Raw genomic sequence first — 230,686 nt, forward strand, 5'->3', positions numbered from 1 at the left:
CAGGCTCTGGCAACCGTCCTGGACCGCCAGGAGGATGTGTAATACTTCTCCATCAAAGATCTTATTCGGGCCTCTGAGATCGCTTCCGCGATACAGAGGCCCGAGTTAGTGAGGGCCCGCCTTCACGATTTCCTCCAATGTGAATCAAACGGCACCTTTGGAGCAGGTACTACGTGATTTCGACCGCCATTCGCCTGGCACGTGTGGGTAGCCGGTCAGAGCTGGCCGCCGCGGTCCTCATGGGGCTGAGCTATCCGTGCTTGATGATCGCCGCGCTGATCCCGGACATCTGGATGTTCGCGGCGGCCGCGGCCGTGACCTATGTCTCCGACTGGTACCTGCACCAGCGCGGCAGTTACCTGGTCAACCGCCTCAACAAGGTCCGGGCCGGTCTGCCGATCCGCTTCCTGCTCCGTGAGCTGCTGCTGATCCTGCTGCTCGCCCGCGCGGGTCTCGCCGAGGAACCGCTGTTCTACGCGGCGGTCGCCTGCTTCCTGCTCTTCTACGGCCTCCAGGCGCCGCACGGCGCGCTCACCACCCTGATCCGGCTGCGCCGGACCATGCCGGTCGTCACCCGCAACGTCGACCTCCACGCCGTGCGCATCCCGGACGCCCCGCCCCGCGCCCTGCTGCACCGCTCCGGCGAGAAGATGCTGCACCTGGACATCCCCGCGATGGGGGGCGTCATCGTCGCGGCGGCCACCGGGCACGACGTCGTCGGCTATGCCGGTACCGCCGCCGGCATCGCCCTCGGTCTCCTCTACACCGCGGCGCTCGTGCCGTATCTGCGCCGCAGGCGACGAGTGCCCTCCGGGCCGGCCGTCCTCAAGGCCGTCCAGAAGTGGCTCGGCGAGTACCAGCCCACCGTCGCGCTGTACTTCTCCGGCTCCGAGGACTCCGCGTACCAGGTCAACATGTGGCTCGAGACCATGGAGCAGCTCGACGGCCGGCCGATCGTCATCATGCGTGAGCGGAGCCTCGTCGCGAAGCTCAACGAGACCGCCGTTCCCGTGCTGTGCATCCCCGGCGGCCAGCACCTGATGGCGATGAGGTTCGACTCGGTCCGCGTCACGCTCTACCCGGCCAACGTCGGCAAGAACATCCACATGCTGCGCGTCCCGACCATGAAGCACGTCTTCATCGGCCACGGCGACAGCGACAAACTCGCCAGCGTCAACCCCTTCTCCAAGGTGTACGACGAGGTGTGGACCGCGGGCCGGGCCGGCCGCGACCGGTACGCGCTCGCCGACGTCGGCGTCCGCGACGACGACATCGTCGAGGTCGGCCGCCCGCAGCTGGCCCCCATCGAGTCCTGGACGGGCACGCCGAAGAACCCCATCCCCACCGTCCTCTACGCCCCCACCTGGGAGGGCTGGGACAACAACCCCGGCAACACCTCCCTGCTGCTCGCCGGCGAGAACATCGTCCGGCGGCTGCTGGAGGCGGACCCCCCGGTACGCCTGATCTACAAGCCGCACCCGTTCACCGGCATCCGCAACAAGAAGGCGCTCGCGGTCCACGAGCGGATCACGGCGATGGTGCGGAAGGCGGCCGCCGAGCGTGCCGCCGACCCGCGCTGGGCCGACCAGGCCGCGGCAGGAAGGGCCGAACGGGCCGCCGCGCGCGCCGGGCTGATCCGGATCGAGGCCCGGCTCGCGGAGCTCACCAAGCCCGGCCGCTCCGGCGGCGACCAGGCCGAGGAGTCCCGCGTCTCCCTCGCCGACCCCGTGCGCCTCGCCGAGATCAAGAGCCTGCGGACCGAGTGGAACGCCGCCTACTGGCGCTCCTTCGGCTGGTGGGAGCACACGATCGTGACCGGCGCCCAACCCACCCTCTACGACTGCTTCAACGAGTCCGACGCCATGGTCTCCGACATCTCCAGCGTCGTCTCGGACTTCATCGCCAGCGGCAAGCCGTACGCGGTGACGGACTCCGCGGAACTCGGCGCGGAGGAGTTCAGGCGCCAGAACACCGCGGTCCGCGCGGCGGTCGTCCTGTCCAACGGCGCCGAGGAGCTGGACGGTCTGCTGTCGGCCGTCGCCGACCCGGCGGCCGACAGCCTCGCCGACGCGCGCGCCGAGCTGAAGAAGTACCTCCTCGGGCCCGACGAGCCCACGTCGATCGAGCAGTTCGACGCCGCCGTGCGCGCCCTCGCGGTCAAGGCCGAGGCCCGCAACGCCGGCGTGGAGCAGCGCATCGGCGAGCAGGAGATCGGTGAGCTCGACCGCGAGTCCGACGCGGGTGGGCAGAGCACCGAGACCGGGGGCAACGGCGTCGCCGAGGCCGACGGCGCGGAGGCGACGGCCACCGCGGCCCGCTGACCCGGCGGCCGAGCACCGCCCACCGGCCCGTGAGCGGCCCCGCGAGGGGCGCGTTCACGGGCCGGTGCGCGTCGCGGGACCCGGTGGGCGAACGGCCCGGCGCGCCCGGCCCCGCCCTGTCCGGGAGCATGTCCAGCCGGCGAAACGGAAGCGCGCCGACGGCCGTGACTGACATAGATTCGCCACGTGACAGTGGCAAGGCAGTACGTGACGGAAGCACGCAGGATCGTCGTCAAGGTGGGCTCGTCCTCACTCACCACGGCCTCCGGGGGACTCGACGCCGACCGGGTGGACGCCCTCGTGGACGTGCTGGCCAAGGTCCGCAGCGGCGGCGAGAAGGAGATAGTGCTCGTCTCCAGCGGCGCCATCGCCGCCGGACTCGCCCCCCTCGGGCTGGCCCGCCGTCCCAAGGACCTGGCCCGGCAGCAGGCCGCCGCGAGCGTCGGCCAGGGCCTGCTCGTCGCCCGCTACACCGCCTCCTTCGCCCGCTACGGCGTCCGCGTGGGGCAGGTGCTCCTCACCACCGACGACACCAGCCGCCGCGCCCACTACCGCAACGCCTACCGCACCCTCGACCAGCTGCTCGCCATGGGGGCCGTTCCGGTCGTCAACGAGAACGACACGGTCGCCACCGACGAGATCCGCTTCGGCGACAACGACCGGCTCGCGGCCCTCGTCGCGCACCTCGTCCGCGCCGATCTGTTGGTCCTGCTGTCCGACGTGGACGGCCTCTACGACGGCGACCCCGGCAAGCCCGGCACGTCCCGGATCGAGGAGGTCCGAGGACCCGCCGATCTGGCGGGCGTGGAGATCGGGTCGGCGGGCAGGGCCGGCGTCGGAACCGGGGGCATGGTCACCAAGGTCGAGGCGGCACGGATCGCGGCCGCGGCCGGCGTCCCGGTGGTCCTCACCTCCGCATCCCGCGCCGCCGACGCCCTCGCCGGGCGCGACACCGGCACCTACTTCCGCCGCACCGGGCGGCGTTCCGCCGACCGGCTGCTCTGGCTCGCCCACGCCTCCACCCCGCAGGGCGCGCTCACCCTCGACGACGGAGCCGTCCAGGCCGTCGTCGAGCGCAGGAAGTCACTGCTGCCCGCCGGAATCGCGGCCGTGGACGGCGAGTTCACCGCCGGGGACCCGGTGGAGCTGCGCGACGCCGACGGCAGGGCCGTGGCCCGCGGACTGGTCAACTTCGACTCCAAGGAACTCCCCCTGCTGCTCGGCCGCTCCACCCGCGACCTCGCCAGGGAACTCGGCCCCGCCTACGAGCGAGAGGTCGTACACAGGGACGACCTCGTTGTCCTGAACCCCTGACGTCACCCCTGAAACGGCTGAAAGTCCGGCCTTCCGGCAGGGACCTTCATCAAAACCGCCCCGCGCCCGGCCCCGGACTGGTCAACTTTGTCAGGGGGGTAAGGCGGGGTTCGGCACCACGACGCATCGACAGGAGGCCGCCGGTGAGACGAGCGCGCCCAGGGGCGGCGCCCCGTGGGACACGGGCAACGACCCACGCCCGCAGGTCCGTGGGGGAGCAGCGGGCCCTGAGCAGTGTGGACGCGGGGGCCGACTTCGAGCGATCCGCGGACCTCGACCCACGGGACGGCCTCACCCCCGCCGGCGGGGCCCTCCGAGGGGAGCACGAGGCCGGCGAGAACACCGCGCCGCACGGCGACGAGCGGGCCGTCTCCCGGCTGTGGCACATCACCCTCTGCGTCTCGGGCGCGGAGACGCCGTTGAAGGAGGTCAGGCGCGGACTGGAGCAGCTCGCCCACGACCACCCCTTCCTGCTCACCAGCCGTTACGCCAACGACCACGCCGAGATCCGCTACTGGGAAGAGGCCCGGGACCTGCACGACGCCGCAGCGGTGGCCCTGCGCCTATGGGGCGAGCACCGCTCCACGGCGAAGCTTCCGCCGTGGGAGATCGTGGGCCTGGAGGTCATCGACCGCGAGACCTACCACCAGCGCATCGCCGAAGGGTACGGGCCGCCCCCGGCCACACCCGTCGGCGTCCACCCGTTCTGACGACCGCGGGCCTCGCGGGGCCGGTGCCGGGGAGCCCGACGCCGGCACCCGGAACCGTCACCGTGACCTGCCGGCCTCCGCCGCCGGAAGAGGGCTGTCCGGTACGGGGCCCGGAACCGCGCCGGGCCCGGTGCGGTACCAGCGCCCGGTCCGTCACGTCTCGCAGTGCGGGATACGTGAGGGATGCCCGCTGAGTGCGCATTACCCTGCGGGCATGACCTCGCTTTCGCCGTACGACAACCTGACCCCGGTCACCCGGGCCGCCTACCGTGCCCGCTCCGCAGCCGCCGACATCGCGCCACTTCCGCGCGCGGTCAAGGACGACGCCCTGCTGGCGATCGCCGACGCCCTCGAGGTCCGGACGAGCGAGATCGTCGAGGCCAACGCCGAGGACATCGCCCGCGCCCGGGAAGCCGGCACGAGTGAGGCGATCATCGACAGGCTCACCCTGACCCCGGAGCGGGTCCGGGCCATCGCCGCCGACGTGCGGCACGTCGCCGCGCTGCCCGACCCGGTCGGTGAGGTCGTCCGAGGCTCGACCCTCCCCAACGGGATCGATCTCCGCCAGGTCCGTGTCCCCCTCGGCGTGGTCGGCATCATCTACGAGGCCCGGCCCAACGTGACGGTGGACGCCGCCGCGCTCTGCCTGAAGTCCGGAAACGCCGTGCTGCTGCGCGGTTCCTCCTCCGCCTACTCCTCCAACACCGCCCTCGTGAGGGTCCTGAGGGACGCCGTCGGAGGCTCCGGGTTGCCGGCGGACGCCGTGCAGCTCGTCCCGGGGGAGAGCCGCGACTCCGTACGGGAACTGATGCGCGCCCGCGGTCTCGTCGACGTCCTCATCCCGCGCGGCGGGGCCTCCCTGATCCGGACCGTGGTCGAGGAGTCCACCGTCCCGGTCATCGAGACCGGCACCGGAAACTGCCATGTCTACGTCGACGCCGAGGCCGACCTCGACATGGCCGTCGAGATCCTGATCAACTCCAAGGCCCAGCGGCCCAGCGTCTGCAACGCCGCCGAGACCCTCCTCGTCCACCAGGACATCGCGGGGATGTTCCTGCCCCGGGCCCTGGACGCCCTCGCGGAGGCCGGCGTCACGATCCACGCCGACGAGCGCACCCTCGCCCTCGCCGAGGGCTCCAAGGCCACGGTCGTGCCCGCCACGGCCGAGGACTGGGAGACCGAGTACCTGTCCTACGACATCGCCGCGGCCGTGGTGGACTCCCTCGACAAGGCCGTCGAGCACATCCGCCTGTGGTCCTCCGGGCACACCGAGGCCATCGTCACCACCTCCCAGGCGGCGGCCCGCCGGTTCACCCGGTTGGTGGATTCGACGACGGTGGCCGTGAACGCGTCCACCCGCTTCACCGACGGGGGCCAGTTCGGTTTCGGCGCCGAGATCGGGATCTCCACGCAGAAGCTGCACGCCCGGGGTCCGATGGGACTGCCCGAGCTGACCTCGACCAAGTACATCGTGACGGGTGACGGTCACACCCGGTGACGGAGGGGCGCGGTCAGTTGCCCGCACTCCCTGCCGAAAACCCACGGCCAGGTCTACCCTGAAGTCGTGCCGGACGACGTGGGGGGCAGGCCGTTCCCGGACGGCTGGGAGCCCGACGACGACCGCGGAGGCGCGGACCAGGACTTCGCCTCCGTGGTGTTCGACGAGGACTTCGTACGGGCGGCCGAGATCCATGAACCGAGCGCCGTGGAGCGGCTGCTCGCGGCCGCACAGGCACGTGCCGAGGCCGAGGCGGCCCGCGCCCGCTCCGGGGTCGGCCCGGCCGACGACGACCTCTACGACGACGGCTACGGCCCCGCGGGCGAACACGGCCGGGAGCGCGCCTACGGGGACCTCGACCCCGACGGTCCCGACCGCTACGCGGACCCCTACGGGCCGCACGGCGGCGCGCTGCGGCCCTACCGGGGCTCGGCCCGCTGGCACCGGCCGGTGGCCTGGGTCCTCGCCGTGGTGATGGGCGTCGGCATGGTCGCCCTCGCCTTCACGGCCGTGTACCGGGGAGCGGCCGCGAACCGCCAGGACCGCGTCCCGACACCCGCCACCACCACCGGTGTGGACGCGCCTGTCAAGGGCGACGTCCCCGACCGGGTCACGGGCCCCTCCGCCTCGGCCCAGTACTCCGCGCCTCCCGTCTCCGCGGCCCCCCGCACGCCCTGACCCGGCGCGTCCCGTCCCGCGCATCGGCGCCCGGCGGTTCCCCGCGCGCCGCAACCCGGCCCGCGGCAGCGCGTTTACGCGACCCTCCGCAGACCTACTCTGAAGATATGGCAGGGCGTGGAGACCCACCTGAGGGGACACCCGAGGGGCTCCCCGGCGGAAACGACGACGAGTACCGGTCCGTCGTCTTCGACGAATCGTTCGTCCGTGCTGCCCGCCTCCAGGAGTTCTCCGCGCAGGAACGGATGGGCGACCACGCCAAGGCCGTCCGCAGCCGCCCCGGACGGGGTCTGCACAACGGACCCAGGCATTTCCTGGTGCTGATGCTGCTGATCGCCATGGCCTTCGGCACCGCCGTCTACATGGGCGTGCGCCATCCCTACCGGCCGCCCGAGACCCAGCCCGTCCAAGCGCTGCGGAGCATGGTCGTCCCGCTCGCCCCCGAGGGGTCCGTGCCCGGCGGCGACCCGGCCGGACTGTACGCCCGCAGTCCCGCAGCCGACTTCCCTGTCGGAGCGGCCGGCATCACCCTTCCGGCCGTACGGCACACCAAGAATTTCTCGGACGACCAGGTGATGACCGCGCTCACCATCGCCAAGGACTACCTGGTGGCGTCCTCCCTCGACCCCGCGGTGCTCACCGAGGGCGCCGTGCGGCCGGTGCGGGTGCTGCTCGACCCGGACCAGCTGAACCAGTTCGACCGGTCGATGAACGCTCCCGAGGACGACGGGCGCCACGCGGCGACCGGCTGGCTCGTCCGCTTCGACCCGGACAGGATCACCCTGGCCGCCCCGGAGGTGCGGGTCCGGGGCACGCTGGCCTTCGCCGAAGCCGGCCCCGACGCGCTGGAGGTGACCTCGGACCACACCTTCGCCTACGCGGTGCGGCCCGCGGGGAAGGAGACCGGTACGCCCACCGCCGCGGACGGGGAGGCCGTGGACAACGCCTCTCTCTTCACCGTCCGGCGCCAGCTGCACTTCCGCTTCGACCGCGACGACCTTCGCACCCACCGGGCCGAACTGCTGCTCAGCCATGTGCAGGCCGGTCCCATGTCCTGCTCGGCCGACGCGGCCGCCGTGTTGGAGCCAGTGCCGGCGGGCCGGCGGGCGACCGGCGAGGGACCGGCAGGCACCGACCCGTACGACACGGGCCGCGCCGTCGCCGCGGTCTGCGGGACCCTCGTGACCGGCACTCAGCCCTCGGGCTGACCCGTCGTCCCCGGACCGCCGTCCTTCGGAGAGTTCCCGTGGCCGCCGCCACGGTTCCCGCCCGCCGCCGGGCCGGTGAACCTGTCGCGCAGCCGGCCGCCCAGGTCGCCCGCGCCGCCGGCTATGTCGCCGACCAACTTCATCAGCGGATCCTTGCTGCTGCGCACCGAGTCCGCGTAGTGCGAGGCGGACTCGCGGAACGAGTCGGTGACGGAGGTTTCCTTGTCCTCCGTGCGCCGCGGGTAGTGGCCGTCCATGATCCGCTGGTAGTCGCGGCTCTCCGCCCACTTCTTCAGCTCGGCGGCGCGCACGGTGGTGAACGGATGTGTCCTCGGCAGCATGTTGAGGATCTTCAGCACGGAGTCCCGGAGATCGCCCCCCGCCTCGTACTCCTCGGCCTGCTCCAGGAAGGCGTCCACGTTCATCTCGTGGAGGTGGTTGCCGCCCGCGATCTTCATCAGACCGCGCATCGAGGCCTGCAGATCCTGGCCCACCAGCAGTCCTGCCCGGTCCGCGGACAGCTCCGACTTGCGGAACCACTCCCGCAGCGCGGTCACGATCGCCATGACCGCCACATTGCCCAGCGGGATCCAGGCCACCTTCACCGCGAGGTTGGTGAGGAACAGCAGGATCGTGCGGTAGACGGAGTGGCCGGAGAGGGCGTGCCCGACCTCGTGGCCCACGACCGCCCGCATCTCCTCCTCGTCCAGCAGCTCCACCAGACCGGTGGTGACCATGATGATCGGCTCGTCCAGGCCGATGCACATGGCATTGGGCTTCGGGTCCTGGGTGACGTACATCTGCGGGACCTTCTCCAGGTCCAGGATGTAGCAGGCGTCGCGCAGCATCGTGTGGAGGTGCGCGAACTGGGCGTCGCTCACCCTCACCGAGTCGGAGAGGAAGAGCAGCCGCAGACTGCGCTCCGGCAGCAGCCCGCTCAGCGCCTTGAACACGGTGTCGAACCCGCTCAGCCTGCGCAGGGCGACGAGCGCCGAACGGTCCGCCGGGTGCTCGTACGCCCGTGAGGAGATCCCCGGGAAGCGTGTGCGGTGCCTGCCCGGTACGTTCTCGGAACTGCTGTCGGTCATGGTGCCCCCTGGTTCCTCATGCGTCCTGCCGTCGTCGCGAGTCGTGCCCCGTCCCCCCCGACAGACCCCACACTAGGCGCTGGGGTTGCGATGCGGCGGGGGCTGTGGACAACTCCGCCGGGCCCGGTTTCCACAGGGCGGAGCCCGCCCGGCGGACACCGCGCGCGCCCGTGGAACCGGGACTGCGAAACCGACAACGACTGAGTCGGCGTGAGGGTGCCCGGAGCGCACGCATACGATGTGCCCGAAGTCTCCGCTCCGACTCCGATCGATAGGGCCTGCAGAAGATGAGTCTCGCCAGCACCGCCGCCACCCTGGTCACTCTCGCCGAGGGAGCCGAGCACGGTGGCAGCCACCAAAGCCTCAGCCCCTACCTCACCGGTTTCGGCGCGCTGGGCGCGCTGCTCCTGCTGCTGTGGATCACCACCCGCTTCAACCGCGACCGCTGAGACGGATCCGAACGGCCGTGCCAGTAGGCTCTGCACGCATGGGACAGCAGGAAGCGCCTACGACCGGCCGCGGAAAACGCCGACTCGGCGTCATGGGCGGGACGTTCGACCCGATCCACCATGGACACCTGGTGGCCGCCAGCGAGGTGGCGGCCCTGTTCCACCTCGACGAGGTGGTGTTCGTACCGACCGGACAGCCGTGGCAGAAGAGCCACAAGGCGGTGTCGCCGGCGGAGGACCGCTATCTGATGACGGTCATCGCCACGGCTTCCAACCCGCAGTTCTCCGTCAGCCGCATCGACATCGACCGCGGCGGACCGACGTACACGATCGACACGCTGCGGGACCTGCGGGCGCTCAACACCGACTCGGACCTCTTCTTCATCACCGGGGCCGACGCGCTCTCCCAGATCCTCACCTGGCGGGACGCCGAGGAACTGTTCTCACTCGCGCACTTCATCGGTGTCACCCGGCCGGGTCACGACCTGACCGACGACGGGCTCCCGAAGGGCGGCGTCTCCCTCGTGGAGGTGCCCGCGCTGGCGATCTCGTCCACCGACTGCCGGGCGAGGGTCGCGCAGGGCGATCCGGTCTGGTATCTGGTGCCGGACGGTGTGGTGCGCTACATCGACAAGCGCCAGTTGTACCGCGGCGAGTGAGCCACGGAGAGGGGCACCGGTGAACGACCAGCAGAACCCGTACGACCCGTACTACCCGCAGCAACCGCAGATCATCGGCTACGACGAGTACGGGCAGCCGGTCTACCAGCAGCCCCAGCACGACCCGCAGTCCCACGGTTACGACGCGTACGGCCGGCAGTCCCGGGACCGGCACCAGTCGCAGTACCAGCAGCCGACGCCCCCGGCGTCCCAGGGGTACGGCTACGACCCCTACGCGCAGCCTCAGCAGCACCCCCAGTCGCAGCAACCGCAGTCGTACGACCCGTACGGCCGGCAGCAGCCCGGTCCGCACCCGCAGTCCCAGCAGCCGCAGGAGGGCTACGGCCACGACGGCTACGGCCACGACGGCTACGGGTACGACACGGGCCGGCAGGCCGCCGTCGACACCACCGGGCAGTGGAGCGTCCCGCCCCAGCAGCAGCCCGCCGCCCCGCAAGGGTCCGGCGAACGGCTCCGTCCGGCTCCGCCCGGTCCGGACCGGGGCGCCCCCGCCGTACCCGGACGGCGCCGCCCCGCGGGCGGCGGCGACGGGGACTACCGCACCGAGCAGTTCTCCTTCGTGGAGGAGCCGGACGAGGACTCCGAGGACGTCATCGACTGGCTGAAGTTCACCGAGAGCCGCTCCGAGCGCCGTGAGGAGGCGAAGCGGCGAGGGCGCAACCGGACCGTGGCGCTCGTCGTCGTCCTCGCCCTCGTGCTCGCCGGCGGCGTCGGCTACCTGTGGTACGCGGGCAAGCTGCCCGGCACCTCCGACCCGGCGGGCGCGCAGACCACCGCGACCGGCCCGCAGAAGCGGGACGTGATCGTCCTGCACCTCCACAACACCAAGAAGAAGGGCACCTCGACAGCCCTCCTCGTGGACAACGCCACCACCAAGCAGGGCACCACCGTCCTGCTCCCGAACTCGCTCTCCGTCGCCGACGACGAGGGGAACGCCACCACTCTCGGCAAGTCCGTCGACGAGGACGGCACAACCGGCACGCGCGAGTCGATCGGCAACCTCCTCGGCACCCGGATCAGCGGCACCTGGCGGCTCGACACCCCCTTCCTCGAGAACCTCGTCGAACTGGTCGGCGGCATCGACATCACGACCGACACCGTCGTGCCCGGCGCGAAGAAGGGCGAGGCACCGTTGGTGAAGAAGGGCGAGAACCAGACGCTCAACGGTCGCATGGCCGTCGGCTACGCCACGTACCGCGCGCCCGGAGAGGCCGAGGCCGACCAGCTCCAGAGGTTCGGCCAGGTCATGTACGGCGTGCTGCGGAAGATGCCGAGCGACGCCGAGGCCGCCACGGTGACCGTCGAGACGCTGGCCCAGATCCTGGACCCGTCGCTCCCCGAGAAGGATCTCGGGGCGTCGCTCGCGAAGCTCGCCGAGCACGCCAAGGGCGGCGACTACAAGACCGCCGTGCTGCCCGTCCAGGACGACGGCAGGCTCAGCCAGGAGGCGAGCGACAGCGTGGTCAAGGACGTCCTCGGCGGCCGTGTGAGCGCACCGGAGCAGGGCGCGGCGGTCCGCGTCGGCGTCCGCAACGCCAGCGGCGACGGCGACGCGACCGAGAGCACCAGGATCGTCCTGGTGAACGGCGGCTACGCGTTCGTGGACGCCGGCGAGGCGGAGCCGGAGTCGTCGACGCAGGTCGTCTACGGTGACGCGACGCAGAAGCAGAACGCCGTCGAGGTCGCCAAGACGCTGGGCCTGGACGAGAGCGCGGTGGAGAAGGGCAAGGCTGCCTCGAACGCCGACGTGCTGGTGGTCCTCGGCCAGGACTACGAACCCAGGTGATCCGCCGCCGTCGTGAGTCGCGGGGCGGAGGGCTCCGCGGGCCCGGGTGATCCGGTCCCGCGCCTCCGGGCGGTCCGGCGGAGGGTGCGGAGCGCTGCCGCGGTGAACGGCCGCGTGGGTTGTCGGTGGTCCGTGAGACCCTGGAGGGGTCCCGACCGCCGACGAAAGCCTGCTTGTGACCGCTACGGACCGTTCCCTCGAGCTCATCAACGTCGCCGCACAGGCGGCAGCGGACAAGCTCGCGCACGACATCATCGCCTACGACGTCAGCGATGTGCTGTCGATCACGGACGCATTCCTCCTCGCCTCCGCCCCGAGCGACCGCCAGGTCAAGTCGATCGTGGACGAGATCGAGGAGAAGCTGCTCAAGGAGCTCGGCGCCAAGCCGGTGCGCCGCGAGGGCGACCGCGACGCGCGCTGGATCCTGCTCGACTACGTCGACGTCGTGGTCCACGTCCAGCACAGCGAGGAGCGGGTCTTCTACGCCCTCGAGCGGCTGTGGAAGGACTGCCCGGAGCTTCCGCTGCCCGAGGACGCGCTGAAGACGCGTGGCAAGGCGGAGGAGCACGCCAGGCTCAGCGGGGACGGCAGCGGATCGGACGGTGAGCTGAGCTGAGCCGCAGCGACACCGGCAAGGGCCGCGGCCGTCGCATCGTCCTGTGGCGGCACGGCCAGACGGCCTGGAACCTCGAGCGCCGGTTCCAGGGTTCCACGGACATCGAGCTGACCGAGACCGGCGTCAACCAGGCACGCCGGTCCGCGCGGCTCCTGGCGTCACTGAAGCCGGACGCGATCATCAGTTCGGACCTGAAGCGGGCGGCGACGACGGCCGACCAGCTCGCCTCGATCACCGGTCACGAGGTCACCCACGACTCCGCACTGCGCGAGACCTACGCGGGCGTCTGGCAGGGCCTTACCCATGAGGAGATCGTCGAGCGCCACGGCGAGGAGTACGCCGCCTGGAAGCGCGGCGAGCCCGTGCGCCGAGGCGGCGGTGAGCTGGAGACCGAGGTCGCCGACCGGGCCTCGCCGGTCGTGCTGCGCCACGCGGACAAGCTGCCCGACGGGGGCACGCTCGTCGTCGTCAGCCACGGCGGCACCATCCGCACGACGATCGGCCGGCTCCTGGGCCTGGAGGCCCACCACTGGGAGGGCCTGGGCGGCCTCTCCAACTGCTCCTGGTCCGTCCTCGGCGAGGGCGCCAGGGGCTGGCGCCTGCTGGAGCACAACGCGGGCACCCTCCCCGAGCCGGTCCTCGGCGACGACGACTGAGCAGGCCGTACGGCAGGGTCCGTGGGCCCGCTCCATCGCCGTCCCGTGCGGGAAGCACTCGGTGGCCCCTCAGGATCGCTTCCGAGGGTGCTCAGGGTGCCGGGCGGCCGCGCTCCGGCACCTCCCGCCGGCGGTCGCGTGGCCCCTCCTGGACCACCGGCGGGCCCGGTACGGACCCGCCCCGGGCCCGCCGGACGGCCCGAGACCGGTCGGATTTCACTTTCCGGCTGGTCACAGGCTAAGGTTCTTCTTGTTCGCAGCGCGGAGCGCGAAGAACGCAAGGGGCTATAGCTCAGTTGGTAGAGCGCTTGCATGGCATGCAAGAGGTCAGGAGTTCAATTCTCCTTAGCTCCACAAGCACCACCATCCGGATCCCGTCCCCCGCAGGGGGCCGGGATTTCGTGTTTCCGTGGCCCGTTGCGCGCCCTCGACCCCACGGTCGTGGTGATCTCCGGAACGATGACGCACCGGTTCGCCGACGCCGATGACCCCCATGCCCCGCCATGGCAGAATCGGGACGGCTGAAGGGGGATGAAGGCCTGGACGGGAGGGAGAGGCGATGCCCGGAGGCGGCAACGAGGAGAACGACGACCAGCTCCTCGCTGCGGATGCCCGTGCCGCCCTCAGCTGTCCTTCATGCGGTTCGTCCCACGTTGCCCAAGTGCTCGGCGACAACGGAGGTATCTCGTACGTGTGCACCGCCTGCGGCCACAGCTGGAGCTGAATGATGGGTGCACACCGGAGGAAGTGCGACTGGTGCGGCAGCGGCACGCCGATCGTCCGGGACATGGACCCGGTCAACCCCGAGTACCAGTACTGGTGCGAGGAGTGCGCGCGGGCACTGATCATAAAAGGCGACCCCATCGAGACCTACCGTGAGCTCGAGGGGGAGCCGATCTACGGACGGCTGCTCGACGAACACTGCACGCTCAAGCGCTTCTACTCCTTCGCGACCGCCTGACGCCCCCGAGCCTCCGCCCCGCACCGCCGAGCCCGCCGCACGGCGACGGCCGCGGGCGCGGAACTGCCGGGAGGGTCATGCCGCCCGGACGCGGGGCGAGTTCGGGCGGCAGGGGTCGCGGCGCGCCCACCACGACGCGTACGAGCGTCGGACCGTCCCGGCGCCGTGGAAGGCGGCCGGTTCGCGGCCTCTCGGGCGAACGGGTCGACAAGGAACATTCCGGCCGCGTGTCGCGCCCTTCCGGACGCCGCGAAAGGCAGAGGCAGGCGCATGCCGCGCCGAGGGCGCGTGTGTCGAGCCTTCGGACGGAGGGGGGCTCGTCGCGATCACGGTCGTGAGAGCGGACGGCATCGCCCGTGCCGGTGGGACCGGAAACGATTTGGTGAACCACCGGGGGGACCGTGTAATGTTCTCTGTGTCGCCGCGGGGGAGACCCGAGGAAGTGAAGGGGCCGACGGCAAGGGGCTATAGCTCAGTTGGTAGAGCGCTTGCATGGCATGCAAGAGGTCAGGAGTTCAATTCTCCTTAGCTCCACAGAAGCTCGTCAGGGCACACGGAAGAGGGCCATCCGATCGGATGGCCCTCTTCCGTGTCTCAACCCTGGCCGCTGCCAAGCGCCTTGCGGTCACCGCCGGGCGGCAGGGCCGGCTTGCTGCCCCGCGGGGCCGGCGCCTGCTCGATGCGCAGCGCCAGGGCGGGACAGCGGCGCACGCCACGCTGCGCGCGCCCCCGCAGATGCATCGGAACCGCTGCCTCCGCCACGGAGGGGTAGCCGTCGGCGCCCATGCGGATCAGCTCCGGCACGATCTCCGCGCAGATGCCGTGGCCCTGGCACAGCGTCCAGTCCACCGCGAGCTTCTCGCCGCTCGGGATGGACTCCTGAGCCTCCTGACCGCCGGGCCCGGGCAACGGCAGGACGCCGACGGTCTCCCGGCCGCAGCCGCCGTGCAGGACGTGCGCGGCCAGGTCGTCCGTGAACGCCGACAGCGTCGACGAGAAGAACCGGGCGGAGCCGTCGGGGTGCTTGCACGCCCCCCGGCCCTTGACGGCCTGCGTGACCTCGCGCAGCGCCTCCAGGGCGGCCGGCCCGCCGCCGTTGATCACGTCCGACAGGCCGCCGGCCGCCGCGGGCAGACCGAGCTTGCACGGGCCGCACTGGCCCGCCGTCTCGGCCGCGAGCCAGTTGGCCACGCGCTGCGCCTCGCCGAGCGGGCATGTCTCCTGGCCGATCGGGAGGATCGCGCCGGCGCCGAGTGCCCCGCCCACATTGGCCAGCGACTCCCGCGAGATCACGGCCTCGTGGGTCGCGGCGGCGTCGATCCAGTTGCCGTGGTAACCACCGGTCAGCACGCCCTGGGGCACCGGCGGGGCACCCGCGAGCTGCAGCACGTACCGCATCGGCACGCCCGTCGGCACCTCGATCACCATGGGGCGCGCGACCGCCCCGGAGACCGTCAGCATCACCGTGCCCGGTTCGTTCTCCAGGCCCGTGTGGCCGTACCTGCGGGCCCCGATCCGGGCGGCCACGGCGAGCTGTGCGAACGTCTCCGCGTTGGACAGCAGCGTCGGCGCCCCGGCCACACCGGACTCGGCGGCGCGCTCACGGCGGCCGGGAGGCAGCGCGGGGCCGCCGTTGATCGCCCGGATGATCGCCGAGGCCTCGCCGGAGACCATGCGCTCGGGGTTGCGCTGCACCCGAGCGCGCAGCTGCTGTCCGCGCCGGTCGGAGAGGCCTCGCTCGGCCAGCGCCGCTCGTATGGAGATCTCCGTGGAGTTGCGGGTCACCGCGACGATCAGGGTGCGGGCGCCCAGGGCCTCGGCGGCGAGCAGCGCGCCGTCCAGGATGAGGTGGGGTGCACGGTTGACCATCACCGTGTCCTTGCGGCAGGCCGGTTCGTCCTCACTCGCGTTGATCACCACGACGGGCCGCACACCCCGGCGGATGGCGGCCTTGGCCACGGCCCGCAGCTTCTGGGCGAACGGGAAGCCCGCGCCGCCGCGGCCGCGCAGGGATATGTTCTCGGCCAGCTGGGCCAGCCGCTCGCCGCTCATGGGTTCGAGCGGGCCGTGCACCTTCAGGTGCATGGCCAAGTCGAGACGCTCGACCAGGTCGAATCCCTGGGTGAGCTGGGGCAGGCCGACGACGCGGACTTCCGGGACATCGGGGAGGGGGGCGTTCACGGTCGTTCTCCTGCAGGTGCGTTCCAAGGTTCCCCGGCCGTGGGCGGATACAGCGGGCCGGGCGGCGGCTGGGTCTCGTCGAACGAGCCCTGGAAGGGCTCGGCGGACGGGATGCCGTCGTAGCCGCCGGGGGTGCCGGCGGTGCCGTACGGGGAGACGGGGTCGTACCCGGCGCCCGGCGACGCCGCGTACGCGTCGCCGTACGGGGAGGTCGTGCCGGTGTCGTACGGAGCCGACACGGGCGGCGGGGGGAAGGCCTGGGCCGGCGGCGGCGGGGACGGCGTCGGCCAGCTCGGGGGGCGGGGGGAGGAGTCGTCGGGGACGACCGGCAGCTCCTCGGTCATGGGGATGCGCTCGGCGAACGGCACGTCGTCCGAGGAGCGCCCCTGCGGCGCCGTGGGGCCACCGGTGCGCGGGGAGGGGTCACCCGCCCGGGAAACGGCGCGGTAGGCGGCGGAGATCCCCGTTCCGGGACCGTCGCCGGACGTCGGCCCGCCCATCGCCTGGCCGGCGCCGGGGAAGGACCCCGTGGCCGTGGCCGGCTCGGACGCGGGGGCCGGTGCCGTGTCGTAGAGCTGCTGGGTGGCCTCGTACAGCTGCGGGGAGGGGGCGGCGAGCCGGCGGGGCCCGCCACCCGAGACGCCGAGCGGCTGCCCCAGCGGGGACCCCAGCGGTGAGCCCAGCGGGTCGCCGAGGTCGGCGGCGGCGCGCGGGAAGTCGCGTTCGAAGCGCGCCTGGGGCTGCGCGGGAATGCCGGACGTACCGGGGAGGGGCGCCGACGCCATGTCACGCACGCTCTGTTCGGTGGCTCCGGGGACATCGCCGGACGTGCCGGTCAGGTTCATGATCCGCTCGACGAGCTGCCGCTTCACCGGCAGCGGCAGCAGCCGCAGCGAGACGGCGGCGGCGACTCCGAGCAGCGCCAGGCTGTACATCACGGTCACCCAGCCGGCGGCGGGGCGACCCGCGTAGAGGCCGTGCACGAGAGCGAAGCACCAGGCCGGGTAGGCCAGCATGTGCAGTGCCCGCCAGCGTCCCGCGAAGCGGCCGTTTCCGGCGAGTGCGCTGCGCGCGGCGCCGGTCGAGCCGGCGACGACCATCAGCAGGCCGGCGAGCGAGCCGAAGCCGATGAGCCCGGACGTGCCGGTGATGCCGAGGCCGAACGGTACGAGGGCGCCGATCAGTTCGACGTGGTCGAGCGAGACCTTGACCGTGGCGTGCAGCAGCAGGAAGCCGAGTGAGGCGACGGCGGTGCTTCTGTGGATGGCCTGGGCGAGCAGGCGGTGGCGTGTGGAGAGGAACACGCGGTCGGTGGCGATGAGGCCCCACGCGACCGATGCGGTCAGGGAGACCAGGGACAGCACGCCGGCGGCGAAGTCCAGCGCGGCTCGGAAGGCATCGTTGCCAACGATGGCGAGCAGCGGGACGAGCACGAGAGCGGCGGCGATCAGTCCGCCCTGCGCCTGGCGGCTCAAGCCCGGTTCACCGGGCGACGAACGGATCTTGCGACGAGGGTTCATGGGGGCTCCGAATGGTGCGGGAAAGCGGTCCCGTCGTCGCACTCTAAGTGGCGTCATACCAATGGGTACGAGTTTTCGAGGTTTAGTGGTCAGCCTGACCGACAACTGACTCTGGGGTTGCCCCGGATAGGGGTGATACGCCGAGTAACTCGGGCTGTCCGAAACGGTTCTTCACTCATGTGGGCGATGCTCTCTACTCACCCTGCGGGACTCCGCCTCCCTCCGGGAGTGTTCCGGTGGAGCGGACGACGCCTGGCAGGCCGGACATACGGGGCCCCCGGCTCCGGTTCCGGGACAGGGCCGTGGCGCGGTGTTCCCGCCGGTCCCCGCGGCGCCGCCCCTTCCCCGGCGGGCGGACACTCCGTGCGGCGGGAAGGCGGCCTGCTGTACCCTGACGCCATGCGTGCCGTACGCCTTCTGCTTAGCGAGCCGCGCTGATCAGTCCCGACCGGTGATCTCCCGGTCGGAATCGGCGCGGCGTCCCCTCCTGTGCGAGGGGATTTTTCGTTTCAGGCAATCGCAGGCAGAGACGATCGATGGAGCTTTAAGGATCATGAGCGAGACGAATTCCGCCCCCGTGGCCCCCGGCACGGGTGGGTCCACCTCCGCGGAGGCGGCCGCACCCCACCGCTACACGGCGGCCATGGCCGCCGACATCGAGGCACGCTGGCAGGACTTCTGGGACGCCGACGGCACGTACGAGGCACCCAATCCGAGCGGTGATCTGGCCGGGGACGCCGACCTCGTGGCCCGCCCCAAGAAGTTCATCATGGACATGTTTCCGTACCCGTCGGGTGCGGGCCTGCACGTCGGCCACCCCCTGGGCTACATCGCCACCGATGTCTACGCCCGGCACCAGCGCATGACCGGGCACAACGTGCTGCACACCCTGGGCTTCGACGCGTTCGGCCTGCCCGCCGAGCAGTACGCCGTCCAGACGGGCACGCACCCTCGCGTGTCCACCGAGGCCAACATCGAGAACATGAAGATCCAGCTGCGCCGGCTGGGCCTGGGGCACGACAAGCGCCGGTCGTTCGCGACGATCGAACCGGACTACTACAAGTGGACCCAGTGGATCTTCCTGCAGATCTTCAACTCCTGGTACGACGAGGACGCCGGGAAGGCCCGCCCGATCGACGACCTGGTCGCCCAGTTCGAGAGCGGTGAGCGCGCCACCCCGTCCGGGCGTCCCTGGAGCGAGCTGAGCGCCGTCGGCCGCGCCGACGTCCTGGGCGGCTACCGCCTGGCGTACGCCTCGGACGCCCCGGTCAACTGGTGCCCCGGGCTGGGCACCGTGCTGGCCAACGAGGAGGTCACCTCCGAGGGCCGCTCCGAGCGCGGCAACTTCCCGGTCTTCAAGGCCAACCTGCGGCAGTGGAACATGCGCATCACCGCGTACGCGGACCGGCTGCTGGACGACCTGGACGCGCTGGACTGGCCGGAGGCCATCAAGCTGCAGCAGCGCAACTGGATCGGCCGCAGCGAGGGCGCGCGCATCGACTTCACCGTCCACGGACACGACGACGCCCGCATCACGGTCTTCAGCACCCGTCCCGACACCCTGTTCGGCGCCACCTACATGGTGCTGGCGCCCGAGCACGACCTGATCGACTCGGTCCTGCCCGCCGAATGGCCCGAGGAGGCCCGGGGCAAGGACGCCTGGACCGGCGGCGCGGCCACCCCGGCCGAGGCCGTCGCCGAGTACCGCAAGCAGGCCCAGACCAAGAGCGATGTCGAGCGCCAGACCGAGCACAAGGACAAGACCGGTGTCTTCACCGGCGCCTACGCCGTGAACCCGGTCACCGGCAAGCGCATCCCGGTCTTCGTGGCCGACTACGTGCTGATGGGCTACGGCACCGGCGCGATCATGGCCGTCCCCGGCCAGGACGAGCGCGACTGGGAGTTCGCCGAGGCGTTCGGCCTGCCCATCGTCCGCACCGTACGGCCCCCGGAGGGCTGGGAGGGCGAGGCGTTCACCGGCCAGGGCCCGGCGATCAACTCCTCGAACGACGAGATCTCGCTGGACGGCCTGGAGGTGACCGAGGCCAAGGCGAAGATCACCGACTGGCTGGTGGCCAAGGGCATCGGCGAGGCGACCGTCAACTTCCGCCTGCGGGACTGGCTGTTCAGCCGGCAGCGCTACTGGGGCGAGCCGTTCCCGATCGTCTACGACGAGGACGGTGTGGCCCACGCTCTGCCCGAGTCGATGCTGCCGCTGGAGCTGCCGGAGGTCGACGACTACTCGCCGCGCACCTTCGACCCGGACGACGCCGACACCCGGCCCGAGACCCCGCTGTCGCGCAACGCGGAGTGGGTCGACGTCGAGCTGGACCTGGGCGACGGGGTCAAGCGGTACCGGCGCGAGACCAACACCATGCCGAACTGGGCCGGTTCGTGCTGGTACGAGCTGCGGTACCTGGATCCGCACAACGCCGACAAGCTGGTCGACCCGGCGATCGAGCAGTACTGGATGGGCCCCCGCGAGGGGCAGCCGCACGGCGGTGTGGACCTGTACGTGGGCGGCGCCGAGCACGCCGTGCTGCATCTGCTGTACGCCCGCTTCTGGTCCAAGGTGCTGTTCGACCTGGGGCACGTCTCGTCCGCCGAGCCGTTCCACAAGCTGTACAACCAGGGCATGATCCAGGCGTACGTCTACCGGGACGCCCGCGGTTTCCCGGTGCCCGCCGCCGAGGTCCGGGAACACGACGGCAGGTTCGTCCACGGTGACGAGTCCGTCAGGCGCGAGCTGGGCAAGATGGGCAAGTCCCTGAAGAACGCGGTCACCCCGGACGAGATCGCCGCCGAGTACGGTGCAGACACCCTGCGCCTGTACGAGATGGCGATGGGCCCCCTGGACGTCTCCCGTCCCTGGGACACGCGTGCCGTCGTCGGCCAGTACCGGCTGCTGCAGCGTCTGTGGCGCAACGTCGTCGACGAGGCCACCGGTGAGGTGACCGTGGTGGACGCGGAGCCGGACGAGGCGACCCTGCGCGCCCTGCACAAGGCCATCGAGGGCGTCGGCCAGGACATGGAGGCGATGCGCTTCAACACCGCCATCGCCAAGATCACCGAGCTGAACAACCACCTGACCAAGACCGGCGGCCCGGTCGCCCGCTCGGTGGCGGAGCGCCTGGTGCTGCTGATCGCGCCGCTGGCCCCCCATATCGGCGAGGAGCTGTGGCGCCGGCTGGGCCACTCCGGCTCGGTCGTCCACGAGGCCTTCCCGGTGGCCGACCCCGCGTACGTCGTGGACGAGACCGTGACGTGCGTCGTGCAGGTCAAGGGCAAGGTCAAGGCCCGTCTGGAGGTCTCCCCGTCGATCGGTGACGGGGAACTGGAGTCGCTGGCCGTGGGCGACCCGGCGGTCGTGGCCGCCCTGGGGGGCGCGGGCATCCGCAAAGTGATCGTGCGGGCGCCGAAGCTGGTGAACATCGTCCCGGCCTAGCCGGGACCGCTCACGGGCCGGGCCCGGCAGTCCGCCGGGCCCGGCCCTGATCTTTCCCCTACGGGCAGGTTGGGGGTTCCGCCGGAACCCTCGGCCCGCCCCTTCCGTTTACCGTGGGAGGACACACCGCATACGACTCGGAGGGGCGCCCATGGAAGCCGTCATCCTGATCCTGGCGCTGCTCTTCGTCGCCTTCGTGACGCTCGGGGTGTACGTGGGCGTCAAGGCGCTCGGTGCGGCCAAGCGGGGTGTGGACCGCACGATCGGCCAGGCACGGCGCACCGTCGAGGACACGGCGCTGCGGGCGAAGAGCTTCGGGCAGGTCGGCGTGGCCGGCGAGCTGGCCCAGCTGAGGCTCCGTCTGCGCACGTCGATGAGGGCCACACAGGAGGCCCTGCACGCGGGCGTCGCCGAGGACGCGTCGCTGCGGGAGTCGATCGGCCTCTTCGAGCGGCTCAGCGTGCACGGGCGGGAGCTGGACGAGGAGCTGCGGCGGCTGGAGCGCGAGCCGGACCGCGGCAGGACCACGGAGCGGCTTCCGCAGCTGCGTGAGCGGGTCGAGCGGATCACGCACTCCGCGGAGTCGCTGCGCTGGGCGGCCCGGGACCGGGCGCGGTCGTTCGCCGAGGACGACCTGGAGTCGCTGACCGCCCAGATCGACGTGGAGGCGGGAGCCCTGCGCGACTGGTCGCGCGCCGAACCGGTGTGGCCCGAGCAGGCCGCGGAGCCCGGGCACCCGCAGCCGGCACAGGGACCGCAGGCATCGTCGGGGCGGGCTCCGCGGCCTTCGGCGGCCGCGACGGGCCCGGAGCAGACCTCGGGCGAATCGGAGCCGGGGGGGACGGGTGCTCAGGAGCCCCGGGCGATCCCGCCACGGGACCCCCGGCTCTCGATGAGGTACTCGTGGGACAAGTCCGCCCGTCCGGAGACCTCGAACTAGAACACGGAGCTCGCCGTTCGCAGACGTCGAACCAGGACACCGAGCTCGCCGAGGGCGCGTTCCCGGTGGGCGCCGAACGCTCCGCCGGACGGCCGGGCTGCCCCGGACGGAGGCCGTCCGCCGAACGGAAGCGCGTGGTGGGGCGGGGTCGGGCTCCCGTGCGGCGGCTCCTGCGGGTAACCTCCCGCTCATGTCCCGCCATGTCGCGATCGTCACCGATTCCACGGCCTACCTGCCGCCGCAGACGATGGAGTCGCATGGCATCACAGCGGTGCCACTGACCGTTGTGCTGGGGAACCGAGCCCTCGAGGAGGGCACCGAGATCTCGGCCCGTTCCCTCGCCCAGGCGCTCCAGAAGCGCCGTGCCGTGACCACGTCCCGGCCGAGCCCGGAGACCTTCGCGGCCGCCTACCGGGCCGCGGCGGAAACCGGGGCGACCGGCATCATCTCGCTCCATCTGTCCTCGGAGTTCTCCGGCACCTACGACGCGGCGGTCCTGGCGGCCCGGGAGGCACCCGTCCCGGTCAGCGTGGTCGACACCGGCATGGTGGCGATGGCGCTGGGATTCTGCGCCCTCGCCGCGGCCGAGGCGGTGGACGCCGGTGGCTCCCTCGACGAGGCGGTGGCAGCGGCCGAGAAGCGCGCCGCGGGCACGTCCGCGTTCTTCTACGTCGACACCCTCGACTATCTGCGCCGGGGCGGCCGTATCGGCACCGCCCAGGCGTTGTTCGGGTCCGCGCTCGCGGTGAAGCCGTTGCTGCAGTTGGAGGGCGGCCGGATCGAGCTCAGGGAGAAGGTGCGCACGGCCTCCAAGGCGATCGCCCGGCTGGAGGAGATCGTCGCCGAGCGCGCCGGTACGGGACCGGTGGATGTCGCGGTGCACCATCTCGCCGCGCCGGAGCGGGCGTCCGCGTTGGCGGAGCGGCTGCGGGAGCGGGTGCCGAATCTCGGGGAACTGCACGTCAGCGAGGTGGGCGCGGTGATCGGCGCGCACACCGGGCCCGGACTGCTGGGGGCAGTGGTCTCACAGAGGTGAGGGTGCCGCGATGGGCCCGTGCGTGCAGGGTGGTGGTGCGGGGCGCGGGTCGTGCCGTGGGCTTGCCGGTCCGGTACCGTCTCGTTGCTCCGGAGAGTGACCGAGTTTTCCACAAAGGCCCGGTTTTCCACCGGAATTGAGGCTGCCCAGCAAGGTCGAGCGGAGATGCCTACCGTCGGATGGCATGAGTCACCGATCACGCTCTGCGACCAGCGGCCCGGGCCGTGAGCCTGCCTCGGACGGTCGTGTACGCCACCGACGGCAGCGGCCGCGCTCCGGGAGCCCCCCGGTGTCGGACCCATCCGCCCCCTCGCCTGCGGACACGGCGCCGCCGACGGCGGCGCGGTCACGCGCTCACGCCCTCTTCCGGACGTCCGGCGCGCCAGGGACGGTGACCGGCCCGCCTGCGCGCTCCTGGGGGCCCGCGGCCGCTGGGCCACCGGCGCCGGATCTGACGACGGCCGAGGCCGAAGGTGTGCCGGACGTCGCTGCACCCCCCGTGCCGGGCCGCGTCCGGTCCGTGCCGCCGGCCGGCTCGCGTGTCCTCTCAGGAGAGGGCCGAGCGACCGCTGGCGGGCCGTCGCTGCCGGAGCGGACACGGCTGGCCCTGGCCGAGCGGATGCCGTCGTGGGTGCGGCTGCGCTGCGGGCTGGAGCCGAGGGCACTGGCCGCTCTCGCGGTGGTCCTGGTCCTGGGGGTGGGCCTGGCGGTGCAGCACTTCTGGTCCGGGAAGCCGGAGCCGGTGCGCGCGTCCCAGCTGGTCGGGGAGGTCCCGCCCGCTCCGGAGGTGACCCGGCCCGGGCCCTCGCCGGGCCCACCGCCCGCGCGTGAGCCCGCCGGGCGCATCGTCGTCGATGTGAGCGGCAAGGTCCGGCGGCCGGGCGTCCTCCGCCTCCCGGTGGGGTCCCGGGTCGCCGACGCGCTGCGGGCGGCGGGCGGGGTGAAGGAAGGCACCGACCTCACCGGCCTCAACCGGGCGCGGGTGCTCACGGACGGCGAGCAGGTGGTCGTGGGTGTCCCGCAGCCTCCCGGCCCGCAGGGGCCGCCGGGCGGGGCTGCCCCGGGCGCGGGACCACTGAGCCTCAACACCGCCACGGTGGAGCAGCTCGACACCCTGCCGGGTGTGGGCCCGGTGCTCGCCCAGCACATCCTGGACTACCGCACCGAGCACGGCGGCTTCCGCTCGGTCGACGAACTCCGCGAGGTGACGGGGATCGGCGACCGCCGGTTCGCGGACCTGGAACCGCTGGTGCGGCCGTGACCCGGGCGCCCGCGGATTCCCCCGAGTCCCGGCCGGAGGCGGTCGGACCCCGTGAGGAAAGCCCGGCCGATCTGCGTCTGGTGCTTCCCGCGCTGGCCGCCTGGGGCGCGACGGCCCTCGCTCTGACGGCGCGGCCGCCCTGGCCGGGCATGACGGTGGTCGTCTGTGTCGCCGTGGCGGCCGCGCTCCTGTTGTCCCTGACCGTCCGGGCGGCACGCCTGCGTTCCTGGCAGGGAACCGGCAACAGGGTCGCTGCCGCAGCCGTGCTGCTGTGCACCGCCGCCGGTACGGCCGCCGGGGCACTGCGCGGCGCGGATCTGCACCGGGGGCCGGTGCCCGACGCGGCGCGGCAATACGGCCCGGTCACCGCCGAGTTGACCGTCACCAACGATCCGCGCACGACACGGCCGAGGGTGGGGGGCGATGGGGCGGCACAGACCGCAGTCCTGCTGGAGGGACAGGTCGTCCGGGTCACCACGCCGGAGGGGGAGTCCATCACCACCAGGGCGCCGGTCCTGGTGATCGTCCGGCCCGGCGAAGCAGCCCGCCCATGGCTGGGTCTGCTGCCGTCGACCAGGGTCACCCTCACCGCCCGGGCCGAGCCACCGGCGGAGGGAGAGGGCCGGTTCGCGGCCGTACTGAAGGTGCGAGGCACGGGGCCGCCCCGCGTCACGGGGCCGCCGACCCCGGCGCAGCGCACGGCGGGGGACCTGCGTGCGGGGCTGCGGCGGGCGACCGAAGGGCTTCCACCGGACGCACGTGCACTGCTTCCGGGGCTCGTCGTCGGCGACACCTCCCGCATCGGTGCCGAGCTGCACGAGGCGTTCAAGGCGACTGATCTGACACATCTGTTGGCGGTATCCGGCAGCAATCTGGCGATCGTCCTGTTCCTGCTCATCGGCCCACCGGGTCGCGCACTGAGAGCGGAACGAGGCGGTCTGGCACCCCGGTTGGGCATCTCACTGCGCGCTACAGCACTGTCCGGCGGCGCACTCACCCTGGGTTTCGTCGTCGTGTGCCGGCCGGAACCGAGCGTGCTGCGTGCCGCGGCCTGCGGGGCGATCACCCTGCTGGCCATCGGTACCGGCCGGCGCAGATCCCTGCTCCCGGCGCTGGCGGCGGCCGTGTTGCTGCTGGTGCTCTGGGACCCCTGGTCGGCCCGCACCTATGGGTTCCTGCTCTCGGTGCTGGCGACGGGCTCCCTGCTCACCATCGCCCCGCGCTGGAGCGCGGCGCTGCGCCGGCGCGGAGTGCCGGGACGAATCGCGGAGGCTCTCGCCGCGGCCGCGGCGGCGCAGGCGGTGTGCGCGCCTGTCGTGGTCGTGTTCGCCGAGCGGATCAGCCTGGTGGCGATCCCGTGCAATCTCCTCGCCGAACCGGCCGTGGCGCCCGCCACGGTGCTGGGGTTCGCGGTGCTCGCCGCGGCGCCCGTCTCGACAACGGCCGCGGAGCTGCTTGCGCGCTGTGCCGGCTGGCCGGCCGGGTGGATCGCCGGAGTCGCCCGCACCGGGGCCGGCCTGCCCGGGGCGCAGGCCGAGTGGCCCGGCGGCTGGTGGGGCGCTCTGCTGCTGGCCGCCGTCACCGCCGCGGGGCTGCTGTTGGCCCGCGGCCTGGCCCGGCGGCCCTGGCCGGCCGTGGGGTGCGCCCTGCTGCTCGTACTCGCTGTGCTGCGGCCGCCCCCACTGACCAGGATCGTCACCGGCTGGCCGCCGCCGCGCTGGTCGTTCGCCATGTGCGACGTCGGGCAGGGCGATGCCACGGTGCTGTCCGCGGGCGAGGGGTCGGCCGTCGTCGTGGACGCCGGGCCGGACCCGGCACTCGTGGACCGGTGCCTGCAAGAACTGGGCGTCAGGAGTGTGCCGCTGCTGTTGCTGACCCACTTCCACGCCGATCATGTGGCGGGGCTGCCCGGCGCGCTGCGGGGCAGAACCATCGGTGCGATCCAGACGACGTCCCTCGAAGAACCGCGTGACCAGGCCGAGTTCGTGCGCCGGACCGCGTCAGCCGCGGGCGTGCCGTTGATCCGGCCCGGGCGGGGGGAACGACGGCGTGCGGGAGGGCTCACCTGGCACGTGCTGTGGCCTGCCCCCGGCCCCGCACCGGGCCCCGGTGCCAAACCGCGGGAGCCGAACGACGCGAGTGTCACGCTGCTCGTGCGCACGGACAGCGGTGTGTCGCTGCTGCTCCTCGGGGATCTCGAACCCCCGGCGCAGCGAGGGTTGATACGGGCCCACCCGGCCCTCCCACGCGTCGACGTTCTCAAGGTCGCCCACCACGGCTCGGCGTACCAGCACCCCGCCCTGCTCGCCGCGGCCCGGCCGAGGCTGGCGTTGATCTCCTGTGGCCGGGACAACCCGTACGGGCATCCGTCGCCCCGGACCGTCTCCGCACTGCGGTCGCAGGGCGCCCTGGTGATGCGCACCGACACGGAGGGCTCGATCGCCGTCACGGGCTCCGGCAGGGGTCTGCGTGCCGTGGTCAGCGGGGCCCGGGCGCCGTGAGCTCCTCACCGCGGATCGGCAGGTGCGCGGCCTGGTGCGCCGTCCCGGGAGGGTCCCGACCGCCTGGTCGGCCCGTTCGGGCCGTCGGGCCCACACCGACCAGGCGCCTGTTCGGTCGGCCTGGGGGCGGGCCGGCCCGGCCCCCGGTGGGAAGTTGCCCTTGGTCGGTTCGGTCGAGGGGTGGGGTCGGTGGTCCGGTCCTTGGCGGGGTCCGGTCTCGGTTGGTTCGCTCCGGGGCCGGGTCCAGCAGGTCGGAGCCGGCAGGCTCGGTCCGGTCCTGGTCGGGTGCCGCCGGCCGATCCGGGTGGTCTCTCGTCCGGTGAGGGCTGTCCTCCGGTCAGTCCAGCCAGCGGCCCTCGCGCATCAGCAATCGGCCGGGCTGCTCGTTATCCTCCCGCCAAGCCTTGACGGTGTGCGGAGTGATCCGCACGAAGACCCACTGGGCCCCGCCGCGTGGGTCCCAGCCGAGCTTCGCGGAGAACGCGTCGCCGGAGCCGGGCGGCAGAGCGTCGCATTCCTCGACCTCGGCCGCGCCGGCGATGTGCACCACGTCCGTGGCATGGCCGACGGTGACGACGGCCTCGCCGCGCGGAGTCAGATTGCGGGCGGTCGGGGTGTTGCGCCGGGTGCACATCAGCAGCCTGCCCCGGTCCCACAGGAACCACAGGGGCACGAGCGTGGGCATGCCGTCCGCCGATGCCGTGGCCACCCAGGCATCGCGGTCGCCGGCCAGCCGGTCGAGGGCGTCCGTTCTGCGCTGCGCCCGACTCCGGGCCGGCTCGGGGTTCGTCATGGCCCGGAACGGTACGAGGCAGGCGACTTGCGGCGCTTCGGGCCGCGGACCGATCTGCCTCAGCCCCGCGTCCTAGGACCCGTGGCGCATGGCGGGGCGTCCCGCCTTCGGCACAGACTGCTTGCATGGACACCCCATCGCAGCCCTTGCCGACAGAGACCGTCGACGCCTACCTCGGCCGTATCGGGGCCGAGCGTCCCCACCGGGCGGACCGGGAGGCCCTGCGCGAGTTGCAACAGCGGCATCTGCGTTCCGTACCGTTCGAGAACCTCTCGATCCACCTGGGGGAGAACGTGGTCCTGGAGGACAAGCCGCTGTTGGACAAGATCGTCGGGGCGCGCAGGGGCGGGTTCTGCTACGAACTCAACGGCGCGTTCGCCGCGTTGCTGCGCGGCCTCGGCTTCGGCGTCACCCTGTTCCAGGGCCGGGTCTTCAAGGGGGACGGGCAGCTCGGCATCCCGTACGACCACCTCGCCCTGCGTGTGGAGACCGTCGACGGCGGCGGGCCGTGGCTCGCCGACGTGGGCTTCGGTGATCACTGCCACTACCCGCTCCTGCTCGACGAACGGGGCGACCAGCGCGATCCGGCCGGCACCTTCCGCATCGCCGAGGCGCCGGACGGCGACCTGGACGTGCTGCGGGACGGGGAGCCGCAGTTGCGGCTCGACCAGCGGCCGCGGGAGCTGGCGGACTTCGAGGCCGGTGCCTGGTACCACCGCACCTCGCCCGCCTCCCACTTCACCCAGAAGCTCGTCTGCTCCCGGCTCACCGACGAAGGCCGGATCACCCTGTCCGGACGCAAGCTCGTCAGCACGGCGCGCGGTGAGCGCACGGAGCGGCAACTCGGTGACGACGCAGAGGTCCTGGCCGCGTACCGGGAGCACTTCGGGCTGGCGCTGGACCGGGTGCCGGAGGTCCGGCAGCCCCGTGCGGGGGACACGGCACAATGTGGCGGTGAGTGATGTGAGACATGTGCTCGTCCTGCCCGACCGCGACGCCGCCGAAGAGGTCATCGAGGCGATCGGGGACCACTTCGGCGTGCACGACGAACCCCAGTTGGTGCGGGACGCCCTGGCGGGGGAGGACGACGCCGAGGACGCTCAGTGGCTGGTGGTCGTCGAGGACCCGGAAGGCCGTCTGAGCCCCGTCGAACTGGACGACTTCGTGGCCGACTGGGACGGTTGGCGGGAGGAGCCCTGAGCCCCCGCACGGGCGTCCCCTCGGCCGGAGGTGGGCAGGTGGGTCCCTGAACCGGCACCCGAGCCGCTGGACCCCACCGATACCCGCTGGAACCGCCCCGCCCGTCGGAAGGCCGCCCTTCCTTCGGGTCCTTGCGAGCCCTCCGGCGCTTGACCCCGCGGTCCTTCCGGCCTCTCCTGTTCCTGCGTTCCCTGCGTTCCCTGCGTTCCCTGCGTTTCATTCCGGCCCCCTCCGCCACCCTCGGCCCTTTCCAGTCCCTCCGGTCCTTGCGTTTCCCCCCGGCCCCTGTGTTTCCCCCGGCCCTTGCGTTTTCTGCGGACGCCTACGGTTCCTCCGTGCCTCCGAGCCCGGTCCCTGTGCACGGGATTGGGTGCCCCGCCGCCCCCGGGCCACAGGGCAGGCGGCGGTGTCGGTGGCCCGTGGGATGCTGGACCGCGATGGCCACCAGGAAGAACACGAACGACGACCCCCTCGCCCCCGTCACGATCGCGGTGGGCCAGGAGGATCTGCTGCTGGACCGCGCCGTGCAGCAGGTGGTGGCGGCCGCTCGGGCCGCCGACGCCGACACGGACGTCCGCGATCTCGCCCCCGACCAGCTCCAGCCCGGCACGCTCGCCGAGCTGACGAGTCCCTCGCTCTTCGCCGAGCGCAAGGTCGTCGTCGTGCGGAACGCGCAGGACCTCTCCGCCGACACGATCAAGGACGTCAAGGCCTATCTCGCCGCACCGGTCGAGGAGATCACGCTCGTCCTGCTGCATGCGGGCGGCGCCAAGGGGAAGGGTCTGCTGGACGCGGCACGCAAGGCCGGCGCGCGTGAGGTGGCGTGTCCCAGGACGACCAAGCCCGCTGAGCGACTGACGTTCGTGCGCTCCGAGTTCCGCACGCTGGGACGGTCGGCGACCCCCGAGGCGTGCCAGGCCCTCGTCGACGCCATCGGCAGCGATCTCAGGGAGCTGGCGAGTGCGGTCTCGCAACTGGTCGCCGATGTCGAGGGCACGATCGACGAGGCCGTCGTCGGCCGTTACTACACCGGGCGCGCGGAGGCCTCCAGCTTCACCGTGGCCGACCGCGCGGTCGAGGGCCGTGCGGCCGAGGCCCTGGAGGCGCTGCGCTGGTCGCTCTCGACCGGCGTCGCACCGGTCCTGATCACCAGCGCGCTGGCTCAAGGGGTGCGGGCGATCGGCAAGCTCTCGTCGGCGCGCGGCGGCCGGCCGGCCGATCTCGCGCGCGAGCTGGGCATGCCGCCCTGGAAGATCGACCGGGTCCGCCAGCAGATGCGCGGTTGGACGCCCGACGGTGTCGCCCTCGCCCTGCGCGCCGTCGCCGAGGCGGACGCTGGGGTCAAGGGCGGTGGCGACGACCCGGAGTACGCGCTGGAGAAGGCGGTGGTCACGGTCGCCCGCGCGGCCCGCCTGCGCCGCTGACCCACCGAACGTCTCGCGGCCGCTGCCTCGGCCCGTTCCCCCGTCTCGGCCACGTCCCTCGCCCCTGCGTTTGGCGAAGACCTCGCGACCCTCGCTCCTCGGACCTTGCCTCGCCGACTCCGGCCCCGTCCGCTCCTGCGGTGGCGCTGCTGACGGCGCCGTAGGTCCCGGCCACGCCTCCCCGGCCGTCGACCCACCTCACCCCGACCGAATCCCACCCGGCCCCCACTGGGTCCCCACCGTCGGGCAGCGGGCTCGGCCCACATCAGCGGGGGAGGGCACGGGCGTGCCGGTGAGCCCGTATGCCCGTGGGGCGTGGCGTGAAGCGGGCGGGCGGGGACGGCGCCGTCGCTCCCGGGCCGGACGCCGAGAAGACTTCCGATGCGCGGGGTCGGGGAGCGAGGTCCTGCGCCGGACCCGTCGCCGCTCAGTGCTTCAGTGCCTGCCACTCGGAAGCCAGCACGGCCCAGAGCTGCTTGTCGTAGCGCACGCCTTCGTAAGGCCATGCCTCGCGGCGCACTCCCTCCAGCGTCATGCCGAGCCGCTTGGCCACCGCCGAGCTGCGGTCGTTGTCCGCCCGGCAATGCCACTCGGCCCGGTACAGCCCGCGGGACGTGAAGGCCCAGTCCAGCAATGCGCCGCACGCCCGGGTGACCAGACCGTGGCCCTCGGCCGACGGCTCGAGCCAGCAACCGATCTCGCAGGACCCGAGGGCGGTGTGGAAGTCGGTGAACATCACGCCGCCGACCAGTACCCCGTCCCGCCGGATGCCGTACAGACGGGCGCCGTCGTCAGCCTGACGTTCGGCGTACCGCTTGAGTGTGGCCCGTGCCCCGTCCACGTCGTCGGTGACGAACGACGCCCCGACCCACGGACGAATGTGCTCGCGAGCCCGGTCCAGATGGTCGGCGAACTCCTCGGCATGGCGGATCTCCAGCGGACCGAGGCGGACACCGTCGCACAGCGGCAGCGAGAACATGAGAGGCCTCCCCATTCACACAACAAGCGTTATGGGAATGTACCGTGGCGGCATGCCACGTACCAAGGGAGATCATGAGGGCCGCCGACGCGACGTCTCCGCGGCGGTCTGGCAGGTCATGGCCACGCGAGGCTTCGCCGGCCTGACGCTGCGCGCCGTCGCCGCCGAACTCGGTGCGACGACCGGCCTGGTCACGCACTACTTCCCCACCAAGCAGGCCTTGGTGGGGTACGCCCTGGAACTGCTCGAACAGCGCACCCTCTCCCGCCCCCGCCGTCAGTCGGGCGAGGGACTGGCAGCCCTCAGGGCCGCGCTGCTGGACATCCTGCCGCTGACCCCGGATGCCGTCGACGGCAACCGGATCTGGGTCTGTTCCTGGGATGCCGCGCTCTCCGACCCCGGCCTCAGCGCCGACTACGCCCGCAAGTACGCGCAGGGTCGCGACAGGTTGACCGAGCGGGTGGCCACGGCTCAGGAGCTCGGTGAACTGTCACCCGGCAGCCCCGCGCACATCGCGGCCGGCGCCCAGTGCTTCGTCCTCGGTCTGGTGGTCCAGGCTCTGTTCGATCCGGCGGGGTTTCCCCCGCAGCGGCAGGTCGAGCTTCTGGACGGCTACCTGGCGGGCCTGAGCACCCGCGCCGACGCGGCATTGGCCGGAGCGACGCCAACGGCTGGCTCGACGACAACGGCATCGAATCCATCGACGGCATCGACCTCCTCGACGGCATCGAATCCATCGACGGCATCGACCTCCTCGACGCCTACGGCAACATGGACGGCCCGGCGCGATCCCGGCGGAGCCCTCTGAGCGACGGTCGGTCCGCGAGCTGCCCGGCCGCCTTCACCGGAAGCCGAAAACCCCGCCTTCCCGAACCGGGGAAGAACGGGGAAGCGGGGTCCTCGGGTCCGGCCGGAGCCGGGAAGTCGGTGGATTCGCACCCGCGTGGCGAACGCAGGCCGCGTGCGAATCCGGGGTGCCGGTCCGGGGACGGATGAGAGAGGGCCCGTCTGGTCCGGTCCGGCGATCAAGTCGTCCGGCGGGTCACCCCGAGGGGGTCGCTGCCGGAGGTCCCGGGGTCACCCCCGGGGCGGGAGCTCAGCCCTGGAGGGAGGCAACCTTGGACGCCAGCGCCGACTTCTTGTTGGCGGCGGCGTTCTTGTGGATGACACCCTTCGAGACGGCCTTGTCGAGCTTGCGGGACGCCTCACGAGCGGCCACGGTGGCCTTCTCGACGTCGCCGGCGGCGACAGCCTCGCGGGCCTTGCGGATCGCGGTCTTGAGCGAGGACTTGACGGCCTTGTTGCGCAGGCGCGCCTTCTCGTTCGTCTTGTTCCGCTTGATCTGGGACTTGATGTTCGCCACGAAAGAGCCTTTTCAGGATTGATGATCTTTGAAGGCGTGTCCCGCACCCATGACCTTCGGGGGACGGCCCTTCCGAGGACACGACTCTTCGGAGCACATGACCCTTCCGGGCACGGGAGGTGCCTCCGGAGAGGACACACGAGACACAGCTGGCCAGACTACCAGCGCCTCTCCGACCGGCCCAAACCGAGCGCAGCCCCGCAGCCATGGGACCATGGAGGCTGCGTATCGATCCGACATCGACCCGAGACGAGCGCTCGGCGCTCAAGAATCAGGACCCTGCGTGCCCGCGACCCCTACCAATGTGCCCGAGCCGAGCCGTACCGACCCGGCGCTGATCCGCAACTTCTGCATCATCGCGCACATCGACCACGGCAAGTCCACGCTTGCCGACCGGATGCTCCAGCTGACCGGCGTGGTCGAGCAGCGGCAGATGCGCGCCCAGTACCTCGACCGCATGGACATCGAGCGTGAGCGCGGTATCACGATCAAGTCCCAGGCCGTACGACTGCCCTGGGCGCCCACCACGGGCGACGGGCAGGGCCGGACCCACATCCTCAACATGATCGACACCCCGGGCCACGTCGACTTCACCTACGAGGTCTCCCGGTCGCTCGCGGCGTGCGAGGGCACGGTCCTGCTGGTGGACGCGGCCCAGGGCATCGAGGCGCAGACCCTCGCCAACCTCTACCTGGCGATGGAGAACGACCTCACCATCGTCCCGGTGCTCAACAAGATCGACCTGCCCGCCGCGCAGCCCGAGAAGTTCTCCGAGGAGCTCGCCAACCTCATCGGCTGCGACCCCTCGGACGTCCTCAAGGTCTCGGCCAAGACGGGCCTCGGTGTGGAGGCGCTGCTGGACCGTGTGGTGAAGGACGTGCCGGCCCCGGTCGGCGTCAAGGACGCCCCCGCCCGCGCGATGATCTTCGACTCCGTCTACGACTCCTACCGCGGCGTCGTGACCTATGTACGCGTCGTCGACGGCCAGCTCAACAAGCGCGAGCGCATCCGGATGATGTCGACCGGCGCGACCCACGAACTGCTGGAGATCGGTACCAACTCCCCGGAGATGCTGGCGGCCGACGGCCTCGGCGTCGGCGAGGTCGGCTACCTCATCACGGGTGTGAAGGACGTCCGCCAGTCCAAGGTGGGTGACACGATCACCCAGCAGACCAAGGGCGCCACCGAGGCGCTCGGCGGCTACAAGGACCCGAAGCCGATGGTGTTCTCGGGCCTGTACCCCCTCGACGGCTCGGACTACCCCGAGCTGCGTGACGCGCTCGACAAGCTGCAGCTCAACGACGCCGCGCTGGTCTACGAGCCGGAGACGAGCGCCGCCCTGGGCTTCGGCTTCCGCGTCGGCTTCCTCGGACTGCTCCACCTCGACGTGATCCGCGAGCGCCTGGAGCGCGAGTTCGGCCTCGACCTGATCGCGACCGCCCCGAACGTGGTCTACCGGGTGGTCATGGAGGACGGCACCGAGCACACCGTCACCAACCCCAGCGAGTTCCCCGAGGGCAAGATCGCTGAGGTGTACGAGCCGGTCGTGCGCGCGACCATCCTCGCGCCGAGCGAGTTCATCGGCTCGATCATGGAGCTCTGCCAGAACCGCCGCGGTGTTCTCCTGGGCATGGACTACCTCTCCGAGGACCGGGTCGAGATCCGTTACACCCTCCCCCTCGCCGAGATCGTCTTCGACTTCTTCGACCAGCTGAAGTCCAAGACCCGGGGCTATGCCTCGCTCGACTACGAGCCCACCGGCGAGCAGGGCGCCCAGTTGGTGAAGGTCGACATCCTGCTCCACGGCGACAAGGTCGACGCCTTCTCCGCGATCACCCACAAGGACCAGGCGTACGCGTACGGCGTGCGGCTCGTGGCCAAGCTCAAGGAGCTCATCCCGCGGCAGGCCTTCGAGGTGCCCGTCCAGGCGGCCATCGGCTCCCGGGTGATCGCCCGCGAGACGATCCGGGCCATCCGCAAGGACGTGCTGGCCAAGTGCTACGGCGGTGACATCTCCCGCAAGCGGAAGCTGCTGGAGAAGCAGAAGGAGGGCAAGAAGCGGATGAAGATGGTCGGCTCGGTGGAGGTGCCGCAGGAGGCGTTCATCGCCGTGCTGTCCAGTGACGATTCCGCGGGCGGCAAGGCGAAGAAGTAGTCCGCGGGTCACGCGAACGCACCAGTCGTCCCCGTTCGCCTGCCGCGCCCCACAGGCCCGTGCGCTCCCGGCGCACGGGCCTGTTCGTTATCAAGCGGCAGCCCGCAGCCCCTTACGTGGCGCAGCGTGGCGCTCTACCCTGATCAGGCCCCGATGGTTACTCGCGAGTTAAACAACTGTGACCAGTCGGGCAATCAGCCAGTCATGCAGCAATGCCGCAGCAGGCCCGGAGGATGTCGTGAGCGACACACAGAACCCGATCGAGAACCGACCGCCCTCCGTGGCGACGCTCTTCGTCCAGCGCGTGGCGGCCACTCCCGACGCGGAGGCCTACCGCTACCCCGTCCCCGCCGCCTCCGGGCAGGGGCCCGACGACTGGAAGTCGCTGAGCTGGCAGGAGGCCGCCGAGCGGGTCTACGCCATCGCGGCCGGACTGGTCGAACTGGGTGTGCGCGCCGAGGAGCGGGTGGCTCTCGCCTCCTCCACCCGGGTCGAGTGGATCCTCGCGGACCTCGGCATCCTCTGCGCGGGCGCCGCCACGACGACGGTGTACCCGCAGACCAACGCGGAGGAGTCCGCGTACATCCTGGCCGACTCCGAGAGCAGGGTGCTGATCGCCGAGGACGCCGCGCAGGTGGCCAAGGCCCGTGAGCGGCGCTCCGAGCTGCCCCATCTGAAGCATGTGATCGTGATCGACGAGGCGGGCGCCCAGCCGGCCGAGGGCGACCCCGACGGCTGGGTCCTGTCGCTCTCCGCCCTCGAGGCGCGCGGTGCCGACTACCTCACCAAGAACCCCGCCGCGGTCAAGGAGCGGGTGGAGGCGATCACCTCCGACCAGCTCGCCACCCTCATCTACACCTCGGGCACCACGGGCCGCCCCAAGGGCGTCCGGCTGCCGCACGACAACTGGTCCTACATGGCCAAGGCGATCGCCTCGACCGGTCTCGTCACCCAGGAGGACGTGCAGTACCTGTGGCTGCCGCTCGCGCACGTCTTCGGCAAGGTGCTGACCTCCGGCCAGATCGAGGTCGGGCACGTCACCGCCGTCGACGGCCGGGTCGACAAGATCATCGAGAACCTCCCGGTGGTCCAGCCGACGTACATGGCGGCCGTGCCCCGCATCTTCGAGAAGGTCTACAACGGCGTGGCCGCCAAGGCACGGGCCGGGGGCGCGGCCAAGTACAAGATCTTCCAGTGGGCCGCCGGCGTCGCGCGCGCCTACGCCAAGGAGTCCCAGGACAACTACCGCCGCACCGGCACCGCCTCCGCCTCCTTCGGCCTCACCGCGAAGCACAAGGTCGCCGACGCGCTCGTCTACTCCAAGCTCCGCGAGGCCTTCGGCGGGCGGCTGCGCGCCGCCGTCTCCGGCTCCGCCGCCCTCTCGCCCGAGATCGGCTTCTTCTTCGCCGGTGCCGGCATCCACATCCTGGAGGGCTACGGCCTCACCGAGTCCAGCGCCGCCTCCTTCGTGAACCCCGGCGAGGCGTACCGCACCGGCACCGTCGGCAAGCCGCTGCCCGGCTGCGAGGTGCGCATCGCGGACGACGGCGAGATCCTGCTGCGCGGTCCCGGCATCATGGAGGGCTACCACGGACTGCCTGACAAGACCGCCGAGGTCCTGGAGTCCGACGGCTGGTTCCACACCGGCGACATCGGCGAGCTCTCCCCCGACGGCTACCTCAAGATCACGGACCGCAAGAAGGACCTGATCAAGACCTCCGGCGGCAAGTACATCGCGCCGGCCGAGGTCGAGGGTCAGTTCAAGGCGGTGTGCCCGTTCGTCTCGAACATCCTGGTGCACGGCGCCGACCGCAACTACTGCACGGCGCTCATCGCGCTCGACGAGGCCGCCATCCTCGGCTGGGCCGAGGAGAACGGCCTCGAGGGCAAGTCGTACGCTGAGGTCGTCGCCGCACCGCAGACCGAGCGGCTCGTCGACGGCTACGTGCAGCGGCTCAACGAAACGCTCCAGCGCTGGCAGACCATCAAGAAGTTCCGCCTGCTGCCGCGCGACCTCGACATCGAGCACGGCGAGCTGACGCCGAGCCTGAAGCTGAAGCGCCCGGTGGTCGAGCGCGAGTACAAGGACCTCATCGAGGGCATGTACGAGGGCGCCCGCGAGGCGTGACACCACCGCTCGGCGGCCCGTCGCCCGGCTGCGCCGCGACGGGCCGCCGAGCCGTTCCCGGACTTCACGGCGGCCCCGCGATCCGTCCACCGCCTGCTCACGATCCCGCCCGGCCTCCTTCCGTCCACCGCTCGTTGGTGGCTCCGCCCGGCCCTTCCGCACACCGCCTGCTCGCGACCGCTCCCAGCCCCCCGCTCCCCCGAACGGTCCCACTTCGGTGACTCCGCGCTTATGGGTGCGCCCGGTCTGTCACGCTGTCCCTGTCGTCCCTGCCCGGTGGGCGGTACGGCAGGGAAACAGAGCGCACAGACCGGGCAGCCAGACAGACCGGACAGGAGTCGCCGCGTGGGGTCCGTTCCGATGCAGCAGGAGACCACTCACCGTTCGGTGCAGCTGCTCCCGCGGCGTGGCGACGTACGCCCGGTGGCTCGCACCAGCCTGCCCGGGAACCCCCTCGCCGCGTCCGCCGCCCGCCGCTTCATCCGGGCCGCGCTGGCCGACTGGACCCGGCACGGGACGGTCACCACGCGCGGTACGGACCGGCTCTCCGACGACGCCGTACTGGTCGTCAGCGAGCTCGCCACCAACGCCGTCGTCCACGCGGGAACCGGGGTCGAGGTGCTCGCCCGGCTCGACCCGGCCACCGACGACGACCCGGCGGCCCTGGTGATCGAGGTCTCCGACCACCATCCGGCGCGGGCGGTGCGCGGCGACGGCCACGAGCAGGAGGGCGCGGACCCGGGAGAACCGGATCACGGGCGCGGGCTCCACCTCGTCGCCACGCTCGCCGTGTCCTGGGGGATCACCTACCGGCCGGGCCGCAAGACGGTCTGGGCGCGCCTGCCGCTCGACGGCTTCGACGGCGCGGCCCTCGCCGCCCAGGGCGGCGAGGCCCCCCGGAAGCGCGGGGTCCGGGCGGCCGAGATCCTCGCCCCCTCCCCGCGCAGAAGCGTCCGCGACGACCGCGAGTGGGTCGGCCGCGGCGCGCTCTCCTTCCTCGCCGAGGCGTCCGACCTGCTCGCCGGGCAGCTCGACGAGGACATGGTCGCCGCCCTCGCCGGACAGCTGCTGGTGCCCAGGCTCGCCGACTGGTGCGCGGTCTGGCTGGACGGCGAGACGGGCCCGGCGCCCCGCCCCGCCCGGGTCTGGCACGCCGACGAGTCCGCCATCGAGGGCCTGCGCGAGGCACTGGCCGGGGGCCCGCCCCGGTTACCGGGAGAGCCGCGAGGGACCGCCGTACCGGTCCCGGCCGCCTGGCCGCCCGCCGGCGCGGGCAGTGCGGTCGCGTTCCGGCTGACCGTCGGCGCACGGCCGCTCGGCACCCTGCTGCTCGGCCGCGAGGCACCACCGGGCGTCCCCGACGAGGCCATCGCGCTGCTGGAGGACTTCGCCCGCCGCGTCGGCCTCGCGATCGGCGCGGCCCGCCAGTACACCCGGCAGGCCACGATCAGCCGGGTCCTGCAGCGCGGCCTCCTGCCCGCCCAGGTCGCCCGCATCCCCGGCGTCGACAGTTCCCTGGTGTACGAGCCGAGCGACGAGGGTCTGGCCGGGGGCGACTTCTACGACATCTTCCCGGCGGGCAGCGGCGGGCGCTGGTGCTTCATGCTCGGCGACGTCCAGGGCAGCGGGCCGGAGGCCGCCGTCGTGACCGGCCTCGCCCGGCCCTGGCTGCGGCTGCTCGCCCGCGAGGGCTACCAGGTCGCAGGCGTCCTCGACCGGCTGAACGGCCTGCTCCTCGACGACGCGCTGGAGGCGGCCGAGGCGGCGGCGCTGATGGCGGCCCGGCCCGCGTTGGCCGGTACGGCGGATGCCGGCTCCGCGACCGGCCACGAGGGCCCCCAGTCCCGGTTCCTGTCGCTGCTCTACGGCGAGCTGACACCGCTGCCGGGGGGCGGAGTCCGCTGCGCCCTCGCCTGCGCCGGCCACCCCCTTCCCCTGCTGCTGCGCCCCGACGGCACCGTCCGCCCCGCCGCCGCGTCGCAGCTCCTCCTCGGCGTGGTCGAGGACGTCGCGTACGAGAGCCAGACCTTCGAGCTGATGCCCGGCGACACTCTGCTGTGCGTCACCGACGGGGTCACGGAACGACGGTCCGGGCAGCGGATGTTCGACGACGCGGACGGGCTCGCCCAGGCGCTCGCCGGCTGCACCGGTCTCACCGCCGAGGGAGTGGCGGACCGGATACGCCGGGCGGTGCACACGTTCGCGGAGGCCCCGCCCGACGACGACCTCGCGCTGCTGGTGCTCCAGGCCCGCTGACCCCCCGGCCCGCTGATCCCCCGGCCCGTCGATCCTCGGGCCGCGGGCCGGACGGGCGTCGCCCGCCGTCGTCGGGGCACCGCGCGCGTACCGGACAATGGGATGCATGCCTTCCGCACTGCCTGATGGTGAGCCCATGCCCGTCGACGGGGCGCTGCCCCCGCACGCCCTCGCGGGCGCGGCCGGCCGGCCCCTCGGGTTCTATCTGCACGTTCCGTACTGCGCCACGCGCTGCGGCTACTGCGACTTCAACACGTACACGGCGAGCGAGCTGCGCGGCACCGGCGGTGTCCTGGCCTCCCGCGACAACTACGCGGACACCCTCGTCGAGGAGATCCGGCTCGCCCGCAAGGTCCTCGGCGACGACCCGAGGCAGGTCAGGACCGTGTTCGTGGGCGGCGGGACCCCCACGCTGCTGCCCGCCGACGATCTCGTCCGGATGCTGGGCGCCGTCCGCGAGGAGTTCGGCCTCGCCGACGACGCGGAGATCACCACGGAGGCCAACCCGGAGTCCGTCGACCCGGCCTACCTGGCGGAGCTGCGTGCCGGCGGCTTCAACCGGGTGTCCTTCGGCATGCAGAGCGCCCGGCGGCACGTGCTGAAGGTGCTCGACCGCACCCACACGCCCGGTCGGCCCGAGGCCTGTGTCGCGGAGGCCCGGGCGGCGGGTTTCGAGCACGTGAACCTCGACCTCATCTACGGCACGCCCGGCGAGAGCGACGACGACTGGCGCGCCTCTCTCGACGCGGCCATCGGCGCAGGCCCCGACCATGTGAGCGCGTACGCCCTGATCGTGGAGGAGGGCACCCAGCTGGCCCGCCGGATCCGGCGGGGCGAGGTGCCGATGACGGACGACGACGTCCACGCCGACCGCTATCTGATCGCCGACGAGGTCCTGGCCGGCGCCGGGTACGAGTGGTACGAGGTCTCCAACTGGGCCGGCTCGGAGTCCGGGCGCTGTCTGCACAACGAGCTGTACTGGCGCGGCGCCGACTGGTGGGGCGCGGGGCCGGGTGCCCACAGCCACGTCGGCGGGGTGCGGTGGTGGAACGTCAAGCACCCCGGCGCGTACGCGGCGGCGCTGGCGGAGGGCCGTTCGCCCGGCGCCGGGCGCGAGGTCCTGCCGGGCGAGGACCGGCGGGTGGAGCGGGTGCTCCTCGAACTGCGGCTGCGCGAGGGCTGCCCGCTGGACCTGCTCCGGCCGCAGGGCCTGGCGGCCTCTCGCCGGGCCCTGGAGGACGGCCTGCTGGAGCCGGGGCCGTACGAGGCGGGCCGGGCGGTGCTCACGCTGCGCGGCCGGCTCCTGGCGGACGCGGTGGTCCGGGACCTGGTGGACTGACCGGCCCGCCCCGCTACCGGCCACGGCCCCGCACGGTCCCGACCCGGGGCACGCCCCGGTCCCGCCCAAGGCCCCGCCCTGGTCCCGCCCCGCCTCGGCCTGCGTCCCGGCCCCGGCCGGTTCCCGCCGCGTTCCCGGCCCGGCATGGCCTCGGCCCGCACCGGCGTACGTCCCGACCATGGCCCCGGTACCGGCCTGCGTCCCGGGCCCGCCCCCCACGGCCCGATCCCGCCGCGGTCCCGGCCCGCCTCGGCCTGCGTCCCCGCCTGCGTCCCCGCCCGGCCCCGGTACCGTGTCCGGCCCCGGTACCGTGTCCGGGCTCCTCAGGCCGTGACGAAGTCGATCAGTTCCTCGACCCGCCCCAGCAGCGCCGGTTCCAGGTCCTTGTAGCTGTTCACCCGCGACAGGACGTGCTGCCAGGCCGCTCCCGTGTTCGGCGGCCAGCCGAGCGCCCGGCAGACACCCGTCTTCCAGTCCTGCCCCCGCGGCACCGACGGCCAGGCGGGGATGCCCAGCGACGACGGTTTCACCGCCTCCCACACGTCGATGTACGGGTGGCCGACCACCAGGACGTGCGGGTCCGTCACCGACTCCGCGATGCGGGACTCCTTGGAACCCGGCACCAGATGGTCCACGAGCACGCCCAGCCTGGCGTCTGCGGCCGGGGCGAACTCGGCGACGACGGCGGGCAGATCGTCGACGCCCTCCAGGTACTCGACGACCACGCCCTCGATGCGCAGGTCGTCGCCCCAGACCTTCTCCACCAGCTCCGCGTCGTGGCGGCCCTCCACGTAGATGCGGCCCGCGCGGGCGACCCGGGCGCGGGCGCCGGGCACCGCGACCGATCCGGAGGCCGTGCGGGTGGGCCGCGCGGGCGCTCCGGACGAGGGCCGCACGAGGGTGACCGCCCTGCCCTCCAGCAGGAAGCCCCGCGGCTCCATCGGGAACACCCGGTGCTTGCCGAAGCGGTCCTCCAGCGTCACCGTCGCCGCCTCGCACCGGATCACCGCACCGCAGAAGCCCGTGGAGACCTCCTCGACCACCAGGTCGGGTTCGGCGGGGACCTCCGGAACGGGAGCGGACCGCTTCCACGGGGGTGTCAGACCGGGACTGTAGCTGCGCATCCGCCAGACGCTACGACACCCCGAACCGCTACGACACCCCGAACCGCCGCGCCAGTTCATCGCGTTGGGCGCGTACGAACGCGGCGTCCACCGCCGCCCCGTGCCCCGGCACGTACAACGCGTCCTCCCCGCCCAGCGCGAGCAGCCGGTCCAGCGCCGCCGGCCAGCGGGACGGGATGGCGTCCGGCCCGGCCTGCGGGTCGCCGGACTCCTCCACCAGGTCGCCGCAGAAGACGACCTCGCGGTCGCCGGGCACCAGCAGCACCAGGTCGTGACGGCTGTGGCCCGGCCCGACGTTCGCCAGCATCACCTGGCGGCCGCCGAGGTCGAGCGTCCACTCTCCGGAGACGACGTGCCGCGGGACGACCAGGGCCTCGGTGGCCCGGGCCGCGTCCTCCGGCGGCATGCCGTGACGGATCGCGTCGTCGCGCAGCACGGCCCGGTCCCGGACCAGGAGGCTGTCGACGCCGACCGCGCCGTACACCTCGGCCCCGGGGAAGGCGGCCGTGCCGAGCACATGGTCGAAATGGGGATGGCTGAGCGCGATATGCGTCACACGCCGGCCGCCGAGGAGGGACTCGGCCTGGGTCCGGAGCTCCGCCCCCTCGCGGAGCGTCGAGCCCGTGTCGTACAGGAGCACCGCACTCTCGCCGGCCACCAGGCCCACCGTCGCGTCCCAGCCGGGCAGGCGCCGCCGCCCGACGCCGCCGGCGAGCCGTTCCCAGCCGAAGTCTTCCCAACGGACGTCCATACGGCGACGCTATCCCGGAGCGACCAGCGGCGTCATGGCTCGTCGTGACGGGGTAGGGTGCCCGGCCGCCCTTGCTAGGGACGTACCTCCCGGCCGTACACTGGGCCCGGGAAAACTGGCACTCAGCGAGGCCGAGTGCCAGACCAGGGCCGAAGGACGCCGAGGAACCACAGCTGGAGGTGTGCGCCATGCTCAGCGAACGCAGACTCGAGGTGCTGCGCGCCATCGTCCAGGACTACGTGGGCACCGAGGAGCCCGTGGGCTCCAAGGCCCTCACCGAGCGGCACAGGCTCGGGGTCTCGCCGGCGACCGTGCGCAACGACATGGCGGTGCTGGAGGAGGAGGGCTTCATCGCCCAGCCCCACACCAGCGCCGGCCGCATTCCCACGGACAAGGGCTACCGCCTGTTCGTGGACAGGCTCGCGGGCGTCAAGCCGCTGTCGTCCCCGGAGCGCCGGGCGATCCAGAACTTCCTCGAGGGCGCGGTCGACCTCGACGACGTCGTCGCCCGCACGGTGCGGCTGCTGGCGCAGCTGACCCGGCAGGTCGCCGTCGTCCAGTACCCGTCGCTCACCCGCTCCACCGTGCGGCACGTGGAGCTTCTGGCGCTCGCCCCGGCCCGGCTGATGCTGGTGCTGATCACGGACACCGGACGGGTCGAGCAGCGGCACGTCGACTGCCCCGCGCCGTTCTCCGACACGTCGCTCGCCGACCTGCGGGCCCGGCTCAACAGCCGCGTGGTCGGACGGCGGTTCACCGATGTGCCGCAACTGGTGCAGGACCTTCCGGAGTCCTTCGACCTGGAGGACCGCGCCACGGTCTCCACCGTGCTCTCGACCCTCCTCGAGACACTGGTCGAGGACACCGAGGAACGGCTGATGATCGGCGGCACCGCCAATCTGACGCGCTTCGCGCACGACTTCCCCCTCACCATCCGGCCCGTGCTGGAGGCGCTGGAGGAGCAGGTCGTGCTGCTGAAGCTGCTCGGTGAGGCCAAGGACTCGGGCATGACCGTACGGATCGGGCACGAGAACCTCCATGAGGGACTCACTTCCACATCCGTCGTCGCGGTCGGCTACGGTTCGGGCGACGAGGCAGTCGCCAAACTCGGCGTGGTCGGACCGACCCGCATGGACTACCCCGGAACGATGGGAGCGGTACGCGCAGTGGCACGTTACGTCGGACAGATCCTGGCGGAGTCGTAAGTGGCCACGGACTACTACGCCGTACTGGGCGTACGCCGCGACGCATCGCAGGACGAGATCAAGAAGGCCTTCCGGCGGCTCGCACGGGAACTCCACCCGGACGTGAATCCGGATCCGAAGACGCAGGAGCGCTTCAAGGAGATCAACGCCGCCTACGAGGTGCTCTCGGACCCGCAGAAGAAGCAGGTCTACGACCTCGGCGGCGACCCGCTGTCCGGCGCCGGAGGCGGCGGCGCGGGCGGCTTCGGCGCCGGTGGCTTCGGCAACTTCTCCGACATCATGGACGCGTTCTTCGGGACCGCCTCCCAGCGCGGGCCGCGGTCGCGGACGCGGCGCGGCCAGGACGCCATGATCCGGCTGGAGGTCGAACTCAACGAGGCGGCGTTCGGCACCACGAAGGACATCCAGGTCGACACCGCCGTCGTCTGCACGACCTGCTCGGGCGAGGGCGCCGCACCCGGTACGTCGGCGCAGACGTGCGACATGTGCCGCGGCCGTGGTGAGGTGTCGCAGGTCACCCGGTCCTTCCTCGGTCAGGTCATGACCTCGCGGCCGTGCCCCCAGTGCCAGGGCTTCGGGACAGTCGTCCCGACCCCGTGCCCGGAGTGCGCGGGCGACGGCCGGGTCCGGTCGCGCCGCACCCTGACCGTGAAGATCCCGGCAGGCGTCGACAACGGCACCCGCATCCAGCTCGCCGGTGAGGGCGAGGTCGGCCCGGGCGGCGGCCCCGCCGGCGATCTGTACGTCGAGATCCACGAACTGCCGCACCCGGTCTTCCAGCGCCGCGGCGACGATCTGCACTGCACGGTGACCATTCCCATGACGGCGGGCGCGCTCGGCACGAAGGTGCCGCTGGAGACGCTCGACGGCATGGAGGAGGTCGACATCCGCCCGGGCACCCAGTCCGGCCAGTCGATTCCGCTGCACGGCCGCGGTGTCACCCATCTGCGCGGCGGAGGACGCGGCGACCTGATCGTCCACGTCGAGGTGCAGACCCCCTCGAAGCTCGACCCGGAGCAGGAGCACCTGCTGCGGGAGCTGGCGAAGCTGCGCGGCGAGGAGCGGCCGACGGGCCAGTTCCAGCCGGGGCAGCAGGGGCTGTTCTCCCGTCTCAAGGACGCGTTCAACGGCAGGTGAGCCGGGCGCGCGCCGCGCACCGGCCCCCGGCGGGGCGGTGTCCCGCCGGGGGCCGGGCGGCGCGGGGCCGTCCGCATCCGGAGCGGGGCCGGCCCGTCGGGCCGACCCCGCTCGCCCGTTCCCGTGGTCCGTCGCGGGCGCTCGTGGGAGAGCCCCCGGAAGGGGCGGAGGCCGGGATTCGGACGTGGCGGCCGGACGTGGCACCATGCGGGCATGTCCTCCGCGCTGACCGATCTCTGCCGTTACCCGATCGTGCAGGCCCCCATGGCGGGTGGCGCCTCCTGTCCGGAACTGGCCGCCGCCGTGTCCGAGGCCGGAGGGCTCGGGTTCCTGGCCGCCGGGTACAAGACCGCGGACGGGATGTACCAGGAGATCAAACAACTCCGCGGTCTCACCGGGCGGCCGTTCGGCGTGAACCTCTTCATGCCGCAGCCCGCCTACGCCGACGCGGCGGCCGTCGACGTCTACCGGCACCAGCTCGCCGGAGAGGCCGACTGGTACGACACACCGCTCGGGGACCCCGACTCGGGCCGGGACGACGGCTACGAGGCCAAGCTGGCCATCCTGCGGGACGACCCCGTACCGCTGGTGTCGTTCACGTTCGGCTGTCCCACCCCTGCCGCCGTCGCCCGGCTGAAGCGGGCCGGGACGCTCACGGTCGTCACCGTCACCACGCCCGAGGAGGCGCTGGCGGCCCAGAACGCGGGCGCCGACGCCATCTGCGTCCAGGGCGTCGAGGCCGGCGGCCACCAGGGCACGCATCGCGACGATCCCAACAACGACGGCGCCGGTATCGGGCTGCTCGCTCTGATCGGGCAGCTCCGCGAAGCCGTACCGCTGCCCGTCGTCGCGGCCGGCGGCATCATGCGCGGCAGCCAGATCGCCGCCGTCCTGGCCGCCGGGGCCGCGGCCGCACAGCTGGGCACCGCCTTCCTCGTCTGCCCCGAGTCCGGCGCGAACGTGCTGCACAAGCAGGCCATGACCAGTCCGCTGTTCAACAGGACCGAGCTGACGAGGGCGTTCTCGGGCCGCCCCGCCCGCGGCCTGGTGAACCGGTTCATGAGCGAGCACGGGCCGTACGCGCCCGCCGCCTACCCCGAGGTGCACCACCTCACCTCCGGCCTCCGCAAGGCCGCCGCCAAGGCCGGTGATCCGCAGGCCATGGCCCTCTGGGCCGGCCAGGGCCACCGCCTGGCCCGTGACCTCCCCGCCGGCCGGCTCGTCGAGGTCCTCGCCGCCGAGACGGCCGCGGCCGGCTCCGCCCTCGCACTCCGGAACCCCGCATGACCGCCCCCGTCTTCCTGGTCGAGGACGTCCGTACCGGTACCGTCACCCTGGACGGGCCCGAAGGCCGGCACGCCGTCTCCGTGCGCCGACTGCGCGTCGGCGAGGAGGTCGTCCTCACCGACGGCCGAGGCACGGGAGGCTACGGCACCGTCGCCGCCGTCGAGGGCAAGGACCGCCTTCACGTCTCGGTCACCGCAGTGCGCGAGGAGCCGGAGCCCGCGCCCCGGATCACGGTCGTACAGGCCCTGCCCAAGGGCGACCGCGGCGAACTCGCCGTCGAGACGATGACCGAGACCGGCGTCGACGCGATCGTGCCGTGGGGGGCCGCCCGCTGCATCACGCAGTGGAGGGGTGAGCGCGGCGCCAAGTCGCTCGCCAAGTGGCGCTCCACGGCCCGTGAGGCGGGCAAGCAGTCGCGCCGGCTCCGCTTTCCCGAGGTCGCCGGGGTCGCCACGACCCAGCAGGTCGCACGGCTGCTCGGCGAAGCGGACCTCGCGGTCGTGCTGCACGAGGAGGGCGCGGAACCACTCGCCACCGCGCAACTGCCGTCCGCCGGGGACATCGTGCTGGTCGTGGGGCCCGAAGGGGGAGTCTCCCCGGAGGAGTTGGCCACCTTCGCCGAGGCGGGCGCCAAGCCCTGCCGTCTGGGCCCGAGCGTCCTGCGGACCTCCACCGCGGGCACGGCGGCGTCCGCCCTGCTGCTCGGCCGCACCGGCCGCTGGTCCTGAGCCGCAACGCCCACCACCGGCCTCCGGATCCGCGGGCCCGAAGCCGGGTTCCCGTCTCGCCGGCCCGAACCGGGTTACCGCCATCGGCGTGTCGCGAAAGTGGCGTCACCCGCCGGGAAGACGGTCCGCGGCCGGGTGCAGGTGCCCTCGCGGGTGAGGGACAAGGATCGCGGCACGTGCCGTCCCGGAGCGGATGCCGCGGCGACCGGAACCGGACGGTGCCGTCGACGACCGGCCCGCGTACGCGCCCGGGCGTCACCCACACGGCCCACGGTACGGGGCCGTTGGCCGCAAACGGACTACCGCGCCCCTCCCGCCCCTGGCACGCTGCCGCCCATGACGGCCCCTTTCCGCGCCCCCCTCCGCCTGCTCGCCACCGCCGTCTGCGCGGCCGGGACCGCGTCCGGCCTCGTGGCGTGCGAACCCGGGACGTCCGGCGGCCTGAGCGCCATGGCGGTGTCGTACACCACCGACATCGCGGGAACGCGGGCCCTGGAGAACGAGGGCGTACGCGTCCGCTGGCTCAGCTGCGCGGCCCGGCTCGACAGCGGCGCGAGCGCCTCGCCATCGGCCCGTGCGGCGGCCGGTGTCGACTGCGAGGGCGAGACCGACGACGGCGGGAAGATCACCATCGGCGGCACGGTCACCCAGGAGATCGGCGGCCGGTGCGTGCACGGCGACCTCACGGCGAAGTCCGACGGCCGCCGGGTGTTCCGCGCCTACGTCCTCGGCGACTGCAACGCCCCCGTGCCCACTCCCGCCAGGACACCGGCGCCGCCTCCCGCCCCTGGGGACGGCGGTGCACCGCGCCCCACGGTCACCGTGACCGTCACCGTCACCGAGACCCGCACCCCCCTCGCATAGGGGTCCGTACCACCCCGGGTGCCGCATCGGGCAAGGTGCGCCCCGTCGCGACGCCCGGCACGGCGACTCGCGGCGTCGCCGAATCGACGAACAGGCCCACTACGAGGTCGATCCGGCGCCTTGCGGCCCTTCCCCTCGGCCCGGAGGGTCGGGGGAGACCCCGTGCACCGGACCCCGCGCCTCGACGGGCAGACCCCGTGCACCGGACCCCGCGCCTCGACGGGCAGACCCTGCCTGACGCGGCACCCGAACGGGCGGGACCCGGCCGCACCTCTCGCCGGTGAGGCCGCGCCTTCGCCCGGTCGGGCCCCGCACCTCCGCCGCTCGCGGGCCGTGCCCCCGGCGCGCCGGGCAACGGCGGCGGCCCGGTCCGCACGGCGGTACCCCCCCGGAGGCGTACCCCGGCACCGATACGATGCAGTTCCACTGATCGTCGGAAGTGTGAAGGGGCCCGGACCATGGCGGGAGAACCGCAAGCCGACTGCCTGTTCTGCAAGATCGTGGCGGGGGAGGTACCGGCCACCGTCGTCCGCGAGACGGAGACGACCGTCGCCTTCCGGGACATCAACCCGCAGGCGCCGACGCACGTGCTGGTGATCCCCAAGGTCCACTACCCGGACGCCGCCACGCTCGCCACGGCCGAGCCGGGCGTCGCCGCCGACATACTGCGCGAGGCCGCCGAGGTCGCCGCGATGGACAAGGTCGACGCCTCCGGCTTCCGCATCGTCTTCAACACCGGCGCCGGTGCCGGCCAGACCGTCTTCCACACCCACGCCCACGTCCTCGGCGGCCGCGGGCTCGAATGGCCGCCCGGGTAGAGCGCCACCGACAGGCACGGAGCCCACCTTGTCCGTACGCGAACTGGTCGTGCTCGGCACGGCCAGCCAGGTCCCCACCCGGCACCGCAACCACAACGGCTATCTGCTGCGCTGGGACGGCGAGGGCATCCTCTTCGACCCGGGCGAGGGCACCCAGCGGCAGATGCTGAGGGCCGGGGTCGCCGCGCACGACATCGACCGGATCTGCGTCACCCACTTCCACGGCGACCACTCCCTCGGCCTCGCGGGGGTGATCCAGCGCATCAACCTGGACCAGGTGCCGCACCCGGTCACGGCCCACTACCCGGCGAGCGGGCAGCGGTTCTTCGAACGGCTCCGCCACGCGACGGCCTACCGCGAGACGGTCCGGCTCACGGAGGCCCCGGTCGGCGACGGCGGAGTGCTCGCCGTCACGCCTTCGTACACGCTGGAGGCGCGCCGCCTCGACCATCCCGTCGAGTCCTTCGGCTACCGGCTGACCGAGCCCGACGGCCGCCGCATGCTGCCGGGGCGCCTTGCCGCCCACGGCATCAAGGGGCCCGACGTGGGCCGCATCCAGCGGGAGGGCGCCCTCGGCGGGGTCGCGCTGGAGGACGTCAGCGAGGTGCGGCGCGGACAGCGGTTCGCCTTCGTCATGGACACCCGGCTCTGCGACGGCGCGCACGAGCTGGCCGAGGGCTGCGACATGCTGGTGATCGAGTCCACGTTCCTCGACGAGGACGTCGCGCTGGCCGTCGACCACGGTCATCTCACGGCGGGACAGGCGGCCCGCGTGGCGCGCGATGCGGGCGTAAGGCACCTGGTGCTGACACACTTCTCGCAGCGCTACAGCGAACCCGACGAGTTCGAGCGGCAGGCCCGTGCCGCCGGCTTCGAGGGCGAACTGTCCGTGGCCCGGGACCTCGTACGGGTCCCGGTCCCCAAACGCGCGGCCTGATCCACCCGCCGACGTCCGAGCGAGCACCGATGTCACTCATCCCCAAGGCCGAACTGCATCTGCACATCGAGGGCACCCTCGAACCCGAGCTGGCCTTCGCGCTGGCCGAACGCAACGGCGTCGACCTGCCGTACGCCGGCACCGACGCGCTGCGCAGGGCCTATCTCTTCAGCGACCTGCAGTCCTTCCTGGACCTGTACTACGGGCTGATGGCCGTCCTGCACACCGCGGACGACTTCACGGAACTCGCCGACGCGTATCTGGCGCGAGCCGCGGCCCAGGGGGTGCGGCACGCCGAGGTCTTCTTCGACCCGCAGGCCCACACGGAACGCGGCATCCCGATCGGCACGGTCATCGAGGGCCTCGCACACGCGCTGGACCGCGCCGAGGAGCGGTACGGCGTCTCGACCCGGCTGATCATGTGTTTCCTGCGCGACCGGTCGGCGCAGTCCGCGATGCAGACCCTCGACGCGGCGAAGCCCTATCTGCACCACATCACCGGTGTGGGTCTCGACTCGGCCGAAATGGGGCACCCGCCGTCGAAGTTCCGCGAGGTGTACGCGGCGGCCGAGTCCCTCGGCCTGCGGAAGGTCGCCCACGCCGGGGAGGAGGGGCCGCCCGCGTACGTGCGCGAGGCGCTCGACGTGCTGGGCGTCGAACGGATCGACCACGGCCTGCGGTCCGTGGAGGACCCCGAACTGGTCGAGCGGCTGGCCCGCGAGCAGATCCCGCTCACCCTCTGCCCGCTGTCGAACGTCCGCCTGCGCGCCGTCGACACCCTGGAGGACCATCCGCTGCGGGCCATGATGGACGCCGGTCTGCTCGTCACCGTGAACTCCGACGACCCCTCCTACTTCGGCGGCTACGTCGGCGACACCTTCCACGCGGTGCGCGAGGCGCTCGGGCTGACGCAGGAGCAACTGCGGGAGCTGGCACGCAACTCCTTCCGCGCTGCCTTCCTGGACCACGACGAGGCGCGCCGTGAGCGCTGCCTCGCCGAGGTCGCCGGCTACGACTTCGATCGGGAGTGACGCGGGGCCCCGGCGGGTGAGCCCGCGCACCGGCGGCTGTGCGGGCTCACCGGTCGCCGGGCCGGGCCGGGTGCGACCGTGGTCGGCCGGGCGGCGGTGGACGGCTCGGCCGAGTGGTCGTCCCACCGGGCTCCGGTGCCCGGCCTGCCACGGGGCCGGACCGAGTCGGCGCCGCCCTGCCGGGCGGGTGCCGATCCCGCCGCACCCGCGCGTGCGCCGCGCCCAGCGGTGCCCTTCGGCCGAAGACCGTGTCCTATGTGGTGAGTCGGATGAGTCGTTTGTAGCAGCAGAGGGCGGCGGCGAGGCCGAGGAAGGCCAGGTAGTTGCGGGGATGGCACTCGTAGCGGTGGTTGAGTCTGCGGTAGCCGGTGAGCCAGGAAGGCCCCGGACCTGATCGGCCGCGACTTCACAGCGCGTGAGCCGAACACGAAGTACGTCGGCGACATCACCTATCTCCCGCTGGAGGGCGGGAAGTTCCTGTACTTGGCCACCGTCATCGACCTCGCCTCACGCCGCCTGGCCGGATGGGCGATCGCGGACCACATGCGCACCGACCTCGTCACCGACGCCCTGTCCGCCGCCGAACGCACCCGCGGCAGCACTCAATGAGCAGTTACTGTTGATCCAACAGGCCGGTGTTGCGACGACCGATTGAGTCCGGGCAGTACACCAGCCGGGTCTTCGCAGACGCCTGCCGCCGGGCCGGCGTCCGCCAGTCCATGAGCGCGATCGGCAGCTCGGCGGACAACGCGCTCGCCGAGTCCTTCAACGCGACGTTCAAACGCGAGACGCCCCAGGGCCGAAAGCACTGGTCCACCGAACGCGAGGCCCGTCTCGACGCGTTCCACTGGCTCAACCGCTACAACACCCGACGCCGTCATTCCCACCTCGGACAACGCAGTCCCATCGCCCACGAGACAGCCCTCGGCGCAACATCAACTACCCTGACCCAAGCCGCATAGCCCGTGCCCAGGATTCCGGGTCAAGGCCCGATCTTCACAGTCCGAGGGGATTGGCACCGGGCCACGTCCCCCACCAACGGCGATCACGACTCCGTGAACGATCCCGTGATCGACCTCACCTGTCCCGAACTTCTACGGCTATTGCGGGCCTTCGTCCTGCCGAAGCCCGCGACCGACCCCGCCATTCCCTATTCGTCGCGCTGTCCGTGCCGCGCCGTCGGCACACCGTGCGCCAGGTGCGAGAGCACCAGTACGGCCCGGCCGATGTCGGCCCCCTGCCGCCCGAGCTCCACGGCGTATCGGGTCAGGACCCAGTTCTCCCGGGCCAGTTCCGAGGCCGGCAGCCCAGACCTCCGCCGCGCCGACTGCTCGTACCGGGCGAGCTCCGCCCGGCGCAGCAGCATGGAGATGATCTGGCCGTCGAGGTCGTCGAGCAGCATCCGGATCTCCCGTCCGTCGGTGTGCGTCGGGGCGGCCGCCCGCCATCGTGCCACGGGTGCGGTCACAGCAGGTCCAGGGGATCGGCGCAGACCTTGGTGACGAACGCGAGCCGGCCGATCGCCTCCCGGGCAAGGGCCAGCGCCCGCTCCGCGGTGTCGGCGTGGGCCCGGGCATGCGCCAGTCGGGAGTCGGAGCTCTGCAGGCCACCCAGCGTGCGCCCTGCCGTCCCCAACAGCTCCAGCTGAACGCCCTCGGCCTGCGGCCCCTCGGCGCCGGTGATCTCGACGAGCGTGCCGGTCGCGGGCGCGCCCGCGAACCAGATCGCCTCGGCGCGCGGGACACGCGCCGGGTCGGAGAGCGTCTCCCGTACGTCCGGCAGCACCTTCTCGCCGACGCACTGGCGCAGTTGGTACTCGACCAGGTCCACGCCCGTCGCGTCGGTGACCATGCTCCAGATCTCGTCGCCGCCGACCCGCAGGTGGGTCTCGATGATCCGAGGCCCGGCCTCGGTGAGCACAATCTCGGTATGCGTCGGCCCGGACCCCACGCCGAGTGCGTCCAACGCTACGGTGACGTAGGCCTGGATCTCCACCCGCTGCTCCGGCGCGAGCGGGGCGGGCATGACGTGGCCGAGTTCCACCAGGCTCACGGGGTCGGAGTACTTGCGGGTGACTGCGACAACCACGTGCTCGCCCAGCTCGGAGAACGCCTCCACGCTGTACTGGTCGCCGGTGAGAAACTGCTCCGCCACGACCTCGACGGGCTCGTCCGTGCCACGCGCCCGGGCGAAGGCCGCCTCCGCCTCCTGGGCGGTGCCAATCACCGAGACACCCGTGCTGGCCGTGCCCCGGCGGGGCTTGACGACACACGGGTAGCCGTGGGTCGCAGCGAAGGCGCGCAGCTCTTCCGGAGTCTGCACCTCGGCGGACGGCACGGTCTCCACGCCGGCCGCGGCCAGCCGCTCGCGCATGGCGTACTTGTCGAAGACCACCCGGACGGTCTCCCGATCGTGAGTGGGCACGCCCAGTGCCCGGCCCACCTCGGCGGCGATCTCCTGGCACTGGTCGCCGAAGGTTCCGATCCGCGTGACCGGTTCGAGGGCGTGAACAATGCGGGCGAGTTCGATCCAATGCGCGACGGGCGCGTCCACGCCGACCGCGAGGATCCGGGCGTGCCCGAGGGGCTCCTCCAGCTTGGCCAGATGTTCAGGTCGGCACAGGACACTGGTGGTGACGGTGTGGCCGAGCGCGTCGCCGCGGGCGCGCATCCGGCCGGGGATGTCGTATCCGTTGCCAAAAACCAAGACGTGTTCTGTCATGGTGACGCTCTCTGTTCGTGGGATGGGCGGACCCGCTGTCACGTCGGATCCGTGGTCACGGCGATCTTCCCGGCAAGTCGTTCGGCGAGGACGACGGCGGCCTCGGTGTCGGCGGCGGTGACCAGGATCTGGCCGGTGCGGTCCCAACTGGCCTCCAACGGGCCGACGGTGTCGCCCACGGACACGGCCACGTCCACCCCGAAGACCCCCTCGTGCGCCCGGACCTCCTCGACGCCCTGGACACCGGTGACCCGCCCCGGCGCGGCGGTGAGGAAGCGAGTCGCGGCGGCGGCGCGGGGCTCCGGCGGTGCTTCCAGGGCGGGCAGCACGCCCGTGGCCCAGCCGACCGTGTACGCCTCGATGTCGACGCCGTACGCGGCCTCGACGAGCTCCATGATCCGGTCTCCGCCGGGCCGGGCGTGGGACTCGATCACCCGTGGCCCGCGAGTGGTCAGTTTCACCTCGGTGTGCGCGGGACCGTGCCGCAGGTCCACCGCGTCCAGGAACTCCGTCACACAGGCGAGGAGGGCCGCCCTCTCCGGCTCGGCGAGCCGGGCGGGCAACGCGTGCCCGGACTCGACGAAGTTGCCGTGGGTGGCCTTCTCCGTTACCGCGAGCGGCACATGCCGGCCGTCGAAGCTCAGCGACTCCACACTGAACTCCCGGCCGTCCAGGTACTCCTCCATGAGGAACCGCCCCATGGGGAAGTAGTTCGCGAACTTGTGGTCCGTACAGCCGCGCAGCCGGACGACGTCCCGCCAGGCGTCGTTGATCTCGTCCGGCCCGCGCACCAGCCGCACGCCCAAGCTGGCCGCCGCGTCGACCGGCTTCACGACGAACGGGTACCCGTGCCGCTCCCCGAACTCATCCAGGCTGTCCAGCCCTTCGAGCGGCGTGGCCGCCACGGCCCCCGGCCGTCCGGTGAGATGCGCGCGCATCGACTCCTTGTCCCGCATCAGCCGGGCGCAGTGGTGACTGACACCCCGCATTCCGAGCGTCTCAGCGATGAGTCCGACCGGTTCGACGCCGGGTTCGGTGATGGTGGCGACACCGTCGAATCCGTACACCTCGTGGGCAGCCGTCACCAGCGGGCGCAGCACGGACCAGTCGGTGTAGTCGACCAGCAGGGCGGCCTCGACCAGGGCTGCGTGCTCGGGCCGGTACTCCTCGGGGCGCTGCACGTTGACCACGCGCAGGCCCAGGTCACGGGCCTTGCGCACGGTCTCCACCCGGCCGCCGATCACCAGCAACGTGCGGCTGTCCGCAGTCATCGGCTCCTCCTCAGTCCTTCACCAGTGCGTTGTCGGACATGCCGAGCGACCCGGTCCCGGCCGCGGCGTTCCTCGCGGCGAGGGCGCGCTCGCCCCAGCGCACCACCGGCACGGTCGCGAGGCCCGCGGCGACGAACAGCGCGCCGAGCAGGATCCAGCCGGGTGCACCCCAGTAGACGAGCAGCCCGGTCAGCGCGAGCGGTCCGACGATCTCGGCGATGGTGAGACCGGACCCGAAGAAGGCCTGGTACTGGCCGTGCTTGCCGTCTGGCGCGAGGCCGAAACTGATCTCCCAGGTGCCGGCCATCTGCACCATCTCGCCCATCGTCTGCACCGCCGCGGCGGCGACCAGCAGCAGTACTGCCGTCCAGGCGGAACCGCCGCTGCCGGAGAAGGCGAAGACGACGCAGCTCGCGCCGAGCAGCAGGGCGCCGCGCACTACGTACCGTGCGGCGCTCGTAAGGCCGGTGACGCCGCGTGCCACCCGTACCTGGAAGAACACCACGGCGAGGGTGTTGATGATGAACATCACCGACAGGACCCACGGCGGGGCCTCGGTGTGTCCGACGATCCACAGCGGCAGCGCCACGTCGATGAGCGGCACGTGCAGCACGAGAACGAGGTTGAGCAGGCTGATGGCGACGTACGGACGGTCCTTGTAGACCGGCTGCGGTTTCTCGCCCTTGGCGGGCGCGGGCGATGGCGGAACCGACGGCACGCGCGACAGGACGAGGGCCGCCATCGCGAAGGCGGCCGAGTTCAGCGCGAAGGCCGCGAGATAGGCCCCGCGTGAGTCGAACAGAAGCACGATGCCGCCGAGGGCGGCGCCCACCGACAGGCCGGCGTTGTAGCTGGCCTGCAGGACGGCACGAACCTTGGTGAGCTGCTCCTTCGGCACCACTCCCGCGAGCAGGGCCTGCTGGGCGGCGGAGCCGCTGCGCTGGGCGACCGCGTACAGACTCGCCGACAGCACGAACAGCGGGAAGGATCGGACGAACAGATACGAGCCGACGGCGAGGGCGGCACAGGCGAAGAAGATGACAGCGCTCCGGCGTACTCCCGTCCGGTCCGCGAGGTGCCCGAGCGGCACGCCGACCACCAGCGCCACCGTCCAGGCGATGGTCAGCCCCAGGCCGAGCTGGGCCGGGGAGAGTCCGGCGACCGTGGTGAAGAACAGGGCGGCGGTGACGTAGTACGCGCCGTCGCCGGTCCTGCTGATCAGCTGGGCGACGGCCAGGGTGCGGGGTGGTCCGGGCGGGGGGACAAAGCTCTTCTTCATGTAGCTCCTCCGGTGGCCCGCCGGGTAGCGGTCGGGCGGTCGTGCGGGTACGAGTGTGTCGTGACGCCCCTAAGGGGTGTGCTCGATCGGGCCGAGCGCTTCCACCGCGGTCTCCAGGTGGGCCACCTCGTGCGTCGCGGAGAGCGCGAAACGGATGAGTCCGGTGCCCTTGGCGACGGTTGGGAAGAAGGCGGGCAGGACGAGGATCCCGGCGGTCCGCAGCCGGCGCGCGGCCTCGAACGCGGCGGCCTCGGTGCCGAAGTGGGCGCCGCGGATCGGCGAGCGTTGGCCGGCGCTGACGAGCCGCCCCTCCGTCAGCTTGTCGAAGTGCGCTGCGTTGGCCCACAGCCGCTCCTGGAGCCGCGCCACCTCGCCGTTCAGGTGCAGTTCGGCGGCGGCGGCATCGGCGGCGAGCAGCGGCAGCATGATCGAGTGCCCGAAGACCAGCGGGTTGGCGAACTTGCGCAGGACCCGTACGTCGTCCTGCGAGGGCAGGACGACGAAGCCGCCCGCGCCACCGAACGCCTTGGACAGCGAACCGACCAGCATCACGTTGTCGGGCAGTCCGCCCTCGAACGCCTCGTACGCGTATCCCGCGCCCCGCGCCCCGTCGATGGAGATACCGTGCGCGTCGTCTACGTACAGCAGTCCGCCCGCGCGGCGCAGCGCGTCGGCGAACCGGACCACGTCGACGAGCCCGCCCATGGAGCCGACGCCGTCGACGAGCGCGATGGGCGTGCGGCCGTCTGCGACCGCCTCGGCCAAGCGCCCAGCGAGGCTGTCCGGGTCCGACAGGTCGAACCGGCGGACGGGGCCGATCTGCTCCATGACCCCGCGCAGCACCTGCATCGAGGCGTGGGCGGTCTTCTCGACGAGGAAGAGCGGACCCCGCTCGGCAACGGGATATCCGGGCAGCGCGCCGTTGCCCAGCAGAGGCAGCACGCCGAGGTGGACATTGCTGACGGAGGTGAAGGGGACGACGGGCTGGCCGCCGTAGATCTCGCCGAGAAGTTCCTCGAGCTGCCCGAGGTACATCGGGCGCATCCGGTTGCGCGAGGACGAGAAGTGCGCGCCGAACCGGAGGAGGGCGTCCTGCGCCGCCGCGACGAGCGCCGGGTGCTGCTCCAGGCCCAGGTACGAGCAGGAGACGAACTCGACGGCCTCGCTACCGTCCACCAGTTCCACCGACTTGCCCTCGCGACCGGTGATGACGTGGCCGGTCAGACCTTCGTCGAAAGCCCGGTCCAGGGAGTCGGTAGTCTTGTCGATACGGGCTGAGACCCAGTTGGCGTGCTGATCGGCGCGCTGTCCTCGGCTGGTCATACGGCCTCCTCGGGAGTGGCGGGCAGGGCGCCGGGCATACGAGTGAACAGGTCGGCGCAGAGGTCCCGGAGGTGCGGGAGCCGGTCGCCGAGGACGCCCGACAGGGCGTCCAGGTGGTGGGCGAAGTCCTCCTCGTCGCCTTCCCGGGCGAGGCCGCGCAGCCGGTCGACGCCCCGGGCGAGCGCGTCGCGGGCGCAGTCGGCGAGCGGGTTGGCGAACTGGACGTCCCAGTACACCTCGGGGGTACCGGAGGCGATCCGGGCGAGCAGCGCGAGCAGGGTCGCGTGCGGTGGCGGTGCGACGGCGGCCAGTTCTTCGATGTCGACGTCGAGTTCGGACAGGGCCTGGCCGAAGGCGAGCACGGTGGCGTGGGTGAGGGCCTGGGAGGCAGCGGCCAGCCGGTCGTGCCGCTCGGCGTCCATCCGGACGATCCGACCACCCGCCGCGGCGACCAGGTCGAGGAGTTCCTCGACGAGAGGGCCGCCGTGCAGCACGACGGAGGCCACGGGCCGGCCGGGGACACCGAGCGACGGAGCGAACATAGGGTTGAGCCCGACCGACTGGAGGCCGGGGGCATGGTCGGCGACGGCGGCGGCGATCCGGGACTTCACTGAGAGCGTGTCCGCGAGCAGCGTGTGCGACGGCAGGGCGTCGGCGAGCGCGGGCATCGCGGCGAGCGCCACCGACTCGGGCACCGCGAGCAACAGCAGGTCGGTGGCCGCCAGTTCGTCGCTCAGGGCGCGGCCGGGAGCGGCGATGTCGCCCTTGAGGTGGCGGACGCCGGGCATCCCGGCGGTCAACGGTTCGGGGTCGACCACGCAGACGTCGCGGCCGAAGTCGGCGAGCAGGGCGGTGAACAGCTGGCCCACGGCGCCCGATCCGCCCGCCACGACGCACCGCCGGATCGCCGGGTCGGATCGCTCGGCGGCGCTCACGCGTTCACCGTCCCGGCCCGGACCGGCATACTGCCGGTGGCGATGGCGGCGGTCATGATCCGCGACTTGACCAGGGTCTCCTCGAACTCGTCGGCAGGGTCGGACAGCGCGATGACCGCTCCGCCGACGCCGAACGACGCGCCGTCGCCGGTGGCCACGATCGTCCGTATGACGATGCTGAGGTCGGCGGCGCCGCCGAGCGAGAACCAGCCGAGAGCGCCCGAGTACACCCCGCGCGGCCCCTCCTCGAGACGGTCGATGATCTCCATGGTGCGCAGCTTGGGCGCGCCGGTCATCGAACCCCCGGGGAAGGAGGCCCGCACGCAGTCCACCGCCGATACGCCGTTGCGCAGTGTGCCCCGCACGGTGCTGACGAGCTGGTGCACGGGGGCGTACGTCTCCACGTCGAAGAGCTTGGGCACGTGCACCGAGCCGACCTCGCACACGGTGTTGAGGTCGTTGCGGAGCAGGTCCACGATCATCAGGTTCTCGGCGCGATCCTTCTCGCTGGCCAACAGCCCCTCGCGCAGCGCCCGGTCCTCCTCGGGGTTGGCGGCGCGCGGCCGGGTTCCCTTGATCGGCTTCGATTCGGCGACCCGGTCCGTGCCGATGGTCAGGAACCGTTCCGGGGAAGCGCTGAGGACGGCGACACCGGGGAAGGAGAGCAGCGCGCCGTACGGGACAGGGCTGATCGCCCGCATCAACCGATAGGTGCCCAGCGGGTCGAGGGTGGCGGTCGTGGAGACCGTGTTGGTCAGACAGATCTCGTAGGACTCGCCGTTGTGGATCTCCTCCAGGCACTCGCCGATTCGCGCCAGATACTCCTGCTCGCTGTGCCGCTGCACCAGCGAGGTCGCGGCGAGCGGGGTCGCCTCGGTGAGCGGCCGGCGTTCCCGGACCTTTTCGGAGGGCAGCAGCGCGAGCCGGATCTCCATGGCGTCGAGCCACTTGGTGGCCTCAGGGTCGGCCGCTTCGGTGCTGAGGCAGAGCAGGTACGTGCGGCGCTCGGCGTGGTCAACGACGACGGCCCGGTCGGCAAAGAGCAGGGCCGCGTCTGGGGTGGCGGCGGTGTGCGCGGCCGTGGCCCCGGACTCGGCCTTCAGCTCGTAACCGAGGTAGCCGACGTAGCCGAGGTTGAAGGAGAACGGCAGCCGGGCGTCGACGGGCAGCGCGCGCCGCCGCAGTTCGGCGTCGAGGTAGTCGAAGAACCCCCGGACCACGAGTTTGTGGGAACGGCCCGCACGCTCGACGCGCACGGTGCGGGTGGCCACTCGGTAGGTGACGTACTCGGCGAGCGGACCGCTTCCGTCACCGAGAATGGAGAAGCGGGAGTCGCCGTCGGCGTGGGAGCCGCTGTCGAGCCAGAAGCTGTGCGGACGGTCCCCGAACAGCTCGGTGTACGCCTCCTCCGTGTCGGGCACCAGGTCCAGAGCGCGGACGTTCAGGTGGTACGCCGACGGGGGCGCCGCCGCAGTCGGCTCCCGACGCTCCAGGGTCAGGTCGCGGAAGTTGGCGAGCAGTTCACGGCCGTACTCGCTGGAGATCGACTCGGGGTGGAACTGGACGCCCCACAGGGGGCGGCTCCGATGGCGCAGTCCCATGAGAACGCCGTCCTCGGTCCAGGCGACCCCTTCGAGGTCGCCGGAGAGCGCGGTGGCGGCGAGGGAGTGGTAGCGAACCACGTCGAACTGCGACGGCAGCCCGGCGAAGAGGTCCTCGCCGTTGTGCCGGATCCGGGAGAGCCGGCCGTGCATAGGCTCGGCGGCGTGCTCGACGGTGCCGCCGAACAGGGCGGCGATGCCCTGATGGCCGAGGCAGACGCCGAGGACGGGCAGCCCGGAGTCGAGGATCGCCCGGCTGCTCACGCCGAAGTCGCGCTCGCGGTCCGGGCGTCCCGGGCCGGGGGAAATGACGATGTTGTCGTAGTCCCCCAGGTGCAGAGTGGTCCAGTCGACGTCGTTGCGGACGACCACGGGCGGCTGCCCGTTCACCTCTCCGAGGAGTTGGTAGAGGTTGTAGGTGAAAGAATCGTAGTTGTCTACGAGGAGGGTGCGGACGGGGCCGTTCATGAGGCGTCGTCCATTGCTGGTCCGTCGATGACCAAGTCTTCGACCCGGCAGGTCTCCTCGATGATCAGGTCGTACAGGCGGCGCAGGAACGTGCCGTCGACACCGTGCTCGGCACCGAAACGGGCCGCGCGCTGCTGCACGATGCCGATCCGGTGCGGCTGCATCATCGGGACGTCGTGCTCCCGCTTGAACTCCGCGATGCGCACGCAGATGTCGATCCGGGTCTTCAAGGTGTCGAGCAGCTGTACGTCGATGAGGTCGAGTTCGGCGCGCATCCCTGCCAGACCGGCCTCGGCGCTCGAGGTCGTCGTCATGCCTGTGCCTTTCTGAATGTCGTGGTGTAACGGGGACGGTTCTCCTGGTCGTGGTGTCCCTCGGTGCCGGAGAACTGTCCGGTGGCGTGGAGCAGCCCGGGTACCACGTCGATCTGCGCGTCCCCGTGCTCGATCGCCAAGGCGCCGCCGGGCCGCAGCATCCGCGCGGCGCAGTCGACGACGGCGCGGATCACTTCGAGCCCATCGGCTCCGCCGAAGACGGCCGTCCGCGGGTGGTGCTCGCCCCATTCGGGCAGGAGCCTCGTGCCCAGGGGCACATACGGCGGGTTGGCCAGCACCAGATCTACGCGGCCGTCCAGGCCGGCGAGCAGCGCCGAGTCCGCGACGTCGCCCCGGTGCACGGTGATCGGCGTGTCGCCGTCCCTCTCCCGTGCCGCGGCGTTGCCGCGGGCACAGGCGAGAGCGGCCTCGTCCAGGTCGACCGCGTGGACGGCGGCGTCGGGGCGGGCATGGCCGACCGCGAGGGCGACCGCTCCCGATCCCGTGCACAGGTCGACGACTACAGGAGCCTCGGTCTTCTCCACTGCGGAGAGCCCCCAGGCCAACAGGAGTTCGGTCGGGAAGCGCGGGACGAAGACGTGCTCGTTCACCGTGACGTCGATGCCGCCGAGCCGGGCCCGTCCGGTCAGGTGACCGAGCGGGATCCGGCCAGCCCGCCGGGCGACAAGCGCGCGCAGTTCGCCCGCCGCCGCCGCCGGTATCGGTAGGCGGGGCTCCAGGGTGCTCTCCCTCAGGCCCAGGACGTGGGCCGCCAGGGTCTCGGCATCCTCTCGCGGGCTCCATACTCCGCTGTCGGCGAGGACGCGCTCGGCGTCCCTGAGTAGTTCTTCGAGCGGCTGGTCGACCACCTTCGTCGTCCTTTCGGGTCAGCCCTGAGCGGCGGCGTGGCTCGCCGCGTAGTAGTCCCGCAGCGCCTTGGCGATGGACGGGTGGATACGGGAGGAGGCGAGCAGCTCCGGCGGCGGCGTGAAGGTCGGGTCGAACTCGTTCGCGATCCGGGTGTAGGCCGTGCGCAGGTAGTGCTCGATGGTGAACGGCCACTCGACGGGGACGTTCCAGTTCGACTCGTAACCGGTCGCGAGCATGTGGGTGACCGTGGTCTCCACGACCTCCTCGCGGCTGACCGGCTGGATCGGGGCCCGTACCGGGCGGAACATCCCGAGGTCGATCGTGGGCTCCTCGCCGAGCAGCAGCGCGGTCATCTCCCTGGCAAGCAGCGGGGAGAGGGTGAGGCCGTCCCGGTAGGTGCCGGTCATCATCCACAGGCCGCCGAGCTCCGTCTCCCCGAGCAGCGGCATGCCGTCGAGGGCGACGGGCCGGTTGCCGACCTGAAGGGTGCGCAGCCCGCTCTCGCCGAGGTCGCGGCGGACCTGCCGGTCGGCGCAGTTGAGCAGGAACAGCACGTCGGAGATGAGCGGTGTCTCGCGCGGCTCGGGCGAGATGATGTTGGTCGCGCCTACGTAGACCTGGCCGTTGCCGCGCGGGACAACGTGCAGGCCGCAGGCGAAGGCCCGGTTGGGCGTCCGGATGACGCTGGACGGACCGGTGCCGTCCTGGGTGTCGACGAGGGCGGAGACGCCGTAGCCGCTGATCAGGCGCGGGATACGGGCGGCCTGTTCAGGGACCGTGTCGAGGACGGTCTGGGAGGCGGAGCCAGCGGCCAGCACGAGCTGCTCCGTGACGAGCAGGGTGCCGGACTCCAGCGCAACGCCGGTGACGCTGCCCCCGTTGTGCTCGACGCGGGTGGCCTGCTCGGGAACGAGCGTGCCGCCGGCGGCGACGAACGCCTTCTCCAGGCGGGTCAGGAGCTCGTGGGCGTTCACCGCGTGCTCGTTGGGCAGGAACATCGCCTGCAGTGGCCGGCCGGTGGGCTCGGCGTCGAGCCACTCGATGGCCTCGGCGTCGATGTCCTCGAACTTCTCGCCGTACTCGATGAGGGTGCTGCGGATCGCCTTGTAGTTGTGGGTGTCGATCTCGGGCAGACCGACGGCGTTCAGCATGACGACCGTGCCGTCCGCGGTCAGCAGGTCGGTGCCGTCGGAGTCGGGCGCCAGTTGGGCCAGCCACTCCGGCCACAGCTTGCTCGCCTGGTAGGCCCAGTCGAGCTTCGTGCGGCCGTAGTCGCTCTTGAGGAGGGTGGTCGTGACCTCGCCGAACGTGCCGATCATCGCGCCGGCTGCGGAGGACGCGGCCCATGGGCGGTGTGGCTGGCCGAGCACCGCCACGCGTATTCCGCGCCGAGCCAGCGTGAGGCCGAGTGACAGGCCGAGGGAACCGTTTCCGACTACGACGATGTCGTGGACTCGGTTGTCCTCGAATGTGGTTGCGGGCACCAGAATGTTTCCCTTCCGGGGGTGAAGTCGTAGGACCGCTGCGATGCGTACAGCGGGGCGTCGGGCCCGCGCTCTGTCACCGTGGCCTGGTCAGGCAAACACACAGGTGGGGGCCGCCCCAAGGCTTTTAGCTGGGTCTAAATCAGCGCCGTGGCGGAAGCGTCACGCGGCCCGGCCCAGGGAGTGCTCGGCTCCGCGGACGAGCTCTTCGCCCGTCTCGGTGAGCGAGTGGATGACCCGGCGGCCGGCCCGGTGGCTCGTGACGAGGCTGCAGCCGCGCAGCACGGCGAGGTGCTGGCTGATGGCTCCCGGCGTCACGTCGATCTCGGCGGCCAGTTCGCTGGTGGAGGCGGGCACGGCGAGGGCCACGACGACCGCCGCACGGACGCTTCCGAGGAGGGCGGCGAGGGGGCTGGTGAGGTTCTGACCGTGGTTCTGCCACAGGTCTGCGACGCCGGGCCTCGGATACACGATCATCGACTGGAGCGGCGGCAGCATGGTCAGCACTTCCGGCCCGCAGAAGATGCTGGGCACCAGGACGATGCCCTGGCCACCGAGTGTCTCGTGGAAGGTGTAGGCGCTACGGACGGTGAGCTGGTTGTCCTGCCATGCGATGCGCTCGTGCAGAGAGGAGACTACGGACGCCGACCCGGCGGACTCCATCACCCGCATCCGGGCCCGGATGTCGGACTGGAGACCGCCGTGCATCCTGCGCCAGTGCGGCTCGAGGGCTAGCGTCCAGTAGGTGCGCAGCAGTTCTGTGAGCTGCGCGATGGCCTTCTCCGGCTCGGCCAGCATTCGCCGGTGCAAGGGCTCCGCCTCCTGGCGCCACGTGGCCGGGGTGCCCTGGTCCCCGGCCATCCAGGCCACTTCGTCGACGAAGTGCTCGGGTGAGGTGGCACGCACCGCCTCGAGCTCGCCGTCGATGCCGGAGTGTGTGGCGGTGGGCGCCGGGGTGAGGAAGTCCGGGACATATCCGGTGGGGGGTATCACGGACCGCAAGGGGCGGAGGTCGACGCCCCTGAGCTTGAGACGGACGTCGTCGACCCACGGCTGGTGCTGTCTTCTGCGCTCGGGCGTGGCCAGCATCCGGAAGCTGTAGACGGTCTCTCCGAGTGGAGAGACCGAGAAGCGGACTCTCGCGACATCGCGGACGGTCACGCCGTAGCTGATCAACACTGCCCCCATTGCCTCGACGCACTGGTCAGGAGCGCCGTCTTGGGGCCATGTGCCCCGTTGCCCGCCCCCCGTATGAAGGGGGCCGACAGCACGTTAGACGACGACCATCCGCCTGACCAGCGTGGGGAGCCTCACGGAGACCGAGTGCGGTGACGACCGTGCGGCCGCGCACAGCGCGGCCGGCAGGCGAGCGGCTCTGCTCATCGCCGCGGGCTGGCACGCCAAGGGCGGCACCGGAGAGAAGACCTTCCGCTACAGCGCCACCCTGGCCATCGCCGCCCACCACCGCGACACCGACGACGCCCCGCCCAAGGCGTACCCGCAGCTGTGCCTGGGCTTCGAGCTCGACACCCCCACCGTCCGCACCGGCCCCAACGCGGTCAACGTCCTCACCCAGCTGACCGGACTCGGCCTGCCCGTCGGCATCCTGGCCCCCGACCGCGCCTACATCAACTGCATCCCCGCCACCTTCCAGACCCCTGTCCGACGGCTCGGCTACCGGCTCGCCCTGGACCACAAGGTCAAAGAACGCGGACGGCAGTGCAGCTTGCAGGGAGCCCCGCTCGTCGACGGCTCGCTCATGTGCCCGCTCACCCCCGCCCCGCTCAGCCACGCCACGACCGGCGCCGCCGACGACACCATCCGCGCCCGCGGCGCCGAACTCGCCGAGAAGATCGAGGCCCGCGAGCCGTACCAATTCAAACTCAAGTAGGGACCCGACGCCCGCCGCGATCCGCCTCCAGTGCCCGGCCACCGGCCCGTCCCCCTCGGTCAACTGCGCCCGCCGCGACCGGCTGCGGTCCCGGACCCCCGCCACGATGCCCAACCGAGTCGTCGACCTCAGTGCACCCCGGGTCCGAACCACCCACACGGCGGCCCGCCCCACCATCCAGATCCCCGACGCCGAACACTTCGTACCGCCGCCGAAGTGGACGCCCCAAGGTGTGCTGTGCGGGCTCCATCACCGTGCCCGCCGACGCTGAAGCGGCCGACTGGTGCCTGGCCAAGTACCGCCAAGACGTCCACTACCTGCACACGTCCTGGATCAACACCAATCGGCCCATCCGCAGCCACAATGAAGGCGCCAACGGGCGCTTCAAGAGCGGGAAACTCGACATCGGCAACCCCAAACGCCGCCCCGCCCCAGGGCAAGTCACCCAGGCGCTTCTCCTCGCCGTCATGCTCACGGTCGCCAACCTGACCGTCCTGGAAACCTGGCTCACCGAACGCCACGGCCCCGACGAACTCACCACCGCCGACTTCGACGCCAGCGGCCCCTGCCACCACTCGCCGATCCCGATGTGACGCATGCCCTGCCGACCGGACGTCCGCCACCGTCGCACGCCCGCTGACCAGCCTGTCGCGTCGTGCTTGCGTAGCAGACGTGATCGGTGATCTCGCCCTCCAGGGCGGACTCCAGCACCCGCTTGGTCAGCTGCTGCAGCAGCCCGCCCTCCCCGGTCAGATGCAGCCCGTCGGATCGGGCACGGTCGACCAGCATCGCGATCAACTGCTCGTCCGACACCGCCCCCGCAGCCGACTCGACGGCTGGCTCCTCCACGGCCGAGTGCTCGGTGATGGTCTCGCTCATCAGGCGTCTCCTTGATCATCGGATCCGCCGTTGATTAGACACTCCCTAAGCACGGGGCACCTGGAGCCGGGGTACCTCAGGAGGCCAGGACCTTCGCCGTTCCGGCGGGGGCGATCTCGGGCCCCGGGACCGGGATCTCCGCCAGCACCGCGGGCGCCGCCGCGGTGCGGCGCCGGACCGCGGCGGGCACCGGCAGCGGCACCGGCACCAGGCGCCGGCCCGAGGTGTGCAGGGCGACCGCGGTCATCGGTACCGCCGCGACCAGCAGGGCCGCGCAGAGCACGAGTCCCATGCCCGGGTAGCCGGCGTGTGCCGACAGCAGGCTGCCGGCCGTCGGGCCGCACGCCACGCCCAGCGACGACGCGGAGCCGACGAGGACGGCCCACCGCCCGCGGGTGTCGAGCGAGGCGGCGAGGCCGATCAGGTACGAGAGAACCACCGGGTAGACGGTGTTCCACAGGATCTCGCCCACGGCGAAGGCCACCAGGCCGCGCGCGGACGAACTGACCACGACGCAGCAGGCGATGAGCGCGGTGCCCGCGCCGATCGGGACCGCCCGCCCGAACCGCGCGCCCACGGCCCCGGCGACGAGGACCCCGGTGAGACCCGCGCCCAGCGCCACGGCGAAGACCGCGCCGACGGTGACCTCGCTCAGGCCGGCCTGGGTGGTGCCTATCCGGCCGCTCACGCCCCACAGCGCGTTCTGCGCCATCGCCCAGCAGAGCACGGCCGCCGCGAGGACCGCCCCTGAGCGGCGGTGGGGGAGCGGGTTCCGGGAGGGGCGAGGGTCCGGCAGGCCCTGGACGCCCGGCACGCTCACCCGGGCGCCGGGGCTGTCCAGCCGGCGCGTCGCCGGCCATGCCGCGAGCGCCGCCAGCGCGAGCGCTGCGAACGGCAGGGCGTGGCCGCCGCCGAGCCGCGGGATCGTCAGGTACAGCGCGCCGGCGGCCGCCGACACCGAGAGCAGACCGAGCGCGGTCACCCGGTGGGGGTCGCGCTGGGCGGCGATGCCCGCCGCCGCGACCGCGGTCGCCGTGCCGGAACCGAGGCCGCCGACCGCGACGCCGGTGACGGCCACGGGCACCGCGGACGTCAGCGCGACCGCGCCGTAGCCCGTGAAGGCGAGGAGCAGTCCGGCGCGGGCGAGGCGGCGCGGCCCGAACCGCTCGACCCGCGACGCGAGCGCGAAGCCGGCGGCGGAGGACGCCAACAGCAGGACGGAGCCGACGAGTCCGGCCTGGGTGGGGGCGAGGCCGAGTCCGGCGGAGAGCCGGCCGACCACGGTGGGAAGGAGGTAGGAGGCGAGGTAGCCGACCGCGAAGACGGCGACGATCGGCCACACGGCGCGCAGGCGCGAGGACATGGGCGTTCCCGGGAACAAGGGGGTGAAGGCATGGGGATCCACCGCGCCCCTGGGGCGAGGAGGAGGGAGGAGCGCCCGGTGTCTTCCGCACGGGAACGCGCGCCAATTTGTATCAAGCGCTCCCGGCGGCGGAGAAGCCGAGAAGATGTGATGCGGGACACATTTGGTTTGCCTCGTGACCGGTCGGGTAGCAGAGCGCCTTTTCCTTGGTCGGGTTCGGTCCTGAGCCGGGCCCGACCCGGTCCCGGACCCGGTCCGCCGGCCCTGCGCCGCGGTCCGGATCAGGCACACTGGCCTGATTCGCACAGCTCTTTGCACCACACCGCACGGCAATCCGGGAGCCACCGTGATCACGACCGACGGAGAGCAGCAACACAGTGCGCACGTCGACCCGTTGGGTGCCCTGCGCTCCGGAGGGGACCCGGCGTGCGACGTGTTCCTCACCGGTACGGTCTTCCTCGACATCGTCTTCACCGGACTGGACACCGCGCCGGTGCGCGGCACCGAGACCTGGGCGCGCGGGATGGGCCAGAGCCCGGGAGGCGTCGCCAACATGGCGACGGCGCTGGCGCGGCTCGGCCTGCGCACCTCCCTCGCCGCGGCGTTCGGCGACGACTTCTACGGCGACTACTGCTGGGACGCCCTGGAGCAGGGAGAGGGCATCGACCTGTCCCTGTCGCGGACCGTGCCCGGCTGGCACTCCCCGGTGACGGTCTCCATGGCGTACGAGGGCGAGCGCACGATGGTCTCCCACGGGCACGAGGCCCCGCTGTCCGAGACCGCCCCCGCGGCGGCGCCCCGGGCGCGGGCCGCGGTGGCCTCCCTCGTCCCCGGCCGTGCCGAGCCCTGGATCGCGGAGGCGGCCGGGCAGGGCGCCCGGATCTTCGCCGACGTCGGCTGGGACGAGACCGGGCGCTGGGACCTGCGCGGCCTGCACGACCTGGGACTGTGCGAGGCGTTCCTGCCCAACGCCGAGGAGGCGATGCGCTACACGCGCACCGACTGCCCGCGCGCGGCCGCCCGGGTGCTGGCGGAGAAGGTGCCGCTCGCCGTCGTCACGCTCGGCGCGGACGGCGCGTACGCCGTGGACGGTGCCACGGGCGAGACGGCCGAGGTCCCGGCGATCGGCGTCGAGGCGCTGGACCCCACGGGGGCCGGTGACGTCTTCGTGGCGGGCTTCGTCACCGGAACCCTCGCCGGCTGGCCCCTCGCGGACCGTCTCGCCTTCGCCGGACTGACGGCCGCGCTGTCCGTCCAGGAGTTCGGCGGCTCGCTGTCCGCGCCCGGCTGGTCCGAGGTGGCGGCCTGGTGGCAGTACGTCCAGGGCTGCGAGGACCAGGACCCCGAGGCGCTCGGCCGCTACGCCTTCCTGGCCCGGCTCCTCCCCGCCCCCGACCGCCCCTGGCCGCTGCGCCGCGCGGTGCCCACGATCGGCTTCCGGCGTCCGGTCTGACACCCTGCCGCGCTCCCGGCCCGTGGCCCTCCCGGCCACCTCCCGAGCCCCACGCGAACAGCTCCCGCGCCGGCCCCGTGCGTCCCCCCGCCGTCGGCCCGCGCCCGCGGCCTTGCGGCCCCTCCCGTCACCCGTGCCGGGTGGCGTTCCCCGCCCCATCCGTCACGGTCCCGCCCCGAGATCCCGGGCGGGACCGTGCGGGGGTCTGCCGCGGTGCGGAAAAGCGCTTCGGGACCGTCCGCGCGGGGTCGTACGCTGGTAACCCAGAGGTTGTCGAGCAGCGAGAACCCTGCAACGGGAGGTATGCGCAGGCCAGAGTGCCGGCCCATGACTCAGACACCCACAGACCAGACCCTCGCGCCGGGGCAGGCACGAGCCCACTTCACCGTCCCCGCGAAGCACCCGATGGTGACCGTGCTCGGTTCTGGCGATTCCCTGCTGCGCGTGATCGAGCAGGCGTTCCCGACCGTGGACATCCATGTCCGCGGCAATGTGATCAGTGCCGTCGGCGAAGAGCGGCAAGTCGCACTGGTCCAGCGCCTTTTCGACGAGATGATGCTGGTGCTCCGCACCGGACAGCCGATGACGGAGGACGCCGTGGAACGCTCGATCGCCATGCTTCGCGAGGAAGGCGGGGGAGCGGCGGCCGAGACCCCTTCCGAGGTCCTCACCCAGAACATCCTGTCCAGCCGCGGCCGCACCATCCGCCCCAAGACGCTCAACCAGAAGCGCTACGTCGACGCCATCGACAAGCACACGGTCGTCTTCGGCATCGGCCCCGCCGGTACCGGCAAGACGTATCTGGCGATGGCCAAGGCGGTGCAGGCCCTGCAGTCCAAGCAGGTCAACCGGATCATCCTCACCCGGCCCGCGGTCGAGGCGGGCGAGCGCCTGGGCTTCCTGCCCGGCACGCTCTACGAGAAGATCGACCCCTACCTGCGGCCGCTGTACGACGCCCTGCACGACATGATCGACCCGGACTCGATCCCGCGCCTGATGGCCGCGGGCACGATCGAGGTGGCGCCGCTGGCGTACATGCGCGGCCGTACGCTCAACGACGCGTTCATCATCCTCGACGAGGCGCAGAACACGAATCCGGAACAGATGAAGATGTTCCTGACGCGTCTCGGCTTCGACTCGAAGATCGTGATCACCGGCGACGTCACCCAGGTCGACCTGCCCGGCGGGACCAAGAGCGGTCTGCGCCAGGTCCGGGAGATCCTGGACGGCGTCCCGGACGTGCACTTCTCCCTGCTGACATCGCAGGATGTCGTCCGGCACAAGCTCGTGGGCCGTATCGTCGACGCCTACGAGGAGTACGACAGCCGCAACGGCAGCAACGGGAAGTGAAACCGGTCAGCACCATGTCGATCGACGTCAACAACGAGTCCGGCACCGAGGTCGACGAGCAGGCGATCCTCGACGTCGCCCGCTACGCACTCGCGCGGATGCGCATCCACCCGCTCTCCGAGCTCTCGGTGATCGTCGTGGACGCCGAGGCCATGGAGCAGCTGCACATCCAGTGGATGGACCTGCCGGGCCCCACGGATGTCATGTCCTTTCCCATGGACGAGCTGCGTCCGCCCGTCAAGGACGACGAGGAGCCCCCGCAGGGGCTCCTCGGCGACATCGTGCTCTGCCCCGAGGTGGCGAAGAAGCAGGGCGAGGAAGCACCGACCCGGCACTCCATGGACGAGGAGCTCCAACTGCTCACCGTCCACGGGGTGCTGCACCTGCTCGGGTACGACCACGAGGAGGCCGACGAGCGCGCGGAGATGTTCGGTCTGCAGGCGGCGATCGTCGACGGCTGGAGGGCGGAGAAGGGTCTGACCGGTCCTTCCCCGGCGCCGACCGTCTCATGAGCGCCCAGCTCGTCATCGGCGCCGTCGCCCTCGTCGTCGTCGCCTGGCTCGCCGCCTGCGCCGAGGCCGGCATCGCCCGGGTCTCCGGCTTCCGCGCAGCCGAGGCGCTGCGCTCCGGGCGGCGCGGAGCCGACCGGCTGGTCCAGGTCGCGTCCGACCCGACGCGCTATCTCAACGTCGCCCTGCTCGTGCGGGTCGCCTGCGAGATGGCGGCCGGGGCGCTCGTCACCTACGCGTGTCTGCGGGAGTTCGCGGAGACCTGGCAGGCGCTGGCCGTCGCCATCGGCGTGATGGTCCTCGTCTCGTACGTCGCCGTCGGCGTCTCGCCGCGCACCATCGGCCGCCAGCACCCGCTCAACACGGCGACCGCCGCCGCGTACGTCCTGCTGCCGCTCGCCCGGATCATGGGCCCGATCCCGCAGCTGCTGATCCTCATCGGCAACGCGCTGACGCCGGGCAAGGGCTTCCGCAAGGGCCCGTTCGCCAGCGAGGCCGAGCTGCGGGCGATGGTCGACCTCGCCGAGCAGGAGTCGCTGATCGAGGCCGAGGAGCGCAGGATGGTGCACTCCGTCTTCGAGCTCGGCGACACCCTGGTGCGCGAGGTGATGGTCCCGCGGACGGATCTCGTCGCCATCGAGCGCTACAAGACCATCCGCCAGTCGCTCACCCTCGCGCTGCGCTCCGGCTTCTCCCGCATCCCCGTCACCGGGGAGAACGAGGACGACATCGTCGGGATCGTGTATCTGAAGGACCTGGTCCGCAAGACGCACATCAACCGGGAGGCGGAGGCCGAGCTGGTCTCCACCGCGATGCGCCCGGCCGCCTTCGTGCCCGACACCAAGAACGCGGGCGATCTGCTGCGCGAGATGCAGCAGGAGCGCAACCACGTCGCCGTCGTCATCGACGAGTACGGCGGCACGGCCGGGATCGTCACGATCGAGGACATCCTGGAGGAGATCGTCGGCGAGATCACCGACGAGTACGACCGGGAGCTGCCGCCCGTGCAGGAGCTCGGCGACTCGCGCTTCCGGGTAACCGCCCGGCTCGACATCGGCGACCTCGGTGAGCTGTTCGGCCTCGACGCCTACGACGACGAGGACGTGGAGACGGTCGGCGGGCTGCTGGCCAAGTCCCTCGGGCGGGTCCCGATCGCCGGCGCCAGCGCCCAGGTCGAGCTCCCGGACGGCCGCGCCCTGCGGCTGACCGCCGAGTCCCCCGCCGGCCGGCGGAACAAGATCGTCACCGTGCTCGTGGAGCCGGCGTGAGCGGCCCGCTGACGCCCCGCCGGTTGAAGGAGCTCTGCCTGGAGCAGAACGCCGCGGTGGAGGACTTCCCCTTCGGCCCCGAGGTCTCGGTCTTCAAGGTCGCCGGGAAGATGTTCGCCCTCTCCGACCTGGCGGCCACCCCGCTGAAGGTGTCGTTGAAGTGCGACCCGGACGAGGCCGTCCGGCTGCGCGCCGAGTTCCCGGCGATCGTCCCCGGCTACCACCTCAACAAGCGGCACTGGAACACCGTCACGGTGGGGGAGCTCCCGGCCCGTACGGTCCGGGAGCTCGTCGAGGACTCCTACGACCTCGTCGTCGGGGGCCTGCCGAAGGCGGAGCGGCTGCGCCTGGACCGGCCGTGAGCCCGTGCGCCCGCGCCGGGAACGGCGCCCCGCAGCCCGACAGTCCGCAGCCGGTGCCTGCCGGGCGGGCCCGTGCATCGAACTATGCTCGTCCCATGACCGACAGCTCCGGACTCGATCCCGAAGACCGCAAGATCATCACGCTGGCGCGCAGTGCCCGTGCGCGCAACGGGGTGCCCGAGGGCGCTGCGGTGCGGGACGAGACCGGACGGACGTACGTCGCGGGCACGGTGGCGCTCGAGTCGCTGCGGCTGAGCGCCCTTCGGACGGCCGTCGCCATGGCCGTGGCCAGCGGCGCCACCTCCCTGGAAGCCGCTGCGGTCGTCGCCGACACCGACACGGTCGCCGACGCCGACCGCGCCGCGGTCCGGGACCTGGGCGGGCCGGGCACACCGGTGCTGCTCGCCGGTCCCGACGGCATGCTCCGAGCGACCGTGACGGCGGGCTGACGTGTCCCGCACCTGGGGCCGGGTCGTCCTGGCGGTCGGTCTCGTCGGCGTCGTCATCAGCGGTGTCGACTGGGCCGTGTCGGGCCGAGTGGCCTGGTCCGACGCGTTCCCGCTGTTCCTCGCCGCGGCGGCGGGCGCCGAGTTGAGCACCGGGGCGCGCCGCCGCGCCCTGCGCACGGCCGCTGCGGTCGTCCTGCTGACCGTCGGCTTCGCCGTCGGCGTCCCCGCGGCGGCCGATCTGGTCTCGGGCGCACCGGTCGACTGGCTGGACCTGACCCTCGGCGTCCTCACCGTGCTCTACGCCGTGGTCGGCACGGTCGCCCTGCTCGCCCGGCGCCGCGCGAACGGCTCGGCGCCGGCCTGACGGCGGGCGGTCCGCGGCGGACCGTCCCCGAGCCGACATCCGCCCGCGCGCCGTCCCTGTTCGACCGCCTCCGGCCGCGCACCCGTCGGGCGGGCCGGGCGCCGTACCGGCCGGCCGCCCGGTGGGCCCGGGACCGACCCTGCGCGGCGAACGGGCCTACCTGCGAAAACGCCGATCTTGAGTGGGGAAACGCCCTCGATCTTGACACGATCTGATGGGTCATCAGTCGGCGCATTTCGATTCCATTGACTTCTCCTTCCCCCACCCCGTCAATGTCGGCCACCGAGTGAAGGCCGAGTGAAGCCGACTGAAGGGGGAAGCGCATGGCGTCCCTGCCATCCACACCACGAAGACGCCGCTGGGCGGCGCTACTGGGGGTGAGCGCGCTCGTGGCCACCGGCGGCGGGTTCCTCGCGCCCTCCGCCGCGGCCCGGGTCGAGGCGGCCCAGGCGGTCGACTTCCCGACCCACTGCGTACCACCGCCGATCTCCGGCATCCCGCCCATCGACGGCACGACCAGCGCCGAGATCACCGTCGACAACGCCGCACCCAAGGTGGGCGACACGGTCACCGTCACCTACACCGTCACCAAGCCCGCCGCCGGCAACCCCGTCGACCTGGCGCTGCCCGCCGACATCATGACCCCGACCGGCAAGGTGACGCTCGGGGGAGGACAGCCCGGCAGCGTCACCGTCGCCGGGCCGAAGAAGAACCCGCCCGTCCCCGGCAAGGCACCGTTCCCGGCGTTCTCCATGACCGGCACCTTCACGGTCACCGCGCCCGGCTCGATCACCCTCTCCCCGGGCGACTACAACATCCACACCAGCTACATCATGGAACTGGACACCCCCTGCACGGTGACGAACCCGCCCGCGCCCGTCTCGCGGACGATCGTCGCCACCGAACAGCCCGGCGCCAACGAACGGTCCGTCCAACTCGGCACGGCCTCCGGCAAGCCGGGGGACCAGGTGACCCTCACCGGTGCGAAGTTCACCCCCCTCGCGGACGTCACCGTCGCCGGCCGCGCCGGCGCGGCCGAGACCGCGGACAAGGTGACCGTGAAGGCGAGCGCGGCGGGCACGTTCACCGCCCGGCTCACGGTCGCCGACAAGGCCACCACCGGAATCGTCGCCTACGAGGGCACCGCCTGGAGCGACGACAAGGGCGCGGGCCCCGCGGCGTACACCGTCCTCGACGACACCCCCGTACCCGCGAACAGCCAGCAGCTCACCACGGCCGTCGCGGCCGGCACCCTGTCCATGACCCAGGCCGGTGACACCGTCCGGCTGACCTCCGTCGACTTCGGCAGGGGCGGCGCCGCCACCGGCGACCTCCACGCGGTGACCGTCAAGGACTTCCGCGGCGGCCCCGCGGGCTGGTCCCTGACCGGCAAGGTCACCGACTTCACCGGTCCCGGCGGGAAGATCGACGCCGGCCGGCTGAGCTGGATCCCGGTCTGCGCCACCAAGGCCGGCAGCCCCAGCACCTGCGCGGCGGGCTCCGCGGGCGCCGTCGGCACCGCCGGCGCCACCCTGGCGTCCGCCCCCGACGGGGCGCTCACCGGCGGCGAGTTCACCGCGGGCGCGAAGATGACGCTGGACGTACCGGCGTTCACCGCACCCGGCGCCTACTCCGGCGTGCTGACCCTCACCCTCACCTGACACCCACGGCGGGCCGGGCGCGCACCCGGTCGGCCCGCCCCGACCCGGGGGATCCGCGCCCGTGCGAAGACTGCCCGCACTCCTCCCGCCGCTGCCCGCGCCTCTCGCGACGCTCCTCGTTCCCCTCCTCGCGCTGGCGGCACTGCTGTGCGCCGTCCCGCCCGCGCACGCCGCCGACAACGGCGAGTGGTCCGTCGAGCCCACGGCCTCCGGCCCGGGCCGCCGACCGTACTTCTACCTCTCCGCCGACCCCGGCACGACGCTCACCGACAGCGTCACCGTGACCAACAAGACCGCCGCCCCGCTGACGTTCCTGCTGTACGGGGCGGACGCCTACAACACCGAACGAGACGGCGGCTTCGCCGTGCGCGCCCGCCAGGAGAGGCAGCGCGGCGTCGGTGCCTGGACGAGGCCGGACCGGACCCGGGTGACCGTCCCCGCCCGCACCGCCGTCACCGTCCCGTACACCCTCACGGTTCCCGAGGACGCGGAGCCCGGCGACCACCCCGGCGCGCTGGTCGCCCTCGACGAACGCGTCGCCGCCGGGACGGGGGAAGCGATGGCCGTCGGCATCCAGCGGGCGGTCGGCGCCCGCGTGTACCTGCGGGTGAACGGACCGGCCATGCCCGCGCTCTCCGTCGAGGACGTCCGCTATACGCCGGACAAACCCCTTGTGCCGGGCACCGGCGGCAGCAGCGCCCTGGTCTCGTACACCCTGCACAACCGCGGCAACGTCACCCTCGACCCGAAGGTCTCCCTCCGCGCCGAGGGTCTCTTCGGCCGCACCCTCCTCGCCCGGGACCTGGACGGCGTCCCCGGCGAACTGCTGCCACGGCAGCGGATCCGGCTCACCGCGAGCTGGGCCGGGGCCCCGCAGCTCGAGTGGGGCGAGGTGACCCTCACCGCGAGCGCACGCGACGCCCGCGGATCCGGAGCGGTGTCCTTCCTCGCCGTCCCCTGGCTGGTCGCGGCCGTCCTGTTCGCGGCCGGTGCCGGGGCGCTGGTGTGGCTCCGGGCACGACGCCGGACGGTACGCGGAGGCTGAGGCGCCGCCCGGCCGCCTACCGCCGGCCCCGGCCCCGGCACGTTCGTCCTGCCGGGGGCCCGGCGACGCCCCTCACGCGCGAGACGTTCTCACCGGCGGCGGCCGGCCCGGGCGGGTCCGCCACGGGGCCGCCACGCCGGGTCCCGGACGCGACGCGGCGCCGGGCGTCCGTGCCCGTCCCGGCGGCACGTGGTACGTGACCGCCCCGAGGATCGGGGAGAATGGCCCGCATGAGCGTTCACACCCCCCGGTCCGAGGCCCCGCACCGCGCCGGCTTCGCCTGCTTCGTCGGCCGCCCCAACGCGGGCAAGTCCACCCTCACGAACGCTCTGGTGGGCCAGAAGGTGGCCATCACCTCCAACCGGCCGCAGACCACCCGCCACACCGTCCGCGGCATCGTCCACCGCCCCGACCTGAACGCCCAGCTCGTGCTCGTGGACACCCCCGGCCTGCACAAGCCGCGCACCCTGCTCGGCGAGCGGCTCAACGACGTCGTACGCACCACCTGGGCCGAGGTCGACGTGATCGGCTTCTGCATCCCGGCCGACCAGAAGCTCGGCCCCGGCGACCGCTTCATCGCCAAGGAACTGGCCGGGATCAAGAAGACCCCCAAGGTCGCGATCGTGACCAAGACCGACCTGGTCGACTCCAAGACCCTGGCCGAGCAGCTCCTCGCCGTCGACCGCCTCGGCAGCGAGCTCGGCATCGAGTGGGCGGAGATCGTCCCGGTGTCGGCCGTCGGCGACAAGCAGGTCACCCTCCTCGGAGACCTCCTCGTCCCGCTGCTCCCGGAGAGCCCCCCGCTCTACCCGGAGGGCGACCTCACGGACGAGCCGGAGCAGGTCATGGTCGCCGAGCTGATCCGCGAGGCGGCGCTGGAAGGGGTACGGGACGAGCTGCCCCACTCGATCGCCGTCGTGGTCGAGGAGATGCTGCCGCGCGAGGGACGCCCGGCGGACCGACCGCTGCTCGACATCCACGCCAACGTCTACATCGAGCGCCCCAGCCAGAAGGGCATCATCATCGGCCCCAAGGGCAGCCGCCTGAAGGAGGTCGGCACCAAGTCCCGCAAGCACATCGAGGCGCTGCTCGGCACCCCCGTCTTCCTCGATCTGCACGTGAAGGTGGCCAAGGACTGGCAGCGGGACCCGAAGCAGCTGCGCAGGCTGGGTTTCTGACGGCTCCGGCCGACTCCGCCCCGCTTCCGGTCCCGGCGCCGGCCGTCGGCCCCGGCCGCCCACCGGCGCCGGCCGTCGTCCCGGTCGCACGGCGGCCCGAGCTCCGGCCGCCGGGAGCACGCGGGAACGGCCCGGCACCTGCCCCCGGGGTGCGGCGGGGCTCCTTCCCGGGCGCGGCCCGGGGCCTCAGGAGCCTTCCTTCAGCACCCGGGTGATCAGCTTCCGCTGGGCCTCGGTCAGCCTGGGGTCGGCGCAGTACACCGTGGTCCCGTCCACCGTGAGCTGGTACTGGAAGCCGTCCGGCACCCCCACCGGCGGGGTGTCCCGGCCGTCGCCCATCGCCTGCTCGGCCAGGGCCCGCCACTCCTGGGCGTCGGGCCGCCCGGCGGTGTCGACCTCGGAGACCCGCTCGATGCCGGCGAACCCGCCTGTGCGTCGTACGTGGATGCGCATGGTTCCTGTCTAGTACGGATCCCGGTCAGTTGGCAGGCACACCGACCCGGGACCACGCCTTCACCACGGCCTCGCGCTCCTCACCCCTGCCGTAGCGCGCGGTGGCGGCCTCGACCGTCTCCCGGGCGAACTCGGCGAACGACGCGTCGACCCGCAGCTTCCCCGAGGTCATCGCGTCGTACCAGATCTGCCCGGCCCGCTCCCACGCCTTGCCGCCCAGCTGGGTCGCGAGCAGGTAGAAGGCGTGGTTGGGGATGCCCGAGTTGATGTGGACGCCACCGTTGTCCCGGCCCGTGCGGACGTAGTCGGCCATCGTCGCAGGCTGGGGGTCCTTGCCGAGCACGTCGTCGTCGTACGCCGTGCCCGGCGCCTTCATCGACCGCAGCGCCACCCCGCTGACCCGCGGCGCGAGCAGCCCGGCACCGATGAGCCAGTCGGCCCGGTCCGCGCTCTGGTCGAGCGTGCGCTGCTTCACCAGGGAGCCGAAGACGTCCGAGACCGACTCGTTCAGCGCGCCGGGCTGGCCGAAGTAGGTGAAGTTCGCCGAGTACTGGGTGAAGCCGTGCGCCAGTTCGTGGGCGATGACGTCGACCGGACCGGTGAAGTCGAGGAAGATCTCGCCGTCGCCGTCGCCGAACACCATCTGCTCGCCGTTCCAGAAGGCGTTGCCGTACTTCTCGTCGTAGTGGACGGTCGCGTCGAGGGGCAGGCCCGCGCCGTCGATCGAGTCGTGCCCGTAGGCGTCAAGAAGCAGGTCGAACGTCGCTCCGAGGCCGGCGTAGGCGCGGTTGACGGTGGCGTCCTGGACGGGCTCGTCGCCCTCGGAGCGCACCTCCGTGCCGGGCAGCGCGGTCCCGTTCCCGGCGTCGTACAGGGTGCGCTGCGGGCCGGGGACGACCTCCCGGGACGGCGCCGGGGCGCCGGTGAGGGTGGTCAGCCGGCGACCCGTGCGGTGCGCGGCGTCCGCGACGAGGGTGCGGCGCGCCGCGGCGGCGACGGCCGGATCACCGGCACGCGCCAGCTTGTCGAGCAGATGCGGCGGCACGATGCCGCAGAAGACAGGCGTGAAGGAGTCCATGTCCGGCAATGTGGCACTGCGCCATCCGGCTGTCACTGGATGCGACGACGATTAGTGAAATGGAGTGATCTAACACATTTGCCCGTTACTGATCGGTCGTCCCGCATAATGAAACGGGACCGGCGCCCGCGCCGAAGCTCGGCTAGGCTCGTCCGCATCATGCGTTTCGGGCTGCTTCTTCTTAGCCGCCGCGGCGAGGGCCTGTAGTCGTAGGCCGACCCCCTCCCCGCGGAGTCTGGTGCTGCGTTGACAGTCGGCCTCCCCCACCGCCCCAGGGCGTGGGAGGACCCCCAGCCCGCAGGACCCCGAGGAGCCCGACGCAATGTCACAGTCGCAGTGGAACGGCCGCCCCACGCCGATCACCAACACCACGCACACCCAGAAGCCGTCCGGCATGCCGATCCACAAGTACGGCCGGTACGAGGCCGTCGACATCCCGGACCGCACCTGGCCCGAGAAGCGGATCACCAAGGCACCGCGCTGGCTGTCCACCGACCTCCGGGACGGCAACCAGGCGCTGATCGACCCGATGTCGCCGGCCCGCAAGCGTGAGATGTTCGACCTGCTGGTCCGCCTCGGCTACAAGGAGATCGAGGTCGGCTTCCCCTCGTCCGGCGAGACCGACTTCGCCTTCGTACGCTCGATCATCGAAGAGGGCGCGATCCCGGACGACGTGACGATCTCCGTCCTGACCCAGGCCCGCGAGGACCTGATCGAGCGCACCGTGGAGTCGATCGTCGGCGCCAGGCGGGCCACCGTCCACCTGTACAACGCGACGGCGCCGACGTTCCGCCGCGTCGTCTTCCGCGGCTCCAAGGACGACGTCAAGCAGATCGCCGTCGACGGCACCCGGCTGGTGATGGAGTACGCCGAGAAGCTGCTGGGCGACGAGACCGTCTTCGGCTACCAGTACAGCCCGGAGATCTTCACCGACACCGAACTGGACTTCGCCCTGGAGGTCTGCGAGGCGGTCTGCGACGTCTGGCAGCCCGGCCCCGGCCGCGAGATCATCCTGAACCTGCCCGCCACCGTGGAGCGTTCGACGCCCTCCACCCACGCGGACCGCTTCGAGTGGATGTCCCGCCACCTGACCCGCCGCGAGCACGTCTGCCTGTCCGTGCACCCGCACAACGACCGCGGCACCGCCGTGGCCGCCGCCGAGCTGGCGATCATGGCGGGCGCCGACCGCATCGAGGGCTGCCTGTTCGGCCAGGGCGAGCGCACCGGCAACGTCGACCTGGTCACCCTCGGCATGAACCTCTTCTCCCAGGGCGTCGACCCGCAGATCGACTTCTCGCAGATCGACGAGATCCGCCGCACCAGCGAGTACTGCAACCAGATGCAGATCCACCCGCGCCACCCCTACGCGGGCGACCTCGTCTACACCGCCTTCTCCGGCTCCCACCAGGACGCCATCAAGAAGGGCTTCGACGCCATGGAGGCCGACGCGGCCGCCCGGGGCGTGACGACCGACGACATCGAGTGGGCCGTCCCGTACCTGCCGATCGACCCGAAGGACGTGGGCCGCTCCTACGAGGCGGTCATCCGCGTCAACTCGCAGTCCGGCAAGGGCGGTATCGCCTACGTCCTGAAGAACGACCACAAGCTGGACCTGCCGCGCCGGATGCAGATCGAGTTCTCCCGCATCATTCAGGCCAAGACCGACGCCGAGGGCGGCGAGGTCACGCCGAAGGAGATCTGGTCCGTCTTCCAGGACGAGTACCTGCCCAACCCCGTCGACCCGTGGGGCCGCGTCCAGCTGCGTTCCGGCCAGTCCACCTCGGACACCGACGGCACCGACACCCTGACGGTGGAGGCGGTCGTGGACGGCGCCGACACCGTGCTGACCGGCAGCGGCAACGGCCCCATCTCCGCGTTCGTCGACGCGCTGAACGGGATCGGCGTCGACGCGCGCGTCCTGGACTACCAGGAGCACACGATGAGCGAGGGCGCGTCCGCGCAGGCCGCCTCCTACATCGAATGCGCCATCGACGGAAAGGTCCTGTGGGGCATCGGCATCGACGCCAACACCACCCGCGCCTCGCTGAAGGCGGTCGTGTCGGCCGTCAACCGCGCCTCCCGCTGACGCCCGCCGCCACCCGCGGCCACGGACCCCGCCCCGGCACAGGGGCGGGGTTCGGCCATGTCCGGGCGATGTGACGCCCGGGTACTGACGCGGCATCCGCGATGTGGCTAACATCACGTCAACGCGGCAATGTTGCCGAAGGGTCACGGAGGTGCGACGTGCTGCCAGCCCGCGGACAGAGCGGCCGAAAACCGCACATCCACGGTCATCGTGGTCTTGGTGTCTTCGGGGTGCGCACATCGTGGAGCACCGTCGGTGACGGCGAGTTCTTCTGCCCCGAATGCGGAGGCGACCGCAACTACCGCCGCCGTACCGGCCGCCGCCGCCTCACCGTCCTCGGCCTCCCCGTGCTCCCGCGCGGCCAGGCCGGACCGGTCGTCGAATGCGCCGCCTGCCACGGCCACTTCGGCACCGAGGCGCTGGACCACCCCACCACCGGCCGCTTCTCCGCGATGCTCCGCGACGGCGTGCACACCGTCGCACTCGCCGTCCTCGCCGCCGGCGGCACCTCCTCCCGCACGGTCCGCCGGACCGCGGTCGCCACCGTCCGCGCCGCCGGGATCAGCGACTGCACCGAGGACCAGCTGACGGCCATGGTGGAGGCACTCGCCGCCGACACCGGACGCTTCCTCACCGACGCCGGACCCTGCGGAGCCGCCCTCGCCATCGAACTCCACGAGGCGCTGGAACCGCTCACCCCGCATCTCGCCCCGGCCGGGCGTGAATCGATCCTGCTTCAGGGCGCCGGTATCGCCCTCGCCGACGGGCCCTACATCCCTGCGGAACGCGATGTGCTGACCACGGTCGGGAACGCGCTGCAACTGTGCGCCGACGACACGGCGCGCCTGCTCGCCGCGGCACGCACCCCGTCCCCGTAGGGGGAGCGGCAGGTCGGCCTCGCGCGGACGGCGCCGCGAGCCGCGGCCGCCCGGTGCGTGTCGCTCCCCGGGACGCCGCGCGACGCCGGAGCGCGGCCGGTGTGGGCGTCACACGCCGCGGCCCCGTGCCGCCACGCGCGGGCCCGCCGCAGTCCCCGTGCCCCTTCCGGCGGCGGGCGCGGACGGTCCTTCCGAGCGTGAGCGGCAGGTTCTCGCCCTCGCCGCACGTGGTCACGACAACACTGGGATCGCCGAGGCCCCGGGCCTCCGCTCACGGCGAAGACGCACGTCAGCCGGATCATGGGGAGGCTCCGCGCCCGGGACCGGGCCCAACTCGTCAGCGTCGCCCACGAGTCGGGCCCGTGGTGCCCTGCGGTTGACCCGCGCCGCCGGGCCCCGGAACCGATCGGGCCGTTCCGTCATCCTGAACAGTGATCGCCGTGGGCGGGAGGACCACCGGCGCGGCAGGCGGGACACCGCGGAGCGAGGGCGGACGGAGACGCCCGGGGCAGAGCCGGGGGACTCGACTCCGGAGGCACGGCGGCGACGGGCGGCGTGGGCCGGCAGGTCCGGCGGAGATCCGCGGGCACGGCGGACCCGGCAGCCGCGAACCACGGGCGGCGCACGCTCCCGCAGCCACGGACACGCACGCTCCCGCAGCCACGAGCAGCGCGGGTGCACGCGCGTGCAGCCACGGACGGCGCGGCGGCCCACTCCCGCGCCACGGACAGCCCCGGCACACACTCGTCCAAGCACGGACGGCGCGGGCACACGCTCGCGGAGACGGACAGCGCGGGCCCCGGCGCAGGCGGAGGCGTCGGACCCGCACGGACGCCGCGGACCGACGAACGCGCCGCGGCCGCACACGTACCGCGAAGGAGCCGCGGCCGCCAGAGGGCCGGGGCACCGCAGAGGAAGGGAAGCACGGCCTTGGAACCGTCACGAGCACACCGGACCCGTCGCACACTGCTGGCCGCCGCCACGGGGGCCGCACTGGCCGCGGGACTGCCGTCGAGCGCGGCGGCGACCCCGGCGCGGCACGGCGGCGAGCCGCCCGCCGGCGACGGCCCGCGCGGCGGCACACCCCGGCCGGACGGCGTCTCCCGCAGCCTGAGCGAGCTCGAGCGGACGCACACCGCCCGGCTCGGCGTCTTCGCCCGGAACATGAGGACGGGCCGGACCGTATCCCACCGCGCCGGCGAACTCTTCCCCATGTGCTCGGTGTTCAAGACCCTCGCCGTCGCGGCCGTCCTCAGGGACCTCGACCGCAAGGGCGAGTTCCTCGCCGAGCGCATCCGCTACACCCAGAAGGACACCGAGGAGTCGGGCTACGCCGTCGTCACCGGCCGGGAGGAGAACCTCGCCCACGGCATGACCGTGGCCGAGCTCTGCGACGCCGCCATCCGCCACAGCGACAACGCCGCGGCCAACCTCCTGCTGCGCGAACTCGGCGGCCCCACCGCCGTCACCCGCTTCTGCCGCTCCGTCGGCGACGGCGTCACCCGGCTCGACCGCTGGGAGCCCCACCTGAACTCGGCCGAGCCCTGGCGCGTCGAGGACACCACCGACCCGCGCCACATCGCACGGACCTACACCCGGCTCGTCCTCGGCGACGCGCTCTCCCGCCCGGACCGGCAGCGGCTCACCGGCTGGCTGTTGAACAACACCACCAGCACGGAACGCTTCCGCGCCGGACTTCCCCACGACTGGACCCTCGCGGACAAGACCGGCGGCGGTGCGTACGGCACCAACAACGACGTCGGCGTCGCCTGGACCCCCGACGGCACCCCCGTCGTCCTGGCCGTCCTGACGACCCGGCAGCACCCCGACGACGCCGTGGACAACCGGCTCGTCGCCCGGACCGCCGAACTGCTCGCCGACGCGCTCGGCTGAGCCCCCCGGGGCGGCGTACCCTCGCAGCCCCTCCCGAAATCCCCTTCCCGATCGGGCGCATCGGCGGCGGAGAGGGCCAGAATGTGACGAACGCGTACGGCGCGGGCACGGACCAGGGCGCCGGACAGGACGGGACGGGAAACCGGGACCGGGACGGGGGGACCGTGCTGCGCACTCATGCGACGGCCGTGCTGGTCACGGGCTCGGCACTGCTGGCTGTGCCGCTCGCCCTCGCCCTGCACACCGCGGCCTGCGGCACCCTCCCCCCGGTCCTCGCCCCACTCGTCCCGTACGCCCCGCTCCTCTGGCCGCTCGCCGCCGCCGTGGCGGCGGGCGCCGCGTACACCGCCGTCCGCTGCGCGCGCACCGGGCGAAGCCCCGCCGTAGCGCCGCCCGCGGCCCCCGCCCCCGTCCCGCCGGACCCGGCGGAACTGCCCGCCGCGGCCGACCACTTCACCGGACGTGCCGTCGAGACGGACACGGTGCTGCGCATGGTCCGCGTCGGCCACCGGGCCATCGCCGTGACCGGCGCGCCCGGCTCCGGCAAGTCCGCGCTCGCCGTCCGGCTCGCCCACGAACTGCGGCCGCTCTTCCCCGACGGACGGCTGTACGCCGACCTCGGAGGCGGCCGCGGCGAACCGCCCGCCCCCTCCGCGGTACTGGCCGGGCTGCTCGCCGCCCTCGGTGCCCCGGCCGAGGAACGGTCGGGCACGGGCGCCGCCCTGGCCGCCCGCTTCCGCGGCCGCACCGCGGGCCGGCGGATCCTGCTGCTCCTCGACGACGCGGCGGACGCCGCGCAGGCCCGCGCGCTGCTGCCGGCCGGCGCGCACTGCCTGACCCTGATCACCAGCCGCGACACGCTCCGGGACCTGCCCGAGGCCGCGCCCGTCGCGCTCGGCCCGCTCACCGAACCCGACGCCCTCGCCCTCCTCTCAGCCGTCGCCGGGCCCGGGCGCACCACGGCCGAGACCGACCACGCGCGGTCCGCCGTCCACGCCTGCGGACTGCTGCCGCTCGCCGTCCGTATCGCGGCCGGCGGGCAGCGCTCCCGTCCCACCGGGCAGATACCGGTCCTCGCGGGCCGTCTCGCCGCCGAGCGCGACCGTCTCCACCATCTGCGCATGGACGACCTCGCGGTCCGCGCGGCCTTCGAAGCCGCGTACGCCGCACTCGGCGCCGACGACCGTGCGCTGCTGCGCGTCCTCGGCGCCTGCCCCGCGGCCCGGGTGACCGTACGGATCGCCGCCGCGGCGGCGGCCGACGACCCCGCAGGTGCCCGAAGCGGCCTCGACCGGCTCGCCGACGCCCAACTCGCCCGGCCCGCAGGTCCCGACGCCTACGGGCTGCACGACCTGGTCCGTCTGCTCGCCGCCGAACGCCTCGACCACGAGACGGCACCCGCCGACCGCCGCGCGGTCCTCGAACGGATCCTCACCGCCTACACCGAGGACGCCTCCGCCCACGGCGGCGGGGCGTGGGGTGCCCCGGAACAGCACGCCGTCCCCCATCTCGTCCGCACCGCCGTACGCGAGGGACTGCACGCCCACGCCCACGCTCTCGCCCTCGCCGCCGATCCCTGGCTGGCGGGGCGGCCCGGGCAGTCCCCGCGCGTCGCCATGTGGGCCGCCGTCCTCGACGCGGCACGCCGCTCCGGCGAACAGGGCTGGACGGCGCACGCCATGCGGGGCCTCGGCTCCGCGTACGCGCACGAAGGGCAGCTCGACCGGGCCGTGGACCATCTGGGCATGGCGGCCACCCTCCAGCGGCATGCCGCCGTCCGCGCCGAACACATCACCACCCGAAGGCTGCTGGGCACCGTCCTGCGGGGCGCCGGCCGGTACGAGGAGGCCCTGCGGGAGCTGAGCACCGCCCTGGAGGGCTGCCGGGCGGCGAACGACACCGTGGGCGAGGCGGAGGTCCTGCACGGCCTCGGCGTCCTCCACCTGGACCGGCGCCGTCCCGACGAGGCGATCGACTGCCTGGAGCGCGCGCTGCCCGTGCTCGCCCGGCACACCGGTGACACGGCCGGCCCCGCCGACGTCCGGCGCCATCTCGGCACGGCCTACGCCCAGGCCGGCGGTTTCGTGCCCGCCGAGCGCCATCTGCGCGCCGCCCTCGCCCTCTACCGCCGCTACGGCCTCCCGGCGGGGGAGGGCTGGACCCTGTGCGAGCTGGGGCGTCTGGAGGAGCGGCGCGGCTCCTACGGCGAGGGCGCGGAGCTGCACCGCGCAGCGCTGGCCGCCTTCGAAGCCGCGGGCCTCGGCGCGGGGGTGGCGGCGGCCGCGGAGGCGGTGGGCGACAACCTTCTGGTGCAGGGCGACCAGTTGGGCGCGGACGAGCAGTACCGCAGGGCCGCGGCCGTCCACCGGCTGCTGGGTGACCACGTCCGCGAGGCCGAGGTCCGCCGCAAACTCGGCAGCTGAGCACGGTTGTCGAGGCCCTGCGCGGAGACCGCATCGGCAGCGACGGGGACGCGGGCCCGGTGGGCGAGGCGCCTCGCCCACCGGGCCCGCGTGCCTTGTCCAAGGTCAAAGGCCCTTCACCGTAAGGGTGTTGGGTGCACCGGGATTGTGCGGGCGGCATGTGTGCATGCCATGATTCCTCCGCTGTTACTCGCCGGTAAGTGCGGGTCGCGGCAACCACCCCCCTCACGTTCCCCCGCCGGAGGACACCCCCGTGCGCCACTCCACCAGGAGACTCCTGGTCCCCACGCTGACCGCCCTCGCGCTCGCCGCGAGCGGATGCTCGGCCGCCCCCGACAGCTCCGACCTGCCCGGGACCGGGCCCACCCCCGCCGCGACCGCCGCGGCGGCGGACGGAACCGAACAACTCGACGTCGAAGCCGCCCCCCGCGGCGAGGCCGCCCCGACCGCCGTCGCCCGCCGCACCACCAAGGGCACCACCGCCGCCGCCGAGAGCGCGCTCAAGGTCGCCGCCTACGACAAACGCACCCGGCGCGCCGTCATAGCCGCCCCGCCCGCCGAACCGAACCCGCCCGGCTCCGGCAGCACGACGGCCCCGACCACCGGCCCCACCGCGGACACCCCCGTCAAGACCGGCGACGTCATCGCCAGCGCCCCCGCCCCCGGCGCCCCCGACGGCCTCCTCGCCGAGGTCACCGAGGTCCTCGGCACCACCGACCGGGGCACCGAGGTCCGCACCGCACCCACCACCCTCAGCACCCTCCTCGCCGACGACAAGGCCGACGGGCAGGTCCCCGTCGACCCCTCCACCGTCGACGTCGAACCCCTCGTCGAGGGCGTCAAGGTCTCCTGGGCCCGCACCGGAGGCGCCACCTTCGGCCCCAGCGGCAGCAAGCTGCCCCTCGGCAGCCTGCGCCTCGACGTCGGCGCGGCCCTGGCCACCGCGGACGACTCCCCCGTCTCCGCCGCCGCCTCCCTCTCCGGCTTCGTGCAGCTCTCCCCGCAGGTCGAGTTCTCCTACGACGGCAGCGCCAACGGCCAGGCCGGACGCCCCGCGCCCGGCTCCGCGTTCCTCGGCATGACCGGCGACTGGACCGCCCAGTGGGCCCTCAAGGGCCGCGCCTCGGCCAAGGCCACCCAGCGGATCCCGTTCGCCAAGCTCCACGCCGACCCCGTGATCCAGGTCGGCCCCGTCCCCGTCGTCGTCAACCTCGACCTCACCTGCTACCTCCAGGTCGAGGCCGACGGCCGCATCACCCTCGACGTGCAGCAGGACGTACGCGGCGACTTCCGCGTCGGGGGCGCCTACGCCCCCGGGGACGGCTGGACCCCGGTCAGCGCCTCCGACGTCAAGAGCACCCCGGTCCGCACCACCGTCACCGCCGCCGGCCAGGCCAGGGCGACCCTCGGCGCCGAGGCGTCCGTCGGTCTGTACGGCATGGTCGGCCTCACCGCCGACTTCGCCCCCTATCTGCGCGCCGAGGCCCGGGCCCGTGCCGACGCCTCGACGGACGGCACCGCGTCGGTCGCCGGCACATGGGCGCTCCACGGCGGTTTCGGCCTGAGCGGGCACCTCCAGCTCCAGCTGGCGGTCTTCGGCACGCCGATCCTCCGGCACCGGATCCCGCTGGGCAGCCTCCACCGCGAATGGCCCCTCGCGAGCGGCAAGGGCGCCCTCGCGGCCTGATCCGCGCCGGATCCACGGTCCCGGGCCGTCGGGCCCGGGACCGAACCGCCCTCCGCCCCGAACGCCTCCGAGTGCGGCGGTCCGCCTGGCGGAGGAGGCCGGTCGATGACGTCACCGCCGCCCGTGGGGGCGTACGTCGTCGACACGAGCACCGGCCGCGTCGGGCGAATCCCCGGCCCCACGGGACCGCTCGTCCGCCTCGGGCCGGTCGGCGGCGGACGAGAACGGGCCTGCGCCCCCGACGACCTGCGCATCGCCACCGCCGCGGAACGCCTCAGCGCCGCGACCGCCTCCGCGAACGCCCGCAGCCGCGGCGAGGTGCCGTAGCCCGCGCGCCCGGACGCCCGCAGGCCGTGCGCATCTCACGGACAAGGGTCCGTTTCCGGCCTGCTGTTGGCATATTCCGCCGTTCATCCTCCACGCCCACTTCACGGTGGGTAGCCTCCTCGTCACATGTCGGCCGTGCGATCAGTCCGTTCGCACCGGGGCCGGCACCCGACAGCACGCACTGATGAGGAGTGAGCGCAGCGATGGCCAATGTGGAGACCTCCCTGAAAGAGTCCATGACGTCGATAGAGGGGGCGCTGGGGGTGGCGCTCGTGGACTACACCAGCGGGATGGCTCTGGGCACCCTGGGCGGCGGCAAGGACCTCGACCTGGCGGTGGCGGCGGCCGGCAACACGGACGTGATCCGCGCCAAGACCCGCACCATGGAGCACCTCGGGCTCACCGACGACATCGACGACATCCTGATCACCCTCGGCACCCAGTACCACCTGATCCGGCTGCTCAAGGGCCGCGGAGGCAACGGCCTCTTCCTCTACCTCGTCCTCGACAAGGGCAACGCCAACCTGGCCATGGCCCGCCACCAGCTGCGGCGCATCGAGGTGGATCTCGAGCTGTAGTGCCGTGACGGTCCCCTCGTCCCCGGCTGCCCACGAATTGAAAATTTCTTCAATTCGCCAGATCCCGATGGGATCAACCCTCTGGGAGGCGGGCAGCCGGAGACGGGAGGATCGGCCCGTAGTCGTCGAGTCACCGGGAGCGATCTCATGCAGGTACCGCTGTACCAGGCCAAGGCGGAGTTCTTCCGCATGCTCGGGCACCCCGTCCGCATCCGGGTGCTGGAGCTCCTGCAGACCGGTCCGGTACCGGTGCGCGACCTGCTCACCGCGATCGAGATCGAACCGTCCAACCTCTCCCAGCAACTGGCCGTGCTGCGCCGCTCCGGCATCGTCGTGTCGATACGCGACGGCTCCACCGTCAGCTACGCCCTCGCCGGCGGCGACGTCGCGGAACTGCTCCGCGCCGCCCGCCGCATCCTCACCGAACTCCTCGTCGGACAGAACGAACTCCTCGAGGAACTCCGCCAGGCCGACGTGTGAGCGGCCCGGGGCGGCCCCCGGGACCGGCCCCCGACACAGCCCCCGGGGCGGACCCACCGAACCCGACCCGGAGCCGCCCGGCCGGTACGAGAGAATGGCCCCATGACCCTGTTCCGCGACGACGGCATCGTGCTGCGCACCCAGAAGCTGGGTGAAGCGGACCGCATCATCACGATCCTCACCCGCGGACACGGGCGGGTCCGGGCCGTCGCCCGCGGAGTGCGCCGCACCAAATCGAAGTTCGGCGCCCGCCTCGAACCGTTCTCGCACGTCGACGTGCAGTTCTTCGCCCGCGGCGGCGACCTCGTCGGCCGCGGCCTTCCGCTGTGCACCCAGAGCGAGACGATCGCCCCCTACGGCAGCGGCATCGTCACCGACTACGCCCGCTACACCTCCGGCACCGCCATGCTGGAGACCGCGGAACGGTTCACCGACCACGAGGGCGAACCGTCCGTCCAGCAGTACCTGCTGCTCGTCGGCGGACTCCGCACCCTCGCCCGCGGCGAGCACCCGCCGCACCTCGTCCTCGACGCGTTCCTGCTGCGCTCCCTCGCCGTCAACGGCTACGCGCCGTCGTTCTCCGACTGCGCCAAATGCGGCCTGCCCGGGCCGAACCGGTTCTTCTCCGTCGCCGCCGGCGGGGTCATCTGCGCCGACTGCCGTGTCCCCGGCAGCGTCGTACCCTCTGCTGAGGCGATCGGCCTGCTCAGCGCGCTGCTGACCGGAGACTGGGACACGGCACGGGCGTGCGAGGAACGCCACGTCAGGGAGGGCAGCGGACTGGTGTCCGCCTATCTGCACTGGCACCTGGAGCGCGGCCTGCGCTCGCTGCGGTACGTAGAGAAGCACGTCGAGAAGAAGTGAGTGTGACCCCCATGGCACGACGCGGAATCCTGGGACGTTCCCGCCGCGAGTACAAGGTCCCCGAGCCGCACCCGTCCGGAGCCCAACCGCCGAGGATCCCCGGCGAGCTCGTGCCGAACCACGTCGCTGTCGTCATGGACGGCAACGGGCGCTGGGCCAAGGAACGCGGACTGCCCCGCACCGAGGGACACAAGGTCGGCGAGGGCGTCGTCCTCGACGTGCTCAAGGGCTGCCTGGAGATGGGCGTCAAGAACCTCTCCCTGTACGCCTTCTCCACCGAGAACTGGAAGCGCTCCCCGGAGGAGGTGCGCTTCCTGATGAACTTCAACCGGGACGTGATCCGCCGCCGCCGCGACGAAATGGACGAACTCGGCATCCGCATCCGCTGGGTCGGCCGGATGCCCAAGATGTGGAAGTCCGTCGTCCAGGAACTCCAGGTCGCCCAGGAACAGACCAAGGGCAACGACGCCATGACGCTGTACTTCTGCGTCAACTACGGCGGGCGCGCCGAGATCGCCGACGCCGCGAAGCAGATCGCCGAGGACGTCGCCGCCGGCCGGCTCGACCCCGCCAAGGTCAACGAAAAGACGTTCCAGAAGTACCTGTACTACCCGGACATGCCGGACGTCGACCTCTTCCTGCGCCCCAGCGGCGAGCAGCGCACCTCCAACTACCTCATCTGGCAGAGCAGTTACGCCGAGATGGTCTTCCAGGACGTGCTCTGGCCCGACTTCGACCGCCGCGACCTGTGGCGAGCCTGCCTGGAGTACGCCCAGCGCGACCGCCGCTTCGGCGGCGCCGTCCCGAACGAGGAACTCGCCCGCATCGAGAAGGAACTCGACAAGACGTAGCCCGCCCACACCGCACGCGGAAACACGACCACAGCCGCACGAGAGCGGCCGTACCGCTGTGCTCGTACGGCGCCTCGGCAACCACGACGAGGAAGAGCCGCACGCGGCGGCCACGGCAGAAGGGCCCGCACCGGCAGCAGCCGGTGCGAGCCCTCCACCCACCCCGCCGCGCCCCGCGGTCACGGGTGCGCGAACGGGATCACGGGATCACTTCTTCGCGCACTCCACGCACGTACCGAAGATCTCCACCGTGTGCGCCACGTTCACATAGCCGTGCTGCGCCGCGATCGTCTCCGCCCACTGCTCCACAGCCGGGCCCTCGACCTCGACCGCCTTGCCGCACACCCGGCACACCAGATGATGGTGGTGCTCACCCGACTCACAACGCCGGTACACCGCCTCGCCGTCGCTCGTGCGCAGCACATCGACCTCGCCGGCATCGGCGAGCGACTGCAGCGTCCGGTAGACCGTCGTCAGGCCGACCGAATCGCCGCGGTGCTTGAGCATGTCGTGCAGCTCCTGCGCACTGCGGAACTCGTCCACCTCGTCCAGCGCCGCCGCCACCGCGGCCCGCTGGCGGGTCGACCGGCCGCGCACGGGGGGTCCAGCCGTCGCCACAGGTACCTCCTTACGTTCCGCCGCTCCTCGACGGCCATTCTGCCAGGCCCGCCACGGGCACCGGTCAGACCGCGGCGTCACCCGCCGGACGGCGGGTCGCCGGAACGTCCACGTCGCACTCCGTCCCCGCAGCCCCGGCCAACGCCTCGACCACCCGCGACCGCCGCCGCGCCAGCGGCGTCGCCAGCGCCGTGAACAGCAAGAACACCGCGATCGCCAGCAGCACGATCGTCGCACCCGGCGGCACGTCCCGGTAGTACGTGGTGACCGTACCGGCCAGCGTCACCGCCACACCGATCGCCACCGCCACCACGAACGTCACCGCGAACGAACGCGTGACCTGCTGCGCCGCCGCCACCGGCACCACCATCAGCGCGCTCACCAGCAGCAGCCCGACCACACGCATCGCGACCGTCACCGTCAACGCGGCCGTCACCGCCACCAGCAGATTCAGCGCCCGCACCGGCAGCCCCGTGACCCGCGCGAACTCCTCGTCCTGGCTGATCGCGAACAGCTGCCGCCGCAGCCCCACCGTCACCAGCAGCACGAAGCCCGCCAGCAGACAGATCGCCACGACGTCCTCGTCCGAGACCGTGGACAGCGAACCGAACAGATACGACGTGAGATTGGCGTTCGACCCGGTGCCGCTGAGATTCATCAGCATCACACCGCCCGCCATACCGCCGTAGAACAGCATCGCCAGCGCGATGTCACCGCGCGTGCGCCCGTAGGCCCGGATCAGCTCCATCGCCACCGAACCGACCACCGCGACCAGAGCCGCCATCCACACCGGGTTCGTGGACAGCAGGAAACCGAGACCGACACCGGTCAACGCGACATGTCCGATGCCGTCGCCCATCAGCGCCTGCCTGCGCTGCACCAGATGAATGCCCACGGCCGGAGCCGTGACGCCCACCAGCACGGCGGCCAGCAGCGCCCGCTGCATGAAGGGGTCCTGGAGGAATTCCATGATCAGCTCAGCAGTCCCGTGCGGAGCGGCTCGTCGGCCGCATGCGGATGAACGTGGTCGTGGCCGGGCAGCGCATGCTGGCCCACGGCACGCGGAGGCGGCCCGTCATGGACGACACAGCCGTCCCGCAGCACCACCGCCCGGTCGATCAACGGCTCCAGCGGGCCCAGCTCGTGCAGCACCAGCAGCACCGTCGTCCCGGCCGCCACCTGCTCCCGCAGCGTCCCGGCGAGGATCTCCTGACTGGCCAGGTCCACACCCGCCATCGGCTCGTCCATGATGAGCAGCTCCGGCTCCGCGGCCAGCGCACGGGCGATCAGCACCCGCTGGTGCTGCCCGCCCGACAGGGCGCTCACCGAGTCCCTCGCCCGGTCGGCGAGTCCGACGAGACCGATCGCCCGTCGCACCGCCGCACGGTCGCCCTTCGACGGCCAACCCAGCCTCGTCCGCGACAACCGACCGGACGCCACCACCTCCCGGACCGTCGCCGGCACCCCGCTCACCGCGGTCGTGCGCTGCGGTACGTAACCCACCCGCGACCACGCACGGAAACGGCGCAGCTCCGTACCGAACAACGACACCGAACCACCGGTGAGCGGCACCTGGCCGATCACCGACCGCACGGCCGTCGACTTCCCCGAGCCGTTCGCGCCGAGCAGCGCCACGACCTCACCGCGCTCCACGGTGAGGTCGACGCCGCGCAGCACGGGACGCGAACCCAGCGTGGCCCGGGCCCCGCGGACGGATATGACGGGCTCTGCGACGGGCTCCATGGGCTTCGCCTCCGATGCTGCTCCTGCCGAAACGGCCGGTGAAACGACTGTCACTTCGCGCCGAGCGCCTTCTGCAGCGCGGCGAGGTTGGACTCCATCACCGACAGGTAGTCGTCACCCTCGGACCTGTCCGTGATGCCCTCCAGCGGGTCCAGGACGTCCGTCCGAAGCCCCGTGTCCTTCGCCAGTGTCTTCGCCGTGCGGTCACTGGCCAGCGTCTCGAAGAAGATCGTGGACACCTTCTCCTGCTTCGCGACCGACTGGAGCTCCTTGATCCGGGCCGGGCTCGGCTCGGACTCCGGGTCGAGCCCGGCTATGCCGTGCTGGTCCAGCCCGTACCGCTCGGCGAGATAGCCGAAGGCGGAATGGGTGGTGATGAAGGTCCTGGTGGTGCTGTTCTTCAGACCGTCGGTGAACTTCGCGTCCAGCGCCTTCAGCTTGCCGACCAGCATCCGGGTGTTCTTCCGGTAGTCAGCGGCATGCGCCGGGTCGGCCTTCGCCAGAGAGTCCCCGACGCCCTCGGCGACCTCGGCGTACTTCACCGGGTCCAGCCAGACATGGGGATCGGCACCGGCGCCGTGCTCCTCGCCCTCGTGCTCCTCACCCTCGTGACCGTGGTCGTGGCCGACCTCGGTGCCGTGGTTCTCCAGCTCGGTCAGGGTCGCGGCGTCCACCGTGTGCTCGACGCCGGACTGCGCGATCGCCTCGTCGACGGCGGGCTGCACGCCCTTCAGATAGAGGACGTAGTCGGCCTGGCGGAGCTCCGACACCTGCCTGGGCTTCAGCTCCAGATCATGCGGCTCCACACCCGGCTTCGTCAGCGTCGTGACCTCGACATGGTCACCGCCGATCTCCTCGGCCAGGTACTGCATCGGGTAGAACGACGTCACCACGTCCAGCCTGCCGTCGGCCTTGTCGCCTCCGGCCGAGGACGCACCCGAGCAGGCCGAGAGCGTGACGAGGCCCAGCGCGGTCGCTCCCGCGAGGGCGGTGGTCGGTATGAGGCGGCGTACGTTCATGACAGTCATTTTCAACAAAAGTGGAAACGATTGTCAATTGAATCATCGCTTCCGATCATCCCACGACCACCACCCCCGCCCCCACCTGCGCCGGCCCCCACGGACGAAACCGGCACCCGAATCCTCCACCGAGAGAACGGAACGTGCATCACCCATCACCCGGACTGGTACAGGTCCGGCGACGACATCGGATCCGATGGCACGCCCCCCACGCATCCGATTCCGCGAACGAGGAGGCGAACCGATTTGATACAGGGGGTACGAGCGCCGGTAATCTGAAGCATTCGCACTTCGTCGTCGTAATGAAGAGAGCACCGTGGCCGCCGACAAGATCGACACGATCGTCAACCTGAGCAAGCGCCGTGGGTTCGTCTACCCCAGCAGCGAGATCTACGGCGGCCAGCGCGCCGCCTGGGACTACGGACCGCTGGGTACCGAGCTCAAGGAGAACATCAAGCGCCAGTGGTGGCGCTACATGGTCACCTCGCGCGAGGACGTCGTCGGTATCGACTCGTCGGTGATCCTGGCGACCGAGGTCTGGGAAGCCTCCGGCCACGTCGCCACCTTCACCGACCCGCTCACCGAGTGCACCTCCTGCCACAAGCGCTTCCGCGCCGACCACCTCGAAGAGGCCTACGAGGAGAAGCACGGTCACGCCCCGTCGGGCGGCCTGACCGACATCAACTGCCCCCACTGCGGCACCAAGGGCCAGTTCACCGAGCCCAAGCAGTTCTCCGGCCTCCTCTCCACCCACCTCGGCCCCACCCAGGACTCCGGCTCCGTCGCCTACCTGCGCCCCGAGACCGCCCAGGGCATCTTCACCAACTTCGCCCAGGTCCAGCAGACCTCCCGCCGCAAGCCGCCCTTCGGCATCGCCCAGGTCGGCAAGTCCTTCCGCAACGAGATCACCCCCGGCAACTTCATCTTCCGCACCCGCGAGTTCGAGCAGATGGAGATGGAGTTCTTCGTCAAGCCCGGCGAGGACGAGAAGTGGCACGAGTACTGGATGGAGCAGCGCTGGAACTGGTACACCGGCCTGGGTCTCCGTGAGGAGAACATGCGCTGGTACGAGCACCCCAAGGAGAAGCTCTCCCACTACTCCAAGCGCACCGCCGACATCGAGTACCGCTTCCAGTTCGGCGGCAGCGAATGGGGCGAGCTCGAAGGCGTCGCCAACCGCACCGACTACGACCTCGGCGCCCACTCCAAGGCCTCCGGCACCGACCTGTCGTACTTCGACCAGGAAGCCGGCGAGCGCTGGACCCCCTACGTCATCGAGCCCGCCGCCGGCGTCGGCCGCACCATGCTCGCCTTCCTTCTCGACGGCTACAACGAGGACGAAGCCCCCAACGCCAAGGGCGTCATGGAGAAGCGCACCGTCCTGCGCCTCGACCACCGCCTCGCCCCGGTGAAGGTCGCCGTCCTGCCGCTGTCCCGCAACCCCCAGCTCTCCCCGAAGGCCAAGGGCCTCGCCGCCGACCTCCGGCAGAACTGGAACATCGAGTTCGACGACGCCGGTGCCATCGGCCGCCGCTACCGCCGCCAGGACGAGATCGGCACCCCCTACTGCGTCACCGTCGACTTCGACACCCTCGACGACAACGCGGTCACCGTCCGCGAACGCGACACCATGAAGCAGGAACGCGTCTCCCTCGACCAGATCCAGGGCTACCTCGCCACCCGCCTCCTCGGCTGCTGACGTTCACCCCCGCGACGGCAACAAGGCCCCCGGTTCCGGGTACGGGACGCTGTTGGCGAATTCGGGGGCTCGCGTGACGTCGGCCTTCAAGACCCGGTTGTGGTCTTGAAGGCCGACGTTGTCGTATGGGGTGGGTGCGGATGTCGATGCAGCCGGGCGGGCCGAGTGAGGTCCCGGCGGAGACGGTGCGGGTGGCGCGGGCTGCGTTCCCCAGAGGCAGCTTGGCGATCCGGGTCCGAGACGAGTTGGGGCCGCTGTTCACGGATGAGGAGTTCGCGGACCTGTTCCCGGCGCGGGGCAAGCCTGCCTGGTCGCCGGGGCGGTTGGCGCTTGTGCTGGTGTTGCAGTTTGTGGAGGGGCTGACCGACCGGCAGGCCGCGGAGGCGGTGCGGGCAAGGATCGACTTCAAGTACGCCCTCGGGCTGGAACTGAGTGATCCGGGGTTCGACTTCTCGGTGCTGTCGGAGTTCCGGGACCGTCTGGTGGAGGAAGAGCGCTACAAGACCCGCGCCGGTGTCGAAGGCACCATCTCCCAAGCCACCCAGCGGTGCGGCCTGCGCAGATCCCGCTACCTCGGCCTCGCGAAGACCGCCCTGCAACACCAACTCACCGGGGCCGCGATCAACCTCGCCCGCATCGACGCCCATCTCACCCAAACACCCCGAGCCCGCACCCGCACCAGCCACTTCGCAGCACTTCGCCCCGTCGAGCTCACGCTCGACGGGGCGAAGTGACCGAGCCCCCGAATTCGCCAACAGCGTCCCGGGTACGGAACCGGGGGCCTTCATGCACACTGGGCCCACTCGTCGACCGCCGGCAGAGGAGGCACACCATGCCGTCCACCACCAGCAGCAAAGTCAGCAGATGGGACCAGCACGGACGCGAACACACCGTCCGCGTCCGGAAAGCAGGCGTACAGAAGGCACTCACCTGCGACACCTGCGGCTGGCGCAAAGGCGCCCAATTCCTCCCCTGGCTCAAGGCCGAGGAACACCTCGCCGAGGCCCACCAGGCCACCGTCGACCCGGGCAACCGCACCCGCAACGACTGACCCCGAGCCGGACACGACGACCCCGAGCCGGACACCACAGCCCGGACCACACTCCCCGTGCCGGCCCGGCCCCTGCGAGGGACCTTGAACGGCGGCGACCGTCAGACCCGCAGACCACGCAACAACAACTCGCACACCGCACGGAACTCGTCGTCGATCGACGGCCTCCGCCACTCCGGCGCAAACACCGGATCATGGAAACGCGCCGTCGCGTCGAACACCGCCTGCGCCACCGACACCGGATCCACGGCCTCGAACTCCCCGCCGCGCACCCCCTCTTCGACGATCCGCGTCACCTGGCTGACCAGCACCACCAGATGCTCGTCCACCACATCACTGGCCTCCGTGATCAGCACCGCGTATGTGGCGAACAACTCCGGATCGTCACCCGCCTTGTGACGCTTCGCCTCGAACAGACGCGACAACCACGCCCGCAACTTCTCCTCCGCCGAACCGGCAGGCCCCTCCGTGATCTCCGACAGCAACTCCTCGGTACGGCCCAGCCAGCGAGCCGTCACCGCCTCACGCAGCGCCGCCTTCGTACGGAAATGCCGGTACACACTGCCGTGACTCACCCCGAGGACGCGCGCCACATCGACGACCGTCGCCTTGGACGGACCGAAACGACGCAGCACCTCCTCGGTCGCCTCGAGGATGCGGTCGGCGGTCAGGGTCTCCGTGGTGGACATGGCACCGACGTTACCCTTCCCCACCGACACGACCCGGACCAGCCGGACGCCCGGCACGACATGCGCAGCAAGCACGACGGGCACCGCAGGCACGGAGCGGACGGCCCCCAGGCACAGCACGGCCGGCACGACCGGGGCCGGCCGACGGGGACCCCGCCGACCGGCCCCGGTCGTGCCCGATCACGGCCGCGCGCCGCGACACGTCAGTGCTCGCTGTCGAGATGCGCCATCTGCGCCGCCGGGTAACGCTCACCCGCCGCGGCCCCCCCGCGGAACGGCCCGCTCGATCGCCGCGAGCTCGTCCTCCCCGAACGTCACGCCCAGCGCCCCCAGCGCCTCCGCCAACCGGTCCCGGCGCCGCGCACCCACCAGCGGAACGATGTCCTCGCCACGTGACAGCACCCACGCGATCGCCAGCTGGGCGACCGAAACGCCCTTCTGCTCCGCGATCTTGCGCAACTGCTCCACGAGATCGAGGTTGTGCAGCAGATTGACGCCCTGAAAGCGCGGGCTCATGCCACGGAAGTCATTGGCCGCCAGCTTCCGGTCCCCGCTGAAGTGCCCGGAGATCAAACCGCGGGACAGCACGCCGTACGCCGTGACACCGATACCCAACTCCCGCGCCGTGGGCAGGATCGCGTCCTCGATGCCGCGGGAGATCAGCGAGTACTCGATCTGCAGATCGGTGATCGGGGCGACGGAAGCCGCACGGCGCAGCGTGTCGGCACCGACCTCGGACAGGCCGATGTGCCGGACGTGCCCCGCCTCGACCAGCTCGGCGATCGCCCCGACCGTCTCCTCCACCGGCACGCCCGGGTCGACACGGGCGATGCGGTAGACGTCGATGTGGTCGGTGCCCAGCCGCTGCAGCGAGTAGGCGGCGAAGTTCTTCACCGCCGCGGGGCGGCCGTCATAGCCGGACCAGCCGCCGTCCGGGTCGCGGAGCGCCCCGAACTTCACGCTGATCAGCGCCTTCTCGCGGGCCGCCGCCGGAGCGGCACGCAGTGCCTCGCCGATCAGCATCTCGTTGTGGCCCATGCCGTAGAAGTCGCCCGTGTCGATCAGCGTCACGCCGGCGTCCAGGGCGGCGTGGATCGTCGCGATGGACTCCGAGCGATCAGCGTCGCCGTAGAGCGCCGACATGCCCATGGCGCCCAGGCCGATCGCTGAGACCCGGGGGCCGGTGGCGCCGAGCGGACGGGTCGGGAGGGGGTGGTGCACGGGGGAGGCCGGGGTGTTGGGGGAGGTCATGGCACGGCTCCTCGGGGGAGGGGATCGCTAACGCTGACAACTATGGCATGATGACTGACAGATGTCAATATTTGTCAGTCGTCATCGATTAGTGGAGCGCGCGACGCATGCCACCAGGCCGAAAAATCGGGTGTCCGCCCCGCCCTCGACCGGTACCGTCGCCGCATGTCCTCCTTCTTCCAGATCTACGAGTGAGAGTGCGGCGGCCACCTCCCGCCCCCACCAGCTGACATCCGGATCACTTCTCACCACGATGGGAGAACCCCGTGGCCAAGGGTCGTAACAACCTCCTCGGCGTGGGCGGACAGCGCCGAAAGCTGTCCCGCGCCGACCAGCAGGGCAACGGTCCGGCGAGCCAGGCAGACCGCCGGACGGCCGCCGACCAGAAGCAGGAGCTCCTGCGCAAGATGCGCGAGCGCACCCAGGGCGCCGAGGTCGCTCTCAACGAGGCGTCCCAGGACGCGAGCGACACACAGCGCTGACGCCATCTCACGTCGAAGGGCCCGGATCACCCACCCTGGTGGTCCGGGCCCTCTTCGTCTTCGGATGCGGTCGCCCGATCCCGGGCCATGATGGAAGGGGCGTACCTACCGGAGGTGTGTGTCATGGCCGAGCAGGACCGCGGAGTGCCGCCGGAGCGGCTGGAGGACGGGCAGCTGCTGAAGGAGCTGGAGGCCATCCACCGCACCCGCCACGAGACCCTGCTGTACGGCTCCGACGACGCTCTGCAGACGCACACTTCCCGGATGGGCGCCTTGGAGGCGGAGTACGTCCGCCGCCACCCCCAGCGGGCCACGTCCCGGGCCCGGACCCGGGAGGGCGCTCGGGCCCGTACGTGCGACGAGGGCTGAGCTCAGCCCTCGGTGGCGTCGGCGGGCACCTCGAACACGCCGGTGTCGAGCTCGCAGCCGAACGGGTCGGGGATCTCCGGCTTCTCGCCGAACGGGGCCGTCCGCCGGGCCAGATAGCCCTTGGCGGAGGGCTCCCAGAACACGGTGGCCGTCTGCTCCTGCATGTCCAGCAGCAGGTAGACGGGCACGCCTGCCCTGCCGTAGACGGGGACCTTGTCCTGCCAGTCCACGAGCCGGGTCGCCGAAGAGGTGAGTTCGCATACGAAGGAGAGGGCCTCGCCGTCGACGTACCGGGAATCCGTCCGGAAGGCGGAGGGCGCGGCGGCGTAGATGTCGGGGCCGTACGCCCGTTCCTCGCCGGGGAAGGCGAACAGGAACGGAGTCGAGGACATGATGTGGCCTTGCGGGCGTTCCGGCTTCAGCTGGTCCAGGACGGACTCCATGACGGGCAGGTAGAAGCCCCGGGACCATGGCGACATGACGATGTTTCCCCGGACGATCTCTGCCCGGTAGCCGTCGGGCACCTCCATGCTCAGCAGCGTGTCGCACAGCGCTTCGAACTGCGGTGTGCCACGGGCGGCTTCTATGGTCGTCGGTCGCTCAAGCATCAGTGTCATGATGCGCCCTCCCTCGTGCCCGCGGCCAGGTTCGGCCGTGTGTGTCGCGTCGACCACTCACCGTAGCGGTGTGGCGTACCGGCGGTTTCCTCGTCCCGAGGGGGCGTACCCGCGCGTTCGTCAGCGGGTGGGCCCGGGGCGTGCCGGACGCGGACATATATGCATAGTACGGCTAACTAATGAACTTGACAGTGCGCGACAATGGTCGAATGACCACGCTCGCCCAGCCCTCGAAGCTGTCCATCGGCCCGCATGCCGTGCAGCCCCCGGTGGTGCTCGCGCCCATGGCCGGCATCACCAACGCACCGTTCCGCACCCTTTGCAGGGAGTTCAGCGGGGGCAAGGGGCTGTTCGTGAGCGAGATGATCACGACCCGGGCGCTGGTCGAGCGCAACGAGAAGACGATGCAGCTGATCCACTTCGATGCGTCGGAGACGCCGCGTTCGATCCAGTTGTACGGGGTGGACCCGGTCACGGTCGGCAAGGCGGTCCGCATGATCGTGGACGAGGGCCTGGCCGATCACATCGATCTGAACTTCGGCTGCCCGGTGCCCAAGGTGACCCGCAAGGGCGGCGGTTCGGCGCTGCCGTACAAGCGGAACCTGCTGCGGGCGATCCTGGCCGAGGCGGTCGGCAACGCGGGTGATCTGCCGGTGACGATGAAGATGCGCAAGGGCATCGACGACGATCACATCACGTATCTCGACGCGGGGCGGATCGCGGTCGACGAGGGCGTCACGGCGATCGCCCTGCACGGGCGTACCGCGGCTCAGCACTACGGCGGTACGGCGGACTGGGACGCGATCGCGCGCCTGAAGGAGCATGTGCCGGAGATCCCGGTGCTGGGCAACGGCGACATCTGGTCGGCGGACGACGCGCTGCGGATGATGCGGGAGACGGGTTGCGACGGGGTGGTCGTGGGGCGCGGCTGCCTGGGTCGGCCGTGGTTGTTCGGGGATCTGGTCAGCGCCTTCGAGGGGTCGGGTGCCTTTGCTCGGCCTTCGTTGCGTGAGGTCGCGGACGTGATGGTGCGCCATGCGCGACTGCTGGGGGAGTGGATCGGGGACGAGTCCCGTGGCGTGATCGACTTCCGTAAGCACGTGGCGTGGTATCTGAAGGGGTTCGCGGTCGGGTCGGAGATGCGCAAGCGGCTCGCGGTGACGTCGTCGCTGGAGGAGCTGCGCGCTCAGCTGAGCGCGCTGGACCTGGACCAGCCGTGGCCGTCGGGTGCGGACGGTCCGAGGGGGCGTACGTCGGGGAACAACCGGGTCGTGCTGCCGGACGGCTGGCTGAGGGACCCGTACGACTGTGCAGGTGTGAGCGAGGATGCCGAGCTGGACACGTCCGGGGGCTGACCGGGCGGCGGTTCGGGAGGCCGGTCCGGATCCGGCTGCGAGCGGGTCCGGATGGTGGGATCCGGTCGTTGCCGGCGGCGTGATTCTCGCCACCTCTGATAGGGGTTGCGCTCAGATGAGCGCTCTCGGGGTGACTGTGACTTCGGAAGGGGTGGCACTGAGTGCCACCCCTTCCGTGTTCAATAATTGAACTCAGATGCCTTGGATGGTGCTCATGTGAGCGGCGATTTTCCGCTTTCGGTCAAGCGCTCTTCGAGGGATGAAGGTGCCAAGGCTCCGGCTTTACGCATCGGTAACCTGTGATCTGCTGGCGGACGGGTGGTTACGGCCGAATGACGGACAAGTGGACGTACCCAGGTGCCTTCGATCTGGGTATGTTCCTCGCCGTCAGGGCAGCCACCGAGTCCTCGAGGAGTCGAGACCCGTGTCGGAAAACAAAGATCAGAAGTTCGTCTACGACTTCACCGAGGGCAACAAGGACCTCAAGGACCTCCTCGGTGGCAAGGGTGCGAACCTCGCCGAGATGACCAACCTCGGTCTGCCCGTCCCCCCGGGCTTCACCATCACCACGGAGGCCTGCAAGGTCTACCTCGACAGTGGTGAGGAGCCCGCGGCACTGCGTGACGAGGTGAGTGCGCACCTCGACGCGCTGGAGCAGCGCATGGGCAAGAAGCTGGGCCAGGCCGACGACCCGCTGCTGGTGTCCGTACGCTCCGGGGCCAAGTTCTCCATGCCCGGGATGATGGACACGGTCCTGAACATCGGTCTGTCCGACACGTCGGTGGAGGGCCTCGCCAAGCAGGCCGGCGACGACCGCTTCGCGTGGGACTCCTACCGCCGGCTCATCCAGATGTTCGGCAAGACCGTCCTCGGCGTCGACGGCGAGCTGTTCGAGGACGCCCTGGAGGGCGCCAAGGAAGCCAAGAAGGTCACGGTCGACACCGACCTGGACGCCTCCGACCTGAAGAAGCTGGTCAAGCAGTTCAAGAAGATCGTCAAGTCCGAGACCGGCCGCGACTTCCCGCAGGACCCGCGCGAGCAGATGGATCTGGCCATCAAGGCCGTCTTCGACTCCTGGAACGGCGACCGGGCGAAGCTCTACCGCCGTCAGGAGCGCATCCCGCACGATCTCGGCACCGCGGTCAACGTCTGCTCCATGGTCTTCGGCAACCTCGGCCCGGACTCCGGCACCGGTGTCGCGTTCACTCGCGACCCCGCCTCCGGCCACCAGGGCGTGTACGGCGACTACCTGCAGAACGCGCAGGGCGAGGACGTCGTCGCCGGTATCCGCAACACGGTGCCGCTCGCGGACCTGGAGTCGATCGACAAGAAGTCGTACGACCAGCTGATGCAGATCATGGAGACGCTGGAGACGCACTACAAGGACCTGTGCGACATCGAGTTCACCATCGAGCGCGGCCAGCTGTGGATGCTGCAGACCCGGGTCGGCAAGCGCACCGCGGGTGCCGCCTTCCGCATCGCCACCCAGCTCGTGGACCAGGGCCTCATCGACGAGGCCGAGGCGCTCCAGCGCGTCACCGGCGCGCAGCTCGCACAGCTGATGTTCCCGCGCTTCGACGAGGCCGCCCAGGTCGAGAAGCTCGGCCGGGGCATCGCCGCCTCCCCGGGTGCGGCGGTCGGCAAGGCCGTCTTCGACTCCTACACGGCCGTCAAGTGGTCCCGTTCCGGCGAGAAGGTCATCCTGATCCGCCGTGAGACCAACCCGGACGACCTCGATGGCATGATCGCGGCCGAGGGCATCCTGACCTCCCGCGGCGGAAAGACCTCCCACGCGGCCGTCGTCGCCCGCGGCATGGGCAAGACCTGCGTCTGCGGTGCCGAGGAGCTGGAGGTCGACACCAAGCGCCGCCGGATGACGGTGAACGGCACGGTCGTGGAGGAGGGCGACGTCGTCTCCATCGACGGTTCCACCGGCAAGGTGTACCTCGGCGAGGTCCCGGTCGTGCCGTCCCCGGTGGTGGAGTACTTCGAGGGCCGGATGCACGCGGGCGCCGACGACGCCGACGAGCTGGTCCAGGCCGTGCACCGGATCATGGCCTACGCGGACCGGGTGCGCCGGCTGCGGGTACGGGCCAACGCCGACAACGCCGAGGACGCGCTGCGTGCCCGCCGCTTCGGTGCCCAGGGCATCGGGCTGTGCCGCACCGAGCACATGTTCCTCGGTGAGCGCCGCGAGATGGTCGAGAAGCTGATCCTCGCCGACACCGACGACGAGCGCGAGGAGGCGCTGAAGGCGCTGCTGCCGCTGCAGAAGAAGGACTTCGTCGAGCTCTTCGAGGCGATGGACGGGCTGCCGGTGACGGTGCGGCTGCTGGACCCGCCGCTGCACGAGTTCCTGCCGGACATCACCGAGCTGTCGGTGCGCGTGGCGCTCGCGGAGGCCCGCAAGGACGCCAACGAGAACGACCTGCGCCTGCTGCAGGCGGTGCACCGGCTGCACGAGCAGAACCCGATGCTGGGCCTGCGCGGCGTCCGTCTCGGTCTGGTCATCCCCGGCCTGTTCACCATGCAGGTGCGGGCCATCGCGGAGGCCGCGGCGGAGCGGAGGAACGCCAAGGGAGACCCGCGTGCCGAGATCATGATCCCGCTGGTGGGCACGGTCCAGGAGTTGGAGATCGTCCGCGAGGAGGCCGAGGAGGTCATCGCGGAGGTCGAGGCCAGGACCGGCGTGGAGCTGAAGCTGGCGCTGGGCACGATGATCGAGCTGCCGCGTGCCGCGCTGACCGCCGCCCAGATCGCGGAGGCGGCCGAGTTCTTCTCGTTCGGCACGAACGACCTCACCCAGACCGTGTGGGGCTTCAGCCGGGACGACGTGGAGGCGAGCTTCTTCACGGCCTACCTGGAGAAGGGCATCTTCGGAGTCAGCCCGTTCGAGACGATCGACAAGGACGGCGTCGGTTCGCTGGTGCGCAACGCGGCCGCGGCCGGCCGGGCCACCCGACCGGACCTGAAGCTCGGCGTCTGCGGCGAGCACGGCGGCGACCCGGAGTCGGTGCACTTCTTCCACGAGGTGGGCCTGGACTACGTCTCCTGCTCGCCGTTCCGGATCCCCGTGGCCCGTCTGGAGGCGGGTCGCGCGGCGGCGCAGTCCTCCGGGAGCGACAGCCGCTGACGGGAGCGAGCGCCGGCGGCGGAAGCCGTCGGCGGCGCTGATTCCCGCCCCCGAACCCGGGGCCGTCGGTGGTCCTCGACCCTCACCGACCGGCCGGCGGTCCCGGTGCACCGAGGACGAGCGGGACGGGCACCTTGTGCGGAGGTGTCTGTCCCGCTCGTTTCCTTTTGGCGATTCCGGTAGCGGGCGGGTCCTGGCCCGGCGGGTCCGCCGCCGACGGGCCCTGTTGAATGACGGACCAGTAGTGCGTTTAACGGGAGCTTGATTTTCGCCATTCGTTGAGCAAAGAACAGGCGGGGCGCGGTCGACGGATCCCCACCCGCCGGCCGCGCCCCATTACCGATGCCGGACACGGAGCCGCAACCTCCGCCGACCGCCGCCAGGCGCGGAAAGCCCCCCACGGTCTTTGCCTCGCCCCTCGGTACCCGAAGGTTTCGTGCCCGACGTCGTACAGCTTTTCGGTTGACCACCCTGTTGCGCGATGCGTTTCAACTGTGGCTGAAACACCGTGGTAACGTCCTGTGATTGCATGCATACTCAGTGACGGGGGCGATTGCGGATGCAACAGTGGGGGTTCCGTGCTGCGAATCCACTTCACCGGTGAAGACCTCGCCAGGGTGCGGATGGCGGCCAGACCGGACGTTTTGTGGGAAGCGATTCTGAGTTTCCACCGTTTACGGGACCGGCGCGGCGCCACCGTCTTCGGGGAATGGCGGACGGAAACCCGGGCCCGGCTGAACGGTGAAACACGGCTCCTCGCGGCCCTCGTTCCGCAGCGAGGCTATTTCCCGGACTTCCTGACTCCGCCCGAGGCGCTGGAGGGCTTGGAGGAGGGCCTGGAGGCGGTGCGCGCCACCCCGGCGCGCAGGCTCGGTGCCGAGCTGGCCCTGCTCGCCGCGGAGCGGCCGCACTCCGTGCTCACGGGCCGGCTCGCCGGGCTCGCCGAGGGCGCGGACGGGCCGATGGGCCGGCTCGTGGGGGCGCTGCGCAGCTACCACCGGTCGGCGATCGAGCCGTACTGGCCGCACGTCCAGGCCGCGGTGGAGGCCGATCGTGCCGTGCGCGGCCGGGCCCTGCTCGACGGGGGAGCGGACGAGCTGCTGGCCTCCCTGCCGCCGATGCTGCGCTGGCGGGCGCCGGTGCTGGAGGCCGACTACCCGGTGGACCGCGAACTGCGGCTGGAGGGGCGCGGGCTGCTGCTGCAGCCGTCGTACTTCTGCCGCGGCACGCCCGTCGTCCGCCGGGACCCGGACCTGCCGCCGGTGCTGGTCTACCCCGTGACGCACACCGGGTCCCCGGTGACGTGGGAGCGGGACGGGCTGTCGCTGGGCAGGCTGGTGGGGCACACCCGCTCGGCGGTGCTGCAGTCCATCGGCAGCGGCTGCACGACGAGCGAGCTCGCCCGCAGGGCGGGGGTGTCGCTCGCCTCCGCCAGCCAGCACGCGTGCGTGCTGCGGGAGGCCGGGCTCGTGGTCACGCTGCGGAACGGGAACGCGGTGCTGCACACGATGACGCCGCTGGGCACGGCCCTGCTGAGGGGCCGCGCCCAGCGTGATCCGGAGCCGCCGGGGGTGCTTACGCCCGGAACGGTCCCGTCACCTCGTAGGTGATGCCGCCCGACGAGCTGCCGCTGGTGCCGCGCTGGCTGGAGAAGTACAGCCGCCGCCCGTCCGGGGAGAAGGCCGGTCCGGTGATCTCCGAGCCGGACTGGCCGCTGATCCGCAGGAACGGCGCGACGACGTCGTCGGGGGTGATGAGGCAGATCTCCATGTTGCCACCGTCCTCCGCGACGAACAGATCGCCGGAGGACGAGCCGGTGACGTTGTCCACGCCGGTGAGCGGGGCCGAGCCGCCCGTCACCAGCGAGTCGTCATAGGCGAGTTCATAGGTGCCGCTGGTGAGGTTGAGCTGCCAGAGACGGTTGTCGCCCTTGGTGGTGAACCAGACGGTGTCGTTGGCGTAGTGGCAGCCCTCTCCGCCGTTGAACCTCTTCGCTCCGGACACCTGGCTGCGGGTCGCGGTGGGGGAGCCGTCCGGATCGGGCACGTTCGCCCAGCTGAACGACCCGGCGGTCGCGGTGCCGGCGACCAGCACCTGGAGCGTGCCGGAGGACAGGTCGCCCCAGGTCGTGGGGAGGAAGCGGTAGAGGCAGCCGTTGGACTCGTCCTCGGTCAGGTACACCGCCTTGCGGACCGGGTCGGCGGCCGCGGCCTCGTGCTTGAACCGGCCCATCGCGTCGCGGCGGACGGCGGCCTGCACGCCCCACGGATCGGTCTCGTAGACGTAGCCGAGGCTGACCTCCTCGCACGACAGCCAGGTGTTCCACGGGGTCTTCCCGCCCGCGCAGTTGGTGCGGGTGCCCGACAGGATCCGGTACGCCCCGGTGATCGCGCCCGCCGAGGAGAACCGGACCGCGCTCGCCCCGCCGGAAGGGTTGATCTCCGAGTTGGACACGTAGATCCAGCCGGAGCCGTCGGCGAAACAGGCCCCGCCGTCGGGGGCGTTGTGCCAGGTGTACGAGGTGGAGGCGACCTTCTGCCCGGACCGGGCGATCACCCTGCTGGTGAATCCGGCCGGCAGCCGGATGCCGTTGGCGTCGGCCGAGCCGAGCGCCCCGTACGGCCCGGCGCCGGGCTGGGCCGGGGCCGCGGAGGCGGCACCCTGCCACAGCGTGCCGCCGAAGGCCGCCGCGGACGTGCCGATGACCGCTCCGCGCAGGAAGCTGCGTCGTTCCACTGTCACTCCAGGGGAAGTCGTGACTGCCCCGGCCCGCCGGGCGGCGGGACGGGGTCTCGCGCCAACGGACCATAGAAGTGAGGAGTTGACACAGCGTCAACGACGGGTGACGTGGAGGCGTCCCGGACGGGGCGGGGCGAACGGACCGCCGCGCCCGCCGCCGCGTCGCGCCGCGCTCCGACGCCCGCCGCCGCGTCGCGCCGCGCTCCGACGCCCGCCGCCGCGTCGCGCCGCGCTCCGACGCCCGCCGGACGGCGGCCCGACTCGCTCCCCGGTGGTTCAGCCCCGCATCGGGCCGACGGTCGTGTGCACCCGCCCCGCCGGGCCCGCCCGGCGAAACGGAGGTGCTGAATCCGGAAAATGTTCCCGCTGCGGCGATGAGTCCGGCGCACACCCCGGGTCTACCCCACGACGGACGACGCCCCAGGGCGCGACGACGACCACGAGAGAGGCACCCGCCATGACCCAGATGATCTTCGTGAACCTGCCGGTGAAGGACCTCGACGCGTCGAAGGCCTTCTGGGAGGCGGTCGGTTACACCTTCAACCCCCGGTTCACCGACGAGACCGCCGCCTGCCTCGTCATCAGCGACTCCATCTTCGCGATGCTGCTGACCGAGGCCCGGTTCAAGGACTTCACCAGGAAGGACGTCGCCGACGCCGCCACCAGCACCGAGGTGATCGTCGCGCTGAGCGCCGAGAGCCGCGAGAAGGTCGACGAGCTGACCGACGCGGCCCTCGCGGCCGGTGGCTCGCCGGCGAACGAGCCGCAGGACCACGGCTTCATGTACGGCCGTTCCTTCCAGGACCCGGACCACCACATCTGGGAGGTCGTCTGGATGGACGAGAAGGCCGTCGAGGGCGGCGAGTAGCCCGGCCCTCGGGCAGCACCCTCGGCGACACGCCCAGGCTGACCGCCCGACCGCCCGACCGCCCGACCGCCCGACCGCCCGGGCTCCGGCTCCCCGCGCTCGCGCCGGCAGCAGCGGCATCGGCCCGTCAACGGCGCCGGCCGGGCGGCGGTCAGTAGTAGCCCTTCTCCCCGTCGAGCAGTTCCCGGACGGTGTCCAGGTGACCGGCGTGCCGGGCGGTCTCCTCCACCATGTGGATCAGCATCCAGCGCAGGGACGCGGCGGACGACTCGTAGTCGGGGTGCCTGCCGGTCTCGTCGAGCGAGTGGGCCGCGATGATCTCGTTCGAGATCGCGCACTGCCGCTCGTAGTCCTCCAGCAGCCGTGCCAGCGGGACGCCCTCGACCCGCATGTCGGCGTCCTCCGGCGACTCGGCGAACTGCGGGCCGTCGGCGGGCCGGCCGAGGAAGAGGACCTCGAACCAGGCGTTCTCGGTCCACCGCAGATGGGAGATGAGGCCCGCCACCGTCATCAGGGGCGAGCTCGGCAGGACGGCCCGGTGGGCGTCCGCTTCCGCGAGGCCCTCGCACTTGTAGTGGACGATCGCACGCTGCATGTCGAGCCAGCCGACCAGCTGGTGCCGCTCGTCTGCCACGAAGGGGGGACGTACACGGGGAGGAGTCATGGGCGCCGACGGTAGTGGAGGACGGCTGCGGGCCGCACGTCGATTACCTTCCGGCGAGCGGAGGTTGCCTCTCGGCGGGCGTGGGTCCGGGTCCGGCGCGTGTGGGCTTCATCCCGGCGGGCGCGGGTCCGGGTCCGGCGCCGGCGCGCGTTTCCCCGGCCGGCGTGGGTTCCCGTCCGGCGGGCGCGCGTTCCCCCGCCGGCGCGGGCGCCCCGAGCGGCGGCCGGCGCCCCCCGTCGTGCCGCCGGCCGCCTCCGTGCCTGTCACTCCCCGCGCCCGGACGGCCCGTCGCCCGCCGGCACGCACCACGCCTCCGGTTCGCGCCGCGGCCGGGCACCACCCCGTCAGGCCCAGCGCACCGTGAACGCGCGCACCGACACCTCGTCGTCGTCCAGGCAGCGGCCCGTCGCCAGGTCGAACCGCTGCTTCAGCAGCGGGGAGGCGACGAACACCCGCCCGTCCGCGGCGCCCACCAGGCCCCGCGACAGGACCTGGGCGCCGGTGAACGGGTCGCGGTTGTCGATCGCGTACGGCGTCCCCGCGCGGTCCAGGAAGACCGCGGCCTGCCGCCCGTCGGGGAGCAGGGCGGCCATGCCGCGGCCCGGGGTGAGCCGGGTGATCTCGCAGACGGACAGCCAGCTGCCGTCCAGTTCGATCTGGAGCGTGGTCGGTGGTGCGTCCTGGATCGTCATCGTGCGAGCGTCCCTTCCAGGGTGAGAACGGTGAGGTCCGGCTTGATCTGGTCCCGTTCGGGGACGAACCTCACGGACGGGTCCGGCGCGTCCGGCGCGTTCACGAACGACACGAAGCGGCGCAGCCGGTCCGGGTCGTCGAGGGTCTCGGCCCATTCGTCGCGGTAGCCGGCCACGTGCCCGGCCATCATCGCCTCGAGTTCGCCGCACAGCCCGAGGGAGTCGTGCACCACGACGTCCCGCAGGTGGTCGAGTCCGCCCTCCAGACGTTCCAGCCAGACCGAGGTGCGCTCCAGGCGGTCCGCGGTGCGGATGTAGAACATCAGGAACCGGTCGATGAGCCGGACGAGTTCGGCGTCGGACAGGTCCTGGGCGAGCAGGTCCGCATGGCGCGGGGTCGCCCCGCCGTTGCCGCCGACGTACAGGTTCCAGCCGTTGGCGGTGGCGATCACGCCGAAGTCCTTCGACTGCGCCTCCGCGCACTCGCGGGCGCAGCCCGAGACCGCCGACTTCAGCTTGTGCGGGGCGCGCAGGCCGCGGTAGCGCAGCTCCAGGTCGATCGCCATCCGGACGCTGTCCTGGACCCCGTAGCGGCACCAGGTCTGCCCCACGCAGGACTTGACCGTGCGCAGCGACTTCCCGTAGGCGTGGCCGGACTCGAAGCCGGCGTCCACCAGGCGGGTCCAGATCGCGGGGAGCTGGTCCACACGGGCACCGAACATGTCGATCCGCTGGCCGCCGGTGATCTTGGTGTAGAGGCCGAAGTCCCGGGCGACCTCGCCGATCACGATCAACTTCTCGGGGGTGATCTCCCCGCCGGGGATGCGGGGCACGATCGAGTAGGAGCCGTTGCGCTGCAGATTGGCGAGGAAGTGGTCGTTGGTGTCCTGCAGCGCGCCCTGCTCGCCGTCGAGGATGTAGCCGTTGCCGAGGCTGGCGAGGATCGAACCGACGGCGGGCTTGCAGGTCTCGCAGCCGTCGCCGCCGCGGGCCTCCTCCTGCCCGTGGGAGTCGAGGAGTTCGGCGTACGAGGTGAGGCCGAGCGTGCGGACGATCTCGTACAGCTCGCTGCGGGTGTACGAGAAGCAGCCGCACAGGCCCTGGTCGGCGGCCTGCGGCAGCAGCTGGCCGATGACCTTGACGCAGCTTCCGCAGCCCGTGCCCGCCTTGGTGCACTTCTTCACCTCGGGCAGGGTGGTGTGGGCGCAGATCTCGCCCTTGGTGACGTTGTGGCAGGAGCAGATCACGGCCTCGTCGGGCAGCGCGGACGGTCCGAGCGCGACGGGAGCCCCGGCTCCGGCGGGCAGCACCAGCTGCTCCGGCGGCACGGGCGGTACCGAGCCGGTGAGCGGGCGGAGCATGCCGTAGGAGTCGGCGTCGCCGACCAGGACGCCGCCGAGCAGGGTGCCGTCCGCGCCGACGACCAGCTTCTTGTAGACCCCGGAGCGGGAGTCGGAGTAGACGACGTCCAGGCAGCCCTCAGCCGTGCCGTGCGCGTCGCCGAACGAGGCCACGTCCACGCCGAGGAGCTTCAGCTTGGTGGAGGTGTCCGCTCCGGTGAAGGCGCTGTCGGAGGTGCGGTCGGCGAGGACGTCCGCGACGGTCTTCGCCATGTCGTAGCCGGGCGCGACGAGCCCGTAGACCCGCCCGTCCGAGGCGAGGGCGCACTCGCCGATCGCGTACACGTCCGGGTCGGAGGTGCGGCAGCGCTCGTCGACGACGATGCCGCCGCGTTCGCCGACGGTGAGGCCCGTGTCGCGGGCCAGCTGGTCGCGGGGGCGCACGCCGGCGGAGAAGACCACCAGGTCGGTGGCGAGCGTCGAGCCGTCGGAGAGCTTCATCCCGGTGACGGCGGGGCCGTCGGCGACGATCTCCTGGGTGCCGACGCCGGTGTGGACGGTCAGGCCCATGCCCTCGATGGTGCGCAGCAGCGCGGCGCCGCCGCCGTCGTCGACCTGCACCGGCATCAGCCGGGGCGCGAACTCCACGACGTGGGTGTCCAGGCCCAGGCCCTTGAGCGCGCCGGCCGCCTCCAGGCCGAGGAGTCCGCCGCCGACGACGACGCCGGTGCGGGAGGTCTTGGCGTACTCCTCGATCGCGAGGAGGTCCTCGATGGTGCGGTAGACGAAGCAGCCCTCGGCGTCGCGGCCGGGGACGGGCGGCACGAACGGGTAGGAGCCGGTGGCCAGGACGAGCGTGTCGTACGTGATCGTCCGCCCGCTGCGCGAGGTGACGGTGCGGGCGGCACGGTCGATGTGCTCCGCCGGGTCGTCCAGGTGGAGCTCGATGCCGTGCCGCGCCATGAAGCCGTCCTCGACCATCGAGAGGTCGTCGGGCGTCCGGCCGGAGAAGTACGAGGTGAGCTGGACCCGGTCGTAGGCGGGGCGCGGTTCCTCGCACAGCACCACGACCCGGGCGCGGCCGGTGACGCCGCGCTCCGCGAGGGCCTCCAGGAAGTGCTGGCCGACCATCCCGTGGCCGACGAGCACGATCGTGGGGGTGGTCATCAGAGTCCTCCATCGGTGGTGAGCAGGTGGAGCAGGGGTGCTTCCGGGAGCGGGTCGTCGCCCTCCCAGGCCCGGGCGAGGGCGCCGACGGCGGCGAGGTCTCCGAGGAGAACGCCGCCGACGAGCCGGTCGCCTCGGACGACGACCTTCCGGTAGGCGCCGCGGGTGGCGTCTGCGAGCCGCACGACGTCGTCCCCGGGCCGCGGCGAGGGCTCCCCGAAGGCGGCGACGTCGAAGGCGCCGGCGGAGCCGAGGGTGAGCCGGGTGAGGGACCGGGTGCCGGTGTAGCGCGGGGCGTCCGGCCCCTGGCCCGGCACGGCCGCGGCGGTCAGGACCGCCGCCAGCACGTCGGCCTGTTCCAGGGCGGGGGTCGCCAGCCCGTAGACGGTGCCCGCGTGTTCGGCGCAGTCGCCGATGGCGTGGACGTACGGGTCCGACGTGGTCAGGGTGTCGTCGACGACGACGCCCTGGCCGACCGTGAGGCCCGCGTCCGCGGCGAGGCCCGTGCGGGGGCGGACGCCGCAGGCGAGGACGACCTGGTCGGCGTCGAGGACGAAGCCGTCGGCGAGCTCGACCCCGGTGACGGACCCGCCGTGGTGGCGCAGCCCCCGGGCGTGGCACTCGGTGTGGACCTCCACGCCGAGTCCCTCCAGGTGGCGGCGAACCAGGCCGCCCGCCTCCGGGTCGAGGTGGCGGTCCATCAGGGTGGGGCCCTGGTGGGCGACGACCACGTCCGTGCCGCGTTCCGCGAGCGCCCGCGCGGCGGAGACGCCGAGCAGCCCGCCGCCGACGACGACCGCGCGGCCGCCGGGCCGGGCCGATGCCGCGAGTGCCAGGCAGTCGTCGAGGGTGCGGAAGGGGTGGACGCCGTCCGGCAGCCCGCCGTCGAGCCCGCGCAGCGGCGGCAGCACCGGGTTCGACCCGGTCGCCAGCACCAGCCGGTCGTACACCACCGACGAGCCGTCCGCGCAGTGCACGGTCCGCGCCTCGCGGTCGATCCGTACCGCCCGCACCCCGCGCCGCACCTCGGCCGTACCGTCCGGGACCGGCGGCAGCGCGATCACCTCGGGTGCGTACCGGCCGGCCAGGACGTCGGCCAGCAGCACCCTGTTGTAGGGGGCGTGCGGCTCCTCGCCGAGCAGCGTGACGTCGCACGCCGGGGCGAGCTGCCGCGCCAGCCGCGCGCCCGCCATCCCGGCGCCGATCACCACGATCCTCGAATCCATGTACGCAGCGTGCGGTGCGGGTGTTACCCGTCCGCATCCCGGTTGTTTCCCGCGCGGAACACTGCCCTCAGCGCGCGCCCGCCCGCAGTGTGAGGGAGCGGGGGCGCCGCCGGCGGCCCGCGTTCACGGGGGAAGGTCGCTTGCGCCCAGCGAACCTCAGACGTAGCTCAAGACTCACGGGATCGATGGACGGCACACGGATCTTCTCCGTAGGGTCGCGGCCATGCCCGACATATCGCTGACCACCCTCGTCTTCCTCTGCGTGGCCGCCGCGGCGGCCGGCTGGATCGACGCGGTGGTCGGCGGAGGGGGGCTCCTGCTCCTGCCGGCGCTGCTGCTCGGCATGCCGCAGGTGCCGGCCGCGCAGATCCTCGGCACCAACAAGGCGGTCGCCATCGTCGGCACGACCGGCGCGGCGGTCACCTATGTCCGCAGGGCGCCGGTGCGGGTGGGGACGGCCGTACGGATCGGGCTCGCCGCGCTCGCCGGCTCCATGGGCGGGGCGTTCTTCGCCGCGGGCATCAGCAGCGAGGTGCTCCGGCCCGTGATCATGGTGGTGCTGCTGGGCGTCGCGGCGTTCGTCCTGCTGCGCCCGTCCTTCGGTACCCATGCGGACCGGGGACCGGTCACCCGCGCCCGGATCGCCACCGCGATCGTCCTCGTCGGCGGCGGGATCGGATTCTACGACGGCCTGTTCGGGCCCGGCACCGGCACCTTCCTGGTGCTCGCCCTGACCGCCGTGCTCCATCTGGACCTGGTCGCGGCCTCCGCCACCGCCAAGATCGTCAACGTGTGCACCAACGCCGGCGCCCTCGCGATGTTCGCCTACCAGGGGACGGTGCTGTGGCGGCTGGCCGCGCTGATGGCGGTGTTCAACCTGGCGGGCGGCATGCTCGGCGCGCGGACGGCGCTCCGCAAGGGCGCGGAGTTCGTGCGCGGGGTGCTGCTCGTGGTCGTGTTCTCGCTGGTGGCGAAGCTGGCGTTCGACCAGTGGTCGGGGTAGGGCCGCGTCGGCTCGGGGGGTGCGCGGACATGGGCGGGCCTTGCGGAACGTGCCGTTCCGAGAGCGCCGGACGGGCCGGCGGAGACGTGGCGGGCCTGGTGGAGCTTGCCGTTCCGCGCACGCCGACCAGGTGGGCGAAGGCCACCACGTTGCCTCCGTATCCGGTCCTCTCGTCGAAGGGCCCGCCGCAGGTGATCACCCGTAGTTCGGCCCTGCGCGCGGCCCCGTACACCTTCCGGTCCGGGAAGGCGTCGTTCTCGTACACCTCGACCGCGTCGACCGTGAAGACCGCCGTGCGGCCGTCCTCGCGCAGGACCTCGATGCGGTTGCCCCTCTTCAGGGTGCCCAGCTCGTAGAAGACGGCGGGCCCGTCGGCGTCGTCGACGTGACCGGCGACGATCGCGGTGCCCCGGGCGCCCGGCGTGGTGCCGCCGCCGTACCAGCCGGCCACCTCGCCCTCGTCGGCGGGCGGCACCTCGAGGCTGTCGTCGGGGGCCAGTCCGAGGCGCGTCACGGGCGCGTCCACGGCGATCCGCGGGATGCGCAGCCGCACCGGCGGTGAGGGCGGCAGCGGAGGGGCGGCGGCGTCCGTGTGCCGGCCGGTGGCGAAGGCCTCGGCGGCGGAGGGCGCGGGCGGGGTGACGGGCCTGGCGCCGTTCTGCACCAGCCACACACCGGCGCAGACGGCCACGGCCAGCAGCAGCCCCTTCGACTTCATGAGCTCCTCCGGGACTCCTCGGACGCCTGGTCCGGGAGGGGAAAACTCCCCGCCCCCGTCAGCCGGACGAAGCGTGACGGGGGCGGGGACGGCGGTACGTGGGACGGTGGAGGCCGAGCGCCAACGCTCTCCGTCAGCCCTGCGCGCCGCTCGCCCGACGGCGCAGGAACCAGGTCCCGCCGACGGCGGCCGCGGCCAGGACGGCCACCCCCGCCGTGATCTGGGTGATGTCGGGGCCGACGCTGCCGCCGACTCCCGTCTTCACATGGCCGCTCGGTTCGTGCCCGTGGGCCCGCACCACGAGGTCCCCTGCGGCCTTCGTGCCGTTGTCGCAGAGCACGGAGACCGTGTAGGTCCCCGGCTCGGTGTCCTCGGGCACCGTGAACCTGCCGACCGCGGCGTCCTTGCGGGCGCCGGGTGCCAGGTCGAACCCGTCCGCGCCGAGCGACTCGGCGTCGCCCGTGCCGTGACCGCGCTCGCCGCACGCGGTGGTGCTCACGGTCACGGCGGCACCGGCGGTGGTGCTCGAGGGGGTCAGGGTCAGTGTTCCGGGGTCCGCCGCGTACGCGGCGGGGAGGGCGGTCGCACCGACGCAGGCGGCCGTGAGCGCGAGGCCGACCAGCAGGCGGGCGGTGGTGCGCATGACGTCCTCCGGGGCGATGGCCGGTGCCGCCGGACCGGGGTGCCGGCGGCCGTTCCTACATCTCAAGAGGTAAGGCGCAGACCGCCCCCCACGCCTGCTGATGGGCGATCAGTTTCGCTCGAACCGTACGGCGTGTCGTCTTGGTTCGGGGGCGTCGTCGCAGGTCACAGGGGTGCGATTGCGCCATTGGCCGGGCGGTTCGAGGAGCCGCGCCGAACGAGTGACGCCCCCTGCGCGAGCCACGCGGGCCGCCGTCAGATGTCGTCCCAGGGGACCGTCCCGTACGCCTCGCACAACCGGGTCATCAGCTCCCCGTCCACGGCGAACCCCGTCGTGCCGATCCGGTGGACGGGCGCGAGGCCCTGTGAGTTCATCAGTACCGCCGCCGGGTACGCGCCGAGGTCCGCGAGCCGCACCTCCCGCCGCACGGACGGCAGCAGCCGCTCCAGCAGCGCCATCGTGGTCCCGCGCAGCGCCGGCGCGTCCGGCCAGACGAGCGAAGTGCCGTCCCAGAAGGCGACATTGGTGGTGTGGCCCTCCGCGACTTCCCCGCCGGGGCCGGTCAGCAGCGCGTCGTCGAAGCCCGCCAGCGCGGCGGCCCGCCCGTAGTACGGCTGGCCGACCCCGCCCGCGTGCTTGATGTGCGGGACCGGCCGCAGGAACGGCACCGGCATCATGCTCCGGGGCGTCCCCGGCATGGTCCGCGGCTCCCGCACGGTCACCACCACCGTCGGCGCGCCGCCTCCGGTCGCCGCCCCGTACACGTACACCCGCACGCCCGCGTCGCCCCGGCCCGACCCGTCGAGCGCGTGGCGCACCAGCGCCCGCACCAGGTCCCCGTCGAGGCCCGTGCCGAACAACTCGCGCGTCCCGTGGTCCAGCCGCTCCAGGTGCAGCGCCAGGCCCCGGGCCCGGCCGTCGCGCACCTGCATCGCGGTGAAGTGCCCGTAGGCGGCCTGGAGCACCGGGATCACGGCGGGATCCAGCCCGGTCGCCGGCCTGCCGTCGATCTCGATGTGCACGTTCGGCGGATTCGTCACCCGCCCACCCTAGGCCGGGCCCGCGTCGGTGCTCCTCCGCGGACCGGACCCGCGTCGGTGCTCCTCCGAGGTCCCGGTCCGGGACGCGGACCGACGGACCGGTTGCCCGGCCTCCGCCCGCTCAGTCCTCGATCAGCCGGCGGGGACCGGGGCCGTGCGCGGCCAGTTCGTCACCCGGGTTGGACAGCGCGCAGCGGTCCAGAGACAGACAACCGCAGCCGATGCAGTCCGTGAGGTTGTCCCGCAGGCGCTGGAGCGTACGGATCCGCACGTCCAGGTCCTCGCGCCAGCGTTCGGAGATCCGGGCCCAGTCCTCCCGGGTGGGTGTGCGGTCGTCCGGCAGCAGCCCCAGCACCTCGCGGATGGTGGCCAGCGGGATGCCGAGGCGCTGCGAGGTCCGGATGAACGCGACCCTGCGCAGGGTGTCCCTGCCGTAGCGCCGCTGGTTGCCGGCGGTGCGGCGGCTGGTGATGAGCCCCTCGCGCTCGTAGAAGCGCAGTGCGGACGGGGCGACGCCGCTGCGCTCCGCCAGCTCGCCGACCGTGGTTTCCCTGGCGTCCCGGGCGAGATGCGACATACCGTCAGACTATCGCTCGACTTCGACGAAGGTTTAGGTGTCCCGCCGACCGGCGTGGAGCTCACCCCGCAGGCGCCCGCCGCCGATTCCGTTCTCCCGCCCGTCCCCGTGCCCGTCGCGACGCGGTCATCCTGTCCCGTTCCCGGATCCTGTCCCCTCCCGGATCTGCCCCGCACCCGGATCCGGCTCCGTGCCCGCCGAGTCCGTGTCCGCCGAGGCACCAGGCGCCGAAGGGTGACGGTGCTGCCGTCCCGCGGGTCCCGCCCCCGTGCCGCCCGGGCGGCACGCCGGGCACGGTGGCCGTGCCCCGGGCCGGCACTGGATCACCCGGCGAGGTCGGTGGTAGACGTACGGCCGTGACCCCGGTCCTCCGCCGGGGCGCGCAGGCCGCGCGGACGTGCCCGTCCGCGCCCCGTACGAGGAGTGTTCGTGACCCGGGCCATGACCGTACTGACCACGACCGACAGCGCCGCGAAGGCCGAGGAGCTGGCGCGCGGCGCGGTGGAGGCGAGGCTGGCCGCCTGCGCGCAGATCTCGGCGCCCGTCACCTCCGTGTACCACTGGCGGAACGCCATCGAGACCAGCGAGGAGTGGCAGGTCCTGCTCAAGACCACCGAGGACCGCTACGACGCGCTGGAGGCGCATCTGCTGACCCACCACGACTACGACACGCCCGAGATCATCGCGACACCGGTCGTGCGGGGAAGCGAGGGCTACCTGGCGTGGATCGCGGCGGAGACCGCGGAGCAGGCGTGACGGGCCGGCACCGGGAGCCCCACCTGCCGTTCTTCGTCTACGGCACACTGCGTGCGGGCGAGCACAACCACGACCTCTTCCTGCGCGGGCGCACCGCGGCCGAGGAACCCGCCCGACTGCGCGGCGCGCTCCTGTACGAGGGTCCGGGCTACCCGTACGCGATCGAGGGCGACGGCGTCGTCACCGGCGAACTCGTCACCGCGGCGCCGGGCCGTTACCGCGAACTCATAGCCGTGCTCGACCACCTGGAGGAGTACTTCGGCCCCGGCGACCCGCGCAACCTGTACGTGCGGGTCGAGCGCCACGTCCACACGGCGTCGGGCACCGTACCGGCCTGGGTGTACGTGGCGGCGGGGCCGGTGGCGCGCGAACTGCGGGCGAAGGGCACACCGATCCCCGGCGGCGACTGGTCCGCGCGGGGCTGAGACCGAGGACCGTCCGTCGCTGCGCGGCACCGGCCGGCACCCCGGTCCGGTCCGGTTCGGTTCGGGCCCGTGCGCCGGCACCCCGGTCCGGTTCGGGCCCGTGCGCCCAGTGCCGGCGGGCTCGTCCGGGCGACCCGTCAGCCCGCCGCCCGCTCCAGGCGTACCGCGCAGACCTTGAACTCCGGCATGCGCGACGTCGGGTCGAGGGCGGGATTGGTCAGCGTGTTGGCGCGGCCCGCGCCCGGCCAGTGGAAGGGCATGAACACCGTGTCGGGGCGGATCGCCTCGCTCACCCGGGCCGGAGCGACGGCCCGCCCACGGCGCGACACCACTGCCACGGGCTCGCCGTCCGCTACCCCCACCCTTGCCGCGAGCTGCGGATGCAGCTCGACGAACGGACCCGGGGCCGCCGCGTTCAGTTCGTCGACCCTGCGGGTCTGCGCCCCGGACTGGTACTGGGCCACGACCCGCCCGGTCGTCAGCACGACCGGGTACTCGGCATCGGTCTGTTCGGCGGCCTCCCGGTGCACCACGGGCACGAACCTCGCCCGCCCGTCGGGCGTCGCGAACCGGTCGAGGAACAGCCGCGGCGTCCCCGGATGCGGGTTCCCGGCGGGCAGGTCCGGCTCCCCGGTGTGCCCTCGCGGCCTCTCCGCCGGCCCGTCGGGCCGCCCGCCCACCTCCACGGAGCGTCGCCCCGGTCCGGCCGGGGCGTCCGGACCGTCCACCGTTCCGGCCGTGTGCCGTGCCGGTCCGTCCGCGGGCCCCACCGTGCCCCGCCCCGGTCCGTCCGCCTCCGGGCAGGGCCAGAAGACGCCCTGCTCCTCCTCCAGCCTGCGGTAGCTGATGCCCGCGTAGTCCGCGGGACCGCCGGAGGAGGCGCGCCGCAGCTCTCCGAAGACCTCCTCCGGGTCCGTGGGGAAGCCCTTCTCGTGCCCCAGCAGCCCGGCGAGCCCGTGCATGACCTCCAGGTCGCTGCGCACGCCCGGCGGCGGCGTCAGCGCCCGGCGGCGCAGCAGCACCCTGCCCTCCAGGTTCGTCGTCGTCCCCGTCTCCTCCGCCCACTGGGTCACCGGCAGGACCACGTCGGCCAGTTCCGCCGTCTCCGACAGCACGACGTCCGCGACGGCGAGGAAGTCCAGTGAGCGGATCCGTTCCTCCACGTGCGCGGCGCGGGGCGCGGACACCACGGGGTTGGACCCCATCAGCAGCAGCGCCCGTACGTCCCGGCCGAGTGCGTCGAGCAGTTCGTACGCGCTCCGGCCGGGGCCCGGCAGCGAGTCGGGGTCGACACCCCACACCCCGGCCACGTGCGCACGCGCCGCCGGGTCGTCGAGCTTGCGGTAGCCGGGCAGCTGGTCCGCCTTCTGACCGTGCTCCCGGCCGCCCTGGCCGTTGCCCTGGCCGGTGAGGCAGCCGTAACCGGCCAGCGGCCGGCCCGCGTTGCCGGTGGCGAGGGCGAGGTTGATCCAGGCGCCGACCGTGTCCGTGCCCTTGGACTGCTGTTCCGGCCCGCGGGCGGTGAGGACCATCGCGTTCGGCGCGTCGCAGAAGAGGGCCACCGCCGAGCGCAGTTGGGGCACGCCCACGCCGGTGATCCGCTCGACCAGCTCGGGCCAGTGCGCCATCGCCGCCGCCCTGGCGTCCTCCCACCCGGTCGTGCGCTCCCGGATGAACTCCTCGTCGGTGCGGCCCTGCGCCACGACCAGGTGCAGCAGGCCGAGCGCGAGTGCGAGGTCGGTGCCGGGGCGCGGCGCGAGGTGCAGATCGGCCTGCTCGGCGGTCCGCGTACGCCGCGGGTCGACGACGATCAGGCGGCCGCCGTTGGCCTTCAGCTCCGTGAGGTAGCGCAGCGCGGGCGGCATGGTCTCGGCGAGGTTCGAGCCGACGAGGACGACGCAGCCGGTGCGCGGGATGTCCTCCAGCGGGAACGGCAGTCCCCGGTCCAGCCCGAACGCCTTGTTGTGGGCGGCCGCGGCCGAGGACATGCAGAACCGGCCGTTGTAGTCGATCTGCGAGGTGCCGAGCACGACCCGCGCGAACTTGCCCAGCGCGTACGCCTTCTCGTTGGTCAGGCCCCCGCCGCCGAACACGCCGACCGCGTCCGCCCCGTGCCGTGCGCGGGTGCGCCGCAGCCCGTCGGCGGTGACGCGGAGGGCCTCCTCCCAGGTGGCCGGTTCGAGCCTGCCTGTGGCGGGGCGTCGGACCAGGGGCCCGGTCAGCCTGACCCGGGAGGAGAGCACCGCGGGTGCCGTGCGGCCCTTGCCGCACAGGGCGCCCCGGTTGACCGGGAAGTCGTCCCGCTCCACGACCTCGACCGTCTCCCCGGACCCGCGCAGGTTCATCCCGCACTGCAGGGAGCAGTAGGGGCAGTGGGTCGGGACGAGGGCGGGGGCGGGCGCCGGGGCCGGTGCGTGGGACATGCGCTCCAGCGTGCGTCGTCCGTGTTACGGCGACGGGCCCGCCGCATTACGGCCTCGGTACGCGGCCCTCCCCGGGCGGGGCGAGCGGCCGTGAGCGGCTCAGGGCAGGGTGTCCGCCGAGGCCAGGGCCTCGGTCACGCCCGTCTCCTCGGGCCCCAGGAAGTGCGGGTCCGGCCGGAGCACGACGTCCAGCGCCGCCTTGCCGGCCGCGAACAGCTCCCGCGCGCCGCCGTAGTACCAGACCGAGTCGTGGGGCTCGGCGACGCCGACGCCGTACGACTCGATCCCCGCGGCGTCGCACAGCGCGATCGCACGCGTGATGTGGAAGCCCTGGGTCACGAGCACGGCCCGGTCGACACCGAAGATCTTCTTGGCGCGGACGCAGGAGTCCCAGGTGTCGAAGCCCGCGTAGTCGCTCACGATCCGACCGTCCGGCACACCGCGCCGGACGAGGTACGTGCGCATCGCGTCCGGCTCGTCGTACTCCGCCCGGCTGTTGTCGCCGGTGACGAGGACGACCTTGACCTTGCCGGAGCGGTACAGCTCCGCGGCGGTGTCCAGCCGGTGTGCGAGGTACGGGGTCGGCCGTCCCTTCCACAGCCCGGCGCCGAACACCACCGCGACCTCCCGCTCGGGGGCGCCTTCGACCGTGCCGGTGCGGCTGTCGGCCACCGCGTGCATCCAGGTCGCCGGGGCGAGCGCGAGTACCGACGCGAGCATCAGCGCCTGCACGGTCCGCCGCTGCCCGAGCCGGGTCCGGGGCACCAGCCTGCTCGGCAGCAGCCGCTTCGGCCCCGGTCCGCCCGGCAGGAACCCGCGTCGCGCACGCCGGTCCGACAAGGGGCCGCGCCCGACGGGCCTGCCCGGCGGAGACCCGCGCCGCACGAGTCCGCGCGGCAGCAGTCCGCGCCGCACGAGTACGCGCGCCACGAGTCCGCGCGGCGGGAACGTGCGTGGCGGGAACTTGCGCATCGATGACCCCCTGGTTCGTCGGCTCACCTCCTCCGACGTTCGGCGGGGCGCAAAGGTTCGCCCCGTCCGCGCGATGTGAGCGGGGGAACTCCCCGGCTCGTCATTTGGAAGGGCGGAGGCCGTCTGCAGATGCCGTAAACCGAGGCGGAACAGCGGTCTCCGCTCCGGCACATGGTGCCGCTGCGCCGCAGATTGCGGCATCATCGAGCCATGATCACTGTCTCCGCCCGGAACAACGCCGAGTGGTGCCACGCGATGTGCCGTGCGCACGGGATCCCCGGGGTGTTCGGTGACCGGGCCTGGACCAGCGAGCGGCGCACCCCGCCGTTCTATCCGGACGCCGTCACCCTCGCCCCGGACGCCACGGAGCGCGAGGTGCTGGGAGCGATCGACCTCACGGGGGCGGGCTGTTCGATCAAGGACAGCTTCGGGCGGCTGGACCTCTCGGCCGACGGTTTCGACGTGGCCTTCCACGCGCGCTGGATCCACCGTCCCGCCGTGCTCGCCGCACCGGTCGCACCCGACGACGTCGTCTGGCGCCCCGTACGGACCGCCCCGGACCTCGACCGCTGGGAGGCCGCGTGGTCCGGCGGCGACACGGCCCTGACCGGACTCTTCCGTCCGGGGCTCCTGTCGGACCGTACCGTCACCGTCCTCGCCGGCACCGCCGACGGCGGTAGCCGCACGGTCGCCGGAGCGGTGGTCAGCCGCAGCGAGTCCGTCGTCGGCCTCTCGAACGTCTTCGCCGCGGACGGGGATCTGGACAGGGCCTGGTCCGGCTGTCTCGCCACCGTCGCCCGCTTCTGGCCGGGCATGCCCGTCGTCGGCTACGAGCACGGGGAGGACCTGGAGGCGGCGGCCGGGCAGGGCTGCGTGCCCGGCCCCGAACTGCGCGTCTGGCTCGCGAGCTGACGCGCGCGACCGGCAGCCGTTGCCCGTATCGGTGACGCCCCGGGTGTCGTCCTCGGCCCCGGGTGTCGTCCTCGGCCCCGGGTGTCGTCCTCGCGTCCGGTGTCGTCCTCGGCCCCGGGCGTCGTCCTCGCGTCCGGTGTCTCGTCCTCCGCCCCTGGGCATCGCTGACATCCCCGTCCACCCAGCCGTGAGGCCGCGGTAAACACCCGTCATCACGGCGCAACGACGTGGCAACCTGCGCCGGTCAGTATCGGTTCATGACGGAGTCGGCACACCCTCGCGAGTCACTGGCCCCGAACCCGCTGCCCCTCGACAGCACCGCGCAGATGCTCACCCGCATCACCGCGCAGCTGGGGGCACAGCTCAGTCATGTCCAGCTCAACGGAGTGCGCAGGCCCATGAGTTCTTCCAGCCTCTCGTCCGCCGCCGCGGGCGACCCGTTCACCGCCCGGGCGGCCACCCCCGGGCCCGCCGACGCCGGCCCCGTACTCGTCGCCGTCGCCCACGGCAGCCGGGATCCCCGTGCTCTGCGGACCGTCATCCGGCTGCTCGACCGGGTGCGTGAGCTGCGCCCCGCTGCCGACGTGCGGCTCGGACACATCGAGCTCGACGAACCGCTGCTGCCGGACACCCTCGCCGGTCTGTGCGGCCGCGAGGCGGTGCTCGTTCCGCTGCTTCTCGGCCGGGGCTTCCACGTCAAGCACGACATCCCCGCCGCCGTCGCCGCCGTGCCCGGGCTCCGGGCCCGGATCGCCCCGCCGCTCGGTCCGCACCCCCTGCTCGTCGAGGCTCTCCACGACCGGCTCGTGGAGGCCGGCTGGTGCGGTCCGGAGGACGGCGGTCGCGGCGCCGGGGTGGTCCTCGCCGCCGCCGGATCACGCGACCCCGCGTCGTCCGCCGACGCCCGCAGCACCGCGGCGATGCTCGCGGAGCGCCTCGGGGGGGTGCCCGTCCTCCCCGCCTACGCCTCCGCCGCATCGCCCACCGTTCCCGAGGCGCTGCGCGCCCTGGCCGCGCGCGGCCGGCACCGGGTGGCGCTCGCCTCGTACTTCACCGCGCCCGGCAGGTTCGCCACGGCCTCGCGGAGCGCCGCGCCGTGGGTGGCGGCCGCGCCGCTCGGTGCCCACCCCGCGCTCGCCCGCCTCGTGCTGCAGCGTTACGACGAGGCCCGGCAGGCCCCGTACGCGCCGACCGACCCGCGCCGGCTGGTCACGGTCTGAGTCACGCCGGCGCCGCGGCCGGTGCCCGCGGAGTCCCGGCGCTCGTGAGGCGGGCCTGGGTAACCGGGTGGTCGTGAAATCCTGCATGCCCGCGGAGTCCGGTTGACCGTGGAGCACTGGGTGCCCGCGGAGTCCGGGCGGCCGTGAAGTCCTCCGTGTCCGCGGAGTCCGGGCGGCTGCGGAGCCCCGGGTGCCCGGGAGGCCCTCCGCTCGCGGAGTCCCGCCGTCGCGCCGTCCCGCGACGCCCGACGCGGCCGCCGCGTCGTCGGTGTCGGGCTCGGGGTCGGTTCGGCGACGCCCGGCGCGCGGTCGTCGGGCTCGGGGTCGGCGTCGGGCTCGGGGTCGGGGTCGGCTCGGCAGTGTCCGGGCACGCCCGGAGCGAGGTCGGCCCCCGGCGTGCGACGGCACACCCGGACGCCGCAAGGCGGTGCCCTCCGGGCGGACGGCACCGCCTTGCGGACACGGCCCCGGCGACTGCCGTTACCGTCGGGGGCATGGAAGGCACCACGGGCGACCGCACCGAACACCGCGCGCATCCCTGCGACCCCTGCGAGTACGACGACGCGGCCACCGCGCGCTGGGCCCCCGAGCCCGACAAGCGCCCGGGCCGCACGGCCTTCCAGCGCGATCGCGCGCGGGTGCTGCACTCCGCGGCGCTGCGCCGGCTCGCGGGCAAGACGCAGGTGGTCACGCCCGGCTCGCGCAGTGCCGCCTGGGACCCCAGTCCCCGTACCCGGCTGACCCATTCCCTGGAGTGCGCCCAGGTCGGCCGGGAGCTGGGCGCGGCGCTCGGCTGCGACCCGGACCTGGTCGAGGCCGCCTGTCTCGCGCACGACCTGGGACATCCGCCCTTCGGGCACAACGGCGAGCAGGCCCTCAACGAGGTCGCCGAGGACTGCGGCGGCTTCGAGGGCAACGCCCAGTCCCTGCGGCTGCTCACCAGGATCGAGCCGAAACGGTTCGTCCGCTCCGGCGCGGTCACCTCCGCTGCCCCAGAGTCGGGCGGCGAGCTGATCAGCGTCGGTCTGAACCTCACCCGGGCCGCGCTCGACGCGGCCACCAAGTACCCCTGGTCCCGGGGAGGCCACCCCACCGACCCCGGCTCGCCGAAGTTCGGTGTGTACGAGGACGACCTGCCGGTCTTCGCCTGGGTACGGGAGGGCGCCCCGGTGTACCGCACATGCTTCGAGGCCCAGGTCATGGACTGGTCCGACGACGTGGCCTACTCCGTCCACGACTTCGAGGACGGGCTGCACGCCGGCCACATCGACCCGAACGTGCTGCTGTCCGAGACCGAGTGCACGGAGATCTGGGCCGTCGCCATCGGCCGCTACGTCCCCGAGGAGACCGATCCGCAGGCCCTCGCGGACGCCCTCGAACGCCTCGTCGACCAGGAGTGGTGGCCGCACGGCTACGACGGCTCGGCCGTCGCCCAGGCCCGGCTCAAGGACGCCACCAGCCAGCTCATCGGCCGGTTCTGCCTGGCCGCCGAGGGCGCCACCCGTCAGACGTACGGCACCGGCAGGCTCACCCGGTACGCGGCCGAGCTGGTCGTCCCGGAGGAGGCCCGCCTGGAGTGCGCGGTCCTCAAGGCGATCGCCGACCGCTATGTGATGCAGCGCGCGGAGCAGGAGGCCCTGCGCGCGGACCAGCGCGTCGTCGTCGCCGAGCTGGCCGAGGCACTGGCCGCCCGGGCGCCCGAGGGGCTGGACCCGCAGTTCCGCGCGATGTTCGACGGCGCTCCCGACGACCGTGCCCGCAAGCGGGTGATCGTCGACCAGATCGCCTCCCTCACCGATGCCTCCGCCCGCGCCCTGCACCACCGGTTGCGCCCGCACGCCCGGTGACCGCGGCGGCCGTCCGGCCCGATCCCGCCCGCCACGGTCCCGCCGCACGCTTGCCGGCCGTGTCCACATCCGCCTCGGGCACCGCCGTCGCGGGCGACCCGCACCGCTTCGTCGAGGACCCGGGTGTACACCAGCAGGTCCACCTGGTGTGCCCGCCCGGTCGCACCGGCGGTGCGACCTCCGGGTCGGACCCGCGGCGGCCGTCCGGCCCGCCTGCGGACGGCGCCGTACCGCCGCGGTCTCGCGCACGGCGGTGCGGCCTCCCGGCGGTCCCGTGCGGACGCCCCGTACCGTCAAGGTCCTCCCGCACGGCGCTGCGGCCTCCCGGTCCGGCGATCACGGGGTCCGGAACCAGCCGTTCCGGTACGCCCACCGGAGCGCCCCCTCTTCCGCCATCACGCTCTGTGCGGGACGCTCGCAGGAAGGCGGCGTAGCGTGCTGTGTCGTCCCGGAGGACACCTCCGGGACCCCCGGCCGTGAACAGGGAGGCAACAAGTGGTCGACGCACATCGGACTTTCGTCATCGTGGGCGGGGGGCTCGCCGGGGCCAAGGCGGCGGAGACCCTCCGTGCCGAGGGCTTCACCGGCCGGGTGATCATCATCGGTGACGAACGCGACCACCCCTACGAGCGGCCGCCCCTCTCCAAGGGCTATCTGACCGGCAAGGAGGAGCGCGACGCCGTCTTCGTCCACGAGGCCGCCTGGTACGCCCAGCACGACATCGAGCTGCATCTCGGCCAGACCGTCACCGCCGTCGACCGGGAGGGCCGGTCGGTGCTCCTCGGCGACGGCACCACCGTCCACTACGACAAGCTGCTCCTCGCCACCGGCTCCGAGCCCCGCCGGCTCGAGGTGCCGGGCACGGATCTGGCCGGCGTCCACCATCTGCGCAGGCTGGCCCACGCCGACCGGCTGCGTCAGGTTCTGGCCACTCTCGGCCGTGACAACGGCCATCTGGTGATCGCCGGGGCGGGCTGGATCGGCCTGGAGGCCGCGGCCGCCGCCCGCGGCTACGGGGCCGAGGTCACCGTCGTCGAGCCCGAGCCCACGCCGCTGCACCAGGTCATCGGCCCGGAGCTGGGGCAGCTCTTCGCCGATCTGCACCGGGAGCGCGGCGTCCGCTTCCACTTCGGCAGCCGGCTCACCGAGATCGTCGGGCAGGACGGCATGGTGCTCGCCGCCCGTACCGAGGACGGCGACGAGCACCCCGCCCACAGCGTCCTCGCAGCGATCGGCGCCGCCCCGCGCACCGGCCTCGCCGAGGCCTCCGGACTGGCGCTCGTCGACCGCGAGCACGGCGGCGGCGTCGCCGTGGACGCGTCCCTGCGCACCTCCGACCCGGACATCTACGCCGCGGGCGACATCGCGGCCGTGCACCATCCGCTGCTCGGCGTCCGGCTGCGCGTGGAGCACTGGGCCAACGCGCTGAACGGCGGCCCCGCCGCCGCCCGCGCCATGCTCGGCCGCGAGGTCTCCTACGACCGGATCCCGTACTTCTTCTCCGACCAGTACGACCTCGGCATGGAGTACTCCGGCTGGGCCCCGCCCGGCACGTACGACCAGGTCGTGCTGCGCGGCGACGCCGGGAAGCGCGAGTTCGTCGCCTTCTGGCTGAAGGACCGGAAGGTCCTCGCCGGGATGAACGTGAACGTGTGGGACGTCACCGAGGACATCCAGGGCCTGATCCGTTCCGACCGCGCCGTGGACACGGACGCCCTCGCCGACCCGGGCACTCCGCTCAGCGCTGTCCCACCCGCCCCTTAAGATTTACGCGTGGCGGGAAGGATCAATGACGACGACGTGAAGGCGGTGCGGGACGCGGTCCCCATCGACTCCGTCGTGTCCGAGTACCTCCAGCTGCGCAACGCGGGCGGCGGCAACCTCAAGGGCCTGTGCCCGTTCCACGACGAGAAGTCCCCGTCCTTCCAGGTCAGTCCGAGCAAGGGCCTCTTCCACTGCTTCGGCTGCCAGGAGGGCGGGGACACCATCACGTTCGTGATGAAGGTGGACCATCTGTCGTTCTCCGAGGCGGTCGAGCGCCTCGCCGCCCAGGCCGGCATCACCCTGCGCTACGAGGAGGGCGGGTACAACCCGGCCCATCAGCGCGGCGAGCGCATCCGGCTGGTGGAGGCCCACCGGATCGCGGCCCAGTACTACGCGGAGCAGCTCGACGGCGCGGAGGCCGAGATCGGCCGCAAGTTCCTCGCCGAGCGCGGCTTCGACCAGACGGCCGCGCAGCACTTCGGCGTGGGCTACAGCCCGGCCGGCTGGGACCACCTCACCCGCTTCCTGCGCGGCAAGGGGTTCTCGGACAAGGAGCTGCTGCTCGCCGGGCTCTCCCAGGAGGGCCGCCGCGGCCCCATCGACCGCTTCCGCGGCCGGCTGATGTGGCCGATCCGGGACATCTCCGGCGATGTCGTCGGCTTCGGCGCCCGCAAGCTCCGCGACGACGACAACGGCCCGAAGTACCTGAACACCCCCGAGACCGCGATCTACCGGAAGTCCCAGGTGCTCTACGGCATCGACCTGGCGAAGAAGGAGATCGCCAAGTCCAGCCGAGCCGTGGTCGTCGAGGGGTACACGGACGTGATGGCCTGCCATCTGGCGGGCGTCACGACGGCGATCGCGACCTGCGGCACCGCCTTCGGCGGCGACCACATCAAGATCCTCCGCCGGTTGCTGATGGACAACGGCAGCGCCAAGGTGATCTTCACCTTCGACGGTGACGCTGCGGGCCAGAAGGCCGCGCTGCGGGCCTTCGAGGACGACCAGAAGTTCGCCGCTGAGACCTTCATCGCCGTAGCCCCGGACGGTATGGACCCGTGCGATCTGCGGCTCGCCAAGGGCGACGAGGCCGTGCGGGAACTGGCCGAGCCGCGCAACCAGCTGTTCGAGTTCGCGATCCGGCAGATCGTGAGGACCTACGACCTGGAAACCCCGGTCGGCCGTGCCGCCGCGCTCGACGAGGCGGCGCCGATCGTCGCCCGGATCAAGAACAGCGCCTCCCAGCACGAGGTGGCCGTCCAGCTCGCCGGACTGCTCGGCATCCTCGACACCCAGTTCGTGGTCCGCCGGGTCGCCCAGCTCGCCCGGTGGGCACGCGAGCGGGGGAGCGGCGGAGGCCCCGGACCGGCCCCGGCGCGCCACACGCAGGCGTACGACACCGCGCGCCCCTCGTCACGGCCCAGCGGGCCGGCGCTCAATCTGCGCAGCCCGGCCCACCGCACCGAGCGCGAACTGCTGAAGCTCGCGCTCCAGCACCCGGAACTGGTCTCGCCGGCCTTCGACGCCTACGGGGCCGACGAGTTCACGGCCCCGCCGTACGCCGCGGTGCGCCGGGCGATCGCCGACGCGGGCGGCGCCGAGTTCGGCGTCCCCGATCCGCCCGCCTACCTGGCCCGCGTCCGGGAGGCCGCGCCCGACGACTCCGTCCGCGCGATGGTCACCGAACTCGCGGTCGAGGCAGTCCACTCCAGGACCGTCGACGAGGGCTACGCGGGCGTCCAGCTCGTCCAGGTCCGGCTGCGCGCCGTCGACCGCCGCATCCGCGACGTCCAGGGCACCCTCGCGCGCCTCGGCGCCCACGCCGACCCCGAACAGGCCGCCGCCGTGCAGAACGAGCTGTGGGTGCTCCAGCAGTACGGCCAGTCGCTCCGCAACCGCGGCGCGGACGCGCTGTAGTCCGCACGCGCACAGGCGGGACGCGCAGCCCGGAGTCGCACGGTCCGCATGCCGCAGCCGGGCCGGCCCCTGGGGGCGGGCGTCCCGTGCGGGCCGCAGCCCGGACAGGTGCACGGTTGGGACGCGCTGCGCCCGGACGCGCGGCCCGGAACCCGGCCCGCATGCCGCAGCCCGCCTCCGCAGCCCGGAACCGCACGCCCCGCATGCCGCAGCCCGCCTCCGCAGCCCGGAACCGCACGCCCCGCATGCCGCAGCCCGCCTCCGCAGCCCGGAACCGCACGCCCCGCATGCCGCAGCGGCCTCCGCAGCCCGGACGCCCCCGCACCCCGCCCCCGTACCGGCCTGCACGCCGGTAACCGCGCGGTCACGGACCGGACGCAAAAAGTCACCGCACGCCCCTCGTGGCGGTGATGTGTCGTACCCCACACTGGGGTGCGGTGCCTGAGTCCCCGGAGCGCGGCCGGTCCACGACAGGTGGGCCACTCACCCCCGCGGATCCGCTCATCGTGTACGGGACGGACAGCGGCCCGGCCGCCGTCCCCGTCCCGCTGCCGCCTGCCCCCCAACCGGCAGCACCCAGCCTGGAGGTCGCTCCCGTGCAGACCCGGACCCTGACCGAAGCCGAACCGGTCGCGGCGGTCCCGCCGCAGAGCCGGGCGGCGCACCACCCGGAGAACGAGCCCCCGCCGCTGCCGGACGTCATGGCGGCCGAGGACGGCCCCGGGGCGGCGGAACTGCCCGAGCCGCCCGCGTCGCTCGACACCACCGGGACTCAAGAGCTGCCCGAGCTGTCCGAGACGCCCGAGCCTCGCGGGCCCGCGGCCCGCACGGACACCGGCGGGGCCGGCCCGTCGTCCGACCTGTTCCGGCAGTACCTGCGGGAGATCGGGCGCATCCCGCTGCTCACCGCCGCCGAGGAGGTGGAACTCGCCCGCCGCGTCGAGGCGGGCCTCTTCGCCGAGGAGAAGCTCAGGCGCACTCCCGACCTGGACTCCCAGCTCGCCCTCGACCTCGACCGGCTCGTCGTCATGGGCCGAATGGCCAAGCGCCGGCTGATCGAGGCCAATCTGCGGCTCGTGGTCTCCGTGGCCAAGCGCTACGTGGGCCGCGGGCTGACGATGCTCGACCTCGTCCAGGAGGGCAACCTCGGACTGATCCGCGCGGTCGAGAAGTTCGACTACGCGCGCGGCTACAAGTTCTCGACGTACGCGACCTGGTGGATCCGACAGGCCATGTCCCGGGCCCTCGCCGACCAGGCACGGACCATCCGCGTGCCCGTCCACGTGGTGGAACTCATCAACCGCGTCGTGCGGGTCCAGCGCCGCATGCTCCAGGAACGCGGCTACGAGCCCACCTCCGAGGAGGTCGCCGCCCAGCTCGACCTCGCGCCCGAACGCGTCGGCGAGGTCCTGCGGCTCGCCCAGGAACCGGTGTCGCTGCACGCGCCGGTCGGTGAGGAGGACGACGTCTCCCTCGGCGACCTCATCGAGGACGGCGACGCCGCGTCACCCGTGGAGTCGGCCGCGTTCCTGCTGCTCCGGGAGCACCTCGAAGCCGTTCTCTCCACGCTCGGTGAGCGTGAGCGCAAGGTCGTCCAGCTGCGCTACGGACTGGCCGACGGCCGGCCCCGCACCCTGGAGGAGATCGGCCGGATCTTCGGCGTCACCCGGGAACGCATCCGCCAGATCGAGTCCAAGACGCTCGGCAAGCTGCGCGACCACGCCTACGCTGACCAGTTGCGCGGCTATCTGGACTGAGCGTCGCCGTCGGAGGGCCCCTCGGCGGACCGCGCGTCGCGCGCGTCCATGCCCGCCCCGATGGCGACGCCCAGCCCCATGCCCAGCCCGATGCCCAGCCCCACGTTGTCGAAAGCGAACCCGATCGGGACCCCGAAGGCCATGCCCAGCGAGATCCCGAGCGCCACCCCCGTGCCCGACTCCTTCTCCATCCGGTCTCCCCGCTCCCCGTCGTTCCCCGTCATGCCCGTCGCTCCCGTCGTCCGCCGTGGGGCCGCGCCGCCCGTCGTTCCCGTCGTCCGCCGTGGGGCCGCGCCGCCCGTCGTGCGTCAGTCGACCTCGGCGACCGCCTGCGCGAACTGCGCCGCGTACAGCCGCGCGTACGCGCCGCCCGCCGTCAACAGCTCGTCGTGCGTGCCCTGTTGGACGATGGACCCATTCTCCATCACCAGGATCACGTCCGCGTCCCTGACGGTGGACAGCCGGTGCGCGATCACGAAGGACGTACGCCCGTCGGCGAGCCGGGACATCGCCTTCTGGATCAGCACCTCGGTGCGGGTGTCGACCGAGCTCGTGGCCTCGTCCAGCACCAGGATCACCGGGTCGGACAGGAACGCCCGGGCGATGGTGATCAGCTGCTTCTCCCCGGCGCTCACGCCGGACCCCTCGTCGTCGATGACGGTGTCGTAGCCGTCGGGCAGGGTCCGGATGAAGCGGTCGGCGTGGGCCGCCCGGGCCGCCTCCTCGATCTCCTCCCGGGTGACCTCGCGCGCGGTGCCGTAGGCGATGTTCTCCGCGATCGTGCCGCCGAACAGCCAGGTGTCCTGCAGCACCATCCCGATCCCGGCCCGCAGGTCGTCCCGGGACATCGTGGCCGCGTCGACCCCGTCCAGGGTGATCCGGCCGCCCGTCACCTCGTAGAAGCGCATCAGCAGATTGACGAGCGTGGTCTTGCCCGCCCCGGTCGGGCCGACGATCGCGACCGTCTGACCCGGCTCCACCGCCAGCGACAGATCCTCGATGAGCGGCTTCTGCGGGTCGTAGCGGAAGGACACCTTCTCCAGCGCGACCGCGCCCCGCCGTTCCTCGGGACGCGCCCCGCGGATCGGGTCGGGAGCCTGCTCCTCGGCGTCCAGCAGCTCGAAGATCCGCTCGGCCGAGGCCACGCCGGACTGCACCAGGTTCGCCATCGACGCCACCTGCGTCAGCGGCATCGAGAACTGGCGCGAGTACTGGATGAACGCCTGGACGTCGCCGATCGACAACGTGCCGGACGCCACCCGCAGCCCGCCGACGACCGCCACCAGCACGTAGTTGAGGTTGGAGACGAAGAACATCAGCGGCTGCATGATCCCGCTGTTGAACTGCGCCCGGAACCCGGCCTCGTACAGTGCCTGGTTCTGCTCGGCGAAGTCCTTCGCCGATTCCCCCTGGCGCCCGAAGACCTTCACCAGCGTGTGGCCCGTGTACATCTCCTCGACGTGCGCGTTGAGCCGGCCCGTCGACTGCCACTGCCGGACGAACTGCGGCTGCGAGCGCTTGCCGACCTTCGCGGCCACCACCACCGAGAGCGGCACGGTCACCAGCGCGACCAGGGCCAGCAGCGGCGAGATCCAGAACATCATCACCAGCACGCCGACGATCGTCAGCAGGGAGTTGATGAGCTGGCCCATCGACTGCTGCATCGTCTGCGAGATGTTGTCGATGTCGTTCGTCGCCCGGCTCAGCACCTCACCGCGCTTGGCCCTGTCGAAGTACGACAGCGGCAGCCGCGCCAGCTTCGCCTGCACGTCCTCGCGCATCCGGAACACGGTCCGGTTGATGACCCGGATCGACGCCCGCGTCGACACCAGCATCAGCAGCCCCGCGGCCGCGAACACGGCGAGCGCCACGAGCAGCACCCCGCCGACGGCCGTGAAGTCGATGCCCCGTCCGGGCGTGAAGTCCACCCCCGACAGCATGTCCGCCAGGCCGCCGTCACCGCGCTCGCGCAGCGCCTCGACGGCCTGGTCCCGGGACAGTCCGGGCGGCATCTCCCGCCCCACGACACCCGCGAAGACGAGATCCGTCGCCTTGCCGAGGATCCACGGCCCGACCACCGACAGCCCCACGCTCAGCACACCGGCCGTGATCATCACCCACAGGGCCCGCCTCTCCGGCAGCAACTGCCGCAGCAGCCGCTGCCCCGAGCCCTTGAAGTCCAAGGACCGCTCGCCGGACTGGCCCATCGTCATGCGTCCGCCAGGACCGGCCATCAGGCAGCCTCCGCCTCGGTCAGCTGGGAGAGGACGATCTCCCGGTACGTCTCGTTCCCCGCCATCAGTTCGTGGTGGCGGCCCGTGCCGACGACGCGGCCCTCGTCGAGGACCACGATGCGGTCGGCGTCGCGGATGGTCGACACCCGCTGGGCGACGATCACCACCGTCGACTCGGCCGTCTCCAGCGCCAGCGCGCCGCGAAGCGCCGCGTCGGTCGCGTAGTCCAGCGCGGAGAAGGAGTCGTCGAACAGATAGATCTCCGGCCGCTGCACCAGCGTCCGCGCGATCGCGAGGCGCTGTCGCTGACCGCCCGACACGTTCGTGCCGCCCTGCGCGACGGGGGCGTCGAGCCCGCCGTGGAGCTCGCGCACGAAGTCGGCGGCCTGCGCGACCTCCAGTGCCCGCCACAGCTCCTCGTCGGTCGCGTCGGGATTCCCGTAGCGGAGGTTCGTCGCCACCGTCCCCGAGAAGAGGTACGGCTTCTGCGGTACCAGCCCGACGGTCCGCGCCATCAGCGCCGGGTCGAGCTCCCGCACGTCCACCCCGTCGACGAGGACCTCGCCGCCGGTGACGTCGAACAGCCGCGGGACCAGCCCCAGCAGCGTCGACTTCCCGCTGCCCGTCGAGCCGATGATCGCGGTCGTCTCACCGGGCCGGGCCACCAGATCCACCCCGCGCAGCACCGGCTCCTCGGCTCCGGGGTAGCGGAAGTCGGCGGCGCGGAGCTCCAGATGGCCGTGGCGCGTCGTCTCGCGCACGGGCGCGAGCGGCGGCACGACGCTCGACCCGGTGGCCAGCACCTCCTCGATGCGCTCCGCGCAGACCTCGGCGCGCGGCACCATCATGAACATGAAGGTGGCCATCATCACGGCCATGACGATCTGCATCAGATACGCGAGGAACGCGGTGAGCGCGCCGATCTGCATCCCGCCGCCGTCGATGCGGTGGGCACCGAACCAGACGACGGCGACGCTCGACACGTTCACGACGGTCATCACGATCGGGAACATCAGCGCCATCAGACGGCCCGTCGCCATCGACACGTCCGTCAGCTCGGTGTTCGACCCGCGGAAACGCTCCTCCTCGTAGCCGTCCTTCACGAACGCCCTGATCACGCGGTTGCCGGTGATCTGTTCCCGCAGCACGCGGTTCACCGTGTCGAGCCGCTCCTGCATGGTCCGGAACAGCGGCCGCATCCTCCTGACGATCAGGGACACGGAGACGCCGAGGACCGGGACGACCGCGAGCAGCACAGCCGAGAGCGGAACGTCCAGGGAGAGGGCCAGCACGATGCCGCCGACGCACATGATCGGCGCGGACACCATCAGCGTGAACGCCATCAGCACCAGCATCTGTACCTGCTGGACGTCATTGGTCGTACGGGTGATGAGGGACGGGGCGCCGAAGTGCCCCACCTCGCGCGCCGAGAACGACTGGACCCGGTCGAACACGGCGGCCCGCACGTCCCGACCGAGCGCGGACGCGGTCCGCGCGCCGTAGTACACGGCCCCGACGTTGCACACCACCTGGACGACGCTGACGGCGATCATCAGCGCGCCGAACGTCAGGATGTACCCGGCGTCACCCCGGACGACACCGTTGTCGATGATGTCCGCGTTCAGCGTGGGCAGATAGAGGGTGGCGCTGGTCTGCAGCAGTTGCAGCGCCACCAGCAGGGTGATCGCCTGCCGGTGGGGACGCAGGAACGTCCGGAGGAGTCGTATGAGCACGCGCGGCTGTCTCTCGGTTCGGCGGCATTCTTGGAGTCGCCCCCATACTCAGGCACCCGACCACCGGGTGCCCAAGGGTTTTGGCCAAGGCCCGGTCAAGAAGGTGCCCGTGGACGACGGCCGGGGCGCCGGCACCCGGTCGCGCCCGGCCGGGGCGGAGCGCCCCGCCCGATCCGGCCCGCCACGTTGCTCGCCGGGTGACGGCGAGCCGTCCCACAGGACCCGCCCGGCCTCGTGGGGCAACGCCGGCACGGGGCGCGGCGCGTCCCGCCACGCTGAGCACGCATTCGTTCCGGCCGCTGCGGCCCGCGCCGTTCTCGTCGCCGCCGGCGGATCGGGGGCGACGGGGCCCGCGACCACCGGGCCGGCCGCGTACGGGCCGATCAACGATCCGGGGCGACGCCGAACGGCGCCCGTCGGCCGACGCGCTTCGGCACCGGGCCGGTCCGGGCCCCAGGCGCGGCCGGGCCCTGCTCGACGGGGGAGCGGACGAACCCCGGCCTCCCTGCCGCCGATGGCCGAGGACCGCGCCACCGGTCAGGGGTTGAACGCCCCCGGGTGGATCTGCTCGCGCGTCGCGGCGTACTGCTGGCGCACCGCCTGGCCGACGGCGAGCTCGTCGCCCGCCTCGAAGACCTGCGCGGCCGCGCCCTGCCAGGACGGCGGGGTGTGCGGGGAGAGCGAACCCTGTGCCGTACCGAGCGCCCACGCCGCCTGCCGGGCCGCGCCCAGCGCCGCGTAGTCGGCGGGCTGAGGCACGACGACCTGCGCGGCGAAGATCGCGGGGGCGGCCGCCTGGACCGCCGGCAGCTCCGCGGCCTGCCCCAGCAGGAACACCCGGCGCACCACCACTCCGCGTCCGCGCAGCACGTCCAGCGCGTCGGCCAGTGAGCACAGCATGCCCTCGAACGCGGCCCGCGCCAGATGCTCGGGCTTCATCGACTCGCGCCGCAGCCCCGTCAGCGTGCCCGCGGTGTGCGGCAGGTGCGGGGTGCGCTCGCCCTCCAGATAAGGGAGCAGCACCAGGCCGGAGGCGCCCGGGGTGGACTTCATGGCCAGTGCGGACAGTTCGGAGAGGTCCTCGACGCCGAGCATCTCGGCGGCGCCGCGGAGCGCGCGCACGGCGTTGAGCGTGTGCACCACCGGAAGATGCATCCCGGTCGCGTCGGCGAACGACGTGATCATCCCGGACGGGTCGGCGAGCGCCTCGTGGTGGATCGCCATCACGGAACCCGTGGCGCCGAGGGACACCACCGCGTCGCCGGTGCCGAGCCCCAGCCCGAACGCGGCGGCCATGGTCTCGCCGGTACCGGCCGAGATCAGCAGCCCCTCCGGGGTCGTCCCGGCGGCGTCGGACGGGCCCAGCACCTCGGGCAGCGCCGCCTGGTGCCCGAGCGCGAGCTCGACGAGATCGGGGCGGTACGAGCCGGTACCCGCGGACCAGTACCCGGTCGCGGACGCCGCACCGCGGTCCGTCGTCCTCCGCGCCGGCCTGCCGAGCAGCTGCCACACCAGCCAGTCGTGGGGCTGGAGCACCAGCGCGGCGCGCCGCGCCGCTTCCGGTTCGGTCCGGGCCAGCCAGCGCAGCTTCGAGACGGGCAGTCCGGACTGGGGTACGCAGCCGACGGCCTCGGCCCACGCCTGCCGCCCGCCGAACGCCTCGACCAGATCGGCCGCCGCGGCCTGGGCCCGTTTGTCGTTCCCCACCATGGCGGGCCGTACGGGCGCACCGGACGAGTCCAGCGCTATCAGCCCGTGCTGCTGCGCGGACACGCCGATGGCCTGCACGCCTTCGAGCAGCCCCCCGGCCGCTGCCTCGCCCAGGGAGAGCAGCCACGCCTGCGGATCGACGTCGGTGGCCTTGGCCTCGACGGGATGCGGTGCGTATCCCTGGCGCAGTACGGCGCCCGTGTCCGTGTCGCAGACGACGATGCGAGTGAATGCGGACGAACTGTCCAGCCCGGCGACTATCCCCATGCCCTCAGATTCTGCCGCACTCGCGCCACTCGCACGGCCGAGGGCCACGCAACGGGGCGGGGGCGGCGCCTGCCGTGACCCTCAGAGGCGGGCCGCCACCCCTTCACCGCGGCCGAGCCCCGCGCCGGAGGGCGCGGGGCTCGGGTGCGGGACCGGGGTGGGAAGGAACGTGGCTCGGGTGCGGCCGGGGCGGGAGGCGGGGCTACGTATTGCTCGTGCCCCAGTCGTCCTCGCCGCCCTGACTCCGTTCCCGGAGCGACCGCACCCGCTCGGCCACCGCGTCGGGCATCCGGTCGCCGACCTTGTCGCTCACCGCGTGCAGCGCCTTGCCCGCCACCTCACGGCTCGTCTGCGCGGCGGACTCCGCCGCGTTCCGCACGGCGGGGTTCCGCGCGAACTCCCGCGCCGACTTCTTCATCTGCTCGTAGCGCTCCTGCCCGGCCCGCGCGCCGAGCACGTATCCCACACCGAGTCCGGCCATGAACGTGAGCCGGTAGCGCATGGCTGCCACCCTTCGCAGGCGTCGTCGCCGACGCCGATTCGATACGGACCGTGAGCTTGTGGTGCTCGCCTACCCGCGAGGCCCCGAGATCACCCCGCGATCACCCCGGACGCGTGCCCGGAGCTCACCGCGTGGTCACCGGGGGAACCGATTGGCGGAGCACCCCCCTGCTTGCGCTAATGTATGTGTCGCAGCGAGCGAGCGCCGCCCGGGAACGCCCGGGGTGGGTACGTTCGGTGCACACGCGGCAATCCCCTGTAGCTCAATTGGCAGAGCAGCCGGCTGTTAACCGGCAGGTTACTGGTTCGAGTCCAGTCGGGGGAGCGCGATCCCCTGTAGCTCAATTGGCAGAGCATTCGGCTGTTAACCGGAGGGTTGCTGGTTCGAGTCCAGCCGGGGGAGCAGCGACGGAGGAGGGCCCCTCGGGGGCCCTTTTTCATGTGGTCGTCCCGTCGTGGAACCGCGCGGGCGGCAGCGCGGTCCTCATGATCGTGGTCTGGCCGACCATCCGAAGCAGGAGATCGTATGAGCGGCTATGCTGCGGCAGACGGCGCGCACAAATGTGCGCGACGCGCCGTTGGGGGCGGTAGCTCAGCCGGTTAGAGCAGCGGACTCATAATCCGTCGGCCGTGGGTTCGAGTCCCACCCGCCCCACCGCACAAGCGGTGCGCAGGATCGTTTCTACCTGCGAAAACGCCCGAACGAGGGTCGCCACTCCAGGGTGGTTGCCCCCGTTCACTCCCTCAGTCCAAGATCCAGGGGCCCGTTCAGGGGCCCGCGCCGCGTCCGAAATGCCGGGTTGGCTGGCCACCTCTCAGGGCTCGCTGCCGGGCCGGCATCACCGTGATGCCACCGCCGGGCGTGTATCCGGCGGGGTCGGCCGGGGAGTGGCTCGCCGCCGGAGCGGACAGCTTCCCGCTTTCTCGGGCACTCGCCCGGGGCTGACGCGCACTTCGCTATCCATCTGCGGCCGACCCTCGGCCGGCGATCATGTCGGGTCGCCTCGGCATCGCGCCGTCGTCGCCAACACCTCGCTTGCGGACTACGTAACGCTCAACAGTCGTGCGAATATAACGCTGCCGGTGTATGCTGCTGATGTAATAAATTGCGGTTCAGAGGGCGGGCGCGTGACTTGGAAGATCGTCGTGGTCGAACCGGCACTCTCGTGGCTTCACGCGCTGCGTCGCACCGACCGTGAGACGCTCGTCCAGGTCAGCCAAGCCATCACTGCTCTCGCATACGAGGGGCCGGCACTCGGTCGGCCGCTGGTGGACACGATCAAGGGTTCCGCCCTGCCCAACCTCAAGGAACTGCGTCCCGGGTCCGCCGGGGCCACTGAAGTGCGATTGCTGTTTGTGTTCGATCCTGATCGTCAGGCCGTGATTCTGGTCGGTGGTGACAAGGCAGGGAACTGGTCCGGCTGGTATCGCGTTGCCGTGCCCCAGGCGGAACAGGCGTACGCGGAACACCTGAAGCGAATCGAAGGAGAGGACGGGTGATGACCGACCATCTGAGGGACCCGCAGGCCGTCTCCTGGGGTGATCTGGCCGAAGATTTCGCCTTCACCGACGCCGAGAAGGAGCAGATCGCGCAGGGAGCCCATGCGATGATCACCGCTTCTCGGGCGCACCGCCTCGCGGAGTTGCGTAAGCGGCAGCACACCACGCAGGTACAGGTGGCGAAGGCAATGGGCGTCAGCCAGGCTCGGGTCTCCCGTATCGAGAAGGGGCAGTTGGAACGTAGCGAGGTCGATACGCTCGCTGCGTACGTCAAGGCTCTCGGCGGCAAACTGAAGATCGTCGCTGACTTCGGTGACGAAACCTACGTCCTCGGCTGACCGCACCCACCAGCCGGGGCGTGCCGCCTGGTGCCGACCGTGGCTGGCAACGCATCGTCCCGCCCAGTTGTCGGCCTCGTGATCTGGCTGGCCGCCACCCAGTGCTGTTCACCGCGCTGCGTGCGTTTCCACGATGGCGGCCACGCTCGCGCTGGGAAGATGCCAGCCTGGCTCAGCATAACGGCAGCAGAGCACGAGGGCGGGACGCTGGGCACCGAGCCGGTCCGAGAGTCGTGCGGCTGCGACGGCGGCGCCAAGGTCGTGCATGGGCTCCTGACACCCTCGCCGCACTGCGGACGGAGGGATACGCGCCGGTCGCGGAGACAGCCGACGGAACCGTGCGCGTCGCACGACTCCGCAGCCCCCGGGCGACCGCGCCGGTACCACCCCCGCGCAGAGCGGTCAGCAGGCCCAGCACCTCATCGCAGCGACTGATCGCGGTCGGCGTCAACGCCGACGGCCACCGCGAGATCCTCGGCCTGGACGTCGCCACCGCCGAGGACGGCGCGGGCTGGCCGGCCTTCCTTCGCTCGCTGATCGCCCGCGGCCTGTCCGGCGTCCAGCTCGTCATCTCCGACGCCCACGCCGGCCTCGTCGACGCCATCGGCGCGGTCCTGCCCGGCGCGTCGTGGCAGCGATGCCGCACCCACTACGCGAGGAATCTGCTGAGCCAGGTCCCGAAGTCGGCCCGGCCCTGGGTGGCCACGCTGCTGCGGACGGTCTTCGAACAGCCCGACACCGACGCGGTCCAAGCACGGATGCGCCACGTCCTGGACGCGCTGGAGGCCAAGTTCCCCAAGGCCGCTACCTACTGAGTTGGAACTCGACCTGTCCAGCGCCCTTCATGAACTCCATGCGGACGTCCTCGGGCAGCCGCTCGTATCCGAGATCCTGGCTGATTTCGCTTTCCCGCAGATTGCCCGGGCCGTGCTCGTGCATCAGGCGGACCAAGCGCCGGGGTGTGTCGCGGGTGCCCTCATGGCCTTGGTACACGACCACGATCCGCACGAGGAAGGCCGACAGGCGGTCGGCCACCGGGCGATCGAAAGGTACGGGCCCGGCGCCCGCTCACCGCGTGCCGGACGGCGCTTCTCGATCCCTGACGTCGATCATGCGTACGGGCTGTCCGGTCGCACGGGCGATCGTCTCGAAGTCGCGGTCGTAGTGCAGCAGGGTCAGCCCCGCCTCTTCTGCGGCGGCGGCGACCAGCAGGTCGACGGGGCCCGCGCTGCGATGCTCGCTCTTGGCGGTGAGCAGTTCCTGGACGACGCGTGAGCGTCGGTAGATGCCGTCGGGCATGGGGCACCAGGTGTAGTGGGCGTTCAGCGCGCGCTTCACGCGTTCCCGGTCCGCCGCCGAGCGCGCGGAGTAGAGGACTTCCAGTTCGGTGATGTCGCAGAGGGCGACGAGTCCCGCGGCGATCGTGTCGTCCCACTCGGCCGTGGTCCGGCCGAGGAGGACGCGGGCGAGGGCGGAGGTGTCGATCAGGTAGTCGGCGACGGTCACGCATCCGCTCCCGCGCCGTCGGCATCGTCCGGCTCGCCGGTGGGCCGGTACCTGCCCTTGTCGAGGAGAACGTCCATGTCCAGGGCGCCTTCGGCGACCAGTTCGCGGGCCTCTCCGAGGGCGCGCAGGCGCCGGTAGCGGGCGGTGACCTCCCGCAGGGCGGTGTTGATGGTGTCGCGCTTGGTCGTGGTGCCGAGTTCCTTGGCGGCGGCCTCCAGCGCCTCGTCGTCGAGATCGATCACGGTGCGGCTCACGGCGCCCCCTTGTGTATACGGCGTTGTATATCAATATACACGACCTGGTATGCCTGGCGGCTGGTGTTGCTTGGTCCGAGATGCCTGCGCGTGGCAACCCAGCGGAAGGGTGGCCATGATTGCCGCTGCGGAAGCCTCATCAGAACTCCGCCTCCGCCCCGGAGAGCCAGGACGCCCTGTGGACGTGACCGACGACAGGACGGCGGAGGGCCGACGACACGACGGCGGACGAAACCGAGGACGGGACCGAAAGCGTGACCGAGGAGACGAGCACACCGGGCGGGGCCACGTCGCCCGTCGACCGCGACCGCCTGGCCCGCATCCTCGGCGGCCCCGGCCTCGCCTGGCTCGTCGACCGGGTACGCCGCCGTATGGCGCGGGACGAACCCCTCACCGGTCCCGTCACCCTGTCCGACCCCACTCCGGCGCAGCGCGAGGCCGCCGAACGCCTGCTGGGCCGCGCTCCCGGCGCCGGACGCTCGTTGCGCATACGCCTCGACGCGGTGGACGCCGTCCTGCGCCGCTCCGGCGCCGGCCCCGACGGCCTCGCCGCCGCTGTCACCGCCCTCACCGGGCCCGTCACCCGGCTGGCCGACCTGCGCGAGCGGGAGGAAAACGCCTGGCGTGAGGCGTACGCCCCGCTCGACGGGCTGATCCGCAGCGGCAGGCACGAACTGGCCGACTGGGCCGACCGGTTGCGGCGCGACGGGCTCGTACGCAGGCTTGCCCGCACCCCGCACCCCGCACCCCGCACCCCGCACCCCGCACCCCGCACCCCGCACCCCGCACCCCGCACCCCGCACCCCGCACCCCGCACACGGCGAAGAAGCTGCTGGACGACACAGCCGGGGCCCTGCGCCGCCTGCCGGCCGAGCCGACCGTGTCCCTGCCCGTCTTCGCCGCCGACGCGTTCGGCGACGCGGACGCCCTCGACGACGGTACCCCGCTCGCCACGCTCGTCCTGTCCGGCGTCCGCGCCCTGACCGGCTTCCCGGACGGCACCGGAGCCGAGTGGCGCCGCGAGGCCTGGGCCTCGGCGGGCCTCCTCAAGGACGCCCTGTCCTCCGCCGTCCTCACCCTGGGCCTACGCGGCACGCCCGCTCTCGACTGGGCGGCCGACGCGGGGGGAGCCGGCCGTCCTGACACTGCGCCAGCTCACCCATCTACCCCCCCCGCGTAAGGCTTCCGCGGCAGTCCATGTATGCGAGAACCCGGCCGCCGCGGCCGACGTCGTGGGCGCCACATGCCCGCCACTTGTCTGCCTCCAGGGCCAGCCCTCGGCCGCCGCCCTCACCCTGCTGCGCCACCTGCACACCCACGGGACCACGCTGCTCTACCACGGCGACTTCGACTGGGACGGCCTGCGCATCGCCACCGCCCTGCTGCACCGCGTCCCCTGGCACCCGTGGCGCTACCCGGCCGCCGACTACCGCGCCGCGGCCGCCGCCACCCCGCTGGCCCCGCCCCTGACCGGCACACCCGCCACCGCCCCATGGGACCGCGAACTCCGCCCAGCCCTCACCGAACTCGGCGTGCGCGTCGAGGAGGAGGCGGTGCTCGACGACCTGCTGGCCGACCTCGCGCCCTGACCCCGGGCGCTCGGGCAGGGCCTTCGGCCCACCACGGCCGGACAGACGGTGGACGAGCGCCGAACACGGCGGCAGCGCGCGAGCCGTCCCGGTACCGTGACCGACGAACCCCACGAAGGAAACGACACTTCCATGCGCATGTGCTACGACCCCGACGACGAGGACGAGTTCGAGGCCGGCCGTGACCTGCTCGTCGACCGGCTCGAACGGTGGGCCGCCCGGTGCGGCGAGCCGCGGGGGCAGGTCGACGCGTTCGCGGTGGCCACCGCCCTCGACTACCGGCATCTGGGCACGCTCGACGGGCGTCTCGGGCTGTGGGAGCCACGGCATGTCAAGGAGTACCTGCTGGACTGGGCGCCGCGTACGGTCACCGTGCTGCCCGACGAGGAACTGCCCGACGCGCCGGGGGCACTGCGGCTGCTGCTGCGCTTCCTGCACGCGGCGTACCTCGCAGACCCGCGCGGGCCCGGCCTGGATACCCAGCTCGCCGCGGTGGACGAGGCCGCCCGCACCTACCGGGAGGCGATGGCCGACCGCAGCCGCTTCGGACCCGCCAAGTTCTGGCTGACCCTGGCCGCCGAGCACGGCAGCGACACGACCAGCCAGGAGGACCTCGACCGCTTCGTCGAACGCGTGCACGCGGGCGAGATCGACCATGACGAGGCCGCGCTCGCCGTGGTCGCGCGACGGCACCTCATCGAGGGCCCGGCCGACGCCCGGCGCAGCGAGCCGCAGCTGCCCGTCGCCCTGCCGTCCGAACAGGAACTGCGCGCGGACGCCGAGCGGATCACCCTCCTCACCCAGCTCCGGCTGCTCAGCGAGTGGGCGGGCCAGCAGGGTCGCCCACTGACCACGACCGGACGGCTGAAGACCGCCGACGCGCGGGAACTCGCCGAGCGGCTGGCCACCGGCGACGCCCGCACGGAAGCCGTACGCTCCCTCGACGACCTGCCGCGCCTGAACCTGGTCTTCGAACTGGCCCGGCAGGCCCGCCTGGTCCGGGTCGTCAAGGGCAGCCTGTACGCGGTTGCCAAAGCCGCACCCGAGCTGAAGGACCGCCTCGCCCTGTGGCGGCGCGCTTTCGACGCCGTCTTCGGTCTGCGCCGGCCCCTGCTCGGGGCGAAGAGCAGCCGGCACGTCGAGTCCCTGCTCTTCGACACGTACGAGGACACGCTGGCCGACATCCTCAACACCCTCTACAGCCTGCCCCATCCCATGCCCTGGCCCCGGCTGCGCGACAGCGTCGACTACGGCCACCGCGTCCGCCTCCAGCTCGACGACCAGGCGCCCGCCATGTGGTTCGACCACGCCCACCGGGACCTGCGCCGCCTCCTGGACGTCCTCGACCAACTGGGCGCCATCGAACGCACCCGCGGGCGGCCCGCGCCCGAGTTCCTGGAGGCCCCGGCCTACTCCGATCCGCCCGCTCTTCCGACCGGCATGCCTGCCGCACTCGCGGCCCTGCTCCCCGAGCAGCCGCCCGCACCTGCCTTCGACACCGGCGAACTCGGCGGCGAATCAGTGGAGTTGATTAGCCTGAGCCCCCTGGGCACGTGGGCCGTACGCGCTCGCCTGCTCGACGAGGGCCGTGACGCACCCCTCGTCGGCGAACTCCGCCACGCCCCCGCGGCCGGCCTGCTCGGCGTTCTGGCCGACCACTACGACACCGACTCCGCCCGCAGCGAGCTGACCGCCTGGACGCAGGCCCACGCTGGTCCGGACTCCGCCCTTGCGCAACTTCTCGACGCCGTACGGGACATGCCGTTCCGCGGCCGTGCCCAGGCCATGCTCGACACCCTGCTGGTCGCGCTGCCCGAGCCGGAGGGCGAGCGTCTCGTCCGGTCCCTGCGCGGCGACCCCCGGCTGGCCCCGTACGCCATCGGTGTCCTGGTCCAGCGCGACCTGCTCGACCCCGACGACCTGACGGACGCCGAATCCCTGGTCATTGTCGCCGAAGGCATGCTCCAACTGCTGGAGATCACCGGACCCGACGGTCTTGCCGAGACCGCACTCACCCGTGAGCCCGACCTCTGCGACACGATCGAGGCCGCCCTGGCCGCGCCCCACCCCGACCGCGCCGCCCTCGCGGAACTCGAGGAGGCCGCTGCCCGGCTGCCCCGCACGGGCCGGGCGCGCGGGGAAAGGCGACGGGGCGGGAGGGGGTCCGGAACAGGACGCGGAGGAAAGAAACGCGGACAGGGCCGCTGACCGCGGTCCGTTTCCGCCCTGGGGAGCCGTAACTGGGCGGTCGCTCGACCTGCGTCGATCCAGCAGGGCATCCCCAGGTGGCTCCTCGGGAGGGCACTCGGGGGCGGTCAGTGGACACGCAGTGGACGGAAGGACCCGGAAGGATCAGGAAGGCCGGCTCAGGGCCAGAGCGGCGAAGTGCCTCTGACCTGCGGTGATAGGAAGATCGAGGCAAGGGCGGGGACGGATCGGAAGATCGGAAAAGGCGCACCGCTCGAGCGGGGGCGTGCGACGACTATCGCGAGGCGCGGCAATCAGTCACGCACAGGCCGAATGTACGAGGTATGGGTACGGGATACAGAGGTACGGCGGGCGTAAGGTCAGCCCGGGCTGTGTGCGCCGCGTCGCGGACATGGGCGCGGCAGTACCGGATCAGGCATGCCGGGAAAGAAATCCCGTCCCGGGTACGGCATGATTCCTCCGCAACCACCGCGTTCCCGGGGAGAACATGCGCCACCGCCACACCGTCACTGCCATAGCGATCACCGCGCTCGCACTTACCGCCTGCTCCAGCAACGACGAGCCCGACCGCCTCACCGCCGAAGAAGTCGCGGCCGAACTTGCCGACGCAACCGGCGTCGTCGACCTCGGCGATCAGACCGACAACACCAAGTTGTGCTCCAACGAGGCTGCCGGCAAAGAGCCGCACAAGAACGACTGCGTCCAGCTCATTGCCACCTACACCGTCTCGATCTACGAGTACGAGACGCCGGCAGTCGCCGCGAACCGGGTCAAGGAAATGAAGAAGGTCGGCAGCGACTGGCGGCAGGTCGACCGGTTCGCGCTCGCCTGGACGGCGCAGGAGCAGAAGAACACGTCCGACCAGCGGCGCACCGAGCTGGTCGCCGCGCTGGAGAAGCTGACAGCGAGCGAGGACTGACCGACTGCCGCTGTCTGGCCCGGCCGCAACGCCACCACGACGGCCGGGCTTCGTACTCGCGCAGGGCGGTGACCCATGGCCAACCAGAACATGGACGCCAACCAGAACATGGACCCGGTCAGCGACGAACGGACCCGGTCACCGACGAGGAGAAGGAAGAGATCCGCCGTCTCCGCGCTGCGGCCCACGGCCGCAACCCCATCGGCGACCAGTGATCAAAAACCCGGTTCAGCCTGCGGACTCGGCCGCATGGGCGGCGGGGGTTGCGCAGCCGTCCGGGCCGCAGCTCGCGCCGTCTGCGTCGAGTGTCGGCACGGACGGGCGGGTCTCGTCCCAGACCTTGCGCAGGACGTCGAGCAGAGTGTCGCTGTCCTGTGCCCCCGGGACGGCGTAGCGGCGGTCGAAGACGATGAACGGTGCGCCGGTGGCCCCGAGTCGCCGGCCCTCCTGTGCCTCCTCCCGGACACGCTGCCGGAAGCGGCCGTCAGCGAGGACCTGACGTGTCGTCTCGCGGTCCAGGCCGAGCTCGTCGGCCAGGTCGAGCAGGACGTCGACGTCGAAGATGCGCCGGGCCTCACCGAAGTACGCGCGGAAGATCGCGTCCCACGCGGCACGATTCTTGCCCAGGGCGGTGGCGTGGGCACGTGCCGTTCGGCGAAAAACTGCCGGGCGCGGCCTGCAGCATCATCTCGGCGACGTCCGAGGGCTGCAGGAGCAGGTCGAGCCCCATCGCCGGCCGCTCCGCCGTGGCCCCGACGACGTCGCCGGGCGGGCGGCGGGGGTGCACGCGGCGTGCGCGACGACGTCGGCGTCGGAGAGCCACCTTCTACCGGAAGGGCAAGGACAAGCAGTGGGACGGCGCCACCCGGATCGACTGGGACCTGGAGGTCGACCCGTACGACCCGCTCGGCACCCCCGACGAGGCGATGAGCCTGTACGGCACGAAGCACTGGGCCAAGCTCACCGACAAGGGCCGAGGCGAGCTGCGCCGCCACTACTCCTCCTGGCAGTTCAGCCAGTTCCTGCACGGGGAGCAGGGCGCGATGGTGTGCGCGGCGCGGATCGTCGAGTCCGTTCCCGACCTCGACGCCAAGTTCTACTCCGCCACCCAGGTCATGGACGAGGCCCGGCACGCCGAGATCTACGGGCGCTTCCTGCACGAGAAGATCGGGATGCTGTACCCGATCAACGACAACCTCCAGGGCCTGCTCGGCGACACCCTGCGCGACTCCCGCTGGGACATGCCGTACCTCGGCATGCAGGTGCTCATCGAGGGCCTGGCGCTCGCCGCCTTCGGAATGATCCGCGACACCACCGACAAGCCGCTGCCCAAGCAGATCCTGGCCTACGTCATGCAGGACGAGGCCCGCCATGTCGCCTTCGGCCGGATGGCGCTGCGGGACTACTACAAGCAGCTCACCGACGCCGAACTGCGCGAGCGCGAGGAGTTCGTCATCGAGGGCTGCTACCTGATGCGCGACCGGCTGCGCGGGGTCGAGGCCCTGGAGGACTTCGGCATCCCGCGGAAGGAGGCGGAGGCGCTCAGCGAGCAGAGCGAGTGCCTGCACCTCTTCTGCGAGCTGCTGTTCAGCCGGATCGTGTCGTGCGTGAAGGACATCGGCCTGTTGGGCGAGCGCCTCCAGAATGCCTATCTCAACATGGGCGTCTTCGACCTGGGCGACTCCAACCTCGACCTGCTGATGACCCAGGACGAGGAGATCGCGGAGGCGCTGGACCGGGAGCGGTTCGCCGTCGAGGAGCAGGAGCGCGTGGCGGAGGTGGCGGAGGCGATCGCGGAGGGCGGGGCCGTCTCGTCGCCGGAGCGCGGTCTCGTGGCCGTACGTGAAATGGGGTGAGCCCCCGGCGCCACTCGGGACGCTGTTGGCGAATTCGGGGGCTCGCGTGACGTCGGCCTTCAAGACCCGGTTGTGGTCTTGAAGGCCGACGTTGTCGTATGGGGTGGGTGCGGATGTCGATGCAGCCGGGCGGGCCGAGTGAGGTCCCGGCGGAGACGGTGCGGGTGGCGCGGGCTGCGTTCCCCAGAGGCAGCTTGGCGATCCGGGTCCAGACGAGTTGGGGCCGCTGTTCACGGATGAGGAGTTCGCGGACCTGTTCCCGGCGCGGGGCAAGCCTGCCTGGTCGCCGGGGCGGTTGGCGCTCGTGCTGGTGTTGCAGTTTGTGGAGGGGCTGACCGACCGGCAGGCCGCGGAGGCGGTGCGGGCAAGGATCGACTTCAAGTACGCCCTCGGGCTGGAACTGAGTGATCCCGGGTTCGACTTCTCGGTGCTGTCGGAGTTCCGGGACCGTCTGGTGGAGGAAGAGCGCTACAAGACCCGCGCCGGTGTCGAAGGCACCATCTCCCAAGCCACCCAGCGGTGCGGCCTGCGCAGATCCCGCTACCTCGGCCTCGCGAAGACCGCCCTGCAACACCAACTCACCGGGGCCGCGATCAACCTCGCCCGCATCGACGCCCATCTCACCGAAACACCCCGAGCCCGCACCCGCACCAGCCACTTCGCAGCACTTCGCCCCGTCGAGCTCACGCTCGACGGGGCGAAGTGACCGAGCCCCCGAATTCGCCAACAGCGTCCCGAGTGGCGCCGGGGGCTCGGTGTCGTCAGCGGGCGGCCGGGATCAGCCGAACGCCTTGACAGTGCTCCAGTCGGTGGACAGGACCGTCTTGACCGGGGCGTTGGTGTCGGTGGTGGACGGGTTGTACAGCTTCATATTGCCGGTGGCGCCTTCGCGGGCCCACATGTCCGGGACGCCGTCCTTGTTGACGTCCGGGATACCGATCACGGCCGTGATGTTGGTCGCGGTCCAGTTCGTGCCGAACCGGACGTCGCCGTTGACCGAGTTGGCCGCCAGCTTGATCGACTCGAGGTCGACGCTGCCGGCGACCGCGCCGGGCTTGCCGTGGCGGACGTACATGTTGCCGTTGGACACGTTCCGCCACAGCAGGTCGGGCGTGTTGTCCCTGTTCATGTCCGCGATGTTGACGATGTCGCGAGCGGTGGTGGCCCAGGCGGTGCCCTCCATGAGCGTGGCGGACTGGAAGCTGCCGCCGGTGTAGCCGGAGAGGATCCAGAACGCGGTGCCCGCGCGCAGGGCGATGTCCGGGTGCTTGTCACCCGTGATGTCGCCGATCGCCTTCATCTGCGTCCACGTGGACGGCGCCGGTGCGTTGGACGGCAGCCGGATCTTCATGCGCTGGTCGACGTTGAAGGTGCCGTAGCCGTCGCCCGGGTAGAGCCAGAACTGCTTGTCCGGGGTGACGGCGAACAGGTCGGTTGACCCGTCGCCCGGGTAGACGTCGTTGTAGTGCGCGATCAGCGACGGCGTGCCGGCGGTGTTGATCCAGTGGTTCGCCGGGTCGACCTTCTTGCCGGCGGTGACGTACGAGCCGGACAGGCAGTTGTAGAGCTCACCGCCGGTGCCGGGGACGGTCGGGTCGGCGGGAGCGCCGGCGCAGTTCCGCAGCCTGCCGTCCGCGTAGAGGACGAGCAGGTCGGGGATGTTGTCGCCACCCGTGTCCATCGGTCCGTCGGCGGCGTCACGCGGGGGCAGGTAGAACTTGTAGTCGCCGCGGATGCTCTGGTTGCCGTTGACGTCGTAGGCGTAGACGGTGATCGTCACCGGTCCCGCGTGCGGCGGGGTGACGTTCGTGAGGGTGACCTTGCCGTTGACCGGGGTCGGCGCGTCGACGTAGCCGTTGCCCTCGAAGGCGTAACGGAACTTGGAGGCGCCGGCGGCGGTGAAGGTGAAGTCACCGGGCTTGCCGAAGTTCACCGTCGCCCACGTCTTGCCGTCGTCGGTGGCCTCGGTGAACACCGTGCTGGTGATGTCCGGCTGCGGCGGGGCGATCGGGTCGACGGTGATCTGGCACGGCTCGCTGCCGTTCGGGAAGAAGGACGAGGTGGAGCGCGCGTTCGGGTACGTCGAGTCCTCGGACCGTACGTCCCACTTGAACAGCGTGTTCGCCGTGAGGCCCGTCAGCAGTGGATCGGTGGCCTCGATGACCATCTGGCCGTAGCCCGTGGAGGTCGGGGTGGCGACATACTCCTTCTTGGTGCTGCTGCCGTTCTTCCAGAAGCGGAAGCGCAGCTTCGGCGGAGCGCCGTCCGGGTCGGAGCCCTTGGCCTTCAGCGTGATGGTCGTACGGCCGATCAGCGTGCTGGCGGTCGGGCCCGGCACGCACGCACCGCCCGGCGAGGACGTGCCGGAGGTCGGCTGGTTCGGCGGGCGGTTGAACTCGCCTTCGATCCGGGCACCGGTCGCGGCGAACTTGCGCCAGGTCTGGGTGTCGGTCTCGGACGTGGCCCGCATGCCGAGGGTGATGTTCGACCAGCCCTTGTCCGCGGCCTCCTGGGCCGCCGAGGTCACGGTGAACGACTCCCACGCGTCCGGGCAGGACGAGGACCAGCCGTGCGCGAAGGACTTCTTGTGCAGCACCCTCGACCAGCTCGGCTGCGCGTTCCACGTCGTACCCGAGGAGATGCCGCCCGTCAGCCAGAACTCCATCTGACGGTCGGTGCAGGACCAGGAGTGGTTGTTCACGATCTTGAACGTGGCCCAGTCGAACTTGGCGCCCTCGTAGCTGGTGGAGAACCTCATCCGCCAGAAGGAGCGGGCCAGACCGCCGGTGTCGCTCTCGTAGCCCACGCGGGCGTCGGAGGTGCCGGAGGAGAAGTTCGTACCGTTCCAGAAGCTGGAGTTCGGGTACTTCTTGTACGCCACGGTCCAGGCGAGCCAGTCGCTGTTGAGCGGCGGGTCGATGAAGACCGGGAACTTCGTGTCCTTGTCGGCGAGCAGGCCCGTGGCCGCGACGTCCAGGTTCAGCGTCGCGGAGCCGGTGCCGTCACCCTCGAGGACGATGGGGAGCTGGGCGGACTTCGCGCCCGGCTCGATGCCCGTCAGGCCCGACAGCTTCAGCACGTCGGCTGTGGTGGCCACGGAGGTGCGCTGCGGCGAGCCCGGGGGCAGCTCGGGGTCGCGGCCGGCCGAGTCCCAGGCGAACGGGGTCGGGATGCTGCCGGCCTCCTTGCCGTCCTTGCCGAGGACCTGGATCCGGTTGGCCTTCGTGTCCTGCCGGAACACGGCCGTCTTCGAGCGCAGCCCGTACGAGACGGTCGCGAGGTCCTTGTTCTGCGCGGCCTGCTCGTCCTTGACGATGAGGAGCTGGCCGAAGCCGCCCTCGGCGCGCACGACCAGCAGCAGGTCGACACCCGGGAACACCTCGGGGTAGAGGGCGCGCGGGCCGTCGAGCACCGGCTCGGGCAGGGTGCCCGGCCAGGTGTACGCGACGGTGTGGCGGTTCAGGTCGACCTCGGCGAGGACGGTCTCGCCGGCCAGCGGGGCGCGGACGTACGAACGGTCGGCGCGGTCCGCGGACCGGGTACCGCCGGCGAAACGCACCGGCACGACCGCGTTCACCGGACGGATGCTCAGCGAACCGGCACCCTTCGTCCGGCGCAGCGTGGTGTCGATCGGCGCCCACTTGCCCTGGGCGTTCTTCGCACGCTGCGGCTGGGCGTCGATCTGGGTGCGCATCTTGCCGTTCGGCAGTGCCCAGATGAGCTGGTTCGCGGTGGTCGCCGTGTCGACGAGCACCTTCTTACGGGTACGCCGGGCTTCCGCTGCTGCGGCGGCCTCGTCGCGCGGGCCGACCTTCGCCGGTCTCGCGTCGGTCGCCCCGCCCCCTTGCGCGGTTGGCGGGGCATCGGGCTGCCACCAGGGCAGCAGGGCTGTGGCGAGTGCGGCCAGGACGAGGCCGAGAGTGAGACTCAGCCTGGTGCGTGTGCGCACGAATGGGCTGAGGAAACGAGGCGGCGCGGGCACGGCGGTCTACTCCCGTGTGGACCAGGCGGACAGGACAGCACAGGCAGCCCCGGACGGCAGGCCGCGGGGCACAAGGCGCGCACACGATCACACGATCAACATGATCCGTCTACATGTAAGAGTGTTGTAAACATGTTATGTGGAGTGGGCGAGCGCCTGATGCTCAGTCACCAACGTTGTATCTGCGGCTTTTGATCACCTGTTATGGCATGGATGAAGGGAATCCCGCCGCTTAATCTGAGAGATCAGATGATCCGCTGATCTGTGCGGTTATATCGCGTGAGGCAACTCATGCGAACGACGGTCCGCGCCCCTGCCCCGATCTTGAAGCATGTGGCGCTGATGACAGAGAGTGCGCACGCACGCGCCTGATGCAGACGCGTGCTCTTTGGTGTTTCCGCACCTCCGTTGTCTTGTTCGTCTGGGTGGGAGTCGACGCGCATGCGTGCTTCAGGTCCACTGTCATGGCTGGGGCGGGGACGCCTGGCCACGACAGAGTCACAACGACGGCGCCGTCGGCGAAGCCGCACGGCGACCGTCCTTTTGTTGTCATCGATATTGACGGTGACGAGTCTGGGCTCGCAGGCCCTGGCGGTGCCCGGCGACGGGATGTCCCGTGAGGAGACGACCTCTGAGGTCGACCTCCCCGACATTCCGCCGAGCACCACGCTCGCCGACAACGCGCAGGCTCCGAAGACGCTGAGCACGGCGCCGGAGAACCCGATCACGGCCTACGCACCGGTCGCCACGGACCCCTGGGTGGCGGATGCCGGCCAGGCGAACCCGTCGACGGCCACGCCGGGCACCACGGTCCAGGTCAAGAACACGACCACCCAGGCGCTCCTGCCGGTCGGTGTCGGTGTGCCAGTGGGTCAGGACCCGGCGACCATCGCCGGTGACTGGCAGGTCGCCGTCAAGGCGACGACCACGTCCGAGGACACCGGCGTGCCCGGCATGATCATGGAGATCGTGCCGCCGGTGACGGCGGACCCGACAGCGCGGGTGGTCGTCGACGTCGACACGACCGCCTTCGAGGACCGCTACGGTCAGCTTGCCGCCGAGCGCTTCGGCCTCGTCCTGCTGCCCAGCTGCGTCATCGACTCCCCGGAGACCGGCGACTGTGCGCCGGACACGGGCATCCAGACCATGTCGGTCGGGGACGAGCCGGACGTCGAGGTCGAGCGGCTGCGCAGCACCGTCAAGGAGGTGCCGGCGGCCAAGACCAAGCTGAAGGCGACGTCCGGCAAGACCAAGAACGCCGCGACCCGCCAGATCCTCTCCGGCACGGTTCCGGTCGCGAACCTGCTGCCGGACGAGGACGCCCCGTCGACGGCCTCGGGCGCCTCCGCGCGCAAGGCCGCCTTCTCGTCGAACGTGGGCGCCTCGGGCCGCCAGGTCGTCGGCGCGATGGACACCGGCTCCTCGGCGTCCGGTGACTTCACCGCCTCGCCGCTGCTGTCCTCCGGCTCCTGGGCGGCGGGTTCGTCGAACGGTGCCTTCACCTACTCGTACCAGGTGCAGGTCCCGGAGACCGCCGGCGGTCTGATGCCGAAGGTCGCCCTGTCGTACAACTCGCAGACGGTCGACGGCCGCACCTCGGCGTCGAACAACCAGGCCTCCTGGATCGGCGACGGCTGGGACTACAACGCGGGCTCGATCACCCGGTCGTACAACAACTGCCGCCAGGACTCCAAGCGGGCCGGGGCGAACAACACCGACCACAAGACCGCCGACCTGTGCTGGGGCTCGGAGAACGCCACCCTCTCACTGGGCGGCATGACCACCGAGCTGGTCTGGGACAAGGACAAGGGCCCGCTCGGCACCGACGGGAAGCCCGTCGGCCAGTGGTTCACAGCCAACGGTGACGGCTCGAAGATCGAGCGGCTCAAGGACACGTCCAGGGACCCGCGTTCGGGCGTACTGAAGGACGCGGACGGCGAGTACTGGGTCGTCACGACCAGGGACGGCACCCGCTACCACTTCGGTCTGAACAAGCTCCCGGGCTGGTCGGACAACGGCACCGCCACCGACGACCCGTACACCGACTCCGTCCTCTCGGTGCCGGTGTACGGCAACCACTCGGGGGAGCCCTGCTACGCGGGCGCGGGGACCACCAACTGGAAGAGCTCCTCCTGCCTCCAGGCCTGGCGGTGGAACCTCGACTACGTCGAGGACGTCCACGGCAACGCCATGTCCCTCTTCTGGGAGCGCGAGGAGAACTACTACGCGAAGAACTTCTACTTCAAGGGCCCGGTCAAGTACCACCGCGGCGGCTACCTGTCGCACATCTACTACGGTCAGCGCAAGGAATCGATCTTCTCCGCGACGGCCCCGGCCCGCGTCGGCTTCACCGTCGCCGAGCGCTGCTACCCCGAGGCCGGTCTGACCTGCTCGGAAGCGGAGTTCACGGACAAGGACCCGGGCAAGTACCGCATCTGGTACGACACCCCGGCCGACCTGAACTGCAAGGCCGTCACCTCGACGTACACCCGCAAGTGCTGGAACGCCGGCCCGACGTTCTGGACCCGCAAGCGCCTGGACAAGATCACCACCTCGGCGCAGCGTCGTACCGACACCACCGCGCGCCAGGTCGTCGACGAGTACCAGCTCAAGCAGAGCTTCCCGGTCCTGAAGACCGGCGCCAACACCGCGCTCTGGCTGGAGTCGATCCAGCGCACCGGCTACGCCCGCAAGGGTTCCACCGACGCCTCGGTGAAGCTGAACGCGGTGCGGTTCGAGTCGAACTCCGACGACATGCCCAACCGCGTCTACCGCGGCAGCGCCGCGACGGATCCGCGACCCGGCTTCTCGCGTCTGCGCGTCGCGCGTGTCGTCAACGAGTACGGCGGCGAGACGATCGTCACCTACAAGCCCCGCGAGACCGCGTGTCAGGACAGCACGAACCTGCCGGGCAAGACCGAGACCGCCGCGCTGAAGTCCAACACCCGTCTCTGCTACCCGGTGTTCTGGCACCCGGACGCCGAGATCGAGGACATCGACTGGTTCAACAAGTACGTCGTCGACACGATCGAGGAGCTGCCGAACGTCGACGGCTCGTACTCGACGCTGACCGGGTACGACTACAAGAACGCCGGCTGGAAGCTGGCCGAGGCCGAGTTCACGAAGAAGTCCACCCGGACCTACTCGCAGTTCGCCGGCTTCGAGCAGACCACGGTCACCACGGGCGAGCGCAAGGCCACGGCCGACAGTGGTGAGGGCACCAGCCCCGCCGAGGAGATCCCCGGCGTCGACGGCCCGAAGACCAAGGCCGTCACCCGCTTCTACCGCGGCATGGGCGACACCGTCCCCATGAAGGACGTCCACGGCAACACGATCACGTACGACGGCCAGCCCGTGTACGACCGTGACGCCTTCGCCGGCCGCATCGCCGAGGAGCTCTCCTACTCCAACGCGACGGACGCGGACACCAACTGGCTGACCCGCAGCATCACCATCCCCGAGGCGACCGAGCTCGCCAGCCGCGACCTCGGCGACGGGCTCAAGCCGCTGAAGGCGTGGCGGGTCACGGAGCCGGAGGAGATCGCGTACACGAAGTCCTCGGGCACGAACGCGGACGACCCGCGCACCACACGGTCGGTGAAGACGACGACGACGTACGAGTCGACGTACGGGCTTCCGACGCTGGTGGAGTCGCTGGGCGACACCGGAAGGACCGGTGACGAGTACTGCACCAAGTCGGAGTACGTCCACCAGACGGCGAAGAACCTGATCGGTCTGAGCAAGCAGGTCCTGGTCTCGCCGACGCTCTGCGCGAACGCCGACTGGGCGGACTTCGGTTCGCTGAGCGGAGGCAATCGCGCGGCCTACGACGGCGGGCAGTACGGCGACGCGCTCAGCGCCACGACCCGCGGTCTTGCCACCCAGGCGTGGACGCTCAACGGCACCGGCACCGGCTTCCAGACCAACGGCACCAAGGAGTTCGACGCCGTCGGCCGCGTGGTCAAGGAGACCCCGGCGGCGCAGCTCACCCAGCTGACGCCCAAGTCCTCCACGATCAAGTACGAGCCCCTCGGGCCGGCCACCGGTCAGGTCTTCAAGATCACCACGACCAACGTGCTCGGACACCGCGAGATCCAGGAGCTGGAGCCGGGCCGCTCGGTCACCGTGAAGACCACTGACGCCAACGACCACGTCAGCGAGGCCGTGTACGACCCGATGGGCCGGCTGGCCGAGGCCTGGGCCCCGGGCCGTACCCCGGGTTCGGGCGTGCCGGACTTCAGGGCCGAGTACGTCATCCCGGCCGAGGAGATCGACCCGAACGACCCGGACGGCGGCAAGACCCGCAAGCCTCCGTACGTCACCACGTACGCGCGTGGTTACGAGGAACGGATCGAGAAGTCCGTCACAATCTATGACGGTCTGGGTCGTGAGCGGCAGTCTCAGGAGGAGGCGGACGGCGGCGGCCGTCTGATCACCGACACGCTGTACAACAACGCCGGTGAGGTCTACCAGACCAACAACGCCTACCTGAACCAGGACGCCCCGAGCGGCGAGCTGTTCACCCCGCTGGCGGACACCACCATCCCGAACATCACCCGCTACACGTACGACGGCCTCGGCCGCGTACTGGAGGAGATGCCGGTCCTCAAGGTCAAGCTCGAGGGCACGACCGAGGCCATCTCGCAGGCGGTCCCGGAGAAGGCCGTCCGCTACGAGTACGGCGAGGACTGGTCGAAGGTCATCCACCCGAAGGGCGACTCGTCCTACCGCGTCTGGACCGACGCGCTCGGCCGCACCGCCCGTACAGACACCTTCAACCCGGCGGCGCCCGAGTACACCTCGCCGACCGGCGTCAAGGAGCGCTACACGTCGACGCGCTATCAGTTCGACGCGCGCGGCCAGGTCGTGAAGGCCATTCCGTCCGGGGATCCGACTCACCCGTGGTCGTGGACGTACAACCACAACGGCCAGATACTGACGTCGACGGACCCGGATTCTGGCACGAGCCGCAACACGTACGACGCCTTCGGCCGGGTCCAGATCATTGAGAACGACCGTGGCGTCAAGGTCTGGAACGGCTACGACGAGCTGTCGCGTCCCAAGGAGGTACGCGAGGTCGGCCCGGCCGGCAAGCTGCTCTCCTCGTTCACGTACGACTCCGTCCCGGGCGGCAAGGGCATGCCCTCCACCGCCGTCCGCTACACCGACGGAGAGGCGTACACGCAGACGGTCAACGGCTACACGAAGGAGTACCAGCCGACCTCGACCACGCTGTCCCTGCCGCAGTCGATCGTCGACACCTGGGGTCTGAAGAAGGACTACAGGTACGACTACACGTACAACGACCGCGGCATGCTGGACGAGACCACCCTTCCCGAGGTGGGCAAGTTCGGCGCGGAGAAGCTGGTCGTCCGCTACAACAAGGACGGTAAGCCGCTCTCCATCTCCGGCAAGGACTGGTACGGCTCGGAGACGGTCTACTCCCCGTACGGCCAGGTCCTGCGCTCGACTCTCGGTGCCATGCCGTACCGGGTGTGGACGCAGAACTCCTTCGACGAGTCCAGCGGTGAGCTCACCGAGCAGTCGGTCTACCGCGAGAAGGGCGGTCCCAACGACACCACGGCCGACAGGACCGTCGTCGACGGCAACCTGGTCTCGAACCGGGCCTACGGCTACGACCCGGCCGGCAACGTCACCTCCATCCGGGAGAAGTCCACCGGGATCGCGGAGCGCCAGTGCTTCGTCTACGACCCGATCGGGCAGCTGAAGTCCGCCTGGACCTCCAAGGACCAGACGAGCTGCGTCAACCCCAGGAACCCGGACGGCACGCTCAACAAGAACGCCGACGGCACCCTCCGGGTCGCCGCGGGCCCGGACAGCTCCGGCTACTGGCAGGAGTACGAGTACGACCTGCTCGGCAACCGCACCCAGCTGACCGAGAACGACCTTTCGGGCGACACCACCAGGAACGCGGTCACCACGTACGCGTACGGCAAGAACGCCGCCAAGGACCAGCCGCACTCGCTGACCAAGGTGTCGAAGAAGTACAAGACGCCGGCCGGCGCCGAGGTGACCGCCGAGGCAACCCGGCTGTACGAGCTCACCGGTGAGACCAAGACGATCACTTCGGTCGAGAACGGCGACAAGCAGGAATTCAGCTGGACGCACGACGGCCTGGTCGACCGGATCACCGGCGCGGGCACCGGCGGCAAGACCCCGTACGTGGGTCTCGGCCAGAAGTGCCTGGACCTGAAGTCGGGTCTGGACGCGGCCGGCCAGCCGATCCAGCTGTACGCCTGCAACGCCTCCCCGGCGCAGAACTTCAAGTTCACGCCCACCCCGGGCCCAGCCACTGCTCCGCAGACCGACCCCGACCGGGGCTCGCTCTCGGTGTACGGCACCTGGTGCCTCCAGCCCACGGCCAACGCCGTCGGCTCGGCGGTGCAGATCCAGAAGTGCGGCACCACCGCCGCGCAGGCGGCCGCGCAGGAACTGCAGCGCGGCGCCAACGGGCTGCTCACGCACAAAGCCTCCAACCTGTGCCTGGCGGTCCAGGGCGGGGCCACCGCGAACGCCACGCCGATCGTGCTCGCCACCTGTGACGCCGCTTCCACGGCCCAGCAGTGGCTGCCGCAGAACGACACCCGGCACATCTACGGCCCCGGCGGCGAACGCCTGCTCACCATCAAGGGCAAGCAGGCCACGCTGCACCTGGGCGAGGCCGAGGTCACCGTCCAGCAGGGCGGCGTCCTGGTCAACACCCAGCGCACCTACCCGGCTCCGGGCGGTGCGGTCATGCGCTATGCCTACGGCACCGGCGGGGAGACCCTGGTCGCCCAGACCACGGATCACCAGGGCAGCGCGTACACGGAGGTCGCCCTCTACGGCGGTCAGTCGGTGCGCATCCGCAAGCAGGACCCCTTCGGCAACGAGCGCGGCACCGCCGGTGCCAAGCTCCAGAACCACAAGGGATTCCTGGGCCAGACGCGGGACGACTCCTCGGGATACCAGCCGTTGGGCGTCCGCCTGTACGACCCGGTGGTCGGACGCTTCCTGTCCGTCGACCCGCTGATCGATCTGAACGACCCGCTGCAGTCGAACGGGTACGGCTACGCACAGAACAACCCGATCACGTACTCCGACCCGACCGGGCTCGCGATCACCCTGACCGCATCGGAGAGGGCCGCGGCCCTCGCCGGCGCGGGTCTGTCCGCGGCGCAGGTCGCGCAGGCCCAGGCGATGCAGGGCAAGTCCCTCACCTCGGTCATCCTCGCCGTGGCGTGGGAGACGCTGAAGGACTTCATCGGCATCAACGACGCCATGGCCTGCTTCGGCGGTGACATGTGGTCCTGCGTCAGCATCGTGGTGGATGCCGTCCCGTGGATGAAGCTCGGGAAGATCCCGTCCCTCATCAAGGCGGTCAACCGCACGATCGAGGCCGTCAAGGCCTTCAGGGCGGCCAAGAAGGCTGCCGAGGCCGTGCTGAAGGCGGCCAAGGCAGCCGAGGCAACCGCACTGAAGGCCAAGAAGGCCGCTATCGAGAGGGCCAAGAAGGAGGCCGCCCAAAGAGCGAAGAAGAAGGCCGCGGAAGCCGCCAAGAGAAAGGCCGACGAAGCGGCCGCCGCGAAGCGGAAGACGGGTAACTCCACCCAGAAGCAGTCCCAGGCCAAGGCGGCGCCCAAGTCCTCCTCCCAGCCCGCAGCCGGCAAGGGCGGCGGAAGCAAGAGCTCCGGCGGCGGTGGCGGCGGCAAGTCCGGCGCCTCCTCCCGCAGCAACGGAGGCTCCAGCGGTGGTGGCGGTTCCGGCAAGGCCAGCGGCGGCGGTGGCGGCGGTTCCTGCAGCACGGCCGACAACAGCTTCGTGCCCGGCACGAAGGTGTTGATGGCCGATGGTTCCACCAAGCCGATCGAGAAGGTCAAGACCGGCGACAAGATCAAGGCGACCGACCCGAGGACCGGGGAGACCCGGATCGAGACGGTCACCGCGGAGATCAAGGGTCAGGGCCTCAAGCACCTGGTTACCGTCACCATCGATGTCGACGGTGCGGCCGGCTCGAAGACGGCCCAGGTCACCGCGACCGACGGCCACCCCTTCTGGGTCCCCGAACTCGGCAGGTGGATCGACGCCACCGACCTGACATCGGGCGAGTGGCTTCAGACCAGCACCGGTACCCATGTACAGGTCACCGCCGTCCGGCGGTGGACCGGTCAAGCCGCCAGGGTCCACAACCTGACCGTCTCGGACGTCCACACCTACTACGTGGTGGCGAGCGGTGCCCCGATCCTGGTCCACAACTGTGGAAGGAGCCAGGACGGGTATCTGTACCGCGGTCTTGCCAGGGGTCACAACCGCTACGATGCCGCTGCTGAAGGCCGTGCGGTTCCCATCGGAGGCAACCGGACCATCGAACAGCACTCGGGTGCAAACCAGACGGACAGCAACTTCACGTCGTGGACGGATGACCCCGACACGGCCGCGGAAAGTGCCCAGACTCTGGGCGAGAACTGGGTTGGGGAAGGTGTGATGCTGCGCATCAGGGTGGCAAACATCGACCCTGCAATCGGGCCGTCGAGGAATATTCAGATCCACGACACGGAATATGAAAACTGGGGTGAAGACGAGCATCTCATTGTCGGTGAAATCGAGGCCGACGAGATCAGCTTCGACCTCGGGGAGACCTGGTCACCCGTCAGGCGGAGATGAGATGAACGAAGTATCCGCGAGTGAACTGCTCGCCGCATGGGAGTCCGGATCCGAGGTCAGTGTACAGGCCAAAAATGCACTGCTTTCTGGAGCGCATTTCAACGTCTGGCTCGACCCCGTTCCGGCGCCGAGACTTCGGGGCGTCCTGCGCCGCAGGGTGACAGCCACGCAACGGCGCGGCAGGACGGTCGTCGGGGCCACGGAATGCCTTGCGAATCTTGCCGAAATGGGCGAGCGGGGCCTTCTTGTGGGCTACGTGGACGACCGCGAACGAGCGGGATACTGGTTTCAGCTCTACGTCGATCCGCACCCGCTCAAAGTGATCGGATGCGTCGGGGTCGGCATCTCCCCCGGAGATGACCCCGTCACTGGTTCCGCATAAGGACCCAGCGGCCCCACCGGACCTCTTTCCGGTGGGGCCGCTGGTTTTTTTGACGGTTGACGGCGGGCTCGCCCCTCACCGCCCCCGCCCCTCCGCCTCCGACCTCAGCCCCTCCTCCATCACCGCCCGCGCGATCGGCGCCGCGTCCCCGCCCCCGCTGATGTCCGTGCGGTTCGCGTCCGCGTCCTCCACCACCACCGCGACCGCGACCGCCGGCTGGGCCGAGTCCGGGGTCTGGGCCCAGGCGATGAACCAGGCGTAGGGGGTGCCCGTGTTGCCGAGGCCGTGCTGGGCGGTGCCCGTCTTGCCGCCCACCCGGGCGTCGGAGATGGCGGCGTTGGTGCCGGTGCTGTCTTCGACCGCCGGGCCGCGGCCGTCGAGGCGTAGCCGGTCACCGGTGCGTACAACGGCCCCTTCGTGTACGTGCGTTGCGTTCCCAGCGCGGCTGCTGTCCACTGTCTAGGGAGCCGGGTTGACCGGATGGCCGTCCACCACGATCTCGCCGCGCGGCTGGCCCCAGCGCGTGACGGCGATCCGGCGGTTGGCCGGACTGTCGTCCAGCTCGTCCGCCTCCAGGACCATCACCCGCGCCGCGTCGACGAGCAGCGCGATGAGCAGGACGAGGAGTCCGCCCGATCCGGATCCAGATCCCGGGAGCGCGTCGCCGCCGCCTGCGCACGGATCCCGGACCTCGACCCCGAGTGGATCGTCCCCGGCCACGGACCGCTCATGACCCCGGACGACCTGCGGGGCTACATCACCGCCGGGCCGAGGAGATCACCGACCCCGCGCTGCCGCTGTCCTTCTGGGGACTGCTCGACGAGATCCACGGAACGCTGCCCGCAGCCGGACGACTGGAACCGGCCCTGTCCGCCGCCACGCTCGCCCAGTACGCGCTGATGGAGGAGAACCGCTGATGACCGATGCCGACCACGTCCCGCTCGACAAGTACCAGGCGATGACCGAGGACGAGCTCTACGAGGAACTGGGCCTGAGCCTGCTCGGCTCCGGCCCCGGTATGACGCCGGACGACCGGCGTGAGGCCCGCGGCTTCGGACGCGACTGGTTCCACAACCAGTACGACCGGATCCGGCACGGCATCTGCCTCCACCCGAAGCTCCAGGGATACCGCAAGGACGGCTCCGACGTCCTGGTCGACGCAGGCGCCGTCTACGGCATCGCCGGCCACGTGGTCGACGATCCCGTCCAGGCGGCGATCGTCGGCGTGCTGGCCGTGCGCATCGGGCTGACGGTCTTCTGCGCCGGTGTCTCACCCGAGGAACCCCCTGGCGGGGCCTGCGGCCCCTGACCGGCCGGTACACGGCGGTGCCCGACGGCGGAGCGCGCCGGGACAGGCGGGTGCGGAGTTCCAGCAGCCCGTGGCTGTGGTCTGCCCCGCGAAGGGGCGCCGGCCGCTCTGCCCGCAGAGGTTGGGACAGGCGATGGCGATCATGAACGTGTGATCCCGAAATGAGTGAGGGCCTCCTCCCGTCGTCAATGGGGGAGGGCCGTCCACAGTTTCAGGAAACCGGCAGGAACCACGCCCGGATTTCGATAGCGTGACGAATATGCCTGGATCGGGCGCCCGGGAGGGGTGGCGCCCCGATGGGGGTCGTCGGTGCCCGCAGGCCATCCGGTGACGCATGTGGGGGCAGGGGGCGGACACATCAGTGGGAAACAACAAGGAACGACTCGACGCGGTGCTGCGCAGGCGCCGGGAGCATCTTCCCGTGGTTGACGAACAGATCGATCGATGGCGCCAAGTCGGGCGGCTGGTCATGGAACTGGGAGCTGCGACCGCGGCTGTCCGCTCGGCCGGCCAGGAGAGCCCGGCGCACGCCGTGCTGGACTCACTGGACACGGCAGCGATGGGACGAGCGGCACAGGACTGCCTGGACGTCCTGGCCACCGTCCGCAGCAGGGTGAGCAGGAGCACCGTCAACATCGGCGTGAGCGGCCGCGCCCGCAACGGAAAGAGCACGCTGCTGCAGTCGCTGTCCGGACTCGACGATCGTCAGATACCGAGCGGCCGCGGCCAGCCCGTGACGGCCGTCCGCAGTCGGATCTACCACTCCGCCACCGACCGCGGCGCACGGTTGACGATGCACACCGAAACCTCGTTCATCCAGGACGTGATCGCTCCGTACCACACCGAGCTCGGAATCCAGCCGACGCCGTGCAACCTGCCGGAGTTCGCGAGCTTCGGCTATCCGCGCCCCGCCGACGGCGTGGGCGGGCCCGACCAGCCCCGGCTGGCACCGATCCTGGCTCGGGTGCGCGAGGCGCAGGAGGCCCTCGACTCGTACCGGCAGAACCTCACCGGGGAGGTGCGCACCGTGGACCTCTCGGACATCAGGGAGTGGGTGGCCTATCCGGAATCCGGCCCGGTGCCCGTGAAACGGCCGTACCTGGCGGTCAGGGACGCGGCGATCACGTGCCCTTTCCCCATCGAGGACGTGACCGCGCTGGGGCTTGTGGACATGCCCGGCCTGGGCGAACTGGTGCCGGAGGCCGAGGCGCACCACCTGGACGGTCTGCGCAACGACGTGGACTTCGTCATCGTCGTCAAGCGGCCCACGGACACCAACTCCATGTGGGCGGAGGAGGACGCCCGCGCCCTGCAGTTGATCGGCAGCGTCTGCACCGTGGCCGACGTACGGGACTTCACCCTGGTCCTGGTCAACACGGGCGACTGCCTGCCTGAGAACATCAAGGCCCTCGAGGCCGACCTGCGGGAACGGCTGAACGGCCCGGACACCGACCGGGGTTACTGGGTGGTCCTCGCGGATGGAGCCGACTCCGACGCCGTGCGCGACGAGGTCCTCCAGCCGGTCCTGGAACACCTGGCGACCGCCCTGCCGCGTATGGACGAGGCGGTCATCGAGGACGCGGTGGCGGTCTGCCGCGAGCGCAGGGACCGCATCGTGGCGGAACTGGCCGCCTGGTCCGCCACGCTTCGCGCCGTGGCGGTCCCCACCTCCACGGAACTGACCATCGCCCGCGCCGAGGAACTGCGCGAAGAAGTGGCCGCCTCCCTCCAGGGATGGGTCGACACGCTGCGCGTCCGGGCCGAGGACGACTACGAGGACACCGAGTTCTCAGAGCGCGTCGGCGAGGTCCACCGGAGTGTCCGTGCATGGGTGCTCAGCGGATTCGGCGAAGGCGCCGAGGCGTGGAGGGAGCGGGCACTCAAACGCTTCCGCGTGGACCGGGCGTCCCTCCCCTTCGCCTCCGCGGAGCTGAACCGGGTGCGGGTGGAGATGGCGCGCCGTTTCTCGGCCGTGGACGACCTCCTCATGCGCCGCCAAGACGAGTACTGGGCGGGCCTGGTCGCCGCCCTCGGACCCAGGCTGGCACTGGTCGTCGACGGCACGGCCGACTGCGCAGCCCCCGGCCGGCCCCAGGACTTCCTGCCGGCCCTGGCCAGGGCCCTTAGGGAGGCGCCTGACCCCTGCCCGGTCCTGGCCGAGACACTCGACTTCGCGCTGGACGTACGACTCGACTACCGCACCCGAGTGCTGCCCCGGCTGCGTCGCGCCCTGGGTGTGCTGCACCCGGAAACGGACGACCCCTCCAGGGAGAACGGCCCCACGACCCTGCTCGCCGTGCCACGGACGGAAGAAGGCGCCGAACTGCTGCTGGAAAGGGTCACCCAGCTGGCCCGGCAGGCCGCGTACGACGCCCAGGCGGTTCTGGCCCAGGAGCCGGAGACGGCAGCCCAGGCGCTGTTCGCCTACGGCGAGCAGTTCGAGGACGCCTTTGTGCGGTCGGAGTCGTCCCAGGCCGAGTTCAGGCGCCTTGTGGACGGGTTCCAGGACCGCATGTGGCCTGGCGACGGCGCAGGACCGCAGGCGGCGCCCGCGCAGGTGCGTCGCCTCCGGTCCCTGGTCGTGGAACTGCGCAACCTGATCATCGACACGGATCCGCGTGCTGTTCCGGCAGGAGGGAGCGGACGTTGACGCTGTCATTCAAGGCGTCGATGGTGGGGCCGTCCAGGGTCGGCAAGACGACTCTGCTCACCGCCATCCTGGCCGAGACCGAGACCATGCTCGCGGGCAGCGGCATCAGCCTCATCATGGACGAGGCGACCGAGATGAGGGTCCGCAAGAACCGCAAGGACCTACGACGGGCAATCGAGGCACGTGAGTTCGACGCCGCCTCGCTCGGCGGCAGCCAGTCGATGGCCCTGTACGACGTGGGCCTGCAAGCAGTCGGGGACGACTCGGCAGGGATCCCCTTCAGCATTCTCGACTACCCGGGCGGATGGCTCGACCCCTCCATGCGCGCCCGCGCGCCCCAGGCCAAGGAGAACTGGGCCGCGTGCGAGGCGCACATCACCGAAAGCCTGATGCTGCTGGTCCCCGTGGAGGCGGCCGTCCTGATGGAGGCGGTGACCCCGGCGCAGCGCCGGGCGGCAGCCGATCTGCTGGGCTTCGAGGATGTACAGGCGATGGCCCGTAAGTGGGCTCGCGCACGCAACCTGCCCGAACACCGGGACGAGCCGGCCGTATTGGTGCTCGCCCCGTTGAAGTGCGAGAAGTACTTCGACGACAACGGCGGCAAGGGGCGGGAGGGTGCACGACTGCGGCAACTGGTGCGGGAGAAGTACAAGACGATCGTCCGCGTGGTGCAGGAGGAGACGAAGAACCGCAGCGTTCGGGTGATCTACGCCCCCATCGACACCTACGGATGCGTGGACCTGATGGAGGGGGAGTGGATCGAGATGCGCGACGCCGACGGTGATCCCACTCTGGACTTCCGCGGCCACTACCGGTTCCGGGAGATACCGCCCGAAGTCAGGCCAAAGGCCGCCGGCACCGTCATGCAGGAGTTGTGCCGGTGCGTCGTCTCCGGCCAGGAAACCATGGAACGGCGGCGGGCCGCGGCCGCGATGGCCACGTACCAGGCGGCCCTCGAGCGGCAGTCGGAACCGAAGGGGTTCTGGGGGGCGCTGGACTACTACGTCTTCGGTGAGGCGCTGGAGAACAGGAATACGCGGCTGGGCAGCCAACAGGTCATGACGGAGACCGCGCGCCGCCAGGAGCAGTTGAAGGCCGTGCTGGAGCGGATCGCCAGGGAACCCGCCGACGAGCGAGTGGAGGAGTGGTGAGAGGTCGGATGCGCGCCCACCTGATGACCCGGGGCACCCTGCGAGGCCAGGACTACACGTTCCTCGGTGAACCTCCGGCCGAACAATGGTGGGACACGGTCGCCCCCTGGGTCTTCCTGGAGAGCGAGGAACTGATCGTCCGGCGGCGCGGAGGAGACACCACGGGCCTCGTGATAAGTGGCATCCCCTCGCGGCGCACCGATGTGCTCGGCACCCGCGTCCGGCACACGGTCGTGGTGAACGAGGCGCACCACGACCGGCAACTCGCTCTGTGGCTGGTGCGCTGTGGGCTGGATGACAGAGAACGAGGAAGGCTGGGGGAAGTCCTGGACGCCGCCTTCGACGGCGACTTCGTGGACGCCGTCATGTCCGGCGCGGACGAGGACGTCGAGATCCGGCTGCTCGACGCGCTTCGTCAAGCGGCCGAGGTCGCAGTCGAGGAGGAGACGGAGAAGGACATCACAGGATCGTGGGCGGGCGCCGTCCACGACGCAGTGGCGACCCGGGCCTTCCTGGCACGCGTCCGGCGCCTGCTGGCGGACGGGGCGCCCGGGTACGCCTTCACGACGCACGCCCTGGGCAGCCTCGACGGCGTGAAGCGAGTAGCGTCGACACTGCCGGACGACATCGCGGTCCTACTCCACGACAGCGACCTGCGGGGAGTCGAACGGCTGGGAAAAGCATCCCTCCCGGCACCGCGCCGGGATGGGACCACCAGCGGCAGAAGGACTCGCGCGATGGTGCTGGCGCTCGCCGGTGCGGCGATGGCACTGGCAGTCTGGTGGCTGATCCGGCAACTCTGATGTCGTCGCTGGCAGCCGAGCTCGAAAGCCCGGAGGACCGCTACACACTGGAGTTCTCCCTTCCAGGGCGGTCCTTGGCCGCGAAGCGGCGCTACCAGCTCGACGCAGCGATCTTCCTGCCCTTGGTCAAGGGCATCGTGCACCTGGAACGCGGGGCGCGCTTCGTCGAAGGCCGCGTAGTCCTGCTCGAGCGGCACAGGAAGCCGCATCAGGGCGAGGGATGGCACAAGGGCGAATACGTGTTCACCGTGCAGGGCAGTCCCGAGGAGATCCGCGTCGAGTTCGACCTGTCCTTCACAAAGGGACTGGGTGAGGTGATCACCTCCTTCCTGGAAGCTGTCAGCCCGCATGAGTCCGACGACCTGTGCCGCCGCCTCGCCCGCCTCCTGCTGCGCGTCGATGAGCGAGTGGAACGGGCCGACAGCCTGTGCGACCGACTTGCCGAGGCGGAAGACCCCGCCGGCCGACTGGCGCATGCCGAAGCCCTGTGGGTCCACGCTCGGCTGCTGCTTCTCATCGGCCAGGACGCAGCGGGCGCGGAACGCGCCGCTGAGGGATCGTCGCAGGTCGCACTATCAGGTCTGCCGACCAGCCCCCGTATGTCCCAGTCCGGGGAGGTGCTCGCTTCCGCCCTGAGGTGGTTCCGGCGGAGGGAGGCCGCGGAACGCGTCAGAAGGTGCCTGCTCGATGCCCCCGCCGACGGAAGGGAAGCCTGATCGAGGCGAGCCGGGCCTGACTGCTTGCAGGCGCACGTGTGAAGAAGAGGGGGTGACCCAGCCCGAGCGGACCAAGACGCGCTGAGGGGTGTGCAGTTTCGTGTCCCTGGGCGACAAGCACGAGGTCAGTGGCAACGACCTGCTCCAGGGTGGGAGGGCGACGACACGACCGACCTGGCCCTGCTGCACCTGGAGTCGTTCGGCAATCCGCGCGCCTTCACCCGCACCGTCCGCCGCGTCCCCCGGCGGACGCCCGTCCTCACCGTGGAGGCGGGCCGCTCCGACGCCGGGCGCCGCGCCGCTGCCTCCCACACCGCCGCGGCCGCCACGCCGACGATGACCCGCCAGGCGCTGCTCACCCAGGCCGGAGTCACCGTCACGCGCACCATCGGTGAACTTCTCGACACCGCAGCCCTGCTGCACTCCCAGCCACTGCCGGCCGGGACCAGGGTGGCGGTGGTGGTGAACGCGGGCGGTGCCGGCGTACGCACCGAGGCGGGTCCGAGCGTGCCCGAGCCGCCCGCCGAACTCCGCCGTGCTTCCGGACAGCCGCGGGCCCCTCGGGCCCTCCGCGGGACCTGTGGCCCCTCCTGCTCCGTGTCGGCGCCCGCCACTGTGGCGGCATCACCCCGCTCTCGGACTCGGAGGTCCCCGGATGCCCCGCACCGTAACCGTCGGTCTCGACGGCTCGCGAGAGAGCATGGCGGCCGTCGGCTGGGCCGCGCGGGAGGCGCTCGCGCGCGGTCTGCCGTTGCGGCTCGTCCATGTCTGGGACTTGGCGCCGGACGTGCACACACCGCTCATCGGTCCGGACACACGGCGCCACTGGGCCGAGCGCACACCGCGCAAGGCCGCCGAGTGGGTGAGCAGGCACCATCCCGGGCTCGAGGTGGGGACGGTGCAGAAGTGCGGGGAGCCTGCCAAGGCCCTCTGCGAGGCGGCCGAAGAGGCTGAGCTGCTGGTCCTCGGATCCCGGGGGCTCGGCGCGATCACCGGCTTCGTCGTCGGGTCGGTGTCCTTGGCCGTCGTCGCCCGTACCGGCCGCCCCGTCGTGCTGGTCCGGAGCCGTGATCTGCAGGTGCCGGCCACCAAGCCCCCGGCGGACGACGGCGACGTCGTGCTCGGATTGGACATCTCCCATCCGTGCGAAAAGCTGTTGGAGTTCGCATTCGCCCATGCCCACCGGCACGGGGCCGGGTTGCGCGTGGTGCACAGCTGGAACTTTCCCTTGGCCTGGGGTCCGGATGCGGCAGCGGCAGCCGCTCTGCTCGAGGGCCAGGTGCAGGCGGCGAAGGCGGACGCCCTGGCTGCGGTGCTCCTTCCGTGGCGGCACGAGTTCCCCGAGGTGCAGGTCACCGAGGACTGCCGCCTCGGCCGTCCCGCCCACGACCTGCCGGCCGCGGCGCACGATGCCCGCCTCGTCGTGGTCGGACGCCGCAGCCGCACGTCCTCGATCGGTGCGCACACCGGCACCGTGACGCATTCCGTCCTGCATCACTGTGCCGCTCCGGTCGCCGTGGTCCCGCGCGACTGACGGCACGGCGGACCGGCGCCGCCGCCCGCCTCCCGCGCAGCGGCGCCGCGCGTGATGTCGCGTCACAGGCGAATGGCCGGGCAGGCCCAGGCGAGGGCAGCACCACGCGGCGCCCATGGGCCGCGGGCGACCGGGACCGAAGGCCGGCCGTCGCTCGTCCCGCAGAGCCGGTGCCCCAGCCGCCGCTTTTCACCCGTACGGGCCTATAGGCTGACCGCGGTCGGCGGGTGAAAGCGGAGGGGAGGCGTGTGAGCGTCGAGGAGTCGTTGTCACGTATGCCTCAGATGCGGCTCGACGAGCTGCTCGATGAGCTGCAGGCACGCATCGACGCGGCCCGTGGCACGCGCGACCGGGTGCACAGCCTCCTGGAGGTCGTGGTCTCGGTGGGCCGCGAGCTCGATCTCTCCCAGGTGCTGCGGCGCATCGTGGAAGCCGCCGCGCAGCTGGTCGACGCGCAGTACGCGGCTCTGGGCGTGATCGGCCCGGACGGCCGGACGCTGTCTCAGTTCCTCACCGCGGGACTGACGGAGGAGGAGATCGCCCGGATCGGGCCGCTGCCGGCCGGACACGGGCTGCTCGGTGAGTTGATCCGCAACCCCGAGCCCCTCCGCCTCACCGATCTCGGCGCCCACCCGGCGTCGTACGGTTTCCCCGCGCACCATCCGCCGATGCGTACGTTCCTCGGTGTGCCGATCAGGGTGCGCGAGGAGGTGTTCGGCAACCTCTATCTGACCGACAAGCGGGGCGGCCAGGACTTCGACGCCGAGGACGAGGCGGTGATCGCCACGCTCTCCGTGGCCGCCGGTGTGGCCATCGACAACGCCCGGCTGTACGAGGCGTCGCAGCGCCAGCAGCGGTGGTTGCAGGCGAACGCGGAGATCACCAAGGGCCTGCTCTCGGGCAAACCCCGGCTCGAGGTCCTGGAACTGATCGCCCGTCGCGCCCGGGAGATCACCGGCGCCCGCGTCGCTGACGTGTCCGTGCCCGTCACCGGTACCGACGACCTGGTCGTCGAGCTGGCCATCGGCGGCGACGACGACATGCGCCGGGGCTCGGTGGTGCCGGCCGAAGGCACCCTGTCGGGCGCCGCCTGCCAGGCGGGTACGCCGGTGACCACGGCGGCACTGGTCGATGATGCCCGCTGCGTGGCAGGATCCCGGCGCTTCGAGGGGCTGGGGCCGGCCGTGGCAGTTCCCCTGGGCACGGCGGCCAAGGACACCCGGGGAGTCCTGCTCCTGGCACGAGCCGCCGGCGATCCGGTCTTCACCGAGGGCGAGCTGCAGCCCCTGCTGGCCTTCGCCGGACAGGCCGCGCTGGCGCTGGAGCTGGCCGAGCGCCGACGTGACGCCGAGCAGCTCGCGCTGCTGGAGGACCGCGACCGCATTGCCCGTGACCTGCACGACCTGGCCATCCAACGGCTGTTCGCCACCGGCATGACACTGCAGAGCGCCGCGCGTCTCGTCGAGCACGCCGGCGCTGCGGAGCGTGTGCAGCGTGCGGTCGGGGACCTGGACGAAACCATCAAGATCATCCGTTCCACGATCTTCGGCTTGAGGGCGCGGGAGGACGAGACCGAGCCGAGTCTGCGCGCCCGCGTCGCCCGCGCCGTCGGCGAGGCCGCAGCGGCGCTGGGATTCCCGCCACGCCTGAGCATGGAGGGCCTGCTGGACACGGACGTCCCTCCCGCGGTGGCCGACCACGTCATGGCAGCTCTCGGTGAAACACTGAGCAACGCCGCCCGGCACGCGCGAGCGGCACGCGTGGAGGTCTCCCTGCAGGCCACGGCGAACGAGGTCGTCCTCACCGTGACCGACGACGGAAAGGGGATACCGGCCGACGGCAGGCGCAGCGGACTGCGCAACCTCGCCGAACGCGCGAGCAGTATGGGCGGCACCCTGGACATCCGTACCCCGGACGGGGGCGGCAGCAGGCTCATATGGCGGGCCCCGTTCGCCGCCGGCAACGCGGAGTGAAGAGACGGGCGTCCCCGAGGGGGCGGCGCACGGCTCAGGCCGTGAGCCGTGAACCCGTGACCAGGTCGGGCTGGATGCGCACCGCTGCGTTCATCGAGGGGTGCACCACCCACGGACGGAGCCCTGCCGCGTACCGGGCGAGTTCCCCGGCGTCCGTGACCCGGCGGGCGTAGCCGGTGACGACGACGCTCCAGCCGAGATGGGTGTCGGGGTCGATGACGTCGGCCTCGTAGGCCACGACCACCCCCGCCTCGTCGTCGGGCGCCGCGATCGAGGAGAGCGTCGCGCATTCGTGCAGCTGGACGATGATGTCCTCGCCGTCCATGAGGTGGTTGACCGGGCGGACGGCGGGCAGGGCCCGTTCGGTGAAGACGATGCGTCCGAGCGAGACGGTCCCGAGCAGGCCCAGAGCCTCGGCGCGGTCGAGTCGCGTCATACGCCGGGGTGCCACCGTGAGGCGGCTCCCACCCGTCCGCTGCGTGGCTTGGTCGTCCATCATGCCCACCCTTTGCTCCTGCTCCGTGTCTCGAAGCAGCCCGCCGCCGTGACAGCCAGCGTTCCGGAGGGGGTGTTGCGGCGACAGGGCCGAACGGACCCTTCCGGCCGTCCGGTCTCCGGGACGACCAGTGCCGGCACGCCCCGGAGCGGACCGTGGGCGGGCAAAGGAGCAGGGGACGGTGTCGTCCACGCCGAGCAGGCGAAGAACGTCGCACAATGGCGCGGCACAGCGCACAGGTGAGGTCGCCCGCCCGTCGCCGCACAGTGTCGATGCACCCGTACGAACAGGTCGGCTCCTGAGTTGCCCCAGAACATCACGCCCGACGGGTCGAGGCGCAGCTCGCGGGCCATACCGACGGCGAAGCAAGCCAGATCCAGGGCGACTTGTCGGCGGTGGCCATGTCGAGCTCCCCGGAGAGGGCGACTGCCGTGGTGCCGTCGTTCGGTGCTGTCGTGGTCGGGTGACCGGAGCCTGAGTGGGACCTCTCCGCCAAGGCGTCGCCGGTCGGCTCGGCCGACGCTCGAAAGCCCATCAGCTGAGCGGTCGTGGCCGGCAGGCCCTCAGGCCCCTGACACAGGGCCGCTGGTCCCTCCGGGCCAGTGACGGCGTCCCAGGGGGAGGCCCGGTGGAGTCCCCCCGCACCAGGGACGACGGCGCCGAAGCCGGTCAGTCTCCCTGTGTGTCGGCCATCTGACGGGGTGACGGAGCGACAGGGACGGTCGGCGCAGGGGAGCTTCTCCGGGCAGGGGAAGCAGGGCCGTTCGACCCTGGCCGTCCGGCCCGTACGAGGGCACCATGCAGAGGGTCCGCCCGGCGGACGAACCCAGCCGATACGGAGTGTGTGATGACGGACAGCAGTGGCGGACCCATCGAGAAGGGCCCGGTCAGGGTGTTCCTCCTGGACGACCACGAGGTGGTGCGCCGCGGTGTGCACGACCTGCTGGACGCCGAGCCCGGCCTCACCGTGGTCGGCGAAGCGGCCACCGTCGAACAGGCGCTGGTGCGGGTGCCGGCGCTGCGCCCGCAGGTCGCGGTACTGGACGTGCGCCTCCCGGACGGCGACGGTGTGAGCGTATGCCGCGAGTTGCGCTCCCGGATGCCCGATCTGGCCTGCCTGATGCTCACCTCGTTCGACGACGAGGAGGCGCTGCTGGACGCCATCATGGCCGGGGCGTCCGGCTATGTCCTCAAGCAGATCACCGGCACCGACCTCGTCCACGCCGTGCGGACGGTGGCCTCCGGCCAGTCCATGCTGGATCCCGGCGCCACGGCCCGTGTGATGGCACGTCTGCGAGGCGATGCCGGGCGGGACGAACAGCCGCAGGGGCTGCCCGCGTTGACCGACCGCGAGCGGGAGATCCTGGCGCTCGTGGGCGAGGGACTGACCAACCGGGAGATCGGCAAGCAGCTCTACCTGGCGGAGAAGACGGTCAAGAACAACATCTCCCGGCTGCTGGCCAAGCTGGGTGTGGAGCGGCGGGTACAGGCCGCCGTCATCGCCACGCGGGCACTGGCTGCCCGTGGGGGCCAGGCGGGCCCGGCCTCCCCGGCGCGTGAGGCCCGCCCGCGGAACTGAGGCCCCCGTCTCCGTAACCGGAGGCCCCGATCCGCGCCCCGCGCAAGAGGCCGACCCCGGTTCCGGAGAGGAACCGGGGCGTCGGCCGTCGGACGAGGGGTGCCGGCAGGGACCAGGCACGGGCCCGTATCGCCGGACCTGGTGCCGGGTGACCCCGGCCCGGAGCGGACGGACCGGTACTCAGGCGTGCGGCACCACTGCGACGGGGCAGCGGGCGTGATGCAGGGCGGCATGGGCCACCGATCCGATGCGGGTACCGACGGGGGAGCGGCGTACCCGGCGGCCCAGCACGAGCAACTGTGCCCGGGCGGCGGCCGACAGCAGCACCTGCCCCGCGCTTCCGATTTCCACGTGCGCGATCACCGGCACGGTGGGGAACTTCTCCCGCCACGGAGCGAGCGCCCGCTCCAGCGTCTTCCTCTCGAACGGTTCCAGCCCTCCCGCCGCGTCGGCGAGGCGCATCGAACCCGGGCTGTAGGCGAAGACGGGCGGCAGGCTCCAGGCCCGTACTGCTCGCACGGTCGCGCCTCGTGCCGCGGCAGCCTCGAAGGCGAACTCCATTACGGCGTCACCGTCCCCGGACTCACCCTGCTGGCCCACGACGACCTCGTCGCCTTCCGGCTCGTGCTGCCCGTCGTGGCCCCGGACCGACACCACCGGGCGCGTCGCGCTCGCGATCACCTGCTGACCGTACGAGCCGAGCAGGAAACCGGCGATCGCCCCGTGCCCGTGGGAGCCGATGACCAGCATGCCGGCCCGCTCAGCCTCACAGAGCAGGGCGGAAACCGCCGTATCGGGCACCACTTCGGTGGTGACCGAGAGGTCCGGATACCGGTCGGACACGCGTGTCCCGGCCTCCAGCAGCACGGCGTTGGCGGAGTCGGCCTGCACGTTCCTGTCCTGGACGACGGGGACGTCCAGGGGCTGCCAGAGCCAGGCGTGCACGATGCGCAGGGGCATCCCGCGGAGCGTGGCCTCGCGGGCCGCCCAGTCAGCCGCGGCCAGGCCCTCCCGGGATCCGTCCACTCCTACAGTGACAGGGCGAGTCATGCGATGGCCTCCGTACGCCTCGGGCGGGCACGACCGCTTCGGCCGCCCCCTGGTACTTCGATCCTCACGGGCCGGGGGCCGTCCGACGAGGGCCGGTCGGCCCGACCTGCGGACCCGTTCGGCCGGCGGTGCCCGCCTGGCGTCTCCGGCCGAACGGGACGGTCCCCGCAGTCCGGTGCCGTTCGCGGCTTGTGCGTGCACGAGGCGCGGCGTGAGGAGTTCGCACGACCTCCGCGGTGACGTCTCCGCCGGTCGACGCCCTGTCCGCGGGAGTACGGCCCGCGACGCGCGGTCGACGTGGCGGTGTGGCGGTGTGGCGAGGTGGCGACGTGGCGGTGTGGGCCGGGATTGCCGACGAGGCGGCCTCATCGGAAGAGTGCCGTGACGATGACGTCACGCACGGCCGAACCGGACCGTGACGGCCCAGCCGAGGCCGCTGCGTCCCTCGCCGACCAGGACCGGCTGATCCAGTACCTGGAGCGGTTCATCCAGGACCTGATCACTCTCGGCGGGCGGATCGCCCTGCTCATCGGGGAACCGGAGGGCCAGGGCCGGGTGGGCCTGCTGCTGCGGCCGGCGGCCGCGCGGGAGGCCGCCGATGCCGCTCCGGACGAGGCGGACACCGCCGAAACGCAGGCGTAGGAGCGGTGGGCGGGGCGCTGGGCCGGACTCGCCGCCGTCGAGAAGGCACCGCCTGACCGCGCGGAGCGGCGCGGGCCTCCGCGCACCGGCCCTCCGGCTCTCGTCGCGCACCGGCCCGCTCTCCCTTCGCGCACCGCCCCGCTCGCCCTCCGCGGTCCGGGCCCGCCGGCCGGGTGATTTCCCGGTGGGCGTGGCACCGTCGACGTCGTTTCGGCTCATGATTGCCGGGGCGGTACGCGTTTGGGCAGGGCGTTGGTGACTGGCGTCTCTGTGGTGTCGGGGGTGGGGCTGGCCGTGGGCGAGGTGCCCGTGCTGCCGCTGGGGCTTGGTGTGATGGGAGGTGTCGGTGGGGGTGATGGGGCGGGGCGGTTGGTGGAGGGGCGGGTGCTCGGTTCTGTGGTCGCTGGTGGTGGAGCGGTGTCGGGGGTGGGTTTCGGAGTGCGGGTGGCGGGGGGCTCCGGGGTGGTGGGGGTGGTGCGAGGGGGTCCGGGTGCAGCGTCGTTGCGTTCTCGGGCGGCTCCCCTGGCGGGGTGGGTGGTCGGACGTTCCGGTGGGGCCGAGGCCGTCGGCCGTGCGGTGCCGTGTTCCCGGGGTTCGTCGGGGGGTGGCAGGTCCGGGCTCGGTGCGGCCAGCGGGAGGCCGGCGGAGCCGTCGGCCAGCAGCGAGGACGTGCCCAGGCCGCCCAGCACCGCGAAGGCGGCAGCGGCGAGCGTCCGGCCGCCGTACGTCCTCCACCGCCGCGGCCGGGGACGGTGGGCGTCGGCCACATGTGTCGCGGCCCCGTGGTCGGGGGCCGTGGCCACGGGTGTCGTCGCCGTCGGGCCCGGCGGAGTGGCCGGCTCGGCCGCGACCGGGGGAGCGGCATGCGCCGTGGCCGGGGCAGCGGCGGGCGACCCGCCGGGAGCCGGTTCCTCGTCGGGGCGGGTCTCCGCCATCGCCGTGGCGACCGGCGGAATCCCGTCCGCGCCGGCCATGGCGGAGTCGTAGGCACCGCATTCGGGGCACGTCACGGCGCCGTTGAGGGTGCGGTGGCAGGGAACGCAGTAGTCCATGGGCGCGACCGCTCAGTACGCGGGCCGCGGGCGGCAGCCGTGGGCCGCCGGACGCGCCGGGCAGTGGACCGCGGACGCCGGGCGGAACCGGGTGCGGTGCGGAAGGAACCTTGGCATGTGCGGACCTCGCTCACTCACCGGTCTGGGTGGGGTCACCGGTTACCGGGGTCAACGAGGGCCCGCGAGCGGGCGTTCAACCGTCGGCGGAAACGTGGCACGGGTAACTTCCCCGCCCGTGGGGGCCGTTGGCTGGCGCGCCCGGCCGGGCGCCCGCCCCGGACGAGGGCACGGGCCACCGCGCCGGGTGGGTGTGCGGGACCTTCCAGCGGGAGGGCGGTGCGTCGCCCGGACGGCCCCAAGTGCCGCACGGGCGGTTCACCCACCGAGCGCCGTCGCCCCCGGCGGGTGAGGCTGCCCGTGGAGGTGCCCTCATGGAGCAGACGACGGCGGACGTGTGTGTGGTCGGTGCCGGATTCGCGGGTCTGGCGGCCGCGCGGAACCTGGCGCACGCGGGCCGGGAGGTGATCGTGCTCGAAGCCCGGGACCGCGTGGGCGGCCGGGTGTGGAACCGGGAACTGCCCGACGGCACCGTCGTCTCCGCGGGTGGGACCTGGCTCGGGGACGGCCAGGCGAGGATGTTCCGGCTCGCCCGGGAGTACGGGCTCCGGGCGTATCCGCAGTACGACGACGGCGACCACGTCCTGCGCCTCGACGGCGTCGACCACCGCTACCGGGGGAGCATCCCCAAGGCCGGTCCGGCGGCGCTCGCCTCCCTGGGACTGGCCTTCGCGCGGTTGAACGCGATGGCGCGGCGGCTCCCCGCCGACGCCCCCTGGCTGGCCCCGAACGCGCGGACGCTCGACGCCCGCACGCTCGGGCAGTGGCTCGCCGATCCGCTCAACGTGCCCTCCGGGACGGCGCACACCGTGCTGAAGGCGACGATGAGCCTGCTGTTCTGCACCGACCCCGCCGAGGTCTCCCTGCTGGGGGCGCTGGTCCTGGCACGGGGCGGCGGCGGGTTCGACTACTACACCGACAGCGGCAGGACCGAGACGCATCTCCTCGACGGCGGGACCCCGGAGCTGGCCCGGCGGATGGCGGAAGGGCTGGGCGACGCCGTACGTCTGGCCAGTCCGGTCCGGCGGATCGTCCAGAACGGGAACGACGCCGAGGTGAGCACGGACGTGCTGACGGTACGGGCGCGCCGGGTCATCGTCGCCGTACCGCCGGTGCTCGCCGGGCGCATCCTGTTCGAGCCGGCGCTGCCGCCCGCCGCGGTCCATCTGAGGCAGCGGATGGCGCCCGGCTCGATCATCCGCGTCCACACCTCGTACCCCGAGCCGTTCTGGCGCGGTCAGCGCCTGTCCGGGCAGACGCTCGCTCCCCTGTCGGCCGTCCCCGTGACCATCGACCAGACCCCACCCGGGGGCAGGCCGGGCGTGCTGAGCAGCTACGCCTTCGGATCCGGGGCCGTTCGGCTCGGCCGGCTGGACCCCAAGGAGCGCCGGGACGTGTGGCTGCACGCGCTCGCGGAGCGCTTCGGCCCGGAGGCCCTGCATCCTCTGGGACACCTGGAGACGGACTGGTCCGCGCAGGCGTGGTCCGGGGGCGGGATGATCGGCCACTTCCCGCCCGGGGCACTGACCGGCTACGGCCGTGCTCTGCGCGAGCCGGTCGGCCGGATCCACTGGGCGGGCACGGAGACCGCGACGCAGATGCACGGGCTGATGGAGGGCGCGGTGCGCTCCGGAGAGCGTGCCGCCCGGGAGGTCCTGGCCCTGCACTGACTCCCCCCACGATCCCGCCCGGGGCGGCGGGGGACGCCCGGCCCGCCGCGGGCAGTGCCGCACCGTGGGGTCCGGCCCCGTCCCGCCCCCGGCCCTCCGGGACGTCCCGGCCGGACGGGTGGGGGAAGATGGGGAGGAACGACCCCGGTGAGTGCTGATGCACCTGGAATCGAGGGATTCAGGGAGGCCTCATGCCGCGCACCGACGACGCCCGTCCGGTCGGTGCCGAGGAACAGGTGCCCGTCCCGCACGATGACGTAACGACGCTCAAGCACGTCATCGAGCAGGAGATCGCCGCCCTGCGCGCCGACGTGGGGGGCTCCACCCCCGCGCGGGCGACCCGGCCGTCCCCGGGCGGGAGTGAAGCCCCCCACGTCGGCGCGGACGCCGCCGTGCCGCGGGACGGCGGGCCCACCGGGCGGGCCCGCGGGCAGGACCGGGATCGGGGCCCCGGAGCCGCGGACGGCGGCGATCCCTGGGCGTGCCTCACCGCCGCGCTCCCGGCCGTACCGCTGGCCACCGCCCTCCTCGCGCCGGTGTGGGACGACGGCAGGGGAGAGGAGGGGGCGACCCTGGTCGACTTCGTCATCGCGGCCGGTAACCGCGTCCGGTCCGCCGAATGGCTCGAACCCCTGGGCCTGCTGGTGGGGCAGCGGCTGCTGACCGTACGGCCCGGGGCGGCCTCCGCCGGACTGGTCGAGGCCCTCGCCCACGTCCTGAGGACCGGCCGGCCCCTGCACGGGTGGGCCCTGGACTACACGGAGCGGCGGGAGGGGCGCCTCAGGAGGGTCCAGCTGCTGTGCGACGCGGCCGCGAGCGGGGACCGGATCCTGGCGACCTGGCGCCCCGCGCTCACCGAGGCCGACCTCCTCACCAGCGACGCGCAGAAGCTGGTGTCCATGGGGTGGGGGAACTGGGACCTGCTGTCCGGGGCGACCAACTGGTCGGACGGGCTGCACCGCATCTTCCGCACGGCTCCCGGCCGGACGTGGTCGCTGACGGAACTGTGCGACGCACTGCTCCCCGAGGACGTCCCGCGGTTCGCACAGTGCGTCAGGGCCCTGCTCGCCGGGAGCGACACACCCTGGACCCGTGTCCGGTTCGTCGTCGGGGACGAGGTCCGCACCCTGGACGTGCTCGGCCGGCCGCTCGCCGGCACCGACGGCCGTCCGTGGGCGATCCACCTCGTGGCGAGGGACCTGACGCCCCAGACGCGCAGCCTCCAGCGCCTGGCGGAGACCCGCAGGGAGACCGAGGAACTGCGCCAGCAGGCCGCCGCCGAACGCGAGGTGGCCTCCCAACTGCGCGAGGCGCTGCTGCCGACCCACTCCGCCCAGCTCGCCGAGGCGGGCGTCACCGTCGCCGCGGCCTACCTCCCGTCCGAGCACGAGGTCGCGGTCGGCGGTGACTGGTACAAGTGCCGGCTGCTGGCCGACGGCCGGGTGCTCCTGGCCATCGGGGACGCCAGCGGCCACGGCCTGGGGGCCGTCGCACGGATGGCCCAGCAGCGTCACGCACTGGCCGGGCTGGCCCAGACCGGGGCGGAGCCGGGGACCATGGCGACGTGGCTGAACCAGCTGATGTGCGGAGATCCCACCGCCCTCACCGCCACCGCCGTGGTCGGGTTCATCGAGCGCCGCACCCTGCACTGGGCGTGCGCCGGCCATCCGCCGCCGGTACTGCGCCGGGGCGGCGGGGCCGCGCTCCTTCCGGGCGACCACGCAGGACCCCTGCTCGGGCTGATCCCCGGGTACGCGTACGAGACCGCCACCGTGCCGCTGGAGCCGGACGACCTCCTGCTCCTCTACACCGACGGCCTGATCGAACGGCGCGACGAGGACATCGAGGAGTCGCTCGACGGTCTCGTCCGCAGCCTCGCGCGCGAAGGGCCGCTGTCGCCGCAGGAGACCGTCGACGACCTGATCTCCGCCCATGCCGCTTCCGGCCTGGAGGACGACGCGTGCCTACTGGCCCTGCGGATCGACTGACCGCGCGGGGCCCGGAGGCCGGTCGGACGTCTCAGTGGTGCCTGGTGTGCCTGCGCACCTGGTCGGCCGCCTTCTCCGCCATCTCCTGCGCCTTGCCGCGCAGCATGTCGCTCCGGCCCGAGCGCTGCATGGACTTGTCGCCCATGGTCTTCCCGAGGGTTTCCTTCAGCTTGCCCTTGATCTGCCGCGCCTTGGCGTTGTGCTTGCTCATCAGGATCGGTGTCCTCTCGGGTCCGTGGTGCGTCCACGCACCGGTTAACCCTGCGCCTGTTCACCCTGCGCCTACCCGGGTTGGCCCGCAACCCGCGCACCTGTACGCCCATGGACCCGTACGCCCACGCGTCCGCACCCGCGCCGTCCCCGGCTGTGATGGAGTGGCCCCTGGAGGGCCCGCAGGACGTCCGGCGCGGGCAGGAGCGAGCCCGGGAGGCGCCACATGGCACGTCCGGTCACCGTCGTCACGGGCGGGAGCCGCGGCATCGGCGCGGCCACCTGTGTCCGGCTGGCCGGCGACGGCCACGACCTGGCCCTCGGGTACGTCAGCAACGCGGCGGCCGCCGAGGAGGTCGCGAGGGCCGTGCGCGCCGCCGGCGCGCGCTGCGTCACCGTACGGGCGGACACCTCCGACGAGACGGCGGTCGAGCGGCTGTTCGACATCGCGGCGGCGGAACTCGGTGCCGTGACCGGGCTGGTGAACAACGCCGGTGTCACCGGCCCGCTCGGTCGGCTCGTCGACGCCCGCACCGAGGACCTGCGCCGGGTCATCGACGTGAACCTGCTGGGCTGTCTGCTGTGCTGCCGGCGCGCGGCCCGCGACATGGCCGCGCACGGTTCCGGCGCGATCGTCAACATCTCCTCGGTCGCCGCGACGCTCGGCGCGCCCGGGGAGTACGTCCACTACGCGGCGACGAAGGCGGCGACCGACGCCCTGACCGTCGGCCTGGCCAAGGAACTCGGCCCGCAGGGCATCCGCGTCAACGCCGTCGCCCCCGGCACCGTCAACACCGACATGCACGCCGCCATGGGCGATCCAGACCGGCCCAGGAAGGTGGCCGCGGTGACCCCGCTCGGCCGACCGGGAGAGCCGTCCGAGATCGCCGGGGCCGTCTCCTGGCTCCTCTCGGACGACGCCTCCTTCACGACGGGGACGGTCCTGCGGGTCTCCGGCGGCCGCTGAGCGCGCCCGGGCCGGCCCCTCGGCGGGGGCCGGGCGTCCCCGGGACGCCCGCGCCCCACCGCTCACCACCATGCTGCAGGCGACCGCGCCGGACGAGATGCGCGGCCGCCTGCAGGGGGTCTTCGTCTTCGTGGCGGGCGGCCCCCGCCTCGGCGACTTCCTCGCCGGCTCGGTCGCCGACGTCACCTCGCCCGCCGCCGCCGTCACCGGCGGCGGGCTCGCCTGCGTCCTCGCCGTCGCCCTCCTGGCGCTGCGCGGTCGCGGCTTCCTGCGCTACGACGCCCGCCGGCCGACGCCGTGAGTCCCGGGGGAGGGTCCTCCCGCTCGGCGGGATCGGGCGGGATCAGAACGAACGGAGCCGGAGCAGGGGCTCCTTGACGCCGTCACCGTCCTCCGACGGCCAGGTCCAGTCCGTGCCGCCCGCCGCCACCAGGGCCGACCTGACCTCGGCGGGGGAGGCGCCGGGGTGGGTGGCCCGGTGGAGGGCCGCGCCGCCCGCGACGTGGGGTGCTGCCATGGAGGTGCCGGACAGGGTGGAGTAGCCGCCGTTCATGAAGGTGGAACGGATGCACACGCCGGGGGCGATCAGGTCCACGTCGCGCCCGTAGTTGGAGAAGTTGGCGAAGGTGTCGTCCCGGTCCGACCGGCACGTGGGGCTGCCGAGGCCGCCCGGCTTGCCGTCGAAGTCGGCCAGCGCGCTGACCGTGATCACCTCGTCGTAGGCGGCCGGGACGAAGCCGGCCGCGTCGGTGTGGTCGTTGCCGGCGGCGACGGCGTAGGTGACGCCCTTCGCCACCGAGTTGCAGATCGCCTGGTGCATGGCGTCGTTGTTGGTCTTGCCGCAGTTGCCGTCGTCCGTGCCCGAGCCGCCCAGGCTCATGTTGACGACGTCGATCTCGTCGGCGTGCTCGGTGACGTGGTCGATGCCGCAGATGACGTTCGAGGTGCTGCCGGAACCGAACGGGCTGAGCACCTGGACCGGCCAGAGCCGTACGCCCGGTGCCACGCCGACCACCCCCGTGCCGTTGTCGAGGGCACCGATCGTGCCGGCCACATGCGTGCCGTGACCGTGCATGTCCATGGGCGGAAGGATCGGCAGCCAGCAGTTCTTGCCCCCGGCCTCGTGCACGTTGAGATCCGGGTGGTCCGCGTCGATACCGGTGTCGATGACCGCCACGTCCGCGTCGACCCGGGTGTCCTTGCCGTCGATCGCGGCGGTCGCGCTGAGGTCGGCCTCCACCCTGTCCACCCCGGTCGGCACCGACTGGGCGGCGATCCGCACCGGAAGGTCGGGCTCCACGGACCGGACCCCCGGCTCGTCCGCGAGCGCGGCCGCCGTGGCCGCGGTCATCGACGCCGCGTAGCCCTGCAGGGCGTGCCGGTAGACGTGCACCACCACGGCGCCCATGGACGACGCCCGCCCGACGGCCGCGTTCACGGCGGCGTCGGCGCTCTCGGCCGCGGGGGTGTGCTCGAGCGTCACGATGTACCGGCCGGTGGTCTGACCGGTGGTCTGACCGGACTGGGCGGTCGTGCCGGCGACCGCGGTGGCCGACGGGGCGGCCGCGAGTGCGAGGACGAGCAGCGCAGCGCCGAAGATCTTGGGCATCCCAGACCTTTCTTGAGGAAGTCGTCGGAGGCCGACCGGCCTTCACCGGCCTTCTTCCGGAAGGTCAACGTGTTCGGCGCTTACAGCTAGCAGTTCCCGGGCGGTGCGACGGTCCGACATCCGGGCGGTCACCGGATTGCTGACCACTCGTCATCCATATAGCTGTGTCATATTCCCCGCCGGGCGCAAGCCCGACGTCGGGATCCTCTCCGAGTGCGTCGAGGGCGCCACCGGCTCCGACCGGACCCCCTGGGCGGCGCTGGAGGTGACGTACGACGGCGGGTCGAACCGGCACAGGTGCGGCTCGACCGTGAGCGCGGGGCTTTCGCCGCGTGGGAGGCGTCGTTCACGGTGCCGAGGGACGCCGGGTTCGTCTCGCTGCGGGCCTCCGCGGCGGAAGACCGGGGCGGCTCGGTGAAGCGGGAGATCATCCGGGCGGCCGGCGCGGAGTGACACGCCGGGGGGCACGGTCGAAGGCGGACCCGGTACGGCGAAGCGGCGCCGTACCGGGCCGTTCCACGTCCCGCCGGTGATCGGCGGCCAGAGAGCGGCCCTGGGCGGCGGGCCGGGTCCGCGGGATCAGCAGGGCGGCGGGTCCCCGGCGGGACGCTTGGCGCGGCGGCGGGTGTCGACCGACCACATATGGGTGCAGCCGGGGCACTGCAGATGGACCACCGCGCCCTTGTTGGAGATCAGATAGCGCCAGTGCTCCGCGCAGTTGCGCCGTTCGGCGCAGGGGGCGCAGTCCCGCGCGTCGTCGCAGGCCGGGCAGGGCAGCCAGGCGCGGCGGGCGATGTCGGCCTGCGGATCAATGGGAAGGCGCACGGCCCGGGCCCCCTTCCGGAAGGACACCGGCGGCCACGAGCATGTCGTATGTCCGCTGCTGGCCGGCGTCGAGACCGGAGTAGAGCAGCGTGTAGGCCGCCTCCTCGCCCTCCAGCGCGGCCACGGGATCCCAGTCCGGTCCCAGCGCGGCCACCACCTCGGCCCGGCGCCGGGCCTCCTCGAAGGTCAGGTCGATCTCGAACGGGGTCAGGTCGGGCGAACGGTCCTGGTCCATGGGCGACACTTCCGGTCGTGCTGTGGTGCGGTTGCCCCTCCGGGCGTCTGCCACGTCTACCAGAGGGCCGCCGTGCGAGGGAAGGGTTGCCTAAGTTGCTGTGACGCACCTCATGGCCCAAGGGCTCCACGGGTCACTCACAGCACGGCGACCGGACGTGCCGACCGGACCACCCGGACCTCTCACGCGGCGGGGGCGCCGGACGGTCCGCACGGGGCACAGGGCACGGGGCACGGTCCGCACAGGGCACGGTCCGCATGGAATACGGACCGCACGGACGTCCGCGTCGCTCGGTTCACTCGGCCCGGGCCACGATCCCCCGCACCAGCCCCAGCTCCACGAGATCCCGCGGCCGCAGCCGTAGCTGGTCCGCGGTCGCCGGGGTCTCGGACGGGTCGCGCTTGAGGATCGCCGCGGCGAGTTCGGGCGCGATGACCGAGAAGTAGCTGTCGGGCGTGACCCAGGTGTTCGCCGGGGCCGCCAGCGCCAGCGCCCCGCCGGAACCGCCCTCGCCGATCACCAGGGTCGTCACCGGGACGCGCACCGACGCCACCGCCGCGAAGACGTCGGCGATGGCCGCGCCCGCGCCGGTCCGCTCGGCCTCGGCGTCGTTCGCGGCACCGGGCGTGTCCACGAGGGTGAGCACCGGGATCCCCAACCGGTCGGCGAGCCGGATCAGCCGGGAGGCCGTGCGGTACCCGGCGGGCCGGGTCGCGGTCCCGGCCTGGGCCGCGTACGCCACGACCCGGCCTTCCCGCAGCCCGAAGCCGCAGATCATCCCCGGGTCCGTACCGCCGCACCGATCGCCGTGGAGGTCCGCACGCTCGTCGAACCAGGCGTCGAGGTACGCCCCCGCGCGGGGGCGGTGCGGAGCCCGCGCGCGCCGCACGGCCTCCCATCCGGTGGCCGCCGCGCCGTACGCGCCGTCCAGCGCGAGGGGCGGCGGGACGGGCACGCCCGGCACCGGACCCGCGGCGCCGCCCATGAGCAGCCGCAGCCACAGCGACAGCGCCGGACGCAGCCGGTCCGGGGGGACGATCGCGTCGATCTGCCCGGCGGCCAGCTGGCCCTCGGCCGTGTACGCCGAAGGGTCCGCGTCCGGAGGCCTGACCCGGGACCCGGCGAACCCGACCTGCGCTCCCGGGAGCGCGAGGACCACGTCCGCGCCCGCCCCGAGCGTGGCCCAGCCGCCACCGGTGGCGGGGTCGCGCAGCACCGCGAGCTGCGGCAGTCCGGCCGCACGGGTCAGCGCCGACGCCCGGGCCACCCGCTGGAGCTGGCTCAGGGCGACCATGCCCTCCTGCATCCTGCTGCCGCCCGTCGCGACCAGCGACACCAGCGGCAGCCGCTCGGCACGGGCGTGCGCGTACGCCCCCTCCAGCAGCTCCCCGGTCCGCCGGCCCAGCGACCCGCCGAGGAACCGGAACTCGAACGAGACCAGCACGGCGCGCCGGCCCCCGATGTCCGCCGTGCCCCAGACGACGGACTCCCGCTCACCGGTGCGCGCCGCGGCCCGCGCCCGCGACTGCGCGTATCCGTCCCACCCGAGCGGTCCGTCGCCGAGAGGGCCGTCGGCGGACGGGTCGTCCGCGCTCGCCGGGTGCTCCTCGAAGACATCGGTGACCAGGGCCGTCGCCTCGCGCGCCGTGAGACCGTCAGCCATGGGGGAGGGCCCGCTTCATGATCTTGCCCATGTCGTTGCGGGGGAGCGTGTCGAGGAAGCGGACCGTGCGCGGCCGTTTGTGCGGGGCGAGCTGGGACGCGACGTGGTCCGCCAACTCGTCGCCGGACGGCGGGTCCGCGGGATCGACGGGCACCACCCACGCCACGACCCGCTCGCCCAGGTCGTCGTCCGGTTCGCCGGTCACGGCGGCCTCCCGCACCCGCGGGTGCTCCAGCAGCGCGTTCTCGATCTCACCGGCGCCGATCTTGTAGCCGCCGCTCTTGATCAGGTCCGTTGCCTTGCGGCCCACGAGCCGCACCTGCCCGTCCGGGGCCCGGACCGCCATGTCGCCCGTGCGGAACCAGCCGCCGTCGAACGCCGCGGCCGTCGCGTCCGGCCGGTTCAGATAGCCGGTGAACAGGTTCGGCCCCCTCACCTGGATCTCGCCGACCGTCTCCCCGTCCAGGTCCGTGATCTCCGACCCGTCCTCTTCCACCAGCCGCAGTTCCACACCCGGCAGTGGGAGGCCGACCGATCCGGGGCACGGCTCGCCGTCCACCCGGACGCTCGTGTTCATCAGCGTCTCGGTCATCCCGTACCGCTCGACGACCCGCCGGCCCGTCGCCGCGAACAGCCGCTCGTGGTCGTGGACGGGCAGTGCCGCCGAACCCGACACCAGCAGGCGCGCGCCCGAGAGGGACCTCGTCAGCTCCGGGTCGCCGTCCACCGCCTCCGCCAGCCGGTGGTACATCGTCGGCACCCCGAAGAGCATCGTCCCGCCCGCGGCGAGCTCCCGCCCCACGCCGCCGGCCGAGAACGTCCCGAGGTGCCGCACCGAGCCGCCCCGCCGCAGTGGCCCGAGGACGCCGAGGACCAGCCCGTGCACGTGGAACAGCGGCAGCGCCTGGACGAGGACGTCGTCGCCGGTCCACGCCCATGCGTCCGCCAGCGCGTCCAGCGTGGCCGCGATCGCCCTGCGCGGCAGCACCGCGCCCTTGGGCGGACCGGTGGTCCCGGAGGTGTAGACGACCAGGGCCGGGGAATCCGGGGCCGGCTCGGCGGGCAGTGCACGGTGGCCACCCGCCGGCTCGTCCCCCGACCCGGCGACACGGACGTCGATCCGTTCCGCCCCGGCCAGCACGGGAGGCAGCTCGTCGCCCTGGCGCGCGAGCACCAGCCGCGGCGCGCTGTCCCCGACGATGTGGGCCAGTTCCCGCTCTCCGGTACGCGGGTTGAGCGGTACGGCGGGCACCCCCGCGAGCAGCGCGGCGACCACGCCGACGGCCGTCTCGAGCGTGGGCGTGGCCCAGACCGCGACCGGGCCCGCTCCGGAGATCCGTTCCGCCGTCCTCCCGGCGGCGGAGGCCAGCCCGCCGTACGTCAGCGACCGGTCGCCGAAGCGCAGCGCGGGCCGGTGCCGCACTCCGTCGGACGTGCCGTCCGCGGTGGCCGCCAGGGCCGGGAAGAGAGCACTCACGGGTCGTCCTCCTCAAGTCGCTTCCGCACCGTTTCGCGGGGCAGGCGGTGGGCGCCCGCGGCCCCACCATTCTCCCCGCGATCACCTACTCGTGCGTAACAAATGCTCGGACCCGCGAGGGGCGAGGTGCGGCGACAGGTCGGAGGAGCGACTCCCATGCGGCGTCCGTGCCCCCTCGCGGCGGACGCTCGTCCCCGGCCGTACCGCGCGGAGCGGCGGTTTCCGGTGTTCTGGCGTCAGGTGGTCCGGTCCGGTGCCCTCCGCGGTGGTGCCGCCGGGGTGCCGCCGGGGGCTGTGCCGGCCCGGCTCGGCGATTCCGGGGCCGCGTCGTGCGTGACGGTGTGGCGCTGGGCGCGGCGGCCGTCGGGGAGGCGTGGGGCGCGGTGGCTCGACCTCGACATCGACCGCGGTGGGCCCCGGCCGCCGGTGCGCCGCCGCGAGTACGGCCGCGCAGTGCCGTAAGGATCGTCTCGCCGCGCTCCGCGCCCACGAGCGCGCGTCCGCCGGCCCGGCGAAGCGCACCGCGGGCGGACGCCGGGGTGGCCGCCGCGCCGCCGGCCTCCCGCAGCGGGCACGGGCCCGCACTCAGGCGGTGAGCGGGGAGAGGACCATCGAGCTGATGTTGCCCTCCAGCATCTCCCCGAGTCCCAGCACCGCACACACATCGGGGCGTTCGGCGATGAGGACCGGCATCCCGGTCGCGTCGCGGAGCATCTGGTCGAGCCCGGGCAGCAGAGCGCTGCCGCCGACCATCATGATGCCGCGGTCGGCGAGATCGGCGACGAGGTCGGGCGGGCAGTCCCGCAGGATCCTTCCGATGCCGTCCAGCACGGCGGTCAGCGGCGTGTGGATCGCGTCCCGCACCGCCGCGGTGTCGACCCGCACCGAGCGCGCCAGACCGGTTGCCACGTCCCGGCCGTGGATCTCGGTGGTCGAGGGGCCCTGGAGGGTGAGGCCGTTCTCGCTCAGCGCGACCTGGAGGGGGCGTACGGACTGGCTCGGCAGCATCAGTTCGTGCTGGTGGCGCAGGTGCTGGATGACGGCGTGGTCCACGGCCTCGCCGCCGACCGGGATACGCGCCGCGGTCACGATGGAACCGAGGGACAGCACGGCGACCTGCGTGGTGGCCGCACCACACATCATGATCATCGTCGCGGTCGGCTGCTCCACCGGCAGACCGCAGCCGACGGCCGCGGCGATCAGTGTGTCGACCAGCTCGACCCGCCGGGCCCCGAGTCCGACCAGCGTCTCCACGGTGGCGCGCTGGGCGAGCGGATCGGCCTCGTGCGGTGTGCACGCTGCGGCGCGCAGCCTCGGCTTGCGGCGCAGCTGCCTGCGCAGCTTCTCGCCGAGCAGATGGCGCAGCATGCGCTGGGCCATGTCGATGTCGACGACGGTGCCGCCGGACACGGGGCGCATCACCCGGATGTAGTCGGGGGTACGGCCGGTCATCTGCTCGGCGAACTCGCCGACGGCGATGAGGGCGCCGTTGCGGATGTTGACGGCGGCGACGCTGGGCTGGTCGACGACCAGTCCCGCGCCCTTCACATAGACCCGGGTCCGCGCGGCACCCAGGTCCACGGCGACGTGGCAGCGGCGCAACTGCTCAAGACTGACGGTCATGGCAGGTCCTCCCGAGACGGTTCCCTCCTCGCATCCTGCGATCGCCCGGGGCGTGACGCGCGCTGGGCTGCGCCGGTCGGGGGTGGGACTCCGCCGGGAACGCCGGGGGCCGGGCGGACGCCGGGCGCGTGATGTCGAACGCCGGTCGCGAGCGTCGGATCAGGAGTCGTACGCCACGTGCTGCAGCAGGCCCCAGGTGAACTCCGCCACGCACGACCGGCCGTCGGGCACGCCGAACGCCAGCCGCCAGCGGGTGGGGGCGGTGCCCTCCATCGGCCGCACCGGGGCGAAGGCCGCGGCGACCTCGTCGACCGTGCAGCGCCAGGGGCGCAGGTCGTCCGCGGTACGCAGCTCGGGCCCGGCGGCCCCCGGCGCCCGTACGAGCCATTCGTTCCAGACCGCCCCGCCGGGCCCGGCCAGCACCTCGAACCGCAGGTCCGGCCACAGGGGCACCGGCCACCGCAGCGCGTCGCACTCCAGGTCGCCGATCCTGCGGTGCGCCGTGGCCTCGGGCTCGCCGAGCACGGAGCGGTACCGGGAGAGGGCGCCGCGGGCACGCGGGGAGCGGACGGTCGCCTGCCAGCGGCGGTTCGCCTCCCGCATCTCGGCGGCCGACGCGCCCAGCTCACGGCGTGCCTCCTCGACCAGTCCCGGCTGGTGGTCGGCCATCCGGCGGAGCAGGACGAGCTGGAACGCGCGGGGCCCGAAGCTGTTCATGCCCTCATCGTGCCCGTATGGGCCGGTCCGCGACGCCGCTCCGGCCAGCCGACGTGCCGTGGAACTGCAGATTCCACACAGGATCCTCACAGTCACGCCTACCTCAGGTGTCACATCGCTGCATACGCTCCCGGAGCCATGGATTACTGCCACCAGTGCCGCCGACACCTCAACGGAGCCTTGGCGTGCGCGGGCTGCGGTACTCCCGCCGAGGAACTGCGCCACTTCCGCCCCGTCTCCGCCGCGACGGAGAGCGACGTCGTCGTCGAACTGGGCGGCGCCCACCGCGACGAGGACGGGCCGCCCGCCGGGCGCCGCCGTGCCGGCGGCCGCCGTATCCGCAGGGCCGCAGGCACCCGCAGGGCCCGTCGCAAACGCGGGCGGAAGGTACTCATAGGGACACTCGGGCTGGCGCTCGCCGCGGGCGCGCTGAGCCTGGCGGAACTGGCCCGGGAGTCCTCGGGCGGCGGTGACGACACCGCCGTCGAGGTGCGTGAGCAGGAGTCCCTGGAGGTCGACGACATACCCGAGCCGACCGGCAGCGCGGAGCCGCCGCCCGGGCCGAGCGCGGTGAGCGAGCCGCCCAGGACGTCGCCCGCCGCTGTCAGGCCGACGGGTTCGGTCGGGCGCGGCAGCACCAGACCGACGGTGGAGGCGTCCGCGCCTCAGGAGGAGCCGAGCGAGTCGGAGCCGGTCGTGCCCGACCCGCCCGACGACGACGGCACCCCGTCTTCGAGCGGCGATCCGTCGCAGCAGCCCTCGCAGTCGGCTTCACCCCCGCCGCCCCCGCCGGCCGCCGAGCCGGCCCCCTCCCCGACGCCGACGAAGGACTGCTGGCTCATCTTCTGGTGCTCGTAACCCGCGGAGCTTGCTGCGGCCCTGACCCCCCACGCGCCCCCTCCGAAGACCCTCGGGACCCTCCACGCGTCCCCTCCGGGCGTCCCCCGAATCCGTCCCGCGCCCTCTCGGCGAACGCGCGCCCCCTCCGGCGGTGAGGGCGCCGACGCCATCCGGACCCCGGATGCGGACCGGCGCCCGGATGTCGGCCTCCGGTCACCGTTCTCGCTCCGCCCAGCCGTTCTCGACCGCGCGCCTACGCGCCGGCCTCGGCGTCGCCCAGCATCCGCTTCAGCAGGTCCCGCAGCGTCCTGCGCTCCTGGGCCGACAGCTCCGCGAGCGGCTCGCGCGCGAAGTGCAGGGCGTCGCGGAGCTCGCGCGCCGTCCGGCGGCCCTCCTCCGTGGCCGCGGCTATCTTCACCCGGCGGTCGGCCGGGTCCGGCCGGCGTTCCACCAGGCCGCGCGCCTCCAGCCGGTCGATGATTCCCGTGACGTTCGACGGCTCGCACCTCAGCTTCCGGGCGATCCGGCGCATGGCGGTCGGCTCCATGGACAGCAGTCCGAGCACCCTGGCCTGCGCCCCGGTGAGGTGGTAGCGGGCGGCGGCCTCCTCGTACTCGTCGTGGTAGCGAGCCACGACGGTGCCGATGAGATCGACGACCTCGAGGGTCAGCGGGTCCGTGCGTGTGGTGGCCATGCCGTCAGCATACCCGGATACTTGACAACGTGAAATATTCAGTCGCATGGTTGTTTCAGGACATGAAGCATTTCTAGGAGGCCCGCACCATGCCCGCACTTCCCGCGACCAGCCGCGAATGGCACCTCGTTTCCCGCCCCCACGGCTGGCCCGAGCCGGGGGACGTCGCCCTGCGCGAGGCCCCGGTGAGCGAACCGGGCGAGGGGCGCATCCTCGTCCGCAACCTGCACTTCTCCGTCGACCCGTACATGCGCGGCCGCATGAACGACGTGAAGTCGTACGTACCGCCGTTCCAGCTCGACCAGCCCATGGAGGGCGGCGCGGTCGGCGAGGTCGTCGCCTCGAACGCGGAGGGCTTCGCGGTCGGCGACCACGTCCTGCACGGCCTGGGCTGGCGCGAGTACGCGGACGTGGAGGCCCGGCACGCGGTCAAGGTCGACGCCTCCGTCGCCCCGCTCTCGGCCTACCTCGGCGTGCTCGGCATGCCGGGCCTCACCGCCTACGCCGGCCTGTTCGAGGTCGCGTCGTTCAAGGAGGGCGACGCGGTCTTCGTCTCCGGCGCCGCCGGTGCGGTCGGCAGCCAGGTCGGCCAGATGGCGAAGCTGAAGGGCGCCTCGCGCGTCATCGGCTCGGCCGGCTCCGACGAGAAGGTCAAGCTCCTCGTCGAGGAGTACGGCTTCGACGCCGCCTTCAACTACAAGAAGGGCCCCGTCGCCGAGCAGCTGAAGAACGCCGCTCCCGACGGCATCGACGTCTACTTCGACAACGTCGGCGGGGAGCACCTCGAGGCCGCTATCTCCTCGCTCAACGTCCACGGCCGCGCCACCATCTGCGGAATGATCGCCCAGTACAACGCGACCGAGCCCACCCCCGGCCCGCGCAACCTCGCCCTGGTCATCGGCAAGCGCCTGCGGCTGCAGGGAATGCTCGTCAACGACCACCGCGCGCTCCAGGGCCAGTTCGTCCAGGAGGTCGGCGGCTGGCTGGCCTCGGGCGCGCTGAAGTACGACGAGACGGTCGTCGAGGGCATCGAGAACGGCTTCGACGCGTTCCTCGGCCTGCTGCGCGGCCAGAACACCGGCAAGATGATCGTCTCGCTGACCCGCTAGGCTCGGCACAGCCGTCGCGGTCGTGGGCGCGAGCCGCGGCGAACGACAGAAGGAACCCAGACCCATGTCGATCCAGCAGTCCGACGTCCTGTACACCGCCGTCGCCACGGCGGAGAACGGCCGTGACGGCCGTGTCGCCACCGACGACGGCAAGCTCGACGTCGTCGTCAACCCGCCCAAGGAAATGGGCGGTTCCGGCGCCGGCACGAACCCGGAGCAGCTCTTCGCCGCCGGCTACAGCGCCTGCTTCCAGGGCGCGCTCGGCGTCGTCGCCCGCCAGGAGAACGCCGACATCTCCGGCTCGACGGTCACCGCCGAGGTCGGTATCGGCAAGAACGACGAGGGCTTCGGCATCATCGTGAGGATCTCCGCGGTCATCCCGAACGTCGACGCCGCCACCGCCCGTGAGCTGGTCGAGAAGGCCCACCAGGTGTGCCCGTACTCCAAGGCCACCCGGGGCAACATCACGGTCGGGCTCGCGGTCTGACCCACCCGCGCCGGGTCCGCCCGGCGCGCGCGGTCGACGCACGGGACGAGGCCGCACCCCGAGGGGTGCGGCCTCGTCCCGTCACCGGCCCGCGCCGCCGGTCACCGGCCCGCGCCGCCGGTCACCGGCCCGCGCCGCCGGTCACCGGCCCGCGCCGCCGGACACCGGCCCGGGCCCGCGTCACGGGTGGGCGCGGTCGCCGTCGATCCGCCCCGTCCACAGCCTCCCGGCCTTCGTCCACAGGCCCATGACCGGGAGTTCCGCACCACGTATAAGGTGTGGCGCATGCGTGATCTGGGTGCGGGCTTCGGCTACTTGGTGAAGGGGCAGGGGTGGGTCGGCCGCCACGGCCGGTGGTTCGGCATCGGGCTGCTGCCCGGGCTGATCACCCTCGTGCTGTACGCCGGAGCCCTCGTCGGGCTCGCCTACGGCGCCGACGACCTCGTGAGCTGGGCCACCCCGTTCGCGGCGGACTGGTCGTCGCCGTGGCAGGGGCTGTTCCGCGGCTTCCTCACGGCCCTGCTGTGGGTCTTCGGTCTCTTCCTCGCCGTGATCACGTTCACCGCCGTGACGCTGCTGGTGGGCCAGCCGTTCTACGAGTCGCTCTCCGAGGCCGTCGACCGCGCCGAGGGCGGTGAGGTCCCGCGGTCCGGGCTGCCGCTCTGGCGCGAGTTGTGGATCTCCGCGCGGGACAGCCTGCGGATCGTGATCCGTGTCGCCCTCTACGGCGTGCTGCTCTTCGCGCTCGGCTTCGTCCCCGTCGTCGGCCAGACCGTCGTCCCCGTGCTCGGCTTCTGCGTCACCGGCTTCTTCCTCGCCGAGGAGCTCACCGCCGTGGCCCTGCAGCGGCGACGCGTCGAGCTCAAGGAGCGTCTCGCGCTGCTGCGCGGCCGGCGCTTGCTCACCCTCGGGTTCGGCGTTCCGCTGGCGCTGGCCTTCCTCGTCCCGTTCGTCGCGGTGCTGCTGATGCCGGGCGCGGTCGCGGGCGCCACCCTGCTGGTGCGCGAGCTGACGGAGGACGGGGAAGAGGAGGAGCCCGAGCCCCGGGCGCCGGGCCAGCACCCGTACGCGGCCCCGGACCCCCACGCGCACCCCGGGACCGGGCAGGACCCGTACCCGAGCCGCCACGTCCCGCCCACCGCCCCGTACGGCACCGGCAAGGACGAGGCCCGCTCCTAGCCGGCCGCCGGCCGGCACGCGGACTCCGAGCGCGCTCCGGACGCGTCTCGCACCGAGGGTGCCGCGCCCTCGGGTCCGCGCCGGACGTGCCGGAGCTCAGGGCGAATCATCTCCGGTGCGGCTCAGCGCCGCGCCGCCGCCACCGCCACGATGGCCCGGACCTGGTCGATGATGTCCAGCCGGTTCCGTACGAACCCGGGGTCGGTCACCGCGCCCGTCGCCGGGTCCGTGTTGCCGGCCCCGAACTCGAGCACCGGAGTGTGCACATGACCGCCGGGCAGTGTGTCGTGCAGGCCGAGACGGTCGCGCAGCAGCGTGGCCCGGTAGGCGATCTCGTTGGACAGGTAGTTCCCGCCGCCTCCCGCGCGGGCCGTGGAACCGGGGGTGGGGCCTTCGGGGCGGACCACCGGACCGGTGCCTCCCGCGGGTATCTCGGTGACGGACGTGTTGTCGTACACCGGGAAGCGGCCGGTCTCCGCGGCGACGACGGCCGCGTACGGCAGGGTCGTCGAGGTCCACTGCGGCTGTGCGCCGGACCCGGGCACCGGCACGGTCCCGGTGCGCGAGACGTTCTCGTTGTCCGGGAAACCGCCGCGCCAGGCACCGTTGGTCCGCTCGATGTCGAAACGCCCGGCCCGCCCCTGGCTCACGGTCGCGAACAGATCCGCCTCGGGCAGCCGGTGGCGCAGGGTCCGCTCGACGGTGCCGGCCGCGAAGTCCGTCCAGCGCACCGGGAAGACCGCGGTCTCCACCCGGGCCAGACCGCCGTCGGCGGTACGCAGCCAGGTGCCGTCGAGGGCGAGCGCCGCCGCCCCGCTCGGGTTGCTGATCCTGATGTCGCGGTCCAGCGTGAACGGGTCGAAGCCGGTGAGCACGATGCGTTTGAAGCCCTTGCCGCCGAGGGCTTTCCCCGCTCCCGGGAAGTCCATGGTGTCCTGGCCCCGGGAGGTCCGTTCCAGCCGGCCGAGCAGCCGGTCGCGCGCCTCGGCGGACAGGGCGAAGTCCGGCTCCCAGAGGCGTAGTTCACGGATCATGCCGAGCCGGGCCCAGTACAGCGGACGGTCGTCGTCGCGGCTGAGGTCCCCGCCCGCGGGGCCCCTGCCCCGCGCCCGGTCGACGGCCCGCCGCCACAGTGCCGACCCCTGGCGGTCGACGGCCCGGCGGGCCTCGGCGTACGAGTCCGCCGCCCGCAACGCCCCGGCGAACCCGCCCGCCACGGAGTCGAATCCGCTGCGCCGCAGGATCTCCTGCGGCGCGGCCCGGTCCAGCCGCTGCTCCTCCACGGTCGCCGCGGCCGGCGCCCCCGCCCGCGCCACCGGTCCGTCCGCGCTCGCCGGCGCCGTACCGGCCATCGTGCCCACCACCGCCGTCACGACCAGCAACCCGAGTGTCCGCCGCACGCCGCATCCCTCCGCCGAAACCGTCCTGCCCGAAGTCATCAGTATGGAAAAGGAGTTGGGGGCGTGACCAGAGGGGAAGCCGGTGCTGTCCGGCAGGGGCGGCGGCCCGGTCGGAGCGGAACGCGCACGGCGCATCCCCAACGCGACACACATCACGTGGGTCCCGATCGGTTCGGCGCGCCTGCACGACTCATGACGGAGAATCAGCATCCTGGAGACTCGTCCCCGGTTCCCACGCGGTCCGGTGCACCCGCCGGCCGAAGGGGCGCACCGCGATCCGTGACCATCCGGGCCCCGATCACCCCGGGGCGGTCCCTGACAGCCGCCCCGGGGCCGCCGCGGCGCGGGCGCGCGTGATCAGTTCGACTCGGCCGGGGGCCGCGGCGCGGTGATGTTCCGGTAGGCGATCTCCGCCAGCCGGCTCTGGCCGTTCCGGCTCGGGTGGAACCAGTCCCAGGGGCTCAACTGCTCGCCGGTGAACCGGTAGTCGAAGACGGCGTCGCCGTCGTACCGGCAGCGCGGATCCTTCGCGCACACGTCCCGCAGCGCCCGGTTGTAGGCGACGACGCGCTCGTGCACGAGGTCCCGGCGCTCCTGGGCGGCCCGGCCCAGGTCGTCCGCGTCCCCGAGCATCGAGGCGCAGATGCCCAGTTTCCAGATCTGCTTGCCGAGCGGGTTGCCGCGCCCGGTCGACCACAGCCGCTTCAGGTCCGGCACGCTCGACACGTACACGTGCGCCTTGGGCGCGCTGCGCCGCAGCGAGCGCAGCGCGGCCCTGAACGACTCGGTGAACTCCCCGACCGGCGTCATCTGCGCCGGTGTGTCACGGCACGCGTCGTTGGCTCCCACCATCACCGTCACCAACTCCGGCCTGCGGACGGCCGCCTCCGTCATCTGCGCGGGCAGATCGGCCATCCGCGCCCCGGACCGCGCGTGGTTCCAGGCCCGCCGCTTCACGGCCGTCGTTCCCAGCAGCCGCTGCGCGAGGCTGCGCACGGTGGTGTCGGTGCCGGTCGCCCAGGACGCCTCGGGACAGTCGGCGAACAGCGAGCAGGCGTCGAAGCCGCGGGTGATGGAGTCGCCGACCGCGGCCAGCGAGCCGGGGGCGCGGTCCCAGACGCGTGTCGGGGAGGGCTTCGGGCGCTTCACCGGCTCGCGCTGCGTTCCGGGGGGCGCGTCACATCCGACCGGCCCGGCCGTGATCACCACGGTCGCCGCGACGGCACAGGCCAGGGCGGTACGCCACCGACGCGGCCGCCGGCTGCGCCGGATTTCACACATCTGCCCTCCCCCGAGGCGTCCTGGCGGGTGAATGCTTGGTGCGTACGGGGCCCGGGAGGGGTGGTACGACACACCTGGGCCCCCGTCGCACGGTAGCTTTGCCCACGTCGAACCAGAGGCACTTGGCTCGCCGGCTCCAGTAAATTACATCACGTCATATGCTGCCCGATTTCCGGTGTTTGCGGGGATTCGCACTTGATGTTGTTTACTGAGGCCGCTGGGAAGGTGATCCTCGTCCCACACTGGAGGTCCCGGTGACGACACGCGGCGTTCTCTATGTTCACTCCGCGCCACGCGCCCTGTGCCCGCACGTCGAATGGGCGGTCGCGGGCGTGCTCGGCGTACGGGTCCAGCTCGACTGGATCCGCCAGCCCGCGTCCCCCGGCACCTGGAGAGCCGAGTTCTCCTGGCAGGGCGAGAGCGGCACGGCTTCCAAGCTGGCGTCCGCGCTGCGCGGCTGGCAACTGCTCCGCTTCGAGGTGACCTCGGAGCCCAGCGCCACCGCGGAGGGCGAGCGCTACAGCGCCACTCCCGACCTCGGCATCTTCCACGCCGTCACCGGCATCCACGGCGACATCCTCATCCCCGAGGACCGCCTCCGGGCGGCCCTCGCGCGCTCCGCCCAGGGCGAGACGGAGCTCGAGGCGGAGATCTCCAAGCTGCTCGGCAAGCCCTGGGACGACGAGCTCGAGCCGTTCCGGTACGCGGGTGAGGGCGCCCCGGTCCGCTGGCTCCACCAGGTGGTCTGACCCCCGTCCGCCCGTCCGACCCGTCGCCACCGGCCGGTCCGACCACCGAATCCGTCCGGGCGGCCGACGCGCCGCCCGGTTCCGCGTCTCCGCCCACGCGCGTCGCCGCGCGGCTGCCGCGCTTCGGCTCCGCGTTCCGCCGGCGCGCCGCCCCTCGCCTGCCGGCATCCCACCGGCTGCCGCCCTCCATCGGCCGTCGCCCTCTCCGCGAGCCGACGCCGACTCCGCGGCGCTCTCTCCCGAACCGTGCGCCCGTCCGGACACGCCCGCACCCCGGCGTCGTGGAGGGGCGGGTACCGGACCGACGGGCGCGGCCGACGGCCCGGCCCTCCCGGTCCCGTGCCGGACCGGCTGACTGCCGAACCAGCCGGCCGCCGAGCCGCCGTGGCCGTCGGGGTCACCGAGCCGCTGAACCATCCGACCTCGGGCCGCCAAGCGGCCGAACCGGCCGGCCGCCGGTGCCGCCCGGCCGCCGGTGAACCGTCCCACACCACGAGCGGACCCCGCCTCCCACGATGGGAGGCGGGGCCCGGTGCTCGTCGTCGTGCGACGGACGTGCGTCAGACGGTGCGGAAGGCCAGCACCACGTTGTGGCCGCCGAAGCCGAACGAGTTGTTGACCGCGGCGATCGTGCCCTCGGGCAGCGCACGCGGCTCACCGCGGACGACGTCCGCCTCGATCTCGTCGTCCATGTCGTCGACGTTCACGGTCGGCGGGGCCTGCCGGTGGTGCAGTGCCAGAACCGTCGCGACGGTCTCGATACCGCCGGCGCCACCCAGCAGATGACCCGTCATCGACTTCGTCGCCGAGATCGCGACATGGTCGAGGTCGTCGCCCAGCACCTTGCGCAGCGCCTTGATCTCGGCGATGTCGCCCTGGGGCGTGGAGGTCGCATGGGCGTTGAGGTGGACCACCTCGGACGGCTTCAGGCCCGTGTTGTCCAGCAGGTTCTGCACCGCGGCGGCGACACCGCGGCCGGTCGGCTCGGGCTGCGCGATGTGGTGGCTGTCCGCGGACAGGCCCTGGCCCAGGGCCTCGCAGTAGACGCGTGCGCCGCGCGCGGCCGCGTGCTCCGCGGACTCCAGGACGACGACACCCGCGCCCTCGCCCAGCACGAAGCCGTCACGGGCCTTGTCGTACGGCCGCGAGGCCCGCTCGGGCTCGTCGTTGTTCTTGGACATCGCCATCATGTTGGCGAACGCGGCGATCGGCAGCGGGTGGATCGCGGCCTCGGTGCCGCCCGCGACCACGACGTCGGCGCGGCCGTTGCGGATCATCTCGATGGCGTAGCCGATCGCCTCGGCGCCCGACGCACAGGCGGAGACGGGGGTGTGCACGCCGGCCTGGGCGTTCACCTCCAGACCGACATTGGCGGAGGGGCCGTTGGGCATCAGCATCGGCACGGTGTGCGGGGAGACCCGGCGTACGCCCTTCTCCTTCAGCACGTCGTACTGGTCGAGCAGGGTGGTGACGCCGCCGATGCCGGAGGCGATGACCGCGCCGAGGCGGTCGGGGAGGATGTTCTCGTCCTCGCCGGCCGGGGCGGTGAAGCCCGCGTCGGCCCACGCCTCACGGGCGGCGATCAGCGCGAACTGGGCCGAGCGGTCCAGTTTGCGTGCCTGCGGCCGGGGCAGGACGTCGCCCGGGTCGACCGCCGCCGGGGCGGCGATGCGGACGGGCAGCTCCTCGAAGCGCTCGCCTTCGAGGGGCTTGACGCCGGAACGTCCCGCGATCAGACCTTCCCAGGTCGATGCGGAGTCGCCACCCAGCGGTGTGGTTGCGCCGATACCGGTGACGACCACGGTGCGATTGGTCGAGCTCACAGGAATTCTTTCTCCACGGTCTATGAGGGTTCGTGAATCAGCGGCGCCACCGCTGGGTGGCGTACCTGATCGGCCTGGATCAGGCCTGGTGCTTCAGGATGTACTCGGCTGCGTCGCCGACGGTCTTGAGGTTCTTGACGTCCTCGTCCGGGATCTTGACGTCGAAGCGCTCCTCGGCGGCGACGACGACCTCGACCATGGACAGCGAGTCGACGTCCAGGTCGTCGGTGAAGGACTTGTCCAGCTGGACGTCCTCCGCCGGGATACCGGCGATCTCGTTGACGATCTCGGCGAGACCTTCGACGATCTCTTCCTGAGTGGCGGCCATGTGGCGCTCCTTCGGTGTGTAGCTGAGGGTTGAACTGGCTTGCCCGGAGGACCGGAGATCCGGAAGATCCGGATGCTTGCCTAGGGGAGGGTAACGACCGTCGCGGCGTAGACGAGACCCGCCCCGAAGCCGATGACGAGCGCGGTGTCGCCGCTCTTCGCCTGCCCGGTCGCCAGAAGCCGCTCCATCGCGAGCGGAATCGAGGCGGCCGAGGTGTTGCCGGTGGTCTCCACGTCCCGGGCGACCGTGACGTGCTCCGGCAGTTTCAGAGTCTTCACCATCGAGTCGATGATCCGCATGTTCGCCTGGTGCGGGATGAAGACGTCGAGTTCGTCCGCGGTGATCCCGGCCGCGTCCAGCGCCTGCTGCGCGACCTTCGCCATCTCGAACACGGCCCAGCGGAACACCGCCTGGCCCTCCTGTGTGATGGCGGGGAACCGCTCGACCACGCCGTCGCGGTAGTCCGTCCACGGCACGGTCTGCTTGATGGTCTCCGACTTGTCGCCCTCGGAACCCCACACGGTGGGGCCGATCCGGGGCTCCTTCGCGGGACCGACGACGACGGCGCCCGCACCGTCACCGAAGAGGAACGCCGTGGCGCGGTCCTCCAGGTCGGTCAGGTCGCTGAGCCGCTCGACGCCGATGACCAGCACGTACTCCGCGGAACCCTCGACGACCATGCCCTTGGCGAGGGTCAGGCCGTAGCCGAAGCCCGCGCAGCCCGCGGAGATGTCGAACGCTGCGGGCCTGACCGCGCCGATCCTGTCCGCGATCTCGGTGGCGACGGCCGGGGTCTGCTTGAAGTGCGACACGGTCGAGACGATCACGCCGCCGATCTGCTCCGGGGCGAGCCCGGCGTCGGCGATGGCCTTGCCGGCCGCCTCGACCGACATCGCCGTCACGGTCTCCTCGTCGTTCGCCCAGTGACGGGTGGAGATGCCCGAGCGGGAGCGGATCCACTCGTCGGAGGAGTCGATCGTCTCGAGGATCACCTCGTTGGGCACCACCCGGGTCGGGCGGTAGCCGCCGACACCCATGATGCGTGCGTACGGGGCGCCCTTGCTGGGCTTGATCTTCGACATGCTGTCTCGGCTCCTTGTCAGGCGCCCGCCGCGTCCGCGGCGGGTGAACCGGTCTCGGCGAGCAGCGTGCGGGCCGCGTCGAGGTCGTCGGGGGTCTTCAGCGCGAGCGTCGTGACGCCCGGCAGAGCGCGCTTGGCGAGACCGGTGAGGGTACCGCCCGGGCACACCTCGACGAGGGCGGTCACCCCGAGCTCCTTGAAGGTCTCCATGCACAGGTCCCAGCGGACCGGGTTGGCGACCTGGCCGACCAGCCGGGCCACGACCTCGTCGCCGTCGGCGACGGCGCGCCCGTCCTTGTTGGACACGTACGGCACCTTCGGGTCGGCCGGTGCGAGGGCCTTCGCGGCCTCCTCCAGCTTCGCGACCGCGGGGGCCATGTGGTGCGTGTGGAACGCCCCGGCGACCTTGAGCGCGACGACCTTCCTGACACCCTCGGGCTTGTCCGCCTCCAGCGCGGCGAGCTGCTCCTTGGTGCCCGCGGCGACGATCTGCCCGGCGCCGTTGACGTTCGCGGCGGTCAGCCCCAGCTTCTCCAGGTGCGCGACGCTCACCTCGGGGTCGCCCCCGAGCAGGGCCGACATCCCCGTCTCCGTGACGGCGGCGGCCTCGGCCATCGCCAGGCCGCGGGTCCGTACGAGGCGGAGCGCGGCGGTGTCGTCGAGGACGCCCGCGAAGACGGCGGCCGTGATCTCGCCGACGCTGTGACCTGCGACGGCGCCCGGCGCGACCTCTCCGAGCGCGGAGGCCGACAGCAGACCGGACGCGACGAGCAGCGGCTGGGCCACGGCCGTGTCGCGGATCTCGTCCGCGTCGGCCTTCGTGCCGTAGTGGGCGAGATCGAGCCCGATGGCGTCGGACCAGGCCGCGATGCGGTCGGAGGCGCCGGGGAGTTCGAGCCAGGGAGTCAGGAAGCCGGGCGTCTGAGCGCCTTGGCCGGGAGCGACGAGTACGAGCACCCTCACACTCTCTCTTGTGGATGGTCCCGGCCGCCCGTGGGGACAGGGACCAAGAACCGTCAGGGGAATTGTTGGTGTCCGACAAAATCCTAGAGTTGCTGATCTCCGTCTACCAGACGCCCGAGGATGAGCGCGATCCGCAGAGTGAACGCGGAGCGGACATCGGAGGGTGACCATCCGGTGACGTCAGTCACACGTCGGAGCCGGTAGCGGACGGTGTTGGGGTGCACGAACAGCATCCGCGCCGCGCCCTCCAGACTGCTCGCCTGCTCCAGATACACACTCAGGGTCTCGAGGAGGGCCGAGCCCGCCTCCTCGAGCGGTCTGTAGATCTCCTCCACCAGTTGTTCTCGCGCGGACGGATCACCCGCGATCGCGCGCTCCGGAAGGAGATCATCCGCCAGTACGGGGCGCGGCGCGTCCTGCCACGCGGAACACGCCTTCAGTCCGGCCGCCGCGGCCTGCGCCGATCTCGTCGCCGCCAGCAGATCGGGGACGACGGGGCCGGCGACCACCGGACCGGCCGCGTACGGGCCGATCAGCGCCTTCGCGACGTGCAGCGGGTTGTCGCTGCCACCCGCGATCACGACCAGCCGGTCCCCGAGCACCCCGGTCAGCACCTGGAGCTTGGCGTGCCGGGCGGCGCGCCGGATCGCCTCCACCGTCAACTCGCTGTCCCCGTCGGGCGCGGTGCCGAGCACGACGCACACATGCTCCGGGGCGTTCCAGCCGAGCGCCGCGGCGCGGCTGACGGCACCCTCGTCCGCCTCGCCCGACAGCACGGCGTTCACCACCAGCGACTCCAGCCGGGCGTCCCAGGCGCCGCGGGCCTCGGCGGCCTGCGCGTACACCTGGGCGGTCGCGAAGGCGATCTCCCGCGCGTAGACCAGCAGCGCCTCGCGCAGCACGGACTCGTCGCCCGGGGCGGCGACCTCCTCGATCGCGGACTCCATCACCTCGATGGTCGTCCGCACCATCTCCACGGTCTGGCGCAGCGTGATCGCACGGGTCAGTTCGCGCGGTGCCGTGCCGAAGACGTCCGTCGAGATCGCCTGCGGGGTCTCGGGGTGCCGGAACCACTCGGTGAACGCGGCGATACCGGCCTGGGCGACCAGGCCGATCCACGACCGGTTCTCCGGGGGCATCGCCCGGTACCACGGCAGCGTCTCGTCCATGCGGGCGATCGCGTTCGCCGCGAGGCGCCCGGACGACTGCTCCAGGCGCTTCAGGGTCGCGGAGTGCGGATGGGCGGCGTTCGGGGGCGGAGCCGGTTCGGGATGGGGCACGGGGACAAGAGTGCCTTATCCGGACGCCACCGCGGAGACGCGGGGTCCGGCACGGGGCCCGGTACCCCACAGGGCGGTCCGCGGGTGCCCGGTCGGTGGGGCGGGCGGAACCGGGCACGGGTGCCGGGGACCGCCGCCGGCGGACGCACCGCCGACGGCGCCCTCGGCAGCCGGGGCGGAGCCGGGACGCGGGGGCCACCCCGACCGGTCGTTGCGTCTACGGTGGAGGCGTGATGTCCATACGGCGCGCCGGTGAGCGCTACCTCGGCGGGGACGCGTCCGCCGGCATCGAGTCCCTGCACTCCTTCTCGTTCGGCCGCTTCTACGACCCGGACAACCTCCGCTTCGGCGCGGTCATCGCCTGCAACGAGGAGCGGCTCGCCCCCGGTGCCGGGTTCGACGAGCACCCGCACAGCCACACGGAGATCGTGACGTGGGTGGTGGACGGCGAGCTGACCCACCGGGACTCCGCGGGCCACGCCACCGTGGTACGGCACGGCGACGTCCAACGACTCAGCTCCGCCGGCGGCGTCCGGCACGTCGAGCGCAACGACGCCGACGTACCGCTCACGTTCGTGCAGATGTGGCTCGCCCCGAGGGACCCGGGCGGCGAGCCGTCGTACGAGATCGTCCGCGGCATCGCCGACTCGACGCCCTACGCACTCCCGGAGGCCGGGGCGATGCTGCACGTGCGCCGTCTCACCGGCGACGAGCGGACCGCCGTACCGGACGCCCCCTTCGTGTACGTCCACGTCGTCCGCGGGGTCGTGCGGATCGACGGCGAGGCCCTCGGCCCGGGGGACGCCGCCAGGATCACCGACGCCGTCGGCCTCGAACTCACCGCGGCCGCGCCCGCGGAGGTGCTGATGTGGGAGCTGTCCGGCTGACGGGTCCGGTCGGCGGACCCGGGCGCGCCCCGACGCCCGGCCCGCGGGGGAGGTGACGAACCCCGTACCGGACAGCCGTCCCGCCCTCGGCCTCCCGGCTCCCCGGCGCGGAGGCGGTCGCGTGCGGGGGGATCCGGTGGACCGGTGCCGCGGGCGTCGGGCCGTACGCGTTCCGTACCCGTCGGCGGTACGCCTACCGGCCGAGTTCGGCGAGCACCGCGTCGGTGAAGGAGGGCCAGGACTCGACCGCCCAGGGCCCGAAGGCACGGTCGGTCAGCGCCACGCACGCGGCGCCGGCGTCCGGGTCGATCCACAGGAACGTGCCGGACTGGCCGAAGTGGCCGAACGTGCGGGGCGAGGACGACGCGCCGGTCCAGTGCGGGGACTTGCCGTCGCGGATCTCGAAGCCGAGCCCCCAGTCGTTCGGCTTCTGGTGGCCGTAGCCGGGCAGGACGCCCGCCAGGCCGGGATGCACCACCGACATCGCCTCCAGGACGGTCCTGGGGTCGAGCAGCCGCGGGGCCTGCACCTCGGCCGCGAAACGCACGAGGTCGTCGACCGTCGAGACGCCGTCCTTCGCGGGCGAGCCGTCGAGCGTCGTCGACGTCATGCCCAGCGGCTCCAGCACCGCCTGGCGCAGATACTCGGCGAACGGGATGTCCGTGACCTTCGCGATGTGGTCGCCGAGCACCTCGAAACCGGCGTTGGAGTAGAGCCGGCGGGTCCCGGGAGGTGCGGTGACCCGGTGCTCGTCGAACGCGAGGCCGCTGGTGTGCGCGAGCAGGTGCCGCACGGTGGAGCCGTCGGGGCCGGCCGGCTCGTCCAGCTCCACCGCGCCCTCCTCGTACGCGACGAGTGCGGCGTACGCCGCAAGCGGCTTGGTGACCGAGGCCAGCGGGAAGCGGTGTCCCGTGGGGCCGTGGGCACCGGCGACGGTGCCGTCCGCGCGCACGACGGCGGCGGCCGCGGTGGGGACGGGCCAGTTCTCGATCAGTTCCAGGCTCTGCATGGGTACGAGCCTAGAGGGTGGGCCGCACGGCTGGATCCGGGGTCCGTACCCGGCACGGGCAGCCGCCGCCGGGCGCGCACCGCCGGGTTCTCGCTTGCCTCGAGTGCACTCGAACCTTCTGGCGTGGAGGCCATGACGGTGCTGGAGACCACATCCGCGACGACCGACATCCGCGCATCGGCGCCCCCCGCCCACCCCCGGCCCGACGGGCAGGACCACTACACCATCAGCGAGGTCGCCGACCGGACCGGCCTGAGCGCGCACACGCTGCGCTGGTACGAGCGGATCGGCCTGATGCCGCACATCGACCGCTCGCACACCGGACAGCGGCGCTTCAGGAACCGCGACCTGGACTGGCTGACCTTCGTCGGCAGGCTCCGGCGGACCGGGATGCCCGTCGCGGACATGGTCCGCTACGCCGAGCCGGTGCGCGAGGGCGAGCACACCTACGAGCAGCGGCAGGAGCTGCTGGAGTCGACGCGGCGCGACGTCCGCGCCCGGATCGGCGAACTCCAGGACACCCTCGCCGTCCTCGACTACAAGATCGATTTCTATGCGGGCGCCCGTCGGGCGCCGGAGAGGACGGGAGGGGTGGTGGGGGACAGGTACCCGGACATGTCCTTGACGTCGGACTCCCGCGAGTAGCACGCCCGGGGTCCCGCCCGGCCCGGACGAGCGCGCCGGGCCCGGCACGACCGCCTACGTCAGGCCCAGGGCGAACGCCGTGAAGCCCACTGCGAGGACGCCCGCAGCCACTCGGCGGGACACGCCGACGTCGCGCCACGGAGGCTCGAAGACCCGTGCGTACCGCCCGATCAGGCCCAGCAGCACGGCGAACACGGGCAGCCAGGCCGTGCGCGCTATCACCCAGCCCAGCGTGTCGGGCGCCGTCGTCAGCCCGGGGACCGGCCCCGCGTACGACGCCGGTACCGCAGCGGCCAGCATCGCGCTCTGGTGCCAGCAAAGGATCGTCATCGCCGAGAGGTTGACGACCACGACCGGCGCCCACAGCGCGGGCCGCTCCAGCAGCCGGCCGAGGCGTTCGCGGAGGAGGATCGCCGCGCCGCTCTGCGCCGAGGCGAGCGCGAGGACCAGCAGGGACGGGGGGTGGGAGTTGGTGCGGGCCTCGCCGGGAACGCCCACCATCGACGCCGGGTAGTGGAAGACGGCGAGCAGCACGGCGAACAGGACCGCCCCGCCCGCGGCCGCCAGCGCCGCGCCGCGCCGGCCGACGCGCCCCTCGCCCCAGGAGACGCCGAGTTGGTAGGCGAAGAGCCAGCCGGGGAGGATGTTCAGCACGCTCAGCCAGGACGGCACGGCGTCGGCGTACGGCCCGTACCGCAGGAGGTCGACGGTGGCGACCGACAGCAGCAGAGGTGCTGCGGCCCAGCCGCCGAGGCGCCGGGCGGCCCGTACGCAGAGCGGCGTGAGGGCGGTGACGACGACGTACACGCCCACGAACCACAGCGGCTGGACGACGAGCGTCGCCCCGGTCCGCAGGGTGTCCTCCGGCACGCCCGCCGCCGTCAGTACCGCGATCAGCGCCGCCCACACGGCGGTCACGCCCAGCACGGGGCGTCCGAGCCGTGCCGCGCGGCCCTTCAGCCACGCGGCGGTACCGGACGGGCGGCGGCGGTAGGAGAGGGCCGAGGCGTGGCCGCCCACCAGGAAGAAGATCCCCAGCATCTGCAGCACCCAGCTGACGGGCGCGAACGCGCCGAAGGCCGACAGCGGGCTCGCGTTGTGGATCGCGCCGTCCGCGTCGAGGGTGAAGCCCCCGAGCATCCAGTGCCCGGCCGGCACCGCCAGTAGGGCGAGGGCGCGCAGTCCGTCGATCGCACGGTCGCGGTGCGGAGGAGTCGACGCCTCGATCCTCGCGACGAGAGGGGCGAGCGTCGTCCTCATCGGGCCTCTCCCCGGGCGATCGAGGCGAACGCGCGCAGCGACGAGGTGCCGGGCGCGAAGTAGCCGGCGTGGCCGGCGGTGTCGTCGGCCGGCACCTGACGGGCGCCGAACTCCGGTGCGGTGGGGTCGGTTCCGTGGCCGAGGCCGGCGAACTCGACGTTCGGCACCTTGGAGATCCAGTCGGACGGGGCCTTGGCGGCCCAGACACGCGCGCCGGTGTGCAGGTCGGCGACGCTCTCCGCGCGCATCCCGGGCGAGCCGAGCACGACGACGTCCGTGACACCCGCCCGTTCCGCGGCGAGGCCGCAGACGACGGATCCGTAGCTGTGGCAGAACAGGGCGGGGCGGACCGCGCCGGCCGCGGCGACGCCTCGGGTGAAGCCGGCCAGCCGCTCGGCCCCGGCCTCGGCCAGGGCTCCGGTGGCGGCGTCGAGGCCCACCCCGACGGGAGTGGTGTAACCGGCCCAGGCGATCACGGCGACGGTCCCCGCTCGGTCGTTCCCGTCGCGGTCGTCCGCGCCGCCGCTCCCCGTGCCCCCGTTCGACGGGACGTTTCCGGCGGCGCCCCCGCCGCTGTCGTTCGCCGCCTCGTACAGCGAGCGGGCCATCTCACGGGTACGGTCGAAGGTCCCGGCGTCGATGTCCGAGCCCGGGACGACCACGGCGACGCGGCGGGCCTCGGCGAGGTCCCCGAAGACCTCGACGAGCTGTCCGCGGCCACGCGGGTCGTAGGCGAGGATCTGCCGGCCGTCCGTATCGGCCCCCAGCGCACGGGCGTTGGCCCGGTACCGCAGGGCGGCCGGCGCGCCGTCCAGATTGCCGACCACCGACGGGTGCCGTGCGACCAGGTCTTGCCGCTGATGTTCCGTCAGCCCGGCGAAGAAGCGCGCGACTTCATCCGGCGACGCGCTGCCGGGATCGGGCAGGGCGTGGCCCAGTGAGCCGTCCGCCCGCCAATCCTCCGTACCCGGCGGCGGCCCCGTGACCGGTGTCTGGGTGGTGCCCGACGCCCATCCCGCCGTTCCGGTGACGACGGCCGTCGCGACCGCCGCTGCGACCAGAGTCCTCCTGAACCGTCGCATGGTCCCCCCTTCCTCGTCCGTCCTGCCGACGGCGAGGAAGGTAGGGACGGGGAGGGTGGGGGAGCGTCACACCGGGGAGCCAACTCCGGGGTGGTACCGGGGTACTTCGGGGTGACACCGGGGTAGGGGGACGGGGCGGCCGCGCAAGGTTCGGCCGGACCGCAGCGAGGCGCGGTTCCCGCGGGAGCCGCCCGCCCGCGGCCCTCCGCGGCTACCGGTCGCCCGGCGTCACCAGCCCCGACTCGTAGGCGAAGACCACTGCTTGAGCACGGTCGCGCAGCCCGAGCTTCGACAGCACCCGGCCGATGTGGGTCTTGACCGTCTGCTCGGCGAGGACGAGCCGGCCCGCGATCTCCTGGTTGGACAGCCCGCGGGCGATCAGCTCCAGGACCTCCGTCTCGCGCGGGGTGAGCCCGCCCAGCCGCAGCGAGGCGCCCTCCTTGCGGGGAGCGGGACGCTGGGCCGCGAAGTCGGCGATGAGTCGCCGGGTAACGGACGGCGCCAGCAGCGCCTCGCCCGCCGCCACCACCCGGACCGCGGAGATCAGATCGGCCGGCGGGGCGTCCTTCAGCAGGAAGCCGGACGCGCCCGCGCGCAGCGCCTCGTACACGTAGTCGTCCACGTCGAAGGTGGTCAGCATCAGCACCTTCGGCACGCGCACCACGCGCGGCGGCGGAGCCAGGATCTCCCGGGCCGCGGCCAGCCCGTCCAGCTCCGGCATCCGTACGTCCATCAGGACCACGTCGGGGAGCGCGGCGCGGGCGACCTCGATGCCCCGGCGGCCGTCCGGGGCCTCGCCGACGACGTCGATGTCCGACTGCGCGGCCAGCAGCGCGGCGAACCCCGCGCGCACCATGGCCTGGTCGTCGACGATGATCACGCGGATGGTCAACGGGGTTCCTTCCCGGTCGTGGCGCCGGTCCCGGTCGTGGCGCCGGTCCCGGTCGTGGCGCCGGTCCCGGTCGTCCCGGGCGGGCTCGTGGGCACCAGGGGCATGCGGGCGGCGACCCGGAAGCCGCCGTCCGGCAGCGGCCCGGTGTCCAGGGTGCCGCCGGTCAACCGTACGCGTTCGCGCATCCCGACCAGTCCGTGTCCGGTCCCGGAGGTCTCCAGCGGTGAACCGGGCTCCGCGGCGGGGCCGTTGACGACGAGCACCGTGAGATGGGTGCCGTCCGCGCCGACCGACACCCGCGTCGCCGCACCGGGTGCGTGCCGTACCACGTTCGCCAGTGCCTCCTGCACGACGCGGTACGCGGAGAGGTCCAGGGTCTGCGGTACGTCGCCCAGATCCGCCGGGAGCGACAGTTCGGCCGGTACCCCGGCCCGTACCGTCGCCTCCACCAGCTGCTGCAGCCGGCCGAGGCCCGGCTGCGGGGCACGCTCGCCCTCGGAACCCTCGCTGCGCAGCACCGCGAGCAACCGCCTCATCTCGGTCAGGGACTCCCGTGCTCCGGCCGCGATCGTGGCGAACTCCTCCTGGGCGGCGCCGGGCAGTCCGTCGATCCGGTACGGCGCCGAGTCGGCCTGCACGGTGATCACCGACATGTGGTGGGCGACCACGTCGTGCAGTTCGCGGGCGATGCGGGCCCGTTCCTCCAGCAGGGTGCGCCGGGCTCGCTCGGCCTCGCTGATGGTCTCCTGCTCGGCGAGCCTCCGCTGCACCTCGCCGCGGGTCCGCAGGGTGTCGGCGACCAGCAGGACGATGCCGCTCAGCACGAACAGCAGTACGTGGACGCCGTCGCCGAGCCGCTGCGAGACCAGCTCGAAGAGGAAGCCCGCCGCGCCCGTCACCAGCCAGACGGCCACGAGGGTGCGCCGCCGTTCGCGGAGCCCCAGGCACAGCATCAGCAGCAGATAGCCGACGACGGTCATCGGCGGCCACGGCCAGCTCCTGCCCTCCGTGCCGTCCGCGCCCAGCAGGGCCAACGCGCCGAGCACATCGGCGGCGAAGATGATCCACCAGGCCTGCAGCGGCCGGGTCACGGCCAGCAGCAGCGGTGCGGTCTGAGCCGTGGCCAGGGCTCCGGCGAGGGCGCCGCCGAGCCGGTAGTCCTGGGCCAGGACGTTGATCGTGACGGGCAGCAGGGAGCTCACGGCGACCGGCCCCAGCACGTGGGGCAGCCACCGCCGGATGCGCGAGGACGTCCTCGGCGGACCGGGCGACGGGGCGGGCGTGGTCAGCGCGGTGCCGAACGTACGCAGGGACTCCCGCGCGGCGGAACGGACGTGCCGTGCCGGAGCGGAGCGGGCGGCGTCGCGCAGCACGGTCCGCGGCCCAGACGCCCTGGCCGGGGCCGGCTGGGGACCGCCGTTCTCGGCGGCGGGGGGCGTGGTGGTCATGGCCGCTTCAGCGTAGGCATTTCGGAGTGGCCGCCGCGTCCTACCCGGGGGCCGGGCGGGATGTCATACCCCGGTATGACATCCCGCGGCGCGCCGGCCCTTTGCCCATCGCAGCACGGCAGGGCCCGGCCCGGTGCGGTGGGGTGTGGCCGGTTCGCCGTCCGCGGTGCCATCGGTGCGGTGCTACAGCTCCGCCAGGAGCTCGGCCTTCTTGGAACGGAACTCGTCGTCCGTCACCAGCCCCGCGCCGTGCAGTTCGCCGAGGTGCCGCATCCGCTCCGCGACGCCCGCCGGATCGCGCGGGGGCGCGGTTGCGGCCGGCAGCGCGGGCGCGGCCTCGCGGACCGCCTCCAGGACCGCCGCCGCGAACGGCAGCGACTCGTGCACCGGTCCGTAGCCCAGGCCGAAGACGACCGCTGCCGGGTCCTGGTCGGCCTGCGCGGGCCGGTCCCCGGGCCCTGCCGGACCGGAGCCGGGGGCACCGCCGCGGAGCAGCAGGCGCAGATGGCCGTCGAAGACCTCGGGGGAGCGCCACTCGACCCCGGCCAGCTCGGACACGGAGTAGTTCTGGTCGCCGGCCTTCCACTTCGCGGACGAGGCACCCGTCCAGGACCAGCGGAAGGACACCCTGTCCCCGTCGAACACGGCCTTGCCGTCGTACGCCTTGAACCGGAGGGGCGCGCCGACGGACGGGACCAGGTACCGGGCGGCGGGCCCGGTGCCCGGGCCGGGCAGGACGGCGCTCAGTGCGTCGGCGTAGTACTCGGCCAGCGTCTCGCGCTCCGCGGGCAGCACCAGCCGGTACGGGTCCGCGCTCTCCTTCAGTTGGCCCGCAGCCGCGTCCATCAGCGGATCGGCGCCCGGTCTCGGCACCGCCTGCAGCACCACCGTGCCGCGTTTGCCCGGGGAGAGGGTCACCGACTCGAGCGCTTCGAAAGGGACGTGCCGTTCGTCCAGCACCTGGAACAGCTTTGGCGTACCGCGGTTCCCCCGGGTGAAGCGGATGAGCACGGAGTCCGGTTCGAACTCCCAGGTGGCTTGAATTCCGGCCAGCACATCACCCATGCGCCTCATCGTATGCGGCGTGCGCCCGCGCGTCGCCCCCGAGAACAAGACGGTCATATGCGCCGCGCCACAAGGCTCTACGCGCGTCAGATCACTTCCGCGCCGTAAATTCCGCTGCGGCACGCGGAGTCGCCGCCGGCGCAGCGGACCGTCCCGTACGAACCGACGCCTATCTCGGCGAAGTTGCTGAGGCTCTCCGTACCCGGCTCGAAATAGCCGGTGTGGCCGACCGCTCCCGCCGCCGACAGCACCCGTGCCCCGAAGTCCGGGGCCATCGGGTCGGCGCCGTGGCCGAGCCCACCGACCTTCAGGTACGGCACGTCCTCGATCCAGTCGTCGCTGTCCCGCATCGCCCACACGCGCGCGTCCGTGCCCAGCTGGGCCGCGGTCTCGGCCCGCATGCCTGGGCTGCCGGCGACCGCCATGTCGCTGACCCGTCCGGGCAGTTCACGCGCGGCGACTCCGCACACCACCGAGCCGTAGCTGTGGCAGAACAGCGACACCTCGGCCCGGCCGGGCAGCGCCCCCGTCAGGGCGACCAGGCGGCTCGCCCCGTTCGCGGCGAGCCGGCCGGTGGAGGCGTCCAGCCCGACGCCCGCGGGTGAGACGTAGTCGGCCCAGGCGATGACGGCGGTGCGCACGGAGGGCGCGGCGACGCGCTCGGCCCGGTAGAGCGACTGCGCCATGCCCACCGGGGCCGAGTACTTGCGCTTGCTCCGCTCGAAGGTCAGCACGTTGGTGTCGACGCCGGGGACGACCACGGAGACCCGCTGTGCCCGGTCGAGGTCCCCGAAGACCTCGGCGATCCTGCCCTTCCCGGTCGGGTCGAAGGCGAGGATCTGGCGACCGGGGCTCAGCAGCGACTCGTACCGGTGCGTGCGCCGGCCCGCCTCGTGGCGCCCTTCGGCGGAGAGCCGGCCGTCGCGCATCCGCCGCATCTCCACCTGGCGTGCCTCGGCCAGCGCGATCCGGTTGGCGCGGTAGCGCAGCGTCACCGGAGCGCCGTTGAGATTGCCCACGACAAGGGGGTGGCGCTCCGCCAGCGAGGCCGCCTGCCCGTCCCCGAGGGAGGAGAAGAAACCGGCCAGGACGCCGGGGGACGACTCCGGGTCCGGCAGCGTGCGATGCCCGATGCGGGCCTCCTCCCATGCGGCGAGCGCGGTCGCCCGGGCGTCGACGGGGGCGCGTTGATGCCGTACAGCGGTCCAACCGGTGGTCGCCAGCAGCACGAACACGACGGCGAGAGCGAGGAGGGCGCGCCGGACGTTCGGTGTGGGGGAGGAGTCGAAAGCAGTCACTGGGCGAACAGCCTAGGGGGAGCCCGGGGGCGCTCACGGTGACCGTGAGAGAGATCACGCGTCTGGGGGCGGATGACCGGTGTGCGGCTACTCCGTGTGTGCGCCGGGCTCACTTTCCGGTGCTTCGACGGCGTCCGGTCGCGCCGGGACGGTCGCGCCCGGACGGTCGCGCTCCGGCGGCGTCCGTCGGCGTGGTACGGCCACTCCCGTTGCCGGGGTCCACCGAGGTCACCCACGACACATTCGTCTCGGGCATGGGCGTGGCCTGCACCGTCGCCGGCAACGTCGCGGTCGTCGCCGCCGTGGTGGCGATCTCCGCCAAGCGGGGCGAGAACGCGGGGGCGGGTGCGGGCGCGGCCCACGTCTGACCGCTGCCCGTGCACCGTGGGCCGTCAACTCCCCCGTGTACGACAGCCCCGCCGGGCGGTTCCGGCGGGCTGTCGCCTATCAGGATGAACCGGTCCGGTGGGTCTTCCGGTGCGCCCGCGCCACGGGTCAGGGTGCGGACGGGCGACCCGGGACGGGGCCCGGACGGACGGCCCTGCGGGGCCGGACGGTCACCGGCTCCGCACGGGCACCTGCCGACACACCGACACGGGGGTTGATCCTCATGCGTACGACCGTCCTCACCACCGCGGCCCTGGCCGCCCTGTGCCTGCTCACACCGGCGTCCACGGCCTCGTCGGCCTCGCCGGCGTCCACGGCGTCCAAGGCATCGCCGGCCACTCCGGCGTCCACGGCCTCGGCGTCCCCGGCACCCCCACCGGCGGTGCGGTCCGGCCCCGCCGCGCCGCCGCGACTCGGCGGTTGTGCGCCCGGTGAGCTGTGCCTCTGGGTGAAACCGGACTTTGCCGGGGCGCGCCAGGTCCACGAGCTGTCCGGTATCGACATCGAGTCCTGCGTCCCGCTCCCGACGGGCGCCGGCGCCCAGTCCCTCGCCAACCGCACCGGCCGCCCCGTCACCGCCTACCAGTCCGCGGAGTGCGCGGAGACCGGTGAGTTCGACACGTACCCGGGCGGCGGGACCTGGGTGCCGCAGTCCCCGTACCGGGTCCGGGCGTTCAAGGTGTGGGAGAACTAGGAGAACCAGGAGAACGCGTGGCAGTGGGCGGCGGTACGGTGGGCCGCTCGGCCAGGGCCGCCGGGTCCGCCGACAGCCGGGCCACGTCCGCCCGCAGCTCCCTGACCTCCTGGGTCAGGGCCTCCAGGAGGGCCGTCTGGCGGCGCTCCTCGGCGTCGTCGCGCTCGAAACGGGAGATGAACCAGGCCGCGATGTTGGCGGTCACGACACCGAGCAGGGCGATCCCCGACAGCATGAGCCCGACCGCGAGCACCCGCCCCAGGCCCGTCGTCGGCGCGTGGTCGCCGTAGCCGACGGTCGTCGTCGTGGTGAACGACCACCACACCGCGTCACCCAGCGTCCGGATGTTCCCATCGGGCGCGTCCCGCTCGACGGCCAGGACGGCGAGCGAGCCGAACATCATCAGCCCGGTCACCGCACCGGCCACGTATGTCGTGAGCGTGATCTGCGGGGCCATCCGGGCCCGCCGCCCGACCAGGAGGAGCGTGGAGACCACGCGCAGCAGCCGCAGCGGCTGCACCAGCGGCAGGAGCACCGCGAGCAGGTCCAGCGGGTGCCTCCGCACGAAGAGCCACTTGTAGGGAGCCAGCCACAGCCGTGCCAGATAGTCCACGGCGAAGGCGCTCCACACGGTCCACTCGACGGCCTGGCAGCCCCGATGGACCCACGCGGGGGCGTCCGACAGCACGATCGGCACCGCGTACGCGATGCCGAAGACCACGGCGAGAACCAGCAGCGGGCCCTGGGTGCGGGCCTCCCAGCGCACCTGCGCCGTTCTTTCCTTCATGCCCGGAATCGTAGGCGGGTGCGGAGGGAGCCCTCCCCCCGCACCCGCCCACGACAGGGCGTCCGGGACGCCTACGCGTCGCCGCCCGCGGCACCCGGGTCGGCCGCCGACACGTCCAGCAGCTGGTAGCGGTCCACGGCCTGCTTCAGCACCGAGCGGTCGACCTTGCCCTCCTGGGCGAGCTCGGTGAGGACCGCCAGCACGATCGACTGGGCGTCGATGTGGAAGTACCGGCGGGCCGCGCCCCGGGTGTCGGCGAAGCCGAAGCCGTCCGCACCCAGCGAGGTGTAGCGACCGGGCACCCAGCGCGCGATCTGGTCCGGAACGGAGCGCATCCAGTCGGACACGGCCACGAACGGTCCCTCGGAGCCGCCGAGCTTCTGCGTCACGTACGGGACGCGCTGCTCCTCCTCGGGATGGAGCAGGTTGTACTCCTCGGCCGCCACGGCCTCCCGCCGCAGCTCGTTCCAGGAGGTCGCCGACCAGACGCCCGCCCTGACGTTCCACTCCTCGGCCAGGATCCGCTGGGCCTCCAGGGCCCACGGGACGGCGACTCCGGACGCCATGATCTGTGCCGGGATCTGTCCCGCCTCGCCCTCCCTGAAGCGGTGGAGGCCCTTGAGGATGCCTTCCACGTCGACGTTCTCGGGCTCCGACGGGTGCTGGATGGGCTCGTTGTAGACGGTCAGGTAGTAGAAGACGTCCTCGCCGTGCGGGTGCTCGGCGTCCCCGCCGTACATCCGGCGCAGGCCGTCCTGGACGATGTGCGCGATCTCGAAGCCGTACGCCGGGTCGTACGCGACGCAGGCCGGGTTCGTGGAGGCCAGCAGCTGGGAGTGGCCGTCCGCGTGCTGCAGACCCTCACCGGTCAGGGTCGTGCGCCCGGCCGTCGCGCCGAGGACGAATCCACGCGAGAGCTGATCGGCCATCTGCCAGAACTGATCACCGGTCCGCTGGAAGCCGAACATCGAGTAGAAGACGTAGACCGGGATCAGCGGCTCGCCGTGGGTGGCGTAGGCGGAGCCTGCCGCGATCAGCGAGGCGGTGCAGCCCGCCTCCGAGATGCCGTCGTGCAGCATCTGCCCGGTCGGCGACTCCTTGTACGCCAGGAGCAGCTCACGGTCCACGGCCTCGTACTGCTGGCCGAGCGGGTTGTAGATCTTCGCACTCGGGAAGAACGAGTCCATGCCGAACGTGCGGTACTCGTCCGGCGCGATCAGCACGAACCGCTTGCCGATCTCCTTGTCCCGCATGAGGTCCTTCAGCAGCCGGACGAACGCCATGGTGGTGGCGATCGACTGCTGGCCGGAACCCTTCTTCACGGCCGCGTACGCCTTGTCGTCCGGCAGGGCCAGCGGCTGGGACCGCACGACGCGGGTCGGGACGTACCCGCCCAGGCCCTTGCGGCGGTCGTGCATGTACTGGATCTCCTCCGAGTCGCGACCCGGGTGGTAGTACGGCGGCAGGCCGGACTCCAGCTCGCCGTCGCTGATCGGGAGGTGCAGCCGGTCGCGGAAGCCCTTGAGGTCGTCGACCGTCAGCTTCTTCATCTGGTGGGTCGCGTTGCGGCCCTCGAAGTTCGGGCCCAGCGTCCAGCCCTTGACCGTCTGGGCCAGGATCACCGTCGGCTGGCCCTTGTGGGCGCGGGCCGCGGAGTAGGCGGCGAAGATCTTCCGGTGGTCGTGGCCGCCGCGGCCGAGGTGGAGGATCTGGTGGTCGGTCATGCTCTCGACCATGGCGCGCAGCCGCTGGTCGTCGCCGAAGAAGTGCCGGCGGATGTAGTCGCCGGTCTCCGTGGCGTACGTCTGGAACTGGCCGTCCGGCGTGGTGTTCAGCTTGTTGACCAGCACACCGTCGCGGTCCCGCGCGAGCAGCGGGTCCCAGGTGCGGTCCCAGATCAGCTTGATCACGTTCCAGCCGGCGCCTCGGAAGATCGACTCCAGCTCCTGGATGATCTTGCCGTTGCCGCGCACCGGGCCGTCGAGCCGCTGCAGATTGCAGTTCACCACGAACGTCAGGTTGTCCAGGCCCTCACGGGCGGCGATCGACAGCTGGCCGAGCGACTCCGGCTCGTCCATCTCTCCGTCGCCGAGGAACGCCCACACGTGCGAGCGCGAGGTGTCGGCGATCCCGCGCGCCTCCATGTAGCGGTTCATCCGCGCCTGGTAGATCGCGCCGATCGGGCCGAGGCCCATCGAGACGGTCGGGAACTCCCAGAAGTCCGGCATCAGCCGCGGGTGCGGGTACGACGACAGGCCGTTCGGGAACTTCGACCTCTCCTGGCGGAAGGCGTCGAGCTGGGTCTCGTTCAGCCGGTCCAGCAGGAACGCGCGGGCGTAGACGCCGGGCGAGGCGTGGCCCTGGAAGAAGATCTGGTCGCCGCCGTCCCCCTCGTCCTTGCCGCGGAAGAAGTGGTTGAAGCCCACGTCGTAGAGGGACGCGGAGGAGGCGAAGGTGGCGATGTGGCCGCCGACGCCGATCCCGGGGCGCTGGGCGCGGGACACCATCACCGCGGCGTTCCAGCGGGTGGCGTTCAGGATCTTCCGCTCGATCTCCTCGTTCCCGGGGAAGAACGGCTCGTCCTTGGTCGCGATGGTGTTCACGTAGTCCGTGCTGCGCATCTCGGGCACGGCCACGCGCTTCTCGCGGGCCCGCTCGATCAGTCGCAGCATGAGGTAGCGGGCCCGCTCACGGCCGCGCTCGTCGACGGCGGCGTCGAGCGAGTCGAGCCACTCCTGGGTCTCCTCCGGATCGAAGTCCGGGACCTGGCTCGGAAGGCCGCCAATGATGATCGGGTTGCGATCTGATCCGGAAGCCACGCTGTTCCTTCGCTGGTCGGTTGGTATGTCGTTACGCGCTCCCCATCGTGTACCCCCGGGGAGCAAAACGTCATCTCTACCGAACGGTAACCAACCGGCCCCGATTGGCGAACCGTGGGCGCGGAAGCGTACAAAGGGTGCGAAGGGGTGAGTCCGACTCACCGGGGCTGACGGAAGCCCGTCCCGGAGTTGGGGCGACACGGCCGCAAACGTCACCGTTTCGGCGGTCTCGGCGGCCGGGTACTTGCGCGATCCGTCCAGCCCGTGTGGACTACGGCCAATGCCTCGCGTACGCGCGCGGCTGAAGCATTTTCCGAAACAAGATCAGGAGGCAAGCCGTGAGCGCGACCGCGGACCACGCGGAGGAGCGGACCAACCCGGCGGCGAGGCTGGGGTTCGAGCCCGGACAGGTGGTCCAGGAGATCGGCTACGACGACGACGTCGAGCACGAGCTCCGCGAGGGCATCGAATCCGCAATCGGCCAGGAAATCGTCGACGAGGACTACGACGACGTCGCTGACGTCGTCCTGCTGTGGTTCCGCGACGAGGACGGCGACCTTACGGACGCGCTCGTGGACGCCATCGGCCTCGTCGACGAGGGCGGACTCGTCTGGCTCATGACGCCGAAGACCGGCCGTGACGGCTACGTCGAGCCCAGTGACATCAACGAGGCCTCGCAGACCGCCGGCCTCTCGCAGACCAAGAGCATCAACGCGGGCAAGGACTGGACCGGCAGCAGGCTGGCCACTCCCAAGGCCAAGCGCTGATCCACAGCTGACCAGGGTCCCCGCCGGCCGACCGCCGGCGGGGACCCTGTGCGTAGGCTGGGGCATCCAGCGGACCGGAGCCGCGGCGGCCCACGGCCGAGGCGGTGCTCCGGCGCCGAAAGCGGCCAACGAAGGGATGCACCAGTCATGGCGATCGAGGTCGGCACCAAGGCCCCGGACTTCGAGCTGAAGGACAACCACGGGCGGACCGTGACCCTCTCCGAGTTCCGCGGTGAGAAGAACGTGGTGCTGCTCTTCTACCCCTTCGCCTTCACCGGCGTGTGCACGGGCGAGCTCTGCGCGCTCCGCGACGAGCTGCCGAGGTTCGTCAACGACGACACCCAGTTGCTCGCCGTCTCCAACGACTCCGTCCACACCCTGCGCGTCTTCGCCGAGCAGGAGCGCCTCGAGTACCCGCTGCTGTCGGACTTCTGGCCGCACGGCGCGACCTCGCGCGCGTACGGCGTCTTCGACGAGGACAAGGGCTGCGCGGTGCGCGGCACGTTCGTCATCGACAGGGAGGGCGTGGTGCGCTGGACCGTCGTCAACGGCCTGCCCGACGCCCGCGACCTGAACGACTACCTCAAGGCACTGGACACCCTGTGACGGCCGTCGACACCCTGTGATCCTCGGGCCGACCACCTGTCTCGCCCGGGAACCGGTCACTAGGATCCAGTCGTTGATCCGAATGCCAACGCACGACGGGGGCGCTGCCCCTGAAACCACATGGGAGGACTCGTGGGAGTCAGCCTCAGCAAGGGCGGCAACGTCTCGCTGACCAAGGCCGCCCCCAACCTGACCGCGGTCACCGTCGGTCTGGGCTGGGACGTCCGCACCACCACCGGCACCGACTTCGACCTCGACGCCAGCGCCCTGCTGACGAACGCCGAGGGCAAGGTCGGGGCCGACGGCAACTTCGTGTTCTTCAACAACCTGAAGAGCCCCGACGGTTCGGTGGAGCACACCGGTGACAACCTCACCGGTGAGGGCGAGGGCGACGACGAGCAGATCAAGGTCAATCTGGCCGGGGTCCCCGCCGACGTCCAGAAGATCGTTTTCCCGGTGTCGATCTACGACGCCGAGACCCGTCAGCAGTCCTTCGGCCAGGTCCGCAACGCCTTCATCCGCGTGGTGAACCAGGCCAACGGCGAGGAGCTCGCCCGGTACGACCTGAGCGAGGACGCCTCGACCGAGACCGCCATGGTCTTCGGTGAGCTGTACCGCAACGGCGCGGAGTGGAAGTTCCGTGCCATCGGCCAGGGCTACGCCTCGGGCCTGCGCGGCATCGCGCAGGACTTCGGCGTCAACGTCTGAGCCGAGATCACCTGAAGTGTCCGGCGCCGCACACATCCGTGCGGCGCCGGACTCGCCTGTAGTTCCGTACGTTCAGGGGAGGACACCGACATGGGCGTCACGCTCGCCAAGGGAGGCAATGTCTCCCTCTCCAAGGCCGCACCGAACCTCACCCAGGTCCTCGTGGGGCTCGGCTGGGACGCGCGCTCCACCACCGGAGCGCCCTTCGACCTCGACGCCAGCGCCCTGCTCTGCCAGTCGGGCCGGGTGCTGGGGGACGAGTTCTTCGTCTTCTACAACAACCTGACGAGCCCGGAGGGCTCCGTCACGCACACCGGGGACAACCTCACGGGCGAGGGCGACGGGGACGACGAGTCCCTGATCGTCGACCTGACGAAGGTACCCGCGCACTGCGACAAGATCATCTTTCCTGTCTCGATCCATGAGGCGGACAACCGCGGCCAGACGTTCGGCCAGGTCAGCAACGCCTTCATCCGCGTGGTGAACCAGGCCGACGGCCAGGAGCTCGCCCGGTACGACCTGAGTGAGGACGCCTCCACCGAAACAGCGATGATCTTCGGCGAGCTCTACCGGTACGGGGGCGAGTGGAAGTTCCGGGCGGTGGGCCAGGGGTACGCGTCGGGGCTCCGGGGCATCGCTCTAGACTTCGGGGTCAACGTTTCCTGAAGCACTGCTCCGCTTGGTCAAAAACGGGGGTCGGCGGCCCTGGGACCCTCACGGGATCCGGAGGCCCGCCCCCGGGACGATGCAGCGCAAAGCCGCGTGCGGCGCGGGGGGAATCCCGCCCTCGGCGGGGGAGCTCCGTACACAACGATTGGGTAGCCAGTGGTACTGAAAACCTTCGGCTGGTCGTTCGCAGTCACTGCGCTCGGCCTGGTCGCTGCGGTGTTCTACGGGGGCTGGACGGCCTTCGGGCTCGTCGCGATCCTGTCCATCCTGGAGGTCTCGCTCTCCTTCGACAACGCGGTGGTCAACGCCGGCGTGCTGAAGAAGATGAGCGAGTTCTGGCAGAAGATCTTCCTCACCATCGGCATCCTGATCGCCGTCTTCGGCATGCGGCTGGTGTTCCCCGTCGTGATCGTCTCGATCACGGCGCAACTCGGTCCCATCGAGGCGATCGACCTCGCCCTGACCGACCACGCCCGCTACGAGGAACTGGTCACCGACGCCCACCCCGCCATCGCGGCGTTCGGCGGCATGTTCCTGCTCATGATCTTCCTCGACTTCATCTTCGAGGACCGGGACATCAAATGGCTCGCATGGCTGGAGCGGCCCCTGGCCAAGCTGGGCAAGATCGACATGCTGGCGGCCTGTGTCGCGCTGATCATCCTGCTGATCACCGCCACCACCTTCGCCGTCCACGCCCACCAGTACGGCGGGGTGCACGTCGACAAGTCGTCCACGGTGCTGCTCGCCGGCGTCGCCGGCCTCGTCACGTACATGGTCGTGGGCGGTCTCTCCGGCTTCTTCGAGGACAAGCTCGAAGAGGAGGAGGAGCGCGAGCACGAGGCCGAAGAGGAGGCCAAGCGGGCCGGGAAGCCGCTCTCGGCCGCCAAGCTCGTCGGCAAGGCCGCGTTCTTCATGTTCATGTACCTCGAGGTGCTGGACGCGTCCTTCTCCTTCGACGGCGTCATCGGCGCCTTCGCGGTCAGCAACGACCCGGTCGTCATCGCGCTCGGCCTCGGCATCGGCGCCATGTACGTCCGGTCCCTCACGGTCTACCTGGTCCGCCAGGGCACCCTCGACGACTACGTCTACCTCGAGCACGGCGCCCACTACGCGATCGGCGCGCTGGCCGCGATCCTGCTGATCACCATCCAGTACGAGGTCCCCGAAGTCGTCACCGGCCTCATCGGTGTGGCCCTGATCGCCTGGTCCTTCTGGTCCTCCGTGCGGCGCAACCAGCGCCTGAGGGTGCCCGAGGAGAAGGAAGAGGTACTCGCGGCAAAGGAAGTGTGACACCGCGGGGTTTGAGGAACGCTCTCAGCGGGGCGGCCGGGAGGCACATGGTCTCCGGGCCGCCCCGCGCGGCTGCCGGGCCCCCGCGGCACGGGGCCGCGCGGTGTATCCGGGACGGCTCCGGGAGGGGGCCGGTGCAGTCAGGGGTGGGACATGGCGTTCTGGGACGGTTTGTGGCGCGGCAGGACAGCGCAGTTCGACTCGGGCAGCGCCTCGACCAACTCCATCCAGCTGACCAAACGGCGCCCCCAGGTCTCGCTCTCCAAGCAGAGCGCCGCCACCGGCAACCTCCGCGTCAACCTCTCCTGGCGGATGCGCACCTCCGACATCGAAGGCCGGTCGCGGCAGAGCGGACGGCTGCTGCGCAATCCGTCGAAGCTCTTCCGCCCCGAAGTGGTCCAGGCGCACACCCAGGGCGTCGTCAACGTCGACCTGGACCTCGGCTGCCTGTACGAGATGACGGACGGCAGCAAGGGCGTGGTGCAGCCGCTCGGCAGCCTCTTCGGCAGCCTGAACGAGCCGCCGTACGTCCGCCTCAGCGGTGACGACCGGTTCGGCGCGCCCTCCGGGGAGACGCTGTTCGTCAACCTGGACCACCGGGAGTCGATCAGGCGCCTGCTGTTCTTCGTCTACATCTACGACCGCACGCCCGCGTTCGACCGCACGCACGCGAAGGTGACGCTCTATCCCAGCAACGGACCGCGGGTGGAGATCGAACTGGACGAACGCGCCCCACAGGCCCGCTCGTGTGCCGTGTTCATGGTCGAGAACGTCAAGGGCGAGCTGGTCGTGCGCCGCGAGGTGAAGTTCGTCTACGGCTTCCAGGCCGAGCTGGACCGGCTGTACGGCTGGGGCCTGCAGTGGGGCCGCGGCTACAAGACCAAGACCTGAGACTTCCTGCCCGCCCACGGGCCGCGGTCCCGGGCGCACGTCATCGTCGGAGGAACGTTGCGGGGCGGGCGCACGTCACCGACGGAGGAACGTCCCGGGTGGGGGCGGATCGGCGCGGGACGAACGCCTCCGCCGGGCGGGCTACTCCCGGATGAACTGCGGCCCCATCGGAGGCAGCCGGAAGTCCGGGTCCGGCGCGGGTCCGGCCGCGGCGGCGGGCTGCGGGTAGCCGTACGCGGGCTGTGCGGCGGGGGAGGCGGGCTGCGGGTAGCCGTACGCGGGCTGTGCGGCGGGGGAGGCGGGCTGCGGGTAGCCGTACGCGGGCTGTGTCGCGGGGGAGGCGGGCTGCGGGTAGCCGTACGCCGGCTCGGCCTGCGGCTGCGCCTGGGGCTGCGGCTGTGCCTCCGCTCGGGACGGTGCCTGGTCCTGCCCCGCCGGCTCGGGCGCGGAAGCGTCGGCGGACGGCTCGCTGTCGTCCACCGAGATGCCGAAGGCCGTGGCCAGGCCGATCAGCCCGGTCGGATAGCCCTGCCCCACCGCGCGGAACTTCCATCCGTCGCCGCGCCGGTACAGCTCGCCGCAGATGACCGCGGTCTCCTCGCCCGTCTCCGCCCGGACGTCGAAGACGGCCAGCGGCTCGCCGTCCGGCACCGCCGCGTCGTACAGCATGATCCGCAGGTCCGGCACCCCGGAGAACGTGCCCCCGTCGGACGACGCCGCGAGCACCACCTGGTCCACGGAGGCGTCGAGCGAGCCGACGTCCGCCTGGACCGTGTCGGTGAGCCCCTCGGCGGTGCGCTTCTTGGGCAGCAGCCGCACGAACCCGGAGGGGTGCCGGGGCTGGTTGTAGAAGACGAAGTCCTCGTCGGCGCGCACACGGCCGTCGGCGCCCAGCAGCAGGGCGGAGGCGTCCACGTCGGGGACTCCGGCCCCGGGGGTCCAGCGCAGCACCGCCCGGATCGAGGCCGCGCCGAGCGGAACGTTGGAACCCTTCAGCATCGCGTGCGTCATGCCCGTCATCCTGCCCTCCCGCGCCCCGTGCGGACAACGCGGGGCCGGCTCCCTGGCGCCGTACGCGTTCGCAGGACCAGCTCCGGCCCCCTCCGGTCCCACGGGGCACCGCCGTGCGGCGCACCGTGGGACCCGCACGGACATCGAGGGAAACGGCCGGGCATGCCCCGCGGCGGCGGAGGGCAGTCTGAGTCGGGGACCGAAGTGCACGAGTTACCTCGAGTTCATACGGCCGGGGAACTCGCGACACCTGTTCCTACGTACTATTACCGGCCACCCAACCACAGGGCCGCACAGGCAGTACGGGGGATTCAGATGCGTCATTTCGGGCATATCCCGGCCACTGCCCGGAAGGAACTGTTCCATCAGGAGCCGGCGGAATTCGACGCCGGCTCCCCCGCGCGCATGCTCTCAGTGGCGCTCGGCGCCACGCTCTACAGCCCCGCGACCCGGCCGCGACTCGCGGACGACGTGCTCAAGCAGGCGGCGCGCGGAGTGGTCTCCATGGTCCTCTGCCTGGAGGATTCCATCGACGACGCCGACGTCCCCGCCGCCGAGGAGAACCTCGTCCGCCAGTTCGCCGCCCTCGACGAGCGCGGGGCCGAGCCGCCGCTGCTGTTCGTCCGGGTGCGCGAGCCCGGCCAGATCGAGAACCTCGCCCGGCGTCTCGGTGGGGCGAGCCGACTCCTGACCGGATTTGTACTTCCCAAATTCACCGCAGAGCGAGGACGCCCCTTCCTGGAGGCGGCCACCGCCGCCGAATCCGTGATCGGCCGCACGCTCTACGTGATGCCGGTGCTCGAATCGCCCGAGCTCCTCCACCTGGAGACCCGGCACGAGACCCTGACCGGCATCGCCCGCTCCGTCCGGCACCACCGGGACCGGATCCTCGCCCTCCGTCTCGGCGTCACCGACTTCTGCTCCGCCTACGGTCTTCGCCGGCCGCCCGACATGACGGCCTACGACGTCCAGATCGTCGCCAACGTCATCGCGGACGTCGTCAACGTCCTGGGCCGCTCCGACGGCACCGGCTTCACCATCACCGGTCCGGTCTGGGAGTACTTCCGCCTCCAGGAACGCATGTTCAAGCCGCAACTGCGCCGCAGCCCGTTCATGGAGCTGCGGGCCGAGAAGCTGCGTACCGCGCTGATCGAGCACGACCTCGACGGACTGCTTCGCGAGATCGAGCTGGACCGCGCCAACGGACTCCTCGGCAAGACCTGCATCCACCCCTCCCATGTGCTGCCCGTCCACGCTCTGTCGGTGGTCAGCCACGAAGAGTTCAGCGACGCGCAGGACATCCTCCGCCCCGAGCGGGGAGGGGGCGGAGTGATGCGTTCGGCCTACACGAACAAGATGAACGAGGTGAAGCCGCACCGCGCCTGGGCGGAGCGCACGCTCCAGCGCGCCGAGGCCTTCGGTGTCGCCCGGGAGGACGTCGGCTTCGTGGAGCTGCTGGCCGCGGGTCTGGCAGGCTGATGAAGGAGGAAGACGAAGCAGTGGAGTGGTCGGGAAGCTGGGTCTCCCAGCGACTGGGCGTGGAGCTCGTCGGCGACGACGGGCTGAAGGAGCTGCTCGGCCTCGCACTGCGGCGCAACCCGAAGCGCGCGCACCTGCTGGTGTCGCACGTGCTCGGCAAACACGTGCCGCAGAAGCCGTCCGTCGTGTACGGCCACGGGTACGAGCTCGGGGTGCGCGTCCGCGAACTGCTGGGCCGCGAGGACGCCGCCCGGGCCGTCGTCCTCGGGTACGCGGAGACGGCGACGGGCCTCGGTCACTCGGTGGCCGACGGCCTGGCCCTCGCGCCGTACCTCCACTCCACCCGCCGTCCCGTCGACGGCGTCGGCCCGGCCGGCGGCTTCGAGGAGTCCCACTCCCACGCCACCTCGCACCTGCTGCTGCCCGAGGACCCGAAGCTGCTGGCCGGCGACGGGCCGCTGGTCCTCGTGGACGACGAGTTCTCCACCGGCAACACCGTCCTGAACACCATCCGTGACCTCCACGCCCGCCACCCGCGCGGCCGGTACGTGATCGTCGCCCTCGTCGACATGCGCTCGGCCCGGGACCTGGGCCGGCTGGACGCCTTCGCCAAGGAGATCGACGCCCGCATCGACCTGGTGGCGCACGCCGGCGGCACGGTCCGCCTGCCCGACGGGGTCCTCGAGAAGGGCCAGGCCCTGGTCGCGGCCCACGAGACCGCGAGCACGGCTCCCGCACCCGGCGGCAGCGGCCGTCCCGGCGGTCCCGGCGGCAGGCAGGCTGCCGCGGCGTCCCCCGCGGCGACGTACCTCTCCCCTGCGGCACCGGAAGCGCCGGCCGGATCCGAAGGAACCGACGGGAGCGAAGGAACCGACGGATCCGAAGGAACCGACGGGAGCGAAGGAACCGACGGATCCGAAGGAACCGACGGGAGCGAAGGAACCGACGGCGTGGACGGCACGCGGGGTGCGGACCGCGTGGACGGTGCCGACGGCCGGGGCGGCCCCGGCGGACACGGGCGACAAGGGCCGCGCGAGCCGCACGCCCCGCGCGTCGTCCGCATCGACCTGGACTGGCCCTCGGGCGTCCCCGACGGCGGCCGGCACGGCTTCACACCCGCGCACCGCGTCGAACTGGAGGCCGCCCTGCCCGCCATGGCGCACCGCGTCGCCGAGGCCCTGGACGACGGCCGCCCGCCGGAGACCGGCGTGCCCCGGAAGCGCGCGGCCGGGGCCGTCGCACCGCCGCAGACGGACGGCTCCCCACGAGTCCTCGTCCTCGGCTTCGAGGAGCTGATGTACACGCCGCTGCGGCTCGCGCTCGAACTGGAGCGGGCCGGCGCCGCACGCGAGGTGCGCTACTCGACGACCACGCGGTCCCCCGTGCTCGCCGTGGACGATCCCGGCTACGCGATACGGACCAGGCTGGTCTTCCCTGCCCACGACGAACCGGCCGACGGCCCGGGCGAGCGCTACGCCTACAACGTCGCCGACGGAGGCTTCGACGCGGTCGTCGCCGTCGTGGACTCGGCCGCCGACACGGCCGCCCTGCACGCCCCGGACGGACTGCTCGCACAGCTCGCCGCGCACATACCGCACGTCCTGCTCGCCGTCGTACCCAGCTACGTACCCGCTCCCGAGAAGGAACCCATGCCGCCCGAGCCGCTCCGCGGACCCGAGTTCTCCTCCTACGCGCCCGACGAGGTCGGCTGGCTGCTCCAGGACCTCTCGGACGTCGAACTCGAGGCGCCCACCGAGGAACGCGAAGAGGCGATACAGAGCGGTGGCGCGCACTACGCCGAATCGCTGCCCGTCGAGTACCAGCCCAGCGACGCGTACCAGGCGCTGTTCCACGCCGCCCTGGAGACCTCCGCCGCCCGGATCGCCCGCGCCGTCGGCGCCGTCACCGACACCGTCCTCGCCGAGCACCCGCAGCGCCACCGGCCCGGCATCCACCCCCGCGAGCACCGCCCCGTCCTGGTCTCGCTGGCCCGCGCCGGCACACCCGTCGGGGTGCTGATGCGCCGCTGGGCCCGGCACCGCCACGGCCTGGACCTGCCCCACTACTCCGTCTCGATCGTCCGCGGCCGCGGCATCGACGCCAACGCGCTGCGCTGGCTCGCCGCCCACCACCACCCGGCCGACGTGGTCTTCGTCGACGGCTGGACCGGCAAGGGCGCCATCACCCGCGAACTCGCCGCCGCGCTCGGCGAGTTCGACGGCTTCGTCCCGGAGATCGCGGTTCTCGCCGACCCCGGCGGGTGCGTCCGCACCTACGGCACCCGCGAGGACTTCCTCATCCCCTCCGCCTGCCTCAACTCCACGGTGTCCGGGCTGGTCTCGCGCACCGTCCTGCGCACCGACCTGGTCGGGCCGCACGACTTCCACGGCGCGAAGTACTACCGCGAACTGGCCGCCGCCGATGTGTCCGGCCACTTCCTCGACACCGTCGAGGCGCGCTTCGACGAGGTGGCCGACGCCGTCGACGCCGACGTCAAGGAACTGCTCTCCGCGGACCGCGCCCCGACCTGGGCCGGCTGGGCGGCGGTGGAGCGGATCAGCGAGGAGTACGGCATCCACGACGTCAACCTCGTCAAGCCCGGCGTCGGCGAGACCACCCGCGTCCTGCTGCGCCGCGTCCCGTGGAAGATCCTCGCCAAGCGCGGCGCGGGCGCCGACCTGGACCACGTACGCCTGCTCGCAGAACAGCGCGGCGTCCCCGTCGAGGAGACCGACGACCTGCCCTACAGCTGCGTCGGCCTGATCCACCCCCGGTTCACACGCGGTGCCACCGGCGCCGACGGAAAGGCGGTGGCGGCCCAGTGACCTCCCTGATCACCAGCGACCTCGACCGCACGCTCATCTACTCGGCGGCCGCCCTGCAGCTGACCGTCCCCGACGCCCTGGCGCCCCGACTGCTGTGCGTGGAGGTGTACGAGAGCAAGCCGCTGTCATACATGACGGAGGCCGCCGCCGCGCTGCTCACCGAACTCGCGCACAACGCCGTTTTCGTACCGACGACCACCCGCACCCGCGAGCAGTACGCCAGGATCCGGCTCCCCGGCCCCGCCCCCCGGTACGCGATCTGCGCGAACGGCGGCCATCTGCTGGTCGACGGCGAGTCCGACCGCGCCTGGCAGCGCGTGGTCGCCGCCAGGCTCGCCGACGAGTGCGCCCCGCTCGCCGAGGTCCGCGCCCATCTGCTGGCGGCCGCGGACCCTGCGTGGCTGCTGAAGGAGCGGGTCGCCGAGGGCCTCTTCGCCTATCTGGTCGTGGAGCGTTCGCTGCTCCCGGACGGCTGGACCCGGGAACTCTCCGCCTGGGCGGAGACGAAGGGCTGGACGGTCTCCCTGCAGGGCCGCAAGATCTACGCCGTGCCGAAACCGCTCACCAAGAGTGCGGCCGTCCGCGAACTGGCGCGGCGCACCGGGGCCGGGCGCGTCCTCGCGGCCGGCGACTCGCTTCTCGACGCGGATCTGCTGCTGGCAGCGGACCACGCCTGGCGCCCGGGCCACGGCGAACTCGCCGACACCGACTGGGCGCCGCGGCATGTCACGGCGCTCGCCGAGCGGGGGGTCGAGGCGGGCGAGGAGATCCTGCGCCGGTTCACCGCGACGGTCACGGACGCGGTGGGGGACGCGGCCCGGGAAGGCGCGGGGGGCGTGGCCGGGAGGGCGCGTGCGGTTCCCGGCGCGAAGGCCGAGGGCACGGCGGCTGCGGAGGGCACCGGGACGGGCCGGGGAACCGGGCGGTCCGAAGGCGCGTCCGCCGAGGCCACGGTGGCGGCACGGAGGACGGTACCTGCACCGGGCGGGGCGGAGTCGCCGGCCGCGCTGTAGACGGCGGCGGTCCGGGAGGCAGGGGGTCCGGGGCAGGGGGCCCGGGCCGCCCGCCGGGCGACGGCCGTGCGGGCGGTGCGCAGGCACGGGGGCCGGACGGCCATGCGGGCGGTGCGCAGGCACGGGGGCCGGACGGACATGCGGGCGGTGCGCAGGCACGGGGGCCGGACGGACATGCGGGCGGTGCGCAGGCACGGGGGCCGGACGGACATGCGGGCTCGGACGAGCGCACGGCCGGGGCCGAGCGCCCGGCCGGGGATCGACGCCCGCACTGGTCACGCGCGTCGGGTCCCCCTCCCCGGCCGCAGTAGCCGTACGGCCACGAACAGCACCGCCGAACCCAGCGCGCCCACCGGCACCACCTTCGCGTAGGCGTCGACGTACCCCGTCACCTGGGTCCAGTTGTCGCCGAGCGCGTACCCCGCGAGGACGAAGGCCGTGTTCCACAAGGCGCTGCCCATCGTCGTCATTGCCAGGAACACCGGCAGCGGCATGCGTTCGATGCCCGCAGGCACCGAGATCAGGCTGCGGAAGACCGGGACCATCCGGCCGAAGAACACGGCCTTCGTGCCGTGCCGGGCGAACCACGCCTCGGTGCGTTCGATGTCCGACACCTTCACCAGGGGCAGCCGGGCCGCGATCGCCACCGTACGGTCCCGGCCGAGCAGCGCCCCGACACGGTAGAGCGCGAGCGCGCCCACGACGGAGCCGAGCGTCGTCCACAGCAGTGCGGCGAGCAGGCCCATCCGGTCCGTCGCCGCGGCGAAGCCCGCCAACGGGAGGATCACCTCACTGGGTATCGGCGGGAAGAGGTTCTCCAGAGCCACGGCGATGCCCGCGCCGGGTGCACCGAGGGTGTCCATGAGGCTGTTGATCCAGCCCGGTGCGCCGCTGTCGGCCATCGGGTCTGCGGCGGCGCGCACGATCATCGGGTCCATGGCCGACCACGCTAGGAAAGCGGAGCTGAAGAGACCCTGAAGGCAGCCGCACACTCCTGCGGCGACTGCTGGGGCGGGGCGGATCTGCGGTTTTCCGGCGCAGTGCGCGGACGAGTACGGCCCGTTGGCGCGACTGGTCACGGGAAGCGCGGCCGGGTCCGGAAGGCGTGGCTGGTCACGGGTGACGGGAGCCTTGCCCGCTACCGAGGGGCGCAGGCCTTCCAGCAGAGCAGTCAGCAGTCACAAGTCAGCAGCCAGACGACTGCCAACTGACAGATTTCAATATCTGTCAGTTGGCGTCTGTCGGTCGTCGATCGAAAGTCATCATCCGCAGCAGCCGCCGCCGCAGCAGCCACCGCCACCACCAGCCTGCGCGGGGGCCGGCCCCGTGCTCGTCCCGCCCACGGCGACCGCCGACAGCAGCTTCACGGTGTCGTCGTGCCCCACGGGGCACGACGCGGGGGCGGAGGACTCGGCCATGGGCCGGCTCAGCTCGAAGGTGTCGTCGCAGGTGCGGCAGCGGTACTCGTAACGGGGCATGGGGACAGGTTAGCCCGGCTGTCAGCCCTGCCGCCCGGCCTCCGGGAGCTGGCGCGCCCGCATCCGCTCGACACGCGCCTGCTCCTCCGTCGCCGCCTCGTCGGGGTGGCGTGCCTTCCAGTACGGGTTGTCGTGGGGGAGCGTGCTGCTCACCCGTCCGTACATCCCGAACCACATCAGCATTATCCCCACGACGAAGCTGAAGAGGACGTTCTGAATGCGGAAGTTGAGGAAGTTCGCGCCGGTGTCCAGCAGACCGAGGTTCACGAAGCCGCTGAGAATGAAGAGGATGCCGAGCACCATGTTGAGCGTGGAGGCGAAGTTCCCGCCGATGACCATGCCGACGAACAGCAGCAGCCCGACACATATGGACAGCACGCTCAGCGCGCCGTTGGTGTTCAGACCCGCGACGGTGTCGTTTCCCGTGTCGAAGAAGCCGAGGTTGTGCGTCAACCCGAGGATCCCGAAGGCCAGCAGGATCAGGCCCATGAGCCCGGCGCCGTAGCGGTAGACCTGGTTGAGCCTGTGGTCCACGGGCAGATGCTCGTCCAGGGCGACGTGCAGGCCGCTGGGGTTCTGCGTGGCCTGCGACGGGTGCGTGGATGCCATTGCGGCCTCCTTTGGCCGTGCGTACCTCCATACAGGATCCGCCCGCTCCGGCACACGGACAAACGGGCGGCACAGGCGAGCGGGGCGGGGCGCTCCGGACGCGTGCGGACATACGGGCCGCGTCGGGAGGGTGCGTCCACCGAAGGCGGCGGCCGGCCGAGCCCGGGAGCAGCCCACGGACGGAAGTCCCGACGGCCGGGCCTTCCTGGCGCCTCTCACCACATGGTCGAGGCCGCCGGACAGCGGCGGGCGGGCCTCCGTCCGACGACAGCCGGGGCCGATACCGGGACGGCGGGGACGGATACGGGTGGGGCGGTCGACGACGCGGCGCGGACCGACAGCGGCGGGGGCGGACCACTGCCGGCCCGGCCCGCCCGAACTCCGGGCGGACGCTGGGCCGGTCAGGCCGCCGGTCCCCGCTCGCCGCGGATCTGTTCCACGACGCGGGCCACGCTCCGTCGTACCGCTTCCAGCTCGGTCAGGAAGTGCCAGTAGTCGGGGTGGCGCCCCTCGAGACCGGCGATCGCGCGATCGAGCCGGGCCACGGAGTCGTCCAGCGGGCGGGCGTGACGCGGATCGGGCGTGTTGCGTCCGGCCATGGCGAGGCGCTGGGCGTCGCGGATGGCGAACCGGGTGCGCTGGATCTCCTGCTCCGGGTCCTTGGCGACGGCATCGAGACGCCGCAACCGGTCGCCGGCGGCAGAGACGGCCTCGTCGGTGCTGTTCAGCAGGGCCCGGACCGTGCCGAGCAGGGCCGTGGCATCGGGCCAGCGCTGCTCGTCGCGCGCCTTGGCCGCCTCCTGCAGCTTCTCCTCGGCCCGGCGTACGTTCTCGTTCGCCTCCGCGGGCACGGGCTGCAGATCCTGCCAGCAGGCGGCGGTGAAGCGGCGGCGCAGTTCGCTGAGGACTGGCTCGACCCCCTCGGCGCGCGTGGTCAGGGCCTGGGCTCGGGTGCGGAGCGACACCAGGCGCTTGTCGATCTCGGCCGCCCGCTCCGGAAGCCGCTCGGCCTCTGCCCGTATCGCCTCGGCCTCCCTGACGACCCGGTCCGCACGCTGCAGGGTCTCGGGCACGCCGTGGCGGCCGGCGCCTTCGTTGAGCCTGGTCAGCTCGGGGGCGAGGGCGGCGAGCCGGGCGGCGAGGTCGTCCGCGCGCATGCCGGAGGCGCGCACCGCGTCGAGGGCGTTGCTCGCGGCGAGCAACGCCTGCCGGGCCCGCTCCACAGCGGGGGCGAGCTGGGCCAGCTGGGTCTCGGCCTTCTCCAGCAGCGGCCCGAGGCCTTGAGTGAACCGGTCCAGCTCACCCTTGACCCGGATGAGGTCGTCCTTGGCCCTGGTCAACTCCGTCTGCGCGCGCACCGCCACCGGCGGGTCCAGATCGTCCCGGTCGAGGTCGTGAGCATCGACGGCGGTGATGTACGAGTGGCTGACCTCGTCGATCCGCCGCCCGAGCGC

General features: G+C 72.1%; 195 protein-coding genes, 5 tRNA genes and 15 pseudogenes (2 of these 215 cut by a window edge). 127 read left to right on the forward strand and 88 right to left on the reverse strand.

Going from position 1 to position 230,686, the window contains the following annotated elements:
• From O7595_RS22320 to O7595_RS22350, 7 genes are all read left to right on the forward strand, one after another.
• Positions 1-42: the 3' portion of a bifunctional cytidylyltransferase/SDR family oxidoreductase gene (locus O7595_RS22320; RefSeq protein ID WP_269730412.1), read on the forward strand. Its footprint begins 1,458 nt before the window's first position; the window shows 42 of its 1,500 coding nt (coding positions 1,459-1,500); its start codon lies off the left edge, out of view; its stop codon occupies positions 40-42.
• A 131-nt stretch (positions 43-173) separates the two neighbouring features.
• Positions 174-2,321: a hypothetical protein gene (locus O7595_RS22325; RefSeq protein WP_269730413.1), complete on the forward strand. Its 2,148-nt coding sequence runs from the start codon at positions 174-176 to the stop codon at positions 2,319-2,321.
• 186 nt (positions 2,322-2,507) lie between these two features.
• Positions 2,508-3,635 (forward strand): glutamate 5-kinase, encoded by a 1,128-nt coding sequence (gene proB / locus O7595_RS22330; RefSeq protein WP_269730414.1) that lies wholly within the window; start codon positions 2,508-2,510, stop codon positions 3,633-3,635.
• Between the two features lie 143 nt (positions 3,636-3,778).
• Positions 3,779-4,345 carry a hypothetical protein gene (locus O7595_RS22335; RefSeq protein ID WP_269730415.1) on the forward strand — a complete coding sequence of 189 codons (567 nt, stop codon included), beginning with the start codon at positions 3,779-3,781 and terminating at the stop codon, positions 4,343-4,345.
• Between the two features lie 214 nt (positions 4,346-4,559).
• On the forward strand, positions 4,560-5,843 hold the full coding sequence (locus O7595_RS22340) for a glutamate-5-semialdehyde dehydrogenase (RefSeq protein ID WP_269730416.1): 1,284 nt from the start codon (positions 4,560-4,562) through the stop codon (positions 5,841-5,843).
• A gap of 66 nt (positions 5,844-5,909) precedes the next feature.
• Positions 5,910-6,521 carry an SCO2584 family spore wall biosynthesis protein gene (locus tag O7595_RS22345; protein WP_269730417.1) on the forward strand — a complete coding sequence of 204 codons (612 nt, stop codon included), beginning with the start codon at positions 5,910-5,912 and terminating at the stop codon, positions 6,519-6,521.
• 107 nt (positions 6,522-6,628) lie between these two features.
• Complete coding sequence (locus tag O7595_RS22350; RefSeq protein ID WP_269730418.1) at positions 6,629-7,729, forward strand: SCO2583 family membrane protein; 1,101 nt, start codon at positions 6,629-6,631, stop codon at positions 7,727-7,729.
• On the opposite strand, the gene O7595_RS22355 is transcribed toward O7595_RS22350, so the two are convergent.
• A complete protein-coding gene (locus O7595_RS22355; RefSeq protein ID WP_269730419.1) occupies positions 7,714-8,817 on the reverse strand; it encodes a M48 family metallopeptidase in 1,104 nt (367 codons plus the stop codon). The genes O7595_RS22350 and O7595_RS22355 overlap by 16 nt on opposite strands.
• A 287-nt stretch (positions 8,818-9,104) precedes the next feature.
• On the opposite strand from O7595_RS22355, the gene O7595_RS22360 reads away from it, so the two are divergent.
• From O7595_RS22360 to O7595_RS22395, 8 genes are all read left to right on the forward strand, one after another.
• Positions 9,105-9,266, forward strand: coding sequence for a hypothetical protein (locus tag O7595_RS22360; RefSeq protein WP_171053089.1), 162 nt, complete (start codon positions 9,105-9,107; stop codon positions 9,264-9,266).
• A gap of 38 nt (positions 9,267-9,304) precedes the next feature.
• The gene (gene nadD / locus O7595_RS22365; RefSeq protein WP_269730420.1) at positions 9,305-9,925 is read left to right on the forward strand and encodes a nicotinate-nucleotide adenylyltransferase; all 621 of its coding nucleotides are present in this window, start codon (positions 9,305-9,307) and stop codon (positions 9,923-9,925) included.
• 19 nt (positions 9,926-9,944) lie between these two features.
• A complete protein-coding gene (locus tag O7595_RS22370; protein WP_269730421.1) occupies positions 9,945-11,732 on the forward strand; it encodes a LytR C-terminal domain-containing protein in 1,788 nt (595 codons plus the stop codon).
• Between the two features lie 175 nt (positions 11,733-11,907).
• On the forward strand, positions 11,908-12,348 hold the full coding sequence (rsfS, locus tag O7595_RS22375) for a ribosome silencing factor (protein WP_138055274.1): 441 nt from the start codon (positions 11,908-11,910) through the stop codon (positions 12,346-12,348).
• Entirely contained in the window at positions 12,345-13,004 is a 660-nt protein-coding gene (locus O7595_RS22380; RefSeq protein ID WP_269732581.1) for a histidine phosphatase family protein, read from the forward strand. The genes rsfS and O7595_RS22380 overlap by 4 nt, the downstream gene beginning before the upstream one ends.
• A gap of 281 nt (positions 13,005-13,285) precedes the next feature.
• Positions 13,286-13,358 (forward strand) — tRNA-Ala (locus O7595_RS22385).
• 373 nt (positions 13,359-13,731) lie between these two features.
• Positions 13,732-13,965, forward strand: coding sequence for a hypothetical protein (locus O7595_RS22390; RefSeq protein WP_026277450.1), 234 nt, complete (start codon positions 13,732-13,734; stop codon positions 13,963-13,965).
• Positions 13,966-14,426: 461 nt separating this feature from the next.
• A tRNA-Ala gene (locus O7595_RS22395) sits at positions 14,427-14,499 on the forward strand.
• A 60-nt stretch (positions 14,500-14,559) separates the two neighbouring features.
• Here O7595_RS22395 and O7595_RS22400 read toward each other — a convergent pair.
• A complete protein-coding gene (locus O7595_RS22400) occupies positions 14,560-16,146 on the reverse strand; it encodes an NADH-quinone oxidoreductase subunit NuoF family protein (protein ID WP_269730422.1) in 1,587 nt (528 codons plus the stop codon).
• Positions 16,143-17,666, reverse strand: a complete 1,524-nt coding sequence (locus O7595_RS22405) for a hypothetical protein (RefSeq protein WP_269730423.1) — start codon at positions 17,664-17,666, stop codon at positions 16,143-16,145. Before O7595_RS22405 ends, O7595_RS22400 begins: the two co-directional genes overlap by 4 nt.
• Positions 17,667-18,219: 553 nt before the next feature.
• Between O7595_RS22405 and leuS the strand changes: the two genes are divergently transcribed.
• From leuS to O7595_RS22430, 5 genes are all read left to right on the forward strand, one after another.
• Entirely contained in the window at positions 18,220-21,111 is a 2,892-nt protein-coding gene (leuS, locus tag O7595_RS22410; RefSeq protein ID WP_269730424.1) for a leucine--tRNA ligase, read from the forward strand.
• Between the two features lie 151 nt (positions 21,112-21,262).
• Positions 21,263-22,051, forward strand: coding sequence for a hypothetical protein (locus tag O7595_RS22415; RefSeq protein WP_269730425.1), 789 nt, complete (start codon positions 21,263-21,265; stop codon positions 22,049-22,051).
• Between the two features lie 190 nt (positions 22,052-22,241).
• Positions 22,242-23,087 (forward strand): DegV family protein, encoded by an 846-nt coding sequence (locus O7595_RS22420; protein WP_269730426.1) that lies wholly within the window; start codon positions 22,242-22,244, stop codon positions 23,085-23,087.
• A gap of 619 nt (positions 23,088-23,706) precedes the next feature.
• Positions 23,707-24,348, forward strand: a complete 642-nt coding sequence (locus O7595_RS33680; RefSeq protein ID WP_332328210.1) for a ComEA family DNA-binding protein — start codon at positions 23,707-23,709, stop codon at positions 24,346-24,348.
• Positions 24,345-26,849: a ComEC/Rec2 family competence protein gene (locus tag O7595_RS22430; protein WP_269730428.1), complete on the forward strand. Its 2,505-nt coding sequence runs from the start codon at positions 24,345-24,347 to the stop codon at positions 26,847-26,849. Before O7595_RS33680 ends, O7595_RS22430 begins: the two co-directional genes overlap by 4 nt.
• 337 nt (positions 26,850-27,186) lie before the next feature.
• Here the strand turns inward: O7595_RS22430 and O7595_RS22435 are convergent, their stop codons facing one another.
• Entirely contained in the window at positions 27,187-27,642 is a 456-nt protein-coding gene (locus tag O7595_RS22435) for a pyridoxamine 5'-phosphate oxidase family protein (protein ID WP_269730429.1), read from the reverse strand.
• 125 nt (positions 27,643-27,767) lie between these two features.
• Here O7595_RS22435 and O7595_RS22440 point away from each other — a divergent pair, with 125 nt between their 5' ends.
• The 3 genes from O7595_RS22440 to holA all read left to right on the forward strand — a co-directional run bounded on the left by O7595_RS22440 (position 27,768) and on the right by holA (position 30,266).
• Positions 27,768-28,604, forward strand: a complete 837-nt coding sequence (locus tag O7595_RS22440) for an arylamine N-acetyltransferase family protein (RefSeq protein ID WP_269730430.1) — start codon at positions 27,768-27,770, stop codon at positions 28,602-28,604.
• Complete coding sequence (locus O7595_RS22445) at positions 28,597-28,842, forward strand: hypothetical protein (protein WP_269730431.1); 246 nt, start codon at positions 28,597-28,599, stop codon at positions 28,840-28,842. The genes O7595_RS22440 and O7595_RS22445 overlap by 8 nt, the downstream gene beginning before the upstream one ends.
• A gap of 437 nt (positions 28,843-29,279) precedes the next feature.
• Positions 29,280-30,266: a DNA polymerase III subunit delta gene (gene holA / locus O7595_RS22450; protein WP_269730432.1), complete on the forward strand. Its 987-nt coding sequence runs from the start codon at positions 29,280-29,282 to the stop codon at positions 30,264-30,266.
• Between the two features lie 427 nt (positions 30,267-30,693).
• Here the strand turns inward: holA and O7595_RS22455 are convergent, their stop codons facing one another.
• Entirely contained in the window at positions 30,694-31,245 is a 552-nt protein-coding gene (locus O7595_RS22455) for a GNAT family N-acetyltransferase (protein ID WP_269730433.1), read from the reverse strand.
• A 31-nt stretch (positions 31,246-31,276) separates the two neighbouring features.
• On the opposite strand from O7595_RS22455, the pseudogene O7595_RS22460 reads away from it, so the two are divergent.
• Positions 31,277-31,885, forward strand: a pseudogene (locus tag O7595_RS22460) (TetR/AcrR family transcriptional regulator); the annotation flags it as partial.
• 456 nt (positions 31,886-32,341) lie between these two features.
• Here O7595_RS22460 and rpsT read toward each other — a convergent pair.
• Entirely contained in the window at positions 32,342-32,608 is a 267-nt protein-coding gene (gene rpsT / locus O7595_RS22465; RefSeq protein WP_017944951.1) for a 30S ribosomal protein S20, read from the reverse strand.
• A gap of 283 nt (positions 32,609-32,891) precedes the next feature.
• Here rpsT and lepA point away from each other — a divergent pair, with 283 nt between their 5' ends.
• The 4 genes from lepA (at position 32,892) to hemW (ending at position 40,486) form a co-directional block, all read left to right on the forward strand.
• Entirely contained in the window at positions 32,892-34,763 is a 1,872-nt protein-coding gene (gene lepA / locus O7595_RS22470) for a translation elongation factor 4 (RefSeq protein WP_269730434.1), read from the forward strand.
• A 238-nt stretch (positions 34,764-35,001) separates the two neighbouring features.
• The gene (locus tag O7595_RS22475) at positions 35,002-36,891 is read left to right on the forward strand and encodes an AMP-dependent synthetase/ligase (RefSeq protein WP_269730435.1); all 1,890 of its coding nucleotides are present in this window, start codon (positions 35,002-35,004) and stop codon (positions 36,889-36,891) included.
• A gap of 360 nt (positions 36,892-37,251) precedes the next feature.
• The gene (locus O7595_RS22480; protein WP_269732582.1) at positions 37,252-39,147 is read left to right on the forward strand and encodes a SpoIIE family protein phosphatase; all 1,896 of its coding nucleotides are present in this window, start codon (positions 37,252-37,254) and stop codon (positions 39,145-39,147) included.
• 106 nt (positions 39,148-39,253) lie between these two features.
• Positions 39,254-40,486 carry a radical SAM family heme chaperone HemW gene (hemW, locus tag O7595_RS22485; RefSeq protein ID WP_269730436.1) on the forward strand — a complete coding sequence of 411 codons (1,233 nt, stop codon included), beginning with the start codon at positions 39,254-39,256 and terminating at the stop codon, positions 40,484-40,486.
• Positions 40,487-40,809: 323 nt separating this feature from the next.
• Here the strand turns inward: hemW and O7595_RS22490 are convergent, their stop codons facing one another.
• Together O7595_RS22490 and O7595_RS22495 are read right to left on the reverse strand one after the other, a co-directional pair.
• Entirely contained in the window at positions 40,810-41,610 is an 801-nt protein-coding gene (locus tag O7595_RS22490) for a DUF3097 domain-containing protein (RefSeq protein WP_269730437.1), read from the reverse strand.
• Positions 41,611-41,638: 28 nt separating this feature from the next.
• Positions 41,639-42,361 carry an MBL fold metallo-hydrolase gene (locus O7595_RS22495; RefSeq protein ID WP_269730438.1) on the reverse strand — a complete coding sequence of 241 codons (723 nt, stop codon included), beginning with the start codon at positions 42,359-42,361 and terminating at the stop codon, positions 41,639-41,641.
• A 188-nt stretch (positions 42,362-42,549) separates the two neighbouring features.
• On the opposite strand from O7595_RS22495, the gene hrcA reads away from it, so the two are divergent.
• The 8 genes from hrcA (at position 42,550) to O7595_RS22535 (ending at position 50,368) form a co-directional block, all read left to right on the forward strand.
• On the forward strand, positions 42,550-43,566 hold the full coding sequence (hrcA, locus tag O7595_RS22500; protein WP_138055290.1) for a heat-inducible transcriptional repressor HrcA: 1,017 nt from the start codon (positions 42,550-42,552) through the stop codon (positions 43,564-43,566).
• Positions 43,567-44,703 (forward strand): molecular chaperone DnaJ, encoded by a 1,137-nt coding sequence (gene dnaJ / locus O7595_RS22505; RefSeq protein ID WP_269730439.1) that lies wholly within the window; start codon positions 43,567-43,569, stop codon positions 44,701-44,703.
• A gap of 213 nt (positions 44,704-44,916) precedes the next feature.
• Positions 44,917-45,990, forward strand: a complete 1,074-nt coding sequence (locus O7595_RS22510) for a nitronate monooxygenase (protein ID WP_269730440.1) — start codon at positions 44,917-44,919, stop codon at positions 45,988-45,990.
• Positions 45,987-46,718, forward strand: a complete 732-nt coding sequence (locus O7595_RS22515) for a 16S rRNA (uracil(1498)-N(3))-methyltransferase (protein ID WP_269730441.1) — start codon at positions 45,987-45,989, stop codon at positions 46,716-46,718. Before O7595_RS22510 ends, O7595_RS22515 begins: the two co-directional genes overlap by 4 nt.
• Before the next feature lie 336 nt (positions 46,719-47,054).
• Positions 47,055-47,582: a hypothetical protein gene (locus O7595_RS22520; protein WP_269730442.1), complete on the forward strand. Its 528-nt coding sequence runs from the start codon at positions 47,055-47,057 to the stop codon at positions 47,580-47,582.
• A gap of 458 nt (positions 47,583-48,040) precedes the next feature.
• A complete protein-coding gene (locus O7595_RS22525) occupies positions 48,041-48,400 on the forward strand; it encodes a histidine triad nucleotide-binding protein (protein WP_269730443.1) in 360 nt (119 codons plus the stop codon).
• A 28-nt stretch (positions 48,401-48,428) separates the two neighbouring features.
• Positions 48,429-49,337, forward strand: a complete 909-nt coding sequence (locus O7595_RS22530) for a ribonuclease Z (protein WP_269730444.1) — start codon at positions 48,429-48,431, stop codon at positions 49,335-49,337.
• 29 nt (positions 49,338-49,366) lie between these two features.
• Entirely contained in the window at positions 49,367-50,368 is a 1,002-nt protein-coding gene (locus O7595_RS22535; protein WP_269730445.1) for an adenosine deaminase, read from the forward strand.
• Positions 50,369-50,621: 253 nt separating this feature from the next.
• Here O7595_RS22535 and O7595_RS22540 read toward each other — a convergent pair.
• Positions 50,622-50,747: pseudogene (locus tag O7595_RS22540) on the reverse strand (IS5/IS1182 family transposase); the annotation flags it as partial.
• Between O7595_RS22540 and O7595_RS22545 the strand changes: the two are divergent.
• Positions 50,741-51,330, forward strand: a pseudogene (locus O7595_RS22545) (IS3 family transposase); the annotation flags it as partial. The pseudogenes O7595_RS22540 and O7595_RS22545 sit on opposite strands and share 7 nt — an antisense overlap.
• Before the next feature lie 188 nt (positions 51,331-51,518).
• On the opposite strand, the gene O7595_RS22550 reads toward O7595_RS22545, so the two are convergent.
• The 11 genes from O7595_RS22550 to O7595_RS22600 form a co-directional block, all read right to left on the reverse strand.
• Positions 51,519-51,836 carry a chorismate mutase gene (locus tag O7595_RS22550; protein ID WP_269730446.1) on the reverse strand — a complete coding sequence of 106 codons (318 nt, stop codon included), beginning with the start codon at positions 51,834-51,836 and terminating at the stop codon, positions 51,519-51,521.
• On the reverse strand, positions 51,833-53,089 hold the full coding sequence (locus O7595_RS22555; RefSeq protein WP_269730447.1) for an ATP-grasp domain-containing protein: 1,257 nt from the start codon (positions 53,087-53,089) through the stop codon (positions 51,833-51,835). The genes O7595_RS22550 and O7595_RS22555 overlap by 4 nt, the downstream gene beginning before the upstream one ends.
• Positions 53,090-53,127: 38 nt before the next feature.
• Entirely contained in the window at positions 53,128-54,360 is a 1,233-nt protein-coding gene (locus O7595_RS22560) for an ATP-grasp domain-containing protein (protein ID WP_269730448.1), read from the reverse strand.
• Between the two features lie 10 nt (positions 54,361-54,370).
• A complete protein-coding gene (locus O7595_RS22565; protein ID WP_269730449.1) occupies positions 54,371-55,639 on the reverse strand; it encodes an MFS transporter in 1,269 nt (422 codons plus the stop codon).
• Positions 55,640-55,708: 69 nt separating this feature from the next.
• Entirely contained in the window at positions 55,709-56,962 is a 1,254-nt protein-coding gene (locus tag O7595_RS22570) for an aminotransferase class I/II-fold pyridoxal phosphate-dependent enzyme (RefSeq protein WP_269730450.1), read from the reverse strand.
• Positions 56,959-57,897 carry a prephenate dehydrogenase dimerization domain-containing protein gene (locus O7595_RS22575; protein ID WP_269730451.1) on the reverse strand — a complete coding sequence of 313 codons (939 nt, stop codon included), beginning with the start codon at positions 57,895-57,897 and terminating at the stop codon, positions 56,959-56,961. Before O7595_RS22575 ends, O7595_RS22570 begins: the two co-directional genes overlap by 4 nt.
• Entirely contained in the window at positions 57,894-59,966 is a 2,073-nt protein-coding gene (pabB, locus tag O7595_RS22580; protein ID WP_269730452.1) for an aminodeoxychorismate synthase component I, read from the reverse strand. Before pabB ends, O7595_RS22575 begins: the two co-directional genes overlap by 4 nt.
• Positions 59,963-60,280 (reverse strand): chorismate mutase family protein, encoded by a 318-nt coding sequence (locus O7595_RS22585; protein WP_269730453.1) that lies wholly within the window; start codon positions 60,278-60,280, stop codon positions 59,963-59,965. Before O7595_RS22585 ends, pabB begins: the two co-directional genes overlap by 4 nt.
• Positions 60,277-61,149, reverse strand: coding sequence for a N5-glutamine methyltransferase family protein (locus tag O7595_RS22590; protein ID WP_269730454.1), 873 nt, complete (start codon positions 61,147-61,149; stop codon positions 60,277-60,279). Before O7595_RS22590 ends, O7595_RS22585 begins: the two co-directional genes overlap by 4 nt.
• Positions 61,150-61,167: 18 nt before the next feature.
• Positions 61,168-62,634 carry an NAD(P)/FAD-dependent oxidoreductase gene (locus tag O7595_RS22595; protein ID WP_269730455.1) on the reverse strand — a complete coding sequence of 489 codons (1,467 nt, stop codon included), beginning with the start codon at positions 62,632-62,634 and terminating at the stop codon, positions 61,168-61,170.
• 162 nt (positions 62,635-62,796) lie between these two features.
• Complete coding sequence (locus O7595_RS22600; protein WP_269730456.1) at positions 62,797-63,822, reverse strand: DUF5937 family protein; 1,026 nt, start codon at positions 63,820-63,822, stop codon at positions 62,797-62,799.
• 112 nt (positions 63,823-63,934) lie between these two features.
• Between O7595_RS22600 and O7595_RS22605 the strand changes: the two genes are divergently transcribed.
• Positions 63,935-64,525, forward strand: coding sequence for a hypothetical protein (locus O7595_RS22605; RefSeq protein ID WP_269730457.1), 591 nt, complete (start codon positions 63,935-63,937; stop codon positions 64,523-64,525).
• A gap of 230 nt (positions 64,526-64,755) precedes the next feature.
• Positions 64,756-65,118, forward strand: a complete 363-nt coding sequence (locus O7595_RS22610; protein WP_269732720.1) for a hypothetical protein — start codon at positions 64,756-64,758, stop codon at positions 65,116-65,118.
• A gap of 29 nt (positions 65,119-65,147) precedes the next feature.
• Here O7595_RS22610 and O7595_RS22615 read toward each other — a convergent pair.
• Positions 65,148-65,404 (reverse strand): annotated as a pseudogene (locus O7595_RS22615) (IS256 family transposase); the annotation flags it as partial.
• A 76-nt stretch (positions 65,405-65,480) separates the two neighbouring features.
• Positions 65,481-66,767, reverse strand: coding sequence for an MFS transporter (locus O7595_RS22620; protein WP_269730458.1), 1,287 nt, complete (start codon positions 66,765-66,767; stop codon positions 65,481-65,483).
• 346 nt (positions 66,768-67,113) lie between these two features.
• Here O7595_RS22620 and O7595_RS22625 point away from each other — a divergent pair, with 346 nt between their 5' ends.
• The 10 genes from O7595_RS22625 to era all read left to right on the forward strand — a co-directional run bounded on the left by O7595_RS22625 (position 67,114) and on the right by era (position 76,406).
• On the forward strand, positions 67,114-68,220 hold the full coding sequence (locus tag O7595_RS22625) for a carbohydrate kinase family protein (protein WP_269730459.1): 1,107 nt from the start codon (positions 67,114-67,116) through the stop codon (positions 68,218-68,220).
• Positions 68,221-68,547: 327 nt separating this feature from the next.
• Positions 68,548-69,570 carry a PhoH family protein gene (locus O7595_RS22630; RefSeq protein WP_269730460.1) on the forward strand — a complete coding sequence of 341 codons (1,023 nt, stop codon included), beginning with the start codon at positions 68,548-68,550 and terminating at the stop codon, positions 69,568-69,570.
• Positions 69,571-69,584: 14 nt separating this feature from the next.
• Positions 69,585-70,082: an rRNA maturation RNase YbeY gene (ybeY, locus tag O7595_RS22635; protein WP_269732583.1), complete on the forward strand. Its 498-nt coding sequence runs from the start codon at positions 69,585-69,587 to the stop codon at positions 70,080-70,082.
• Entirely contained in the window at positions 70,079-71,347 is a 1,269-nt protein-coding gene (locus O7595_RS22640) for a hemolysin family protein (RefSeq protein ID WP_269730461.1), read from the forward strand. Before ybeY ends, O7595_RS22640 begins: the two co-directional genes overlap by 4 nt.
• An 8-nt stretch (positions 71,348-71,355) precedes the next feature.
• Positions 71,356-71,709 carry an MmcQ/YjbR family DNA-binding protein gene (locus tag O7595_RS22645; RefSeq protein WP_269732584.1) on the forward strand — a complete coding sequence of 118 codons (354 nt, stop codon included), beginning with the start codon at positions 71,356-71,358 and terminating at the stop codon, positions 71,707-71,709.
• Positions 71,710-71,804: 95 nt separating this feature from the next.
• Positions 71,805-72,158: a cytidine deaminase gene (locus O7595_RS22650; RefSeq protein WP_269730462.1), complete on the forward strand. Its 354-nt coding sequence runs from the start codon at positions 71,805-71,807 to the stop codon at positions 72,156-72,158.
• 1 nt (position 72,159) lies between these two features.
• Entirely contained in the window at positions 72,160-72,522 is a 363-nt protein-coding gene (locus tag O7595_RS22655) for a hypothetical protein (RefSeq protein WP_269730463.1), read from the forward strand.
• A 323-nt stretch (positions 72,523-72,845) separates the two neighbouring features.
• The gene (locus O7595_RS22660) at positions 72,846-74,183 is read left to right on the forward strand and encodes a beta-xylosidase (RefSeq protein ID WP_269730464.1); all 1,338 of its coding nucleotides are present in this window, start codon (positions 72,846-72,848) and stop codon (positions 74,181-74,183) included.
• Positions 74,184-74,244: 61 nt separating this feature from the next.
• Positions 74,245-75,228: a DUF916 domain-containing protein gene (locus O7595_RS22665; protein WP_269730465.1), complete on the forward strand. Its 984-nt coding sequence runs from the start codon at positions 74,245-74,247 to the stop codon at positions 75,226-75,228.
• 230 nt (positions 75,229-75,458) lie between these two features.
• Positions 75,459-76,406, forward strand: coding sequence for a GTPase Era (era, locus tag O7595_RS22670; protein ID WP_269730466.1), 948 nt, complete (start codon positions 75,459-75,461; stop codon positions 76,404-76,406).
• Between the two features lie 186 nt (positions 76,407-76,592).
• On the opposite strand, the gene O7595_RS22675 is transcribed toward era, so the two are convergent.
• On the reverse strand, positions 76,593-76,859 hold the full coding sequence (locus O7595_RS22675; RefSeq protein ID WP_269730467.1) for a protealysin inhibitor emfourin: 267 nt from the start codon (positions 76,857-76,859) through the stop codon (positions 76,593-76,595).
• Positions 76,860-76,884: 25 nt separating this feature from the next.
• A complete protein-coding gene (locus tag O7595_RS22680; RefSeq protein WP_269730468.1) occupies positions 76,885-77,937 on the reverse strand; it encodes a M4 family metallopeptidase in 1,053 nt (350 codons plus the stop codon).
• Between the two features lie 322 nt (positions 77,938-78,259).
• On the opposite strand from O7595_RS22680, the gene leuA reads away from it, so the two are divergent.
• The 11 genes and pseudogenes from leuA to O7595_RS22735 all read left to right on the forward strand — a co-directional run bounded on the left by leuA (position 78,260) and on the right by O7595_RS22735 (position 90,004).
• On the forward strand, positions 78,260-80,023 hold the full coding sequence (gene leuA / locus O7595_RS22685) for a 2-isopropylmalate synthase (protein WP_269730469.1): 1,764 nt from the start codon (positions 78,260-78,262) through the stop codon (positions 80,021-80,023).
• Positions 80,024-80,181: 158 nt separating this feature from the next.
• Positions 80,182-80,901, forward strand: a complete 720-nt coding sequence (locus tag O7595_RS22690; protein WP_269730470.1) for a TerB family tellurite resistance protein — start codon at positions 80,182-80,184, stop codon at positions 80,899-80,901.
• Between the two features lie 181 nt (positions 80,902-81,082).
• A pseudogene (locus tag O7595_RS22695) lies at positions 81,083-81,336 on the forward strand (response regulator transcription factor); the annotation flags it as partial.
• A 495-nt stretch (positions 81,337-81,831) separates the two neighbouring features.
• Positions 81,832-82,794 (forward strand): class A beta-lactamase, encoded by a 963-nt coding sequence (gene bla, locus O7595_RS22700; protein ID WP_269730471.1) that lies wholly within the window; start codon positions 81,832-81,834, stop codon positions 82,792-82,794.
• Between the two features lie 83 nt (positions 82,795-82,877).
• Complete coding sequence (locus O7595_RS22705; RefSeq protein WP_269730472.1) at positions 82,878-85,217, forward strand: tetratricopeptide repeat protein; 2,340 nt, start codon at positions 82,878-82,880, stop codon at positions 85,215-85,217.
• A gap of 253 nt (positions 85,218-85,470) precedes the next feature.
• The gene (locus tag O7595_RS22710) at positions 85,471-86,904 is read left to right on the forward strand and encodes a hypothetical protein (RefSeq protein WP_269730473.1); all 1,434 of its coding nucleotides are present in this window, start codon (positions 85,471-85,473) and stop codon (positions 86,902-86,904) included.
• 105 nt (positions 86,905-87,009) lie between these two features.
• A complete protein-coding gene (locus O7595_RS22715) occupies positions 87,010-87,231 on the forward strand; it encodes a hypothetical protein (RefSeq protein WP_269730474.1) in 222 nt (73 codons plus the stop codon).
• A 203-nt stretch (positions 87,232-87,434) separates the two neighbouring features.
• Positions 87,435-87,809 (forward strand): hypothetical protein, encoded by a 375-nt coding sequence (locus O7595_RS22720; RefSeq protein ID WP_269730475.1) that lies wholly within the window; start codon positions 87,435-87,437, stop codon positions 87,807-87,809.
• Positions 87,810-87,956: 147 nt separating this feature from the next.
• The gene (locus O7595_RS22725; RefSeq protein WP_269730476.1) at positions 87,957-88,289 is read left to right on the forward strand and encodes an ArsR/SmtB family transcription factor; all 333 of its coding nucleotides are present in this window, start codon (positions 87,957-87,959) and stop codon (positions 88,287-88,289) included.
• 102 nt (positions 88,290-88,391) lie between these two features.
• A complete protein-coding gene (gene recO, locus O7595_RS22730) occupies positions 88,392-89,153 on the forward strand; it encodes a DNA repair protein RecO (RefSeq protein ID WP_269730477.1) in 762 nt (253 codons plus the stop codon).
• Between the two features lie 11 nt (positions 89,154-89,164).
• The gene (locus tag O7595_RS22735) at positions 89,165-90,004 is read left to right on the forward strand and encodes an isoprenyl transferase (RefSeq protein WP_269730478.1); all 840 of its coding nucleotides are present in this window, start codon (positions 89,165-89,167) and stop codon (positions 90,002-90,004) included.
• 207 nt (positions 90,005-90,211) lie between these two features.
• Here the strand turns inward: O7595_RS22735 and O7595_RS22740 are convergent, their stop codons facing one another.
• From O7595_RS22740 to O7595_RS22755, 4 genes are all read right to left on the reverse strand, one after another.
• Positions 90,212-90,622: a Fur family transcriptional regulator gene (locus O7595_RS22740; protein WP_269730479.1), complete on the reverse strand. Its 411-nt coding sequence runs from the start codon at positions 90,620-90,622 to the stop codon at positions 90,212-90,214.
• Between the two features lie 64 nt (positions 90,623-90,686).
• Entirely contained in the window at positions 90,687-91,598 is a 912-nt protein-coding gene (locus tag O7595_RS22745) for a metal ABC transporter permease (protein ID WP_269732585.1), read from the reverse strand.
• Positions 91,595-92,365 carry a metal ABC transporter ATP-binding protein gene (locus O7595_RS22750; protein ID WP_269730480.1) on the reverse strand — a complete coding sequence of 257 codons (771 nt, stop codon included), beginning with the start codon at positions 92,363-92,365 and terminating at the stop codon, positions 91,595-91,597. The genes O7595_RS22745 and O7595_RS22750 overlap by 4 nt, the downstream gene beginning before the upstream one ends.
• A 50-nt stretch (positions 92,366-92,415) precedes the next feature.
• Positions 92,416-93,384, reverse strand: coding sequence for a metal ABC transporter substrate-binding protein (locus tag O7595_RS22755; RefSeq protein WP_269730481.1), 969 nt, complete (start codon positions 93,382-93,384; stop codon positions 92,416-92,418).
• A 316-nt stretch (positions 93,385-93,700) separates the two neighbouring features.
• On the opposite strand from O7595_RS22755, the gene O7595_RS22760 reads away from it, so the two are divergent.
• From O7595_RS22760 to O7595_RS22770, 3 genes are all read left to right on the forward strand, one after another.
• On the forward strand, positions 93,701-95,083 hold the full coding sequence (locus O7595_RS22760) for a glycine--tRNA ligase (protein ID WP_269730482.1): 1,383 nt from the start codon (positions 93,701-93,703) through the stop codon (positions 95,081-95,083).
• A gap of 140 nt (positions 95,084-95,223) precedes the next feature.
• Positions 95,224-95,817: a transposase gene (locus tag O7595_RS22765; protein WP_269730483.1), complete on the forward strand. Its 594-nt coding sequence runs from the start codon at positions 95,224-95,226 to the stop codon at positions 95,815-95,817.
• A gap of 98 nt (positions 95,818-95,915) precedes the next feature.
• Entirely contained in the window at positions 95,916-96,134 is a 219-nt protein-coding gene (locus O7595_RS22770; protein WP_269730484.1) for a hypothetical protein, read from the forward strand.
• A 101-nt stretch (positions 96,135-96,235) separates the two neighbouring features.
• Here the strand turns inward: O7595_RS22770 and O7595_RS22775 are convergent, their stop codons facing one another.
• Together O7595_RS22775 and O7595_RS22780 are read right to left on the reverse strand one after the other, a co-directional pair.
• Complete coding sequence (locus tag O7595_RS22775; protein WP_269732586.1) at positions 96,236-96,823, reverse strand: TetR family transcriptional regulator; 588 nt, start codon at positions 96,821-96,823, stop codon at positions 96,236-96,238.
• 203 nt (positions 96,824-97,026) lie between these two features.
• Positions 97,027-97,972, reverse strand: a pseudogene (locus tag O7595_RS22780) (aldo/keto reductase).
• 368 nt (positions 97,973-98,340) lie between these two features.
• On the opposite strand from O7595_RS22780, the gene O7595_RS22785 reads away from it, so the two are divergent.
• Together O7595_RS22785 and O7595_RS22790 are read left to right on the forward strand one after the other, a co-directional pair.
• Positions 98,341-98,556 carry a DUF6243 family protein gene (locus O7595_RS22785; protein ID WP_269730485.1) on the forward strand — a complete coding sequence of 72 codons (216 nt, stop codon included), beginning with the start codon at positions 98,341-98,343 and terminating at the stop codon, positions 98,554-98,556.
• Between the two features lie 123 nt (positions 98,557-98,679).
• The gene (locus O7595_RS22790; protein WP_269730486.1) at positions 98,680-98,925 is read left to right on the forward strand and encodes a DUF6158 family protein; all 246 of its coding nucleotides are present in this window, start codon (positions 98,680-98,682) and stop codon (positions 98,923-98,925) included.
• A 2-nt stretch (positions 98,926-98,927) separates the two neighbouring features.
• Here the strand turns inward: O7595_RS22790 and O7595_RS22795 are convergent, their stop codons facing one another.
• A complete protein-coding gene (locus O7595_RS22795; protein WP_269730487.1) occupies positions 98,928-99,542 on the reverse strand; it encodes a Uma2 family endonuclease in 615 nt (204 codons plus the stop codon).
• A gap of 209 nt (positions 99,543-99,751) precedes the next feature.
• On the opposite strand from O7595_RS22795, the gene dusB reads away from it, so the two are divergent.
• From dusB to O7595_RS22810, 3 genes are all read left to right on the forward strand, one after another.
• On the forward strand, positions 99,752-100,897 hold the full coding sequence (gene dusB / locus O7595_RS22800; protein ID WP_269730488.1) for a tRNA dihydrouridine synthase DusB: 1,146 nt from the start codon (positions 99,752-99,754) through the stop codon (positions 100,895-100,897).
• A gap of 424 nt (positions 100,898-101,321) precedes the next feature.
• On the forward strand, positions 101,322-104,030 hold the full coding sequence (gene ppdK, locus O7595_RS22805; RefSeq protein WP_269730489.1) for a pyruvate, phosphate dikinase: 2,709 nt from the start codon (positions 101,322-101,324) through the stop codon (positions 104,028-104,030).
• 578 nt (positions 104,031-104,608) lie between these two features.
• Complete coding sequence (locus O7595_RS22810; RefSeq protein WP_269730490.1) at positions 104,609-105,640, forward strand: ArsR/SmtB family transcription factor; 1,032 nt, start codon at positions 104,609-104,611, stop codon at positions 105,638-105,640.
• Here O7595_RS22810 and O7595_RS22815 read toward each other — a convergent pair.
• Positions 105,606-106,766 carry an alkaline phosphatase PhoX gene (locus tag O7595_RS22815; RefSeq protein WP_269730491.1) on the reverse strand — a complete coding sequence of 387 codons (1,161 nt, stop codon included), beginning with the start codon at positions 106,764-106,766 and terminating at the stop codon, positions 105,606-105,608. The two genes, O7595_RS22810 and O7595_RS22815, sit on opposite strands and share 35 nt — an antisense overlap.
• Positions 106,767-107,226: 460 nt before the next feature.
• On the opposite strand from O7595_RS22815, the gene O7595_RS22820 reads away from it, so the two are divergent.
• Positions 107,227-107,637, forward strand: coding sequence for a VOC family protein (locus tag O7595_RS22820; RefSeq protein ID WP_269730492.1), 411 nt, complete (start codon positions 107,227-107,229; stop codon positions 107,635-107,637).
• Positions 107,638-107,788: 151 nt separating this feature from the next.
• On the opposite strand, the gene O7595_RS22825 is transcribed toward O7595_RS22820, so the two are convergent.
• The 4 genes from O7595_RS22825 to O7595_RS22840 form a co-directional block, all read right to left on the reverse strand.
• Entirely contained in the window at positions 107,789-108,301 is a 513-nt protein-coding gene (locus O7595_RS22825) for a DinB family protein (RefSeq protein ID WP_269730493.1), read from the reverse strand.
• A gap of 344 nt (positions 108,302-108,645) precedes the next feature.
• Complete coding sequence (gene nirD / locus O7595_RS22830; RefSeq protein WP_269730494.1) at positions 108,646-108,993, reverse strand: nitrite reductase small subunit NirD; 348 nt, start codon at positions 108,991-108,993, stop codon at positions 108,646-108,648.
• Complete coding sequence (nirB, locus tag O7595_RS22835) at positions 108,990-111,500, reverse strand: nitrite reductase large subunit NirB (RefSeq protein WP_269730495.1); 2,511 nt, start codon at positions 111,498-111,500, stop codon at positions 108,990-108,992. Before nirB ends, nirD begins: the two co-directional genes overlap by 4 nt.
• Positions 111,500-112,726, reverse strand: coding sequence for an NAD(P)/FAD-dependent oxidoreductase (locus O7595_RS22840; protein WP_269730496.1), 1,227 nt, complete (start codon positions 112,724-112,726; stop codon positions 111,500-111,502). The genes nirB and O7595_RS22840 overlap by 1 nt, the downstream gene beginning before the upstream one ends.
• Positions 112,727-112,949: 223 nt before the next feature.
• On the opposite strand from O7595_RS22840, the gene O7595_RS22845 reads away from it, so the two are divergent.
• Positions 112,950-113,729 carry a sulfite exporter TauE/SafE family protein gene (locus O7595_RS22845; protein ID WP_269730497.1) on the forward strand — a complete coding sequence of 260 codons (780 nt, stop codon included), beginning with the start codon at positions 112,950-112,952 and terminating at the stop codon, positions 113,727-113,729.
• A 115-nt stretch (positions 113,730-113,844) separates the two neighbouring features.
• Here O7595_RS22845 and O7595_RS22850 read toward each other — a convergent pair.
• From O7595_RS22850 to soxR, 4 genes and pseudogenes are all read right to left on the reverse strand, one after another.
• A pseudogene (locus O7595_RS22850) lies at positions 113,845-114,447 on the reverse strand (class F sortase); the annotation flags it as partial.
• 133 nt (positions 114,448-114,580) lie between these two features.
• Positions 114,581-115,090 (reverse strand): hypothetical protein, encoded by a 510-nt coding sequence (locus O7595_RS22855; protein ID WP_269730498.1) that lies wholly within the window; start codon positions 115,088-115,090, stop codon positions 114,581-114,583.
• 254 nt (positions 115,091-115,344) lie between these two features.
• Complete coding sequence (locus O7595_RS22860) at positions 115,345-116,130, reverse strand: aminotransferase class IV (protein ID WP_269730499.1); 786 nt, start codon at positions 116,128-116,130, stop codon at positions 115,345-115,347.
• 121 nt (positions 116,131-116,251) lie between these two features.
• Positions 116,252-116,707 carry a redox-sensitive transcriptional activator SoxR gene (gene soxR, locus O7595_RS22865; protein WP_269730500.1) on the reverse strand — a complete coding sequence of 152 codons (456 nt, stop codon included), beginning with the start codon at positions 116,705-116,707 and terminating at the stop codon, positions 116,252-116,254.
• Positions 116,708-117,148: 441 nt separating this feature from the next.
• Here soxR and cutA point away from each other — a divergent pair, with 441 nt between their 5' ends.
• Together cutA and O7595_RS22875 are read left to right on the forward strand one after the other, a co-directional pair.
• Complete coding sequence (gene cutA, locus O7595_RS22870) at positions 117,149-117,463, forward strand: divalent-cation tolerance protein CutA (RefSeq protein WP_269732587.1); 315 nt, start codon at positions 117,149-117,151, stop codon at positions 117,461-117,463.
• Complete coding sequence (locus O7595_RS22875; RefSeq protein WP_269730501.1) at positions 117,460-117,888, forward strand: gamma-glutamylcyclotransferase family protein; 429 nt, start codon at positions 117,460-117,462, stop codon at positions 117,886-117,888. The genes cutA and O7595_RS22875 overlap by 4 nt, the downstream gene beginning before the upstream one ends.
• Before the next feature lie 137 nt (positions 117,889-118,025).
• On the opposite strand, the gene O7595_RS22880 is transcribed toward O7595_RS22875, so the two are convergent.
• Both O7595_RS22880 and O7595_RS22885 read right to left on the reverse strand, forming a co-directional pair.
• Positions 118,026-120,311 (reverse strand): molybdopterin oxidoreductase family protein, encoded by a 2,286-nt coding sequence (locus tag O7595_RS22880; RefSeq protein ID WP_269730502.1) that lies wholly within the window; start codon positions 120,309-120,311, stop codon positions 118,026-118,028.
• Between the two features lie 99 nt (positions 120,312-120,410).
• Positions 120,411-121,283, reverse strand: a complete 873-nt coding sequence (locus O7595_RS22885) for a SanA/YdcF family protein (RefSeq protein WP_443071698.1) — start codon at positions 121,281-121,283, stop codon at positions 120,411-120,413.
• Between the two features lie 210 nt (positions 121,284-121,493).
• Here O7595_RS22885 and O7595_RS22890 point away from each other — a divergent pair, with 210 nt between their 5' ends.
• The 6 genes from O7595_RS22890 (at position 121,494) to O7595_RS22915 (ending at position 130,700) form a co-directional block, all read left to right on the forward strand.
• Positions 121,494-122,195: a hypothetical protein gene (locus O7595_RS22890; protein WP_269730503.1), complete on the forward strand. Its 702-nt coding sequence runs from the start codon at positions 121,494-121,496 to the stop codon at positions 122,193-122,195.
• Positions 122,196-122,452: 257 nt separating this feature from the next.
• Positions 122,453-123,415: a sirohydrochlorin chelatase gene (locus O7595_RS22895; protein ID WP_269730504.1), complete on the forward strand. Its 963-nt coding sequence runs from the start codon at positions 122,453-122,455 to the stop codon at positions 123,413-123,415.
• Between the two features lie 494 nt (positions 123,416-123,909).
• Positions 123,910-125,262, forward strand: a complete 1,353-nt coding sequence (locus O7595_RS22900; protein ID WP_269730505.1) for a deoxyguanosinetriphosphate triphosphohydrolase — start codon at positions 123,910-123,912, stop codon at positions 125,260-125,262.
• 495 nt (positions 125,263-125,757) lie between these two features.
• Positions 125,758-127,026, forward strand: coding sequence for an NAD(P)/FAD-dependent oxidoreductase (locus O7595_RS22905; RefSeq protein ID WP_269730506.1), 1,269 nt, complete (start codon positions 125,758-125,760; stop codon positions 127,024-127,026).
• A 9-nt stretch (positions 127,027-127,035) separates the two neighbouring features.
• Positions 127,036-128,943: a DNA primase gene (gene dnaG, locus O7595_RS22910; protein ID WP_269730507.1), complete on the forward strand. Its 1,908-nt coding sequence runs from the start codon at positions 127,036-127,038 to the stop codon at positions 128,941-128,943.
• Positions 128,944-129,380: 437 nt separating this feature from the next.
• Positions 129,381-130,700: an RNA polymerase sigma factor gene (locus O7595_RS22915; protein ID WP_269730508.1), complete on the forward strand. Its 1,320-nt coding sequence runs from the start codon at positions 129,381-129,383 to the stop codon at positions 130,698-130,700.
• On the opposite strand, the gene O7595_RS22920 is transcribed toward O7595_RS22915, so the two are convergent.
• The 6 genes and pseudogenes from O7595_RS22920 to O7595_RS22945 all read right to left on the reverse strand — a co-directional run bounded on the left by O7595_RS22920 (position 130,688) and on the right by O7595_RS22945 (position 137,146).
• Complete coding sequence (locus tag O7595_RS22920) at positions 130,688-130,924, reverse strand: hypothetical protein (RefSeq protein WP_269730509.1); 237 nt, start codon at positions 130,922-130,924, stop codon at positions 130,688-130,690. The genes O7595_RS22915 and O7595_RS22920 overlap by 13 nt on opposite strands.
• Before the next feature lie 84 nt (positions 130,925-131,008).
• Positions 131,009-132,934 (reverse strand): ABC transporter ATP-binding protein, encoded by a 1,926-nt coding sequence (locus tag O7595_RS22925; RefSeq protein WP_269730510.1) that lies wholly within the window; start codon positions 132,932-132,934, stop codon positions 131,009-131,011.
• Positions 132,934-134,667, reverse strand: coding sequence for an ABC transporter ATP-binding protein (locus O7595_RS22930; protein WP_269730511.1), 1,734 nt, complete (start codon positions 134,665-134,667; stop codon positions 132,934-132,936). The genes O7595_RS22925 and O7595_RS22930 overlap by 1 nt, the downstream gene beginning before the upstream one ends.
• A 186-nt stretch (positions 134,668-134,853) precedes the next feature.
• Positions 134,854-135,126: pseudogene (locus O7595_RS33940) on the reverse strand (hypothetical protein); the annotation flags it as partial.
• A gap of 78 nt (positions 135,127-135,204) precedes the next feature.
• Positions 135,205-136,644 carry an FGGY family carbohydrate kinase gene (locus O7595_RS22940; protein ID WP_269730512.1) on the reverse strand — a complete coding sequence of 480 codons (1,440 nt, stop codon included), beginning with the start codon at positions 136,642-136,644 and terminating at the stop codon, positions 135,205-135,207.
• A gap of 202 nt (positions 136,645-136,846) precedes the next feature.
• Positions 136,847-137,146, reverse strand: coding sequence for a YtxH domain-containing protein (locus O7595_RS22945; protein ID WP_138055352.1), 300 nt, complete (start codon positions 137,144-137,146; stop codon positions 136,847-136,849).
• Positions 137,147-137,397: 251 nt separating this feature from the next.
• Here O7595_RS22945 and O7595_RS22950 point away from each other — a divergent pair.
• The 6 genes and pseudogenes from O7595_RS22950 to O7595_RS22975 all read left to right on the forward strand — a co-directional run.
• Positions 137,398-137,470: transfer RNA gene (locus tag O7595_RS22950), tRNA-Asn, on the forward strand.
• 5 nt (positions 137,471-137,475) lie between these two features.
• A tRNA-Asn gene (locus O7595_RS22955) sits at positions 137,476-137,548 on the forward strand.
• Between the two features lie 178 nt (positions 137,549-137,726).
• Positions 137,727-137,800: transfer RNA gene (locus O7595_RS22960), tRNA-Ile, on the forward strand.
• Positions 137,801-138,273: 473 nt separating this feature from the next.
• On the forward strand, positions 138,274-138,645 hold the full coding sequence (locus O7595_RS22965) for a type II toxin-antitoxin system RelE/ParE family toxin (protein ID WP_269730513.1): 372 nt from the start codon (positions 138,274-138,276) through the stop codon (positions 138,643-138,645).
• A complete protein-coding gene (locus O7595_RS22970; RefSeq protein WP_269730514.1) occupies positions 138,645-138,983 on the forward strand; it encodes a helix-turn-helix domain-containing protein in 339 nt (112 codons plus the stop codon). The genes O7595_RS22965 and O7595_RS22970 overlap by 1 nt, the downstream gene beginning before the upstream one ends.
• A 338-nt stretch (positions 138,984-139,321) precedes the next feature.
• Positions 139,322-139,795: pseudogene (locus O7595_RS22975) on the forward strand (transposase); the annotation flags it as partial.
• Here the strand turns inward: O7595_RS22975 and O7595_RS22980 are convergent.
• From O7595_RS22980 to O7595_RS22990, 3 genes are read right to left on the reverse strand one after another with little or no spacing between them, the layout of a single operon-like run.
• Positions 139,788-140,018, reverse strand: coding sequence for a hypothetical protein (locus tag O7595_RS22980; protein WP_269730515.1), 231 nt, complete (start codon positions 140,016-140,018; stop codon positions 139,788-139,790). The pseudogene O7595_RS22975 and the gene O7595_RS22980 sit on opposite strands and share 8 nt — an antisense overlap.
• Before the next feature lie 33 nt (positions 140,019-140,051).
• Positions 140,052-140,489: a PIN domain nuclease gene (locus tag O7595_RS22985; RefSeq protein WP_269730516.1), complete on the reverse strand. Its 438-nt coding sequence runs from the start codon at positions 140,487-140,489 to the stop codon at positions 140,052-140,054.
• Entirely contained in the window at positions 140,486-140,743 is a 258-nt protein-coding gene (locus tag O7595_RS22990; protein WP_269730517.1) for a type II toxin-antitoxin system VapB family antitoxin, read from the reverse strand. The genes O7595_RS22985 and O7595_RS22990 overlap by 4 nt, the downstream gene beginning before the upstream one ends.
• A 371-nt stretch (positions 140,744-141,114) precedes the next feature.
• On the opposite strand from O7595_RS22990, the pseudogene O7595_RS22995 reads away from it, so the two are divergent.
• The 5 genes and pseudogenes from O7595_RS22995 to O7595_RS23015 form a co-directional block, all read left to right on the forward strand.
• Positions 141,115-141,465: pseudogene (locus O7595_RS22995) on the forward strand (TIGR02679 domain-containing protein); the annotation flags it as partial.
• Positions 141,466-141,605: 140 nt separating this feature from the next.
• Positions 141,606-141,923, forward strand: coding sequence for a TIGR02679 domain-containing protein (locus tag O7595_RS23000; protein WP_269732589.1), 318 nt, complete (start codon positions 141,606-141,608; stop codon positions 141,921-141,923).
• Positions 141,889-142,332 (forward strand): DUF2399 domain-containing protein, encoded by a 444-nt coding sequence (locus O7595_RS23005; RefSeq protein WP_269732590.1) that lies wholly within the window; start codon positions 141,889-141,891, stop codon positions 142,330-142,332. The genes O7595_RS23000 and O7595_RS23005 overlap by 35 nt, the downstream gene beginning before the upstream one ends.
• Before the next feature lie 132 nt (positions 142,333-142,464).
• Positions 142,465-144,540 (forward strand): hypothetical protein, encoded by a 2,076-nt coding sequence (locus tag O7595_RS23010; protein ID WP_269730518.1) that lies wholly within the window; start codon positions 142,465-142,467, stop codon positions 144,538-144,540.
• A 487-nt stretch (positions 144,541-145,027) separates the two neighbouring features.
• Complete coding sequence (locus O7595_RS23015) at positions 145,028-145,459, forward strand: hypothetical protein (RefSeq protein WP_269730519.1); 432 nt, start codon at positions 145,028-145,030, stop codon at positions 145,457-145,459.
• A gap of 228 nt (positions 145,460-145,687) precedes the next feature.
• Here O7595_RS23015 and O7595_RS23020 read toward each other — a convergent pair whose 3' ends face one another.
• The gene (locus tag O7595_RS23020; protein WP_269732591.1) at positions 145,688-146,086 is read right to left on the reverse strand and encodes a DsbA family oxidoreductase; all 399 of its coding nucleotides are present in this window, start codon (positions 146,084-146,086) and stop codon (positions 145,688-145,690) included.
• A gap of 17 nt (positions 146,087-146,103) precedes the next feature.
• Here O7595_RS23020 and O7595_RS23025 point away from each other — a divergent pair, with 17 nt between their 5' ends.
• Both O7595_RS23025 and O7595_RS23030 read left to right on the forward strand, forming a co-directional pair.
• Positions 146,104-147,315, forward strand: a complete 1,212-nt coding sequence (locus O7595_RS23025; RefSeq protein ID WP_269730520.1) for a ferritin-like domain-containing protein — start codon at positions 146,104-146,106, stop codon at positions 147,313-147,315.
• A gap of 113 nt (positions 147,316-147,428) precedes the next feature.
• Positions 147,429-147,904: pseudogene (locus O7595_RS23030) on the forward strand (transposase); the annotation flags it as partial.
• A 189-nt stretch (positions 147,905-148,093) separates the two neighbouring features.
• Here the strand turns inward: O7595_RS23030 and O7595_RS23035 are convergent.
• A complete protein-coding gene (locus O7595_RS23035) occupies positions 148,094-151,009 on the reverse strand; it encodes a DNRLRE domain-containing protein (protein WP_269732592.1) in 2,916 nt (971 codons plus the stop codon).
• Between the two features lie 897 nt (positions 151,010-151,906).
• Here O7595_RS23035 and O7595_RS23040 point away from each other — a divergent pair.
• Positions 151,907-159,961 carry a ricin-type beta-trefoil lectin domain protein gene (locus O7595_RS23040; protein ID WP_269732593.1) on the forward strand — a complete coding sequence of 2,685 codons (8,055 nt, stop codon included), beginning with the start codon at positions 151,907-151,909 and terminating at the stop codon, positions 159,959-159,961.
• A 1-nt stretch (position 159,962) separates the two neighbouring features.
• Positions 159,963-160,343 (forward strand): hypothetical protein, encoded by a 381-nt coding sequence (locus O7595_RS23045; RefSeq protein WP_269730521.1) that lies wholly within the window; start codon positions 159,963-159,965, stop codon positions 160,341-160,343.
• A 75-nt stretch (positions 160,344-160,418) separates the two neighbouring features.
• On the opposite strand, the pseudogene O7595_RS23050 reads toward O7595_RS23045, so the two are convergent.
• Together O7595_RS23050 and O7595_RS23055 are read right to left on the reverse strand one after the other, a co-directional pair.
• Positions 160,419-160,703 (reverse strand): annotated as a pseudogene (locus O7595_RS23050) (penicillin-binding transpeptidase domain-containing protein); the annotation flags it as partial.
• A gap of 99 nt (positions 160,704-160,802) precedes the next feature.
• Positions 160,803-161,063, reverse strand: a complete 261-nt coding sequence (locus O7595_RS23055) for a hypothetical protein (RefSeq protein WP_269730522.1) — start codon at positions 161,061-161,063, stop codon at positions 160,803-160,805.
• Between O7595_RS23055 and O7595_RS23060 the strand changes: the two genes are divergently transcribed.
• From O7595_RS23060 to O7595_RS23100, 9 genes and pseudogenes are all read left to right on the forward strand, one after another.
• Positions 161,045-161,260: a hypothetical protein gene (locus O7595_RS23060; protein ID WP_269730523.1), complete on the forward strand. Its 216-nt coding sequence runs from the start codon at positions 161,045-161,047 to the stop codon at positions 161,258-161,260. The two genes, O7595_RS23055 and O7595_RS23060, sit on opposite strands and share 19 nt — an antisense overlap.
• A complete protein-coding gene (locus O7595_RS23065; protein ID WP_269730524.1) occupies positions 161,260-161,652 on the forward strand; it encodes a hypothetical protein in 393 nt (130 codons plus the stop codon). Before O7595_RS23060 ends, O7595_RS23065 begins: the two co-directional genes overlap by 1 nt.
• Positions 161,653-162,013: 361 nt before the next feature.
• The gene (locus O7595_RS23070; protein ID WP_269730525.1) at positions 162,014-164,302 is read left to right on the forward strand and encodes a hypothetical protein; all 2,289 of its coding nucleotides are present in this window, start codon (positions 162,014-162,016) and stop codon (positions 164,300-164,302) included.
• Entirely contained in the window at positions 164,299-165,453 is a 1,155-nt protein-coding gene (locus tag O7595_RS23075; RefSeq protein WP_269730526.1) for a hypothetical protein, read from the forward strand. Before O7595_RS23070 ends, O7595_RS23075 begins: the two co-directional genes overlap by 4 nt.
• An 8-nt stretch (positions 165,454-165,461) precedes the next feature.
• Positions 165,462-166,256 (forward strand): hypothetical protein, encoded by a 795-nt coding sequence (locus O7595_RS23080; RefSeq protein ID WP_269730527.1) that lies wholly within the window; start codon positions 165,462-165,464, stop codon positions 166,254-166,256.
• Entirely contained in the window at positions 166,235-166,972 is a 738-nt protein-coding gene (locus O7595_RS23085; RefSeq protein WP_269730528.1) for a hypothetical protein, read from the forward strand. Before O7595_RS23080 ends, O7595_RS23085 begins: the two co-directional genes overlap by 22 nt.
• An 85-nt stretch (positions 166,973-167,057) precedes the next feature.
• A pseudogene (locus tag O7595_RS23090) lies at positions 167,058-167,503 on the forward strand (GNAT family N-acetyltransferase); the annotation flags it as partial.
• A 124-nt stretch (positions 167,504-167,627) separates the two neighbouring features.
• The gene (locus O7595_RS23095; protein ID WP_269730529.1) at positions 167,628-168,506 is read left to right on the forward strand and encodes a universal stress protein; all 879 of its coding nucleotides are present in this window, start codon (positions 167,628-167,630) and stop codon (positions 168,504-168,506) included.
• A 275-nt stretch (positions 168,507-168,781) separates the two neighbouring features.
• Positions 168,782-170,479: a sensor histidine kinase gene (locus O7595_RS23100; protein WP_443071701.1), complete on the forward strand. Its 1,698-nt coding sequence runs from the start codon at positions 168,782-168,784 to the stop codon at positions 170,477-170,479.
• A gap of 34 nt (positions 170,480-170,513) precedes the next feature.
• On the opposite strand, the gene O7595_RS23105 is transcribed toward O7595_RS23100, so the two are convergent.
• Positions 170,514-170,915 (reverse strand): pyridoxamine 5'-phosphate oxidase family protein, encoded by a 402-nt coding sequence (locus tag O7595_RS23105; protein ID WP_443071702.1) that lies wholly within the window; start codon positions 170,913-170,915, stop codon positions 170,514-170,516.
• Between the two features lie 907 nt (positions 170,916-171,822).
• Between O7595_RS23105 and O7595_RS23110 the strand changes: the two genes are divergently transcribed.
• On the forward strand, positions 171,823-172,554 hold the full coding sequence (locus O7595_RS23110) for a response regulator (protein WP_269730530.1): 732 nt from the start codon (positions 171,823-171,825) through the stop codon (positions 172,552-172,554).
• Positions 172,555-172,734: 180 nt separating this feature from the next.
• Here the strand turns inward: O7595_RS23110 and O7595_RS23115 are convergent, their stop codons facing one another.
• The gene (locus O7595_RS23115) at positions 172,735-173,604 is read right to left on the reverse strand and encodes a universal stress protein (RefSeq protein WP_269730531.1); all 870 of its coding nucleotides are present in this window, start codon (positions 173,602-173,604) and stop codon (positions 172,735-172,737) included.
• A 387-nt stretch (positions 173,605-173,991) separates the two neighbouring features.
• Between O7595_RS23115 and O7595_RS23120 the strand changes: the two genes are divergently transcribed.
• Positions 173,992-174,246, forward strand: coding sequence for a DUF2397 family protein (locus tag O7595_RS23120; RefSeq protein ID WP_269730532.1), 255 nt, complete (start codon positions 173,992-173,994; stop codon positions 174,244-174,246).
• A gap of 215 nt (positions 174,247-174,461) precedes the next feature.
• Here O7595_RS23120 and O7595_RS33945 read toward each other — a convergent pair whose 3' ends face one another.
• Positions 174,462-175,298, reverse strand: coding sequence for an SCO2400 family protein (locus O7595_RS33945; protein WP_443071704.1), 837 nt, complete (start codon positions 175,296-175,298; stop codon positions 174,462-174,464).
• 431 nt (positions 175,299-175,729) lie between these two features.
• Here O7595_RS33945 and O7595_RS23125 point away from each other — a divergent pair, with 431 nt between their 5' ends.
• Together O7595_RS23125 and O7595_RS23130 are read left to right on the forward strand one after the other, a co-directional pair.
• Positions 175,730-177,085, forward strand: coding sequence for a flavin monoamine oxidase family protein (locus tag O7595_RS23125; RefSeq protein WP_269730533.1), 1,356 nt, complete (start codon positions 175,730-175,732; stop codon positions 177,083-177,085).
• 191 nt (positions 177,086-177,276) lie between these two features.
• Positions 177,277-179,073, forward strand: coding sequence for a PP2C family protein-serine/threonine phosphatase (locus O7595_RS23130; protein ID WP_269730534.1), 1,797 nt, complete (start codon positions 177,277-177,279; stop codon positions 179,071-179,073).
• Positions 179,074-179,104: 31 nt separating this feature from the next.
• Here the strand turns inward: O7595_RS23130 and O7595_RS23135 are convergent, their stop codons facing one another.
• Positions 179,105-179,284, reverse strand: a complete 180-nt coding sequence (locus O7595_RS23135; protein WP_138055446.1) for a CsbD family protein — start codon at positions 179,282-179,284, stop codon at positions 179,105-179,107.
• Between the two features lie 225 nt (positions 179,285-179,509).
• Here O7595_RS23135 and O7595_RS23140 point away from each other — a divergent pair, with 225 nt between their 5' ends.
• Entirely contained in the window at positions 179,510-180,250 is a 741-nt protein-coding gene (locus O7595_RS23140) for an SDR family NAD(P)-dependent oxidoreductase (RefSeq protein ID WP_269730535.1), read from the forward strand.
• A gap of 67 nt (positions 180,251-180,317) precedes the next feature.
• Positions 180,318-180,551: pseudogene (locus O7595_RS23145) on the forward strand (MFS transporter); the annotation flags it as partial.
• Positions 180,552-180,593: 42 nt separating this feature from the next.
• Here O7595_RS23145 and O7595_RS23150 read toward each other — a convergent pair.
• Positions 180,594-181,859 carry a S8 family peptidase gene (locus O7595_RS23150; protein WP_269730536.1) on the reverse strand — a complete coding sequence of 422 codons (1,266 nt, stop codon included), beginning with the start codon at positions 181,857-181,859 and terminating at the stop codon, positions 180,594-180,596.
• 297 nt (positions 181,860-182,156) lie between these two features.
• Between O7595_RS23150 and O7595_RS23155 the strand changes: the two genes are divergently transcribed.
• Complete coding sequence (locus O7595_RS23155; RefSeq protein ID WP_269730537.1) at positions 182,157-182,312, forward strand: hypothetical protein; 156 nt, start codon at positions 182,157-182,159, stop codon at positions 182,310-182,312.
• Between the two features lie 126 nt (positions 182,313-182,438).
• Here O7595_RS23155 and O7595_RS23160 read toward each other — a convergent pair whose 3' ends face one another.
• The 6 genes from O7595_RS23160 to O7595_RS23185 form a co-directional block, all read right to left on the reverse strand.
• Positions 182,439-182,684, reverse strand: coding sequence for a hypothetical protein (locus tag O7595_RS23160; protein ID WP_269730538.1), 246 nt, complete (start codon positions 182,682-182,684; stop codon positions 182,439-182,441).
• Positions 182,668-182,919 carry a DUF6400 family protein gene (locus O7595_RS23165; RefSeq protein WP_269730539.1) on the reverse strand — a complete coding sequence of 84 codons (252 nt, stop codon included), beginning with the start codon at positions 182,917-182,919 and terminating at the stop codon, positions 182,668-182,670. The genes O7595_RS23160 and O7595_RS23165 overlap by 17 nt, the downstream gene beginning before the upstream one ends.
• 295 nt (positions 182,920-183,214) lie before the next feature.
• Positions 183,215-184,582, reverse strand: a complete 1,368-nt coding sequence (locus tag O7595_RS23170) for a carboxyl transferase domain-containing protein (RefSeq protein WP_269730540.1) — start codon at positions 184,580-184,582, stop codon at positions 183,215-183,217.
• Complete coding sequence (locus tag O7595_RS23175; protein WP_443071705.1) at positions 184,575-186,059, reverse strand: acyl-CoA synthetase; 1,485 nt, start codon at positions 186,057-186,059, stop codon at positions 184,575-184,577. Before O7595_RS23175 ends, O7595_RS23170 begins: the two co-directional genes overlap by 8 nt.
• Before the next feature lie 585 nt (positions 186,060-186,644).
• On the reverse strand, positions 186,645-187,682 hold the full coding sequence (locus O7595_RS23180; protein WP_269730541.1) for a rod shape-determining protein: 1,038 nt from the start codon (positions 187,680-187,682) through the stop codon (positions 186,645-186,647).
• Positions 187,683-187,841: 159 nt separating this feature from the next.
• Positions 187,842-188,399, reverse strand: a complete 558-nt coding sequence (locus O7595_RS23185; protein WP_269730542.1) for a hypothetical protein — start codon at positions 188,397-188,399, stop codon at positions 187,842-187,844.
• A gap of 138 nt (positions 188,400-188,537) precedes the next feature.
• Here O7595_RS23185 and O7595_RS23190 point away from each other — a divergent pair, with 138 nt between their 5' ends.
• Positions 188,538-189,257, forward strand: coding sequence for an SCO2400 family protein (locus O7595_RS23190; RefSeq protein ID WP_269730543.1), 720 nt, complete (start codon positions 188,538-188,540; stop codon positions 189,255-189,257).
• A gap of 235 nt (positions 189,258-189,492) precedes the next feature.
• On the opposite strand, the gene O7595_RS23195 is transcribed toward O7595_RS23190, so the two are convergent.
• Positions 189,493-189,933 (reverse strand): MarR family winged helix-turn-helix transcriptional regulator, encoded by a 441-nt coding sequence (locus tag O7595_RS23195; protein WP_269730544.1) that lies wholly within the window; start codon positions 189,931-189,933, stop codon positions 189,493-189,495.
• Between the two features lie 89 nt (positions 189,934-190,022).
• Between O7595_RS23195 and O7595_RS23200 the strand changes: the two genes are divergently transcribed.
• From O7595_RS23200 to O7595_RS23210, 3 genes are all read left to right on the forward strand, one after another.
• Positions 190,023-191,042 carry an NADP-dependent oxidoreductase gene (locus tag O7595_RS23200; RefSeq protein WP_269730545.1) on the forward strand — a complete coding sequence of 340 codons (1,020 nt, stop codon included), beginning with the start codon at positions 190,023-190,025 and terminating at the stop codon, positions 191,040-191,042.
• Between the two features lie 64 nt (positions 191,043-191,106).
• The gene (locus O7595_RS23205; RefSeq protein ID WP_269730546.1) at positions 191,107-191,529 is read left to right on the forward strand and encodes an organic hydroperoxide resistance protein; all 423 of its coding nucleotides are present in this window, start codon (positions 191,107-191,109) and stop codon (positions 191,527-191,529) included.
• A gap of 285 nt (positions 191,530-191,814) precedes the next feature.
• Positions 191,815-192,708, forward strand: coding sequence for an EI24 domain-containing protein (locus O7595_RS23210; protein WP_269730547.1), 894 nt, complete (start codon positions 191,815-191,817; stop codon positions 192,706-192,708).
• 122 nt (positions 192,709-192,830) lie between these two features.
• On the opposite strand, the gene O7595_RS23215 is transcribed toward O7595_RS23210, so the two are convergent.
• Together O7595_RS23215 and O7595_RS23220 are read right to left on the reverse strand one after the other, a co-directional pair.
• Positions 192,831-194,060, reverse strand: coding sequence for a pyroglutamyl peptidase (locus O7595_RS23215; RefSeq protein ID WP_269732597.1), 1,230 nt, complete (start codon positions 194,058-194,060; stop codon positions 192,831-192,833).
• A 405-nt stretch (positions 194,061-194,465) separates the two neighbouring features.
• Entirely contained in the window at positions 194,466-195,389 is a 924-nt protein-coding gene (locus tag O7595_RS23220; RefSeq protein ID WP_269730548.1) for an SGNH/GDSL hydrolase family protein, read from the reverse strand.
• 254 nt (positions 195,390-195,643) lie between these two features.
• Here O7595_RS23220 and O7595_RS23225 point away from each other — a divergent pair, with 254 nt between their 5' ends.
• Positions 195,644-196,138: a DUF3145 domain-containing protein gene (locus tag O7595_RS23225; RefSeq protein WP_269730549.1), complete on the forward strand. Its 495-nt coding sequence runs from the start codon at positions 195,644-195,646 to the stop codon at positions 196,136-196,138.
• A 560-nt stretch (positions 196,139-196,698) separates the two neighbouring features.
• Here O7595_RS23225 and fabF read toward each other — a convergent pair.
• The 5 genes from fabF to O7595_RS23250 form a co-directional block, all read right to left on the reverse strand.
• On the reverse strand, positions 196,699-197,961 hold the full coding sequence (gene fabF / locus O7595_RS23230; protein ID WP_269730550.1) for a beta-ketoacyl-ACP synthase II: 1,263 nt from the start codon (positions 197,959-197,961) through the stop codon (positions 196,699-196,701).
• A 79-nt stretch (positions 197,962-198,040) separates the two neighbouring features.
• Complete coding sequence (locus O7595_RS23235) at positions 198,041-198,289, reverse strand: acyl carrier protein (RefSeq protein WP_017945077.1); 249 nt, start codon at positions 198,287-198,289, stop codon at positions 198,041-198,043.
• A gap of 80 nt (positions 198,290-198,369) precedes the next feature.
• Positions 198,370-199,371 (reverse strand): ketoacyl-ACP synthase III, encoded by a 1,002-nt coding sequence (locus O7595_RS23240; RefSeq protein ID WP_269730551.1) that lies wholly within the window; start codon positions 199,369-199,371, stop codon positions 198,370-198,372.
• A 17-nt stretch (positions 199,372-199,388) separates the two neighbouring features.
• Positions 199,389-200,327, reverse strand: coding sequence for an ACP S-malonyltransferase (locus O7595_RS23245; RefSeq protein WP_269730552.1), 939 nt, complete (start codon positions 200,325-200,327; stop codon positions 199,389-199,391).
• Positions 200,328-200,416: 89 nt separating this feature from the next.
• On the reverse strand, positions 200,417-201,613 hold the full coding sequence (locus tag O7595_RS23250) for a PucR family transcriptional regulator (RefSeq protein ID WP_269730553.1): 1,197 nt from the start codon (positions 201,611-201,613) through the stop codon (positions 200,417-200,419).
• Between the two features lie 233 nt (positions 201,614-201,846).
• Here O7595_RS23250 and O7595_RS23255 point away from each other — a divergent pair, with 233 nt between their 5' ends.
• The gene (locus tag O7595_RS23255; RefSeq protein ID WP_269730554.1) at positions 201,847-202,500 is read left to right on the forward strand and encodes a pirin family protein; all 654 of its coding nucleotides are present in this window, start codon (positions 201,847-201,849) and stop codon (positions 202,498-202,500) included.
• Positions 202,501-202,693: 193 nt separating this feature from the next.
• Here the strand turns inward: O7595_RS23255 and O7595_RS23260 are convergent, their stop codons facing one another.
• The gene (locus tag O7595_RS23260; protein WP_269730555.1) at positions 202,694-203,509 is read right to left on the reverse strand and encodes a serine hydrolase domain-containing protein; all 816 of its coding nucleotides are present in this window, start codon (positions 203,507-203,509) and stop codon (positions 202,694-202,696) included.
• Between the two features lie 132 nt (positions 203,510-203,641).
• On the opposite strand from O7595_RS23260, the gene O7595_RS23265 reads away from it, so the two are divergent.
• Positions 203,642-204,154, forward strand: coding sequence for a MerR family transcriptional regulator (locus tag O7595_RS23265; protein WP_269732598.1), 513 nt, complete (start codon positions 203,642-203,644; stop codon positions 204,152-204,154).
• Between the two features lie 54 nt (positions 204,155-204,208).
• On the opposite strand, the gene O7595_RS23270 is transcribed toward O7595_RS23265, so the two are convergent.
• From O7595_RS23270 to O7595_RS23295, 6 genes are all read right to left on the reverse strand, one after another.
• Positions 204,209-205,414, reverse strand: a complete 1,206-nt coding sequence (locus tag O7595_RS23270) for an acyltransferase family protein (protein WP_269730556.1) — start codon at positions 205,412-205,414, stop codon at positions 204,209-204,211.
• Positions 205,411-206,496, reverse strand: coding sequence for an alpha/beta hydrolase (locus O7595_RS23275; protein WP_269730557.1), 1,086 nt, complete (start codon positions 206,494-206,496; stop codon positions 205,411-205,413). Before O7595_RS23275 ends, O7595_RS23270 begins: the two co-directional genes overlap by 4 nt.
• A 211-nt stretch (positions 206,497-206,707) precedes the next feature.
• Entirely contained in the window at positions 206,708-207,388 is a 681-nt protein-coding gene (locus O7595_RS23280) for a response regulator (RefSeq protein ID WP_269730558.1), read from the reverse strand.
• Positions 207,385-208,836 carry a sensor histidine kinase gene (locus tag O7595_RS23285; RefSeq protein ID WP_269730559.1) on the reverse strand — a complete coding sequence of 484 codons (1,452 nt, stop codon included), beginning with the start codon at positions 208,834-208,836 and terminating at the stop codon, positions 207,385-207,387. The genes O7595_RS23280 and O7595_RS23285 overlap by 4 nt, the downstream gene beginning before the upstream one ends.
• Positions 208,837-209,019: 183 nt before the next feature.
• A complete protein-coding gene (locus O7595_RS23290; RefSeq protein ID WP_269730560.1) occupies positions 209,020-209,901 on the reverse strand; it encodes a DUF4429 domain-containing protein in 882 nt (293 codons plus the stop codon).
• A gap of 86 nt (positions 209,902-209,987) precedes the next feature.
• The gene (locus O7595_RS23295; RefSeq protein WP_269730561.1) at positions 209,988-211,199 is read right to left on the reverse strand and encodes an alpha/beta hydrolase; all 1,212 of its coding nucleotides are present in this window, start codon (positions 211,197-211,199) and stop codon (positions 209,988-209,990) included.
• Positions 211,200-211,408: 209 nt separating this feature from the next.
• On the opposite strand from O7595_RS23295, the gene O7595_RS23300 reads away from it, so the two are divergent.
• Both O7595_RS23300 and O7595_RS23305 read left to right on the forward strand, forming a co-directional pair.
• On the forward strand, positions 211,409-211,567 hold the full coding sequence (locus O7595_RS23300) for a hypothetical protein (RefSeq protein ID WP_269732721.1): 159 nt from the start codon (positions 211,409-211,411) through the stop codon (positions 211,565-211,567).
• 242 nt (positions 211,568-211,809) lie between these two features.
• Positions 211,810-212,280: a peptidase inhibitor family I36 protein gene (locus tag O7595_RS23305; protein ID WP_269730562.1), complete on the forward strand. Its 471-nt coding sequence runs from the start codon at positions 211,810-211,812 to the stop codon at positions 212,278-212,280.
• Here O7595_RS23305 and O7595_RS23310 read toward each other — a convergent pair.
• Both O7595_RS23310 and aceE read right to left on the reverse strand, forming a co-directional pair.
• Positions 212,261-213,067 carry an ion channel gene (locus tag O7595_RS23310; protein ID WP_269730563.1) on the reverse strand — a complete coding sequence of 269 codons (807 nt, stop codon included), beginning with the start codon at positions 213,065-213,067 and terminating at the stop codon, positions 212,261-212,263. The two genes, O7595_RS23305 and O7595_RS23310, sit on opposite strands and share 20 nt — an antisense overlap.
• Positions 213,068-213,138: 71 nt before the next feature.
• On the reverse strand, positions 213,139-215,886 hold the full coding sequence (gene aceE / locus O7595_RS23315) for a pyruvate dehydrogenase (acetyl-transferring), homodimeric type (RefSeq protein WP_269730564.1): 2,748 nt from the start codon (positions 215,884-215,886) through the stop codon (positions 213,139-213,141).
• 338 nt (positions 215,887-216,224) lie between these two features.
• Between aceE and O7595_RS23320 the strand changes: the two genes are divergently transcribed.
• The 6 genes from O7595_RS23320 (at position 216,225) to O7595_RS23345 (ending at position 220,817) form a co-directional block, all read left to right on the forward strand.
• The gene (locus O7595_RS23320) at positions 216,225-216,653 is read left to right on the forward strand and encodes a DUF3052 domain-containing protein (protein WP_138055493.1); all 429 of its coding nucleotides are present in this window, start codon (positions 216,225-216,227) and stop codon (positions 216,651-216,653) included.
• Between the two features lie 147 nt (positions 216,654-216,800).
• On the forward strand, positions 216,801-217,259 hold the full coding sequence (locus O7595_RS23325) for a peroxiredoxin (RefSeq protein ID WP_269730565.1): 459 nt from the start codon (positions 216,801-216,803) through the stop codon (positions 217,257-217,259).
• A gap of 132 nt (positions 217,260-217,391) precedes the next feature.
• Complete coding sequence (locus O7595_RS23330; RefSeq protein ID WP_138055495.1) at positions 217,392-217,967, forward strand: TerD family protein; 576 nt, start codon at positions 217,392-217,394, stop codon at positions 217,965-217,967.
• Positions 217,968-218,057: 90 nt separating this feature from the next.
• A complete protein-coding gene (locus O7595_RS23335; protein WP_138055496.1) occupies positions 218,058-218,633 on the forward strand; it encodes a TerD family protein in 576 nt (191 codons plus the stop codon).
• 159 nt (positions 218,634-218,792) lie between these two features.
• A complete protein-coding gene (locus tag O7595_RS23340; protein ID WP_269730566.1) occupies positions 218,793-219,926 on the forward strand; it encodes a DUF475 domain-containing protein in 1,134 nt (377 codons plus the stop codon).
• A 153-nt stretch (positions 219,927-220,079) separates the two neighbouring features.
• Complete coding sequence (locus O7595_RS23345; protein WP_269730567.1) at positions 220,080-220,817, forward strand: TerD family protein; 738 nt, start codon at positions 220,080-220,082, stop codon at positions 220,815-220,817.
• A 141-nt stretch (positions 220,818-220,958) separates the two neighbouring features.
• On the opposite strand, the gene O7595_RS23350 is transcribed toward O7595_RS23345, so the two are convergent.
• Positions 220,959-221,828: a TerD family protein gene (locus O7595_RS23350; RefSeq protein ID WP_269730568.1), complete on the reverse strand. Its 870-nt coding sequence runs from the start codon at positions 221,826-221,828 to the stop codon at positions 220,959-220,961.
• Positions 221,829-222,143: 315 nt separating this feature from the next.
• On the opposite strand from O7595_RS23350, the gene O7595_RS23355 reads away from it, so the two are divergent.
• From O7595_RS23355 to O7595_RS23365, 3 genes and pseudogenes are all read left to right on the forward strand, one after another.
• A complete protein-coding gene (locus tag O7595_RS23355) occupies positions 222,144-223,307 on the forward strand; it encodes an HpcH/HpaI aldolase/citrate lyase family protein (protein WP_269730569.1) in 1,164 nt (387 codons plus the stop codon).
• Positions 223,307-226,132 (forward strand): phosphoribosyltransferase, encoded by a 2,826-nt coding sequence (locus O7595_RS23360; protein WP_269730570.1) that lies wholly within the window; start codon positions 223,307-223,309, stop codon positions 226,130-226,132. Before O7595_RS23355 ends, O7595_RS23360 begins: the two co-directional genes overlap by 1 nt.
• Positions 226,133-226,137: 5 nt before the next feature.
• Positions 226,138-226,920, forward strand: a pseudogene (locus tag O7595_RS23365) (HAD family hydrolase); the annotation flags it as partial.
• A gap of 500 nt (positions 226,921-227,420) precedes the next feature.
• On the opposite strand, the gene O7595_RS23370 reads toward O7595_RS23365, so the two are convergent.
• From O7595_RS23370 to O7595_RS23385, 4 genes are all read right to left on the reverse strand, one after another.
• Positions 227,421-228,083 carry a DedA family protein gene (locus O7595_RS23370; protein WP_269730571.1) on the reverse strand — a complete coding sequence of 221 codons (663 nt, stop codon included), beginning with the start codon at positions 228,081-228,083 and terminating at the stop codon, positions 227,421-227,423.
• A gap of 324 nt (positions 228,084-228,407) precedes the next feature.
• Positions 228,408-228,623 carry an FmdB family zinc ribbon protein gene (locus O7595_RS23375; RefSeq protein WP_269730572.1) on the reverse strand — a complete coding sequence of 72 codons (216 nt, stop codon included), beginning with the start codon at positions 228,621-228,623 and terminating at the stop codon, positions 228,408-228,410.
• Between the two features lie 21 nt (positions 228,624-228,644).
• Positions 228,645-229,232 carry a DUF4383 domain-containing protein gene (locus O7595_RS23380; protein ID WP_269730573.1) on the reverse strand — a complete coding sequence of 196 codons (588 nt, stop codon included), beginning with the start codon at positions 229,230-229,232 and terminating at the stop codon, positions 228,645-228,647.
• A gap of 401 nt (positions 229,233-229,633) precedes the next feature.
• Positions 229,634-230,686: the 3' portion of a hypothetical protein gene (locus O7595_RS23385; protein WP_443071707.1), read on the reverse strand. Its footprint extends 318 nt past the window's final position; 1,053 of the gene's 1,371 nt are visible here — the last part of the coding sequence; its start codon lies beyond the right edge, outside the window; it ends in the stop codon at positions 229,634-229,636.

This window comes from Streptomyces sp. WMMC940, from assembly GCF_027460265.1.
Lineage (GTDB): Bacteria > Actinomycetota > Actinomycetes > Streptomycetales > Streptomycetaceae > Streptomyces.

Bases quoted from the DNA above. Each gene is read 5' to 3' on its own strand.
- O7595_RS23130 (WP_269730534.1), top strand. From the start codon at position 177,277: ATGCCGCGCACCGACGACGCCCGTCCGGTCGGTGCCGAGGAACAGGTG.
- O7595_RS22560 (WP_269730448.1), bottom strand. From the start codon at position 54,360: ATGACTGCGGACAGCCGCACGTTGCTGGTGATCGGCGGCCGGGTGGAG.
- O7595_RS22945 (WP_138055352.1), bottom strand. From the start codon at position 137,146: ATGCGCTACCGGCTCACGTTCATGGCCGGACTCGGTGTGGGATACGTG.
- O7595_RS23115 (WP_269730531.1), bottom strand. From the start codon at position 173,604: ATGACTCGCCCTGTCACTGTAGGAGTGGACGGATCCCGGGAGGGCCTG.
- O7595_RS23325 (WP_269730565.1), top strand. From the start codon at position 216,801: ATGGCGATCGAGGTCGGCACCAAGGCCCCGGACTTCGAGCTGAAGGAC.
- O7595_RS22775 (WP_269732586.1), bottom strand. From the start codon at position 96,823: ATGTCCACCACGGAGACCCTGACCGCCGACCGCATCCTCGAGGCGACC.
- O7595_RS22415 (WP_269730425.1), top strand. From the start codon at position 21,263: ATGGAAGCCGTCATCCTGATCCTGGCGCTGCTCTTCGTCGCCTTCGTG.
- O7595_RS22620 (WP_269730458.1), bottom strand. From the start codon at position 66,767: ATGTCCTCGCGCCTGCGCGCCGTGTGGCCGATCGTCGCCGTCTTCGCG.
- O7595_RS22490 (WP_269730437.1), bottom strand. From the start codon at position 41,610: ATGCGCAGCTACAGTCCCGGTCTGACACCCCCGTGGAAGCGGTCCGCT.
- O7595_RS23255 (WP_269730554.1), top strand. From the start codon at position 201,847: ATGTCCATACGGCGCGCCGGTGAGCGCTACCTCGGCGGGGACGCGTCC.
- O7595_RS22885 (WP_443071698.1), bottom strand. From the start codon at position 121,283: ATGCGCAAGTTCCCGCCACGCACGTTCCCGCCGCGCGGACTCGTGGCG.
- O7595_RS22510 (WP_269730440.1), top strand. From the start codon at position 44,917: ATGTCCTCCGCGCTGACCGATCTCTGCCGTTACCCGATCGTGCAGGCC.
- O7595_RS23275 (WP_269730557.1), bottom strand. From the start codon at position 206,496: ATGCGACGGTTCAGGAGGACTCTGGTCGCAGCGGCGGTCGCGACGGCC.
- dusB (WP_269730488.1), top strand. From the start codon at position 99,752: ATGACCACGCTCGCCCAGCCCTCGAAGCTGTCCATCGGCCCGCATGCC.
- O7595_RS23015 (WP_269730519.1), top strand. From the start codon at position 145,028: ATGCGCCACCGCCACACCGTCACTGCCATAGCGATCACCGCGCTCGCA.
- cutA (WP_269732587.1), top strand. From the start codon at position 117,149: ATGACCGTACTGACCACGACCGACAGCGCCGCGAAGGCCGAGGAGCTG.
- O7595_RS23220 (WP_269730548.1), bottom strand. From the start codon at position 195,389: ATGTGTGAAATCCGGCGCAGCCGGCGGCCGCGTCGGTGGCGTACCGCC.
- recO (WP_269730477.1), top strand. From the start codon at position 88,392: ATGACCCTGTTCCGCGACGACGGCATCGTGCTGCGCACCCAGAAGCTG.
- era (WP_269730466.1), top strand. From the start codon at position 75,459: ATGAGCGTTCACACCCCCCGGTCCGAGGCCCCGCACCGCGCCGGCTTC.
- O7595_RS23310 (WP_269730563.1), bottom strand. From the start codon at position 213,067: ATGAAGGAAAGAACGGCGCAGGTGCGCTGGGAGGCCCGCACCCAGGGC.
- O7595_RS23170 (WP_269730540.1), bottom strand. From the start codon at position 184,582: ATGGCTGACGGTCTCACGGCGCGCGAGGCGACGGCCCTGGTCACCGAT.
- O7595_RS23265 (WP_269732598.1), top strand. From the start codon at position 203,642: ATGACGGTGCTGGAGACCACATCCGCGACGACCGACATCCGCGCATCG.
- O7595_RS22925 (WP_269730510.1), bottom strand. From the start codon at position 132,934: ATGGCCGGTCCTGGCGGACGCATGACGATGGGCCAGTCCGGCGAGCGG.
- O7595_RS22715 (WP_269730474.1), top strand. From the start codon at position 87,010: ATGACGTCACCGCCGCCCGTGGGGGCGTACGTCGTCGACACGAGCACC.
- O7595_RS23235 (WP_017945077.1), bottom strand. From the start codon at position 198,289: ATGGCCGCCACTCAGGAAGAGATCGTCGAAGGTCTCGCCGAGATCGTC.
- O7595_RS23045 (WP_269730521.1), top strand. From the start codon at position 159,963: ATGAACGAAGTATCCGCGAGTGAACTGCTCGCCGCATGGGAGTCCGGA.
- O7595_RS22390 (WP_026277450.1), top strand. From the start codon at position 13,732: ATGGGTGCACACCGGAGGAAGTGCGACTGGTGCGGCAGCGGCACGCCG.
- O7595_RS22435 (WP_269730429.1), bottom strand. From the start codon at position 27,642: ATGACGAACCCCGAGCCGGCCCGGAGTCGGGCGCAGCGCAGAACGGAC.
- O7595_RS22440 (WP_269730430.1), top strand. From the start codon at position 27,768: ATGGACACCCCATCGCAGCCCTTGCCGACAGAGACCGTCGACGCCTAC.
- ybeY (WP_269732583.1), top strand. From the start codon at position 69,585: ATGTCGATCGACGTCAACAACGAGTCCGGCACCGAGGTCGACGAGCAG.
- O7595_RS23150 (WP_269730536.1), bottom strand. From the start codon at position 181,859: ATGCCCAAGATCTTCGGCGCTGCGCTGCTCGTCCTCGCACTCGCGGCC.
- O7595_RS23190 (WP_269730543.1), top strand. From the start codon at position 188,538: ATGGATTACTGCCACCAGTGCCGCCGACACCTCAACGGAGCCTTGGCG.
- O7595_RS23110 (WP_269730530.1), top strand. From the start codon at position 171,823: ATGACGGACAGCAGTGGCGGACCCATCGAGAAGGGCCCGGTCAGGGTG.
- O7595_RS23355 (WP_269730569.1), top strand. From the start codon at position 222,144: ATGCGTCATTTCGGGCATATCCCGGCCACTGCCCGGAAGGAACTGTTC.
- nirB (WP_269730495.1), bottom strand. From the start codon at position 111,500: ATGACCACCCCCACGATCGTGCTCGTCGGCCACGGGATGGTCGGCCAG.
- O7595_RS22890 (WP_269730503.1), top strand. From the start codon at position 121,494: ATGATCACTGTCTCCGCCCGGAACAACGCCGAGTGGTGCCACGCGATG.
- O7595_RS22940 (WP_269730512.1), bottom strand. From the start codon at position 136,644: ATGGGGATAGTCGCCGGGCTGGACAGTTCGTCCGCATTCACTCGCATC.
- O7595_RS23380 (WP_269730573.1), bottom strand. From the start codon at position 229,232: ATGGCATCCACGCACCCGTCGCAGGCCACGCAGAACCCCAGCGGCCTG.
- O7595_RS22855 (WP_269730498.1), bottom strand. From the start codon at position 115,090: ATGCGCACCACCGCCCGCCTGCTGGTCGGCCTCGCGCTCACGGCCGCC.
- O7595_RS23035 (WP_269732592.1), bottom strand. From the start codon at position 151,009: ATGCGCACCCAGATCGACGCCCAGCCGCAGCGTGCGAAGAACGCCCAG.
- O7595_RS22790 (WP_269730486.1), top strand. From the start codon at position 98,680: ATGGCCGAGCAGGACCGCGGAGTGCCGCCGGAGCGGCTGGAGGACGGG.
- O7595_RS22840 (WP_269730496.1), bottom strand. From the start codon at position 112,726: ATGGATTCGAGGATCGTGGTGATCGGCGCCGGGATGGCGGGCGCGCGG.
- O7595_RS22340 (WP_269730416.1), top strand. From the start codon at position 4,560: ATGACCTCGCTTTCGCCGTACGACAACCTGACCCCGGTCACCCGGGCC.
- O7595_RS22895 (WP_269730504.1), top strand. From the start codon at position 122,453: ATGACGGAGTCGGCACACCCTCGCGAGTCACTGGCCCCGAACCCGCTG.
- pabB (WP_269730452.1), bottom strand. From the start codon at position 59,966: ATGAACGGCCCCGTCCGCACCCTCCTCGTAGACAACTACGATTCTTTC.
- O7595_RS23100 (WP_443071701.1), top strand. From the start codon at position 168,782: ATGCCTCAGATGCGGCTCGACGAGCTGCTCGATGAGCTGCAGGCACGC.
- O7595_RS22535 (WP_269730445.1), top strand. From the start codon at position 49,367: ATGTCACTCATCCCCAAGGCCGAACTGCATCTGCACATCGAGGGCACC.
- O7595_RS23065 (WP_269730524.1), top strand. From the start codon at position 161,260: ATGACCGATGCCGACCACGTCCCGCTCGACAAGTACCAGGCGATGACC.
- O7595_RS23290 (WP_269730560.1), bottom strand. From the start codon at position 209,901: ATGGGTGATGTGCTGGCCGGAATTCAAGCCACCTGGGAGTTCGAACCG.
- O7595_RS22555 (WP_269730447.1), bottom strand. From the start codon at position 53,089: ATGACAGAACACGTCTTGGTTTTTGGCAACGGATACGACATCCCCGGC.
- nadD (WP_269730420.1), top strand. From the start codon at position 9,305: ATGGGACAGCAGGAAGCGCCTACGACCGGCCGCGGAAAACGCCGACTC.
- O7595_RS23345 (WP_269730567.1), top strand. From the start codon at position 220,080: ATGGCGTTCTGGGACGGTTTGTGGCGCGGCAGGACAGCGCAGTTCGAC.
- O7595_RS23105 (WP_443071702.1), bottom strand. From the start codon at position 170,915: ATGACGCGACTCGACCGCGCCGAGGCTCTGGGCCTGCTCGGGACCGTC.
- O7595_RS22770 (WP_269730484.1), top strand. From the start codon at position 95,916: ATGCCGTCCACCACCAGCAGCAAAGTCAGCAGATGGGACCAGCACGGA.
- O7595_RS23270 (WP_269730556.1), bottom strand. From the start codon at position 205,414: ATGAGGACGACGCTCGCCCCTCTCGTCGCGAGGATCGAGGCGTCGACT.
- O7595_RS22515 (WP_269730441.1), top strand. From the start codon at position 45,987: ATGACCGCCCCCGTCTTCCTGGTCGAGGACGTCCGTACCGGTACCGTC.
- O7595_RS22355 (WP_269730419.1), bottom strand. From the start codon at position 8,817: ATGACCGACAGCAGTTCCGAGAACGTACCGGGCAGGCACCGCACACGC.
- O7595_RS23305 (WP_269730562.1), top strand. From the start codon at position 211,810: ATGCGTACGACCGTCCTCACCACCGCGGCCCTGGCCGCCCTGTGCCTG.
- O7595_RS22735 (WP_269730478.1), top strand. From the start codon at position 89,165: ATGGCACGACGCGGAATCCTGGGACGTTCCCGCCGCGAGTACAAGGTC.
- O7595_RS22880 (WP_269730502.1), bottom strand. From the start codon at position 120,311: ATGTCCCACGCACCGGCCCCGGCGCCCGCCCCCGCCCTCGTCCCGACC.
- O7595_RS23180 (WP_269730541.1), bottom strand. From the start codon at position 187,682: ATGACCGTCAGTCTTGAGCAGTTGCGCCGCTGCCACGTCGCCGTGGAC.
- O7595_RS22795 (WP_269730487.1), bottom strand. From the start codon at position 99,542: ATGACACTGATGCTTGAGCGACCGACGACCATAGAAGCCGCCCGTGGC.
- O7595_RS22420 (WP_269730426.1), top strand. From the start codon at position 22,242: ATGTCCCGCCATGTCGCGATCGTCACCGATTCCACGGCCTACCTGCCG.
- O7595_RS33680 (WP_332328210.1), top strand. From the start codon at position 23,707: ATGCCGTCGTGGGTGCGGCTGCGCTGCGGGCTGGAGCCGAGGGCACTG.
- O7595_RS22650 (WP_269730462.1), top strand. From the start codon at position 71,805: ATGACCGACAGCTCCGGACTCGATCCCGAAGACCGCAAGATCATCACG.
- O7595_RS22900 (WP_269730505.1), top strand. From the start codon at position 123,910: ATGGAAGGCACCACGGGCGACCGCACCGAACACCGCGCGCATCCCTGC.
- O7595_RS23360 (WP_269730570.1), top strand. From the start codon at position 223,307: ATGAAGGAGGAAGACGAAGCAGTGGAGTGGTCGGGAAGCTGGGTCTCC.
- O7595_RS22570 (WP_269730450.1), bottom strand. From the start codon at position 56,962: ATGACCAGCCGAGGACAGCGCGCCGATCAGCACGCCAACTGGGTCTCA.
- O7595_RS23285 (WP_269730559.1), bottom strand. From the start codon at position 208,836: ATGACCACCACGCCCCCCGCCGCCGAGAACGGCGGTCCCCAGCCGGCC.
- hrcA (WP_138055290.1), top strand. From the start codon at position 42,550: ATGCTCAGCGAACGCAGACTCGAGGTGCTGCGCGCCATCGTCCAGGAC.
- O7595_RS23195 (WP_269730544.1), bottom strand. From the start codon at position 189,933: ATGGCCACCACACGCACGGACCCGCTGACCCTCGAGGTCGTCGATCTC.
- nirD (WP_269730494.1), bottom strand. From the start codon at position 108,993: ATGACGATCCAGGACGCACCACCGACCACGCTCCAGATCGAACTGGAC.
- O7595_RS22600 (WP_269730456.1), bottom strand. From the start codon at position 63,822: ATGGGGGCAGTGTTGATCAGCTACGGCGTGACCGTCCGCGATGTCGCG.
- O7595_RS22825 (WP_269730493.1), bottom strand. From the start codon at position 108,301: ATGACTCCTCCCCGTGTACGTCCCCCCTTCGTGGCAGACGAGCGGCAC.
- O7595_RS23185 (WP_269730542.1), bottom strand. From the start codon at position 188,399: ATGAACAGCTTCGGGCCCCGCGCGTTCCAGCTCGTCCTGCTCCGCCGG.
- O7595_RS23135 (WP_138055446.1), bottom strand. From the start codon at position 179,284: ATGAGCAAGCACAACGCCAAGGCGCGGCAGATCAAGGGCAAGCTGAAG.
- soxR (WP_269730500.1), bottom strand. From the start codon at position 116,707: ATGTCGCATCTCGCCCGGGACGCCAGGGAAACCACGGTCGGCGAGCTG.
- holA (WP_269730432.1), top strand. From the start codon at position 29,280: ATGGCCACCAGGAAGAACACGAACGACGACCCCCTCGCCCCCGTCACG.
- O7595_RS23215 (WP_269732597.1), bottom strand. From the start codon at position 194,060: ATGGCCGGTACGGCGCCGGCGAGCGCGGACGGACCGGTGGCGCGGGCG.
- O7595_RS23260 (WP_269730555.1), bottom strand. From the start codon at position 203,509: ATGCAGAGCCTGGAACTGATCGAGAACTGGCCCGTCCCCACCGCGGCC.
- O7595_RS23240 (WP_269730551.1), bottom strand. From the start codon at position 199,371: ATGTCGAAGATCAAGCCCAGCAAGGGCGCCCCGTACGCACGCATCATG.
- O7595_RS23040 (WP_269732593.1), top strand. From the start codon at position 151,907: ATGTCCCGTGAGGAGACGACCTCTGAGGTCGACCTCCCCGACATTCCG.
- O7595_RS23010 (WP_269730518.1), top strand. From the start codon at position 142,465: ATGCGCATGTGCTACGACCCCGACGACGAGGACGAGTTCGAGGCCGGC.
- O7595_RS22585 (WP_269730453.1), bottom strand. From the start codon at position 60,280: ATGACGACGACCTCGAGCGCCGAGGCCGGTCTGGCAGGGATGCGCGCC.
- O7595_RS23370 (WP_269730571.1), bottom strand. From the start codon at position 228,083: ATGGACCCGATGATCGTGCGCGCCGCCGCAGACCCGATGGCCGACAGC.
- O7595_RS22565 (WP_269730449.1), bottom strand. From the start codon at position 55,639: ATGAAGAAGAGCTTTGTCCCCCCGCCCGGACCACCCCGCACCCTGGCC.
- O7595_RS22660 (WP_269730464.1), top strand. From the start codon at position 72,846: ATGGCGTCCCTGCCATCCACACCACGAAGACGCCGCTGGGCGGCGCTA.
- leuA (WP_269730469.1), top strand. From the start codon at position 78,260: ATGTCACAGTCGCAGTGGAACGGCCGCCCCACGCCGATCACCAACACC.
- O7595_RS23140 (WP_269730535.1), top strand. From the start codon at position 179,510: ATGGCACGTCCGGTCACCGTCGTCACGGGCGGGAGCCGCGGCATCGGC.
- O7595_RS22480 (WP_269732582.1), top strand. From the start codon at position 37,252: ATGCAGCAGGAGACCACTCACCGTTCGGTGCAGCTGCTCCCGCGGCGT.
- O7595_RS22920 (WP_269730509.1), bottom strand. From the start codon at position 130,924: ATGACGGGGAACGACGGGGAGCGGGGAGACCGGATGGAGAAGGAGTCG.
- O7595_RS23375 (WP_269730572.1), bottom strand. From the start codon at position 228,623: ATGCCCCGTTACGAGTACCGCTGCCGCACCTGCGACGACACCTTCGAG.
- O7595_RS23210 (WP_269730547.1), top strand. From the start codon at position 191,815: ATGCGTGATCTGGGTGCGGGCTTCGGCTACTTGGTGAAGGGGCAGGGG.
- O7595_RS22750 (WP_269730480.1), bottom strand. From the start codon at position 92,365: ATGGAGCCCGTCGCAGAGCCCGTCATATCCGTCCGCGGGGCCCGGGCC.
- hemW (WP_269730436.1), top strand. From the start codon at position 39,254: ATGCCTTCCGCACTGCCTGATGGTGAGCCCATGCCCGTCGACGGGGCG.
- O7595_RS23200 (WP_269730545.1), top strand. From the start codon at position 190,023: ATGCCCGCACTTCCCGCGACCAGCCGCGAATGGCACCTCGTTTCCCGC.
- O7595_RS22725 (WP_269730476.1), top strand. From the start codon at position 87,957: ATGCAGGTACCGCTGTACCAGGCCAAGGCGGAGTTCTTCCGCATGCTC.
- O7595_RS22350 (WP_269730418.1), top strand. From the start codon at position 6,629: ATGGCAGGGCGTGGAGACCCACCTGAGGGGACACCCGAGGGGCTCCCC.
- O7595_RS22970 (WP_269730514.1), top strand. From the start codon at position 138,645: ATGACCGACCATCTGAGGGACCCGCAGGCCGTCTCCTGGGGTGATCTG.
- O7595_RS23125 (WP_269730533.1), top strand. From the start codon at position 175,730: ATGGAGCAGACGACGGCGGACGTGTGTGTGGTCGGTGCCGGATTCGCG.
- O7595_RS22495 (WP_269730438.1), bottom strand. From the start codon at position 42,361: ATGGACGTCCGTTGGGAAGACTTCGGCTGGGAACGGCTCGCCGGCGGC.
- O7595_RS23080 (WP_269730527.1), top strand. From the start codon at position 165,462: ATGCGCGCCCACCTGATGACCCGGGGCACCCTGCGAGGCCAGGACTAC.
- O7595_RS22405 (WP_269730423.1), bottom strand. From the start codon at position 17,666: ATGAACCCTCGTCGCAAGATCCGTTCGTCGCCCGGTGAACCGGGCTTG.
- O7595_RS22675 (WP_269730467.1), bottom strand. From the start codon at position 76,859: ATGCGCATCCACGTACGACGCACAGGCGGGTTCGCCGGCATCGAGCGG.
- O7595_RS22755 (WP_269730481.1), bottom strand. From the start codon at position 93,384: ATGAACGTACGCCGCCTCATACCGACCACCGCCCTCGCGGGAGCGACC.
- O7595_RS22720 (WP_269730475.1), top strand. From the start codon at position 87,435: ATGGCCAATGTGGAGACCTCCCTGAAAGAGTCCATGACGTCGATAGAG.
- O7595_RS23335 (WP_138055496.1), top strand. From the start codon at position 218,058: ATGGGCGTCACGCTCGCCAAGGGAGGCAATGTCTCCCTCTCCAAGGCC.
- O7595_RS22765 (WP_269730483.1), top strand. From the start codon at position 95,224: ATGTCGATGCAGCCGGGCGGGCCGAGTGAGGTCCCGGCGGAGACGGTG.
- O7595_RS22640 (WP_269730461.1), top strand. From the start codon at position 70,079: ATGAGCGCCCAGCTCGTCATCGGCGCCGTCGCCCTCGTCGTCGTCGCC.
- O7595_RS23095 (WP_269730529.1), top strand. From the start codon at position 167,628: ATGCCCCGCACCGTAACCGTCGGTCTCGACGGCTCGCGAGAGAGCATG.
- O7595_RS23165 (WP_269730539.1), bottom strand. From the start codon at position 182,919: ATGGACCAGGACCGTTCGCCCGACCTGACCCCGTTCGAGATCGACCTG.
- O7595_RS22360 (WP_171053089.1), top strand. From the start codon at position 9,105: ATGAGTCTCGCCAGCACCGCCGCCACCCTGGTCACTCTCGCCGAGGGA.
- O7595_RS22525 (WP_269730443.1), top strand. From the start codon at position 48,041: ATGGCGGGAGAACCGCAAGCCGACTGCCTGTTCTGCAAGATCGTGGCG.
- O7595_RS22630 (WP_269730460.1), top strand. From the start codon at position 68,548: ATGACTCAGACACCCACAGACCAGACCCTCGCGCCGGGGCAGGCACGA.
- O7595_RS22820 (WP_269730492.1), top strand. From the start codon at position 107,227: ATGACCCAGATGATCTTCGTGAACCTGCCGGTGAAGGACCTCGACGCG.
- O7595_RS22455 (WP_269730433.1), bottom strand. From the start codon at position 31,245: ATGTTCTCGCTGCCGCTGTGCGACGGTGTCCGCCTCGGTCCGCTGGAG.
- O7595_RS22845 (WP_269730497.1), top strand. From the start codon at position 112,950: ATGCCCGACATATCGCTGACCACCCTCGTCTTCCTCTGCGTGGCCGCC.
- O7595_RS22520 (WP_269730442.1), top strand. From the start codon at position 47,055: ATGACGGCCCCTTTCCGCGCCCCCCTCCGCCTGCTCGCCACCGCCGTC.
- O7595_RS33945 (WP_443071704.1), bottom strand. From the start codon at position 175,298: ATGGACTACTGCGTTCCCTGCCACCGCACCCTCAACGGCGCCGTGACG.
- O7595_RS23350 (WP_269730568.1), bottom strand. From the start codon at position 221,828: ATGACGCACGCGATGCTGAAGGGTTCCAACGTTCCGCTCGGCGCGGCC.
- O7595_RS22680 (WP_269730468.1), bottom strand. From the start codon at position 77,937: ATGGACTCCTTCACGCCTGTCTTCTGCGGCATCGTGCCGCCGCATCTG.
- O7595_RS23120 (WP_269730532.1), top strand. From the start codon at position 173,992: ATGACGTCACGCACGGCCGAACCGGACCGTGACGGCCCAGCCGAGGCC.
- leuS (WP_269730424.1), top strand. From the start codon at position 18,220: ATGAGCGAGACGAATTCCGCCCCCGTGGCCCCCGGCACGGGTGGGTCC.
- O7595_RS23205 (WP_269730546.1), top strand. From the start codon at position 191,107: ATGTCGATCCAGCAGTCCGACGTCCTGTACACCGCCGTCGCCACGGCG.